The sequence below is a fragment of the Corallincola spongiicola genome (genome assembly GCF_004284785.1).
Lineage (GTDB): Bacteria > Pseudomonadota > Gammaproteobacteria > Enterobacterales > Neiellaceae > Corallincola > Corallincola holothuriorum.
In genome coordinates, this window is record NZ_SHLY01000003.1 from 169716 (window position 1) to 400401 (window position 230686).

Below are 230686 nucleotides of genomic sequence, written 5' to 3' on the forward strand. Positions count from 1 at the left end.
GCGCCAGGGGAGGTTTTTTCTTTGAACTCGGGAATACGTACCACTTCCATACCTGCTTTTGGACGAATGCGGAAAGCCTCGTCGAGGCCTGCATTGATCTCATCGAGGATCAGCTGGTAGTCGACCAGGATCTGTTCGCGTCCGCTATCACTGTCTTCATAGTAGAACTCGGGCTTGTCTGACAATTCGGCCATTGCGGCGGTAAAACCGTGACTGGTCGTGATGCCCTGTGCTGCTAGTATCGCCAGCATCTGTGCTTGAATGCGGTCGACTTCAGTTAATCCCAGATCATGGATCTGGTCGGCGGTGTAATCTGTGGTGGTAAACAGTTTGAGTGCTAGGGCATAGGCTTGATCACCATTGGGTAGGTGCCAATAGCCGTCGTCACTGCCTGCTTTGTCTGCTAAGGCGGTGAAGTAGTCAATAAACAGCTGGTAGGCAGGATAGACATGGTTTGTCATCTCTGTAGTGGCTTGTGCCAATAATGCAGCGCTTTGCTCCGTACTGATGCTATCTACGTTTTCTAGCTTGCGACCGAAAGAGGTGATAAGAATGTTTTCATCGGTAGGCGTGGCAACAAACGCTTGCATCTCATCCAATACGCGGTCGATAACAAAACGGGGAGGGATGATCCCAGCCTCCTCTCTTAATTTGAGCCCTTGTAGATTCTCGGCGAACTTACGTTGCACATCTTGAAGGCGGGCAATGTAATTCTCTGCGTCTTTGAGGCTGTTTACTTGATGCTGTGCCTCCATAAAGCTGGGATAGCCATTTTGTACGCCAAATAGTTGATTGACAGGGTAAGTGTGTAGCTTGTATGGCTCCGCAGCGATAAAAGTATCGAGTAAATAGGCGGTGATCTCTTGTGACAATGCTTCTTGCCCCTCAAGGTCATCGTACTGATCTAACCCGGCGCGAAACTGTTTAATCGTGGCAAACAGTTCGGTCGTTTTCTCCGGTCTGTCATCATCAAGTTTGGCGTTGTGTCCCGTAATACCGACCGACTCAAGAAAGCCTAGCGAGGTGAGCGTTTCTGGGCTATCAAACGCGATTTTGACCACTTCGCGGTCAAGAAAGGCGCGGAATAGTATGGGCTTGTCGGCGTACCATTCATGGGCACCAAAGGCGCCAGCAAGCAGCACGAGGGTGAGTAAGCTGGCACCCAGCCATTTAATAGTTTTTTTTATCATATTAATTCGATCCCTGGATTTATTAGAGCCAATCACCCTGAGGTGGCAGCGAGAAGTTTCTGCTGGCTCCTCACATGAAACTGGCAACAATAAATTAACATAGGAACCACCTCGTTATGGGTAGGGTTATTGGTAGATGTTTTACAAAATGTGTCTGTGTGAAGTGATCTATATTCGTTATGAAATCAACAGCGTAATTCAAACGAGCTTGATATCGTCATGGCGTTGTCTTGAGTTGCTTCGCTGAACTGAAATAAGAGTTAAAATTGGCGCCAGCTCCATGTTTTTTTGTTTCGCCCGAAGGGGTTAAGTGCTCACTGTTTTAGTGTTTGCTTTATTTGGTTCCTATCGCCGCGGTGGTCATTTCGCGGCATTGATGTTGCCAATGGCTAGCTGCGCGATCCGATCTCATGGCTGAATTTACGTGCCTATATGTTAAAAAACTATCATATTGCGCCAATCAATATACAAATAACGACAGCTTTCTCACCCGCAACAAAAAGCGATTTGAAAACCTTTTCTCGCATTGATCCAGAACAGTTTTTGCTTAACTAACCCTGCCTCTGTATGTAATTTAAACAGCCTTATGATACCGATCTCACTGTATAACTTAGATCTAACATTTTGATTGAATAACAAACGCCAACTGGCTATTTTATCATCTGTCATAAAATTGACGTTGGTTACCCGTTAGTAGATTTGTATTCGGTATTTTTTTTATCATCGAAAATTCGTTGCGAATACTGCTGATAAATATGACTTAATTTGCTTTGTTACTTTGTGTGCGGATGTGGCTACTCGCTGCTTTGGCGGCTTGCTCCAAGTTATCAGCTTGCTTGGATGACGCGGTAAACGCATACACATTTGTCAGGTTAAGCTCATTATTGCCATATTTTTGATGTTAAATATGGTAGCGGTAACGTACCCTGCTTCAATTTTAGCTGAAGGTGCTGTTGGATCGAGAGCCATCTGTGATGGGGATGAAAAGGAGCGCAGCATTTTCATTGTGAAGGGTGTTTAACGTCGTTTTAGTGGTGACAAAGCGTCATTGGGGCGAAGAATTCAAGGGTTTGACTCGTTAGTGAGGCGACCTTTTTTTTAATCCGCGCAGGAAGCAGTCGCGTGGAAACTTTAAGCAAGAACCGAGACAGGTTCATACACGAAGGAAATATCATGAAGCGGCTAGCAAAGACAGCCAGTATCAGCGCCATCGCGGCGGCGATGCTAGGACTATCAGGCCAGGCATATTCGAAAGATGTGGCTGTTCACCTGTTTGAATGGAAGTGGACAGAGATCGCCAACGAATGTGAAACATTCCTCGGCCCAAAAGGCTATAACGCAGTACAAATCTCCCCGCCTAATGAGCATGTTGATGCACCTGGCGATGAGAACAATGATGCTTGGTGGGTGCGTTATCAGCCTGTCAGCTTCGTAAATTTAACTAGCCGCAGCGGTACCGAAGCGGAATTGCAGGATATGATCCAACGCTGTAACGCGGTGGGTGTAGAGGTTATTGCGGATGCCGTGATCAACCATATGGCTAACTACCCTGCAGGTTTCGGTGTAGGTAGCGGCGGCTCCGTTTGGAACAGTAACAATGCTGACTACCCAGATATGGATGGTTGGGGTAATGATTTCCATACGTGTCTTGACGAGATTAACTGGAACGACAAAGAATCTACTTGGGGCTGCCAACTCAGCGGCATGCCTGATATCAGAACTGAAAACCCAGCGACACAGGATAAACTTGCCGCCTACCTGAACAAATTGACAGGCATGGGTGTGGCTGGCTTCCGTATCGATGCGGCTAAATCTATTCGTCCTAGCGAACTGAATACTATTTTGGAAAAAGCCGGTAATCCTTGGGCATTCCTTGAAGTGATCGACAACGGTGATGCCGTTGGTTTGGATGATTATGACTGGATGTATTCGTTGCTGACTGAATTTGGTTATGCGACCAAAATGCGCGAGCTGTTTGTTGATGGCGGTAAACTCAGCTGGCTAAGCACGTTCGGCGACAGCTGGATGTCTATTAATAGCGATAAAGCTTGGGTATTCATCACCAACCATGACCGTGAGCGTGGCCATGGTGGCGGCGGCACTATCCACTATAGCGAGCCGAACGGCGCGCAAAACCTTGCCACCGTGTTTATGTTGGCTCACCCCTTCGGTACGCCAAAAGTGCATACCAGCTTTGAGTTTAGCGATGGCGATCAAGGCCGTCCAAATAGCACCGCAGATTGCTCAAGCAATGAGTGGGTATGTCAGCATCGCTGGGGCAACATTGCCAACATGGTTGCATTCCGGAATGAAGCCGGAGACGCACCAGTGGCTAACTGGTGGGATAACGGCAACAGTCAGATCGCTTTCAGTCGTGGCGACCGCGGTTTTGTTGTGATCAATAACGAAGGTGGCACCTTGAACCAGTCGTTGCAAACAGGCCTAAAAGCAGGTCAGTACTGCGATGTGATGTCTAGCCTCGACGAATGCGCAGGCGACATTATCACTGTGGATGACAATGGTGTTGCTACTTTCGCGGTTGCTGGATATAGCGCTGCGGCGATCCATGTTGGCTTCCAGCCATTCAACCAAGATAAGCCTGTTGCTGTGATTACTGGTGCACCTGCCCGTGTTGACGTAGGCACATCTGTTTTGCTTGACGCTAGTTCGTCAACTGATGCTGACGGCTATGTCGTTGGCTATAAGTGGAGTACTGGTGAGACAACTGCTGCGATCACTAAGGTGCTGGATACCGAAGGTCTGCAGACATTCAGCGTGACTGTTGAAGATAACGACGGCCTGTTTGGTACTGCTGAAGTGAAGATCCAGGTCGGTGATGCACCAGCAGAATGTCGCTTTGGTAGCTTGTACTTCCGTGGCACAGCTAATGGCTGGGCAGCGACGGAAATGACATGTGTCGAAGAAAATGTTTGGGAAGCCGAAGTGACATTTGATGGTCAGGCTGATCAGCGTTTCAAGCTTGATGTGAATGGTGACTGGAGTGAAAACTACGGTGATACCGGTGCTGATGGCACGCTTGAGCAAACCGGTACTGACATCTTTACTGATGTGGTAGGAAAGTATGCTGTACGTGTTAACGACAGCACCATGACCTATGAACTGAAGTTGATAGAGGGTGTTGATGAGAAGCCAGTCGCAGTGGTGACACCTTCGTCAGTGACGGTTGATCTCGGTGACACCGTGACTTTCAGCGCGACCGACTCTACCGATGATAAGGGTATTGATGGTTATGACTGGAGCACAGGTGACAGCGATGCCACCATCCAGGTGACATTCAATCAGTTGGGCACGCAGCAAGTGACGGTTACTGTTATCGACACTGCTGGTCAAACGGATACTGCGGTTGCCACTGTGACTGTTGTTGACCCTGGTGAGTATCAGAGCAATCTTGATTCACTTAATTTCCGTGGCACTGCCAATGGTTGGAATGCTTCTGCAATGACCCTGATTGCGGATAACACTTGGCAGATCCAAGTAAGCTTTGACGGTCAAGCCGAGCAACGCTTCAAGTTTGATGTGCTGGGTGACTGGAGTAACAACTTCGGTGATGACGGTGCTGACGGTAGCTTGGAGCAGACCGGTGCTGATATCTACACTGATGTTTCTGGTGAATATCTAGTGACGGTTAATGACGACACCATGACTTACACCATCAAGCCAGTTGCTTGCGATGATTGCGGTTTTAACAGCAACTTAGATTCACTCTATTTCCGCGGTACGCCCAATGGTTGGACGACAACAGCGATGACGCTGGTTGCCGATAACACTTGGTTCGTGGAAGTGGCCTTTGATGGTCAAGCTGACCAGCGCTTCAAGTTTGATGTCCATGGTGACTGGAGCTACAACTTCGGCGATGACGGTGCTGATGGTAGCTTAGAGCAAACCGGTGCTGACATTTACACTAACGCCAATGAAACGTTGGGCGTGACGGTAAATGATGCCGACATGACCTATACCTTCACAACGCCATAAGTCATGTAACCCCTTAGCCATCCGCCTCTTCTCCTTTGGGAGGTGGGTGGCACCTTCTTTACCCTTTGTTTTACCCCTACATCGCGTCGTATTGATTACGTCGCAGCGGGTTCGTACCCCCGTAATAATCTACGTATTCGCCTCGACGCGTTACGTATCTCGGCAATGGTCTGAGCCCGAACGTGAATCATCGTTTGGAAAGAGAAAAAATAATGAAAACTAAATGTGTACCCTCGTGTTTTAAGTTAAAGCGCAGCGTCTCTGCGATCGCGCTTGGCTTAGGTTTGGGCTTGAGCGGCTTGCCAGCTGTTCATGCTGAGATCGCAGCCACGCATATCTACCATAACCATATGCCCAACTTCTGGCCGTTTTATGATGTGTCGACATATGATGCGACGGCGGTTGGTGCGCCTATCCGTTATACCTATGACGGCCAGGTGATCCTGCTCAAGCAGAATCCGCCAGCTAATTACAGCTTCTTTATTCCGGGCAGTGGTGCACCCATGCCCCATGATGATTTGGTTGCCTACTACTCTCACCACGCAAAAGTGGGGGCTTATCAGGGTTGGCCATCGGATACCGCTAAGGCAAACAATGGTAACCATCCATTGAGCCAAACCCATGTCACCATGTCCGCATCCGTTATCAATAACGTACAGAGCTTCACCGAATTGGGGCTGATGGGCGACTACCACTCAGGTTGGGGTAACTATTGGCGCGAAACTCAGCAAAACACCAAAACCAGCGGTGGCTATAATGCCTTGGATACGATCCACTTTACTGGTCACCACTCGATGGGACCGTTGGTGGGGAATGATTACTTCCTAAAAGATCTGATCTATCAGAATGTAACGCTGGCGCAGGACTATTTCCTCGGTGATTCATTCAGATCATCGAAAGGCTTTTTCCCTACTGAGTTAGGCTTTTCCGAGCGTTTAATTCCAGCTTTGACTAAGTTGGGTATTGAGTGGTCGGTATTGGGTAATGTGCACTACTCACGCACCCTGCGTGACTATCCTTACCTCAATGATCCTGGGGTCGACACCATGGTGTCACCACCAAACCGCGCTGACCTGCAAAATGTCAGCAATGTCGGTGACTGGGTCTCGTTACCTATGTTTAACGAAGCACAGGTCACCCAGAATAAGTTCCCGTTTGCGTCGATCCCGCACTGGGTACAGTACGTTGATCCTGAAACTGCTGAGCAGCATAAAGTGGCCGGTATTCCAGTCGAGCAAGCCAGCTCCTGGGAAGAGGGCTATCAATGTAAGGTCACCGCTGATGCGATTAAGGCGTATGAGCTGGATGCCACCACTATCGGTCGTACGCAGTACTTCGTTATCGCTCATGACGGCGATAACTCACAGGGCTGTGCGGGTGACTCCAACACTTGGTATAACTCTGGTCGCGTGACTTATGCTGATTCTGGCGTTACCGCCAAAGGCGTTGATGAATACCTGAAGGCCCATCCAATCCCTGAAAATGATGTAGTTCATGTACAGGATGGTTCCTGGATCGATACCCGCGATTCCTCTGCGGATCCTACGTGGTATCACTGGCATATCCCGATGGGCGTATGGTCAGGTCAGATGGCAGACTTTAATCGTGTCAATGACACCGAGTATGTAGCTGAGCGCCAGCACATGGTATCGATGGAGTTTGGTTATCACTACCTAGAGCGTAACTTTGCTTTGCTGCAAGCGGCAGAGAACTATGCCAAGACTGCAGAGCAGATCTGGTTACTGGACAACCCGAACTACTGGCAGCCAACCACGGCTATGGATCACGAAGTGACCTATCCGGGTAACCAGCTGAACCCTTGGATGCTTTCATATCCGGTGAAAGGTGATGCGGATAATAACTACGCCGGTGGTGCAAACCCCGCCGAGTTGGGTTGGTACTTCCTGATCGCCGCAATTGATTCTGGTTTCGGTTACTACGATGAGAACGTGGATGATGGTGTTAAACCGACCATTTCGTTCAATCAGTCGTTGCACTTTACCCAGCCGTACGTTGAAGCCAACATCAGCAAAGATAGCATTGGCCCATCACTTTGGTGGCCGCAGCGCTATCCATACAATCCGGGCAGCGCAAACAAGAGTAAAGCGGAAGGTTGGGCATCGCTGTACGCCGACACCAAGTTTGCTATCTACACCTATGCCTTTGATGTCAGTGGCATGCAGGACATCAAAGTGAAGGTGCGTACCCACACGAACAAGTGGGCAGACGCCAACGATAAGACATTTAAGCTTTACGATCCTAAAGCTCATAGCTCAGATCCTGCGGTAGATCCGTCGCGCGTGGGTGACTGGAAGTCGTTTGACATGGTGGAGCGGGATCTGACCCCAGACATCAATGGTGTTGAGTGGCAACCTGCGGGCAAAGAGATGTTTGAAGTGGTACCGGCACAGAAGATCGGTAACCTCTTCTACACCTACATCGATGAGTATCAGGAGCAGTTGCTCGATTACTACATCGAAGCCGTTGATACCAAAGGCAACGTCACTCGCAGTGAGATCCAGCAGGTATATGTTGGTGCTGGTCGATTCAAGAATGAAGGCGGCAAGTTGATCGAAGACGTCAATGGTGATGTCGCCGGTGAGCGTGCTTTCTTTAGTGATGATTGGGATGGTAACAAGCGTCCTGTTGCCGTGATCAACCCTGGCAGTCAAAAAGTAGAACGCGGTACTGAATTGGTACTGAGTGCTGCAGAATCTACTGATGCTGATGGCACCATCGCAGGGTATGAATGGAGCACAGGTGAAACCACTGCTGAAATTACAGTCACTGTGGATGAGAAAAGCACTTATTCAGTGACCGTGACGGATGATCGCGGTAAGACTGATGCCACCAGTGTCACCATGAGTATTCTTGGTGAAACGGTCAGCTCAAACTTGTACTACAAGGACACCAATAGCTGGGGCCAAGTCTGCCTGCACTACACCATCGATGGCACGACAACCTGGACCACGGCACCTGGCGTACAGATGGAAAGCTTGGGTGAAAACTGGTTCAGCTATACCGTTGAACTGGAAGATGATCTGCCGTTGGAGTTTGTCGCCAACAACTGTAGCGGAGCTTGGGACAACAATGGTGGCCAGAACTATCAAGTGACTGGCGGTGACTGGTCGTTGGCTGCGGGTGTGATTACTGCAGGCAAGCCAAACATTGATACCAACCAAGCACCAGTAGCGAGTATCTCTCCGGCGAGCAAAACGGTAGCGAAAGGCACTGTTGTTGCGCTGTCTGCTGCGGGCTCAACGGATAGTGATGGTGAGATTGTTAGCTATAGCTGGAGTACCGGTGAAACAGGCGAAGCGATCTCTGTCACCGTGAATGAGACACAGGATATCTCTGTGACAGTGACGGACGACGGCGGCAAAACCTCCACCACGTCAGTCACCTTGACCGTACCTGCTAACCAGGTACCAGTGGCTGTTATTACGCCAGCCAGCCAGACTGTAGACGCGGGCACGCTGGTGACGTTAAGCGCAGAAGGTTCCAGTGATGCGGACGGTGCTATTGCCGGCTATCTATGGACCACAGGTGAGACCACCTCAAGTATCACCGTGACGGCAAACAGCACTATGACTGTGGGTGTCACAGTGACCGATGATGAAGGTGCCAGCGCTTCGGCCGAAGCCACTATCACTGTCAGCAGTGGTGGCTATCAATCCAACTGGAATCAGATCTACTTCCGCGGGACCGCGAATGGCTGGGCAACTTCGGCGATGACTTTGACGGCTGACAACACTTGGCAGTTAGAGGTGGAGTTCGATGGTCAAAGCGAGCAGCGTTTCAAGCTCGACGTAAACGGTGATTGGAGTCTGAACTACGGCGACAACAACAATGATGGTGTGTTAGAGCAAACGGGTAGTGATATTTATACCGACGTTGCTGGTACCTATCTGTTGACTGTTAATGACAGCACCATGGCCTACGACTTGCAGCCAATCAGTGTCTGCAGTGATTGCACGACTTACTCCAGTACGTTCGCTCAGCTCTATTTCCGCGGTACGCCCAATGGTTGGACGGCCACAGAAATGACGCTGATCGCTAACAATACATGGCAATTGGAAGTGGATTTTGATGGCCAAGATCAGCAGCGCTATAAGTTTGATGTGAATGGTGACTGGTCACAAAACTACGGCGACAACAACAGTGATGGTGTACTGGATCAGGCTGGGAGTGACATCTTCACTGGTCTGTCTGGACTCTATATCGTCACAGTTAATGATCAGGACATGAGCTACTCGGTGTCCATGTACTAATTCGCTGGCATTGGTCAATGGATTAGGCAAATCAGAGGGCTGGCTCAATTGTTGAGCCAGCCCTTTTTTGTCTGCTTTGCTGTGATGAATGAGTGCTTTTTATCAATGCTGAAAAATAAGATGATAGCGATCACATTGGCATCATTTTGCAACCGGTTTTCGTTGAGTTGATAACGATAATTGGTTAATTTGTAACCATGTGAGTTAAGGCTACCTCATCGGCTCTTAGACATCCTGTTTTGCAATATACCTGTATCCCATTATTAGTTTCTTGTTGATTAAAATTACAAAATAAACATAGGCTTAAAATGAACATTAAATTACTGAGAACCCCGGCAAAGCGATTGTGTGCAATCACAATCGCTGCTGGTTTGTTGGTACCGAACGCATACGCGGATTGGTTTTTTCGTGGTACGCCAAACGGCTGGGCGACAACGGCTCTAACCGCTGGTAGCGGTACCGAGCTTACCCTTTGTCAGAGCTTCGGCAATGGCGACGGGAATGGTGGTCCGCGTTTCAAAATTGACCGTTATGGCGATTGGAGTGAAAACTACCCTGGTGCCGATTATAGCGTGGCGGGTAATGCGAGCTACCAGATCACATTCTTTAGCGACAGTCATGACCTTGATGTGGTGCCGGTTGCCAGTTGTGATGAAGATCCTGACGGTTTCAAAAAGAACTTTACCAGCCTGAATTTCCGCGGCACAGCCAATGGTTGGACGGCAACCCCAATGGTGTTAGTGGCGGACAATACGTGGGAGCTGGAGGTCAATCTTGATGGTCAGCCAAACCAGCGGTTTAAGTTTGACCTCTATGGTGATTGGGCGACCAACTACGGCGACAATAATGCTGATGGTGTATTAGAGCAGACCGGTGGTGATATCTTTAACACGGGTTCCGGTGATTATAAGATCACAGTCAACGATCTCTCGCTGGCTTACACCGTCACCCCGCTCGATATCTGTGTTGAAGATTGCTGTGAGACGGATTGTTGTGAAACTGATTGCGGTGGCGACGAGGTCGCAACATTAGGTGCGGTCTATAGTGCCGATAAAACGACATTCTCTATCTGGTCTCCCGACCATAGCAATGTAGAGTTGCGATTGGATGGTCAAACCTATGCGATGGCTAAAGTTGCTGAGTTTGAGGGCTACAATGATGTTTACCAGGTCACCGTCGACGGTGATTGGCATCTGAAAACCTACTCTTTCATGATCAACGATATCGCCGTTCGCGACCCATACGGCAAGATGGTTGAGCCGAATACGCAAAATAACATCGTCATGGATATGAGCCGTACAGATCTAGCGGCAGACTGGGCTCCTACGCCAGCATTTGCCGCCCGTGAAGACGCGGTGATCTATGAAGTGCATATTCGTGATTTCACCATCCATGCCAGTGCCGGTGTGTCTGCTGAGAAGCGCGGTAAATTCTTAGGTATGGTTGAGCCTGGTACCCGCTATAACAGCGTGGCGACAGGTATTGATCACCTGAAAGAGTTGGGTGTTACTCATGTGCAGTTGCTACCTGTGTATGACTTTGGCTCTTGTCCTGATCTGGCAGATACCGATTGTTATAACTGGGGTTACGATCCACGTAACTTTAATGTGCCAGAAGAGCGCTATTCACAAACTCCTTACGATTATGAAAATCGTGCTCGTGAATTCAAGCAGATGGTCGATGGGTTCCATAAAGCTGGGATCCGGGTAGTGATGGACGTGGTATACAACCATACCTACGCCGATGAGATGTTTGAGAACATTACCGACAAGTACTACACCGACAGCGACCTCTCCGGTACGGGTAACTCTGTTGATGCTAACGTGCCAATGGTGAGCCGGATGATCCGCGACTCGTTGGAGTATTGGGTGCGCGAGTACAACATTGATGGCTTCCGCTTTGATCTGATTGGTATCTTTGATTATGACGAAGTAGGGGAGTGGGGACGCCACCTGAACGCGACTTTCCCTGACCGTAACCTGCTTATTTATGGTGAACCATGGAACGGCTATGCCAGCGATCCTAGAGAAGCTGAGCGCGTACGTTTAGGCACTATTGGCCGAATTGCCGATGCCCGCGTTGGTGTGTTCAATCCTAAATTCCGTGAAGCGATTAAAGGCCTGAATGATCAAGCTGGATGTAATGCCGGTGATTGTTTTGCTTTCAACAACAACCCTGATGTTTGGCGCATAGAAGTGGGCTCTCGTGGCGCTATCCGTTACTCCAACAGCAATCCTAATGAGGCTATCGATACTTGGGATCCGATGTTTGCGATGGATCCGGAGCAGACCATCAACTATGTGTCTGCCCATGATAATTTGGCACTAAGGGATAAGATCCTACAGTGGGCTGACCTTAATGGTGTGTCCCGCAGTTCGACTTACCTGCGCCGTATTCAGATGTTTGCCAATGGTATCGTATTGACCAGTCAGGGCGTGCCTTTCCTGCATGGTGGTGTCGAGATCATGCGTGACAAACAGGAAGATCATAACAGCTACCGTTCACCAGATAGCATCAATCAGTACTACTGGAACTGGAAGCAGGATAACGCTGATGTATTCGCCTATTACCAGGATGTGATCGCCATGCGCAATGCACACCCAGGATTTAGGCTAACCAGTTGGGATGCGATTAACAATGATGTGATCAGCGAACGCCCACGATACGGTGTGTTGGTAAACCGCATTGCTGCTGAGTATCACGGTGATAGCTGGAAGCAGATCATCGTCATTTACAACAGTTCTGACAATTTCACTTACCAGCTGCCATCGGGTACTTGGAAAGTGGCAATGGAGAAATCTGATCCAGCGGCGGGTAATGGACGTCAGGTCAGTGGCTCTATTGTGGCTGAAGGTACGGCTGTAACTGTGCTGTATCAAGACTAATTCAGTGGTTGTTGAAGACTAAAAAGGGTGCCATCTGGCACCCTTTTTTATGCGTATTAATCTCTTCGGCTAGTCAGAGAAGGATGCTTTGACTTCGAGTACCTTTGGTAATTCAGCAACAAACAGTTTTACCAAGCGAGGGTCAAAATGCTCGCCCGCCTCTTTTTCTAACAGTGCAATGGCGTCCTCCACTGACCAGCCCTTTTTATAAGGGCGCTCTGAGGTCAGGGCATCGAAGACATCAGCAATGGCGACGATACGCCCTTCCAGAGGGATATCTTCACCAGCAAGACCGTTGGGATAACCTTTGCCATTCCATTTTTCGTGGTGGGTTAGTGCCACCAGTTTTGCCAGTTTCAGTAGTTCCGATTCGTCGTCGCCAAGGATCTCGCCACCGATAACCGCATGGCTTTGCATGATCTCCCACTCCTCTGCATCCAGTTTGCCTGGTTTTTGTAGAACGCGATCGGGAATACCGATTTTGCCGATATCGTGCATGGGAGCGGCGGCTTTAAGTAGATCGGCATCGGCTTCATTCATGCCGACGGCGACCGCTAGTATCCGTGAATAATGGCTCATCCGAACAACGTGCATCCCCGTTTCATTATCTTTATATTCAGCGGCACGGCCGAGGCGCTCAATCACTTTTTGCCGGGTTTCAGCGATGGTCGCGGTCTGTTCCTTGACCTTTCTATCGAGTTCTCGGTTTTGGTTAAAGAGCGCCAGTTGGGTCTTTACCCGAGCTTTAACAATGGGTGGGCTAATGGGTTTGGTAATGTAGTCCACAGCTCCCAGCTCCAAGCCGCGTAGCTCATCTTCCGGACTGATTTTGGCGGTAACAAAGATCACCGGTATGTGTTTGGTTACGGGGTCTTCTTTTAGTCGGCGACACACCTCGTAGCCATCAATGCCGGGCATCATGATGTCCAGTAGGATCAGTTCAGGAGGGGGTGACAAATGAGCGATCTTCAGCGCAATCTCGCCATTTTTAGCTGCTTTGACGTTGTAATCATCTCTTAGCAACCCTGCCAGAACGTCAATGTTCTCTGGCGTGTCATCGACCACCAGGATCGTTGCTTTATCGTTCGTCACGTCCTTCACCTCACTCTCTTAGTCGCCGTCAGTTACGGCGAAATGATCACTTGTTTCATCTGCTCTACGACTGCCTGAGCGGTTTCAAATTCATATTCATCGATAGCATTGCTGAGCTTGTTGATCAGTGGTTGTAGCGTGTTGCCTTGTAATACCGTCTTGTTTTCAGCGAGATAATCACCGGCATCGGCATCATAATTACTCACCAACTCAGCCAATTGGTTGAGGATCTTCTCAGCAAGCTCTTTGTCGATAGGAGCGGCCTCTGCCGATCCGGTCGTTTGTTCAGCACTATCACTATTTAATGCACTAAGTGCCGCTATCAGCGGTTCAAGCTGAGATTCAACCTCTTGGGCTAACTCTTCGGCCACATCACCAGCCAGTGCTGCAGTTTCCAGCAATGTCGCCTGCTCGGCGAGTTGTGAGGCGCCAATGCTGCCGGCCAAACCTTTTAGCGTGTGTGCTTCCCTTACTGCAGCTTCTTGATTATTTTGCTGCCAAGCATCGCGGTAGCGAGTTGGCATCTCCGCCTGACTCGTGGCGAACCTTGAGAGTAATCTGAGATAGAGCGAATGATTTCCCTGAGTATGGGCTAACCCCTCTTGGATGTTCACGCCAGTGATCTCCGGTATGGGCATAGCTTCTGCGTCAGCACCAGCTGTCTCAGTAGTTTCCGGTTGCCGTTGGATCGGTGTCGCTGGTGTGATCCAGCGTGCCATCGTGGTGAACATCTCTTGCACATCAATCGGTTTTGGAATGTGGTCGTTCATACCCGCTTTGATTGCTTTCTCACGGTCTCCCGCCATGGCGTTAGCGGTTAAGGCGAGAATAGGTAAGTTCTTCCATTCCGGATTCTGGCGGATCAGAGTGGTGGTGGTGTAGCCGTCCATCACCGGCATCTGGCAATCCATCAGGATCCCATCAAAGCTGGTCTCATTGAGCAGCTCTAATGCATGTTCACCATGATTTGCCAGAGATACCTTGATCTGTTGTTGTGTCAGTAGCTCCTCAATCAGCTCCTGGTTGACTTCGTTGTCTTCGACGACCAAAACGTTCGCGCCTCGCAATCTGTCTATCGCGTCAAGCGAGAGCCCTTGCCGCTGCTGGTGGCGGCTAATGTCGGCGACCTGATGCCCCATTGCCAGCATGAGTGCATCAAGCAGTGATGAGGGGGTCAGGGGTTTGGTGAGTAGGCCGTGAAACTCTATACCATGGGCGGCGGCAGATAACTCTTCGCGGCCATAAGCGGTGATCATAATAATTTTTGGCTGCGGCTCGATGAGTGTGGAATTTTGTATTCTTCGCACTGTTTCTACACCATCGATGGCGGGCATGCGCCAGTCCATCAAGACCAATTGATAACTGTGTTGCTGGAGGGCTTCAATGGCCAGCTGACCACTGTTTACAGCATCTACTTGGCAACCAAAGCGGGATAGCTGGCTGCAAAGGATCTCCCTGGCTGAAGCATTGTCGTCAACCACCAGGATATTGAGCTTGGCCACGGCATCTTCGCCAGCTCGTGTGGGAGCGAGCTCCACCTGTTGTCTTTGAAATGTCAGGGTAAAGCTAAATGTACTGCCAACGTCTGGTTGGCTTTGTAAGCTGATCTCGCCGCCCATCAACTCTGTTAATTTGCGGCAGATGGCCAATCCCAGTCCTGTGCCACCGTACTTCCGATTGGTGGAGCTGTCGGCCTGGGTAAAGGGTTGAAACAGCTTGGCTTGCTGTGCGTCCGTCATCCCTATGCCAGTGTCTCTGATGGCGAAAGAGAGAGTGGCTGAGTCATCGCTGAGCTTACTGCTATTCACTGAGATCACTATCTCGCCAGACTCGGTGAACTTCACTGCGTTGTTACCCAGGTTTGTTAGGATCTGCCCTAAACGCAAGGGGTCACCTATCAGTGCGGTGGGCAGATCAGGCTCAATATCGAACAGTAATTCCAGCTCTTTTTCTTCAGCTTTAAGCCCAACAAGATTGGCTAAACCATCTAGCACGTCTTCGAGACGAAACGGGATCAATTCAATATCCAGCTTGCCAGCTTCGATTTTCGAGAAGTCTAAGATGTCATTGATGATGCCCAACAGTGCTTCTGAAGAGCGATGCACTTTTTCAATATAGTTTCTTTGTTTATGACTGAGCTCTGTTTGCAGGGCCAAATGCGACATGCCGATGATCGCGTTCATTGGGGTGCGGATTTCGTGGCTCATATTGGCGAGAAAGTCACTTTTCGCCTGATTAGCCTCTTCTGCCCGTTGTCGTTCTAAGTCTGCTATCTCTTTTGCCTTGGAGGTCTCCGCTTGTAGCTCTTTTTGCTTTTGAATATTCAGAAATACACCGCTGAATCGTACTGGGTAGCCTCGACTATCTTTGCGTGAGACCTGACCAACGTTTAAAAACCAGCGGTATTGACCATCTTTCTGCTTTAGTCTGATCTCGCTCTGATAAGGGGCGCTGGGATCTCTTTTCAGTTCAGCTAAATGTTCATCGTTAATGCTTCTGTCATCAGGGTGGATCACCTGCTGTAGGCCTTGATGTCCCCCTTTGATACTTGACCATTTCTCGTTGGAGACCAGGAGCTCTTTGGCTGAGTAGCCCAGCATATGAGCGAAATGTTGATTGACCATGACGATATTTTGGGTGGGATAGTAATCCCAGACCCCAAGACCGGCACCTGATGAAGCGGCATCAAGTCGGTCTTCGCTCTCTTTCAGTTTGTCCTCTGCTTGTTTGCGCTTAGTGATATCTCTGACAATACCGGTGAAGCTGAGCTGGCCATTCCGAGTTGATTTGCCAACCATCAGGCTCATCGGAAACTCTTCATCAGCTTTAGTTTTGCCTGTCACTTCACGTTCATTGTTGACGACGCTAGAGGGCTTTCCAGGATAGTAATTAGCTAAAATATTATCGTGCTGAATTGCGATGTCTGCGGGCATCAGCATGGAAACATTTTGTCCTTCCACCTCTGAGGCGGCATAGCCAAACATACGTTCGGCGGCAGGGCTGAATGTTTCGACTATTCCTTGTTGGTTAATAACGATGATACCGTCAGGGACGGTCTCCAGAATATTGCGTATTCGCGCATCGCTCTCTTGCTGCTTTAGTTGCAGCTGTTGTTGCTCGGTAATGTCGAACATGGTGCCATCGAACAGGGTTGCTATACCCTGTTCGTCAAAATTGAATGACGCACTGATGCTGACAATCCTCATGTCATTGGCATCACCACCTCGGTGCAGTCTTATTGTTACATCGGTCGGCTTGCGCTCTTTTTGGGATATGAATAACGCTTGCGGAATGATGTGTTGATCTTCCGTGATTATGAGCTCCGACAGCTTCCGCTTTGGTTGGCTGCCAAGGTAGTCTTCTGCTGGAAAACCGATGATCTCTTGCCAGCGTGGACTGATATAGACGGCGTTGGCATGTGCCAGATTATTGTTGTGTATTTCATAGCGGAAGATGGCACCTTGCAGGTTCTCTGTCAGGGTTCGGAACTGGTATTCGCTGGCTGAAAGTTGCTGTAAGACTTGTTCTCGGGCAGAGAGATCTAACGCAGAGAGGTTCAATTCGTTGCTGTTTTCGGTCGGTTTTACCGACAGCGAGACAGTCACCGTGGTGTTGTCGTGCCGCAGTAGTATGACATCTTTATCTTTTATCTCGTCGCCTGCAGCGAGGTGATCAAAGGCGGTATCCGTTGCCTCGACTTGTGCTGGGGGTAACAAGTTGTTCCACGTCAGACGCTCAAATTCATGACGGTCATAACCGAGCAGTTCGGCAAAGGCCGCGTTGTGCTTAATAAAACCACCATCGCTGTTGAGGCTGGCATAGGCGACAGGGGAGTATTCATACAACGTCCACAGCATATTTTCGCGGTCTTTGAGATCGGAGGTTCGTTCAGCTACGTTGTGTTCGAGTTGGGCATTGGCTTGCTGCAGCTTTTGGGTGACCTCGCGACCGATCCAAAAGATGAGTAATGCCATCATCAGACATAGCAATAGAATACAGACAATGATGACGGAGATAATGTTTCTCAGCTCTAGATAGCCTTCTAATACCTCATTACGATCGATCTCAGTGACGACTCCGAAGCCCAATTCGTCGACCCAGCGCCATGCGCCCAGCACCTGGATCCCGCGATAATCCATATAGCCTTCGCTATCGCTACCGGTACTCTGCGCAGCGATCTGCGCTGCGCTGAAGGATAGCGGAAGAGAGTCTCGTTCTGATGGTTGTAGGGGAGCATCGTGGAGATCTCGGCCTGGGTTGTTTAGGGTAACGTTGAGCACCGAACTGGTATCTTCTGCCAACAGCCCCATGGCCTGGAGTGAGGGTTCAAATCGGCTAGGGGAAAGCATACGTCCATCATCACTGACAAAGTAGGATTCCCCCGAACTGCCGAATTGCCCGCTGACCGTGAGAGAACGAAACTCACCGATAGGGTCGATACGCAAGGTCAACACCGCAATGACTTCGCCATTATCATCTCTTATCGGTGAGGCAATAAACATGGTCGCAACATTATGGCTTAGCTCCCCGCTCTTCGTAGGCAAGGCCACGTCTGTCTGCATCGGGGGAATAAGCACAGTCTCGCCGTTGAAAGCGCGGGCAAGTAAATAGCTGTGATAATGGTCGATGATATTAACCTGGCCCAGATTATCGTCCCGCATCGAGCCGATGTTTATTCGGTTTGGACTGATAATGAAGAAGCCCATATCACCATAACTATCGCGAACACGCTGGAACATATCCCGTAGGGTCTGCAGCGGTGCACTTTGTTTTAGTGTTATCGCGTTAGGCGGTACTTTCAGTAAATCAGCTGTCAGATGTTTAAAGCGAGGAAAGCCGGTCACGGATGTCGCCCGGAATTTCCAACCATCCAACCAGCTGACCAGGGCAGCTTCCATGGTGTCGGTCACGGCCGCCAGTGTATCCACCGCCTGATATTGCATCCGCTGTTTAGATGTCGCTAAGCCGGCTTGGGTGATCAATAGAATCAGGGCAAGTAGTAACAAAATGGCACTACTGGCGAGCAGTTTGGAGCGTTGGCCACTGCGATGTGTAGTCACAGCGCGTACTGTTGAACGATATAGCAGTGCGGCATTAACCAGCAGTGCTAGCAACAGCAAGATACCGAGGCCGAATATCACCTCAATTGGCATGAGAGATAGCTCTCGACATGGTCATTATCGTGAAGCAGCCTGTGGCAGCGCGATCATGATACTGGTGTTGTCATTGATCTCATCGCTGGAGCTTTCCACTCGGCCACTTTGCGCCTCGGTGAGTAGTTTGGCGGTGTAATTACCGATAGCGTGTTGATGTTTGGCATTTTTTTGCCACAGCGTTGCTTGTTGCTGAGCAGTCAAAACACCGGAGAAATTGATGATCACCTCGAGTTGCTGCCGTGCTCTGAGTGTCAAAGATACCTGAGTTTTATCTGGTGCCGATTCACAGGCAAAGCGGATCAAATTATAAAAAATTGAGTAACACCAAAGCGGATCGGCATTGGCTTTTAATGACAAGTCCTCTTCATCATGGTTGAGAAACAGCATGAGACGTTTTGAGGCGTAGCTGTTTTTTGCCTGCTCAAACAGCTTCTCCAACAAGGGTAAGAGTTGAAAGGGTTTGGGTTTTAGTGTGAATTGACCCGATTCAACTTTGTAAAGTTCGGATGAGAGATTCACCATATTCAAGATATGCAGTGCCATCTCATCGATCTGCATCGCTTTCTCTTTGATGTCAGGGCCAATGCCTCGCTGGGTACCGATCTGTTCGGCGAGTTTGATGATGTCATCTAATGGCGACGTGAGATCGTTCTTCAGGATCCGTTCCACTTCATCTTGTAACTCACGATTTTCGAGCATGGTGTCATAGTCATCCTGCAACTGCTTATGATGCATGACGTAACTCATTAAGTTACGTACTCGTAGCTTTAAAAGCTGTGGCTCAATCGGTTTTTTAACGTAATCAACAGCGCCTAGGTCGAACCCTTTCAGTTGATGCTCTATGTCGTGGAGGGCGGTGATTAAAATGACAGGAATATTTTCTGACTGCGGATGTTGCCGCATGGCGCGCAAAACGTCATAGCCACTTATTTTCGGCATCATAATATCGAGCAGTACGAGGTCGGGTGGCGTATCTGATTGGGTGATTTCGATCGCTTTGGCGCCATCTTTGACCAATAAAAGACGATAGGTGTCTTTTAGTAATCCGGAGATCAACATTAAATTATCTGGGGTGTCATCGACCACTAAAATGGTTGGTTGGGCGTTACTTTGTTTGACGTCTGCTGAGCTACCGGCGGCTTTCTGTTCTGAGGCTGAGCGTCGTATTTTAGCGGCTTTTGGCTTATCGGTGAGCGCTTTGATTACACGGTTTCTTAAGTCTCCAGTGGTAAAGGGTTTTACCAGTAGGTCGGTCACTCCCATCTGAATCGCTTGCTGTACATGCTCGCGTTCCGCATCGGCAGTGATCAAAATAAAGGGAATATTCGCGGTTGAAGGGTTTTCTTTTACCTGCTCTAGTAGCTCAAAGCCACTCATTTGCGGCATGTTCCAGTCGCTAAGAATGATGTTTACTCGGCGTTTGGTTAGTTGTAACAGGGCATCTGCGCCGTTTTTGGCGTGGATCACCTCTTTTACCCCTAGTTTGCGTAATTGTTCGCTGGTGATTTTGCGCATCGCTTCCATATTATCGACCACCATGGCGATAATGGTTTGATTATCGAGATGCATTGGCATCAGCATGAATACTCTCCCGCGAAACGTGGCCTAACCTGGATATTCAATATCAAAGAAGATTATTGATTAGTGTAGGGAAAGTATTGTTGATCAAGGCATTTTTTCAAGCTTGATCGAGGGAGATGTGAGCTGAGCTTGCAGATTAAGTGGTGATAGATAACGGGGGATGAAGGATACGCGCGTTAGCGCATATCCACGACCAAGCCTTCAATAAATACCACGCGTTGCGGGCGGTAATCTTGGAATACCCATTCTACAACTTCTGAGCCTTCACCATTGACGTGGCTGTACTCGCGGAAGTCGAGACCGCGACTCACTTTCCGCACCTGCGCCATCGTCATGCAACGACGAACTGTCCAAGCACGGATACCGTCTTTGATTGCGGAGCGGGTTTGATAGTCCATTTGGCATTGATGGCCTTTGGTGGTGTGGACTACTTGCCCGTCAGCCTCTGCAGGCTCATCTAGCCCACCCCAAATTTCTGCCTTGGGTTTGCTACCTGGTGATGCCAGTACATTGACTTCACTGCCTGGTGCGTCGGCACAGGGCGTGTCTTGAAATGAACCATCTTGGCACTGATATATCTTTGCTTGTGCCAGTGGCGAGAAAGCGAGGCAAAGCATTACTAACAACCGAAGCATGTCGACTTCCTGAATCTGATGAATCAATACAAACTGGTAATTACACGTATGATGCACGTGGTTCGGCTAAAAATACCATAATTCAGCTCAAATTTGAGCCAGTTTGTGAAGAAGTTGTAACAAAATGCGGCAATCATCACGGCATTTAAGTGAGCTCTTTATTAGTGATGTTGCGTTTGGCGTGCAAACCCAGCACTAATCATTGGCTTAAGAAGTGCTCGCTCAAGTAGTGGGCTACGGCTTCATCGACATGACTGCCTATCACCGGGAGGCCTGGTAGCCTGCGTTTTAATTCGTCTGAGCCGTTGGCCATAATGGCGCCATGACCTGCAACTTCAAGGAGTTGTTGATCGTTGAGGCCATCGCCAAAGGCAACGACTTGATCGCTTGTCAGGCCTTTGGCATCCATTACCACTTTCAGTGCTTCTCCTTTGGAAACGCCCCCAGCCATGACTTCCAGGCAGATAGGTAAACTGAACGCAATACTGAGGGCGTCACCATGGGTGGCTTTTAGACGGCTTTCCAGTGCGAGCAGCTCTTCGTGTTCACCTAACCAAAATAGCTTGGCGACATTCGATGTTGGCAACTTTTCGTGGGCCACAATCTGATATTTAAAGCCGGAATCCTTATGAAATTCTAATATTTCCGGGTGTGGGCGCGTCACCCACCAGTTGTCATCCTGATAGATATTGATCTTAATATTGTCTGAAAATTGCTCTTGTAGCAGAGATTCAACCAGTGGTGCGGGAATGTCATGGCGAAAGATGCATTGTCCCTCACGATTGTGGACGCGAGAGCCGTTGCTGGTGATGAGAAAAATCTCCACGTTGAGCTTTTGCCGGATCATTTCGACATCCGCCCAGTGACGACCGGAGGCAAGGATCAATTTCATCCCTTTTTCCTTAGTCAATGCATTCAATACGCGTTGGGTATAGTCGCCAACGGTGTGATGGTCGTTTAGTAAGGTACCGTCAAGATCTGAAACGATCGCTTTTATCATCATGGTACTCCGCAACAACATGGATTAGTTAAGTTTAGTGTTGAAGCCCCGCTTTGGCGCTATTTTGGGCAAAAAATGAGAGTATGGCTTGCATCGTTGGCTGACGAAATTGGTCCGCTTCGATCAGTAGCTCGTGCTTAGCCCCATCGATACAGTGGTGTCGACACTCTTGCGCTGCGGCGGTAAAGGCTACGATACCTCGCCGGTCGACTATCTCATCATCACCTGCTTCTAGAATAAGGATGGGCAGGCGTATTTTGTGTGCATGCTGCAGCACGCCTTCGCAGGCCCGAACGGCTTCTTCGACCCATTGTGGCGTTGGACTGCCTAACTGTAATTCAGGACGAGATTGGTAGAGGGCGCGAAATAGTTGGTAGCGGGTGCTACTGTGGCTGAGCAGATTGTTGGCAAAGGGCTTGTCTTTGTAGTTGGAGCCAAACAGAAAATAACCGGGTTCACCGCCAAATAGGTGGCAGCATAATCGGCTGCAGAAGGCCCAGCTGTTTACTAATTGCTTGGCCAAGAACTCAGGTATTTTGCCACTGTGGATCTGAAACATCGGCGAACAAAATGCAACACTACAGATATGAGGCGCATGGGCGATCAGGTAGTGAGCGGCGACACAGCAGCCCATTGAGTGGCACAGTAAGTGAGTCTGCTGGTACTGTCGTGGCCATAACTCATGTTGGCAGAGCTGGTGGAGATCGTCACTGTAATAGTGAAATGCTTCGACGTAACCTTTGTGTGGGTTTTGCGTCATCCGCTGCGAAGCACCTTGGCCACGGTGGTCATAGGTAAAAACGGCATAGCCAGCGGTGACCAGTTCAGCGATGGTTTCCCAATATTTGTAATGGCTTTCTATTCGCCCGTTGACCACCAGTACAACCTCGGTGGCGCCTTCGGGGTGGTAACAGGCCCAATCTAATGCAATCTCATTGATCCCAGCGAAGCGCCCGCGACAGACAATCTGCTCCAATTCCGCTTGGATCGACTCCGCTTGCGCTGCGTTCAGTTGAGATTCAGATAGCATTAGCCATTCCGGTTATTCTGTTGCTGCAGGCTTATTAGCTGAGGGTAGCAGACCCTCTTGCTGAAAGCGCTGGCTGAGGCGCAATTGCAATTTACCGCTAAGTTGCTGTGCCCAAGCCTGACCAATCAATGTGCTCTCTTGTGTTAACTGCGGCATGATGCGGATCGATTTTTGCCCTGTTGGCGACTCGTAAAAAGCGAGCAATACGTTTAGCTCTTCGAGCGTGAAATGGCGATGGTATACAGGCATGAGTGAGCGTTGTAGCTCGCCTTTGGCGACCTCTTCGTCGACGACTTGATTAACTTCATCAGCAATGACATCAATGGCACGAGCGGGAATATCTGGATAGGCCAGCTGCATGGCGGCTGCACTTTGCTTGATAAACATATCGGCGAACATCTTACCCATCTGATCTGAGCCAGTGATCTCCATCAGCTTCATGATTGCCGCTCGTTTCTCTGCCGGTATGGCTGAGTCGGTGTCAGTTTCAGCTTTAATCGAGGCTGAAAAAACGAAAAAAAGCGTGCAAAAGATAACGAGATAGCGGGACATATGGCCTCTGATTAGGTAATGGATCAGGCAATTGACAGAGCAGAGTAACCGCGAACCTTTGTCGCGGTCAATTGCTACCTAGTATGAAGGATATTGATTGAATTTATACCGCAATGGTTTGGCTTGCGGGGCGATCCGATTTGGCGTTCTGCTGGGCAAGCATACGACAACATTGTGTGAATGCTTCGCCATTGTCCTGGCGCCAAAGATGCTGAAACTCTTCTGGTTGTCTAGCAATAAAATGCGGCCACTGTTCCAGCGAGATGGCATTTAGACCACGTTTTTCATGCACAATGAATAGCTCACTGGGTTTGGTCTTACGTTGCATATCTTCGCTGCATACGTCGATAAGCTTTTCCAGTAATAGCAGTCGCCATGGGGTGTCATCAGTCGCTGGTTGACGCTTCAGTTGATAAAGGCAAAGCTGCTGCACCTCTTTCACCAGCAGTAAACAGAATTGATCGCGATTGTGGCTATTGCCAACCGCTTGCCGCAGTTGACGGCGGGAAAGATGAAGATCCCGTTTTAATACTTCCGTGCGGGTATAGAGGTACAGTGATAGAACAACGAACAGACCAAAACTCACGACGATCCAGAGCATTGTGATTTCCAAGTAATAGTTATTATTTCCGCGGTACACTTTTGCCACCACACTCCTTATCATGCAAGGAATAAATATGAGGAATGTCGATGAGAAACTTATTTGATACGCCGGTCGATCGCTTACAGACGGCCAGTCAGAAGTGGGATCGTTACCAGGGACAAGATATTTTACCTATGTGGGTGGCTGATACCGATTTTCGTGCCCCCCAAGCGGTGATGGATGCATTGCATCAACGGATCTCCCATGGCGTCTTTGGTTACACCTTAGCGCCAGAGTCGCTGAATCAGACCATTATCGAGCGAATGGCTAGATTGTATGACTGGCAGATCGAAGCTGACTGGATTGTTTATCTGCCCGGGCTGGTTTGTGGCTTGAATGTGGCGACCCGCTCTCTTGCCAGTGAAGGGGCAGGGGTGATCACGCCAGTGCCTGTGTATCCTCCGTTTATGTCGTCGGTGCTGTTATCCAAGCGCAAGCTACTTAAAACCCCCATGCTATTGATTGATGGTCGCTGGCAGTTAGATCTGGATGAACTGCGCCGTCAAGCAGCCGATGCTGAGCTGTTGTTGCTGTGTAATCCACATAATCCGGGAGGAACCGTTTATACCCGTGACGAGCTGGAGGCTATTAGAGCAGTGGCCGAAGAGTTCCAGTTGACCGTCTGTTCCGACGACATTCACTGTGACTTGCTGCTAGATGAAGACGCAAAGCATGTGCCATTCGCCAGCCTCAATGATGATGCAGCGCAGCGCACCGTGACGCTAATGGCGCCTTCAAAGACCTTTAATATTGCCGGTTTAGCCTGTTCATTTGCGATCATTCCTAACCCAGAGCTGCGGCAAAAATTTATCCGTGCCAAACGAGGTATTGTGCCGGATATTAATCTGTTGGGTTATACCGCTGCAGAAGCGGCATACCGTGACGGTGATGAATGGTTGTCTGCGCAGTTAGATTATCTGCGTGGTAATCGAGATCGTTTACAGCAGGCGATCGCCGGGATGCCCGGGTTGTCTTTGGCGCATATCGAAGCGACTTATTTGGCTTGGATTGATGCCAGCGAACTGCAGTTGGATTGTCCTCATCAGTTCTTTGAAAAAGCGGGTGTGGGTTTATCCCCTGGACGCGATTTTGGCGCACCTTCTTTTATTCGTTTGAACTTTGGTTGCACCCACGCCACCCTTGAACAAGCGATAAAGCGGATGCAGGTCGCATTAGCGGAACGTTAACGACATAAGCCACAGAGTAGCCGGCCATTCTCTACTACTATTGATTCAGTAGGTTAGCAATCGATAGGTAGTGAGTGGTTGGTTTATGAGGCGACGTTCTTGGGGCGCATTTTTCGGCTATTTTTTTGCGACGTTCATTGTTCTTGAAGCGCTCGTGGTGGCTGTCGGTCTTCAAAGCTACAACAAAGTGATAGCGCTGAAAACGGATACCTTGATTGGGAACGCGGCGAACAAATTGGCGGTGGCGGAGTTGGTCCTCAACAATAAAATTGAGTTGATCAACGAAACCTTGGAGCTGTTGTCGCATCACAGTTTGGTCAGGGATTATTTGATCCGTGATACTGCCGGGCGCCGACATGCTGTCGAAGCGCATTGGATTGCCATATTAGAAGCGGGACTCGCTTATCAAAAACTCGCTCTAATCGATTTGACAGGCCAGGAGTTGGTCGGCAGTTATCGGCTCGAAGATGGCTCTATTACACGCTTACCTAGTGAGGAAAAATTTAATTGGGCTAACTCTTTAGAGTTTTCTTATATGCAACAGCTAGGCTCTGATGAGAAATACTACCCCCCGCCTGAGTTCCGTGAAGATGAGCGAAACATACCAGTCGTGCCATTAGACGCGACCATTCGGGTGTTTACACCGATAGAGTTTGCTAGCAAAAAAGCCGGTTACTTAATGCTGACGTTGAAGGCCGACCGCCTCGTTGCTCGCCTAAGATCGTTGCCGCGGATGGTGGTGGGTGAGCCCATGATGGTGAGTGAGGACGGGTACTACACCTTCCACCACGATTTGACAAAAATTTATGGCAACCGCTATCCATCACGCAGTCACCACAAGTTTCAAAATGATTACCCGGAAGCCTGGGCAACGGTGAAATCTCAAGGCGGAGGATCCCATAGCGGCGTCTTTACCGGTGACCATGCGACTTTTGTGTACAACCGTGTCGATCCGGATCGAAAATTTAGAAAGCCTTTTTATTTGGTGCTCCGCATTTCTGATAATGCCGTCCAGTTGGCCGCCATGGAACCAATCAAAAGTATGTTGGTGACCTTATCAATAAGCGCTGGTCTGGTCTTTTTGCTCGCTATTATCGTTGGCGGTATTGGTGGCGGCCGGGCTAAAGCTCAGCATCAGCGGCGTTTGTCTAAAGCGATGGTGGAATCGATGTCTGCGGTGATCGTGACCGATGAGAAAGGACACGTGCAGGATGTAAATCCCAGTTTTGAACGAATTACCGGCCATAAAGAAACAGATATTATTGGTCAGCTGCCAGATATGCTGAAGTCCGCTGAGCATAAACCCACTTTTTATGCGTTGATGGTAAAGCGTTTATTGAAAGAGGGCTTTTGGCGTGGAGAAGTATGGTGCCAGTTAGCGGATGCGCGCAGCCACCCTATGTTGGTGGAGATCCATGCGATAAAAGATAAGCGTGGTCGGGTGACTAATTATGTCGGATCTTGCTTGGACCTCAGTGAGCAAAAGCTTTTAGAAGTGGAATTACGAGAGAAATCGTTGCGAGATCCGCTGACTCATTGTTGGAATCGACGCTACCTCACCGAGCTGCTGAAAAGTGAGCTGGCACGTCAACGTCGTTATGGCCATCCTCTTGCGGTGGCCACGTTTGATATCGACAAATTTAAATCGATTAATGACAATTTCGGCCATGATGTCGGTGACCAGGTATTGGTGCGCTGCTGTGACCAGGTGCGACGCCAGCTGCGCAGAAGCGACAGCCTGTCGCGCGTGGGTGGTGAGGAGTTTGTGATTGTGTTGCCAATGACTCAGCGTGATGGCGCAGAGATACTGATTGAGCGTATTCGTCTTAAGTTGGCAGCGTTACTGGATGAACCGCGCTTTACGGTTAGTTTTGGACTAACTGTGGCGTTGCCTACCGATGATATGGGTGATCTGCTAAAACGAGCGGATCAAGCACTCTATGAAGCCAAAGCCGCAGGGCGCAACCGCAGCTTCTTTGCCAAGATCAATCACACGGCTGAAGTGCATGTTAGTGCTGAGCTACTTCAACCAGAGGCAGGGGTGCCGAAAAAGGCACAGTGAGTATTGTCTGATGTGTCTGCTTCTTCCGGCTTTTACGGCGTAAGCTATTTACACTGTTAGCATCGAAAAATGAACTGCGACAACTTGTCGCAGTTCGTCGATTGTTGATTGCCCGCCGCTATTACCTGCATCGAAAATAGCTACAACTCCCTTACATTTCAAAAACTTCATAATAACAATGATGAACAAAGCCGTGTTGTTGCCACCCCTGCTTGCGACTGGCCTGTGCCTTTTGTCTCCGCCCTCCTACGGGGAAACCGACGAAATTGAACATATTGAAGTGCACGGCCAGCGGCATGTCGGTCAGTGGATGGGCGAAATACAAGCGCCAACCCCAACCCCGGATGTCGCGGACTGGCTAAAAGCGATGCCTGGCGCTGACGTCAATAAGAATGGTCCGGTGTCGGGGATCGCTCAATATCGCGGGCTGTATGGTGATCGTGTCAGCGTCTCTGTCGCGGGGCGTCCGGTGGTGGGAGCAGGCCCTAATGCGATGGATGCGCCATTAAGCTATGCGCCCGCCATTAATACTGAGCAGTTGCAGGTGTTCCGCGGTGTTGCGCCGGTCAGTGCTGGTATTGACACTTTGGGGGGCGCGGTTAGCTCGCAAGCGTATCAAGCAGATTTTACCATGGGTCAAGATCTGGCGATTAATGGTGAAACCCGCGCTGGCTATCAAGACAATGCCCGAGCCTCTGATCTGGCTGGGCGTTTGCATCTGAGTTCGCAAGATCATGGGGCGGTGTTGTTCGTTGAAGATCTGTATGGCCGAGATGACCAAGAGGATGGTGATGGCCGTGATATCCAACCCACTGAATACCACAAGCGCTCTGGCGGCGTCGATTATCGCTATCGCCTCGCTGCTGGCTACATGGGTGGGGAATATCAATATCTAGACACCAAGGACGCTGGTACACCCGCCTTACCGATGGATATTGATTACATTCGCACCCACCGTATGGCGTTGAAAGGTGGCTATCAAACTGTGCTCGGCGAGGTAACGGCACTGGTGGGTTATACCGATGCGGATCATGTGATGGATAACTATCGCTTGCGACAAAACAGCTCACCACAAAGATACCGTAAGACCAAAGCGACCAGTGACAGTGTTGATTGGCGATTAACGTTAGCGCACGAATTAAACACCGAAACGAAGCAGACGCAAACACTGCTTTTCGGATTGGATGGCGTGATCTCCAATCATGATGCCACGATCACCAACCCTAATAATGCCATGTTCTTGGTGGAAAATTTTAATGATGTGGAAGATCGCCGGTTTGGTGCTTTCGTTGAGTGGCAAGGCAGTCGCCAAGGGTGGGATTGGCTTGGGGGGGCGCGGGTTAAATATGTCGAAGCCGATGCCGGAGATATCTACCATTCAGCGGCGATGATGAACCCCAATATTGCCGGCTTGATGCAGGATTTTAATCAGGCGGATAAAAGCGTTGACGATACGTTGGCCGATATCGCTTTTGTTACTGGTTACCAACTGGCTCCGCGCTGGCGTGGGGTGGTCGGGCTGGGGATCAAGCAGCGTGCCGCCGCTTATCAAGAGCGCTATTTGTGGTTACCGATGCAGTCCACTGGGGGCTTGGCCGATGGAAAAACCTATGTCGGTGATATTAATCTTGACCCCGAAACCGCCTGGCAGATCGATCTGGGGCTTGATTACTTGTCTGACGATTGGTTTATCTCACCACGCGTTTTCTACCAGCGTATTGATGATTACATTCAGGGAACACCGGTGACCGATGATGCGGTTCTCAATGTGGCTGCCATGATGGGTGGCGAGGAGCCGCTGCAGTTTAGTAACTTGGATGCCGAGCTTTATGGCGCTGATCTCAGTTGGTATGGGCAGTTGAGTACCGCCTGGACAATAGGCGGCCAAGCTACCTATATCCGCGGCAAGCGTCGGGATATCGATGACAACCTATACCGCATAGCGCCGCCGAATATGGGCGTTTACCTGCAATATGAGATCTCGCAGTGGCAGATGGCGCTGCATTGGCATGGCTATGCTGCGCAGGATGATGTCTCTGCTACCAATAATGAAAAAACCACCGCCGGTTACGCCATTGTCGGCTTTGAGCTGAATTACCACTGGCAGAGCGGAGTTGAAGTGAGTGCCGGGGTAGAAAATCTATTGGATCACGCCTATCAGGATCATCTGGCGGGATACAACCGGGTCAACGGCAGCGAACTGGCGTTGGCAGAACGATTACCCGGTACGGGTCGCACCGTTTGGCTTCAGGGACACTACCTGTTTTAGCTCTGCGGCAACTTTTGCCACTCTCACGCTTAGCTATTCGGTTGCTTGATAGTTAAGCCTTTAGGCCGCCCCGTTATTCTGATGCGGGGCGTTTTTTTAGTTTCCGCTGCAGCGTTCTGCGATGCATATTGAGCTGCTTGGCGGTATGAGACACGTTGCCGAGGTTGGCTTTTAACACCTGCTGTATATGTTCCCATTCAAGCCGTTCCGGTGACATCGGTGCCTCACTCATGGTGGGGGCGGGTCTGCAGCCAGTTAAGGCCGCTGTCATAGTGGCCGTGTCGGCGGGCTTGGTCAGATAGTCATCGGCACCTGCTTTCATCGCTGCAACGGCAGTCGCAATACTGGCGTATCCGGTAAGCAATACGATGCGACTGTCAGGTAACAGCTGCCTGAGTGGTGCGATAAGGTTCAGCCCGCTGTCATCTGCTAGCTTCATATCTAACAGAATGCATTCTGGCTGATGCTCCCGAGCGGCAAGTAGCGCATCACTGGTATGGTGTGTGGCGGCACAATCGAACCCTTGGCTACTTAGCCTGTTGGCAACGATGCGGCTGAAATCGAGATCATCATCAATGATCAGCAGGCGTGTCACTCTCTACCTCCTGATCTTCTGCCATCGGCAGGTAAACAGTGGCGATGGCACCGCACTGCGGGTGGTTCGCCATCGTCAAATGTCCACCGAGACGTTCAAATGTGGCATGACTGAGCAGCAGAGAGACCCCTAAGCCCTGCTTGCTTGGCACCGGTTCCAATCCCAATTGAGTGAGTTGTGAGTTCTCTATGCCGGGACCGAAGTCGCGGATCTCTATCCGTACGCCTTGTGCTTCGCGTTGAAAATTAATGATCACTTCGGCGGTTGTTTCGCAGTGGTACTGATTGGCCTGAAACGCATTGGCGATAAGGTTCATTAGTGCGGGAACCAGCGCGGGATCATCGATGACAGTTAGCGCCGGAACCTGGGTGGGCAAAGTTAACTGCGCGGCGGGCAGCGACAACAGGGTTTGCTCTTTTAGCTGATTCATCAGTTGTATCAGCGAACAGGGTTGCTGCTGCTGGAACTGGCTCTGTTGTGCCGTTTTGCGGAACTGCGATAACTGTTGACTGCATTGCGAGAGTGGGCGCTGCAAGTCAGCAACTAACTCCTCGTCTGGATAGCGTTCTTGTAGCGATTCAGCGACTAACTGCATGGTATTGAGTGGGGTGGCAAATTGATGAACTACCTGAGTTGAAGCGATCCCCAGCGTCAGTAGTTGTTCGTGACGCAGCTGTTCTTCCCGTAATAGGGCGATGGTTTTTTCTTTGTGCTGTAGGCGTTTTGCCAGTCCGGCCACCAACAGCGTGATCATCAGTACTGAGGCGAGGAAGGTGACCCACATGCCAATGAAGTGGCTTTGCATCTGCTGGTGGCCGTGATGACTCGCGGGGAGCTGCCAGAGCAAGAGGGTGTAAGCGCCCAAAGCGGCGATGGTTAGCCAGGCCAGAAGCCAGCGGGGTAGGCAGATTGCGGCGAGTGCAACGGGCAGTAGCAACAGTGAAACAAAGGCGTTGCTGGCTCCGCCACTGAACCAAAGCCAACAAGTTAGCAAGGCGGTGTCCAATAGCAGTTGAATAAACAGGTGGAGGGTATTTAATCCATGGCCATGACGCACCGCCCACGCACTGAAGATTAATCCTAAAGTGCCTGAGGCGATCAATAGGGTGGCGATGGGTTGTTGACTACCTGAACCGAGCCATTCTGCAGGCAGCAGCATCAACAGGCTGAGAAGAATGAGTAAACTGGCACGCAGTAGCAGCAGGTATCTGAACTGGCTCTTCATCACAGCAGTTCCATCAAAGCCGAGTGTTAGAAAGGTGTCTCTTTAACTGAGGGGTAGGGTTGCTAGCCCCTCAGTTAGGCGATAAAAACGAGCTGTCGGCAGTGGCCTAAAGCGTTTTTAAAATAGCTTCCGGCAAGGCTAACTCGTCATTTAGGTTGACCTTGATACCACGGGTAATGATGTCACTCGCGATCTGCTTGGCTTCATCCAAGGAGTGCATAGAATAGGTGCCGCACTGGTACTCATTGAGCTCCGGAATGTCGTTTTGTGATGCCACGGCGATGACATCTTGCATCGCCGCTAGCCAGGCATCAGCTACTTGCTGTTCGCTTGGCACGCCAATTAGGCTCATGTAAAAGCCAGTACGGCAACCCATCGGGCTGATATCGATAATTTCGACGTCGGCGGAGTTCAGGTGATCGCGCATAAAGCCGGCAAATAGGTGTTCCAGAGTATGAATGCCGCGCTCACTGAGTAGCTCTTCATTGGGGATGCAGAAGCGCAGATCAAAAACGGTGATAGGGTCTTTATGCGGCGTGCTCATTTTCTTGGCAATACGAACCGCGGGTGCGTGCATTTTTGTGTGATCTACGGTGAAACTGTCTAGTAATGGCATGGCCATCTCTCCCATAAAACCTAAGTGTACTAGCACTTAAGTGGAACAATTTTTGTGTCAGGCCGACATCATAGCAGTTTGACGAGTATCGTCATTCTTTTGCGCGACTGGCTGTGACCACAGAGATTGGATCTTGGTGGATAATCACATCACAGTTGCCGAGGGCTTTTTTCAGTTTGGCTTCTATATCGTCGGCGATCTGATGGGCATCTACCAGGGGCAGCTCATCGGCTAATTCCACATGCATCTGCACAAAACGGGTGCCACCCGCTTGGCGGGTACGTAGGTCATGGATGCCGTGGACGCCAGGGTGGGCTTCAGCCACACTTTGGATCTGCTGCTTTTCCTGTTCCGGTAACTCTCGGTCTAAGAGGTGTTGGATAGCATCTTCGGCGATCCCTTTCGCGCTCCACGCCATATACAGACCAATGGCTATCGCCAACACAGCATCTGCCATGCCTAGCCCCCAGGCCGATAAGCCGAGGGCGAGTAATACCGCCAGATTCATTAACAGATCACTACGGTAGTGCAGGGAGTCAGCCTTAATCGCTAAACTGCCGGTCTTGCTGATGACGTAGCGCTGATACAGCAGTAGCGCCGCAGTGGCGATGGTTGACAGCACCATGACGAATACTGCCATGCCGACCTGGTTAATCGGTGAAGGGTGGGCCAGCCGATCGATACCGTGCAGGATCAATAGCAGGGAAGAGCCAGCGATAAACATGGCTTGTGCCACGGCAGCAAGGCTTTCCATCTTACCGTGACCAAAGCGATGCTGGTCATCCGCAGGCTGAGTGGCATAGCGCAACGCCATTAGATTGAGCAGAGAAGCCGCGACATCCATCAGTGAGTCGGTCAAACTGGCCAATAAGCTGGCTGAGCCAGAACCGAGCCAAGCGATCAGCTTGCCTACGATCAATAGGGTGGCGGTTAGTGTGGCAGCGAGTGCTGCGCGACGTACGAGTCGCGCATAGTGTTCAGGATCATTTTGCATGACCCTAGTATATCGTTATCTCTGTGACAGATACTTTAACCGTAAACAAATTTACGATTTGCCCTTGCCACGTTTTTCAGCTCGCTTTTCATCTCTTTGCTGTTCAATCAGTTGCAGGAATTGAGCCTGCTGTTCTGGTGTCAGCAATTGATAGATCTGATGTTGCATCTGGAGGCGTTGCACCATGCGATCTTCCATCCGCTGGCTATGTTGTTCGATCAGCGAACGTGCTTTGCTTTCATCAAAACTATCGGCAGTGATCAAGGCTTCCATGTCGGCTTTCATCTGCTGGCGCTGACCTGACTTTTGGCCTTTACGCTGCTCTTTTTGTGCCTGGAATAGCGCTTTGATCTGGGTTTGTTGTTCACTGCTCAGGTCGAGTTGGGAGATCACTTCTCGCATCCCGTTCTTACCGGCACCTGGGCCAGGCTTTGCCATGGCAATGGGGGCGACTAAGGCGGTTGCTAGCGAAAGTACAAGTAGATTGCGTTTTAACATGGGAGGCTCCTTTGAGCGTTGCTTAACTACGGCATAGTGTATGAACTGGAATGCAAACTGGGGTTTGGTTAAGTAAAGATTTGCAAAGGCCTCTGCCGTTGTTGTGTATCTTTCGTATCATGTCGTTAGGTATTTTGCAGTTTGCTGCTAGCTTAGTAGTTGTGTCACGCCTGCTTAGTTTGCTGAAAAGTGGAGGTAAGTTTGAAGATATTGATCATCGATGATGACCGCGCACTTTGCGAACTGTTAGCGGAGTTGTTGGCATTGGATGGCTATGAGTTAGCCATGGTTCATGATGGTAAACTGGGCTTGGCTAAGGCCAGAACGACGCAGTTTGATCTGATTTTGCTGGATGTCATGTTACCTGGACTCAATGGTATGGCGGTGCTGAAGGAGCTGCGTCAGCATCAAGATACGCCGGTGTTGATGTTAACGGCACGTGGTGAAGAAACCGACCGTGTATTGGGGTTGGAGTTTGGTGCTGATGATTATCTGCCAAAGCCGTTCAGTGATCGTGAACTGTTGGCTCGGATGCGCGCCATATTGCGACGTACCAATGTATCCAAAAGCGATGAACCGACAAGCGATCGACTGAGTGTCGGTGAGTTAAGCCTCTATCCCGGTCGGCAAGAAGCAAAATGGCAGGATGAGCGACTGGACCTGACATCAACCGAATTTGCCCTGTTGCTGCAATTGGTCAAAGCAAAGGGCGAGATTTTGTCGAAGGACTATCTCAACCAAGCGGTGTTAGGGCGTGCTTTGCATCCGTTTGATCGTAGCTTGGATGTGCATGTCAGTAACCTGCGCAAGAAGTTGCCACAACGGTCGGATGAAAGTGACTGGATCCGTACTGTCAGGGGTAAAGGCTATCTGTGGATGGAACAGTATTGATACGTTTTAAAGCCAATCTCTACCTAAAGCTGTTTCTCTGGTTTTGGCTGACGCTGATCAGCATGTTGTTGATTGTGCTGCTGTTGCCGCGCTTTCTCTATGAACCTTTCTTTCTGCTTCCGCAAGGAAAGGCTGAGCATATGCATCGGTTTGTTGAACAGATAGAGCGCAAAGCACGACGCCACGAGCGTCTGCCTCCGGGGGAGGGAAAGCACTGGTTTCTTATCGACCCTGAGGGAGAGATGCCAAGCCGGCCACTGCCGGATGTGGTGATCTCTTTACTGATGACCAGTGCTGCAGATGGTCGGCCTCGCGGTGTGATAGACGGTGACTGGTTTTATGCTGGCCCGTGGACGGCTGAGATTCGTGGCAAAGCGTGGCAGGTAGTAACGCGGCGACCAATGAAAGACACGCCATTGCCGTTTCTTCCCACTATTTTGGCGCATCCCTGGTCACTGTTTGGTAGTGTTCTGGTCTTGAGCGGATTGCTGTGTGGCATGCTTGCTTGGCGGCTGGGAAGGCCGCTGCACCAATTACGCAGAGTATCTCAGCGGCTAGCCAGCGGTGATCTGGAGGCGAGACCAGAGCAGGACTTGTTACGGCGTGGGGATGAAGTGGGGCAGCTGAGTCGGCAACTGAGTGACATGGCTGATGCGGTGAGTACAGAGATTGAAGCGCAGCACCAGTTACTGCGGGATGTCAGTCATGAATTACGCTCCCCTTTAACGCGTTTGCAGTTGGCGATCGGTTTGATGCGACGCAGTGAAGGGGAGTCTTCCCTGTTGTCACGCATCGAGAGCGAATCACTGAAACTGGAGGAGATGATCGCCGAGCTGTTACAGTTGGCGAGAATGCAGCGCCGTAGCGCCAGCTTGGAACCGGTGGATCTGTTTGCCCTGTTATCGTCGGTGGTGGATGATGCCACGATTGAAGCCAATCACCGTCATCTGACGTTGACGCTGCATGGGGAGCCCCAGGTGCACTATCGGGCTGAGCCGTTACTTTTGACGCGGGCGATCGACAATCTGCTGCGCAACGCCATTCGCTACGCCACTCAGCGCATCGAGACATCACTACGCCTGACCGCTGAATATTGCGAGATACGGGTGGAAGATGATGGCCCCGGAGTGCCAGATAACCAGCTACAACAGATCTTTCGGCCATTCTATCGCTTGGATGATGCCAGAACGCCAGAGTTAAATGGGGGCATTGGCCTCGGCATGGCGATTGTGGCTGCTGCTGTGGAAGCGCATGCTGGCGAAGTGGTGGCGCAGCGCAGTGAGCTCGGTGGGTTATGTGTCACGATAAGGCTCCCTCTGCCGAATGGATACTAGGGGGCATCGCTTGTCATGGGTGAGCTCGGCGTTAGGATCTGGTAGAGTGGCCAGCGGTTTCACGACGACGGACTCCCATGCTAAACATCGCACTTTTTGAGCCGGAAATACCCCCGAATACCGGCAATATTATTCGCCTGTGTGCCAATACGGGTTGCCATCTGCACCTGATCGAACCTCTGGGGTTTGATTGGGATGACAAACGGTTACGTCGCGCCGGGCTGGATTACCATGAATTTGCGGCAGTAAAACGGCATAAAAACCTAGCCGCTTTGCGTGCGGCATTACCTGAATCCCGTGTGTTTGCATGCACCACAAAAGGTAGTCAGCCGTTTCATCAGGCGAATTATCAGGCGGGTGATATTCTGCTGTTTGGTCCGGAAACGCGGGGTCTGCCAGATGATGTGCTTAATACAATAGAAAGTGACAGCCGTATACGGATCCCGATGCGCCAAGATAGCCGCTCATTGAACCTGTCGAATGCGGTCGCCATTATTGCCTACGAAGGTTTGCGCCAGCTCAATTACCCTTCACTCACATAAGCTCATTGCGGTTGAAGTGTGAGCTAAGCAACAGTGTAAAAAATCCTGATACTGTATATTTTTTTTCCTATTTATATCGCCCAAGGTATCAGGTCAAGGAATGTCCGTTAAGCAGTCGGTATTTTCAGATGCGTTGCAACTTAATTGGCAGCGAGCCAATGAAGAGCAGGCTACCTTTAGCTTTTATCAAAGCCAGGAGCCTGAGCGCTTCCTGAGTTTTACTACGGCTTTTGCCAATCAGCAGGGCGTGGCGGTAAAGCATTTACCACACTATAAATCCGCAGAGTTCTCACCTTATAACAGCCTATTTGACCTGTTTCGTACGCGGATGTTGGAGTCCCATCTCGATGCTGATGAAATGGCGATGTTCGCCACCGATTATAAGCCGTTACAGCAGGTATTAACCGGTTGGCTGGGCGGCAACAGTGCAGAGCGAACTGAACTGCCAGTGCTTGATGATCTCTATTTTGAACAAGATCGGTTGCGTTTGGCGATGATTAAGCTGGTTGAGGTGCTGCTTGCTGAGCCCACCGTGATTGTGGTGACCGGTTGGCATTACGCCTCGGCATCCGCCATTGAGATGTTAAAGGCTTTTGTCAGTGCAGGCTTAGCGGCCCCAGTGATGGTGATGGTCTGTTTGGATACCCAATACGCTTTGGCACATCGGCAGGACGATGAATGCTGGGAGGGGTTTCTAGATTGGTTGGACGATCACTATCTGCTTAACAGCATTCCAGCTTGCTTCTCTCAGGTTGAGCTGACGAAGCAATCTCATGTGCAACATAAGCCAAGCTATGCATTGATGTCGCAGAACATGGAGCTGATGGCTTGGCCTGAGGCGGTTAAGGTTGCGCGCTATCTGTTAGCCGGCGAACTGAATTCTGACACCGCACGGATGCGCATTCAGTTGCGGCTTGCCGAAGCACTGCTTTATTTAGGCGAGCTAGATGATGCGCTGAATGAGATGGAACAGCTGCAGGAAGCAGAAGCGTTACTGAGCTGCCCCGAAAGCCATGTGCGATTGCTGTGTTTGATATCGCTGACACAAGTGCGGCGGCAGAGCTTCGAGTATGCATTGCAAAATGCCCAGATGGCACGGCAGGTGGCGGAAGCCGCTGACAATGACAAGTTTCGGGCTCAGTCACTGTTTATCAACTTCTATGCCCACGATAAATCGACCACGCCAGTAGATATTGAGGAGTTTGAACGGCTCAATCAACTGTTACAAAGCTATCAGATGGATTGTTCGCGCCTCTACTGTTTGCGTAATTACTACAATTATTTACGGTTCTATGAGCAGCTAAAAGCCAGCGCAGCCCTTGTTGTGACTGACCAAGCGATTAGTTTGGCAAAAGCGATGGGGCACCGCCAGGGCATCGCCGCTGGCTATCACAGCAAGGGCATTATTTACTCATACAACTCTCAATACCATCAAACATTCCGCTGCTTCGGCGTCAGTTCGCGGATCCGCGAAGAGTTGGGTGAAGCACTGGAAATCGTGCGAATGCACAATGGTATTGGCTATTTTAATACCTTATTGGAGCAGTACCCACAGGCGCAAAAAGAGTATTTGGCGGCTTATGCGACAGCACGTCGATTCGGTGATTACAGTGAGTTAGTTGTCACTTTATATAATTTTGCTTGGCTCTATTTTTGTACGCGTAACTATCGTGATGCGCTCCATGTGTTAGATCGTCTGGTAAAAATTTGTCGTATTCGGCAGCTGACCCATTTTCCATTTCGTAACCTCTATGATGTGTTCAGCCTCAAAGGGTTTTGTCACGCTAAACTGGGTGAGTTAGCGCGCGCGCAACAATCCTTAGATCGGATGCGTGGACTGGCTTTTCGACCATCTAGCACAGGACTGTTTTTACGCTCGCTACTGCAAGGGGCTATCTGTTCGGCCACCGGTGATCTCGCTGGCGCAAGGGAGCGTTTCGAAGACGCTCCTGCCTTGTTAGGGCAAGTGGTGGACATGGATTCACGCCTGCTGCCGCAATGCTATATGGAGCTCGTGAGTGTCTACAGTCGTCAAGGTGACTGGCAGGCATGTAATGCGCTCCTCACTACCAGTCTTGAGATGTGTGATAGCTTGGCCCTGCCCAAGTTTCGCCGTTTGTTTATGGCGATGCTGTCAGATATTGAGATTAATCTGCCCGTGGATACCAGCACCTTGCCCAATCAGGCATTAACGCCAGTGTCATTACAGCTCGATGAACTGGTGATCATGACCCAGCAGGACACAAAATTGAGTCAGGCGAATCAGCGGTTACGTGAGATCCAGCTGATCAGTCGTCTGCAATCCTTGCCGGAGCGCTACCCGTGCCCTCAGCAATTAGCTTTTGAAACCCTGAAAATGGTGTGCGGTAATTTTACTCTACAGGCTGGGTTGATCCATCGTCGGCAGGGCGAGCATTGGCAGCTTTGGACGCAAGTAGGCGAGTTGACTGAAGATATTCAGGTCAGCTCCTATTTGATGCAGGTGCAAGCGAGTCAACGGATCATGGTCGACAATCGACTCCATTTTCAAGGGGAGGGTGGTCAGCGAGCAACTTATGATTCAGTAGTCAGCCTACCTCTATTTAGCAGTGGCGAACTGACTGCTATTTTGACCCTTTGTGCATTTGATTGTAACCGCTACTTTGACCGCCAAGACCAGGACACATTGCAGTTGTTGAGCCGTCAGTTAGGCGGCCAATTACAGCAGTTGGAACATAGCGAACGGTTATTGAAAATGTCGATGACCGATGTATTGACCGGACTATTCAACCGGCAAGCACTGCAAGCCAGACTGGAACAGGAATTAACGGCGATCCGGCAACAGTGTGGGGCAAAAATCTGCTCGCTGGCTTATCTCGATCTGGATAATTTTAAGGTGATAAACGACACCTTAGGTCATGGGGTCGGTGATGAAGTGCTCAAAGAGTTTGCTCGTTTGCTAGAGAACTGTTTACGCCATGAAGATGTCGCTGCCCGCTGGGGCGGAGATGAGTTTGTTGTATTGTTCCCTCACACTGACTCTACTCAGGCGCAGGTGGTGGCTGAACGGTTACTACATAAATTGGCACAGCGGCACTATTTCATGCCGGAACTTCTGCAATGGGCCAATATTACCGAACTGCCCAGTGAGATTGCGTTGAACTGTTCGATCGGTATCGCCGAATGTCACGCTACAGATCTTCGCGGTGTGGATGAGGATTGGTTACTACAGCAAGCAGATAAAGCGCTCTATCGAGCCAAAGATGAAGGAAAAGGCCGGGTTCGTGTCATTGCCCCCCCGGCACTTAGCTATTCGAACGTTTGATCGCGGCTTAGCAACGCGGCGGCCGCTTGTTTTGGCGGCTTGCCCTGATAAAGCACTTGATACAACTGCTCAGTGATAGGCATTTCTACTTCCAGGCGTTTGGCGAGCAGGTACACCTCTTTGGTATTGCGATAACCTTCAACTACCTGACCAATACCTTGTTCAGCTTCTTGCAGCGATTGCCCAGCGCCGAGGGCCAAACCAAAGCGACGGTTGCGCGACTGATTGTCGGTGCAGGTCAGCACCAGATCTCCTAGGCCGCCCATGCCGTTGAATGAGCTAGGCTGTGCGCCAAGCGCTTCACCTAAGCGGATCATCTCGGCCAAGCCGCGGGTGATCAGAGCGGTTCGGGCATTGGCACCAAAGCCTAAGCCATCGGCTAAGCCAGCACCAATCGCAATCACATTTTTCACAGCGCCGCCAAGTTGCAGACCGATAAAGTCCTGATTGCGGTAGACCCGAAAATGGGAATCGTTATGCATCAGTTCGGTCAACTTGGTAGCAAAATCATCATCGGTTGAAGCTACCGCGATGGCTGTGGGTAGGCCTTTGGCGACTTCCATCGCGAAAGTGGGGCCGGAGATCACTGCCAGTGAACAGCTGTCACCCAGGATCTCTTTGGCGACATCCTGTAGCAACCGGCCGGTGTCAGCTTCTAGACCTTTCGTTGCCCAAGCTACGCGCGCCCCTTTTTGCAAATGGGGTTTCATGCGCTGAAGGACATCACCGAAAGCGAAACTGGGTACAACGACCAAGATATTTTTCGATGCGCCAACGGCAGTTGCTAAGTCAGCTTCCAGCGCCAGCGTGTCAGGAAATGGAATGCCGGGAAGGAATGCTTCGTTACTGCGCTCTTTAATCAGCTGCTCGACATGATCAGCTTCATGACCCCATAGCAGCGTCTTATTGCCATTACGGGCAATAGAAATAGCAAGGGCGGAGCCATAAGACCCCGCCCCCAGCACAGTAATATCATACGCGTTAGCGTTCATCACTTATGCGTCTGCGCCTGCTGGAGCGGCTTCAGCTTGCTTCTTCTGTACATAGCTAGCAAACAGGGCATCAAAGTTTACTGGTGCCAGGTTCAGTGGCGGGAATGTGCCACGGCTAACCAAGCTGCTGACCGCTTCACGTGCGTATGGGAACAAGATGTTAGGGCAGAAAGAACCCAGTGTATGCGCCAACTGTGGCTCAGGCATGTTGCCGATAGAGAAGATACCCGCTTGCTGTACTTCACACAGGAATGCTGTTTCATCACCAACTTTTGCAGTCACTGTCAGTGACAGTACGACTTCAAAAGCAGCGTCATCTAACTTATTGCTCTTGGTGTCCAGGTCCAGCTTCACTTCAGGCTTCCATTCAGCTTTGAAGATAGATGGAGAGTTAGGTGTCTCGAAAGAGATATCTTTAGTGTAGATACGCTGGATGTTGAATTGAGGAGCCGCTGCTTGTTCTGCGCTACCGTTTGTTTTTTGTTCTTCAGCCATTTTCTTAACCTTAAATGTAATATGTTCGAATTCTGTGATGTGGCTTGTGTTGCCATATCCTTTGTTAGCGGCTCAGCATCGCTGCTAATTTGCCGCCGTTATGCAGTGCCACCAAGTCGTCACATCCGCCTATACTGGTTCCATCGATAAATATCTGTGGAACTGTGTGACGGCCACTTAACTCCATCATTTTTTCTCGCAGTGCTGGCTGGCCATCGACCGCTATCTCTTGATAGCTGAGCGACAGCTTTTCCAGCAGTGCCTTTGCTCTGATGCAGTATGGGCACCACTTAGTGGTGTAGATAACTACTTCTGTCATCGGTGCGGCCACTATTTGCTGACTGGCAATTTAGCATTTTGCCATTCCAGCATGCCGCCCTTAAGGCGGTATGGCGCACTGAAACCTTGCTTTTTAAGCAGGGAACAAGCGCGAGAAGCGCTGGCTCCGGTTGCGCACACCACTATAATGGGATTCTCTTTGTGCTTTTCAAGGTTGCCGACCCCTTTCTGTTGCAGATCATTGAACGAGATGTGACTTGCACCAAGAATATGGCCCTTATTGAACTCTTCGGCTGTTCGAATATCGAGCACTTGGGCATTTTCTTTGTTCATTTGCAGGGTGGCTTCCTGCGGTGTAAGGGCTTGTGCGCTACTTGCACCGACAAAAGAATAGATAAGTGCGCCGAGTAGGCCCACCCAAGCCAAGCTTAATAATGGAGCGCTGCTGACAAACTCGACCAATTGCTGCATGAAATGTCCTCTATTCGATAATGTTTTGTGCGGTTGGCGCACTCTGAGCGCCTGAATTATACCTGTAACAAGCGACATGGACAGCCAAGTGTCGTCTGTGGGGTTAAAAAATGGCTGGAAAAGATGTCTAATATGGCACCATGAGGGTGTTTCTATATGCACCCGTGACAGTACAACGAATTTTTTATTTCTATTTTAGTTAGCACACACTAGGAAATATTCATGAGTACAGCGAAAAAAACTACAGCACTTATCATCATGGATGGTTGGGGTTATAGCGAAAACCCAGAGAACAACGCCATTTTGAATGCCAACACACCGGTATTAGATAAGTTGTGGGCCGATTGTCCTAGCTCTCTTATCTCTGCCTCAAGTTTTGATGTGGGTTTGCCTGAAGGGCAGATGGGCAACTCTGAAGTTGGTCACGTTAATTTGGGTGCGGGTCGTGTTGTCTATCAGGATCTGACGCGTATCGATTTGGCGATTAAAGAAGGTACTTTCGCAGAAACAGCTGCATTGGCTAGTGCAGTTGATAAAGCGGTTAGTGCTGGTAAAGCGGTTCATATCATGGGACTGCTGTCTCCGGGCGGCGTGCATAGCCATGAAGACCACCTGATGGCTATGGTCGAGATGGCGGCGGCACGTGGCGCAGAGAAAATTTATCTGCATGCCTTTTTAGATGGCCGAGATACGCCGCCGCGTAGCGCTAAAGGTTCACTGCAGGTGTTCCAGGATAAGTTTGCTGAATTGGGCAAAGGTCGTGTCGCCAGCTTAGTGGGTCGCTACTATGCGATGGATCGTGATAACCGTTGGGAGCGTGTGGAAGAAGCTTATAACCTGCTGACACAGGCCAAAGGCGCTCATACCTACAGCACAGCGGTTGAAGGCCTGGAAGCTGCGTATGCCCGTGATGAAAACGATGAGTTTGTAAAAGCCACCATCCTGCAGGCCGATGGTGAAAACAGTGCGGCAATGCAAGATGGTGATAGTCTGATCTTTATGAACTTCCGTGCTGACCGCGCCCGCGAAATAACCCGCGCTTTTGTTGATGCTGACTTTGCCGGTTTTGAACGTGAAGCAACGCCAGCCTTGGCTGACTTTGTCATGCTCACCGAGTATGCCGCAGACATTAAAACCGCATGTGCCTTCCCGCCAGAAGCTTTGGTTAACACCATGGGTGAATGGTTGGAGAAGCATGACAAGACGCAGCTGCGTATCTCTGAAACTGAAAAATATGCGCACGTCACTTTCTTCTTCAGTGGCGGTCGTGAAGATGAGTACGTAGGCGAGAAGCGTGAACTGGTTGCCTCTCCTAAAGTGGCTACCTATGATCTGCAGCCTGAAATGAGCTCAGAAGAGTTGACCGACAAGCTAGTCGCGGCGATTAAGAGTGGCGAATACGACTTCATCGTCTGTAACTATCCTAACGGCGATATGGTAGGACACACTGGCGTTTATGAAGCGGCGGTTAAGGCATGTGAAGCCGTTGATCACTGTATTGGCCGTGTCGTTGAGGCATTACGAGAAGTAGACGGTCAGTGCTTGATCACTGCCGACCACGGTAACGCTGAGAAGATGGTGGATAACACCACGGGTCAGGCGCATACCGCTCATACCAGCGAGCCAGTTCCGCTTATCTATGTAGGTAAGCAAGCAAACATGGTTGAAGGTGGTAAGCTCAGCGATCTGGCGCCGACTTTGCTGGACTTGATGGGCATGGAAATTCCAAAAGAGATGACGGGTAACGTACTGGTTAAGGCCAGCTAACCCATATGGAGCTGAAGTATTCTAGCTCCTTAAAAACACAGCCTGCTCACTGGTTGAGCAGGCTGTGTTTTGTCTTATGTCTGATTTTCTGTTTCGCCATTGCTCATGTGGGAGCGACGGAGAAAAGTAAAAAAGGTGATCGCCTGCACCAACTGCAAGGGCAGATTAAGCGCACCGAGCAACAATTGCTGGAACAAAAAGAGAAGCGTGAGGCGCTGTTTAGCTCCTTACGGGATGCAGAACAAGAGATCGCGAAAGTGGCTAAAGTGCTTCGGATGACACGGCAAGAGTTGACTCGTACCCGAGATGATTTGGCCGATGCGCAGAAGCAGCAAGCAGAATTGAAAGTATTATATGGTCAGCAACAATCCGCATTGCAGGCACAGATAGTGAGTGCCTATATGTCTGGTGATCATGACTATATCAAGCTGTTAATGAATCAGCAGGAACCGGGCAAGATCGAACGTTCGCTGACTTATTATCAATATATGAATCAGGCGCGGATGGAGAACCTGGAAGCGCTGAAAAAAACCCGCCGTCAGTTAGCTCGGGTTGAGCGCCGCCTGGCTGAACAAGCCAGTCGCCTGCAATCCTTAGAACGTCGTCAAGCCTCTGAAAAAGCACAGATGGAAGAGCGTCAGTTGGCGCGAGAGCGCGCACTGGGCAAGTTGAAAGGAAGCCTCTCCGGTGGTCGTCAGCAGCTGGTACAGCTGCAAGAAAATGAGCGCACGGTGCGCAACATGATTGAGCGCCGTCGGCAGCGTGAAAAGTTGGAGATGGATGGCCTGAAGGCATTGAAAGGCAAACTCTCCTGGCCTGTGAATGCACGAATTAGTCGCAATTTTGGTTCTCAGCGAACGGGTAATATCGTTTGGAAAGGGGTGATGTTAAACGCCAAAGAGGGCACAGACGTCAACACAGTACATCAAGGTGTCGTGGTTTATGCTGACTGGTTGAAAGGCTTCGGTTTGTTAATGGTGGTTGATCATGGCGATGGTTACATGAGCCTCTATGGCCACAACCAAGCACTATTAAAACGCGTGGGTGACCGCGTAGAAAGCGGTGAACCGATCGCTTTGGTGGGGAAAAGCGGGGGCCGCAGCTCCGCTGGTCTATACTTTGAAATACGCCATCAGGGGCAAGCACTCGATCCATCAGCCTGGTGTCATCGTAGTTAACCTTAGCGTCAGCGTTACGCGGGTTAGGTGTCACGGTACACTAGGTTTAAACCGGCTACTGCGGAAGTAACGGATCCTTCTCTCAGAGCCAGACTGACACAGGAGTTGCTTATGCAACACTTGCTATCGCGGTCTTGGACTTTCTTTATCGGTTTGGCTACAGGCATGATGTTGACCTTGGCCGGCAGTGGCTTGGCTTCCAAACCTCAAGATTCACCTGCGTTTCAGGACGCGGCACGGATCTACTCCATTCTGCAACAGATCAGAGAATTTTACGTCGATGAAGTGGCTTATGATGCCCTCGTTGATGATGCCATTTCCGCTATTGTTTCCCATTTGGATCGCCACTCCGACTATTTGGATCGCAATGAATTTGCTCATTTGACCGATGTGACCTCAGGAGAGTATGCCGGTGTTGGCATGGAGCTCGCGATAACCGAGCAAGAGGTAACCATTGTGAATCTGTTTCCCGGCTCTCCTGCACTCGAAGCTGGTGTGGTGGCGGGTGATCGAGTGATCAGTGTTGATGGTCAGCTATTAGCGGACTCTGATGCTGAAACACTGCTGATGGGGATGCGTGGGCCGGCAGGATCGCTGATGCACCTCACTGTTCAGCGCGAGGGAGAGCCAGAGTTACTTAACTTTGCTCTCGAACGCCGCCAAATTGACGTGAAAAGCGTGAGTCAGCGAATGCTAAATGACGCCACCGCGTATCTAAAGATCAACAGCTTCACCCAGACCACACCGCAAGAGGTGGCTACTGCATTGAAGGAGTTGGCGCTAGCACCACAATTGTCAGGACTGATATTGGATCTTAGGGACAACCCCGGCGGCTTGCTAGACAGTGCGCTAGAGGTTGCGGATCTGTTTCTTGATGAAGGGGTGATCGTAAAGACTCGTGGTCGTTATTACGAGGCCAATGTGATCTATTTCGCCAATACCGGTGAAAAGATCAGTGGTATCTCTATCGCTGTATTGATCAACGGTCGCTCAGCGTCCGCCGCTGAGATTGTTGCAGGTGCGTTGCAGGGGAATCGGCGGGCAACCGTGTTCGGTGAACAGTCCTTTGGTAAGGGCTCTATCCAGTCGCTATTTCCTGTTCAGCCAGGAGAGGGGGTTTTGAAACTGACGACGGCGCACTATTTCACACCTGATGGCCTGGCTATTGATGGGAAGGGGATCACACCGGACAGATTTGTACCTTCACAGGTGGTTCTCGAAAGTCTGCTAACCCCTATAATAAACCCCCTGCCATTGAATACGGTGGTAGCATATCAGGGCGAGAAGAAGATCCAGATCGCTAATCAAGACAATCAACTCAGAACGGCACTCCAAGCACTGGATCATCCAGATTGACTGCAAGGGCTGAGATTAACCGGAGCATGCTCAGCCCTATGTATCGTCGTTGGCATCATTGCCGAAAAGAGCCGAGTTGCCATTGGCGATTGCTCTTGGCTATTTTTTTCTCCCTGCTCTCTTCAGATCTCGCGGCTGAACAGCCTGCGGCCCGTGTTGCCTTGGTGATTGATGATGTCGGCAATAGCGCATCGGATAGAGAGGTGATCGCGTTGCCTGGCCCGGTAACGCTCTCGTTCTTACCTTTTACTCCCCATAGCCGACACTTAGCACGACTTGCCCATGAGAGTGGCAAAGAAGTGATGTTACATATGCCGATGGAAGCTAAGGCGGGTAATCGTTTAGGGCACGGTGCATTAACCAATGAGATGTCGCAATCCGAGTTGCAGAGTATGCTGATTAAAGCATTGCAGTCACTGCCCCACGTCGCGGGGGTGAATAATCATATGGGTAGTGACTTGACCGAGTCCCTTCCCCATATGGCTTGGACGATGCGTCTTCTGCGTTATTATCCGCTCTACTTTATCGATAGCCGTACCAGTGTGAATACCTGCGCTGAGGATGTTGCGTTGGCCACTGGCGTACCTGCGTTGCGACGCCATGTCTTCCTGGATAATCTGCAAGATCAAGCGGCTATCTCCAGGCAGTTTGATCAACTGATAAAGCTGGCGTTGCGTCAGGGATATGCAGTAGGGATCGCTCACCCCTACCCAGAAACGCTCTCCTTGCTTCAACAACGACTACCCGAACTGACCGCATTGGGTATCGAGCTTGTACCTGCTTCGGCGTTGATCGACGATGAAAACTGGGCGGCTCGGGAAAAAATTGGCACAGCCCCATTGGCCGTCAGATTGCCAGACACTGATATTACCGGTGCTGCTGACAGCAATGGTTTGGCGTTGTGAATCGTTGCCGGAACCTGCCATCGATGTTTAACGCCTGAAACATCTCTCACTGCGGTTGAGGGCTAGCTGGCGGTGGCTTGTTCCAGCAACGTCAGGTTAAACATGGCGGCTTCATCATTGTCACCACATACCGAGGCACAGGCTTTAAAAGCATCACATAGTGCTGGCCGTTGTGGTTGGCCAAACAGCATACATAGGTTGTCTTCGTTTAACTGTACACAGCGCTCACCTGCAGGTTTTCCACTAGGCATACCTGGGATCGGTGAGGTAATAGAGGGGGCAATGCAACAGGCTCCACAACCGAGTCGACAGGAGATGTTGTTGGGGCTGTCGACTTCCCCTGTTTGGCTGCTAGAATCCACCCAAGACATAATGAGAATTTTTTCCTATGCGTTTAACGGCATTAACGACTGAGTTGCTGGATCAGGGGATGCGTACTGATCTGGCGAAACTGTTTACACCCGAGCAGCTAGAGCAGCTTGAAGATCAGGCGGCTGAAGCTGGCGTGCATTGGGTGCTGGCTAAATTTAACGGCCGCTATATTGGCGCGGGTTTGTTCAATCTGCAAGCGGCATCATTAATCGGTTTAACAGTGAGGGATGTCACTCGTCGTCGTGGGGTTGGCCGTCTTCTCATCGATTACTGTCTGCAACAAATTAAGCATGTCGCTGAACAGCAGAAACTCTTTGTCTATTGGGACAGGGCGGATGCTGATATTGCAGGGTTTATGTCGGCACTGGCAGCGACACCAAGTGACAAAGGCTGGCATATTTCATGAGCAGGGCTGATAAATAAAAAAACCGACCATAATAGGTCGGTTTTTTTATGTTGGAGGAGACGGTTCGCAAGTTATGCCATGGTTAGGCGTAACTTCTTCATCGCGTTCTTTTCCAGCTGCCTGACGCGTTCTGCTGATACTTGATATTTATCAGCTAGGTCTTGCAGGGTTTGTTTTTCATCGCTAAGCCAACGGGCTTGCAGGATATCGCGGCTTCTTTCATCCAGCGTATCAATGGCTGATTTCAGACGACTCGCAGCGTTAGCATCCCAGTTTTCCTGTTCGACACTTTCCGCGAAATCAGACGTTTTATCTTCTAGATAAAGCGCCGGGCTAAAGCTGGTGCCCTTTTCGTCATCGTCGTTACTCAATTCAAAAGCTTGATCATGGGAGCTCATGCGGGCTTCCATCTCCATCACTTCTTTGCGGCTCACACCTAGCTCTTCAGCGACGGTACTCACCTCTTCCTGATTGAACCAACCAAGACGTTTCTTATTCTTGCGCAGATTAAAGAACAGCTTACGTTGCGCTTTGGTGGTCGCGATCTTAACGATGCGCCAATTACGCAGCACATACTCGTGGATCTCTGCTTTGATCCAATGCACAGCAAACGAGACCAAGCGTACACCCACGGTGGGATCGAAACGCTTAACGGCCTTCATTAGCCCGATACTGCCTTCCTGAATCAGATCTGCTTGCGGTAGACCATAACCTGCATAACCTTTCGCCACATGCACCACAAAGCGCAAGTGAGACATAATCAACTGGCGGGCAGCGGCGAGGTCGCCGTCTTGCTGCAGGCGCTCAGCCAAGCTTTTCTCTTCCTCAGCGGTCAGCATAGGAATGGCGTTGACCATACGCACGTAGGACTCAATATTGCCCGACGGTACGGTAAGTGCCATTGACTGAGTTGATGTTGTCATGTGTACCTCTTACTCAAATCTTCATGTCTGTGAGCTTATACGCCCAGGATCCAGACGAGATCGAATTCTGATCCATTCGATAAGACCCGTCAACCACTAAGAAAGTTTCATTCGATGTTCAAGCAGGTTCGATATGCGCAATGTGACGTTTAACAGATATGTAAGCACCACACAGGCCCAGTATTGAAGAAAGCAGCAGCAGGAACAGTGCTTCGAGTAGGCTGATACCGGTGAGTTCAAAACTACTTTGGTAAAGCCCCGATAGGTATTGAATGGCGTCGGCTAACCACCAGATGATCAGTGATATCGCGATCCATGAGATCATCGCGCCGACGATCCCGTACCAAAGACCGGTATAAAGGAAAGGGCGCTGAATGAAACCGTCGGTTGCGCCAACTAGTTTCATCACTTCAATCTCTTCCTTTCTGCCCATAATCGCTAGGCGAATGGTGTTACCGACAATCAGTACGACGGAGACCAGTAGCAGTGTTGCTAGCGCACCAAAGGAGTCTTGGATTAAGGCGATAATGGCATCTAGCCGCTCTAACCAGTCAATATCCATTTTTCCCATATCCACTTCCCGAGCAGACTCGAGCTTTTGCAGTAGCGCCCGGGCTTCATTAGGGCCACGATTTGCCAGCGTCGGTAAGACAACAACCACAGCAGGCAGCGGATTACGATCAAGGTAAGCAAGCGCATCGCCAAAGCCTGATTGCAGTTTAAAGTCTTCTAAGCCTGCGTCTGGTGATATCAGGGTGACGCTATCGACTTCAGGATGCAGGCCGATACGATGACTAAATGCCCGTTGCACTTCTGGTGAGAGATCTTGGCGCAAAAATAGGCTGATCTCGGCGGCGTTTTGCCATGCGCTACTTACCGCCACCGCGTTTTTTTGCAACACATACAGCGCCGCTGGCAGTGACAGGCTGAGTCCCAGTACCGCCATGGTCATGAGAGAAGCGACGGGCGTGCGCCATAAATCGCCCAGCGCGGCAATCGATTGGCGTAAGTGATTGATAAAGAAACTACGAACCTGCTCTGCAAAGGAGAGCTTTGGTTTCATGCTATTACTATCGGCACGCTCCTTAAATAGCAGACTCATAGCAGCTGTCCTCGATCGTCTTGAAACAGACCATCATTGATCAGTTGGCCGTTGCGCAGTGTCAGCGTGCGGTATTTCATTCGTGCGATAAGTCCGAGGTCGTGGGTGGCGATAAGTACCGCAACATCCACGCGGTTGAACTCTTCAAATAGCTTAAGAATTTCGGCCGAGAGTTCTGGGTCCAAATTCCCGGTCGGCTCATCGGCGAGCAGGATGGGCGGTTTGTTGACAATCGCTCGGGCGATGCCGACCCGCTGTTGCTCACCACCGGATAACTGTAACGGTAGGTTATTGATTTTGTTCAGCAGACCAACTTTATCAAGCGCAGCCGAGACTTTGCGTTTCATCTCTTTATGGCTGTGACCAGCGATCACTAAAGGTAAAGCGACATTATCAAATACACTACGGTCAGTAAGTAAGCGGTGATCTTGGAAAATGATGCCGATATCTCGGCGCACCAGGGGGATCTGTTGCTTCTTTACTCGGCTCAAGCTGTGACCGTTAATAAAGATCTGGCCATTGGTCGGCTTCGCCAATAATGCGATCAGTTTCAGCAGGGTACTTTTACCTGCGCCTGAATGGCCGGTTAAAAAGCCCATCTCCCCTTTCTGCAGATGAAAGCTAACATCTTTTATGGCGTGGTGACCGCCAGGGTAGAGCTTATTAACGTGGTCGAATCGGATCATTGCTGGCTGCTATTAGTTATTAATCTTCGTCGCTGAACAGGGCGTCAACGAATTCATTAGCATTGAATGTTCGCAGATCTTCAATCCCTTCGCCGATACCTATGTAACGAATTGGGATCCCCAACTTGTCTGCCACCGCAAAAATGACGCCACCTTTGGCTGTGCCATCCAATTTGGTGAGCGTGATGCCGGTCAGTCCCACGGCTTCATTGAACAGTTCCGCCTGGCTGATCGCGTTTTGGCCGGTGCCGGCATCGATGGTGAGCATCACTTCATGGGGAGCTTGCGGATCGAGTTTCTTCATCACGCGGACAATTTTTTTCAGCTCCTCCATCAGGTGCGCTTTGTTTTGCAAACGACCGGCCGTATCAGCAATTAGGATATCTACGTTACGTGCTTTTGCGGCTTCCAGTGCATCAAACAGGACCGACGCTGAGTCCGCTCCAGTATGTTGGGCAACAACAGGGATTTCGTTCCGTTCACCCCATACCTGAAGCTGTTCGACCGCGGCGGCTCGGAAGGTGTCACCCGCAGCCAGCATCACTTTTTTGCCTTGTGCCTGGTACTGCTTAGCCAGCTTGCCGATGGTCGTGGTTTTGCCCACGCCGTTGACGCCGATCATCAGGATCACAAACGGACCCTCATTGGCGTCCGTATCCAGTGGAGAATCAACCTTGTTCAGTAGCCCGGCCATCTCTTCTTTCAGTAAGCCAAGCAGCGCATCACCATCTTTCAGCTGCTTGCGATCCGCTTGATCGGTCAGCGAGTCGATGATCTTCATTGTGGTATCGACACCAACATCGGCTAACAGTAGTTGTGTTTCCAGCTCTTCAAACAGCTCATCATCAATCTTTTTACCGAGAAACAGGTTAGCAAAACTGCTGCCTATCTGGCTGCGGGTGCGCATTAAACCGCGCTTTAAACGGCTGAAAAAGCTTTCTCGGGTCGGCTTCTCTTGCACTTCAGGTTGCGGGGTGGCGACAACGGGTTCTGTAGCCGGCGAGGCTTCTGCCTGCGCAGCTTCGCTTTCGTCCACAGTTTTTTCGCTAGCCTCTGCGGCTGTAGCTTTGTCTGCCAATTCGGTGGTGACAGGCTCCGACGCCTCGGTTTGTTCGGGGGCCGCTATCTCTTGTTCGGCCGCAGCCGCATCTGCTGTCTCTGTTTTAGCTTTCTCTTTACCAAACCAGGACAAAAAACCTTTTTTCTTCTCTGCCATGTTCAAACCGTAGTAATTACTCTGATAATGCCGGGATCTAGCGACGGGTTGCACGTTACACTGGCGTTACGCCGTGTTCGCACTAAAATGCGCCGAGATATTAACATAATTTAACTTTATATAGGGTGGTCAGCGATGGCGAAACAAGCAAATCGTGCGCCCACAGGGCAAATACGGATTATTGGTGGTCAATGGCGTGGCCGTCGCTTACCTGTGCTATCGGGGGATGGGCTACGACCGACCACTGATAGGGTGAAAGAAACCCTGTTTAACTGGCTGATGCATGATGTCAGAGATGCGCGTTGTTTGGATCTGTTTGCCGGCAGTGGTGGACTTGGATTTGAGAGTTTATCGCGCCATGCTCAATATACTTTGTTGATTGAAAAAGCGAAGCCGGTGGCGCTGCAACTGGAAAAAAATTTAGCGACATTAAAAGCCACCAGCGGTGAAGTGAAATGTGCTGATGCATTGACGCTACTGGCGCAAAAGCCACCGCGGCCGTTTGATATTATCTTTATCGATCCGCCATTTCGTCAGGGGCTACTGCATGATCTCTTTGCGCTGATTGAAACAAATGGTTGGCTGGCGAAAGATGGCATGGTTTATCTCGAAACTGAGCAGGAGTTGGTACTTCCTCCTTTGCCGCAGGCCTGGCGTTTGTACCGGGAGAAAACCGCTGGCCAGGTGGCCTATCGATTGTTTCAGAATCAAGATGAAGGATCTGTTTGATGTATAAAGTGATGCTGCCGTTGGGTTATCTCGTCATGTTGGGCGTTTGGGCGGTGTTTTTCAGTAACTTCTGGCAACCTTTTGCTGGAAACCTGTCTCTGGTGATGAAGCTGGTCATGGGCCTGGTGATTATGATGCACCTCATTCAACTGGCCGTTTTTAAGGGGATTTTAGGGAGCCAGTTAAAACTTAGCGGTGCTGCAATCATCGATATTATGCTGTTTGGCGTGTTTGCTTTGTGGCGTCGCTGGAACCAACTGTCTGCAGATAAGCCAGTCAAGGCTTCTTTTGATTAAGTCAGTGAGAGCCTAAATAACTCACTGACTTATTTAAAATACTAGTAACTAGTTACTAGTTACTAGTTACCGTTGCCAGTTTTTTCGCTGCTGGCAGCGCGTCAAACCCAGCCAGCAGAGTTTCTGTGGCAAACTTGGCGGGCATCGGTTTGGCGTACAAAAAGCCCTGCAGGCGGTGACAGCCAGCCTTACTCAGTTTTTCAGTTTGGGTGGTGGTTTCAACCCCCTCCGCGATCACTTCCATTTTCAGCGTGGTGGACATGGCGATAATTGCTTTTACGATCGCCATATCTTCGTTGTTGCAATCAATTTCGTTGACGAAAGAGCGGTCGATTTTTACCTGATCGATCGGTAAGCGACGCAAGTAGCTTAGCGATGAGTAACCCGTGCCGAAGTCGTCAATAGAGATAGACGTGCCCATCTCCTTGAGTTGGGTTAGGCGTTCAGTATTGAGCTCGATATCGCTCATGACAATGCTTTCTGTCATCTCTAGCTCGAGCAAAGATGCGGGTAGGTCCGCTTCCCTTAATGCTGTTTTGATCCGTTCTACCAGATTGGTTTTCTTGAAGTTAAGCGCTGAGACGTTAACCGCGACGGGGCAGGTGATCCCCATGTTTAACCATTCGCTGGCTTGGTGGCAGGCTTTGTGTAATACCCAGTTATCAATGTCGACAATCAGTCCAGATTCTTCTGCCAGCGGGATGAATTCGGCCGGGGAGACGATACCGTGTTGCGGGTGATCCCAACGCACCAGCGCTTCGACGCCGATAAATTTCCGCTGTTGTACATCTACTTTCGGCTGGTAAGCGACTCTGAGCTCATTGTTGTCGATAGCTTTGCGTAATTCGTTTTCCATCCGTAATCGTTGCAATGCTCTGGCGTTCATTTCACCGCTATAGAACTGGAATCGACCTCGCCCTTTGGCTTTGGCGTTATACATTGCCGTGTCAGCATTTTTTAGCAGCGAGTCGATTTCGTCGCCATCATCGGGGTAGATAGCGATGCCGATACTGGGGGTTACTACCACCTCATAGCTGTCCACCACCATCGGCTGAGAGATACTTTCAATCACGCGGCTGGCGACGCGAGCGACATCTTCGTTTTGTGCCACTTGCGTCAAGCAGATAGTGAATTCATCGCCACCAAGACGCGCCAGCGACATATCTTCTAATCTATCTACGCCGCGCGTCAGCAGATCACCGGGACGTAGGCGGGTTTTTAGTTGTTCAGCGACGCGATTCAGCAGTTTATCGCCGAAGGCGTGACCTAGGGTATCGTTAAAGCGTTTGAACTGGTCGAGATCGATAAATAGCAGTGCGGCCTTCAATCCTTCACGCTTGGCTTGCGCAATACTACGCTGTAAATCTTCGTTGAACATCTGACGGTTCGGCAGGCCAGTCAAGTTATCGAAGTAAGCCAATACTCGCAGGCGCTCTTCGTTCTGTTTGAGGTGCTCTTCGTTACGCTTTAGTCGTTCCTCATTGCGTTTTAGATCGCGGAAGGCGCGACTAGCGCGTAGCATATAACGCACCCGCTGGCCAAGGATCTGCCAGGTAATCGGCTTGGCCAAGAAATCGGTTGCACCACTTTCATAGGCGCGATTGATTGAGCTGAGATCATCTGAAGAGGTCACCATCACTACTGGTACATCAGCGCCTAACGGTGATTGACGGATAACTTCACAGACCTCATAGCCGGAAAAATGAGGCATGCTAACGTCTAGCAGCACCAGATCAGGGGAGTGCTGTTTATACATCTCCAGAGCTTGTTTGCCATCGGCCGCCTCAATGACTGTGATAACTTCACGTTCCAGCGTTTCCCGCATCATCAAACGAATGGTGATGTCATCGTCGCACACCAGTACAACGGGCTTCTCTGTTAGTGGTGCGGGTACAGCATGCATTTAAGGCGTCCTAATTACGTCACTGAGAGCATCGATAGCTTGAAGATAACATTCTTCTAATCCTACCAGTAACGCTTTACAGGAGGCTAGATCCCCGTCACGGGCTGTCAGCTCTATTTGATGACTGAGCTGTTTTAGGCGTTTAGCGCCAACATTGGAGCTGAGCGATTTGATGGCATGGGCGCAAGCCGCTATCTGTTGGCGGTCACGGTTATTCAGTGCTTGTCTTAATTCGCTCAGCTTGTTGGCAACCTCTTCTTTAAAGGCACTAAAGACACGGTTGAGGATATCGCTACCTGTTTCCTGCTGGATCTGGCGGATATTATTAATCGCTGCCATATCGACAACGTCGTCACTGTCATTTTGCTGTATTGCACCAGCGGGTGCGGCAGACATTATCTGTTCGTGACTATGTAATTCCGCAGGCAAAAACTCTTCTAGTGCATCATAGAGCTGACGTAGTGTGAGTGGCTTAGTCAGATAGCCATTCATGCCACCTTGCAAACAGCGCTGGCGTTCGGTGTCCATCATCCCCGCGGTTACTACCAGAATGGGGGTTGCAGGCTTGTCGGTTTCAACTTCGAATTGCCGGATCTGTTTTGCTGCTTCATACCCATTCAGTCGGGGCATCTGCCAATCCATCAGTACCAGATCGACGGGGTGTTGTTTGAACATGCTGACCGCTTCTCTGCCGTCGGAAGCAATGAACACCTTGCAGCCCATCATTTCAAGCATTGCGCGCAGCACTTCCTGATTGGCGAACGTGTCTTCCGCGACCATGATCGATGCGTTAAAGCGATTCATTACATCGCTGTTATCTCGGAAGCTGGTCATTCCCTGCTGGCCGGGGATAGGTTGATTGGTCGCGATACTTAAAGCGATATGCAGCGTGCGACCGTCAATAGGCTTGGTCAGGCGTTGGCAGTGCCTCAGTTCATCGCTCAGCTGTTCGGTAGCGATTGGCGTGAGTAAGATCAAGCGGCGCTGTGTTTGCGTTGGTAGGCCAGAGAGCATCTGGATCTCTTCCCGCCTTAGTAGCTGAATATCAGCAATGACACAGTTTTCACTGCCCGGTTCGAGCAGAGCGGCGAGCAGCGGCGTTTCACCTACTGGGCGAGCGTGGATGCCGAGTAGTGCTAACTGGCTACTGACCATCGCCTCGACACCGGGTGAACACAGCGCGGTACGGACGTCACCTCTGATGGCTAAATAGTTACCTGAGGTTGGTCCGTTGTTGACGTTAACCAGGGGCATTAAGATGCTAAAGCAGCTGCCTTGATCTGGTGTGGATTCGACAAACAGCTCACCTTTCATCAGTTCCACCAGCTGCTTACAGATCGACAGCCCCAGGCCTGTGCCCCCAAAGCGGCGGGTGGTCGAAACATCGGCCTGAGAAAATGCGTCAAAAACGTGATCCAGTGCTTCAGGCGTCATACCGATGCCACTGTCTTTAACGCTGATGCGTATCCCTTCGAGCTCCTGAGTGAGCACGACGTCGACTTCCCCCTCCTGGGTAAACTTCACTGCGTTACTGACCAAGTTGGCAAGGATCTGGCGTAATCGGTTGGCATCGCCAATGACTAGCTCAGGTAAGCGGTGGTCGACAATATAGTTAATCTCAAGCCCTTTACGTTGTGCCTGATCCGCAAACAGGTAGCAGGTCTCAGAGACCAGCTGCTTAATATCAAACTGCAATTGTTCAAGTTCAACTTTACCCGCCTCAATTTTTGAGTAATCGAGCAGGTTGTTAATTAACCCAAGCAGCATCTCGCCGGATCTATGGGTGGTGATCGCGAAACGTCGCTGCTGTTCGCTAAGGGGGGACCGCAATAACAGCTCTGTCATCCCCAACACACTATTCATCGGTGTGCGGATCTCATGGCTAATGTTGGCTAAGAATGCGGTTTTTGATTGATTGGCTTCTTCTGCTCTTTCTTTGGCGTCATTTAACTCTTCAACGGTATGCCCCAGCTGCTGGTTGAGTTGCACCAGATCGTCGGTGCGAGCGGCAACTTCCCTCTCTAGCGCTTGTTTTTGCTCATAAGCAAGGCGTGTTTTCGCCCGTTGCTTCTGCCAGAAATGCCACACGATAAAACCAAGCATCAAGGCATATAAGGTGTATGCCCACCAGGTTCGCCATGGTGGAGGCGTGATGGTGATGTCTAGGGTCATGGGAGGACTGTCCCAGACGCCGTTTGTACGTGTTGCCTGAACCAATAATGTGTAATTTCCCGCGGGTAGATTTGTGAAAGTTGCTCGATGTTGGTTTCCAATCTCCACCCAGTCACTATCAAAGCGATCTAGTTTGTATCGATACTGAACTCTTTTAGGTGAGTGGTATTCTAACGCAGAAAAATCAAAAGACAGAAGGTAGTCTAAATAGTTGAACGTTAAATGAGATATTTTATGAGGAGGTTCTTTGAATTTCTGCTTCTTGTTTAGACGATATACACCGGTGAGTACAACAGGCGCCATTTTTTTATTGCTAATTAGTTGTGAAGGCGTAAACCTGTTATATCCCTTACTCCCCCCGAAGAAAAGTTCACCAGAAGAGTTCCGGTAAGATGAGGCGAAGTTAAAGTCATTATCTTGTAATCCATGAGATTTATCAAAGTGTCTGAATGTGAGATTATCTGGGTTTATTCTCGTTAGCCCTTTATTACTTCCTACCCAAAGGTATCCTTGATCATCTGATATCATGGAATACAGTTGCTTGTCGTCTAATCCTGTTTCTCTACTGACCAGTTTGAAATTATTTATACCTTGCTTTCGGTCTGTTGGTGGCCATATTACTAACATGCTGTCTTGTAATGTCACCCATAAGTTTAGATTTTTATCTTCTTGTATGGATGTTACAAAAGAATTTGAGAGCTTTTTCCCGTCGTACAGTATGGGAAATCTAGAAAAACTGCCGTCTTCGTTATATCTGCTTATTTCGTTATCGGTTCCTATCCATATGTCACCACTAGAATCCTCATAAATAACAAATACTCTGTCACTACTTAAGGAGTTTTTATCATTAACATCGTGTTGGAAGACCGTGAATTCAGTTGATCCCTTCGGCATGAGGTTCAATCCTCCACCATAGGTTCCAACCCACGTGTTTTCTAAAGAATCAACAAATATGGAAGTTATTGAATTGCTACTAATGCTGCCCCGTTTTGCCTTGTTGTGAACGTATAGCGTTACTCTCTCATTTGCTAAATCTATAACTTCCAACCCATCAGAACGAGTCCCGATCCAAATGGTATCTTTGTGAGAATAAAGAGTCATTATTCTTTTTGAGCTTATTGGATAACCAAATATCTCTTGTATTGGTCTTGGTTTAGGGGCGCCATCTTCTTGGATTTGCACAGACTGGTAGCTGCCTATCCATGTCGTTTTGTCTATTGATTCTCCAAAGCCGAAAACGAGATTGTCAGCTAGCCCTTGATCTTTATTTATTGTGTAGAAGCTATTTTTACTGCCTAAAAATAGACTGTTGAAGCACCCAATCCATAATGTACCATCAGGGTCTTGGTAAATATCTAGAACCATTGCTCCATCCATGGCATTGTTTTGTTTTGGATATGGAACAAATGCCTTTTTTTCCTTATCGTAAAAAGCTAACCCACTTTCTGTCGCTAGCCAGATGACACCATCGAAATCCTGATGTATGTCCCTTATTACGCCTTTTGATACTATTTCATCTGATGAGATTTTTATAAGGTTTTCGTAGTTCGATGTTAGCATGAACATGCTGGCATTCTCACCGCTAATCCAAATATTACCTTGGTTGTCTTCCATTATTGATGAAACTATTAATGGCGGGGGTGAAGAACTTTTATGTTGTTTTAATGTGAAGTGCTGAGTTTCTTTTGAAAGAGGGGTGTATTTAATTAATCCATTTCCATCCGTTCCAAACCAAATGTTACCATGGTGGTCTTCGATGGAAGCTAGTATCGTATTTTCATTTAGTATTAGAGACAATGATTTTGATGAGCAGTTTGAGTAGTTTTTTTCGTGTGTATCGAAACAAATAAGTCCGCCGCCATCGAATCCAAGCCATAACATCCCTTTGCTATCATGTAATACATTCCATATGGAATTCTTATCTGATATTTTGTTTTGAGGTAAGCTAAATCTTGTAAAGCTTTCTCCATCTGGATTTATCAGGTTGATTCCTTCTGAATATGTTACAACCCACATTTCTTCTGTTTGTAAATCTTGACTGATAGATATGACATTGTCAGATGAGATACTCTGCTCGTTTTCAATATTACTTGTGTAATTATAAGTGTTGTTGCCATTAAGCCTAGTGAGCCCGCCTTGTGTTGCCAACCAAATGAACCCATCTTTGTCTTTGAACGTTTGACGAATAGTGTTTTGTGCTATTTCATCTCGATATTGAGATGGTGAAAAAATGTAGTTTGGGGTAGAGGGGGTAAATGTACTGTAGGCATTGCTAGTTAATAAGCAAAGCTGAAGAAAACAAAGAGAAATGAGTTTATTGTATTTCTTCAGCTTAACCATTATTCAACTCCAAAAGCTACTGTTGTGGTACCCAGCTAGTACCCAGTACTTCTTTTTCCTGGTGGGTATTTGCTTGATAAATTGATTGTGCGTTCCACGGGTTGCCAGCGTTCCAAGGATTACCTGCGTTCCACGGGTTGCCAGCGTTCCATGGGTTACCAGCGTTCCATGGGTTGCCAGCGTTCCACGGGTTGCCAGCGTTCCATGGGTTGCCTGCGTTCCATGGGTTGCCAGCGTTCCATGGGTTGCCTGCATCCCAAGCTAAATGTTCTTGTTGCCTAACATGGAAGATGTCTTCGTTGTCTTGGAATGCCGGTCCATAGAAGTGTTCTTCGTCTTCTATATCTTTAGTAATGTCTAGATTTTCGTTGGCGCAGTCTACAAGTTCGCTTGCAAGTGCCCGCATGGCATTCATATAACCAGCACCTTGCTGAAACACGCTATAAACCGCTTCGCCATTGTCATCTACAGCAAAAGCAGATGTCGCAATCAGTCGGCATTTTACGGTATCTGGCGTTAATGTGGGATCGGCACTTAGTAAAAGTGCGGCAATGCCCGATGTTACGCCTGCGGCTTGTGATGAACCCGATACCATCAAATGATTACCAAGCTGATATTGCGGGAATTGTTGTGAAAGTGCTGTGATTGGTTCAACGATCCCCAACATATGCCCGCCAGGTGCTACGGCTTCCGGTTTCACAAACGCTTCATAGGTCGGCCCTGCAGATGAGAAGTTAGCAAGATAGTCATCGGAGATATCGTCGGGGGTATAGTTATCACTGACAGCACCCACTGTCATCACATAGGGAACGTTGCCTGGCACACCTATGGTCATCGCCTCTGGGCCGTTGTTACCAGCGGCAGCCACGACGAAGATACCCGCTTGCCAAGCCTTCATCACTGCTTGGTTGATTGGATCTTCCCAATAGTAAGAGGATGGGGGAGCACTGAATGATAGGTTGAGTACACGTATGTTGTGCTCATCTTTATGGTCGATGACGAACTGAATTGCTCGAATAACATCCAGATAAGTGGCTTTGCCCTCGACATCAAACGCTTTAACAATAACCAGATCTGCATCGGGAGCCACACCATGGTATGCGCCGGTAAAGGCACCCTCGGCTGTACTTTCCAGGCTGCTGGCGATCATTGAAGCAATATGGGAGCCATGACCATTCTCATCTAATGCGCTGCCTTCGAGATCCTGAATGGCATCATAGGTGGCAAGAATACGGCTTTCCAGTTGGGTGTTTTGACCCAAACCGCTATTGGCTGACCAAATTCCCGAATCGATAACGGCAACAGTGACTCCGGCACCTGTATTGCCTTCGGAATGGACTTGGTCGGCATCAATAGGATGAGTGTAATAGCTGTTTTCGACACTGTTATCTAAGCCGTCATAGCCGGTAACTAATTTGGTTTCGCAACCTTCTGCAAACCCAGCTATCAGCTGGAAGTCGGATTGCTCAGCGATGTTGTATAGCGGTTCGTTGTTGACGAAATTGAGTTGCAGGTTGACTTGACCATCGCTAGGGATTTGACGCGCCAGTGCGGTTGACAACATCTGCTCTGAGGTTTGCAATAAACTGCCACTTGGCATCTCGGCTTCATCCAGCTCCTCATATAACAGGTCACCAAAAGTGATACTGGTCAGTTGCCCATAGCTTTCCGGCCAATTGAAATCGATTTGTGACAGCGTAATTGGCTCGCTTCCCATATTGAACAATGACCAGCTGATATGGTCTTGCTCAATTTTCAGGATATGGTCGCCTGTGACACCACAACCCGTTACCGAGTCGAGTGTTGCAACGCCATTGGCCTGGATCCGTCTTACCAGTCTGGATTGACTCAGGGCGTTTATCTGTTGCTGCGTCAGTTCCGCTCCCACTGCATTGATCACATCCAACTGGTGAGTGACTTTGCCGCCAAGATCAGTCACCAGTTTTGCGAGTTGTTCAGTGTCTTTCCCCTGGATCAGTACTTGACTGGTGGGGGCGGTAACGTCGACCGCTTGATGATTTTGGTACACCGCATATGTGCTAAATGCGGAGAAAACAAAAATTGCTGATATAAACAGCATATTGCGTCGTGAACGCTTTTTGCTGTTGGAACTGTGCTGCGTCATTTTTACTGCCTTTACAATGGTTAAGTGACTGGGTTATGTGTCCAGACTTCTGTTAATCCATTGTCAAACGGCCGGGCGAGCATCTCTTGTGTGAGTCATCCGACTGCCCGGCTGAACGACTGGTCACAAAATGTCCCGCATTATTATGCAAATGTTATGCAAAAGTAAATAACATGATGTTTTATAAGGAAAAGCTTATTCTGGTTTTGTGAAAAAATTGTGACAATTTTGGCTGGGGAAGGGGGTGACAAATAAAAGGCGGCTCAGCAAAGCTGGAGCCGCTTTCTTGCCGATAGGCATGAGTTAGGGTTTGTTTAACTCTTGTTCCAGGCGGTGGCTGATCGCATCTGGTGAGCTAGTGTGTTGGGCCAATAGTGCATACATCACAGGCACAATGAGCAGGGTAAACAGTGTGGCGATCAAAATGCCAGCGAGTACCACTACACCAATAACAAAGCGGGTTTCGCTACCGGCACCGGATGACAACACCAATGGCAGTGCACCAAAAGCGGTGGTTACCCCGGTCATTAGAATGGGACGCAGGCGCTGGCCGGATGCTTGCAGCAAGGCCTCATCAAAATTCATTCCTTGATCACGTAGCTGATTAGCAAACTCAACGATCAGGATGCCGTTCTTCGCTGCCAGCCCCACCAGCATGATGATACCTATCTGGCTATAGATATTGAGCGACTGGCCAAATAGATAGAGACCAATCAAGGCGCCCATCATGGCTAAAGGCACGGTCAACATAATGACAATGGGGTGAATATAGCTTTCGAACTGTGCTGCTAATACCAGAAAGACGACAATCAGTGCCAGCATAAACACAAAGTAGATCGAGGCCCCTGATTCTTGATAATCCTGGGATAGGCCTTTGTAGCTGATCACTGCATCACCGGGCAGCACCCGATAAGCCAGCTCATCCAGATAGCTCAATGCTTCGCCTAAGGTGTAGCCATCTGCCAGATTGGCTTCAATAGTGATTGAGCGCATACGGTTGTAGCGATTCAGGTTACCAGCGTCAGCAAACTCTTCAATATTGACCAAACTCGATAGCGGGATCAGCTCTTTGCTGTAATCACTGCGCACATAGATATTGGTCATATCCGTTGGCGCGCTTTGATCTTCACGGTTACCTTCGAGGATCACATCATACTCTTCTCCACGGTGTTGGAAGGTGGTGGCGATACGGCTGCCTAACATGGTTTCCAATGTACGACCTATGGTTTCCACTGATACGCCTAAATCACCTGCACGTTCGGTATCGATGCGTACCTGCAGCTGTGGCTTGGTCTCTTTGTAATCGTGGTCGATACCGATTAAGCCGGGGTTGTTTTTTGCTTCGTTGATGAGCAGATCACGCCAGCGAGCCAGTTCATCATAGTCGCTACCGCCGATCACAAACTGTACTGGCTTACCGGTACCGCCACCCAGTGCTTGGCGCATGACTGGAAAGGCGCGGATCCCGGCAAGATCACCTAACTTGCTTCGGGCTTCCCCCATCAGCTGCCAGGCGCTTTCCCTGTTGGCCCAATCTTCCAATACGATGATGGCAAAGCCACCAGAAAAATCTTGGGTTTGCCCCCATGCCCGGGGCGTGCGGATCAGCAGTCGTTTCACTGAGCCGCGTTCTACTAACGGCATCAGGCGCCGTTCTACTTCGTCCATGTAGCTCTGGCTGTAATCAAACGTTGCGCCTTCTGGTGCGCTAACAACAATGAAGAAAGCGCCGCGATCTTCTTTTGGAGTGAACTCCCCTGGTACCTGTTTGAGCAGCCAGGCACAGCTGATCAGCGCAGCGAGAATCAATACCAGGGTCAGGCTTGGTTTATGGATCGAGGTGCGCAGCGCGCTGATGTAGTTATCACGAAACTTATTCAGTGCTCTGTCTACCTGGCGAGTTAACCAGCCAGGCTGCTCGTGCGGCACAAGCAATTTCGAGCACATCATTGGTGAAAGGCTGAGTGCCACTAAGCTGGAAAACGCCACGGCTGCACTCATGGTGACAGCGAATTCGGTAAATAGCTTGCCAAGATCGCCTTCGAGGAAGGTGATAGGCATGAATACCGAGATCAATACCAGCGTGGTGGCAATGACGGCAAAAGAGACTTGGCGTGCGCCGAGAAATGCTGCTACTAAAGGGGATTCCCCCAGTTCTATTCGACGATGGATGTTTTCCAGCATCACGATGGCATCATCTACCACCATACCAATGGCGAGGATCAAGGCTAACAAGGTCAACATATTAATGGTGTAACCGAGCAGATAAAGCACGATAAAGGTGCCCATCAATGATACCGGCACCGTCAGCGCCGGGATCAGCATGGCACGCGCGCTGCCGAGAAACAGATAGATAACGATCACGACCAGCGTAATGGCGATAAATAGGGTTTGATAAACCTCTTTCACTGACTGCTCGATAAAGACTGAGCTGTCGTAACTGTTGATCAGCTCCATCCCCTCCGGCAGGGTGCGGTCTACTTCGATAGCCATCGCGCGCGCCGCACGTGCTACCGACAGGGTATTGGCAGTGGATTGTTTGGTGATCCCGATACCCACCATGGGTACGCCATTGCCACGGAATGATAGCCGCTCCTCGGAAGCGGCCAGTTCGACCTTGGCAACATCACTTAAACGCACGAGATAACCGTCGTCACCTTGAGTCAGTACCAGATCCTGAAACTGTTCTGCGGTATTAAAGGCGCGCTGCACACGCACGGTGAACTGGCGATCCACCGATTCGACACTACCGGCAGGTAGTTCGACGTTCTGTGAGCGCAGTGCATCTTCAACGTCGTTCACTGTCAGGCCACGGGCAGCCAGCGCTGAGCGATCCAACCAGATGCGCATAGAGTAGTCACGGCCACCACCAACACGGATGCGGGCAACGCCATCAATAGTGCTGAAACGGTCGACTAAGTAACGTTGGGCATAGTCACTGAGCTCCAATAGATCCATTCGGTCGGACACCAGGTTAAGCCACATTATGGTGTCATCCCCCGCGCCGGCCTTACTAATTTCTGGCGGATCGGCTTCGTCAGGTAGGTTGTTCAAAACCCGGCTAACGCGCTCTCGAATGTCATTGGCTGCGGCGTCGATGTCGCGTTCGACAGTGAATTCAATGGTAATAGAGGAGCGTCCGTCTTTACTCTCGGAGCTGATGTTTCTGATCCCCTCCACACCACTGATCCTATCTTCAATCAGCTTGGTGATACGGCGTTCAACTACTACCGCTGAAGCGCCGCGATATCGGGTTTCAACTGACACCACCGGGGCGTCAATGTTGGGGTATTCACGCAATGGCAGCTTGTCAAAAGCGACTAAGCCAAAGGCGATGAGTAGCAGGCTGATAACCGAAGCAAAGACCGGCCGTTTGACTGACAGATCGGTGAGGATCATGCCCCGCCTCCTTCACGCCATGTCTCTTCCTGGATGGTGACAGTTGCGCCGCTGCGTATCTTTAATACGCCTTGGGTTATTACTTGCTCGTCTATGCTAAGCCCTGCAACAACTTCAATGATTCCAGGCTTGCGTAGACCAACTTCAATCTGTTTCTGACTGACCTTGTTCTCTGCGTCCACCACATATACGAAATGCTTATCTTTTAACGCGATGATGGCAGCTTCAGGGATCACCAGTGATTGCCGTTGGTCATGGATCAACTCAAGTTTGAGCAGCATGCCGGGCTTCAGCCGCAAGTCTTGGTTCTTTAACTGTGCACGAACAGTGATAGCACGGGTGATCGGATTCACCCGCGGGTTGATCGTATCTACGTGGGCATCAAACACCTGGTCGGGATAGGCATCTGAATAGGCGCGCACAATCGAGCCTTTGGTCAGTGATGTCATAAACCGTTCCGGAACGGTAAAGTCTAGCTTGATGGTGGCGAGATCATCCAAGGTTGTAATCACGGTTCCCGGCGTGATTAGGCCACCTTTACTGACCAGTCTGAAGCCGAGTTGGCCTGCAAATGGTGCGCGGATCTGGCGGTCATCGATCTTGGCCTGTTCGGCGGCGATGCGGGCTTTGGCGGCATCAATCAAGCTCTGAATACGGTCCAGTTCGGAACCGGCAATAGTGCGGTTTTTTACTAAGTCTGCAATCCGCCGATATTCACGTTCCTGTTCTGCCAGCGCGACTTCCGCGAGCTGCAGGTTGGCGACCTGCTCGGCATCACGGAGCTTAACTAATAGCTGGCCTTTTTTGACCTGATCCCCATCTTCAAAGTAGATCGCAGCAATGTTTTCTGTCTCGTTGGCGGTAATGACGACAGACTCATTCGCTTTTGCCGTGGCCAGCGCTTCAACTTTGTCTTCTAAAAGCACTGACTTGACTGGTGCCACGACAACGGCAACGGCCCCTCTGGCCTTCTTCGCTGCCACGGGTGCCATATTGAGTGACCACCAGCGATAACCAACGGCAGAGCCGATGGTGGCAACGATGATAAAAATAAATAAAACCCGTTTCATACCTACTCCATTGCTGGTTGCTGGGTTACTAATATGTAAAACAGCCAGCAGTTTGAAGATCTGACCTAGTGACTGGCAATCTTGCTATGGGCAATAATTGCAACGAAATGTTTCATTCCTCCTGGCTCAAGCCCAAGTTGGACTCCAGCGGGGTGAGAAATGCTTCCCGCAAGGCGGCGATAGTTTTTTGTGTCGGCGCTCTGTCGCTTAACCACTCAGCCAATTCACCTTGATATTCAAACTCAAACTGCATCAAAGGGTGGTTTTTCAGATCAACCTCTTCGCCTTCGCTGAGCTGAATGTATTGTTTTACGGTGTGGCGACTGAGACGGCTGATCTCCACCACTGCCGGACTACTGGGCTCGGCAAATTGGCAAAATAGCGTGTCCAGTGCGGTAGTGGCGTCGAGTGCGGGCCAAACACCATACATGTCGAATTGCTGAGGGTCGGGGATCTGGTCAGCTAATTTTTCTTGCCACCGTTCGTGATTAAACTGGGTGGTTTTGCTGCGTAGGGCATCCCATACCGCATTCATACTGTTCCTGAGGATGTTGCCGTCTCCCCATTCAACCGCATGACTGAATAATAGGTAGTTAGGTAGCATGCGTTCACTCAGACAAGCTGAGAAAGCCAGCTGTTGCCATGGTGTCAGCTCACGTAGTTGTTGGTTTAGTTGTGCTGTACTCGCCATGAATTACTCCGATTTCGGCTGGCCACACTGCCAGCAGAGTTCAAAATTGCTACCATTTTTCTCACCGCAGTGGTGGCAGAACCATTCGGTCTTGCCGTTGCCCTCGTAGCGACTAAGCAAGCGCAGAGCATCTTGGTAATCTTTTTCTACGATGAACAGATCGACCTGTTGTACCGACAGTGGCAGTTCGCCCGCTGCCCCGGCGAGGTTTTCGCCTCTGAGCTGAATGTCGAAGCCTTCGGCTTGTAACATCCCCTTCAGCAAATTTGCCTCTAGTGCATTAGCTGCTTGGTATAGGCGCATTAATGCACTCATCCTGCTGCATCCATGTGGGCGAAGTAGGCAAAGATGCCATCCAGGAACATCTGCACCGAAATCATTACCAATAACATCCCCATTAGTCGTTCCATTGCTGTGAGGCCGCGTTCGCCAAGCATACGATGGAACAGGCCGGAAAACAGTAGAATCAAAGAACTGACTGTCCAGGCTCCGACCAGCGCCAGCGACCAATCGACCATGCGACTGGGATCTTGATGGGCCAATAGCAGCAAGGCTGCCAGTATCGATGGGCCAGCGATTAAGGGAATAGCTAACGGTACGATAAACGGCTCTTCGCCAACAGCTAATCCCGTTACGCCTCCAGGCTGCGGAAAGATCATTTTCAATGCAATAAGAAACAGAATGATACCGCCGGCAATACTCACCGACTCTTGGGTCAATTGCAGAAAATCAAGAATGCTACTGCCAGCAAACAGAAACAGCATCATGATCACCAGAGATATTACCAGCTCGCGTATCAGCACCGCGCGCCGGCGTTTAGGCTCGATATTCTTTAATACCGAGAGAAAAATGGGCAGATTGCCCAAAGGATCCATGATTAGAAACAGCGTCACCGCTGCCGACAGCGTATCCATCGAGGGAAGCCTCTAAAAACGATTAAAAAGCAGGAGCTTGTAGGAGGTTCAGTATATCACAGGCGAGCCAGCTTACCCGCCTGTATGACAAGCGGAGATCGAGCTGTTTGTAAAGTTAGCAGGACTGGTGTTAGTGGTGTTGGCAGATCTTGGTTTCATCGACATTTAGCGCGCCGTCGTCACCTGCCACTTTGCCTCGTGCAACAAAGAAGGCTAGCAAGCTATCCAGATCCATATCGGACTCAGAGCAGGTGTGATAGATGGCGTCAGCGCCGAAGTTATTAATCACTAATTGTCTGAGCTCAGTGAGGGACTGATTGGGGGCGCTCGACAAGATCAGTTCCAGCACTTTGTGGCCATGTATTGAGGTCATATTGGTATTCCATATCTGCAATAGCAAACAGTATGGCGGTGTCGTTACTCAATGGTGTTGATTTCGCGCAATCCGCTAAAGGTTGATCGCCGTGGCGGGGAGTAACAAAGGTGTTGTTACGGTATAGTCATGGGCAATAAACAGGGCGGAAACGTCATTTTTAGTTGAGAGAGAGAGCCAAATTGATGCGTTTTTTAATCATATTGTGTGCATTGTGGTTTGCCGGTTGCAGTGACACTGGCGATGCGCCTGCCCCAGAACAGCAGGAATTGCAGCAGTTATTGGCGCAGGTGTGGCAGTACCGACTTGAACAAGATCCCCTGCTGGCAAGCTATTCCGGTAGTGCTCTTGGTGCCGATCGTCTCCCCGATCTCTCCCCGCAAGCTTTGGCTGCGCACCGTACTAAGTTGACCGACTACTATGAGCAGTTCAATTTACTGGCTGAGTCGGCGGAACTGCAATCCGAGGATAGGATTAACCTGCGGTTGATGCAGTACGCCATCAAGAACGAGATCGATGAGCTACGTTTCAACGCACAGATGATGCCCTTGACCTCAGAGTATGGCTTTCATGCGGGCATTGCTCACCTTCCCTCTATGACCACAATGGACAGCGTGCAGGCGGTTGAGGACTATTTGGCTCGACTGGCTGAGATCCCCCGTTATTTTCAGCAGAATATTGATTGGATGCGCAAAGGGATAGCGACTGGGCGCACAGTGCCAAAGGCGGTGCTGACCGGATATGAAACCACTATTTCTGCATTCATTGTTGATGATCCGGTAGATAGTGACTTCTACCAACCCCTGAAAACATTGGATCTCGATCTTCCTGTCGAACAACTCACGACTCTTAAACTGCGGGCAAGACAGTTGGTTAAAACGGCAGTCATGCCTGCCTATCGTGACTATTTGACGTTTTTTATGCAGGAGTATCAGCCCGCGACGCGTGACACCTTAGCCGTGAGCGCATTGGAAAATGGCGATCAGTACTACGCCAATCGTATCGGCTATTACACCACCACGAATATGGGGGCGGGAGAGATACACCAGTTGGGCTTGCAGGAGATGGCGCGTATTCGCAGTGAAATGGGTGAGGTGATGCGCGATGCCGACTTTTCTGGCTCGCTGGCTGAGTTCATCGAGTTTCTCCGCACTGATCCGCAGTTCTACGCCAAAACCCCGGAACAGTTGCTGCATTATGCCGCTTGGTTGGCAAAAAAGGCCGACGCGGCGTTGCCTGCGTTTTTTAATACCCTACCGCGTCGCACCTATGGTGTAGAGCCTGTACCTGCGAATATTGCGCCTAAATACACCACGGGTCGTTATGTTGGCCCCAGCGGTGATGATCGCCCTGGTTACTATTGGGTTAACACCCATGCTTTAGACAAGCGCCCGCTCTATGTTTTAGAGGCGCTTACCCTGCATGAAGCGGTGCCAGGCCATCATCTGCAAAACGCTCTGGCTCTGGAGATGGAGCAGGTGCCTGAATTCAGACGTCATCTCTACTTGTCGGCCTTTGGTGAGGGCTGGGGTTTGTATTCCGAGTGGTTAGGGCAAGAGATGGGATTTTATCAGGATCCTTATACGCGTTTTGGCCGTCTTAGCTATGAGGCGTGGCGCGCCTGCCGTTTAGTCGTTGATACCGGGATCCATGCCATGGGTTGGAGCCGTGATCAGGCGATTGAATATATGGAAGTGAATACCGCTTTATCCAAGCACAATATCCGTACTGAAGTGGATCGCTATATCTCTTGGCCGGCGCAAGCACTCTCATACAAAATTGGTGAGTTAACGATAAAGCGGCTGCGTAAGGAGGCTGAACTGACATTGGGTGAGCGTTTTGATATTCGTACATTCCATGACGCTTTGCTTGCCAATGGTGCGGTCACCTTACAGCAGCTGGAACAACAGGTGGCTGCCTATATCTCCCAGCAGGGCGCTCAGTAGTGAGTGCGTTGCAAGCCATTATTAGTACTTTGATCCTCTGGGTGCTTAGTGGTTTGGCTAATATCGAGGTGCCGGAGGGGTTGAGTTACTGGCAGCCGGACCGACCGCACCAGGCGTTGAGTGATTGCGTCGAAGGCTTGCCGGAGCGGCAGTTATTGCAAGCCGCCGCGCCAATGCAGACCTCACGCAAAACCCTTGGCCCGCTGCTCCGCGTTGCGGTGTGGAATAGCTATAAATTGGAGCAACCCGGCTGGCAGCAGGAGTTGGCCGAACTAACCGCACAACGCGACCTGTTGCTACTTCAGGAGGTTGTTGCCCGAGCTGAGCTGGCTCCCATCCTTGGCGAAAGGCCGTCACTCCTGTTACAGGCTTTTACTTATAATCAGTTAGCCGCTGGCGTGATGACCAGTGCCGTGGTCAGTCCTAGCGCAGTTTGTGGGATACGCACCGCAGAGCCTTGGATCGGCGTACCGAAATCACTACTAGCCAATCGTTATCCACTTCATGATGGCCAGTCGCTGCTGGTGGTGAATCTACATGGGATCAATTTTGTTTGGGAGCTTGAGGCATATCAGCAGCAGCTAGATCTACTTGCCGCCTTGGTTAAGCAGCATAGTGGCCCGGTGATCGTGGCTGGCGATTTCAATAGCTGGCGTCAGGAACGTATCGATCGTATCGGGCTGACCCTAAAACCGTTGCAGTTGCGGGCGGTGAGACCCATGCCAGATCGACGTACACGGATATTTGGTTTTGCTATTGATCAGCTTTGGCTTCGAGGCTTCGAGGTTGAGCAGGCTGCATCTTATGTCTCAGAGAGTTCCGACCATAACGGTTTGCTGGTCGAGCTTCGGTTAAAACCGGCGCCGCCCGCCCATTGATGAGCGCTGTGTTTGCTCTGGTTTATTAATCAATCCGTGTGATCTGCGGCTTTGATGGTTGGCAAACACTTGCAGTCATGATCAAGCTTGGTTAGCTTAGGGCTGTCATTGCCATCGGATGTGCAAGTTGTGACCCAAACAGACTCACTGCCTACTCTCTACTCGTTTGCTCGTTTTGATCGCTCAGCCCGTGTACGTTGGCTGTTGTATGAACTGGGCGTTCCATATCATGAAGTGGTACTGGATCACGCCAAAGGTGAACATCAACAACCACACTTCGTGGCACGCAATCCGTTTGCCCTGGTACCTGTATGGGAAGATGGCGAGCTGGTGTTGCATGAGTCTGGCGCCATTATCTTGCACTTGTTGGCGAATACACCAGCCCATGAACTGTTGCCTAACGATAAGTTGGGGCGCAGCCGCTGCATGAGCTATTTGATGTTTGGACTAAGCACGTTAGATGCGGCTGTGAGCCAGGTATTTGTCACGAAAAACCAGGCGGGAACAGCTGTGGTAAAGCTTAAGCGTCTGTTGCAAGCGTTGGATACCGAGCTAGTCGGCCAAGACTATCTGGTAGGGCATAGCTTTACTGTCGCGGATATCGTAGTGGGGCAGTTGCTTGGTTTGTTAGATCGGCGAGATCAGCTCGCAGGCTTCGATAATCTTGAGTACTACTTAACCCGGTTAAAACAGCGCAGTGCGGCGGCAAAAGCAGAGGTTTTTACCGCCGATGTGAACGCTTGAGCGAAGGCTTTCAGCGGCTAATTCAGCTTTTTATCCCAGAACATTGCCTGACCCGCCTCTGGGTCTAGGGCGTATCCAGCAAAGCCGCAGCGCTGGTATAAGCGCTGCGCTACCTTGTTGCCTTCAAGCACTTCGAGTGTGACCTTGCAACAGCCATGCTCTCTGGCATGATTTTCCACTGCCGCCATTAAAGCTTGACCGATGCCTTGGCCACGCAAGCCTGGTGAAACGGCAAAATCGTGGATATTTATCAACTTGGCGCAAGCAAAAGTAGAAAAGCCAAAAAAGCAGTTTGCTAACCCTACATATTTGCCGTCTAGTTCAGCCAAAAATGTCACCGCTTGTGGCTCGTTGGCCAGTGAGTGGAGGAGATTTGCTCGTGTATGAGCAGTGATGGGGGTACCACCACCCATGGGATCCATCGCATATTCGTTCAGAAGTTGCAGCAGTGCTTCGCCTTGCGTCGGATCGCGGTAATCGGCAATCACTACACGCAGTGATGAGTCTGGCTTATTCAACATCGATGACGACCTTTTCTAACAATGACATGGCGAGGTTATTGTCGTAATAAGCCGCTTCATTGATAAATGCCGGATAGACGGTGTCAGCGCCCTGATAGGTGATCGTTTCACCTGCGAAGGTCATAAACAACGGCTCTCCCGGATGGAGCGGCTTGAAGTCGTTATCTTGCACATGATTGTGCACCATACCTAAACGCTGCCCGTTGGCGTCAACCGGTAACTTGATGCTTTCTAGATAACGATACCCTTCAACCTGTTGCGGCAGCGTGGGCAAAGTGCCTAAGTTGTAGTGTTCGATGAAATCGAGAATATGGCGGGTTAATTCTGCACTTTGTTCCAGCACATCCTGACGGATCACTGATTGTGGCACCGGGCCGACTTCAACGATGACACCATAGGTACCCACGGTGGCTAGCAGGTGATGCTGGGCTGCGGAGAGATGATCTTCATCTCTAAAGATTACCGCTTCTGGCATCTGCATTTTGACGTAAGCCGCTAGCTGCCGGTAGATCTTGCCTTGCTGGGTGAGGAGTAAGCAGGGTCCCATGTTGCTGGTGGTGGTATGCAGATCGATAACGAAATCGCACTTTGCATCACCTTTCGGGCCAAGTTCTGAGTCAATGATCTTGGCGCGGGACTGCTCATAGCCAACTAGATTGACGTCGTCCAGTTGGGCTCGGGTAAACTGGCGGTTGAGATCCTGATCGCAATAGCGTTTGTTTTGTTCATGCGCTTTCGGATTTGCCCACAAGGTCGACGTGGTAAAGCTGCTGCGCGTAACCTCTGCTGGCTGCTGTTGCCACTTCTTAACCAAATAGACACCGGTAAACTCATTACCGTGGGTGCCACCGACAATCGTCACCTTGTTAATTTCGCTCACTCACGCCACCTTTCACTCAAGCTCTTATGCTGGATGAGGCAGTCTAGCAAGGAGAGCGGTGGTCGCGAAGTGGTATGCAGTCACAATGGCTAAAAAAATTGTGGGGTGACTCGGGTGATGCTGATTAAGGCGGACAACGGATTGTTGGCGGGTTACAGGAATGTGTTCCGTTCTCTATCACCTGCTGTCTATGTCGCGATCTTCAGTTAAACTTAATCCGTATCAGTTTGTTAACCATGGCGGCTCCCGTCAGGAATTTAATGATAAATCAGGTTTGTGTTGCCGTGTCTTTGGTGATGGCAACAACAACTTAAGCGCTAATATTTAAGGTGTAATACGTAATGACAGAGCAGAGTCAGGTTCCCTCATCAATCGCTACATTGGCAGGGGGCTGTTTTTGGTGCCTTGAGGCGGTCTTTACCGAACTAAAAGGGGTGAAGCTGGTGACGTCGGGTTATTCCGGCGGCAGCGTGGAGCATCCCAGCTATAAAGCCGTGTGCACCGGTGACACAGGCCATGCGGAAGTTGTACAGATTGTTTTTGATCCCGCAGTCATTAGTTACGCGACACTGTTACAAGTGTTTTTTACCATCCATGATCCAACGACACTTAATCGTCAAGGTGAGGATATCGGCAGTCAGTATCGATCCGCCATTTTCTTTCATGATGACGAACAGCAACAGTTAGCGGCGGCAGAGATCCAGAAGCAAGCGGTTGAATGGGATGATCCTGTCGTGACTGAGTTGGTACCGTTGGCGGTATTTTATCCCGCAGAAGATTATCATCAGCAGTATTTTTCCATGCACGGCCACGAGCCGTACTGTTCTTTGGTTGTGGCGCCTAAAGTGGCGAAATTCAAACAAAGATTTGCATCAAGGCTGCGCTAGTACTGATGCAGAGATAGGGGCTAAACAAATAACGGCAGCGATCTTCGCTGCCGTTGTCATTTCTGCTTGGGGCTTAAAGCAGCGCCGATTTAAGGGACTGCATCAGTGCGTTCCCCCCTTCTGAATTAACAAAGTCGAGCAGTATTTTGCTGTATTGACCGACCATGCTTGAATCCAGTCCAAGGCTCTCGAAAGCCTGAGTGAGGGCGATGGTATCGCTGCCTGCACTATCACCAAGCATGTCGGTTGCCATTGACGCGAGGCCACCGCCACCACCTGCAGCACCTTCCAGTGAAGGAGCTGCCGACAGCAGGCTACTCATATCAGGAATGACATCGGTCAGGGCGGCAAAATCATCACCGGACATTCCCTGTTGGGCAGAGGAGAGTAGGGCACCTAAACCACCGGTGGCTTGATCCTGACTGACGCCCAGCTGTTGCGTGATCATGCCAACCAGCGGGTTATCCGCTGCATGGCTTTGAAACACGGGTAATAGAATGAAAAGTGTAAATAAACTGATTTTTAATGTGCGTTTGAGCATGGAATGTCCTCCTTGGAAAATACGTTTTAAGCCTAGTACAGGAAAGGTTAACCACCTAACGTGATTTAGCTATAAGACTTTTTGATAAAAATTGCGTATAAAATCGGGTTTAATTTTTATTAGCTAACGGAACTCGCTTATGTTCGCTCCGAAAAAACTAGCGCTTGCGGCGCTTGTCACGTCGTTGCTGGTGCCTAGTGCCCAGGCGATTATAAAAACACCTATCTTCCTGCGTATCGCTGAACATGATTATGCAGCGGAGAATCGCGCTAAATTCAAAGGCAAAGGCAAGTACAAAGCAACGGTAGAGTTGGAGAAGGGCACTTACCATTTCCGCTTAGCGGATAAAGAGTTCTCCTGCGGAACGTCATTTGGTCCTGAAGCCGCCGAAAAGATAAAATTCAAAACCCCTGTGCCAGTGTCGGATTGTGCGACTGATACCGATTTTTCTATTCGCATTCTCTTCCCTGGTGAGTATGAGTTCACCTTAGACACTAAAGCTGACAGCGGCAATGCGATCAGCGTAATGCGTAAGCCGAAGAAAGTCGCTGTGGTGCGTAAGCCGCCTGCAGTTGATTGCGGAACCTGGGATGGCAATGCCGTCGAAGTTAATGTCAGTAGCGTTTTTAAAGACGGTGAACTGGTAAAAGATTTTTACTCAGGGCAAACCGCAGAGGTTGCGGGCGGTAAAGTCTCGATGCAACCTAGCAAGGAGAGCGGCGGCCTGCTGTTGCTTGAGCCTGCGGAAGCCAAGCCCAGTGATTTCGATTGGGATAATGCGTCTGTTTATTTCATCATGACAGACCGCTTTAATAATGGTGATACCAGCAACGACTACCCATTTAACCGGAAGAAAGACGGTAAGTTGGAGACGGGTACATTCCAGGGCGGTGACATCAAAGGCATCATCGAGAAGCTGGATTACATCCAGGAACTGGGTATGAACGCTATCTGGTTAACGCCGATTGTCGAACAGATCCACGGTTTTATCGGCGGTGGTGAGAAGGGCAGCTTCCCATTCTATGGCTATCACGGCTATTGGGCGTTGGATTTTACCCGTTTGGATCCAAACTTCGGCACCGATGAAGATCTAGAGCGCCTCGTGACGGAAGCCCATAAACGCGGAATTCGCGTTGTCATCGATGTGGTAATGAACCATGCCGGCTATCCAACCCTAGATGACATGCAAACATTCGACATCAATGCGTTAGCGCCAAACGCGCCAGTGCCAGATCAGTGGACTGATTGGGTGCCGGATGAGAAGAAGGGACAGAACTGGCATCGTTACAACAACTACATTCGCTGGGGTTCCAGCGAGTGGGCTGAGAAATGGTGGGGACCAGATTGGGTGCGCAGTGGTATGGCTGGGTACACCGCACCGGGTGGCGATGACATCACCATGAACTTGGCTGGCCTACCTGACTTTTTGACCGAAAGCGAAAAGCATGTCGGTTTGCCACCGATCCTGAAGAACAAGCCGGATACACGTGCAGTGGAGCGTGAAGGCTACACCGTGGTTGATTACCTGGTGGAATGGCATACCACCTGGGTTCGCAAGTATGGTATCGATGGCTTCCGCGCTGATACCGTGAAGCACGTTGAAGCTGAAGTCTGGACTAAGTTAAAAGACTCTGCGACCAAAGCCTTGGCTGAGTGGAAAGCTGAGAACCCGGATAAGGCGATTGATGACAAGCCGTTCTGGATGGTCGGTGAAGTTTGGCACCATGGCGCTTACAAGGATTTCTACTTCGACCACGGTATGGATAGCCTGATTAACTTTGATTACGCTGGTGAAATGCAGGCGGTGAAAGGTGCGCAGTGTATTAATCAGAATGAAGATCTGTATGCAACTTATGCTAAAGATATTAATACCGACCCAGACTTTAACCTGCTGACCTATATCTCTAGTCATGATACCAAGCTGTTCTTCCAGCGTTATGAGAACCTGGAGCTGCAGAAAGGCGCCGCCAATGGCCTGCTATTGATGCCGGGTGGTGTTCAGATTTACTACGGCGATGAGAGTGGGCGTCCAGCGGGACCGATGAGTGACGCGTTTGATTCTCCGACCCGTTCATTTATGAACTGGGATCAGCTTAAGGGGGATCGCGCAGCGCTGGTGGCTCACTGGCAGAAGGTTGGTCAGTTCCGTAACAACCACGTGGCTGTGGGTGCGGGTGAGCATAAAATGCTCAGTGAACAGCCCTATGCGTTTAGCCGAGTTAAAGGTGATGACCGCGTTGTGGTTGTCTACGCAGGTGAGAAGAAATAACGCTTTGTTATGAGTTGTAACAAACGTTAGTTAAAGGGGCTCATATGAGCCCCTTTTCTGTTTGCGGAAAAAGTCAGCTAGTGAGGTTGGCATCAGCTCTGCACAGTGTCCATTGTTTGGATTGTGACAGAAAGGGTCAATTGCTCTCGGCTAGCACGTAATACCAAATGGCAAAAAAGTGGCAGATACTGCCGCCTAAAACAAACAGGTGCCAGATGCTGTGACTGAATCTCATTTTTTTGTTGAGATAGAAGATGACACCAAGGCTATAACAAAGGCCACCGACAACCAGCCAGATCATACCTCCACGGCCAATTGCGTCGGCAAGGGGGGCCCCGGCAATCACTACCAGCCAACCCATTAATATATAGCTGCCAACCCGCAACGCCTTAAATCGATTACCAAAGCCTATTTTTAGCGCTAAACCGGCAATGGCCAGGCTCCAAATGGTGCCTAGCAGGGTCCAACCTATCCACCCTCGTAAACTGACCAGTAGAAAAGGGGTATATGTACCGGCGATCAGCAGGTAGATGGCGCAATGATCTAACAGTTTTAGATGACTTTTGAGCCTCGGGAAGGATATTGCGTGATAGAACGAAGATGACGCAAAAAGGGTTAACAGGCTGATGCCATAGACCAAGCTCGATGTCAGCCGCCAAGGATCGTGTTGGGCCAATGAGACGTTGATCATCATTACCAAGGCTGCGACCGCGAGCAGGGCGCCGATGAGGTGGGTAACTGTGTTGGCCAACTCTTCTGCCGGACTGTATTGGGTGTCGCTCACGAATAAGATCTGCCGTACAATTTTTTGAGCGTACAAGTGTACGCTCAAAAATTATCTGTGCACAGTGTTTTCGTTTTTGTCGCTACAGGGTGGGCAGTGACAATAGAGTCTATTTTCCGTGACGTCAGGCGGCATAGGCACTGTGGGGAACTGCTGCAGTCAATCCAAAAACGCCGCAATGATATCGTTATCATTTGCCTTAGGGTGGTTTGACCACCAATGTAACAAAAATGTGAAATTTATCTGCCATTGTTTTGACCGTCGATGTTATTCTATTCAGATTCAGAGAATTAGGCTTAGATGATTATCGTCATCAGCCGGATACTTGTTTATTTGCGTAGTTAGCACTCAAAACGGGTGTTGTACCGGAAATTTGTAATAAAAGGAGTTTGTAAGGCGATGATCTTTAAAAAAAGCCTGGCAGCCTTGTGTATGGCTGGCGCAGTCATGTCTATGGCTGGTTGTAAACAAGATAGGCAAATCGAAGACGAAGTGTTTTATTTCGTATTGCCAGACCGTTTTCAAAACGGTGATTCCAACAATGACCTAGGTGGACTGAGTGGTGATCGCTCACAGACAGGGTTTGATCCTTCAGATATTCGTTACTATCACGGTGGTGACATTGCAGGTTTGATAGAGAAGCTATCTTACCTCGACAATATGGGGATCACTGCACTTTGGCTGACGCCAGTATTCAAAAACCAGGCTGTTCAAGGTGAATCGGCTGGCTACCATGGATATTGGACCACAGATTACACCCAGATTGATCCGCACTGGGGCAGTAACGATGAGCTGAAGCAGCTGATCCGTCTTGCCAAAAAGCGTGATATGAAAGTCTTTTTTGATATCGTCATCAACCACACTGCTGACGTTATCAAGTATGAAGAGTGTCATGATGCCGATGGCTATTTGCTAGAAGGTTTGGACACTTGTCCTTATAAAAACCGCGCTGATGGCCAATACACCACCTTTATTCCTGCAGGTCAGGAAGATGTGAAGGTTCCTGCTTGGCTTAACAATGTAGAGCTATACAACAACCAGGGTGATAGCACCTGGTCTGGTGAGTCGGCCATCTATGGTGACTTCTTAGGTTTGGATGATATCAACACGCAGCACCCAGATGTGTTGGCGGGTATGAAAGATATCTTCAAAGGTTGGATCAGCGAGTTCAAAATTGATGGTTTCCGTGTTGACACAGTGAAGCACGTTGATATGCCGTTCTGGGCTGACTGGACGCCAGAGATCATGGATCACGCTGATGCTGAAGGCATTGAGAACTTCTTCATCTTCGGTGAAGTATTTGAAGGTCATCCTAAGGTACTGAGTACCTTTACTACCGAAGGCAAATTGCCATCAGTTCTCGATTTTGGTTTGTATTTCCAGATTAAAGACACTGTAGCTTCTAATAAGGCGACAGATGGTCTGGCTTGGTTGTTCAGCCAAGATGATTACTACACTGATGCTGATAGCCATGCTGGTTTGTTGATGAACTTTGCTGGTAACCATGATGTAGGCCGTATCGGTTTCCACATCGATCAGGAAAACCCGACAGCCACAGAAGAAGAGCGTCTTGCTAGAGCAAAACTCGCAAATGAGATCTTGTTCTTTAGCCGTGGTATTCCAGTTGTCTATTACGGTGATGAGCAGGGCTTCACAGGCTTGGGCGGTGATACCGGTGCACGTGAAGACATGATGCCTTCGCAAACACCTGATTATCAAGCCTTGACGCAGATCGGTACTGACGCAACACCTGCCGATGATAACTTCGATCGCCGTCATCCGCTTTATCGTCAAATCAAAAAGCTGAGCAAACTTTCTAAGAAGCATTCTGCTTTGCGTCGCGGTAAGCAGTTTGTTCGCTACAGTGAAGGTGAAGCTGGTCTTTTTGCATTCTCGCGCGTTGAAACTGAAACGCCACGTGAATATTTGGTCGTGTTGAACACGTCTGCAGAAGAAAAATCAGTGAGCCTGGCCGCAACCAGTGCTACTTATCGTCAGGTTTGGCCACAGAAAGGTACAGAGCTTGCCGCCAACGGTGAAAACCTGATTGATGTGACAGTGGAGCCGTTTAGCACCGTGGTTTATCGTGCTGACGACCTGATCGAGTATGCTGCAGAAGCGCCGACGCTGACTATCGCTGCACCTACTGACGGTAGCAAGGTATCTCACCGTGTAAACGTTAATGCCATGCTAGAAGGGATCGATGCGGAAGCGTTGCCTCTGTACAACGTGTCTTTCGAAGTCAGTGTTAATGAAGGTGATTTCGAGTCTCTTGGCGTTGATTACACCCCTGAGTACCAGGTCTATTATGACGTTTCTTCTTATGAAGATGGCACCCAGTTTACCTTCCGTGCCACGGTAGATAACTTCAACGGTAGTCAAACCAGTGCAGAGACCACCGTTGAGAAAGGTGTGCAGGAAGGCATGACTTTATGGTTGAAGAAGCCTACTGATTGGGTTGGCGCCAATGTCTACTGGTGGTCTGCAGATCCTCAGCCAGCCGTTGACTGGCCGGGTGCTGCTATGGAGCACATGGGCGACGATTGGTACAAGTTCGAGTTTGAGAACGGTGTGACAGCTGCCAACATCATCTTTAATGATGGCCAAGGGCTGCAAACTCAAAACTTGACTGCCGATGGTGATGCTTGCTTCGAGAATAACAACTGGAGCGACAGTTGTGCTTTGCCTGTTCCTGGCATGACTGTTCATTTCAAAAAGCCTGCTGAGTGGGGCGATGATATCCACGTTCATTATTGGAATGCAGCCCCTGCAGACAACAGTGCGTGGCCAGGTGTTCAAGCCGAGTTAGTTGGTGACGGCTGGTATACGTTCCAGTTCCCTGTGAACGTGGGCGCTGCCGATATGATCTTCAATGACAACAGCGGCAATCAGACTGCGAATCTATATCACGATACAGATGCCTGCTACGTCGCCGATGTGTGGGACGACAACTGTGTTGCACCGGTAAAAGGCCTTGAGCTTGGATTTGTTCCTCCAGCCGGTTGGGGCAGTGACGTTAACATCTATTATTGGGATGCTGCCAACGCGCCTGCCGTTGATTGGCCAGGTGTTCCGATGACCGCAGAAGCTGATGGTTCATATAGCTTCAGCTTCCCGCTGAATGCAACGTCTGCGAACATCATCTTTAACGATGGCGCATCACAAACAGAAAATCTGTTTGCTGAGCAGGATGGATGTTATGTCGTAAACGAGTGGCAAGATATTTGTGGTGAGCCTGCATTGGAACCGGGAATTACGGTTTACTACAAGGCGCCGGAAACTTGGACTGAAGCTTATGTTCACTACTGGGCATCTGCGGGTGTTTCGTCATCGACAGATTGGCCTGGACTGCTGATGACATCTTTGGGCGGTGGTTTCTTCAGCTACCAATTTGAAGATGGTGTTACTGGTTCTAACATGTTGTTCCATAACGGTGCTGGTGAGCAGACGACTGACAGTTTCCGTGAAGGTGACGGTTGTTACATTGATGGCGCATGGGTAGATACTTGCGTGCTGCCAGGCATCGAAGTTTGGTTTAAGAAGCCAGATGCTTGGACTGCTGTTCAGGTTTACTACTGGGGTGTTGAAGGTGCTCCAGCAAGCTGGCCTGGCTATACCATGGAAGATGCTGGCGATGGTTGGTTCCGTTACCAGTTTGCCGATGGCGTACGTGCCGTCGACTTGATCTTCAATGATGCGGCAGACGGTGGTTCTGGTGCTCAAACTGACAACCTGTATCGAGATGCTAATGGCTGTTTCGATGCGGTTGAAGGTTGGACAGATACCTGCGCTCATCCTTAATTAAAAGCCCCTTCGCAGGGGCTAAAGATTGAAACAAAAATGGCCTCAACTGAGGCCATTTTTTTATGCTAGTAAAAGAGACTAGCTCATATCTAGCTCTTTGAGTTTACGGGTTAGGGTGTTTCTCCCCCAGCCAAGACGTCTGGCCGCTTCCTGCTTGTGTCCGCCAGTGTGACGCAAGGCAGTACTCAGCATGACTCGTTCGAACTCCGGTAATGCATCATTGAGTATGTCTATACGACCTGTCGCCAATTGTTGTTCGGCCCAGTGATTGAGCGATTGCTGCCAAGTTTGTGCTGCAGGGGCTTCGCCGTCGCTGATGACAGGTGGAGGTAACTGCTGCAGTTCTGGCGGCAGATCAGAGATCAGCACCTCTTGTCCCGAGGCCATCACGGTCAGCCAGCGACAGGTATTCTCAAGCTGCCTAACGTTACCTGGCCATGGCAATTGACACATATAAGTTTCGGTATCTGTTGCCAGCGTCTTCGCTTCAACACCAAGCTCTTCAGCAGCTTTACGCAAAAAGTACTTGGCTAATTGGCCGACATCGGTGCCGCGCTCACACAGTGGTGGCAGGTGCACACGAATTACGTTCAAGCGATGGAACAGATCTTCACGAAATTTGTTTTGCCGCACCAACTCTTCCAGGTTTTGGTGAGTCGCGGCGATAATGCGCACGTCAACTTCTATCGGTGAGTGGCCGCCGACACGGTAGAATTGGCCATCAGAAAGTACTCGCAGCAAGCGAGTCTGAATATCCAGCGGCATATCGCCGATCTCATCGAGAAACAGCGTGCCATTGTTGGCTTGCTCAAAGCGCCCCTGACGGACCGTATTGGCCCCGGTAAAAGCGCCTTTTTCGTGGCCGAACAGCTCTGATTCAATCAGATCTCTAGGTATTGCCGCCATGTTTAATGCGATAAAAGACTCGTCAGAACGTGGGCTATGCCGATGCAGCGCTTGCGCAACGAGTTCTTTACCCGTACCTGATTGACCATTGATGAGAACGCTAATTGAGGAGCGAGAGAGCCTACCGATAGCGCGAAACACCTCTTGCATTGCGGGTGCTTCACCTATGATCTCGGTTTCTGGTATTTCAACTTCACGGCGACGGCGACTGCGGCGATTTTCTTGGCTGTGTGTGATGGCGCGTTGCACCAAAGCGACAGCCTCATCGATATCAAAGGGCTTCGGCAGATATTCGAATGCACCACTTTGGTAGGCCGAAACCGCGCTATCCAAATCAGAATGTGCAGTCATGATGATCACGGGAATATCCGATCCGACATCATGGATCCTGTCTAACAGCGTCAGGCCATCCATATTTGGCATGCGCACGTCAGACAGAACGACATCTGGGGTCTGATAGCGGAGCTGTTGCAGCGCATCCTCGCCTGATTCAAAGCTACTTACATTAATTTCTGCTGCTGCGAGAGCGCGTTCAAGTACCCATCTAATTGAACTATCGTCATCGACGATCCAAACCTGTGCGTCAGTCATACTGCTCCCTTATTTCCTGATTGGCAGGTGAATAATGAATTCGGTGTGTCCGGGCCAGCTAATGCATTCAATGCGGCCCTTGTGTTGTGTGATCAATGTTTGTGCAATGGAGAGGCCAAGCCCTGTCCCGTCAGCCTTTCCTGTCACCATGGGGTAGAACAGAGTGTCTTGCAGGGCTGGAGGGATACCAGGGCCGTTGTCTGTGATTTTTATTTCGGCAACCAGTCTGTAGCGTTCGCCGTTCAGAGTTATCTGGCTGGCTGAGCGGGTTGAAACGTTGATTGTGCCTTTGCCATGCATCGCCTCAACGGCGTTCTTAACGATATTCAGAACGGCTTGCTCGAGCTGTTCTGGATCCATTTCGATATCGGGTAAGCTTGGATCATAGTCACGGTTGACGACTAACTGATCTAAGCCTTCCATGTTCACTAATTGGCAAACTTTCTCTAGCACCATATGAATATTATGGGACTTATGGGTAGAGGGACGTTGTGGTCCAAGCAGCCTATCGACTAGATTTCTAAGCCGATCAGCTTGCTCTATGATCACGCCGGTAAACTCTTTTAGCTCTGGGCTTGGTAGCTCTTTTTCCAGTAGCTGCGCTGCGCCTCTTAACCCACCTAGTGGGTTTTTAATTTCATGAGCTAAGCCTCGGACGAGCTCCCTTGCTGCTTGTTGTTGGCTGGCCTGATAAAGCTCATGGCTGATTTTCTTTTGCTGATCGATCTGCTTAAGTTCGAGCAGAGCATAGCGTTGGTCGCCGCGTTCAAAAGGAGAGACCGTGACATCAACCGCGATGTGGATGCCATCTTGTTTAACCATTGAGACGTCGCTGTCTGTAAAGCTGTTGCCAAGGGTCAGTGTCTCGTTGATCAGCTGGATATCGAGAGAGAGGTGTTCAAATAGCTTAGGTAGCGGTTCGCCAATCAGCCGACGGGAACTTTGTTCAAGTAATTGTTCGCCCGCCGAATTGATGTAACGAATGACCAAGTGGTGATCGAGAAGAATAATAGCGGTGCTGAGAACATCTAGCAGGGTGGTTGTCACCCCTGACAAGGCGTTCTGATGTGATCCGTTCTGCTGTGAGAGCACGGTGCGTCTTCCCCATGTGTCGCACCAATTTGGTGCGAATGCACCTGCACTCTAGCACTTTACTCAGCTTGCTGCACTTTCCTTGTGCTTAGCGAGCTTGTAATACCGAGGCGCGGTGCAGATAAATGATCCGTACCGGGGAGGATGCAATAACCTTGCCTCTTTGATCTAGCAGTTCTAACTTTAATTTATGTTCGCCGCGATTAACATTCATCAAATGAAATACTGGTTCATCTTCAGATGTGCCTAGTACTTGATCATTGACTTTAAGACGATAGCTGTAGCCGTCTTGGATCTCAGGTTCGACCTGACCAACGACAGAAAGCCGGCCCATGTTGTCACGGACTGTAGCTTCATTGTGGGGCGAACGAATAGATACCTTGAACGAAGTTTTGCCTTCCGGGCCTTTATTCGTTTCGATAACACCATCATTCAATCGAGGGATCACATTAGTGCCAACCTTAGGTTGCACCTGCTGTGCTTTGTTCCCTTGCACTGGTTTATCTGAGTAGTGGACGACACCGTTAGCGTCTTTCCATGTGTAGAGTTTACCCGCGTGAGCGGTTGCTGCACCTAACAGACACAAGAGCAAGGCGATGCGTTTTACGACCATAACTTTTCACCTTTTTCCTACATATCTCTTACTATATTTGGGATCGACTAGTTTGTCACCATCAAAAAGCGCTGTCGAAAAAAAAGCCCACTTTTCAGTGGGCTTTTGTGAGGATGGTCAACTTACTTACACGCTGTAGTACATGTCGAATTCTACAGGGTGAGTCGTTGAGTTCAGCAACTCAACTTCGTCTTGCTTCAACGCGATGTATGCGTCAATGCTGTCATCACTCATTACGCCGCCAGCAGTCAAGAACTCACGGTCAGCATCGAGTGCAGCCAGAGCTTCTTCCAGTGAAGCTGCAACAGTTGGGATGGCCAACGCTTCTTCTTTTGGCAGGTCGTATAGATCTTTGTCCATTGCTTCGCCTGGATCGATCTGGTTCTTAATTCCGTCTAGGCCAGCCATCAACATCGCTGTGAATGACAGGTAAGGATTACCAGTTGGATCAGGGAAACGAACTTCGATGCGACGTGCTTTCGGGCTCGGTACCACAGGGATACGGATAGAAGCAGAACGGTTACGTGCAGAGTATGCCAGCATAACAGGAGCTTCGAAGCCTGGAACCAAACGCTTATAGGAGTTGGTTGAAGCGTTCGCGAATGCGTTGATCGCGCGAGCGTGCTTAATGATACCACCGATGTACCACAGCGCTTCTTGCGACAGACCGCCGTACTTGTCACCAGCAAAGATGTTTTCTCCGCCTTTGCTCAAAGACTGGTGAACGTGCATGCCTGAACCGTTGTCACCAACGATTGGCTTAGGCATGAAGGTCGCAGTCTTACCATACAGGTGCGCCACGTTGTGTACGACATACTTGTAGATCTGAACTTCATCAGCTTTTTCAACCAAGCTGTTGAACTTACATGCGATTTCGTTCTGACCAGCGGTAGCAACTTCATGGTGGTGAGCTTCAACAACCAAGCCCATGTCTTCCATCACGATACACATTGCTGAGCGGATGTTGTGACCTGAATCTACAGGAGGTACAGGGAAGTAACCGCCTTTTACGCCTGGGCGGTGACCCAGGTTGCCGTCTGCATATTCTTTACCGCTGTTCCACTTAGATTCTTCTGAATCTAACTTATAGAAGCTACCGCTCATGTCGGTGTGGAAGCGAACATCATCAAACATGAAGAACTCTGGCTCAGGACCGATGAACACATCGTCGGCAATGCCAGTTGATTTCAGGTATTCAACACCACGTTTGGCAACAGAGCGTGGATCACGGTCGTAGCCAGCCAATGTATCTGGTTCTAAGATGTCGCAACGGACGATTAACGTAGACTCTTCTGAGAATGGGTCTAATACCGCAGTTGATACGTCAGGCATCAGTACCATGTCTGATTCGTTAATGCCTTTCCAGCCAGAGATCGATGAGCCATCGAACATCTTGCCCTCTTCGAAGAACTCTTCGTCGATTTGGCTTACTGGGATACTCACGTGCTGCTCTTTACCTTTTGTGTCGGTAAAACGCAGATCAATGAATCTTACTTCTTCTGATTTAATCAGTTCGAGAACATTTGCGACTGACATCCTAGTTCATCCTCCGGTGTCAATGTTTAGATATATTGAAGCTTGCGCTTCAAAAGCGAAATTCGTGCCACTATATTATGTGGCTGTTTTAAAACAATTAATTTACTTTTCTGGGATCTAAAGGTGATAGATCTTGCACTGTAATTGCGCACCGCTGCACCACAGTGGTGCATAGTGCCAATCTGGTGCTATATCCCATAACGTAAAGAGGGGTATACAGATATCACACTTTTGGTTAGTGAGAAATCTAACTTCTTTCAAGTTGATTGCCGTTTATAAAAATAAATATCAAAGGTGATTTTTAACCCTTTGTTTATAAAGGAAATATTGATTATAGATGCAAAATATCCATTTTTGACTATCTTTTGCACGATTAAAAAATGGGATTTAAGTCACGTCGCCTATACAATAGGCGCCCTTTGTAAAGACCACCCTTATTAGATGGAAGGCCTCAGGTGATCGAGAAGCTACGTAATATCGCCATTATTGCCCACGTAGACCATGGTAAAACTACCTTGGTTGATAAGCTGTTAGCGCAGTCGGGTACCCTTAACGAACGTGCCAATCATGGTGAGCGTGTGATGGACTCCAACGAGTTGGAGCAGGAGCGTGGGATCACGATCCTGGCTAAGAACACCGCCATCCATTGGAACGACTATCATATTAATATCATCGATACTCCTGGACACGCTGACTTCGGTGGTGAGGTTGAGCGTGTATTGTCAATGGCAGATTCTGTACTGCTATTGGTTGATGCTGTTGATGGCCCCATGCCGCAAACCCGCTTTGTAACGCAAAAAGCGTTTGCTCAGGGACTCAAGCCCATTGTCGTTGTTAACAAAATTGACCGCCCAGGTGCTCGTCCTGACTGGGTTATCGATCAGGTGTTTGACCTGTTTGATAACTTAGGTGCCACTGATGAGCAGCTAGATTTCCCGATTGTCTATGCTTCAGCTCTTAATGGTTTTGCCACGTTAGAAGTGGACGACGCCAGTGATGATATGACGCCGCTGTTTGAAACTATCGTCGAAAAGGTTGCCCCCCCAGAAGCGACTCAGGATGCGCCGTTCCAGATGCAGATTTCACAGCTGGACTACTCTAGCTATGTTGGTGTTATCGGTGTTGGTCGCATAACCAAAGGCCGCGTTAAGACAAATCAACAGGTAACTATCGTTGGTGCTGACGGTAAGCAGCGCAATGGTAAAGTGGGCCAGGTACTGGGTTATCTTGGATTAGAGCGACATGAAGTCGAAGATGCTGCTGCTGGTGACATCATCGCTATCACAGGTCTTGGTGAACTTAAGATCTCTGACACTCTGTGCGATCCGAGTGCGATTGAAGCATTACCACCGCTCAGTGTTGATGAACCAACAGTGACCATGACTTTCCAGGTAAACACCTCTCCGTTTGCTGGCTTGGATGGTAAATATGTCACGTCACGTAACATCCTTGACCGTCTGGAAGAAGAGCTGGTTCATAACGTTGCACTGCGTGTAGAGCAGATGCCGGACCCGGATAAGTTTCGTGTGTCTGGTCGTGGTGAGCTTCACTTGGCGATCCTTATTGAAAATATGCGCCGAGAAGGTTACGAGCTGGCCGTATCGCGTCCAGAAGTTATCTTGCGTGAAGTCGATGGTCAGTTAGAAGAACCGTTTGAAACTATGACGGTTGATGTTGAGGAGCCTCACCAGGGTTCAGTGATGGAGCAACTTGGCTTGCGTAAAGCTGAGATGACCAACATGCAGCCTGATGGTAAGGGGCGCGTGCGTTTGGACTTCATCATCCCTAGCCGCGGCTTAATTGGCTTCCAGACCGAGTTTATGACTCTGACCTCTGGTTCAGGTTTGCTGTATCACACCTTTGATCACTATGGTCCACATAAAGGTGGCACTATTGGTCAGCGGATGAATGGCGTCTTGATCTCCAATGCGACAGGTAAAGCATTGACCTATTCACTGTTTAACCTGCAGGAGCGTGGACGCTTATTTACTGAGCATGCGGCCGAAGTGTATGAAGGCCAATTAGTCGGTATTCATAACCGTTCTAACGACCTGACGGTGAATGTGTTGAAAGGTAAGCAGCTGACCAACGTTCGTGCGTCTGGTACGGATGAAGCGCAGGTATTGAGTCCGCCAATTAAGATGACACTTGAGCAAGCGTTGGAGTTTATCGACAACGATGAGCTGGTTGAAGTGACGCCTAATCACATCCGCTTGCGTAAGAAGCTGTTAACAGAAAATGAACGTAAGCGTGCTGCACGCAACGTTGCTGAATAAGTAGCAGCGTTAGTGGAGTTAGAAGGGTAGCCGAATGGTTACCCTTTTTTTTGCTTTCATGCCTATTTTAGCGTGGCGATGAATGCTTCAGATTCAGAGATCGCTTTGTTCATCTCTAATATCAAAAGATCGGTGTCTTTCTTTATTCGTTGATACTCACCCTTCAGTGAACCCACAGCCTGCGCGTTAAGGTTATGCTTCAAATAAAGCGTGTTGTCTTTAAGTGCAGCGAGCACCGGCGCCATTTTACTTTCGGCACGACGCATGGATTTGAGTAACTTAGTGTATTGGCGTTTGGTTGCTTTAAGTTTTTGCGCGCTTTGTTGTTTGAGATTGGCGTTAGTATATTGTGTTAACTCGTCATCCCACTCATCAAATAAAGCGTCTGCAACAGTCTCTATGCCATCAATACGCTCTGTGACTTCTGCTGCTGCATCGGCACTGCTTTCGTAGGCGTCTTCTGTCTGCTCGTACATATCCTGCAGCTCACCACCATCAAAATTGACCAGCACGGAGAACTGCTCTAACGCATCTTTGAACTCCTGTTGCGCTTCACCTTGCGCCTCTTTAGCTTCTTCGACACGGTCTTTAAGTATGTCGCGTTTGTGCACACCCACCTGCTCCATGGTGGCGTAATAGGTTGATTCACACCCACAGACAAAAAGCAGGGAACAACAAGTTAGACAAAGGGCTTTAAGTATCGTCATCTGCTTACTCGCCACTGGCTTTGAACATGGCGGCGTCAACGATGCACCAGATGTGCAGGACTAATGCGATGATACCCGGCACAATCAACCACGCGGTTGCATAACCGGCAAAGATAAAGACACAGAACAGCAGTGCGGCCAGAATGCGTCCTTGAACCAATTGGCCTAATCCGGGAATAAAAAAACTACAGATAGCGGCAAGTACATTGCCTCCTGATCCTTGACCTGACATAAAAGCTCCTTACGTTCTGTGACCGTTAAGTAGATTATTAACCGTCTGAATTTGCTATTGTATATGACTAACAGCTAAGACTTTAGACTCCTACGATAGGAGATGGCAAGGGTATGCAACCGATTAATCGTAAAGAATTGATCCAATCGCTGCGAGCGTATGTCGACAAGGCAGTCACTCTGTTGTTACATATTCGAAAGCGGATCCAGCAAGATGAGATCACTATGGTGGCGGGCTATCTTGCGTACGTTACCTTGCTGTCTCTGGTTCCTTTGGTTGCCGTGACCTTCTCTGTGTTTTCTGCGTTTCCGGTGTTTCAGTCGGTGCAGGGGCAAATTGAAGACTTTGTATTTAATAACTTTGTCCCCGCGTCTGGTGACGCGGTGCGTCAGCATCTGACCGGTTTCGCAGAGAATGCCAAGCGAATGACCGCGATAGGGATAGGCTTTTTGGTCGCAGCGGCACTGCTATTGATATCCGCTATCGATAAGACACTGAATCGTATCTGGCGGATCTCTGGGGGGCGCAGGACGATTATCTCCTTCTCTATCTACTGGATGGTGCTGACCTTAGGGCCTGTTCTCATCGGCTCTAGTATTGCCGTGACCTCCTATTTAGTTTCCTTAAAAATATTTAGTGATAGTGCGATTGGCGGCATGTTACCAACGGTGTTGCGCTTTCTTCCTTTTCTGTTGTCCGTTTGTGCTTTTATTATTCTTTATACGCTCGTGCCGAACACCTTTGTTCGTTTTCGCAATGCCCTCGCAGGTGCCGTATTGGCGGCTGTGTTATTTGAATTGACCAAGAAAGGTTTCGCTCTGTATGTTACTCACTTCCCCTCTTATGAGGCGATATACGGCGCACTTGCTGCGATTCCTTTGCTGTTCATCTGGATTTACTTAGCGTGGAGCGTTGTATTGCTTGGCGCTGAATTGACTGCAGCGCTTGGCGAGTTGGAAGCCGAATCAAAACAAAAGGATGATGAAGCAGAATGATAGCGCTGATCCAGCGGGTAAAGTTCGCTCGCGTTGAAGTGAATGGTGTAACGGTTGGGGCGATTAATTCTGGGCTACTGCTGTTTTTAGGTGTTGAAAAAGGTGATACCGATAGTGGTTGCGACAAGCTTGCGCGTCGGGTGATTGACTATCGGGTGTTTGAGGATGATGCTGGGAAGATGAACCTCAGCCTATTGCAAAGCGGTGGAGAGATACTTGTCGTCTCTCAGTTTACGCTTGCCGCTGATACGCGAAAAGGCCTGCGACCGAGCTTTAGCTCCGCTGCGATACCTGCCGAAGGGGAACGACTCTATCAGCGTTTCGTTACCCAGTTGCGACAGCTCGGTGTAACGACTGCGACAGGCCAGTTCGGTGCAGATATGCAAGTCAGCCTACAAAACGATGGTCCTGTTACCTTCTCACTGCAACTTTAACTTTGTCGACCGTGCCGTGCACCTTCCAGCATGGTGTGGATCAGATCGTTGGCATTGAACTTGGTTAAAGCTTTGTCTGCACCACAATCTTTTGCCTGATCCATACTGATGGTGCTGGAGAGGGAGGTATGCAGAATGACATAGGCTTTACTCAAACGTGGGTCTCGTCTAATTTCTCGGGTCAGTTCGTAACCATCCATGAGTGGCATTTCGATATCACTGACAACAATGTCTACCGCGCCACCCTCATTGGCCATCTCCTGCAAGAAAGCCAACGCTTCATGGCCATTGTTGGTAACAAAATATGAAGCACCTACATCATCCAATGCATGAGATATCTGCTTTCTGGCGACGAGGGAATCATCTACTAACAGTATGCTCTTATCTGCCAAAGGAGCCAGATCTTCCGTGCCGTAATCGGTTGAGACTGAGCCGCTTTCCGGTGGCTCAATCTCTTCTAAGATCTTTTCAACATCAATGATTTGAACAAGTCCTGCATCGCTTCTTATCACGCCGGTGATATAGGTTTGTGCCCCCAAACTAGCGGGCGGCGCAGCAATTTTTTGCCACTCGGCTTCGATGATTTTGTCGATCCCTCGCACCAGAAAGCCGGTTTGTTTACGGCTGAATTCCGTCACGATAATACTGCAGTTCTTTAGGTCTTCCTCTGCGACCGGCGGATAACCGATAGCCATCGCCATATCTATGATAGAGATGGTTTCATCGCGTAATGTTGTTGCGCCAAGGATAGCTGGGTGACTGTGGGGCAACTGGGTCAGAGCTTGAAAGTTAACGATCTCTCTTACTTTCAATGTCGCTATGGCAAAAGGCTGTTTGTTCGAAAGAAAAAACTGCAGTAAACCTTGGTTCGATCGATCTTGCGGGTTGTTCATAACATCTGCTCTAACGTTGCCATATGATACCGAGCATAGTCCTGAGATAAGGCCTTACCAAGCCTTATCCATTGAAAGCGTGGCATGGCTCTCGATTACTCGGTCGCATTGCTGTGTGATCTGCAGAGAAAACAAATTGATTGACTCCATCGGCAAAAGCACGGATAAAAAGTGCTCAAATATAACTGTGCATCAGTGTCGGTGTGCAAAACGAGTTCAAGGATGCGGGGCCATGTTTACCTTAATTGAGCCAAAGACAGATGAAGAGCTTGAACGCTATTTTGAGTTTCGCTGGCAAGTAATGAGGGCACCGTTTCAGCTGCCGAAGGGCTCGGAAAAGGATGAATTTGATCCTTACGCCCATCATCGCATGTTAGTTGACGAACAGGGGCTCCCCCGTGCCGTTGGACGGCTTTACCAAAGTAGTGCAGATGAAGGGCAGTTACGCCATATGGCGGTGGATCCCGATATGCGAGGCAGTGGTCTGGGTTCTCAGGTGATATTCGCGCTGGAACAGTTAGCGCGTGAATTGGGACTGAAACGTATCGTGCTCAACGCAAGGCAGCAAGCATTGCCATTTTATGAGAAGCAGGGGTATCAAGCTGTTGGCGAGGGGCCAACCCATTTTGGCCAGATCCATCACCAGCAAATGCTGAAGGAACTCCCTGCACTGAATGATCGTACCCGCCACGCTGATTGGTGTGAGGAACTACAAAAAATATGGCGTGATGGCATTCCAATCAGTCAAGCATTGGGGATCCGGATCATTGAGTATAGCGGTGAGCGCTTTGAAACTCGTGCCGCGTTTAATGCCAACATTAATCTGCACGGCACGTTGTTTGCCGGTAGTGCATATTCTCAAGCTTGTTTAACTGGCTGGGGGATGATCTACATGATGCTTAAAGAGCAAGGGCTTTCCGGTAGTATCGCTTTAAGCCACGGTGAAATTCGCCATTTGCGTCCGCTGACGGAGGAGCCTACCGCTTACGTAAGTCGAGCGGAAGTTGAGGGCAGTGTGCACCCGCTGCGACGCGGCGAGCAGGCGCATCTGTCTGTGACGGTGACGCTGGAAGATAGCAAGCAGCCCTTAGCAGCACAGTTTAAAGGAGAATATTTGGTGCTATCCGCTGGTATCAGTTGATTGATCTTTTGCCTGCTGGATAATCTCAAACATGGCTTTCTGCATCTCCTCTTCGGCACGTTGGGCTGCTGCAGGTAGTGTCTTTAAAAGGTCATTTTCTTGCTGTACTAATTTTTCTGCATTCGCTTCGAAATCGAATGGCTTTGGTGATTTTACAGGGCCGCTGTAGACCGGCTCACAACCATCGCCAAAGTATTTCTCTGTGCCCGAGAATGCGCCACTGAATAGACCGGTTACCGTCCCCGTGATAGCACTGGCGACCTGCACATCTGGGTTATTGAAGGGGCCATCGATACTTCGCGCAAGCCGCACACAGGCTTCATCATCCAATATGGTGGTGCGCAATAGGTCAAAACGTTGCTTTGGTAGATCGATATCGCCAAAAAGGGCAACGCGGTGTTTCTCTGTGGCGATGGCCGAGGGGCCAAAGTCGATTACTCCGCTGTTAAAATTGATATTGATGTCCGTTTCGGCTATCTGCGTTTCTCCACCTGCCAGTGCGCCAGCGGCGGCACTGCTGACAGCGCTAGCTTTGCTCACCGCGAGTCCTATGGGGCCAAGTAACGCAAATGCGCCTACATCGGTAAGTGTGAGCTCCTGACTGTCGAGAAAGCCCTGTAAAGTCATATCAACGTCGATGTTGTACATGGTGGCTCGGCCAGTGCTCAGATGCACAGGGCCGGTGAGAGAGTTTAATATAGCATCGCTGGAAACTGCCGAGCCGGTGAGCGAGGCATCCAGCTGTGCTTTGCCGCTCAGAGGGTAACCAGTATCGAGAGGATCAAGCAGCGTAAGATCCAGCTGCTTTCCTGCCAATGTCAGTTCAAATGGTAACGTACTGTCCTGCGTTTCAATGGTCCCATGACCTGCCACTGTGCCTTGCTTACTCTCAATATTAAACTTCGAAATTTCAAACGGTTGACCCCCTTTGACGGCGATGGTTGTAGCATCTATCTCCCTATCAGCGGATGAAATGTTGGCACCTGTAAGCGTTAGTGCAAATGGCAAAGCTAACAGGTCGGGGTAAGTTGCCAGCGTAAAATCTTCGATGAGAGCCAAATTACTTAAGCTCATATTGAGGGAATCTGCAGCTACCTGGGGCTCCATCTGAGTTAAGCTTAATTGCAGGCGCTCAACTTCGACTTGTTTGATGTATAGGCCCTTCAATGGCATTGCCGTTGGTTCATCGTCTACCGTCGCTGTTGGTTCATCCGTTTCATCTGCTGGCGGCGTTGTTTGTGCCCACAAGGTGTCGCTAATCTGCAGATCTTTTAATTGTAATAAGGTGATTTCTGTTTGCAGGTGGTCGGCGAGTTGGGTTTTTGCCACAAGGCTTAACGAACCATTCAGCAGCTCCGCTTCAAGCTTGTTCAACAGCAGGGTACCGTTGGATAAACCTAGCTCGGCCATAAGATTATCGAGTTGATGTTGCTGCGATATCAGCCGATCAAATGTTGCTTCGACAGTACCGCTGATCACTGCGGGATCGAATTTATAATCATTGACCAGAACCATATCTCCCGCGTCGAGAGAAAAGTTGTCGAGTGCTAATCCTTGTCCAAGGATCTCACTATTTAGACCTAATTCGCTGATCTCAAGGTTTTCAATATTGAACGTGGATATGGGGAGTGAAATCGTGGCTAATAGATCTTTGTCTTGGCGCTCAGGTATTGGCTCTGCATTGCTCGTGTCCTGCTCTAATGACAGTAAAGGGCCAAACAGGGCGTCATCTAAGGTTATCTGCTTAAGGGTAGCACTGTGTATTGTGGTAGCAAATCCTGCATCTAATACCGTGCTGGAAGCGAGAGTCGCTTGTCCGGAAAAGATCTGCACACTGGCATCTGTGATGCGAAATTTGTGTTCATCCATGAGTGCGTGCAGCGTTAGATCTTCAGCTGAAACATGTTGCCAGGTAACCTCCTCTGCAAACAGGTAGACCGCTAGCTGCCAATTTGTGGGTAACAGTTTAGCTTCTTGGATTACCTGCCAGTTGGTGATTGCGAGAGTGAGCTCTTTAAGTCGAATAGGTTGCTTAAGATCTTCCCAACGTAGTGATAGGCCATCAATATTTAGTTGTTTCAGGGACAAACTTGATAAGGGGAGCAATAACTCCTCTTTGGGTTGGCCTTGTGGCTCAGCCTCTTTCCCTTCTGCAAATGCTGCAAGCAGCTCTTCTAACTGCTCTGGACTCATATCCAAGGCGGGTCTGTCTACGCTGATCCCTTCAATAACAACTGCTCGTTTTAATAGGGAAAGTTCATCAATCCGCAGGGCAAAACGATCAAGCGTCAAAATTGGCTTCGAGTTGAAGCTAAATTCAAGGGCGCGCAAAGTGATCAGATAGGGATCTGTGAGAGAGTATTCGACGGGGGCATTAATTGTTAGAGCAATCGGTGTGTTGTCTGTCACCAGGCGTTCTAAATGACCACGATAATAATCCCCTTTAAACCAAAGCAAGAAAGCCACGATAGCTAACATCGGCACGGCTATGAGGGTGGCTGCAGTCCATTTAACTAAACGACGAATATTCATGGCAAGACTATCTTTGGATATATTGAGTCAGTATAGCGTTAAAAACTAGGTGACTCGCCAATAAACAAAGCAAACTATATGGTTTTAAAAGAGAAATAGGCAATCGCAGGGAAAGGTATGCTTAGCCTATTTCGATTTTTATCCAAGGGTTACGCAGGCTTCACGCCAAACTGACGTTATTCGCTAGCGATTCACCTTCAGCTTTTGACCGCAACATCGTCTTCTCACTGGACTCGATTCGAAACGAAAGCTGCTGTAGTAAATCTTCACATTCGGCTAAAGGTAATCCTTCTAAAGAGAGTCGACGCGGACTGTCCGTATTTGATAAGTACAAGGTCAGCTGTGGAGTGACCTTTCCTTCCAGTTTGGCCATGCGTATCTGGCTAGGTAAAAAGATCTGTGACTGGCCATAACGGTCGTATTGAAGTTGCGCCCCATTCCATATAAGTCTCAGTTCCTGGCCATAGTTGTTGCTGATCAGTGCTAAGCCGATATACACCAATGCCAGCAGTGCGCAGGGGATAACAAAATTGAGAGTAAAAGATAGGTCCGACAGGCTAATTGCGCCGTCGATGGCTTCACCAAATAAAGAAAATAAAGTGACTAAGGCCAGCCAAAATAGGCAGCGATAGGCGGTATGTTGTATCAGTGAGAGGGTTTTTTGCTCGATTACGCACATATCCATTGTGCACTCCTTACTTCCGTGTGTGGTACTTCCTGTACAGCGTTGATAATACCTTAGCTTAATAGCTTGGTCAAAAAACAAACATGGCCGCGATAGCGGCCATGTTTATTGTTTAGAACGATTATCGCTTCACGGCGATTTCACGTGCGTTGAAGTATAGGAATCTCATTAGCTCATATTCGAACGCAGATCCTGAACCATAATAACGGAATGGAATATTCTTACGTGTATCAATGGCTCGCATCAGAGTGAGTGCTAACTCCTCTTCACTTTTCATGTCGAGTTCGCTAATGATGGCATTGAACACCAAGGTGTCGACCAATAGACCTGACGCATCACGTGCGCTTGATGGCCCAAGTAAAGGGATAACAAAGTAAGGTCCAGCACCTACGCCCCAATGTCCCAGCGTTTGGCCGAAATCTTCTCTTTCTTTGTAAACGCCCATCTTTGTTGCCGGATCCCAAACACCGAGCAAGCCGATGGTGGTGTTAGTCACAAAGCGAAACGCAGTTGTCGCTGACCGCTCACCTTTTAACTGTAATACCGAGTTCATAAAGGTGGTCAGTTCACCCAAGTTACTGAAGAAGTTGCTTACGCCTGTTTCCACAATATCAGGAGTGATCCACTGATAACCATTGACGATGGGTAAGATCACATACTCATCGGCTTTGGCATTGAAGTAGTAGGAGCGACGGTTAAAGCCTTCCCAAGGATCGTTACTGTAAGAAATTCCTTTCTCATCTGGATCTGCAGGCGGAGCTGGCATCGGCAACTTCGGCTCGACCGCATCAGCTTCTAGTTCTGGAGTGGCGCTACAGGCCCCCAGTAACAGAGCAACAGAAACGAGCAATGCATTACGTATATGGTTCATATTATTCATCATTATTTGCTCCCTGCTCACTTCTCAGCCGCGAAAAAGGCCAGCATATGCTCAACCCAGACTTTTTCGTCCATGTTGCCGCAGTGGCCACCGTAGGGATATATTTTCGCTCGGTCACCAAAGGTTTTGGTGAGAAAAGCAAGGTCAGGGCTTGCTAAGATAATGTCATCAGCGTTGGTGACTACAGAAATTTTATCTGCTGACATCAGATAGCCAGCCAGGCTAGTCAAACTGAGACGGTTGATCATTTGGGTGCGATCCATGCTGGGATCTTTCTCTTCAGCTATCGGTACCATGGCTTGTTCAAAGTAGGTCAAAAAACCCACTTGTGCGCCGCGCGCAAATGAGTGGCTGATGCTCTCATGTTTAGATATTTCGTGGTTTTTATAGGTAATCGCGCCCCAGTTTTGCATCACATCAATTGCAAAAATCATATCGGTTGAGCTGAGGCGAAAGGCTAGGCCGATAAGTTGTGCCAGCTCTGCATCATCAACGCCCGCAGCGACAAACATTCTATAAATGAAATCGGGGGTTAATTCGACACGGTCAGCATGAGATACGTTTTCGCCGAGGCGTCTAAAAATGCTGTCTATGGTTTGCTTGACGGCAGCGGTGCCGACCGACTCAACATAGCCGTCAAGAATGATGACGGAGTTGTAGAGGCTAACAGGGGGGTTAACGAGAAAGACTTTCTTAAAGTCGAACACTTTTTTCTCTTCATCTAACTTGCTAATAAAAGCAGAATGGGCACCGCCCAAGCTATAACCTGTTAGATAGAAGTCAGTGACCTGCAGCTTGTCTCCTAGCTCATCTTTTGCGTGAGCCAGTGTTTTTTGCATCACACCGTAGATCTCTTCCGCGTCATTAGCCAAATCGCCAGGGAGTTGTGATTCTGATGCGGCAACAATAAAGCTGGCGTGGGTTGGTGAGGTGATAGAGATAACGTTGTAGCCAGCTTTGAAAAACGCTTTCTCCAGCGCTTTCATCTTGCCGCCATTATATTTACCGCCAGTACCAGCGATGGAGAAAACTAATGGCGCGGGCTTCTCTTGATATACAACCGAATACTCAAATTCTTCTTGATACCAAAAAACTTCAGGAACCTCGCGTTCCGGAAAAATATCCAGCGAGAGAACTTCACGATTGATCTCATCATCTTTCGGAAGATCAGCCTTATAAGCTGCCGGAGTACCAAATACGGTGGCTTTGAAGGGGTCGGTGAATGGGAAATCGTAGTTTTCGGCGGCGTATGAAGCGCCAGACAGCAGCAACATCGCTCCGACGAGCAGTATCCTTTTCATATTTTTATTCCGCATGCATTGGAAAGAGGAGCTATTTCTTCTGAATAGCTTTACTTAGTATGTAGATTTTTCGGAATAAAAACAGGTAAATGTAACGAAATATTTAATTTTTTGTGTAATTGTTAAACGGCACCATAATCCAACTCTTGTTGTAACCAACGCTGCGTCAGTGGTGATAGATAGGCTGGGTATCGCGAATGGAGCTGCTCGGCGATCCGCTGTGCCATCGGGATGAGGCCCTGATCTCGCAACAAATCGGCTATTTTAAGCTGTGCCAGTCCGGTTTGCCGGGTGCCTAACAGTTCCCCTGGCCCGCGGATCTCTAAATCGTGCTGGGCGATCTGAAAGCCATCATTGGTTTGTCGTAGTACACCTAAACGTTTAGTGGCTGTTTTTGACAACGGTGCATGGTAAAGCAAAACACAATGGCTGCTGACACTACCTCGGCCAACGCGGCCACGTAGTTGATGTAGCTGCGCCAACCCTAAGCGTTCTGGATTCTCTATGATCATTAAGCTGGCATTCGGTACATCCACGCCTACTTCTATGACGGTGGTAGCGACAAGTAATTGCAGCTGACCAGACTTAAACTGCGCCATCACTTGCTGCTTTTCATCAGCCTTCATCCGCCCATGTACTAGGCCAATATTTAAGTGGGGAAGCAGCTCTTGCAGTGCAGTAGCTGATTCTTCGGCCGCTTGGCACTGTAACACTTCAGACTCATCTATCAGGGTGCATACCCAATAGGCCTGCTTGCCTTCGCTACATGCCATACTGACCCGTGAGATAACTTCCTCTCTGCGATTATCAGGTATAGCGACAGTCGTAACCGGTGTGCGCCCTGGTGGCAGCTCGTCGATGATCGAGGTATCAAGATCGGCATAGGCAGTCATCGCTAAGGTGCGAGGTATGGGCGTGGCGGTCATGATTAATTGATGGGGGTAGCCAGATGATTTGTTGCCCTTTTCTCGTAATGCTAAGCGTTGATGCACACCGAATCTATGTTGTTCATCGATGATCACTAATATAAGATCGTGGAAAACCACCTGCTCTTGAAAAATGGCATGGGTGCCGACCACTAATTGCGCCTCGCCGTTGGCGATAGCATCGAGTGACGCTTGTCGGGCTTTACCTTTCAGTTTGCCAGCTAACCAAGCGAGCTTTATCCCTAGTGGCTCGAACCAGGTCGCCAAGGTTAGTGCGTGTTGTTCTGCAAGCAGTTCCGTTGGCGCCATCAGTGCGACTTGCCCACCTTGTTGTAGCGCTAATGCTGCTGTCATCGCTGCTACCAGAGTTTTGCCTGAGCCCACATCGCCTTGCACCAGCCGCATCATCGGGTGAGCTTTAGCTAAGTCTGCAGTAATTTCCTTCACCACCCGCTGCTGTGCATTAGTTGGGCTGAACGGTAGCTGAGCCAGCAGCTGCTGTTGCAGCCGACCATCAGCTACGATCGCTTGCGCCTTATGTAGATCACTTTTCTGTCTTAGCTGGCGTACAGATACTTGATGTGCGGTCAGCTCTTCCAAGGCTAAGCGTTGTTGTGCTGGATGCTGCCCCAACTCCAACTGCTCTAATGAAATATCGGGTGGCGGTCTGTGGAGTTGCTGGAGAGCATCGTTCAGGGTAATAGGATGAGCCATCAAGTCTGCTGGGATCAATTCCGGCAGGCCGTGACGGCTGAGCATGGCTAAGGCTTGATCTGAAAGCTTACGCAGGCTGATCTGTTTTAATCCCTCGGTGGTGGGATATACAGGTGTAAGCGCCTGTTCCATGGTGTGCAGCGTGGTTTGCTCGCCGACGGAGTACTCGGGGTGAATGATCTCAAAACCGTGCTGACCCCGTTTTATTTCACCAAAGCAACGTACCCACTTACCGTTAACAAAACTGTTTTTTTGCGCGGCACTGAAAGTAAAAAAACGTAGGGTGAGTAAACCTCCCCCGTCGTTGATCCTTACCCTAAGCATGCGTTTGCGGCCGAAGGTGACATCGCTACTGATGATCTCACCACAGACGCTACCGTGGATCCCGGGCATTAGGGCTGCGATAGGGTAGATACGGGTTCTGTCTTCGTAACGATAGGGCAGGTGAAACAGCAGATCCTGGATCACCACCAACCCTAGCTTCGCCAATTTTTCCGCAACTTTGGGGCCTACACCGTTAAGCTCGGTCACTTTCAGCTGCGCTAATGCCTTGCTTTGGCGGAGGTCGCTCATCTGCTATCCATTGCTTTTTGTTCGCATCTGCTGCCACCAGTCATCTGTTGCGATAATCTCACCGTCGTCATCCAGCTCGGCGTAGGGTAGGCCTTTTTTCTTACACAGCTTGGCAAATATCGGATGGCAGGATTCAAACAACATGCGGTGACGTACCCTGCTGTCTAGTGGCTTAGGTTGTTGATACATGCCGGCCATCTCTCGTTGTCGCTGTGCTTCATAGAGTACCACCGCGGTTGCAGCAGAGACATTAAGTGATTGGACTGCGCCAAGCATAGGGATCACTATGGTTTGATCGGCGCAGGCCAAAGCCGTTTCTGATGCGCCAAACTTTTCGTGACCAACAAGAATGGCTGTGGGCCGTGTGTAGTCCACATGTCGGAAGTCGACAGCTTTGGCATCTAGATGGGTCACCACAAGCTGCATCCCTTCGCTTTTTAACTTACTTAAGCAACTTTCGGCATCTTGATAAACAGCAACGTCGACCCACTGCTGACTACCTGAGGCGGTATTGCCAGAGATCCGCATCGATTTTTCTGGCCAGATGGCGTGCACTTTAGGGATGCCAATGGCATCGCAGCTACGAATTATAGCGGCCATATTCATCGGCTTATGCACTTCATCCATGACCACGGTGAGATCGGGCTGGCGTCGGTCAAGCAGGGCGGATATGCGGGAGAATCGAGAATGGTTCATGGATCAATCTACAAAAGAAAAGGCCGCATCTGCGGCCTTGCGAAAAAGGATTATTCGGTGACTAAGATGCCATCCATTTCGACCTGTGCTGCTTTTGGTAATGCGGCAACACCGATAGCTGCTCGCGCAGGGTAGGGCTGTTGGAAATACTCGGCCATTATCTCGTTAACCGTGGCGAAGTGGCTTAGGTCGAGTAAGAAGATATTGAGCTTTACGATATCGTTCAGTGAACCACCAGAGGCTTCGCATACGGCGGTCAAATTATCGAATACCTGCCTGACTTGAGCACTGAAGTCTTCACTGATCAGTTCCATGGAGCTTGGTACTAAAGGGATTTGGCCTGATAGATAAACGGTATTGTCTACTTTAACTGCCTGTGAGTAGGTGCCGATAGCCTTTGGTGCTTTGTCTGTTGCAATGATGGTCTTTGCCATTTTTTTTGCCTTCGTAAGATTGTTATTTTAGTTTCGGTTACGACTGATTTTTAGTACATCAGGCATCACGCGGATCCGGCGCATGACACCGGCCAGATGAACACGATCCCTGATGGTGAGTACCAGATGGATGAGATAAATTCGGCCATCTTTCTCTTCAGTACTCAGACTATGGATATTGGCATCAGTATTGGCAATGAGCGCGGTCAATTTTGCCAGTGCTCCCTGATGGTTAACAATATCTATGCGAAGTGCCGCAAGAAATTGCTCTTCATCGAGCCTTGCTTCGTCCCAGTCGACAGCAAAATAGCGCTCAGGCTCTTTATCATATCCACGAATATTTTTGCAGGATTCATGGTGGATCACTAAGCCTTTTCCGGGGCTTACATGGGCGATAATCGGGTCCCCAGGGATCGGATGGCAACATTTTGCGTAACTAAGCAGCAGGCCTTCGACACCACGGATCGGGAAGTGGTTTCTGTCTGTGCCTGACGCATCGTCTAATTCACCTAACAAACGTCGAGCGACCACGGCGCTCATCGCATTACCCAAACCTACTTCACTGAGAAGGTCTTCGAGGGATGGCTGACGCAGCGCTTCGAGTGCGCGCTCAATCTGCGCTTCAGGAATATCTTCGAGGCGCTTAGCGCCCAATGCATGATTGATTAAACGTCTACCTAGTGCCGTCGATTCTTCACTGCGCAACCGTTTAAGTAACTGACGGATCTTGGCTCGCGCCTTCGAGGTGATGACGAAATTCAACCATGCTGCATTCGGTCGGGCGCCTGGAGAGGTAATAATCTCGACCGTTTGACCACTCTTCAGCTTTTGTGACAGTGGAAAGGCTTTGCGATCAACGCGGGCACCGACACAGGTGTTACCGACATCTGAGTGCACGGCATAGGCAAAATCGACCGGTGTCGCACCGTCTGGCAGTTCAATAATGCGACCATCTGGGGTGAATACGTAAATCTCTTCCGGGAACAGGTCAGTTTTTACGTTTTCAATAAATTCGAAACTGGAGCCTGCACTTTGTTGCAACTCCAGCAGGCTTTGCATCCACTGGCGTGCGCGAACTTGTGCTGTGGTGCCTGAGCGATCGCCATCTTGCTTATAAACCCAGTGTGCCGCTACCCCTTTGTCTGCCATCTGGTCCATATCGTCGGTACGGATCTGGATCTCGACGGGCACACCATGGGGACCAACTAATGAGGTATGTAAAGATTGATAACCGTTGGCTTTGGGAATCGCGATATAGTCTTTAAAACGTCCCGGTCTTGGCTTATACAAACGGTGCATGACGCCCAGAACGCGATAACAGTCATCAATTGAGTGGACGATGACACGAAACGCGTAGATATCCATCACCTCATGCAGCTGCAGCTCTTTGCTGACCATTTTGCGATAGATGCTGTACAGGTGTTTTTCGCGTCCGACGGCTTTGCCAGGAACATCTGCATCCTGCAGACGTCCTTCGATCTCTTCTTTGATGCTACGCATCAGCTCTTTGCGGTTACCTGCTGCTTTACGTACCGCTTCTTTAATTACCCGATAGCGGGCTGGATACATGGCATGAAAGCCTAAATCTTCCAGCTCGTTTTTAATATTATGAATACCCAGCCGGTTTGCCAATGGCGCATAAACTTCGAGCGTTTCCCGGGCGATGCGGCGACGCTTATCAGGGCGCAGGACGAAGATAGTTCGCATATTATGGGTACGGTCGGCCAGTTTGATCAGAATGACGCGGATGTCGACCACCATCGCCATGATCATTTTGCGGAAGTTTTCTGCTTGGGCTTCCTCTTTCGAGTCGAACTGGATCTTATCGAGTTTGGAAACGCCCTCGACTAAGTCTGCCACCGTAGAGCCAAACAGTTCGGCCAGATCTTCACGATTAAGCTCGGTATCTTCGATGACATCGTGAAGTAGCGCTGCCATTAGCGTCTCGTGATCGAGGCGCATATCAGCAAGGAAACGAGCCACGGCGACCGGATGGGTAATATACGGATCGCCGCTTGTTCGCATCTGCCCTTGGTGGGCATCGCGGGAGACAATATAGGCTTGCTGAACCTGGCTCACTTGAGCAGGTTCAAGATATCCAGAGATCTGCTCCTTCAATCCTTCGAATAGGTACACGCGTGGCCGCCTGCCCTACCGTTCGCCTAGCCTAACCGGCCTTCGGCGATTGCGGCAACAGCGGCTAATTCGGCTGCTTCCTGCTCACGCACGGCTTGGATATCTTCTTGATCCATCGTTGATGAGGTCACGAGACCTTCTTCGATTTCACGTAGTGCCAATACGGTTGGCTTATCATTTTCTTCGTCGACCAGCACTTCTTTGCCTTCAACAGCAATTTGGCGGGCACGGCGAGCCGCAACCAAAACCAGGTCAAAACGGTTACCGACCTTATCTACGGCGTCTTCAACGGTTACGCGAGCCATCTGTCTCTCCAGTCATGAGGAAGTTTTATCAAAAGGGCGCGAATTCTAGCCGATCCAGGCCTATTCTGCCAGTAATTGCTTGAGCATATCGTTATGTCGAATCGCTTGTCCAGTTCGGCGCAGTCCATGACAGCGTACGATCGCGTCTAAATCGTCCAGCGCTTTCTCAAATTCATCATTAATAATGAGGAAATCATATTCCGGATAGTGACTCATTTCTGCGCGCGCTTTGGTCATACGTTGGGCAATCACTTCTGCGCTGTCTTGTCCTCGGTGACTCAAACGTTGTTCAAGGATCGCTTGCGAGGGTGGCAGAATGAAAATGCTTTTCGCTTCCGGCATCTGCTGGCGAACTTGTTCCGCCCCTTGCCAATCAATATCCAGGAAAATATCCACGCCAGCCTGCAGTCGCTGTTGAATGTTCACTTTTGAGGTGCCGTAGAAGTTGCCAAATACTTCGGCATGTTCGAAAAAGGCATCTGCGGTGATCAGTGATTTGAATTCAGCTACTGAAACGAAATGGTAGTGCTTGCCATTTTCTTCGCCCGGACGCGCCTGTCGGGTGGTATGGGAGATACTGACTTCCATGGTGGCCTGCTGGTGCCGCGCAAGTAGTGCAGCAATCAGGCTAGATTTACCGGCTCCAGAGGGAGCTGAAACAATAAAGAGAGTTCCGGGCGCGTTCATCGGATTTCCTGGCGCGAGCGCTTTCGTCTGTTTTGAAAGGCGACATAGCCTAACATGGCAGAAAAAAATTACAATTTCCCACCTATGCACTGATGTCACAGTGATGGGTTGGATTATTATTTTTGGAACGGCTCGCAATATAGTGGATTTAATGCGACCTGCTTCACACTATTTGGCGTTTTGAAATATTTTGAAATATTTTCTGAACTTTCTTTGTACAGCTCACTCTTACCTAGTGAAGAAAGTGCTTTGGTTTTAGTCAAAAACCGTTTCTTTAAAAACATTCCCTTATTTTAGTCCCCGGCCTGTCCGGGGATTTTTTTATGTACAGGATGTACGGTACACCCACTGCGCTGCGCGGGGTGAGCCTTGTCGCGGGTGCATGGCACCCAGTACACTTCGTGGGGTGTGCTAATGCACAGGAGCGACGATACCCAAAACGCTGCGCGGGGCACACTGTGTACAGGATGTACGGTCGAAAAGTGCTCCCTGCTATTTCGACATTTCCGCCATCCTTGGCGGTCGTACACCCACTGTGCTCGGCGGCGTGAAGCTTTCTGCGGATATGGGTGTTTCTGCTACTCAACTAATTGTTAAGCCTTTAAGCAGTTTCGGCCCGCTTGCTTCGCTCTATATAGGGCTTTATCTGCGGCTTTTAATACCTGCATAGGTTGGTCGACACCGGGCTCACGTTCGGCAACGCCAATACTAATGGTCACTGAAACTCGCTGCCCGCGGATCGCCTGGCCTCGTTGCTGCTTGCCAGCTTTAGCGTCTTTTGGGCGTGTCTCTTTGTCGCGGATCACCAAGGAGTAGTCGGCGATGGCTTCACGTACGGCCTCCAGATGTTCAATGCAATCATCTAAGGTTTTACGTTTAAACAGCACGGTAAACTCTTCGCCACCATAGCGGTAAGCGGTACCACCTCCGGTGACCTGCGCGATATGAGCTGCCACCATCTTCAGCACATCATCACCTACATCGTGGCCATAGGTGTCATTAAACTTTTTAAAGTGATCAACATCCATCATGGCGACGACGTAGCGCCGTCCAACCCCTTTAAATGCATTTTCTAACGAGCGCCGTGCCGGTAAACCGGTTAATTGATCGCGAAATGCCAAATAGTGGCCTTGAAATAGCACGGACAAAATTAGCACCACCGCAGCGGTACAAAACATCAGGCTAGAGATAAGTGTCTTATCGAACATCGCCCATGTCAGTGATGTTGCAACTAAACAGCCGAGCAACGTGCCTTGCCAAGGGCATTGCAGCAATGTTTGTCGAAATAGCAGGATTAACGCGATGACCACCGCAAGCAACAGGCTAAATATCGGCGCAAACACCGCGGGGGCTGGTCGTAGACTAAATAGCGTTTGCCACTCACTGGGAGCTGTTGCCGATGGCTGCCAAAAAATAGCAGCGATACCGGTGAGTGCGGCAGTGGGCAGTAACAGCAGAACAAAGCGACGGTTGAGCGAGCCAGATTCCGGTAGAAAAGAGAGGGTAAGCAGCGAGCAAGGCAGCAACAGTGTGAGTAGTACAAATAGCTGATGCGTGGGTATCACCGACAGGTTGCTTTGCAGCGGCCCCTGCAGCACTAAGTAGCTGGCAGTCAGAATTAAAGCGAGGGCGACTGGTCTGCCCAAGCTATACATGTGACCAAGCCCCGCAGCCATGATAAACAGCGGATAAGGTAACCACTTTAAGAGTTGCTGATAGTCCAAGCTTAATCCTGATAGCGGTGCGATCAGGAATAGAGCCAACAGTGGCAACAGTGTAGGTAGTGCTAATGATGTTACTACAGGCATGAATCGAATATAGCGGCCTAGGATTAGGCTGAGCATACCATCAAGTGCTGTAAATTTTTATGACACAGCTCCAGTAAAAATATCCCAACCTAAAACGCCAACTTACCGCAGCAAGAGAGCTTGCTGCATTTTTTCGGACTATTTGTCGGCTGTCGTTGTTAGACGCCAGTGATGTTTATTTCCGTGTTGCGGGCATTTGTCATTGACGGATGAGGTATCCATAACTAATATATGGAATACCGTATATATGGAAGTCCATATGTAGCTTGAAGGTTTAAATAGTCCCATGCCCGTTAATCAATGTCAGCGTCAGCGAGCCAAGGTACTGTTTCTCTGTACCGGCAATTCAGCCCGTTCCCAACTGGCTGAAGCTTGGCTGCGCCATATTGGCGCTGAACAATTTGAGGTGGCCAGTGCCGGAACGGCGCCAGAGCCGATCGATCCCAGAGCGCTGACGTTATTGCAGGCTGAGGGCGTTGACGTTAATCGCTTGCGCAGCCAACCGCTAACGGACTATTGCTTCGATGATTTTGACCTGATTATTACCCTGTGCAATGAAGCGAATCAGGAGTGTGGTGCATTGCCAGTAGCGGTAGCGCAGTTGCACTGGGATATCAGCGACCCCAAAATTGCCAGCGATAGTCTGGCATTTGCCAACGCCTTTGCCGATATTCAGCAGCGAGTGGCCGTGTTGTTGCACAGCTATACAGCGCCCCTGCGTGGCAATCGGGGGGAGCACACTGATGCAAACGAACCACTGCCGCAATCCTCCGATCTGTCAGCCGACCAATTCTTTAAGGCGCTGACGGACTCTACTCGTTTGTCGATATTGATGTTGCTGCAGGATGAAGGCGAGCTGTGTGTTTGCGAGTTGGTCACGGCGTTGCAACTTTCACAACCGAAAATATCCCGCCATCTGGCTCAGCTGCGTAAGCAGGGCGTGTTGCAAGATAAGCGTCAGGGGCAATGGGTTTTTTATCGCTTGAGTGATGCCTTGCCGCCATGGGCTGTGCATGTACTGGCAACCACACGGATCGGTAATCCTGCACTGATTAATAATGAAAAAGCACGGCTGAAAGCGATGGGTGACCGCCCTGAACGGGTTCAGCAGTGCTGCAACTAAGAGGCTATTAACGTGGGTATATTTGAACGTTACTTAACGCTTTGGGTAGGACTAGCGATTGTTGCCGGTGTGGTTGCGGGCGTTGTCATGCCTGATCTGTTTGCCACATTGGCAGGTTGGGAGTATGCCCATGTTAACTGGCTGGTGGCGGTGCTTATTTGGATCATGATCTATCCGATGATGGTACAAGTGGATCTGTCCGCCATTAAAGATGTCGGCAAGCGCCCGAAAGGACTGTTACTGACACTGGTGATTAACTGGCTGATTAAGCCTTTTACCATGGTGGCATTGGGTTGGTTATTTTTCCGAGTGTTTTTTGCCAGCTTAGTACCAGAGGCTGATGCGACGGCTTACATCGCCGGCATGGTGTTACTGGGCGTTGCGCCTTGTACCGCCATGGTATTTGTCTGGAGTCAGCTGACTAAAGGCGACGCTAATTACACGCTAGTGCAGGTGTCGGTGAATGATCTGATCATGGTGTTTGCATTTGCACCCATTGCCGGTTTTCTGCTGGGCGTAACAGATATTCATGTGCCCTGGGAAACGCTGCTGTTATCAGTGTTGATGTATGTGGTGATCCCGCTGGTGGCGGGCGTGGTGACGCGGAAATTGCTGCACTGCGATCAACAACCGCAGCGTTTGCAGCAATTTAGTGGGATGTTGAAGCCTTGGTCGATAGTTGGTTTGCTGGCAACCGTGGTTCTGCTATTTGGTTTTCAGGCGGAAACCATTTTGGCCAAGCCGCAGGTGATTGTGTTAATCGCCATCCCATTGATGCTGCAAACCTATGGCATTTTTGCCATCGCGTACTACCTTGCTAAACGGTTAAAGCTGCCCCACAACATTGCCGCGCCAGCGTGCATGATCGGAACCTCAAATTTCTTTGAATTGGCAGTGGCCGTGGCGATTTCGCTGTTTGGCCTGCATTCCGGGGCGGCGTTGGCGACGGTGGTAGGGGTGCTGGTGGAAGTACCGGTAATGCTTTCACTGGTGGCATTTGCCAACCGCACAAGGCACTGGTTTCGCACCGACGCCACGAACTAAATGACACGAATCTGTTTTGAAAAAGGATGGCAACATGACGATTAAGGTAGGCATTAACGGATTTGGCCGTATTGGCCGTTTGGCCTTGCGCGCGGCTTATGATTGGCCTGAGTTAGAGTTTGTGCAGATCAATGATGTGGCCGGTGATACCGCCACCTTGGCGCATCTGCTGGAGTTTGATTCAGTGCAGGGGCGCTGGGATCATCTGATGGCTACCGATGGCGACAATATGGTCATCGATGGTAAGCCGATCAGATGCACGCAGCAGCGTGATATTGCTGATGTGGATTGGTCTGGTTGTGATGTGGTGCTGGAAGCCACCGGCGTGCATCGCAGTACTGAAGTTTTACAGCAATATCTGGCCCAAGGCGTGAAGCGGGTTGTGGTGTCTGCGCCGGTAAAAGAGCCGGGTATCGCCAACATCGTGGTGGGTGTGAACGAGCATATTTTCGATCCTGAGCAGCACCCTATCGTGACCGCCGCTAGCTGCACGACGAACTGCCTAGCGCCCGTGATCAAGGTTATTCATGAAAAGCTCGGTATTGAGCGCTGCATGATGACCACGATCCACGACCTCACTAATACCCAGACTATATTGGATGCACCGCACAAAGATCTGCGTCGAGCGCGCGCTTGCGGTATGTCGCTGATCCCAACTACCACCGGCTCAGCGACCGCCATTGTTGAAATTTTCCCTGAGTTAAAAGGTAAAATTAATGGTCATGCGGTGCGCGTGCCGTTGGCTAACGCGTCGCTGACCGACATGGTGTTTGATGTGGCGCGGGATACGTCAGTGGCAGAGGTTAATGCCTTGCTGAAAGAGGCCAGCGAGAATGAGTTGGCGGGTATCTTGGGCTATGAAGAGCGGCCGTTGGTGTCGATCGATTACAAAGGCGACCAGCGTTCGACCATTGTCGATGCGCTCTCCACTATGGTGGTCGAAAATCGCATGGTAAAAATTTATGCCTGGTATGACAACGAGATGGGGTATGCCACGCGTACCGCTGAGTTAGTACGCAAAGTCGGCTTGGCGGGCTAACGGGCAGTTCTCAGATGATAAAGCAGCTATCTAGCGAAGTGCGGCAGTACTTGGTTGTCACTTTCAACTATTGGAATTTCACCTTGACCGACGGCGCGTTGCGTATGTTGGTGGTGTTGTATTTCCATGGGTTGGGTTACACGCCGCTGCAGGTGGCGATGCTGTTCCTGTTTTACGAGATCTTTGGTGTGGTGACCAACCTTGTCGGTGGTTGGTTGGGGGCGCGGTTAGGGTTAAATCGCACCATGAATGTCGGTTTGGCATTGCAGGTGCTGGCGTTAATGATGTTAACCGTGCCAGACAGCTGGCTAACGGTGCCCTTGGTGATGCTGGCGCAGGCCTTTTCCGGTATTGCCAAAGATCTCAATAAAATGAGCGCCAAAAGCAGCATTAAACTGTTGGTGCCTAATGGCCAGCAGGGGACGCTCTACAAATGGGTGGCGATCCTGACTGGCTCGAAAAATGCGCTGAAAGGGATCGGCTTCTTTATTGGTGGTGCATTGCTGGCATGGATCGGTTTTCGTGGCTCAATGTTTTTGATGGCTGGCGTATTGTGTTTGGTGCTGATAGCCAGCCTGATGCTGTTGCAAAAAGATTTAGGCAAAACTAAGCGCAAACCCAAATTCACCGAGATTTTTTCGAAAAGCCGCAGCGTCAATATCTTATCCGCTGCCCGGCTCTGTTTGTTTGCTGCGCGAGACGTCTGGTTTGTGGTGGCGTTACCGGTTTATCTGGGTAGCGTGTTTGGTTGGAGCCACCTCTGGGTTGGTGGCTTTATGGCCAGCTGGGTCATCGCTTATGGTCTGGTGCAAAGTGTGGCACCTAAGCTAACGGGCAAGGCGCAAAGCCGGGTACCCGATGGCCACTCAGCCCTAGTCTGGGCTGGCTTGTTAGCGATAGTAACCACTGGGGTGGCTGTCTCAGTGCAAGCGGGCTGGCAGCCACAGTGGGTGATTGTAATCGGCCTGCTGGCCTTTGGTGCGGTCTTTGCAGTGAACTCGTCTCTGCATTCCTACCTGATCGTTAGCTATGCTGGCGAAGATGGTGTGTCGCTGGATGTTGGTTTTTACTACATGGCCAATGCCATGGGACGACTGCTAGGGACCGTTTTATCTGGCGTTATATATCAATATTGGGGGTTAGCGGCGTGCCTCTGGTTCTCGGTGGGGCTCTTGCTGATGACTGCAGCCATCTCCGTTGCACTGCCCAAACATAAGCCACTGCCGGTAACTCGATGAGTTTGTTAAGCTGTGTCTGATCTGTTCGCCGTATAAATCACCGGAATAGTTATGTCGTCAGCCTTACCGCCTTTACCACCACACGATGCCTATGCGGCAAGCCCCGCTGCCAAGCTGGTTGATTGCAACATGAGTGAGCATGGCGCGGTGATCAGAGAGATCTTCAATGATGCGATCCTCAACTCCACCGCGCTGTACGAATATCAGCCGCGCAGTGAAGGGGATATCGCGCAATGGTTTCAACACAAGCTAACAGCCGGACATCCTGTTATTGGTGCCGTTGATGAGCAAGGTTACCTACAGGGCTTTGCCAGTTACGGCCTGTTTCGTGACAAACCCGCAGCCAATCAGACCATGGAACATTCCGTGTATATTCACCCGCAGCATCGGGGGCTGGGGTTAGGGGAGCTGCTCTTGCGGGCTTTGATTAAGCGCGCAGAGCAGCAGTCGGTGCATGTGTTGGTTGGCGCCATTGATGCCGACAATTCCGCCAGTATTCGTTTGCACGAAAAGCTCGGCTTCGTCCACGCCGGCACACTGACCGAATCGGCGTTTAAATTTGACCGCTGGTTGGATTTAGCACTGTATCAACTGACTCTGAACAAACGCTAACCCGAAGTGAACTAAACAGATAGGATCGAGCTGAAAAATCCACCAGCCACGTTAACTGAGTGCCATACTTACTCTCAAATTCCCAGCATCTCGCTGGTTTTTTGTTTGCCTACCGAGAGAGCATTACCTGATGTTAGCTGAGTCATTCGCCTTAGCTAACGGATGGCAATGGTGAAGTGATTGAGTGCTCACTCATTATGTGTAGAAGGGTATCACCATGAAATGGATAGAAAACCTGCGTGACCCCAGCCTATTAAACAGGGCGTTTACGCCGGGCAGTCAGTCGGACGAGATCGTTATCAGCAACCCATTGGACGGTCAGCAGCTCTGTGCGATCACAGATGATTCGGCGGCGACTATTGAGCGGGTGATCGCTGAGGCGAAGCAGGCACAAGTGGCATGGGCGAAACAAAGCGCCAAGCAGCGCGGTACTCTGTTACGGCGCTGGTTTGATTTGATCCTAGGGGCGGAAGACGATTTAGCCCTGATCATGACGTTGGAGCAGGGCAAGCCTCTGGCAGAGGCCAGAGGCGAAGTGAAGTATGGTGCTGCCTTTGTCGAGTGGTTTAGTGAGGAAGGCAAACGGGCGTATGGTGATGTCATACCCGCCCCAGTGAATGGCCGACAACTACTGACACTGAAGCAACCGGTCGGTGTGGCTGCGGCGATAACGCCATGGAATTTCCCCATTGCGATGATCACCCGTAAAGCTGCGCCGGCACTGGCAGCGGGCTGTGCATTTGTTTGTAAACCGGCGGTCAATACACCGCTGTGTGCTTATGCCGTGGCAGAGTTGGCCTATCGTGCGGGGATCCCTCGGGAGCTGTTTGCGCTAGTTTGTAGCCATGATGCAGCGATGGTCGGTGAACAGTTTTGTCATCATCCAGATATTCGAAAGCTCTCTTTTACCGGTTCATCCCGGGTCGGCAAAATCTTAATGGCGCAAAGTGCGTCGCAACTGCAACGCTTGTCTTTGGAGTTGGGCGGTAATGCACCGTTTGTGGTGTTTGCCGATGCCGATATCGACGCCGCCGTGAAAGGTGCAATGGAGAGCAAATTTCGTAACGCCGGTCAAACCTGTGTTTGTGCCAACCGTTTTTATGTCGCCCGTACTGTGCATGATGAATTTGTGAGTAAATTCGTTGCTGAGGTAAGCAAACTGAAGGTGGGCAACGGCCTCGATGCCGGTGTCGAAATCGGCCCGTTGATTGATGAGGCGGCGCTGATAAAAGTCGGAGCGATGGTGGAACAAGCGGTCACTGTTGGTGCGCAGATCGTTTGTGGCGGTAAACGGCATGGCGAAATTAAGAGCTGCTTCATGCCGACGGTGTTAGTTGATGTCGACCATAGTAATCCTATTCTTCATGAAGAAATTTTTGGGCCGGTGGCACCGATATGTGTTTTCGATACGGTGGATGAGCTGATCGCCATCTGTAATGACACCCCTTACGGCCTAGCAAGTTACTTCTATAGTCGGGATGTTGGAACCATTTGGCAGGTCGCGACCGCACTGGAATACGGCATGGTGGGGATCAATGAAGGGATTATCTCGACTGAAGTTGCGCCATTTGGCGGTGTAAAGCAGTCCGGACTGGGTCGCGAAGGTAGTCATCAGGGATTGGATGAGTACATGGAAATCAAATATCTCTGTATGGGATCACTTCACTAAGTGTTGGGGAGTAGCAGATGAGTGCAAATGCGGCGCTGCAGACGCGCAAGAACCAAGCTATCGCACGGGGAATGGGAAATAGCTGCCCAGTGTTTGTCGCTAAGGCAAAAAATGCTGAACTTTGGGACCAAGAGGGTAGGCGCTTTATTGATTTGGGTGCCGGTATCGCGGTTAATAATACAGGGCATTGTCACCCGCGGGTGATCGCCGCCGTAGAGCAGCAACTGCATTTGTTTACTCATACTTGTGCCATGGTCACTCCCTATGAGGCGTTTGTGGCATTAGCGGAGCAGTTGAATCAACGGGCGCCGGGGGATACGCCGAAAAAGAGTATTTTTCTTAGCACTGGCGCCGAGGCGGTTGAAAACAGCATTAAGATCGCCCGGGCATATACTGGCCGTAGCGGCGTTATCGCTTTTAAAGGCGGCTTCCATGGCCGTACCCATTACAGCATGGGCTTGACCGGAAAAAATGTGCCTTATAAGCATAAATTCGGCCCCTTTCCGGCTGAAATATTTCATGCGCCCTACCCAAATGCCTTGCACGGTATTAGCGAAGCGCAGAGTTTGCAGGCGCTGGCGGAGATCTTTGCCTGCGATATTGAGCCGAGCCGGGTGGCCGCAATCATCTTTGAGCCAGTGCAAGGAGAGGGGGGCTTTTACGCTGCTCCTGCGCCGTGGGCACAGGCATTGCGTAAACTCTGTGATGAGCATGGCATTTTGCTGATCTGTGATGAGATCCAGACCGGCTTTGCCCGTACCGGCACCTTGTTTGCCTGTGACAAGCTAGGTATTGAGCCAGACATGATGACGCTAGCGAAAGGGATCGCGGGTGGTTTTCCGTTGTCAGCGGTGGTGGGTAAAAGCGAGATCATGGATGCGCCAGAGCCCGGTGGGCTCGGCGGTACTTATGCCGGAAATCCGTTAGCCTGCGTCGCTGGTTTAGAAGTGCTGAAGGTAATCGATGAGGAACAGCTTTGCGATAAAGCGATGGCGATCGGTGAAGCTATCCATAATCGTTTTAGTGCCCTCAGAGAGGAAGTGCAACAGTTGGCCGACGTACGAGCATTTGGTGCCATGGTCGCCATTGAGTTTAATACCCTTGATGGCGCCCCTGATCCGGTGCTGACCAAGCAGTTAGTCGCCAGAGCCTGTGATGCGGGAGTGATCCTGTTGTCCTGCGGCGTGAAAGGGAATGTTATTCGCTTTCTGCCGCCATTGACTATCGAACCTGAGGTGTTGCAAGAGGGATTGAACCGGGTGATTGAGGTGCTGCGAACCTTGATCATTCATCGCGCTAGTTAGTTGAATCTGGCGCGATGCATAAGCTGAAAACCCAGTTCGCAGACGGTATTTTGGCTGTTGACTGAGCGGTATTCGACAGCCTACTCTGATGTCCAGAGTGAACTTTATCTCCCCGCGGCGGGCGATAACGGCTGGCATGAAAGTGGCGCAGGCGATCCAACGGCAATTGGATTTTCAGCTTGACGACGTGGCATAAGCTAAAGGTTTACAACGGGATATGAGGATCTGACATGGACAAGATGCAACAACTGATTGACCGCACCTATCCGGTATTGCCGGTCATGGTCATCAAGCGTTTAGCTGACGCGGTGCCGTTGGCAACGGCACTGGCGAAGGGCGGCATAAATGTGTTTGAAGTGACACTGCGCACAGCGTGTGCGCTCGATGCAATTAAGGCGATTAAACAAGATGTGCCGGATGCGCTGGTGGGTGCCGGTACTGTGTGTAGCGCGGAACAGTTGCTGCAAGTGCAAGCCGCAGGGGCTGATTTTGCGGTATCACCGGGGCTGACTGATCAGTTAGCAGAGGCTGCCGTTGCCAATAATTTCATTTTAATTCCCGGTGTCAGTACGCCCAGCGAAGTGATGCGAGCGCAGCAGTATGGCTTTAATTTGCTCAAGTTCTTCCCCGCAGCGCAAGCCGGTGGTGTGGGTATGTTGAAAGCATTTGCCGGCCCGTTTGGCAATCTCAAATTTTGTCCAACGGGTGGCATCAGCGAGGCCAATGCCGCTGATTATCTTGCCCTCGACAATGTGGTGTGTGTGGGTGGTTCGTGGGTTTGCCCTAATGCCATGGTTGAAGCCGGTGATTGGCAGGGGATCACTGATTTAGCTAAGGCCACCAGCCAGCTGGATTAGTCAGTCCTCGCCGGGGTTGTCCTTAACAAAGAAAATCACGTGTTGCAGATCCAGCCGGATCCCTATCGCTTCTCCCACTCCATGATCATGGTGGCTTGAAGCGATACATAGCGCCCGTTCGCCGCAAGGCAGTTCAATTTCGTACTGGAAGGAGGTGCCACGGAACTGTTTACTGATGATGGTGCCAGTGAGCTCACTGTCGTCGTCATGTTCCAGATCATCAGGACGGATCAGCAGCTCTATTGGGGTCTCAACGTCGAAGCCATGTTCAAATTGCAGTGATGCATTGACGAAGTTGGTTTTGATCTCGCAGTGATTAAACGCCAATGCCGGAACAAAATGCCCCTGACCGATGAAGTCGGCCACAAAGCGGGTTTTCGGAGCATGGTAGATCTCGTATGGCGTATCAAACTGGTGAATTTTTCCCTGCTGCATAATGGCCACGCGATCGGCGATGGCAAAGGCTTCCATTTGATCATGGGTGACCATCAGCGCGGTTATATTCTCTTTCTGCAGTATCTGTCTAACTTCCGGCACCAGAGTCTCTTTCAGCGTCGCATCTAATCCTGAAAATGGCTCATCCAGCAGCAGCAGATCCGGTTTAGGAGCCAGCGCTCTGGCCAAGGCCACCCGCTGTTGTTGCCCGCCAGACAATGAACTGGGATAGCGCTCTTCGGTATCCGGCAAACCGATCAGTTTCAGCAGTTCGGAGACCCGCTGTTGGATCTGTCGCTTGGTCTGCTGGCGTAATCCGAAAGCGATGTTTTGCGCCACGGTGAGGTGAGGGAACAGCGCAATATCCTGAAACACCATGCCGATCTTGCGTTGCTCTGGGGGGAGCTGATGTTGTGGCTCAGCCAGTTGCACGCCGTGCATCGTAATGCGCCCCTGTTGCAGGGTTTCAAAGCCAGCGATGGTGCGTAACAAAGTGGATTTGCCACAACCACTGGGGCCCAACAAGCAGCCGATTTCCCCTTGGTGCAGCTGTAAATTGACCGACTTTACGGCGCTAACATCACCGTAGTTGACGCTCAATTGTTGCAGATCTAACTGCACTGGCTGCGCAGTCGAAGCGGCGACATAACCTGATACGGGTGCTGACGGTGTCGCTGAACAAGGCATACTAATGACTCTTCGCAATAGAACGGTTTAACAGTAGCACGGGCAGTAGTCCCACCAGCACAATCATCAAGGATGCTGGCGCGGCATCGACCAAGCGTTCATCTGACGCCAGTTCATAGGCGCGTACCGCCAAGGTATTGAAATTAAAAGGCCGCAACATCAAGGTTGCTGGCAACTCTTTCAAAACATCAACAAAAACAATCAATAGGGCGGTGAGTACGCTGCCTTTCAACAAAGGTAAGTGTACTTTTCTCAGTACTTGCACCGGCGTATGTCCCAGCGTTCGCGCGGATTGGTCGAGGCTAGGCTTAATTGCTTGCAGGCCACTTTGTACGGCGCCCAACGAGATCGCCAAAAAGCGTACGGTATAGGCAAATAGCAACGCCACCAGAGTACCGGAGAACAGCAAGCCAAAATCGATATCAGCACCGGCGTGATTCAGTGCGGCTTCGACCCTTGCCACCAGTTGATGGTCAACCCAGGTTAAGGCCACCAGCACGCCAATGGCGATAATAGTACCGGGTAGGGCGTAGCCCATTGAAACGAACTGCACCGCGGCTCGGGTGACGGTATTTTTATGGATCCGCAGGGCGTAAGCCATGATCAGCGCCAGTAGCACCGAGATCAGTGCGGCCATACCCGCGAGGGAAAAAGAGTTCCATGCGATGGTCGGAAACGCCGCGCTGGCCAGCTCTTCACTGCCCAGACTCCAGAAGAGCAACATGGCGGCAGGTAGAACAAAGCCAAACAGCGATGGGATGGCGCAAGCGAGGGTGGCAAGTGCCCCCCAACCACCGCGTAACTCATGCCTGTTGTTGCTGGTTGTGTGCTCGGCGGCGCTGAAATAGATAATTTTTCGCCGGGAATACTTTTCAGTTACCAGCAGAACCAGCACAAAAGAGAGCAGTAACATCGCCAGTTGTGCTGCTGCGGCGGTATCACCAAAGCCGTAAAACGTTCGAAAAATACCGGTGGTAAAGGTGGCAATACCGAAATACTCCACCGTGCCATAGTCCGCCAAAGTCTCCATCAGTGCCAGAGACAAACCAGCGACAATAGCTGGCCGCGCCATTGGCAGGGCCACTTTAAAAAATCCCTGAATAGGCGACAGGCCAAGGCTGCGGCTGGCATCTAAGATATTACCGGGCTGCGATATAAAGGCGGCCCGGCTCATTAAAAACACGTAAGGATAGAGGACCAACGCCAGCATCATGATGGCGCCGGGAAGTGAGCGAATCTCGAAGAACCAATATTCGCCATACCCAAGTCCGCTTAGATCGCGGAGCAGGGTTTGAACGGGCCCGGCAAAGTCAAAAATACCGGTATAGGTGTACGCGATGATGTAGGCGGGCATCGCCATAGGTAACAGCAGTAAAACCGTCAGCAGTCGCCGAAATGGAAATTCGCAACAGGCGACGAGCCATGCCGCGGGCACACCAAGCAGTAACACACAGACGCCGACGCCAAGCACCAGCCACAAAGAGTTGCTGACATAATCGAACAGTACTGTGTCCCACAGATGGCGCCATACCTCTTCCGTGCCAAGGGTGCTTTGTACTAACACGACCAAGATCGGCGTGGCTAGCAGCAGTGCCACCAGCAAGGCGATAGAAGTTAGTCTGTTGGCTCGAAGTCTGAGCAAGTTATCTCTCTACTGCTAATAAAAACCACTTACTTCCAACCGGCGCGATCCATCACCTCGACAGCACGTCGATTGAGCTCACCGAGCTTGGTTAAGTTGGTGGCATCAGCCTTGAATTCGCCCCAACTGGTAAGTGTGGCTGAGGGAGCAACGCCAGTGACCACTGGATATTCATTGTTAACCTCGGCATACCAGGTCTGTGCTTGTTGGGTGAGCATAAACTCAATGAGTTGGGTCGCCGCCGGTACATTTTTGGCTGCTTGGGTGATGCCGATACCACTGACATTCACATGGGTGCCGCGACCTTGTTGGTTGGGCCAGAACACACCCAGTTTATTCACTACCTGCTGATCTTGCGCTTTATTACTGGTAGCAAGGCGTCCAAAGTAATAGGTGTTGGCGATGGCGATGTCACACATACCTGCCGCCGCGGCTTTTAGTTGGTCGGTGTCGCCACCCGCTGGTGGGCGCGCGAAGTTCTTTACCAAGCCAGTCACGAATGCTTCGGCGGCGGTTTCACCGTCTGCGGCAATCACTGAAGCAATAAGGGACTGGTTATAGATATTACTGGAGGAACGGATACAGATGCGACCTGCCCACTTCGACGCAGTTAATGCTTCATAGGTCGACAATTCGCTGGCTTGCACCTTCTCTTTAACATAGAAAATCGGGCGGGCACGCATCGTCAGCCCTACCCAATAGTTCTCTGCATCACGCAAATGCGCTGGCACGTTGCTATTGACTGCATCGCTGTTGATGACCTGCAGCAGGTTGGCTTGTTTGGCGCGATACAAGCGGCCTGCGTCTGCGGTGATCAGTAGATCTGCCGGTGAGCGTTTACCCTCTTTTTGCAGGCGAGTGATCAGCGCATCATCCTTGCCGGTCACCAGGTTCACTTTGATGCCGGTTTCAGCAGTGAACTTATCGAGTAAGGGTTTGACCAGCGCTTCTTTGCGTGAGGAGTAGACATTCACTTCGCTAGAAGCGGCTTGAGCTAAGCCAGAAAAGAGCAGAAAAAGGGTGATCGTGGTGGTCAATAGTGCCTTGTTCATTTGTATTCCTATTGCTCTGGGTGGCTGGTAAGCAGTGGTATCAACAGGTTTATGATAGCGATTCGTATTTGCACTTAAAAGCATATTTCTTTGCTTAGTCCATTTAGTTAACCGTCGCATTCGCTGACTGTAACAAGCTTTAGCTCTTGCTCTATTCTAGGTCGTGCTCTGCAATTCTGCGTGATACTTTCCTATCGCTTAGTTTTATGGCTATAGTTTTTTAACTATATGAAAAAATGACTAAATAACTATTGATGTCATACATCAGGGAGCATGGTTGATGGATATTGTCTTATTAGTTGCCGGTATCTTAATGGCAGTCTACGGAGCTCAGTTTCTGGTGGATGGTGGTACAGCCATCGCTAAGCGCTTTAACATACCCACATTGGTCATCGGCAGCACCATTGTTGCATTTGGCACGTCGATGCCTGAATTTACGGTGAATATTAATGCAGCCTTGAATGGCAATACGGATCTAGCTTTCGGCAATGTATTAGGTAGTAATCTGTTTAATATCTGCGCCATTGTCGGCGTGGTGGCGTTAATTGCACCACTTGCCATTGCCAAGGATGTGGCGAGTAAAGATCTGTTCCTCTGCCTATTGTCTGCTGCCGCCGTCGGCATTGCGGGTAACCAGATCTATATTGACCAGATCCAGTATCACGAACTGTTTGCCTCAAGTGGCCTGCTATTCCTGATGTTTTTTGCCATCTTTATGCGCTATGTCTACGGTGCCGCAGTCACTGGTGCTGGTGCTTCCCACCAAGCGATTGCCGAAGAGCAAGGGATGACCAGCGGCGGCGATGATGAAAAGAAATCTCCTCACCCCATGCTAAAGGCAACTATTTACGTCATTTTAGGATTGGCGGGCTTAGTATTTGGCGGTGAGTTTATTGTTGAAGGTGCGAGCAGCCTGGCGCGCACCATCGGCCTTTCAGATAAGGCGATCGGTTTAGCCATTGTCGGCCCCGGTACTTCATTTCCTGAGTTAATTGCATGCATTGCTGCCGCCCGTCGGAGAGATGTTGGCATGGTGATGGGGAATGTCCTCGGCTCAAATATTTTTAATATATTTTTCACCTTAGGTGCCACCTCGTTAATCATGCCGATCCCGCTGGATCTGGCATTGAACAATGTCATCTTGATTAACTTCGCGGTGACAGCATTGTTGTTTGTGCTGGGACTGGCTCTGAAAGGGCGTCCACTAGGCAAGCCCGTCGGTGCCTTGCTGGTGGTCACCTATATTTCTTACATCACCTATGCCTTGATGGCGCAGTAGCTATCTCTCTATGCATGTTAGCGTGCCGCGTGATGATGGAAGCTTAGTCCTTGCGCATTACATGTTCCCGTTAGCGTAATTGGGATTAGCGATAAGGTATTATTAATACACGTCTTAATGCGCGCATACGCCTGTTGTGTGAAGCCTGCTCACTGGAGATAATTTGGAGCTGTTGAGGGATGGGTGTCTCTGTCCTCGGCTTTTGATCGCATCGGTTTTGGATTCGGCGGTATAAGTTTTGCGGGTAGTTTTAGATGTCATTGTTTACCTCGTTAGGCAATTTTACTCGCTTAGCGTGGTGCCTAGAAATACCAGATCAAATCACCGCTTCAAATGACGACTAATAGCATATTCACTGTAGTAGAGCGGCAACACAATGTTGTGCCGTTCTACTGGGGATGATCCTTGTGTTCCTGTCAGTTTTATTGTTTTATTTGGCGCGCATTTGTTGATGTAGGACTGTAGGGATTTAGCTCTGGTGCGTTTGCCGCTTTTCACCTCGATGGGGATGATGTTGCCTTGGTCATCCGCGACGATGAATTCGATTTCTGCGCGGGCATCGCCCCAAGAGAAAGTGGGGTCGATACCTTGTGCTGCAAACTCTTGCTGCACGAAGCTTTCCGCGACGAATCCCTTATATTCATAGCCCTGCTGTTTGATTTCTCTGTAGCTGACACCCAGCATATGGTTAAGCAGCCCAACATCAAACATGAATAATTTAACCATGTTTTGTTTTTGATATGCAGCGAGCGGGTTTCGTGGTGTGCCATCAATAGGGTAATTCTTTAGTACTAAGCGGCATTTATCCAGCCATGTGATGGCACTTTCTAGCTCACTGTAGCGTGATTTTCGTTCATGGATCCCTTTGAACTTAAACCGTTTCACCGATTCGTCGATGACGGAAGAGAGTTGCGATGGCACATTGCTAAATACGGCTTCGATCAAGCCTGCGTCTACTTTGCCGGAATATTTACCAAAGTCTCGTTGGTAACCGGAAACCAAATCGCTATGGAGGTTTGAAACGGCCTGCACTCGTTCAATAATGCTGTGCTCTTTCATATCAAACCAGATCCGTACCGCTTCAGGCATGCCGCCGGTAAAATAGTAGTCAGTGAGTTTGTCGAACAGTTTACTGTGGGCGGCGGCTGAGTTTGCTTGGCTTGCAAATGCTTTGCTAAGCGTTGTTTCACCAGAGGCGATTAGAAACTCGCGGAAGGTAAGTGGACGCAGGTTGTGTTGCTCGACTTTGCCTACCGGGAAAGCATTCAGTAGCCCAATGTTGGAGCCGCTGGCGGCCACATACATTTGTGGTGCTTTTTCGGCAAAGTATTTGAGCGCCGTGACGGCACGTGGGCATTCGCCGATTTCATCGAGGATCAGTAGGTCTGTGATGGGATTAAATTGTTCGCCAGTGAGTAACTCAAGGTTGACTATTACCTCTTCTGGCGTCAATGAACCAGCAAAGGCCTCGGCCATTTCGGGTGATTCAAGAAAGTCAACGCGTAGCACATGCTCGAAGCTATCTCCCAGCAGGGATTGCAGCAGGTAGGTTTTTCCTGTCTGGCGGGCACCATCAATCAGCAGGGGTTTACGCGCTGGTTTGGCTTTCCAGAGCAGTAGTTTTTCGAGCAATAATCTCTGCATCGTCTTCCCATGAGCATGTTTTACTCTATTTATTACACTTTAATGCGCATAAAAAAGCAACTTTACGCATTTTTATGCGCATTAAAGTGTGGGTTCTCTCTTTTTAATGCGCATAAAACCGAGTGGGATACATGTTGGGTATTGGCTGGCGCATGATGTTGCGCAAGCGTAGACAGGGCATATTCGCTATTCTTATTGGGTGTGAAAACAAAAAAACGCCGCTGGTATCAGCGACGTTTCAATTGTTGCGCGCGTTCCGTCGAGAAATAGTTTCAGCGCACTGGGCTGGTGTTTCTCACCTCTGCCGCCGTTTCCAGTGTGAGTGCGTGTTGCGCCAGTGATTGGCAATCACTTAACGAACGCTCACGCACCTGTGCTTTTATCGCTGGCAGGGTGGGGACGCTCACTGAAAGCTCATCAACGCCGAGGCCAATCAATAGGGGAACGGCTTGGGTGTCGGATGCTATCCCGCCGCACACGCCTACCCATTTACCGTGTTTATGAGCGCCTTTGCAGGTCATTTCTATCAAGCGCAGTACTGAAGGGTGAATGCCATCTACCTGTGCCGCCAGTTTCGGGTGGCCGCGATCAATCGCCAGCGTGTATTGGGTGAGATCGTTAGAGCCAATCGAAAAGAAGTCCGCTTCTCGGGCGAAGATGTCTGCCATGACGGCAGTGGAGGGCACTTCCACCATAATGCCCACCTCATAATTGCTGACATCTAACTTATTGGCTTCTTCTATCACCACAGCTTTGGCTGCGCGCAACTCCTCGATGGTAGAGATCATTGGGAACATGATACGAACCGTGCTTTCTGGGTTTTCTTTGGCGGCTCTTAATATCGCTCGTACTTGTGTGCGCAATATCGAAGGACGATTTATGCCTATACGGATCCCGCGCTCACCTAAAAACGGGTTTTCTTCTGCTGGCATCGGCATGTAATCCAATGGCTTGTCGCCGCCTACATCGAGGGTGCGAATAATCACCGGTTGACCGTTTTGAGACTTAACGATTTGCTGGTAGGTCTCAAATTGCTCCTCTTCACTGGGCGCAGTTTGGCGGTCCAGAAACAAAAACTCGCTGCGCAGCAGGCCAACGCCTTCGCCGCCTAACGTCATCGCTTTCTCTGAGTCGCCGAGATTGCCGATATTGGCAACAATCTCTATTTGATGCCCATCAGAAGTGATCGCGGGCTTATCTTTGGCGGCTAAATCCTGTTTGGCCTGCGTGGCCGCTTGTTCCTGTTGGTGACGAATTTTCAGTATTTCCTCGTCTGATACATTGGTTTTTAAAGTACCTTTGAACCCATCAAGTACCACATTGGTGCCATTCTCTAACTGTTGCGCCTTGTCGTCGGTGGCAGCAACCGCAGGAATACCCATGCTGCGGGCAAGAATAGCTGAATGGCTGGATGAACCACCTTCGGTAGTGGCAAATCCGACGACTTTGTTGGTATCCAGTTTGGCAGTCATCGACGGTGTCAGATCTCGCGCCACCAAAATGGTGTTTTCTGGCAGTGTCAGAGATGGTTCCGGCATCGCCAGCAGGATCCGCAATACGCGTTTGCAGACATCTTCCAGATCGGCCACACGGCCAGCCATCACGGCATTATCTAATTGTGAGAGGATCTCACATTGGCCGTGAATAGTGCGCTGCCAGCTGAAGGGCGCCGATTTGCCTTGGGTAATTTTCTCTGCCGTGCAGTTGGTCAATTCTGGGTCATTGAGCAGTTCTCGGTGTGCATCGAAGATAGCCGCTTGCTCGTTACTTCCGTGGGAGATGACATCCGCTTTTAATGTTTGCAGCTGTTGCTTGGCTTTCTCTATCGCATCACTTAACTGCTGTTGTTCAGTCGTGACGTCAGTGCCTTGCTCTGCAAACTCAAAGGTTTCTTCTACCAGCTGAAAAACTTGGCCAATGGCTAAACCTGGCGATGCGGCTACGCCACTTAGCGTATTCGGATCGTCGTTGGTTTGGCCTAAAAGTGGTTGTTCTTCTTGTAGAGGAGTTGCGTTAGTTGCTGCACAACTTTGTGCTTTGCCACACGCTTCGCCAAGGCCATTGCGGATAGCTTGGCTTAGTTGGATGATCGCCTCCTCGGCATCCGGCCCTGAAGCCTGCACGCGGATCTCGTCGCCGAGTCGACTTCCCAAACCAAGAAGAGAAACCAGCGAGCGTGCGTTGGCTTTCCGGTCGCCAAGCAGAACCTGGATCTCGGCATTAAACTTATTGGCTTCAGCAACGAGATTAGCGCTGGGACGTGCGTGCAGTCCTGCTGGATTTGGCAGTAGAACGACCTCAGACGTCAACACTTCCTGCTGTCTATCCAATTTGACTTTAGGCAATGCTGTGCGGCTATACGCTAAGCGCAAACATGGCGCCCCCGCTGTTACCCGGCCCGTCTCGTTGGTCATGGTGCTTGTGCTGCATGAATTGGTGACGACCATCATGGTGTGTAGGCTTGCTGCCCGCTGCGCGACGATGGCAGCATTGAATTCGATCAGGTTCTCGCCCGCGCCAACGGTATCGCCCACTTTGATTTGCGGGGTGAACCCTTCACCTTTTAGCAGTACCGTATCTATGCCGATATGAAGCAGGATCTCTTGACCTGTTTCTGTTGTTAGCATGACAGCATGGCTATGTGGGTGCAGCATGGAAACCTTTGCACTACAGGGAGCCACCAGCATTTGAGGCTGGTCTGTAATGGCGGTTTCCACGGCAATCCCGGCGCCGACGATGTTTTCTGCAAAGATAGGATCGGGTACCGAACTCAGGGGGACGATATGTCCGTGCACAGGCGCTGCAAGATCCATTTCAACTAAGGAAGTAGCCGTATTGTTTATCATGGTCGTTTCCTCTTGCTCTAAAGTTATGCTGCTTGCAGCTGCTGATAAGATTGCACGATTGACTGGCAGGGGCGGCTGTTTTGCGTCAGGCTGGTAAAGCGACTGACCGCGGAATCAATCCCCTGTTGGCGAATGATGTTCTGCACTTCCACTGCTTGTTCGTCATCATTGTTCTCATATAAAAATGCCGCTGCGATAGCGCGAACCAGATTGTCGTTCGCTACGTTGTACTCCAACGTGCCCGCCAACGGTTTAATCAGTCGATCGTCGGCGCCCAGTTTGCGAATGGGTTGACGGCCCACACGTACAATTTCGTCATGTAAGTGGGGGTTGCGGAAACGCTGAATGATCTTGTTGATGTAATTCGCATGCTGCTGGGTATCGAAACCAAAGCGACGAATGAGTACTTCACCGCTTTCCGCCATGGTGTTGCGTACAGATTGTTCAATATCGTGATCGTTGATGGCTTCAGCGATCGTGGCATAGCCTTTTAACATGCCGAGATAGGCCGTGGTTGCATGACCCGTATTGAGGGTAAACAGTTTGCGCTCGACAAAGGCCAGTAGCTGATCGGTCAGCTCCATGCCTGGAATATTGGGGATCTCTCCGCAAAACTGCGTTTGGTCGACAATCCATTCACTGAATGTTTCTACGGTGACACGGAGAGGGTCTGAGGCGCTGTTTTCTGTCGGTGGCACTATACGGTCAACGGCTGAGTCAACAAAGCCGACATATCTCGCGACATATGCTTGCTGGCTTTTGGACAACTCGGCTAAAACCATCTCTTTAAGTTGCGAGCTACCGCGCACCATATTTTCACAGGCGATAATGTTGAGAGGGGTTTTGTTGCCCTGCTCTTGGCGCAGTACGATACCGATGGCGATAGCTGGTGCTACCATCTTTAAAACCGTTGGTCCTACGGCTGTGGTTATCATATCGACGGTGGCTATTTTGGCTGGCACATCATCAGTGATTGAGTGGAGTGCATCAACGCCAGTGACCAGGCATTGTTCGGATTTTTCGCCTACCACATCAACCGTGTACTGTTTCTTTTCCTTGAGAGCGTTAACCACCGTGTCGTTAACATCTGCGAAGGTAACGGCGATGCCTGCGTCAGCTAAAAGTTTGCCGATAAAGCCGCGGCCGATGTTTCCTGCGCCAAAATGAAGTGCTTGAGTTGAGTTTTTCATAGGTAATACTCCTCTGTCGCTGACGGCTTAGCCGCCAACAATTGGCAATAAGTTGGTTTAGTTAAAAGGTTGTTTTGTTAGGCGCTTTCGGCCAGGTAGTAGGCTGATTCGCCAGATAGCACTTTGTAGATCAGCGTGCTGCTGTCAGTGGTGGCGAGCACCGGCATGAGTCGTTCGTGTCCGATGATGTCGGCGAGTGATGCCAGCACATTCATGTGTTCATCGCCTTTAGCTGCGATGCCGATAAGTAGGTAGGCTTTTTCGCCTTCGCTGCCGTAGGTGATACCGTTAGGGAATTGGCAAACGACGAGGCCGGTTTGTTTTACGCGGTGTTTTGCGTCGGACGTGCCGTGAGGGATAGCGACACCATTCGCCATATAGGTAGAAACCTGAGCTTCACGGTCGATCATTGCATCCGCATATTCTGCATCGACAAAACCAGCATTGTGGAGCTTCTCGCCAACTAAACGGATTGCTTGTTCTCGGCCCATGGTCGGTAGGTCGATAAACACGTTGTTGATGGTGAGTGGGCTAGTGTCAGAAGGGAACACCGGCTTAGTTACTTTCGCAGCTGTTATCGGGGTAACCACTTCGCCATTCTTGTCGCCATCAGATTGAGTCAGACGATCAACCAGTTGGTCGTAGAACGCATGGTCCATAAAGTTAGACAGTGACAAGTGCTGTGCTGAAGGGCACTGGCGCACAGCGCGCTCGGTGAGATCCTGATGGGTGACGACGATGTCAATATCTGCAGGCAGGTCGTTAATGGCCAGGTTTTTAACCGTAATATCTAGCCCTTGTGCCTGTACTTTTTTGCGTAGGACAGTGGCGCCCATGGCACTTGAGCCCATGCCGGCATCACAAGCCACAATGATTTTGCGGATACTTTCCGTGCTGATTGTATCGGGGGTTTTCACTTCAGCAGAGATGCTAGCTGGCACTTGGCCTTTTGCAGATTTTTTCATGCCCTGCATTTGTGCTGCGGCTTTATTCAGAGAATCTTCGCCATCGTCTTCAGCAGCAGCTTGTTTGACAAAAATACTGGCGATAGAGAATGACACTGCAGTGGATACCGCGACGGATAACAGCACGCCAATAATGCTTGCTTTCGGCGTCATCATTAACAGAGCAATAATAGAGCCAGGAGAAGCCGGAGAGACAAGACCCGCATTGAACATAGTTAAGGTGGCAACACCGGCTGCACCACCGGCAATGACAGCGATGAGCAGGCGCGGGTTCATCAGTACATAAGGGAAGTAGATTTCGTGGATTCCACCGAAGAAATGAATAATGACAGCACCCGGCGCGGACTGTTTAGCATTGCCTTGCCCAAACAGAGTGTACGCAAGCAGTATGCCGAGTCCCGGACCTGGGTTTGCTTCAATTAGGAAGAAAATTGACTGGCCGACTTCGCTAGACTGCTGAATGCCGAGAGGAGAAAACACACCATGGTTGATCGCATTATTCAGGAACAAGATCTTGGCCGGTTCAACCAGTACCGAAGTCAGTGGTAATAAGTTGTTTTGCACCAACAGATCAACGCCGGCGGCGAGGGTATTAGAAACACCCGTGGCAATTGGCCCAATCACCATGAGTGCTACCAGCGCGAGTAACATGCCCACAATGCCGGCTGAAAAGTTGTTTACTAACATCTCGAAGCCGCTTTTGACTTTGCCTTCCAAGAACGCGTCCACCTTCTTGATAGCCCAGCCACCTAGCGGTCCAGCCATCATCGCGCCCATAAACATCGGCATATCTGAGCCGACGATGACGCCCATGGTAGTGGCTGCACCGACAACGCCACCACGGTCGCCGCCGATGAGCTTACCGCCGGTATAACCGATCAGCAGTGGCAGGAGATAGGTGATCATTGGGCCAACCAATGTGGCCAGTGTTTCGTTGGGTAACCAACCGGTTGGAATGAAAAGGGCGGTGACGAAACCCCATGCGATAAAGGCACCGATATTGGGCATCACCATGTTACTTAAGAAGCGTCCGAAGGATTGCACCCGGACTTTAGTATTGGCATTTAGCATATTAACCTACCTGCAACATTTCTTCTGTTTGGGTCATCGATGGTCAATGTTTCACTGTCGATGCCCCTTAATTGGGTAGGCTCATAATTGACTATTGGTTAAAAAATAAACGTGACAACCATCACGCGTAAAATTCGTGGCAAGAAAAATCATGCAGATCTGCATCACAAAAACAGATAGAAAAAGTGATATTTGAACTGGATCACAGCGATTGGCCACTTCTGTGTCGCTATTTTTGTGTGATATAGATCTCTTTTTGTCTTTGGGTCTTCCAGTGTTTAGGTGATGATTTGGGGTGTTTGTTTTCTGTACAGGCGTGCAGATTGGCGACAAAGGAGCCTTATCTGTTACATATATCTAACAAGCCTGACGCTGTTGCAGAAGAAATGGACTGAAGTGGGGGACTAAAGAGGGGGCGATTCAGTTATCTGAGTGACTGACTCGGAAGACCTCATTAAGAAGAGGTGATGAGCTTTTGCGCGATCGCGTTAATGGCTAATGCGAGTGCCGAACGGATGCTATTTTCCAGCGTGGCAATATATTGTTCACGTAGCTCAGGCTCTTCAGGTATGTTCTGCATACGCATTTCAAATTGTTGTAAGAGCATAGAGTCGAAGTGATGCAAAGATGCGAGCCCATTGAGAGCTATGGCAGACGTAAAACCGACCTCTTCTGGTGAGTTAAACAGTTGCTGCCTCAGTTGGGTTAGGTGTTCGATATCGGCAAACACCTCAGGCTCTAGCTTGCCCAAAGCCACAAGTAGGCGCGCTTTGAGTAGTGAATCATGCAGCGGCCCTTCCTGCGCGAGTAAGGGCGCGGTGACATAGCGGGTGGAATCGTCGGTTCCTTGAAATGCGGCTTCTAGTCCCGTTTGTAGCAATGCATCGAGCTGATCCATTATCAACGCTAGGCATCCCCGCAATGTGGGTAGGCGGGTGATCGCCTCCATTAAGGGGATTGATTCGTTTTCGTTAATTGGAACCGTAAGCGTTGGCATTTAAGTCTATGTTTTCAGTGTTTAATGACTGTGTTGTGCCGAATATCGACACAGTTGAATATTAAGCGCGCAAGTATGCAAGATGCTTCGACAATTGTCAGCTGGCAAAGGGCTATCATACCGTTCTTACTCGGCTTGTCAGGTCGTGTTTCATGGTCAACCTACGGATCCGTTGGCTAGATTTTTAATCAGCTGGTTATAAATATCTTCTTCCGCTAAATCAGCAACAAAAACATGCTTTGCAGAGGGGGACTGGCTAATGGCACGCTCTGTTAATCTCTTCTCTGCAATCACTAGGTCTGTATCGTCGAGCAAAGCTTCAATAGGTACATGCTGCACATCTAACTCCAGTCCCATGGCTAATGCCTTATGTTTAAGCAGTGATGCGCCGTGTAAACCGGCATCTGTATCTTGCTGTGCAACGACTGTGATCTTTTTAATTCCGGTCATAGGCAACAGGACTGCGCCGCCAAGGGGCGGTGTTTGCTCTGGCGAAGCTGGCACGGTACTCGCTGTGTTCATTGCGGTAGCGGTTGTGTCGTTGTTCGCTTTGTAAGTATGTTTAACCAATATACTGGCAATCACAAACGATACAGCTGTTGATACGGCGATAGCCAATACAACACCGAGGAAACTGGCTTTGGGTGTCATCGCAAGAATAGAAATAATGCTGCCAGGTGATGCTGGGGCTACCAAGCCTGCATTCAGCATACTTAGTGTGGCAACGCCTGAAGCGCCCCCCGCTATTACTGCAAAAACCAAACGCGGGTTCATCAAAATATAAGGGAAGTAGACTTCATGGATACCGCCAAAGAACTGAATAACCATGGCGCCCGGGGCTGAGTGCTTATTAATGCCTTGGCCATATAAGCTATAGGCCAACAGTACCCCTAAACCCGGACCGGGGTTGGCCTCTATTAGAAACAATATGGAGTAACCTGTTTCTTTGACCTCCAGCATGCTTAAGGGAGAAAGCACACCATGATTAATGGCGTTGTTGAGGAAAAGTACTTTTGCGGGCTCAACGAACAGTGACGTTAGTGGTAACAGGTTATTGTCTACTAATAGCTTTACAGCATCAGCAAGCATTGTCGAAAGACCAGAGGCTGCCGGACCAATGGCAACCATGGCCAACAGTGCCAGCAATATGCCTGTTATACCTGCAGAGAAGTTGGCCACCAGCATTTCAAAGCCACTTTTGACACGGTTTTCCAGCAATTTGTCTATACGTCTAATTGTCCAGCCGCCAATGGGGCCGGCGATCATCGCCCCCAGCAGCATCGGCATCTCAGCCCCGACTATCGCGCCTAGTGTTGCAATACTACCGACGGTGCCACCGCGTTCACCACCCAATAATTTACCCCCGGTATAGCCAATGAGGATAGGCAGAAGGTAGGTGAGTATGGGGTCTATCAAGGTGGCGAATGAGGCATTGGGAAACCAGCCGGAAGGTAAGAACAGCGCCGTCAGGAAGCCCCACGCAATAAAAGCACCTATGTTAGGTAGGATCATATTTGCGAGAAAACGGCCAAAGGATTGGATCCGAGTCTTTGTCGTGCTGTTGAGCATGTCTAACTTCCGCAACTAATTACTGTAGAGGCAGATGAGAGCATAGCCCTCAAACCTTCATGGCAATTTGTGATAATTCAAATAAGCTATGTTTCAACAAGTTACTTTAAGCTTCCGTGCGTTAGCTCTCATTCGTGAATGCTATTTGCTGCCATGCGCGGGTCGTTGTTAGCTATTTTAGGCAAAAAAATAGCCGGGCATGGCCCGGCTATTCATCTGCATGACTCGTTTTGGTGGATTATTCCACGGTGACAGCCTTGGCTAGGTTGCGTGGCTGGTCGACATCGGTGCCTTTGATCAGGGCGACGTGGTAGGACAGCAGTTGCAGCGGTACCGTATAGAGGATCGGCGCGACCAAGTCGTCACAGTGAGGAACATCCAGCACTTGCATGGTGTCGTCGCTGACAAATTGCGCATCTTTGTCTGCGAATACATACATCAGGCCACCACGGGCGCGTACTTCTTCTACATTTGAATGCAGTTTTTCCAGCAGCTCATTATTAGGTGCTACCACAATCACCGGCATCTCTGCGTCGATCAATGCCAATGGACCATGTTTGAGTTCACCTGCAGCATACGCTTCGGCATGAATGTAGGAGATCTCTTTAAGCTTCAGTGCGCCTTCCATCGCGATGGGGTATTGGTCACCACGGCCTAGGAACAATGCGTGTTGTTTATCTGCAAAGTCAGCGGCTAAGGCCTCAATGGCTTTAGAGCCACGCAGCAGTTGTTCCACTTTGGCGGGAACGGCTTTCAGCTCGCTGATCACTTCCGCTTCGCGCTCTGCCGTGATCTTGTTTTGCAAACGGCCGATGCCCAAGGTGAGTAGCAACAGCGCAACCAATTGCGTGGTGAACGCTTTAGAGGAAGCTACCCCAATTTCTACGCCGGCTTTGGTCATGAAGGCGAGGTCTGATTCACGTACCAAAGAAGAGCCCGGTACATTACATACGGCTAAGCTAGACATATAACCCATGTCTTTTGCTAGGCGCAATGCGGCGAGGGTATCTGCGGTTTCACCTGACTGAGACAGGGTGACAAATAAGCTGTTGGGGCGCACAACAGATTTGCGATAGCGAAACTCTGAAGCGATCTCAACATTACAGGTCACTCCGGCAATCGCTTCCAACCAATAGCGGGCCACCATACCTGAATTGTAGCTGGTGCCGCATGCACAGATCTGTACATGTTCTACTTTGGAAAGCAGTGTCTCACTGCCTTCGCCGAAAGCGTCAATATTGACGCCACTCGTAGATACACGTTGATCCAGGGTTTGTTGCAATGCCACTGGCTGTTCGAAGATCTCTTTCTCCATAAAGTGGCGGAAATTGCCTTTGCCACCGGCATCATGCTCTACGTCAGATTCAATCACTTCGCGTTGAACAGGTGTGCCATTAATATCAAAAACTTCTACACCGCCACGGGTAAGCTCTGCGACATCCCCCTCTTCCAAGTAGCTGAAGCGACGGGTAACAGGCAACAAAGCCAGCTGATCAGAGGCTAAGAACATTTCGCCGATACCGTAGCCGATAACCAGCGGGCTACCTGAGCGTGCAACAACTAAACGGTCAGGGTCATTTTTGTCCAATACTACCGTGCCGTATGCGCCTTCGAGTTGCGTTGCTGCTTTTTGCACCGCTTCGCGTAGGTTGCTGGCGGTTTTTAGTTCGTGATGAACCAGGTGCACAATCACTTCGGTATCGGTTTGCGATGCGAAGCTATAGCCCTTGTCACGAAGCATTTCACGCAGCTCATTGTGGTTCTCGATAATGCCGTTATGAACGACGGATAGGGTGCCGCTGGAGATATGCGGGTGGGCGTTAACTTCGCTTGGCTCGCCATGGGTTGCCCAACGGGTGTGCGCAATACCGATAGGGCCATTGGTCGCGGTGGCCGTGACAGCGTCGCTTAGCTCTTTCACTTTGCCCAAGCGGCGTACGCGTTGTAGTTCACCATTGGCATCTAGTACGGCGATGCCCGCTGAGTCATACCCGCGGTATTCTAGACGCTTCAGGCCTTCTACCAAGATTTCAGCTACGTTTCGTTGCGCTACGGCACCTACGATTCCACACATGTTCGATTCTCCAGAAAATTCATATTCGTTGTTAGGTTATCTATCCATCGTGGCACAAACGACGGTGACACCATGGCGTTCAATATCTGCTTTTATTTGTGGTGATATGTCGGCATCGGTAACCAAAGTATCGATATTGCTCCATGGCAACTCTAAATTTGGGATCCGTCTACCGATTTTGTCTGATTCGATTAACACCACGACTTCTCGTGCGACTTCAGCCATCTGCTGACTCAAACCGACTAACTCATTAAAGGTGGTTGTGCCGCGTTCCGGATCAATGCCATCCGCACCGATAAATAGCTGATCAAAGTCGTAAGCCCTGAGGACTTGCTCAGCGACCTGGCCTTGAAATGCTTCTGAGTGCGGATCCCAGGTGCCGCCCGTCATTAACAGCGTGGGTTCGTTTTCCAGTTCAAGTAAGGCGTTGGCGACTTTTATTGAGTTCGTCATCACCACTAGGCCTTGTTTCGAATTCAGGGCGGGAATGAGCGCGCCCGTGGTACTGCCGCTATCAATAATTATCCGGTTGTGATCTCGTATACGCGCCGCAGCAGCCAAAGCGATAGGTTTCTTTTGTTTCGAAATTTTTTGATCGTCTGCTTCACTTGAGTCACTGATCAGGTCTTTCGGTAAAGGCACGGCGCCACCGTAGCGTCTCAGCAATATACCGCTCTTCTCCAATGCGCTCAGATCTTTTCTGATAGTGACTTCGGATGTATCAAACTCTTTGGAGAGTTGGTCAACACTGACTTCACCCTGCGCTTGCAGCTGGGCAACGATTTGGTGTCGGCGGTTTTGTGTATTGCGTTTAGACATAACACCTAATGTTTCGTTTTTGGGGCTGCGACTATACCAATTCGAAACTTATTGGGTCAAACGAAACTTTTGAGTTTAAGTTGAAGCTCTAAAATGGCGATTAGAAAGCAATTATAGTTGGTGTTGAGTAAAGGGGATCTTTCGATTGGCTAAATAAAGTTACGACTGTTTAGCACTATGTGTTTCTGCCATGGCAAGCATATTGAAGCCGCATGATTTGGTCACATATAGAAAAGCCGCTTAAAAGCGGCATTTTCTGCTTTCGGTGGATATCAGGCTTAGATGCGTTTACTCGATATTCTGGATCTGAATAAATGGAATGATATTATTCTATTGATATTTAACAATTTTACTTCATTTCTTATAAATTAGTCACCAATTCTGTCACCACTTTGATATGACGGCATCTAGATTTGTTCAAGAAAGCTTTACCGCCTCTAGTTGAACAGAATCTTCTTCTTCCTCACAAAGCTACAACCTTTTAGTCCTGGTATTTTGCTAGTTTATCTTTAGAATAATACTATACATATGCAATTAAGATTTAAGAGTATTTTCTAGATGTCATGTCAGCCAGACTCAGCACAAAAAGCAACATATATTGACCTTTTCTCTGGATGCGGAGGGCTTTCGTTAGGCCTCGGCAATGCAGGCTGGCATGGTCTTTTTGCGGTAGAAAAAGATCCCATGGCATTTTCTACTTTTAAGCACAACCTTATAGATGGAAAACATGCGCACTTTGATTGGCCTAATTGGTTACCTAAAGAGGCGACAACTATTCAAAACCTTCTAGAGAAGTATCCTGAACAGCTAACCGCTTTAAAAGGAAAGGTTGATTTGATTGCAGGAGGTCCTCCTTGTCAAGGCTTCTCCCTTGCTGGACGCAGGGATGCCAAAGACCCGCGTAACAAGCTCTCCGATGAGTACATCAAGATGGTAGAGATTGTTTCACCTAAGTATTTGCTACTCGAAAATGTTAGAGGCTTCAATGCTTCTTTCAAAGCTCCTGAGGGTAAAAAAGCAAAGAAACCACATTCTATGATAGTCAAAGCTAAGCTTGAAAAACTTGGATATAAGGTGTTCACCGACTTTCTGTGTAGTGCTGACTTTGGAGCTCCTCAAAAGCGCACTCGTTTTATTATGATAGGTGTTAAAGATGACCTTATAGGCCAGAACTTCGAGAATCCTTTTGAAGTCATATCTCATAGTCGAAGAGATTTTTTAAATACGAAGAAGTTACCATTGAGACCAGTGAAAGTGAGTGATGCCATTGGAGATCTGTTGGTAGAGACTAATGGTCTTATTCATCATTCAGGAAGTGAAGCGAGTGGTTTTAAGCAAGTTGATTATAAGTCACCATCTAAGACTTCAAAATACCTCCGCGTGATAAGAAAAGGGGCTGGTAAGTCCAAACCGAACAGTCTTCGCTTAGCTAGACATAAACCGAGCACAATTGAGAAATTTACTAAGATACAAAACATTTGTAAGCCGGGTGTTAGCTTGAATGATCAAATGCGCTTGGAAATTGGGACTAAGAAACAAGCTATAACAGTTTTGAATGCCGATGAACCGTCGAAGACTTTAACAACACTACCAGATGACTTGCTGCACTATAGCGAGCCTCGAATATTAACCGTCAGGGAAATGGCTCGCATTCAATCATTCCCAGATAGCTTTGATATTTTGGGTAAGTATACGACTGGTGGTGAAAGAAGAACTCAGGAGTGTCCGCGATACACTCAAGTTGGGAACGCTGTGCCTCCATTGCTTGGAGAAGTGCTGGGCGTGCATTTGAAAAGGTTGAATGATGAACAGTAATAGCTTAGATGCACATTTTGTAGCGAATGCTGGTGTGAAAGATATTGTCGGAAGAGGACTAATTTATAACGACAATGTAGCGATGATTGAGTTAGTAAAGAACTCAAAGGATGCAGATTCATCGAAGGTGATTATCGAACTCAGTGATGTAAATATTGATCCTGAAGGTGATATCTTATCTGAACTATCTACCCCTGAGATATCTATAAAAGATTTTGGTATTGGCATGACCAAAGAAGATATTCAAGAAAAATGGTTAAATATTGCATATTCAGAAAAGAAAAATGCAAAGAATAAAGAATATGCTGGTAATAAAGGCGTAGGTCGATTTAGCTGTGATAGGTTAGGAAAAGAGTTAACTTTATATACAAAGGCGTTGGATGGTGATTTTATTAAGTTATATATAGACTGGACTCTATATGAAGATAAAGGGCTAAATGATGAAATATCAACCATCCCTCTAAAAATTGAAATACTAAGTAAGCAAGAATTCCTAACTAGTGTAGGGGAAGAAGAGTTCTCTCAAGGAACAGTTCTAAAAATATCACACCTTCGTTCTGTTTGGGATGAAAAAAAACTAACAAAATTGCTGTCTGAATTAGAGAAATTCTCTCCTGCTCTTGATAATGGATTTGAGATACATATAAAAAGCAATATGTATTTTGAAAATAATGAACCTCTAAATGATAAGTTGAATTCTAAAGTTGATAATGGAATTTTAGATAAGCTCAGAATAAAAACAACTTACATTGAATCTAATATAGATGACAAAGGTGAGTTCATAAATACGGTGTTATATTATCAAGGTGAAGAGTTGTATAGATATACAGCTAAAAATCCATTTAAACTATTATCAGGAATTAGTATAGAAGCTCATTACTTGGATACTTTATCTAAAAGCTACTTTACGAAAAACGTTGGAATCAACCCAAATAAGTATGGCTCTATGTTTCTATTCTATAATGGGTTTAGAATTTCACCTTATGGAAATGAAAAAAATGACTGGCTTAACTTAGATCAGAGAAAAACGCAAGGTGTGTCTAGAAATCTTGGTACTCGTGATATTTTTGGTAAGATTACTATCCAAGATAACAGAGACTTATTTAGTGTTATTACCAGCAGAGAAGGTTTAGTTCATAATAGTGCTTATTATGAACTTGCTGCTTCAGATGAAGAAGAAAAAGTTGTTCTAAAAAATAGCCATAAGGAGTATGGCTATATTTTGGTCATCTTAAGGCAGTTAGAAGCATTTGTTGTTGATGGTTTAGAGTGGAATAGGCTAGTAGATACTTTAGATCAAAAGAAAGCGGTATCTGCACAAGATGCAGTAAGAGATCCGAATAGATATATACTTAAAGAGCTTTCAACAGATAAAGTAAAGAACTCAATAGAAAAAATGGTAAGTAGCAACATTAATGTTATTGACTATGATTTGAATCATGAGTTGATTCTTAAGCTTAAAGCTATCAATGAAACAAAATATAATGAGTACCTCGATGAGTTTGTAGAGTCTTTAGGCAATGATAGTTTTGCTGACTTAACTAAGCATAAGAAAACACAAACAAAGAAAATAATACAAGAGCTAAAAGTTAAGAAAGACATTGCTGTTGAGCAGAAAATTGAAGCTGAAAAAATAGCCGATGTAGCAGTCAAAGAAAAAATAGTCACAGCAGAAAGGCTTAAGAGTGAAGAAAAGAGAAGTGTTTTTCTCGAAAGGTTAGTAGACCCAGAAAAAACACTAGATGCATTGATTACTCATGTTATTCAACAAATATCAGGAGGTATAGAAAAAGATGCTAGATCTATACTTAATGCATATTATGAATCACCAGACTTGGTTTCTAAAGAAGAACTAATTGAAGTTATTGAACATGCTGTTCTTGATATAGCTACGATAAAAGAAACTGCCAACATGGCAACTAAAGCTGACTTCAACATCAAAGTATCATCAGTTAAGCAAGATATTATTTTCTTTATTGAAAGCTACATAGACAAGGTTGTATCCCGAAGCAGTAAATGGGGAGTGAAAATCTCATTTGAAAATACTGGCGGATACGAAAGAATCATTAATTTCAAACCTGCTGAGGCATGTGTTTTATTTGTTAATATTTTAGAGAACTCTCGTAGAGCTGGGGCGAAAAGCTTGAAAGTTCTTTGTGATGAAAGTTCAATAAAATTCATTGATGACGGTAAAGGATTTGATTTTGAAAGACTAGATCGAGAAGCCTATTTCAAAAAGGGTATCACCACGACAACAGGTGGTTCAGGGTTAGGCTTATATCATTGCCGTGATATTGCTAAGTCTCTAGGTGCAGAATTAACAATTGATAATAACAACAAATCTGGCGCAGTCGTTGCTTTGGAGTTTAAATGAAGCTTAAGTATAATATCGTCTGGATAGATGACCAAATAAGTTTAGTTAGAGGGGATCGTAGAACAATATCCACATTTTTTAGGAGCAAAGAAATTGAACTTGATCTAGTTTCTATAGAGGCTAATGCTGGTAGTAGCCTTGTAGATAACGAAGCTTTTATTAAGGCCCTTGAATCTCAAGAATTAGACTTTATATTAATTGATTTTAACATGCCTGATTTAAATGGCTCCGATGTTATTGAGTATATAAGAAAAACGCTTCATGATTATCATACTCCGATTCTATTTTATACCGGTGATGACCCTTTAGATTTGGCTAATGAAATTAATAGTAAGAACACTGATGGAGTTGAATTCATTGACGGCATTTTTTATTGCCACAGAGATAATATTAGTGACAAATTTTTAAAAATAGTAAAGTCCCAACTGAGAAATGATGAAAGAATTAACTCTGTTAGGGGCATGCTAATGGATAGAATTGGGTACGTTGACCATTGCATTTTGAGGGCTTTGGAACACTGTAAAGAAGATGTCTTGAGCGGTTCAAGGGAGAGAGTTAGCAACCAAATAAAGGCTCGTTTAAGAAGAAAAAAAACAACCTTAGAAGATGCCTTAGAAAATATTGATAATTGGAGCTATGAGGAAGTAGTCGATTTTCTGAAAGACAACCCAAGGATCACTGATTGTCATACACGGGCAGAGTCTCTACGTGAAATGTTAAGGACGTCGCAAGACTTCAAGCATCATGGCAATATTCTGTCAGATTTTTACAATAGAACAGAGCGAGGAGATAGTCTTAATAATCTTAGAAATATTTATGCGCATGAGCCATGCGAAGCGATTGAAGCAGTTCATACAGAAGAGAACATTAAGCTAATTCGTATGGAAACTAAGCGTCATATATCAAATATAGAGACGTTATTGGGTATTGAATGAAAACTGTGATCGTTGACTTAGATGGAACTTTAGCCCTAAACAAGCATAGAAGCTATTTTATTGATAAGTCCAGTGGTCGGAAGCCTGACTGGGTTGCCTACTTTGAAGCTTGTGATAAGGACTTACCCAATCATCCAGTAATTGAGGCTGTCAACGCACTTAGGGCACAGGGAAATCGAGTCCATATTTTTTCTGCTAGAGGTGACATAGTAAGAGATAAAACTGTCAATTGGTTATCTCTTAATGGTGTCAAGTATAATGATTTAACTATGAGAGAAATGAATACACATACAGCAGATGAAATATTAAAGCGCTTCTGGCTACTAGACCTATATCCAAATTACAAGAATGATATTCTTTGCGTTTTTGACGACCGAGATAAAGTTGTGAAGATGTGGAGAGAACTTGGTTTGGCCTGTTTTCAAGTTGCTGATGGAAATTTTTAACCGCTGTTAGTCATGAACAGAAAAACCTGTTTTTCCTAATTATTTGTAGTCATTTTCTAGAGAAATATTGTGATTCAAGTTAAGTTCTATGAAACCTATTACTTCTGTAACGTAATATGAAATGTATTGCATAATCAATCTTCTTATTTAAGTAACTTGAATAACTTCTATGGTGATGGAGAAATCGCTGGCTCGTTAGATCCCTTTGAAAAATACTGAACATTTCATAGGCTTATCGAGTTTATCGTAGAAGAGATTGATCAAAGGGGTCAGATAAATTGATTTTCCGTGATTTAAATTCCGTCGCCGCACTGGTGAAAAAAACCGGCTAGGACGCCGGTTTTTGGGTGTTACTTGTTAGTCAAGCAATGGGCTGAGACATCACTCGATATTCTGGATCTGCTCGCGCATCTGTTCGATTAGTACCTTCAGTTCTACCGCTGACTGGGTGACTTCCTGGTTGATCGACTTGGAGGCGAGGGTGTTCGATTCGCGGTTAAACTCCTGCATCATAAAGTCGAGACGACGGCCGATAGCACCGCCTTTTTTCAGGATTTTGCGGGTTTCTGCCACATGGGCTTCGAGGCGGTCTAGCTCTTCGGCAACGTCTAAGCGTTGCGCCAGCAGGATCATCTCTTGCTCTAAACGGCCGTTGTCGAGTTCGACGTTGGCGTCTTCCAGTTTGTTGGTGAGGCGTTCACGCTGCCAGATCATTACTGCTGGCATCTGCTCGCGCACCTTGGCGACTTCAACCATCACGCCATCGAGACGTTGGCTGATCATCGTTTCCAGGCTGTCGCCTTCGCTGGCGCGGGCGGCGATAAACTGGTTCAGGGTTTCGTCGAATGCGGCTAACAGTTCGGTGGAGATGGTATCAATATCCGCTTCTTCATTTTCCATCACACCGGGCCAGCGCAACACGTCGAGGGGGTTCAGGTGCATGGAGCCTGAGGTTTGATCATTCACCCAGCCTGCGCAGCGCATCACTTCTTTGGCTAGCGCCTCGTTTATTTGCAGCTTGGATTGCTTCTCGGCACTGGCATCAAAACGCAGGTTACACTCCAGCTTGCCGCGATTCAGGCGCTTACGGAAACGCTCGCGTAATACTGGCTCTAAGCCGCGAAACTGCTCAGGCAGGCGCAGGTAGCTTTCCAGATAACGTTGATTAACGGAGCGAACTTCCCATACGGCGGTGCCCCATTCACCCTTCAGGGTGTGGCGGGCGTAGGCGGTCATGCTGTGAATAGTCATTGGCAACCTTGCTAATGCGTCAAAAATTGATGCTCGGATTATAGGGGAGCCGACACCATGGTTAAACGGTTGATCGACTCTGTTTTGTGATTAATCAGCTAATTACCAGCTTAGCCGTTCCTGCTGGAGTTTGGGGCCGACTTTGGGGCTGAGTGTGGAGCTGGGTGTCGGATCGGGAGTCAATCTAAGGATAAACAGGTCGCCATAGGCATTTTCGCTCAGATTGGCCAGCGGTGGCCCTCCCAGTTTTTCGATCAGCATCGGCACGGTATTGCTGTGACCCACGATCAGAACGACGCCATCTTGCGCCATGGCCAGCGCTTCAACTTCATCGACATGGGCAGTGAGTGAAGTGGCTTGACTGGGGATGGTCACTGTTAGCTGATGGGCGTTGGCGGTGGGCTGTGCCGTTTGTTGGGTGCGCAGCAGATGGCTGCTGATCACTGCGGATATCTGTTCATCTTTAAGGCGCACAGCCAGTTGCTGTGCGAGCTTTTCTCCGTCGGCGCTGATGGGCGGATTTTTGCTGTCGATTGCGTCGGTTTGTTTTGGCGCATGGCGCAACAGATAGATCAGGTCGGGTTGGGCAAATGAATAAAGGCTGCTACCAACATAGAGGCTAATGATGCTCAGGAGGCGGATACCGTTCTTACTGATGGTGAATTTCATGATTGCTTTATGCCCCGAGCGTGTGACCGATGCTGTTAGATGCGGTGTGGTGCCAGTTCAATATGCTGCATACGTTTGCCAAGCATTTCGATCTTACCAAGATAACGATCTTCACCCATGGAAGAGAATTCAAACTGAAAGGTGCGCAAAAGGTGCAGTTTGCCATCACTACCACGTTTAATACGCAGGCGCTGCTGGTAGGTTGAATAGTCCAGCAGTTGCACATTCATCTGTTCGCAATGGGCACGGGCGGCTTTCAGCGCCAGCTCCTTTACTTCACGGGCGCGCCACCAATAACCGCCAATAACAAACAGCAGGATCAGCCAACTAAAAGAGCCTAAATCTATATACATAACCAGCCATACAACAAACAGAGTGCAAGCACTCTAACCGAAACTCTGGGAGGGATCATCCGTCTGTTGGTCATCTGCGAGCTGGTGCCACCTAGCCCTTGGCCATATTATCGATCACCGCTTGATAGCCTTGGCGATAGCTGGGGTAGATAAACTGGTAGCCGGCATCGAGCAGGCGCTGGTTGCGACAGCGTTTGTTCTGGGTGGCATCGGCGGCTGCGGCCACGGTTTGCAATGGCGCCAATCCTTGGGCTTGGGCGAGGAAATCGAGCACCTGATGCTGCGGCGCAGGATCGCTGTCTGTGCCGAGGTAAACCGGCGCCAAGCTGTGCTGCTGTTCTGACAGCTGTAACAGAAACTGCAGCACGCCAGCGCAATCGTCGCGATGGATGCGATTGGTATAGCTGGGCGGCGTGGCTGCGATCTGCTTCAGTTCGCGGGCTTTGTTGATTAAACGCTCTCGCCCCGGGCCATAGATACCGGAAAAACGGATAATGGTGCCGCCAAGTTTGGTCGCTAGCGCTTCGCCCTCAAGTAAAACGCGGCCACTAAAGCGGGTAGGGGCGGTGGTGGATGTTTCATCGACCCACTCCCCTTTGTTCTGCCCGTAGACGCCGGTCGATGAGATATAAAAGATCGTTGGTAATGGTTTGTTGTGCTGAGCTGCGAGTTGTTGCAGGCGTTGGCTGAGATGGGTAAAGGCATCGACAAACACTGTGCGGTAGCCTGATTCCGTGTGTTGATCTGGCGTTGGTAGGAAAAACAGGTAGTCATACGGCTGGGTAAGCTGAAGCAAGCTATCGGGCTGGGTCATATCCAGCGCTAGATATTGCAGCGCACTGCTTGTTTGTGGCGGATGACGGCGTAATCCAGTGACTTGGTGGCCATCGGCAAGCAAGCGTTGGGCGAGGGCTGTGCCGACATCGCCGCAACCGGCGATCAGTATATTTGCCATGCTATCGTCCTTTGGGATCCGTTTATGGTGAAATGCTGGCGTTTCAGTGCAAACTGGTTTGCGTTAGCTGCGTTGAGATTGCTCTACCAGTACGCGGTTAAACATCGCTTTGACTTCGTCGATGGTGATCTCAGCCATGAGGCCATCGCCTTTTACCCGGGTACCCCAAGGTAATTTTTGCCACGGCTTACCATGTTGCTGTTCGCACAGACGATCGTAATGGTTGATCACATAATCTGGCCACAGATAGGGGCCGGTGCGTCGAGGGTTTGAATGACAGTACAAGCCTATAACCGGCGTGCCTTGTGTGACCGCCATATGAGCCGGCCCGGTGTCTGGTGCTAATACCACCCGTGCTCTGCCGAGGAGTGCGAGCAGCTGTTTTAAACTGCTTTTACCTATCTGATTATCCGGTTCGGCCACCTGGCAGGCTTGGCTGATCTGTTCACCCAGCGCTTTTTCCATGGCGCTAGGCCCACCACATAAGATCACCTTGAGTGACTGCCGCGCGGCATGATCGGCAATGGCGGCGTAGCCTGCTACTGTCCAGTTGCGCTCGGCTTTACTGGCGGCGGGCGTGATAATCAGCGCTGGCTGACCGTCGGGGATCACTGTCTGCGCATACTGGCTGTCACTGTCGCTGACGGGGATCTGCCATAAGGGGTGCGGCGGTGGCGGTACACCAATGGCGGCACCGAATGCCTGAAACCCCTCTAACACGTGGGCATGGGTTTGTTTGCCGATGCGGCGATTGCTAAATAGCCATTGGCCTTCGCCAGCTCTGGCGCGGTCGAAGCCATATTTTTTATTGGCGCTGATAAAAGCGCTGAGAATACTGGCGCGAAAGGCGACCTGCATATGCAGCAGGACATCGAATTTGCGTCGCTTTAGTTGTTGTCTGACGTCTAGGATCCCCTGCCACCCTTTCGTTTTGTCATAGACGATGATCTCTACATCGGGTAAGCCCTGCAGCAAGCTTGCCTCTGCTTTACCCAGTATCCAGGTCACGGGCACGCCGGGGTAGCGGCGCTGGATCGCCTGAACGGTAGCGACAGCATGACAGACATCTCCGATCGAGGAGAGCCTTAGTAAGCAGATAGAGTGGGGGGCACCGTAAGGTAACGAAGACATAGTTTCCAGCGTTTAATCAGCGATCTAGCTGATATTATGCGCTGGCGAGCGGTATTGCGCAAAACGTTATGGTGCTAGTGTCCGGATTGGCAGTCCGTTCTGAGCGGCGATAATGTTTTCCACCAATTGATCTACTAGCATCTGCCGGGCTTCTGCACTGGCCCATGCGATATGCGGGGTAACAATCAGGTTGTCGAGCTGAGTGTCGAGTAGATCATTGCCGTTGTTTGGCGGCTCGTAGCTCAACACATCAACGCCCGCGCCGCCGAGCTTGTTCTCCTGTAATGCTTTGACCAATGCTTGTTCGTCAACCAAGCCGCCTCTGGCGGTATTGATCAATAATGCGCTGGGTTTCATTAGCGCTAACATCTCTGCACTCAATAGATTGCGCGTGTCTGCAGTTAACGGACAATGCAGTGACAGCACGTCGGCATTGCGCAGCAAGCGTTTAAAGTTGACTCGCCCCGGGCGTACCGATTCGGCATCGGCACGTTCCGCGATCAGTACGATCATGCCAAGCGCTTCGGCGACATGAGCCACCGCTTTACCCAGCGTGCCATAGCCAACGATCCCCAGGCATTTGCCTGCCAGTTGCAGCGGCGGGTGGTTCAACAAACAAAACTGCGCAGCGTTTTGCCATTTCTGCGAATCGATAAGTTTTTGATTGGCCGGTAGTTGATTGGCCAATGCCAGGATCAGCGAAAAAGTATGCTGGACGACACTGGCAGTGCCGTAGTTGCGGCAGTTGCATACGGTAATATTGTGTTCATGGCAGGCGACCAAGTCGATATTGTTGACGCCGGTGGCTGCTACGCAGATCAATTTTAGATCTGGGGCAGCTGCGATGGCGGCGGCATCGATCACCACTTTATTGGTGACGATCACTTCGGCGTTAGTCAGGCGTTCATGCAGTTGTGAAGGCGCGGTATGTCCGTGGTATTGCCACTTTGTGACACAACGATCCAGCTTGCTAAGGTCGAGGTCTTGCGGATGAAGCGTGTCCAAATCGAGTACAACGCCATGCAGCATTTTTGGGGTGGCGGAAAGATTCATTGGACTCACTGTTAACTTTGCCTTTTATCGCTATCGTTGAAGACTATAATAGTGGCCTTTAACACATCTTACTCAAAATAATCGGAGCCACTATGCGCCCAAGCGGTAGAACCACAGATCAGGTCCGCCCTATTAAAATTACCCGAAACTACACTTGCCATGCCGAAGGTTCGGTATTGGTTGAGTTTGGTAATACCAAGGTACTGTGTACTGCATCTGTGGAAACCTCGGTTCCTCGCTTCTTGAAAGGCAAGGGACAGGGCTGGGTTACCGCTGAATACAGCATGTTGCCACGGGCAACCCATAGCCGCAATCAACGCGAGTCTGCGAAGGGCAAGCAAGGCGGACGAACTTTAGAAATTCAGAGATTGATCGCACGCTCGTTGCGCGCAGCGGTCGATTTAAAGGCCCTGGGTGAGCATATGATCACTCTGGATTGTGACGTTCTGCAGGCAGATGGCGGTACACGTACTGCCTCGATCACTGGTGCCTGTGTGGCGTTAGTGGATGCGCTGCGCTGGATGCAGCAAGAAAAGCTGATCACCACGGATCCATTGAAGCAGATGGTTGCGGCGGTCTCTGTTGGTATCTACAAAGGCGAAGCGGTCTGTGACCTGGAGTACCTGGAAGATTCTGCAGCTGATACCGACATGAATGTGGTGATGACTGATCAAGGCAAGTTGATTGAAGTGCAGGGTACAGCAGAAGCGGAAGCGTTTAGCTTTGAAGAGCTCAACGCGATGTTAGGGCTGGCAAAAAGTGGTATCGATACAATCATCGCCGCACAGAACGCGGCGTTGGCAGAGTAAGGACTATTCCCGTGAAAGAGTATCAAAAGGCATTTATTGAATTTGCGTTGGAGCGTGAGGTACTGCGCTTTGGCGAGTTTACCCTCAAATCAGGTCGCACCAGCCCCTATTTCTTTAATGCTGGCCTGTTTAACACTGGACGCGATCTGGCTCGCTTAGGCAAGTTTTACGCAGCAGCGTTACAAGATGCGGCGATTCCTTACGACGTGCTGTTTGGTCCGGCGTATAAAGGGATCCCGATCGCCAGTGCAACCGCCGTTGCTTTGGCCAATGAGTATGACGTCGACGCGCCTTACTGTTTTAACCGCAAAGAAGCGAAAACCCATGGCGAAGGCGGCAGTTTAGTGGGCTCACCACTGAAGGGCCGGATTATGTTGGTGGATGACGTGATCACTGCGGGTACTGCGATCCGTGAATCGATGACCATCATTGAGCAAAATGGGGCGGGATTGGCGGGTGTGCTTATCGCGTTGGATCGTCAGGAGCGTGGTAAGGGTGAATTGTCAGCGATCCAGGAAGTCGAGCGAGACTTCGGCTGTCAGGTGATCTCCATCGTGACGCTGAAGGATCTGATCAGCTATCTGGCGCAACAGCCGGGCAAAGAAGCCCAGCTGGCTTCGGTCGAAGCGTATCGTCAGGAGTATGGCATCGCCTAAAGCAGGTTAATGTTGCAGATTGAACCGCTTAGATGCGGTTCAATCTTTCTTTCGTTACGACGACGATACCATCGTCTGTCACCAAAAAGCGTTCCGCATCTAACTCCGCATCATCTCCTATCACGGTGCCGTCAGGTATCTCACACTCCTCGTCGACAATGGCATGATTGATATGACAGTTTTTGCCGATCTTGACCTGAGGTAACAGAATACAGTGATTCACTTCGCTACTGGCAGCAATGCATACGTCGTAGCTCAGGACACTTCTTGTAACTTCGGCGCCGGAGATAATACTGCCCGCAGAGATCAGCGAGTCGCAGGCGGTGCCTGGCTCTCCATTAACACCACGGGAGAGTTTGCCGGGAGCACGCTGCTCCTGATAGCTGGTGATAGGCCATACCGGGTTGTATAGATTCAACCTCGGCAAGGGAGCTAGCAGCTCCATATTACTGTCATAGTAAGCTTCAATGGTTCCGACGTCGCGCCAATAGCCGGGTAAACCATCTTCATCAATAAAGTCATGTGCATGCATAACGTAGCCTTCAGCGAGCGCTTTAGGTAATACGTCGTAACCAAAGTCATGTTGTGAATCCAGGTTCTTCGCATCTTCATGTAACAGTTGGCTTAATGCCTGAAGGCGAAAACCATATATGCCCATGGATACGCGTACTTTGCCCGGGCTACTTTGATAAGGCGTGCAGTCCACAGGCTTCTCCACAAAGCCTGTGATCCGGTTATGTTCGTCGGTAAGCACGACACCAAACAGGCTGCCCAACTCAAGCGGCACTTCCATGGTTGAGATGGTGATATCGGAGCCCGTTTCATCGTGCTGGTTCATCATTGGCAGATAGTCCATGGTGTAAACATGGTCACCTGCGAGGATCAACACAAAATCTATCGGTTGCCGCTCCAGCAGCCATAAGTTTTGATACACAGCGTTGGCAGTGCCTGAATACCAGTCTGATTCTTTCCGCTGTTCTGCGGGTAAGATCCCGACATACTCACCGTGCTCACCACTGTAACGTGCCCAAGTACGCTGGATGTGGGCGATCAGATAGAAGGCATTGTATTGAGTCAGCACGCCGATACGGTGAAAACCGGAATTGATACAGTTAGAAAGGGTGAAGTCGATGATGCGGTATTTACCGCCAAAAAAAGTCGCTGGTTTCGCTCGTGCTTGGGTTAGATCGTGTAATCGGGTGCCACGCCCGCCTGCCAGCACGAGGGTATAGGTTCGTTGGCATACATCGGGGAAAAAACGAGCCGGTTTTTTAACTATATGCATGATGTTGCGTCCGCGGCCAAATATCCATTGGAGTAACAAGGGTAAATTAAGTTTAGTTCATTGATGGATATTGTGAAGCCAGTCAACTTGTTGATTTTGCGTTATATTTTTGTTGTTTAGTTGAGGCTTGGCTGTGCGCGGAACTTGAGGTGGGGGGAAGAGGGCAAGAACAGGGGCAAATAGTCACAAGCCTAGCGTGGCTATGAGGCTTGTGACCTGGTTACAACTTACTTAATGTTCTCTACTTGTTTTTGCAGGTTGTCAGCGAGCTCTTTAGCCCAGGCATCTAATTGGGGGTAAAAAGCTTCAACGATATTGTCCGTCATTAGATCGGGGTCAATATCCTTACCGGATAAGCGGCGTACCACTTGGGCAACCACTTTACCGCTGTCCTTATCAATCGCTTCTGCTTCTAGAAACATCACTGGTACTTTATCTCTAGAGTCAGTTGCTTCCATAGCGCCAACAACAATCAGGCCGATGGGCAGGTATTGATAGGCGGCAAGATCGGCTGAACCGGTACTAAAGCCGGTGATAGCAGGCTTGATAATTAGCGTGTTGTTACCCGCGGCCGCGGTGCGTAGATGCTCCGGGATCGCCTCTTTTAAAGATTTTACTAGATAGGTGGCAAAGGCTTGCTGTTTTTCAGCGGGTACCACCTCCTTATCACTGAGTTTCGGTGACAGCCAGATCTTTGCTGGTTCAACGTCGATCATCGCGTAGTTGTTTGCTGAATAATCCTCCGCGTACCAGACCAGTTTGCTGGCATCTTCAGGATCTGGTTTTAGCTTGTTGTAGTCATGTAAGTAGCCGGAAAATGTCTGTTCCGTTTCCGGAGCAGAAGAGCAGGCCGCTATTAACGCGAGTGCCAGTGTCAGTGCTAGAGGGCGGATCATGCGCAGAACTCTCTGAAATTTGCTAATGGTTTGTTAATAAAAGACTCTACTGGGATCGCTGGAAGATTGAAAGCTGGGGTGAACTAATATGTGGCACACAAAAAAAACAGGGCGCATCTCAGATGCGCCCTGTTACAAAGAATATGCCGTCCACCGAACATAGTTCCCTGCCGCTTCCTTGCTGGGCTTTTTAGCCCTGACCAATCCTCTGGCTGTTCCTGTGTCATCCATAACCAGTAACTGTCCTTAGCTACTGCGCTTCCTCCTGAAGCTCTCCACTGTGGTCAACCTTTGACCTCATCCTTTTTCGCTTCCTGCGCCGCTCTTCATCATGAATCGCGTTTTGTGACTCCCTGTCTACTCAGTTGCAGCGTCCTGCTGACAGTTAGAATATTAGCGCGCAGTGGCAGGTTAACAATGCGTTAAAAATGTTAGAAAAAAAATCTCGGCAAACTTGTTTTTAAATAGAATTTCAACCATCTGATATTTATTGTTTTTTTTGAGTTCTATGCGCTGTTTCCACATTTTGTCTCCCAAATCTCCTACAGCTTTGTAAGCGATCTCGCACAATCACTTTGGCTAATTGCACAGCTTGTTGCTGCGGCACTGTTCTTGTGTTGTAAAACTGGCTAGGGTTATTGCTATCAAAACAGCCTAAGAGGTTCACCACCATCACTTGTTATGAATTGGTCTATCGCAGTGTCAGTGATCTTGTTTGGTCGCCAGAAGCCTTGGCTGAGTTACTTGCCCTATCCAGGCAGGCAAATAAGCAAAAGGGCGTAACAGGGCTGCTTCTTTACCGGCAAGGGTGCTTCTTTCAGATTCTCGAAGGTGAAAGAGATGCGGTAGAACAGGTGTTTGCTGCTATTTCTACGGATCCTAGACATTACGATATCGAGCTACTGAATCAAGGTGTGGTGCCGGCGCGTTCATTTCCTGATTGGAGTATGGGGTTTGATACAACGGTAGCTGAAAAAGCTGCGGAGGTGGGTTTTAATCAGTTGATCTCGGGAAAGGGATTAGCAGATCCAAGGCTTAAGCTGCTTAGAGCGAAATACTGTTCTGTGACCTTTCATTTGATAAAAGCGTTTCTCAGCGAGTAGGCAGGGCATTGCTGCGATACCCGGAATAGAGCAATTATCATTTTGTTGAACGCTATAAATGAAGCGGGCACAGCTTTCGCTGTGCCCGACAAACTTTTTCGAAACAATCCCGTTTCAACTGTGCTTTCCCTGCTGGCATCCATGTCACTGTGGATCCGTTCCACTTCCTAACCAATCCGTTGGCGGTCCTTGTGTCATCCTGACTTGCGACAAATCCTATGTCACAACGCTCCATCCTGAAGCTATTCCTAACTCATCCTGAGCGGTCCATTCTGCATCCTGCAAAGGCTGACTTCATGTCGGCCCAACGGTGTCCCTACTTTCTTCCTGAGGTGTCAACATCCTGCTGACAGTTAGAATGATAGCGTCTGCCTCGAAGTTAACAATGGGTTAAAGATGTTAGGAGGAGGGAAAGGAAACATCTTTTTACCGAGGAAAAATTTAACTCATTGATAAATATCATTTATGTCTGATTTTTGCAGCGTTTTTCGTGGTTTTTTTACTAAATGTCTTACACCTTTGTAAGAGATCTCGCACAAATAGCATCGGTGAAATGGACGGTGGTTAGCCTTGCTTAGCTTCGAACAAGCGTCATTGATCTAATTGATCGTCGGTTTAACGCTTAGGTATGGGTAACTTTCAGGTTCTTGGGCGAAATTATGCCCCCAGATCTGCCGCTTGCTTTGTTAGCCTTTAATATGGCGCTGATGTTCTGTGCTGATGGTGGCTTTTGGGTTGGGGTAGTGATGCAGTGGTTTGACCCATAAACGAAGCGGGCACAGCTTTCGCTGTGCCCGACAATCGGTCTCGAAACAATCCCGTTTCAACTGTGCTTTCCCTGCAGGCATCCATGTCAATGTGGATCCGTTCCACTTCCTAACCAATCCGTTGGAGGTCCTAGTGTCATCCTAACTTATGACATATCCTATGCCATAACGCTTCATCCTGAAGGTGTCCTTAACTCGTCCTGAGTGGGTCCATTCTGCATCCTGCAAAGGCGCAACTCCTTGTCGGCCTAACGGTATCCCTACTTTCTTCCTGAGGTGCCAACATCCTGCTGACACCTATAAGAATACTCTCTAACCCATCTTTAACAATGCATTAACCCGTGTTGTGAAATTATTTAATCATTTCCTTTTTTGGTGATTAACCTTATAAACAATGGGTTGCGTGTTCTTCTGGGGTATGTATCTACATCATGAAAGCTGTATCTCTCACGTTCTTGTGCGATATCTCGCACACGGCTCAAGGCATATCTCTGAAGGCGATGGCAAGCGTTTGTGCTATGTCAGTCACACTCTGCGGTGACAATTACCGACTTCTATTGCCAGCGAGAGGTAGAAAAATTATGGTGGAGGGCAGCAAGGACAATTACTAATTTACCAATGAGTAATGCATTGGTGAATGAGTTCCGAATAAGAACAACAAGCGCCTCTGCGAACTTTCGTCAAGGCAGCGCCACGTAAGTGGAAATCTCTCAGGTAAGTTGCCCGTTTCCTCTAGGAAGCGGGCTTTTTTTTGTTTTAAGCGGTGAGTAGTTGATGTCGCAACATTGACCACAGGGTTTCAAAATCGCTGCTAGGTTTGCGTTTGAAATCACTGCGAACATATTGACAGATACGGCCTTCGGCATAGGCGAGCAGCATGTTGGCAAGAATAGTCTCACTCACCTGAAACCCTTGCCCTTCACGCAGTGCGCGCTCACGCAGTACTTGTTTTATCTGCACTTCGATCTTTTCCATTAACGACTGCACTCGGCCCCTCAAGCGAATATTTTCACCTAATAGCGCATCCCCATTAAGGATCCGGCAAAGACCTGGATTGCGTTCAGCGAATACCAGGATCAATTGCAAAATATGATGCACGCGGGCCAGAGTGTCTTTCTCATCATCGAGGATTAAGTTAATCCGTGATAACAGAGATTCTTCAATGAACTCGATGAGTCCCTCAAACATCTTGGCTTTAGATGGAAAGTGGCGATAAAGCGCCGCTTCTGATACGCCGACTTCCGCTGCCAATTTGGCGGTGGTGATCCGTTCGCCAGGTGCGGTTTCTAACATGCCAGCCAGAGATTGCAGTATCTCTTGGCGGCGATTTTTGCGCTGCGTTGCAGCCATAAACTATCCCCTGTACTACTTACTTCTTATCAGCGGAAAATGAAATTATTTGTGACCGGAGGAACCAAAACCACCTTCACCACGTTCACTGGCGTGGAATTCGTCAACGATACTTAGCTCAGCCTGTACAACAGGCACAAATACCAGTTGAGCGATGCGGTCACCGGGAACGATGGTGAAGCTACGATTACTGCGGTTCCAGCATGAAACCATCAGCTGTCCTTGGTAATCAGAGTCGATAAGCCCGACCAGATTACCCAATACGATGCCATGTTTGTGACCTAGACCGGAGCGCGGCAGGATCACAGCAGCAAGTTGCGGATCGGCGACGTGGATGGCCAAGCCGGTAGGGATCAGCTGGGTTTCGCCAGGATCTAGCGTTAGTTCGCTATCTAAGCAAGCGCGCAGATCCATACCTGCAGAGCCGGGGGTGGCATATTCTGGAAGTGGAAATTCTTCACCAATACGTTGATCTAAAATTTTAACTTCAATCTGTTTCATTGTTTGATCCGATAACGATGGTTGATCTGTTCTAAGAGTTGCGCAGCAAGTTGTTGCTTGCTGGTGGCAGGTAGCTCTGTTTTGCCATCAGTCCAATAGAGGGTGAGGGCATTATCGTCGCTGTTAAAGCCGATACTGCTGTCACTAACGTCATTCGCGGCAATCATATCGAGGCCTTTACGTTGCAGTTTGCCAATGGCGTAAGTCTCTACATCATGGGTTTCAGCTGCAAAGCCGACGGTAAAAGGGCCACTGTTGAGCGCGGCAACATCGGCGAGAATGTCTGGGTTGCGCACCAGCCGAATGCTCATTTCACTGTTGTCTTTCTTTATTTTGCAATCCGCGACTGCTTCTGGGCGATAATCAGCAACGGCTGCGCAGGCGACAAAAATGTCCTGCTGTACCGCCGTGGTCATCACGGCGTGATGCATCTCTGCCGCGCTTTCCACGCGCAAAAGTTGCACGCCAGTGGGGGCTTGTAGTGCAACAGGGCCGCTAACCAAGGTGACTTCTGCGCCCATCTGCGCAGCGCTGGCGGCGATGGCGTACCCCATTTTGCCAGAGCTGTGATTACTGAGGTAACGGACTGGATCGAGTGCTTCCCGAGTTGGGCCTGCGGTGATCATCATCTTCATGCCAGCAAGCGGTTGGTGGGGTTGAAACTGTTGTTCGATCAGTGCCAGAAGCTCTGCTGGCTCCAGCATTCTGCCTGGCCCAACGTCGCCGCAGGCTTGTTCTCCCTGCCCAGGCCCCCAGATTAGATGTTGTCGCTTGGCCAGTAATGCCAGATTTTCTTGGGTCGGCACGGCGAGATACATCTGTTGGTTCATTGCTGGTGCAATAGCGATAGGTGCTGCTGTTGCTAAACAAACGGTAGAGAGCAGGTCGTTCGCCATACCGGCAGCGATGCGAGCAATGAGATCTGCGGTGGCAGGGGCAATAACCAAGAGATCTGCCCACTTTCCTAACTCAATGTGGCCCATGGCTGCTTCTGCTGATGGATCCAGCAGGTCGTCACAAATGGGATACCCAGAAACCGCTTGCAAGGTCAGAGGAGTAATAAAGGCTTGCGCCCCTTTGGTCATGACGATGCGTACATCTGCGCCTTTATCCTTCAGCCGACGGGTGAGTTCTACACATTTGTAAGCCGCGATACCGGCACTGATGCCTAGCAGTATCTTTTTACCTTGTAACGACATAGCTCTTTATCGGGGTAAAAAATTTCCGTTACTTTACCACAGCCTAAATCGCTGAACAGTGTTTCCCTAGCTGCTTTTTGCTCTCACACCACGCAGTTTTTTTGGAAAGCTGTGTCTCTTAAGCGAGCGCTCACAGCTGTCTTGGTTACAGTGAACACTTACTGCTGGATTTTTGCACTACACTGATTGCGTGCGCAGGAAGCGTAAACAGGTAGATCACTTCAAGGAGGAATAGATTGATGGCAATTATTGATTGGCCAGCGGCAGAGCGCCCCCGTGAAAAGCTTTTACGGCAGGGGGCTGAAGCGCTTTCCGATGCTGAGTTACTCGCGATTTTTCTACGTACCGGTGTGGCTGGCATGGATGCGGTTACCTTAGCCAGACAACTACTCGGGCAATTCGATGGTCTATCCCGCTTAATGCGTGCCAACCAACAGCAATTTTGCGCCGCCAAAGGGCTGGGACAAGCCAAGTATGCCCAATTGCAGGCGGTGGTCGAGCTGAGTCGTCGTGTTTTTCAGGCAGAGTTACATCAGTCTGATGTGTTGAATCATCCCGCTGCGGTAGAGCGTTACCTACGGGTTAAAATGGGTGATTCGCCGATAGAGCGCTTTGCCCTCTTGTTGTTGGACAGCCAGAATCGGGTGCTGGCTTACAAAGAGTTAAGCCATGGCACGATTAACCAGGCGGCGGTTTATCCGCGAGAAGTTTTACGCTTGGTGATAGAAGAACATGCCGCGGCGGTGATTCTCTGTCATAATCACCCGTCCGGTGTCTGTGAGCCGAGTGAGGCAGACCGACATATTACCGATAAGATCATGGCAACATTGGCTTTTATTGATGTGCCTGTACTTGATCACTTGGTAGTTGGTCGAACTGAATCAACCTCATTTGCTGCGCGCGGCTGGATATAGTTTTTATTGAAATAACATTTTTTCTTGATCTGCTAGTGCGTCTCCTGTATAAAATGCGCCCTCCTGCGCCTTGGGCGACGGCCGAATATGGGGCGCGGTACGCTCGAGCTAAAAAGTTTTATATCGGAGACGACTGACATGTCTAAAGTATGCCAAGTAACTGGCAAGCGTCCGGTTGTCGGTAATAATCGCTCTCATGCGAAAAACGCGACCAAGCGCCGCTTTCTGCCAAATTTGCAATCTCACCGTTTTTGGGTTGAGAGTGAAAAGCGGTTTGTGAAGCTTCGTGTTTCTACCAAGGGTATGCGAATCATCGACAAGAAGGGTATCGATTCAGTTCTGACTGAACTTCGTACCCGCGGCGAAAAGGTTTAAGGGGATAAATCATGGCGAAGAAAGGCGTTCGTGAGAAAATCCGTCTGAACTCATCAGCCGGTACCGGTCACTTCTACACGACCACTAAAAATAAGCGCACCATGCCTGAAAAGATGGAGATCAAGAAATTTGATCCTGTTGTACGTCAGCACGTGATGTATAAAGAAGCTAAGATCAAATAGATCTTACTTGTTTTGCTTAGTGAAAAGCCCGGCCTAGTGCCGGGCTTTTTGTTATGTACAGGAAGTACGGTATGACGCGGGTGCATGGCACCCAAGGCACTGCGTGGGGTGTGCTAATGCACAAGAGCGTCGATGTACAGGAACTACGGCCTTGTTACCGTTGGGGCTTGAGCGTTTTTCTTTTACCTTGTTCTTCACTCCCTAGGCTCTTCAATTCCAGACTCTCTTGCAATGCTCTTATCTAAGGTTAGTGTTAGCATATTGATTTGTGTATTAGCCAAAAATGGACACTGGATATGGCCTTAACCAGAAGGCAGTGGAACAACATTTTGATCTTTGCCTGTTTGGCAATGATCCTGCTGTTTAATGTCACTCACAAACGGTGGTTATCTGGTGACGCCAATACCCGTTTAGAACTTATTCCAGCTGAGGCTATTATCCTGACTTTGGATTATCCAGCAGGCCAGCTGGAGCTGATTGGTCAAGGCTGGCGTGTTTCTCCGGCGAACTTGATGCCAGAACAAGAGGCGGGGCGCCTGGTACAGCAGTGGTTGGGATTGACGGCATTACCTTTGAGTGAAGAAGAGATGCCATCTGCCAGTGAGCTCCTTACTGAACCCGATATGGTGGTTCGTATTACTTTGGCAGGGGAAGCTGTCCCTCGAGTTATTTTGCTGCGTCAATTTAAGCAGCGCTGGTTTGTCCGCTTAGGTGAGCAAGTGGGGGAGCTGTCAGATCTGACGATACGTTTTATTGCCCCCATGCCTCTACGCCAAATGAGAGCAAATGATGCCTGAGTTACCTGAAGTTGAGGTGAGTCGACAGGGGATAACCCCTTTTCTTACGGGAAAGCAGATCACGCGCGTGGAGGTGCGTGACAAGCGCTTGCGTTGGCCGGTGCCAGATGAAGTTAATCAGCTGGAGGGGCAGACAATCATAGCGGTTCGTCGTCGTGCAAAGTATCTTCTTATTGATACCGCGATCGGCAGCGCGATACTCCATCTGGGCATGTCTGGGCGATTACGGGTGATTGATTCAGCTACTGTGGCTGATAAGCACGACCATATCCAGATCCACCTCTGTAGCGGTAAAATGTTACGGCTGACTGATCCCCGGCGCTTCGGTGCTTTCCTGTGGGGAGGCGCTACACCCTTAGCGCATCCATTGCTGTCTAAATTGGGCCCTGAGCCATTAACTAAACAATTTGATGCCAATGTACTCTATGGTCGTAGCCGTGGCCGTAAGAGCGCTGTGAAGACATTTATTATGGATAATCACAATGTGGTGGGCGTGGGGAATATCTACGCCAATGAAGCCTTGTTTGCCGCCAGGATAAATCCCAAGACTGCAGCCGGTAAGATCTCGCTTGCCCGCTACCAATTATTGACCGAGGAGATCAAATCGGTACTGGCGCGCGCCATTCAGCAGGGCGGTACAACGCTAAAGGATTTTGCTCAAAGTGATGGCAAACCGGGCTATTTTGTTCAGGAACTGAAAGTGTATGGCAAAGGGGGACAGCCTTGCCCCAATTGTGGTGCTGCACTGAAAGAGATTAAATTGGGGCAGCGCAGCACTGTGTACTGCGCTATATGTCAGCGTTAGTGAATGGTTACCTCACACTGCAGATTTCACCTCTAATTTGGGTTATGAGCGAGCAGGGCGTTTGCGGCCAATATTTCGAATCATCTGCCGCAAAGAGTGCAGGCTGACGGAGAATTTTAGCAGTGCCTGCCGGTACCAGCTTTGCTTTTCAAATTGAGCGAAGTAACTCTGCCAAAACTGTTCCATTAACTTGGCGTCGTAACCCAGCGTTCCTCGGTACAGCTTAAACAGTTCACGTCCTACGAGGTAATGATGTTTGCTGGAGTTTACTGCTTGCTGAGTTGCTTTACCGAAATCAATGATCAGCGGCGTGCCATCGATGGTGATGAAATTATAGATATAGGGGTCGTTACTGGTGATACCTTGTTGATGTAAACTTGCCAAATATTTAGCCATGGCGGGTATTTGGTCGGTGCCTACCGATGTTAGCTCATCACCCTCAAGGTATTCTCTAAGGTATAAAAAGACCGTTTGGTCCCCCTCTTGCCAGCTTTCAAAGCCAAAGGTTTTGGGGGCGATAACGCCGCTCATTGCTCGCAGAATATTTTCCTCATGCTCCCACGGGCGACTTTCGGTCAACTCCATATCTTTGTCGTAGGTAAAAAGCTTCGCCACATAGCTTCGTTCGGCATCATCAAGTTTCATTGTGAAGCGCCGACCGCTGAGAAAGGGCTGATCAACTAATATCGTTGCCTCACCTTGTTTGATGCGCTGATAAAACTGCTTAAAGTCGAGCTGAGAAGTCGGGTTACTCAATGTTAATCTTCTTTCTGTGTTTTCAAAGACGGAGTTATGACTGCTTTTCAGAGACTAGGCGCATTAGTGCCTGTCCCACCTCTGGGTGAACAAATTGCTCTACGTCGCCACCGTGAAGCGCCACTTCTCGTACTAATGTGGATGAGATAAATGAGTTGGATTCTGATGGTGTAAGAAAGACGCTTTCTAACCCTGGCATCAGTCGGCGGTTCATATTGGCGAGCTGAAATTCATATTCAAAATCGGACACGGCACGTAAGCCTCGGATCATCACTGTGGCATCGTGATCTTTGGCGAAGTTGACCAGCAAGCCTGAAAAGCCAACCACTCGTACTTTATTCTGCAGATGTTGGGTGGCTTGCTCTGCCATTTTTATCCGCTCACCCAGCGAAAACCATGGGCTTTTACTGGGGCTTTCTGCAATGCCAACGATAATCTCGTCAAACAGCTTAGCCGCGCGCTCAATCAGATCGGTGTGGCCGTTAGTAATCGGATCGAAGGTACCCGGATAAATAACGCGAGTTGTCATTCAGTTAGTTCCAGAAAACGAGAATGAGGCAATGATAGCTTTGCTGGAGAATGAATCAAATCAATGCCAGTAGTTTCTTTCGCGCTTTATCGAGATTGTAGTGAGTTGAAACCCTTAACTTTGCCATCCATCCCATTTTTTCACGTATCTCGGCAGAGCTTGCCAATTCACTGACTGCTGAGACTAAGCCATCAATGTCATTTAGAGGCACTAGTCGACCATATTTATCGTCAGGTAAGAGCTCTCTGTGGGGAGGGATATCGTAAGCGACGATGGCTTTGCTCGCTGCCGCGGCTTCAATCAGGGTATTCGGACAACCTTCGTAGAGAGAGGGGAAGACAAAGATATCGGTACTCTTAAACAGTAACGGCATCTGCGTAACAAAACCGGTAAACCGCACACAGTCATTTAAGCCTCGTTGAAGTACTTCCTCTGTTAGTTTTTGTTTTAACTCGCCGGCTCCAGCGATCAGCAGAACAAAATTGATGCCTTTCATTTTTAGTTTTTCGGCCATGGCTAAGAGCGCCAGCTGATTTTTTTGTTTGACCATCCGCCCGGCGGTACTGAGCACAATTTCGCGGGCTTGCTTTGCGTAAATTGGCGGCGCATCAATCATCGTAGTATCTAATTTGACACCGTTTTCAACCACTGTGATGTTTCGGTCAGGAACTATGCCACCACAGCGGTCACTGAGACTTGCTTTTACCGCTTCTGAGTTAGCGATAACGCGATGAATGCAACGTTCAAACAGGTAGCAGTTTAGCCAATTGCGTTTTATGCGATGGGGCATTCCTCGGCGGAAGATAATATTACTAACACCTGCCATCGCTGCAGCAGGGGCTGCTAACTTGGTATCTGCCGGCGTGTTTAGTAGCAGGGTTGTGATGCCTAAATGCTTAAACTGACGGGCAAGAAGTACCATCTTTGTCAGGTTTAGAAAGCTAAGATTGCTGATGGTTAAAGGGCGCGTCGGTATGTTGGCCTTTATCAGTCGTGATTCGATCTCACTCCCCGGGCGACAGAAAAAGATGACCGAGTATCCCTGATTGTGGCAGAACTGCGCTGTCTCAAAGTGCCACTTTTCGCCCCCGCCCCAGCTGGTGCATGTGTTAACGAAACCGATAACTTTAGCTTGGTGAATTGCTGCATGTGTGCTCATTTTGTGGCCACCTTTTCGTCGTAAGTCCCGCATATGTTGCTTAACATGGGGGAGTTCGGATGAATTGTTGGGCTCAGAACAGGCTTGGCAACAACTAACTTCTTAGACGCTGCAATCCACTCGCTTAAAGCAAAATAAGCAATACTTCTTAGGAAAAACATATCTATTACACCGGACCATTTTTGTGCGCTAAATCACATATAGTTCATAGGGTCTTGTGAGTGATTAAAGTTCCGGCGTAGGACAGATATTATTTGGTATATAGGTATTACAATTCCTTATAAAGAGTGTAATAACGCGCTGCAATGCTTTCGGGAGAATATTCAGCAAGACGTTCTAATGCGTTTTCGCAATACTGATTGCGCTTCTGCTCGTCTTCGATCAGTGTGATTAATGCCTGTTGAAGTTGTAAGGCATCACCGGGGGCGACTAATTTGCCTGTCTCTTCATCAGTAATCAGATCCGGAATGCCTCCTGCGTCACTGCCGATAACTGGAGTACCATGCTGCCATGCTTCAAGGATGGTTGAACCCAGCCCTTCTGATAGCGAAGGGAAAAGCAGGATATCAACCGCGGACAGATAACTGCCGATGTCTGTTTGATGACCAAGAAAGTCGATGTTGGTCAGCCCTTCAGCTTGCTTTTTTAACATCAATTCATCTGGGCCACTGCCAAGAAATAAAAACTGATACTGAGGGTGAGAGGCTTCGCATTGGCGCGCCACTTCAATCGTGACGTGATAGCCCTTGTGGTGCAGTAACTTGCCAATTTGGGCGATCAGAATTTTGTTTGGGTATCTATTTTTGATCTGTTGAACGGCATCAGGTTGCGCAGCAAAACCAGAATAACCGCTGGGAATGATGGTGGTGTGTATGTTCTTATCAAGGATCTTTACCTGCTTAGCGATCGCACGACTCAAACAAGCAACGACAGCTGCTTTTTTGTATATTTTTTTGGCTATCCATTGTTTCTTTACTGGATTGTCGACTCGCCGAGTAATGATATAGGGAAGGTTAAGTAATCTGGCTTGTATCGCACACCAGTAGGCGGCCTTGCCATCATGGGCATGAAACAGCGTAGGTCTTATGCCACGGGGTGGGATACAAGAGAAAAGATGATGTCTGACTTCGTGAACCGGAATACCGATGGCTTCAAACATCGGAAGTAATGGAGACCCTTTTAATAGTACAACGGATTGCTGTATGCCATGTTGCTTTAGTGCTTGCACTAAATTAAACGTTTGCTGCTCGCCGCCGCTAAAGCCTCGGGCTAAATTGACGTGGCAGATATGCGGGCCGGCAGCATGAGGTTGATCCAGACCGTTATTATTTAGCATTATTGAGCTTCTTTTTTAATCGCCATTTACCTTCCAACCATTTGCTGGATAAGAGTGCGCCTCGTAAGCATTTTGTTCTTATCCAGTCCGCAGTATTACCGGGAATGTGGTGGCTAGGATCACAATATTTCTTGTACAGGCGTTGCCAAGCCAAATGATGTATGTAGGTGATGATGCTACCAATGCGGTTCGCTCGTTCACTGCCGCTAAATTTTGTATTCAATCCTAAACCAACCACTTCCGGCTCGCCGATGATGAGGTTGTTGGCGTAACACAGATCTGATTGGCGCTTTGATTTGGGGCTGTAGTCATGCAGGTGTTTAATTTGGATTGATGGGTCAAATCGCTGCAATGCTTTGAGCCAAAACTTTTGTGTGCAATCAGGCATAAAATAGGGGTAGCCGTCATGTTGCTCTTGGCCTTTGCGTGATTCGTCGTAGGGCAAATCATCAAACCAAGGTATATCCCAGAGCGCTAGCAAGTCTTCGGTCAGACCAAAGTAAAAGAAGTCGCAGGCATGGAACACGACCGGTAACCCTTTTGCGTAATCTCGGGTAAAAGTATTGTTCACTACGACGCGCTCTTTCAAGAAACAGCATTCATCAGCGCGCTTCGGAAATTTCTGCTGTAGCTTCTTGCAAGCATCGCTGGTGAGAAAGTTATCTGAACGTAACTTCATCGCGTAACGGGTTTTCACCTGCTTTAAGCCATTAAGGGTGGAAACAAGTTGGCGATTGTTATTGGTTTTATCAGCACTGCCATCGGCACGATAACGATTGATGTTTGGCCCCGGATCGTCATTCAATAGTAACTCATCAAAATCCAGACCTTCTGTGGGCTGTCCTTTCCAAGTGGATAACAGGATGTGCGCGCCAGGTAGATGCTTACGCACGCTAGCTAGAGAACGTACGGTGATCCCTTCGTCCATATTACGGTCAGGAGAGGCTTGTACCGGCCCCTGAACAACCACTGTGATATCTTGGTTTGCGATGGTCATTTAGTTATCACTTGTTATTTGGCCAAAAACTCATCGTATTCCGCAGGTACACCGCAAAAGATCACTTGTTGACGTTCAATGAGCTGATATTGGATCAGTTTATTCTGGGTGATCAATCGGTTATATAACGGTGCGACATATAGCTCGCCATTCTTTAACGAGGATGCGGGGCTAGTTGCTTCGGCTGTAAACGCTGACAGAAAGTCTGCTGCGTTGGCGAAATAATAAAGCCCATCGCTGCATAGGTCTGAGATCGGCTTTTTCTCCGCTGTCTCAACGACTTTTAAACTATCTGGCGCAGCAGGGCGAGCGTAGGACCAGTTGTCGCCGTCGCCTTGAAAAACCTCGAGATAGCCATCCACTTCTCCAATGAAGTCGGGAAAGCGGAAGTCAGGACGGAATGTGTCAATATTAAAGATGGTGATTTCGCCTGATGATATTCCTGCCTCTTTCAGGCCCAAAGCAACGGTTTCTGCTTGGCCACGGGTTTCTCTGTCCAAAACAATACATCGCCAATCCGCAATACCAAGTGCGTTACAGCGCTCTGCGATAAATGCGGGCGTATCGTAATCACTGCGGCAAATGAATAGAAAAGGCTGTTGCTGAAAATAGTGATTAAAGCTTTCAACGGCATGATCAAATAACGGCTTTCCGTGGCCTGGCAGCATGTATTTGGGCTGCGTATAACCGGCTTTAAAAAAGCGGGAGCTCAGCCCCGCCATCGGTATCACAATCATCTATTTTGTCTCCGCAAGCGATAGTGCTTGTAAGCGTTGATAAAGGCGCAGGGCATTCGCCAGCAAAGCCATCTGTCGCCGTTCATCATCATTGTGGAGTGGCAACATCGAAAGAAACAGGTGTACTTGCATCGCCAATAATTGCTGCTCGTTGCGACCTAGTCCTTGTGCACTGCGGGTTAAGAACAACGCTTCTACTTGGTCATGGGTCTCTGTCGTGGGCAGGTTGAACTCAAGCGAGTAACCATCCTGTGTCAGCTGGTAGTAGCCAGCGATAATAAAGTCGTAACGACCCACCACAGAATGGGCAAATTTGGCCAGGTCATAATCGGGATTGCCGTAAACGGTTAGGTTGTCTTTGTTATCTAGCCCTCGAGGGTCGATCACTTTGATTTGCTGGCTACGGAAGTCATATAAGATATTGCTAAAGCAGAGGTCGCCGTGAACGATAGTGCCACTGCTAGCAGCTGGGATAGCGTCAAGGGCGTTTGCTGCTATCTGATTTAAGTTAGGGAGCGGTTTGCCGTTTAAATGCCAAGGGTGGTTAAGATCGATTCTGTTTTCTTTAGCAAACAAAGCTAAGCGCTCGGTCGTTTTGTCACCAAAGAGCTTTGCTGGCGCTATTTCTGTGTCTTCAGGAGCGACATGCTGACGGCACTGCATAAAAAAGTCTAAGCAGGCTGTGCCGATACGCCGCCAAACAAAGGCGGGCAGATTGCCAAATACCCACATCTCGTTAAGGCTGGTGAGGTACAGATATTCAATGGCGTACCCTGGCTGCTCATCATCGTCTAAAGCGCCAAGGTAATTGGGGGTAAAGCGTTTCAATTCGGTCGGTAAACTGGCGAACCAATGGGCTTCGGCACGCATCTTTTGACGTTTATGACTGCGTTTTTGTACTACACCGTTCTCGATCGCCATCTGATTAAACACGCGGGTGGTGGATACGTGTGTTTTCGAGCGGTAGTAGGTGTGCAAGTGGCCAAAATCAAACCATTCTTGGCATTCAAGTGGCTTTAATGGTTTGGCAGCCGCATAGCGGTTAATGCCATCAATAAAATTGCCACGCGCACGGGTGATGGATTGAATCAATAAGCGGGCATCCGAGAATGAGAAGTAGCCATTGACGACAGACTCCGCCCGCCTAGTGACTAGATCGCTTTCTTGTAACTGACTGAGCGGAGGCGTTTGCTCACTGTCATAAATAGCCCACGCATAATTATCATCAACTGGGCTTAGGGTGATGATATCCTCAGCTTCGGTGGGGAGATCATATATCAGCGTATCACCATGAAGAATACGAATTGGGCCGTTGGCATGGCCTAGTAAGTTCAACGCGCATATTACCGACTCGCCGAGGCTTAATCCCTCGGGTAAAAACAGTGGTTCAATATTCAGTTGTTCTAGGATCCGGCGGTCATACTCGGGTAGTTCAAACGCTTCCGGTAGAGAAAGGACAATACGTTCATTGGCCGGCAGTACTTCGCGTTGATAGCGGTAGAGTCGACGATTGCCTACAGGCAAGAATGCGGGAGGCAAACGGCCAAATTCAGATGAAAACTCTTGCCCTATGTAGGCTGCGGAGGTGATTAGGAACATGCGTTCTTTTCTTCTTCCAGCAGTTGATGGATCTCTTGCTCAGTCAGCTTGGCAAACTCCGATGGGCGAATCGATTTATCGTCAACATAGAAACCGTCAAACCCGCACCAGGGCTTACCTACAATGACTTCGTCGTAAGGCACGTTATGTCGTTCTAACCATTCCAGAATGATGGGCAGGGTGTGCACGTTAATTTTGCCGACGTTGCCTTCGTAAGTACGCATGTTGCGTGCGGTATGGATGACAATTTCGAAGCCTTGTTCTCGATACTGCTTTAGCTTGTTTACTACTGCCGCGTTCGGTGAGACATTTTTATAGTCACTGGTTTCAGCAGAAGTGATGGTGCCATCTAAATCAATAACGATACGCTTCATACAATCCTCATATTAGACAGCCAGGGCAAACCAATGATCCCAGCGTTAGCTAAAGTCTAAGTTAAAAATGCCTAGTTGACGTTTAGAAAGCGTTATAATGCCACAACTTGGCGTTGCCAAGGTATGATAAAACGCATCAAAAGGGCTCCTCACTATGGCATTAAAGCTGCTCATTATCAGTTCTTATAAAGACACTTGGAACAGTGTGCGGCCTGAAGCCGAGATCTTCATTGGTATGGCTAAACTTGGTGTTGATGTGACTTTGATGACGCAAGGTGATGCTGAATACGTACCGCGCTTTAGAGAGCATGGCGTTAAGATTATCGACTACCACCCGACCAAGAAATTTCAGTGGAGCGCGATTAAACGCATTCGTTCGGAGCTCAAACTTGGTGGTTACGATGCTGTGTATATGTTTAACAACAAGGCGATTACCAACGCATTGTTTGCTGCCATTGGCTTACCCGCCAAAATGGTAAGTTACCGAGGCCAGACTGGGAACATTTATCGCTATGATCCCACTTGTTACTTAACTCATCTTCATCCTCGTTTGGACGGCATTATTTGTGTGGCAAATGCGGTGCGCGACGACCTTCGTCAGTATGCGTATGTCGCTGATGATAAAGTGGTTACTGTTTATAAAGGGCACAGCTTGGACTGGTATCAGGACAAGCCGGTAGATCTGGCGGAATTCAACATCCCGGCAGATGCTTTTGTGGTGGGCTGTGTGGCTAATGCTCGTCCGCGTAAAGGGTTGCCTGTGCTAATTGAGGCGACACATAAGCTACCAGAAAACAGTGATATTCATATTCTGTTGGTGGGCGGGGGGATGGATACGCCGGAAGTAAGACAGCTGATTGATGCTAGTCCGATGGCTGACAGGATACATCTGGCGGGTTTTCGCAGAGACGCACCTGCGATAATTGCAGCGTGTAATGTATCGGCATTGCCTTCGACTAAAAGGGAAGGGCTACCGAAGACAGTGATTGAGGCCATGGTTTATGAAGTAGCGCCTGTCGTCGCCGATACTGGCGGTAGTGCGGAGCTGGTTGTTGATGGTGATAGTGGATTAGTTGTGCCCCCCGGTGATAGTCAAGCATTGGCTGATGCCATCGCAAAGTTATGGCATGATCCAACGTTCTGTAAGCAGATGGGGATCCGCGCCAAGCAGCGTATTACTGAACATTTTCATACCGATCTGGCCGCTCTTCAGACCAAAGAGTATTTCGAAAAGCTGATTGACAAAGCATAAAACCAACGCTTAAATGTAAATGGGAATCATTTGCGTTTGGGTGAGGTGGGTATGTTTCATATCGATGCCAGATTGGAGCAGGGGGTGGCAGTCGTGACCATAGCTAACGCCATCACCGGCTGTACATGCCTTTGTTGGCGAGAAGATAAGGTCTCAGATCCTGCTCAGTGGCGTGCCATTAAACCCCTCTTTCAACAACTCATGTTGCTGTCGTGTCTCGAGGATTCTTTAACACCAATAGTCGCTGGGCATCAATTTGCTAGAGAGCAACAAGTTATTAATCTTGACGATTCAATATCCACAGAGCCAAATACTTATTGAACACATAGTGACTGGATTGAAATGCGAGTAGTAGGCCGTGTTTGCCATCGAGAAAGCCGCGTTGGATCAGATACTTCTTTAGAAAACTCGCCAGACTGTGGCCCAGTATGCCCACCACCGTGGTTCGCTTTCCTTTAGCATGTTTTTGCTTGGCCCAGTCATTCGAGTACCGCAGCGATTTGGCCATATAGTCATGAAAGTCATCAGCGGTATAGTGCAGCAGATCCCCCGATAGTGGGCGCACTTTATCTTTACTTACCAATACCTTTTCATGCACTAACGCGTCATCGTAGTGAAAACGGTTGGTGGCGTAGAGTCGCACAACACGATCTGGATACCAGCCGCTATGACGAATGAAACGTCCAAAAAAATCGGTTAGACGATTGATGCTGTATGCGTAATTTGGATCTGCATTGGTCAATAACTGATTGATTGAGTGTTGAAGTTCTTTTGTCACAACTTCATCACTATCCAACCATAACAGCCAATCGCAGGTTACCAATTTTTGGGCTGCTTGTCGTTGTGGTCCAAACCCAGGCCATGCCTTACTGGCGTGGACGACTGCTCCAGCAGCTTTCGCTATTTCAAGCGTGTCATCGGTGCTGCCGCTATCTAGGATCACAACCTGATCGGCCCAACTAACACTTGCTAGAGCTTCTGCAAAGCGAGGGCCAGCATTTTTGGTGATCATCGCGACAGCTAGCGTTGCTCGCTCACTCATTGTTCAGTCTTACCATGTGTCGATTCGATTTCTGAAGGCTGCGGCTCGGAATGACAGATTGTATTGAGAACCTGTTCAACCGAGATATCTTTTAGGCAGTTGTAATGCCCCAGTGGGCAGGTTTTCTTGAAGCAGGGTGAGCAATCGATCCCCAGATAGATTATCTGTTTGTTCTCACTTAGCGGTGGTGTGAATTCCGGGCTAGAGGAGCCATAAATGGCGACAGTAAAAACCCCTGTCGCTGCAGCCACATGCATTAAGCCTGAATCGTGGCTGACCACAGCATCAGCCATGCTGAATAGATCAATGGTATCGGCCAGTTTAGTTTTGCCACAAAAATTGTATAGATGTGGCAGGCCGGCCGGGGCTATCTGTTCGGCAGCGGCCATCTCTTTGGGCGAGCCTAATACCCAAACCTGGTAGCCTTTGGCGACCAATTGCCGTGCCAGTTCGGCGTGATATTCCACTGGCCACTGCTTGGCCGGGCCATATTCTGCGCCAGGGCAGATACAAACTATCGGCCGTTCGGTGGACAGCTCATGTTGGTTCATTAATGCAAAGCGATTCTCAGTGTTGGTCTCCAACGCTGGTGGTAGTATCTGATAGTTCTCTGTTGCGGCTTGTTCCGGAGTCAGCCCCAATGATAAGAAGCGTTTCACTGTCATATCATTGATTTTGCCATCAACCACAGTCGGCTTGCGCTTTCTGACATCAGTGAGAAGCCAGCTTCTCAGCTCGCCACCGAAACCTACCCGGACAGGGATCTCTGCGTAATAGGGAACCAGAGCCGATTTGAATGAACGGGGCAAAATAATCGCTTTATCATAGTTGCGTTCCCTCAGGCTTTTACCCAGAGCACGTCGTCCCGAGAACGCGAATTCGCCATGACCAAATGGCAGGTCTATGGTGTCGTTGACCTCAGGCATTCGTTGCAAAATAGGCAAAGAAAACGTCGGGGCGACCACATCAATGATGGCTTCGGCATCATCCTGTTGCAGCTGCTTAAACAAGCTTTGGGCCATCACCATGTCACCGACCCATGCTGGGCCAACTACAAGATATTTCATGCTTTTCTGCGTTCTCCGCGAACTTATTTATTCAACCAGGCCAGATATTCAGCTACGCCTTGGGCGACGGTTTTAAATGGTTTGTTATAACCGATGGAGCGTAACAGTCCCATATCGGCTTCGGTAAAGCTTTGATAGCGACCTTTGAGGTGTGCGGGGAAAGGGATGTATTCCACTTTGCCTTGACCATGGTAATTGATGACCGCTTCGGCAACCGCCTGAAATGGCTCTGCGGCACCGGTACCCAAGTTGTAGATGCCGGAGGGCGCTTGTTCTTTCCAGCACCATAAATTGACGTCGCAGACATCGCTGACATAAACGAAATCACGGGTTTGCCCACCGTCACCATAGCCATCACAGCCTTCAAACAGTTTCGGATTCTCGCCAGCGAGCACCTGATTGTTCAGGTGGAAGGCCACACTGGCCATACTGGCTTTGTGCTGCTCTCTCGGGCCATAGACATTGAAATAGCGGAAGCCAATTACCTGGCTATCAATCTCCGGTAACAACTGGCGCACGTATTGGTCAAACAGAAACTTGGAGTAGCCGTAAACATTGAGCGGCTTTTCATTGGCGCGGTCCTCTTTGAAGACCGGCCCCATACCATAGACTGATGCCGACGAGGCATAGAGGAACGGGATACGTCGCTCAAGGCAGTAATGCAGTAGATCTTTAGAATACTGGTAGTTCACATCCATCATGAATTTACCATTCCACTCGGTAGTGGCTGAGCACGCACCCTCATGGAAAACCGCTTCCACATCACCGAAGTTCTCGCCGGAGACGATCATGCCGAGGAACTCATCTTTATCCATATAATCAGCGATCTCGCAGTCCACCAAGTTGGTAAACTTGGTGCCATCTTCCAGATCGTCGACCACGAGAATATCTTGGTAACCTGCTTGATTGAGGCTTTTTACCAGGTTACTACCGATAAAACCTGCGCCACCTGTGACAATAATCATCTGTTGTTCCGCCAAACTGTTAACTAAATCAGGATTATGACTATCTATTTTGCCTCAAGTGCCGCTCCAGAGGAAAATAAGTCTGCCGTCGGTAGTTTAGCCGAACGGACGATGTTCAGGGATGTAAACACGCTAACGGCGATCCAAAAGAATGAAAACTAAAGACCGTATCATTCAAGCTAGTCTTGAATTGTTCAATAAGCATGGCGAGCGCGCCATGACTACCAATCATATAGCAGCGCACTTAGGTATTAGCCCTGGCAACCTTTATTACCATTTTAGGAATAAAGAAGACATCATTCGCCGCATATTTAAAGAATATGTCGCACATATAGGTCGTAGTTTTCAGCCCCGTGATGATGGCAATGTTTCGCTTGAAGTGATGATGACCTACCTCGATGAGATCTTCGAGAGCATGTGGCGTTTTCGCTTCTTCTACAGCAATCTGCCTGAGCTGTTGAGTCGTGATCCTGAATTGCAGATCCAATACCTGCCGTTACAGGAAAAATTGGCGCAGCGGGTGATCGCGATTTTGTCGATGCTGAAGCAAGCGGGGGCACTGAATGTCGAAGAGCAAGATCTTGAAGACTTGGCCCATACGGTAAAGATCGTCGTCACCTTCTGGATCAGCTACCAAACCACGCAAGCCCCAGAGGAACAGATCACCAAAGCCACTATTTATCATGGCGTTTTAAAGGTGTTGTTTATTCTCAAACCCTATTTTGCAGAAGAGTACCTGCCATCCTTGGAGCGCTTGCAAAAACACTATCGCAAGTTGGCCGACATCCGGCAGGAAGCGGAAAAAGTGGTGTTCCCTTAATCTATTAGCTTTGCCAAGGAGTGTCCGATGTCTAGTCTAACCATGAGCGATAAATCCCCATTGATTAGCGCGGCTGGATTAGCCAAGCGGATCTCCGAAGCTAGCCTTATTCTATTGGACGCGACCATGTTGATGCCTACGCCTCAGGGAAGGGCTGCGTATCAACCGACAGAGCGTATCGCTAATGCCCGTTATTTCAATTTTGATACCGAGATCTGTGATAGCTCAAATCCATTACCCCATATGATGCCCAGTGCTGAACAGTTTCAGGCGCAAGTGCGCGCGCTGGGGGTTAATGACGACAGTCATATCGTCGTCTACGACACCCTCGGGCTGTTTTCTGCTGCACGCGCCTGGTGGATGTTCCGCGCCATGGGGCATAAGCATGTTTCGGTTTTAGACGGTGGTTTACCTGCGTGGAAGCGCGTGGGGTTGCCGACGGATCACTATCCATTAAAGGCAACATTTTGCCCTGGGGATTTCACTGCCAAACCGCAACCCAAGCTATTTTGCGCTGCCAATGAGGTGTTGGCAGCGTTACAACAATCAGGGATAAAAGTGGTGGATGCCCGAGGGGCTGAACGCTTCTCTGGTACTGCGCCCGAACCACGAGCAGGCATGCGCAGTGGTCATATGCCCAATGCCGTGAATCTGCCGTATGCGTCGCTGTTGGATACCGACGGTTGTTTAAAGCCGCAAGCAGAGTTAGCAGCGTTATTTGCCAAGCAGGTGGGGAATGCTGAACGGTATATCTTTAGCTGTGGCTCTGGGGTGACCGCGTGCATTCTGGCGCTGGTGGCGGAGGTTCTTGGCTATCAGAACCTCTCTATTTACGACGGTTCTTGGAGTGAATGGGGCGCAAGTGCGGAGTTGCCAGTGGTGTCAGACTGAGCACTTATTGGTTATAGATGGAACCGTCTTGGTTCCAGACTGGGTGTTTTGTTATTTTCCTCTGTTCATTTAAATCAAAATTGCGGGCTAACACTTCTCTGTTGGCCTCAGTTCATTAAACTATGCTAAGAACATCTCCTTTTGTTAGCTAGGTTCCGCCATTGCTCGTTGAACGCATCAAACACATTACTGGCCCCAACTTTGAACGGGCCGAAGGTACGCCGCTTATTATTAAGCGAAAAGAGGGCCTTATTATTGCTGTGCGTAGCGGGGATGACTTTCCTGTTTACCGGGTTTCTGCCGCGATAGGGCGAAATAAAGAGACTTTGCAGCCGTTGGGATTTTGCCACGTCACCGTGGACCATATCGAAGATGCGCGAGACGGCGCATTATTTGTGTGGCAAATCGCAGGTAAACAGGCTGCTCGTCGTAAGTGAATACTGCTCGTTGGTATGAGAGTTAGTCTGAGATGAAAAAGCCCCGGCGAATACGGGGCTTTGATTACGCAGCTTGAGCCTGGTTACTTACGGCGACGAGCACCTGCAAAACCCAGTAAGCCCAAACCTACCAGTGCCAGGGTCGCTGGTGCAGGTACTTCAGTTCGGGTGTTGGTAAATGCAAAGCTGAGGTCATTGAAATCGAACGGACCGCCGTACAGATCTTCAAAACTGACTAAGGTTTCATCTGGCTGCCAATCCTGTTCAACTCGCGCATGGAAACGATTGTCTGGGTTACGATCTTCGGGACCGGTGAAGTAGTTAAAGCCGGTGTCATTGACAAACAGACGGAAGATCAGCTCTGCACCCGCATTAAAGATACCCAAGTCGACGGTAGAGTTAACTGGCGATGTATGATTATTGAAAATAAACATATCGTTGCTCAGGTCGCCGTCATCGCCTGGATTACCGAAATCATCCAACATCAGATACAGATCGTTGCTGTAATCGGCTGAGTTACCGAGGTAAGTGGCGACCACAGAGCCGGTTTCGCCAACAATGACTTTTAAACCGTCGCCCGTGTCGGCGATGGGGAATGCAAATGCGTTTTGCAGACTGCTAGCTGCAAATAGCGCAGTGGCTATCAAGAGCTTTTTCATACTGAGTGCTTCCTTAAAATTAAAGATTAAATATTTTATATTGGTAGCGGTATCAGCAAGAACTGTGCCTGTTAGGTAAAACCCATGTATTCAGTGGGTTCTTTTGGCTGTTTTATGAACTTGTTAGTTTTAATTTTATGTATTTGTTAAAAAAATAGACAGATCCGACAGGGGCTATTATGTGAGTTATGGCAGGAATTAGCTAAATATGTGAGTTCGAAATAGTTTGTTCGGATCTCTATATGATACGTAACAGCCCGCGGCTAGCGGGCTGTATGGGTAGATTAATTAGTAGTACTTGAGATCTTGTACCTTGCCCCAAAACACGCGGTAGGAAAATATCGTGTAAAGCAAAATGACAGGAACAACGACAATGGCTCCCCAGAGAATGAATTGCAGTGATTCTGGTGCACTTGCCGATTCCCAAATCGTCATTTGTCCCGGCACAATATAGGGGAAGAAACTGTACCCAAGGCCACTAAAACAGAACAGGAAGATAAACATGGCGCCAACAAATGGCAGCCAACAACCTTTGTCATCCGGCAGCGGGAAGCGTTTTAGCACCTGATCGATAATGGCGAACAGGGCAAAGCAAACCACCGGTATTGCCCAAACAAATAGCGCATTGGGGAAGCTTAGCCAGCGGGCTAATATCTCAGGGTTCACCAAGGGATTCATGGCACACACGGCGGCAACACCCGCGAAGCAGATCCATCCGGCGCGTCGTGCCCAGCGAGCGGCTCTGAGTTGTAATTCGTCACTGGTTTTCATCACCAGCCAAGCCGCGCCGATATAGCAGTAGGCGGCGGCCACACCAAATGCGGCAAGGCCACTAAACAGGTAGGCGGTGATGCTCTGTTCAAAGCCCATCACATACATACCCAGCATATAGCCTTGTGCCAGCGCAGTGATCAGTGAGCCTAGTTTAAAGCTCTTATCCCATATAGGCTTATTGGCAACGGCGACCTTGGCTCTAAAGTCAAAAGCCACACCGCGCATGATCAGGCCGATCAACATAATGGCTGCTGGAATATATAACTCCCTTAGTACCACCGAATGGGCTTGTGGGAATGCGATCAAGAGTAGGCCGATAGCCAGTACCAGCCAGGTTTCATTCGCATCCCAAAATGGCCCAATGGAAGCGATCATGCTGTCCGCCTGAGTTTCGTTATCCAACGGCAGCATGATGCCGACACCAAGGTCGTAACCATCCAACATGGCATAGATAAGTACCGCAAGCCCCATCAGGCCAACGAAGATGACGGGTAACCAATCTGCAGGGATCATGCTTTTTCTCCTGACGTTGCCAGATTTTGGTCTAGCTGGTGGAAATTCGGGTTTTCTTCCGGGGTGATCTCTTCGATTTCAACGGCGCGGCGCGCCATCAGGAACAGGGTTCGGATATAGGCCACCAGTAGTACTACGTAGGTGATCATATATAGGGTGAAACTGAACCATACTTTTGATGGCGGTACCGTTGTAACCGCTTCGGCTGTGGTGAGAACGCCGCTGACCAAGTAAGGTTGGCGGCCAATCTCAGTGACATACCAGCCCGCTAACGTGGCCACCCAGCCAGCAAAGGTCATTAATACCAGGCCTTTCAGCAGCCAAGGTGACAGCTCTTTTTTACGCGCTAATTGCCAAACGCCTAGCCATGCTGCTGCAATCATTAACATACCGACGCCAACCATGATCCTAAACGAGTAGAATACGGGCGCGACGGGCGGGTGCTCTCCTGGAAACTCATTCAAGCCTTTAATTTCACCCTCCAGATCGTGGGTAAGAATGAAGCTCGCCATCTTCGGAATACCGATCTCAAAGTGGTTGGTTCTGTTTTCTTCATCTGGGATCGCAAACAACAATAACGGCGCGCCTTTTTCTGTGTGCCATACCCCTTCCATGGCAGCGATCTTTTGCGGTTGATGTTCAAGGGTGTTTAAGCCGTGGAAGTCACCGACCAACGCTTGTGTTGGCGCGAGTATCGCTGCAAAAATCAGACTGGTTTTAAGTGTGAGTCTTGGGCCACGCTTGTCATCGCCTTTGAGGATGCGATATGCCGATATTCCTGCCATTAAGAACGAAGCAGTTAGGCCTGAAGCCAGTAACACGTGAACCAACCGGTAGGGGAATGAGGGGTTAAAGATGATGGCCCACCAATCGACGGCATGGGCAACGCCATCTCGCATCTCAAAGCCAACCGGTGTTTGCATCCATGAATTCAATGCGATGATCCAGAAGGCTGACATGGTGGTACCTAAGGCGACCAGTGCGGTTGCCGTGGTATGCAGCCAAGGCGGCACTCGGTTGATGCCAAATAGCATGATGCCGAGGAAAGTGGCTTCAAGGAAAAAAGCAGTAAGCACTTCGTAACCCAGCAGTGGCCCAGCAATATTGCCTACTTTCTCCATAAACCCGGGCCAGTTGGTACCGAACTGGAAGCTCATGGTGATGCCGCTGACCACACCGAGAGCAAAGCTCAGGGCAAATACCTTGACCCAAAAGCGATAGGCGCGCATCCATACGGGATCTTGTGAGAAGTCGAAGCGGATTTTGAAATACATCAGTAGCCAGCACAACGCAATGGTGATGCTGGGAAAGAGAATATGAAAGCTGATATTGGCCGCAAACTGGATCCGTGAAAGCATCAGCGTCTCAATCATAAGAGTGCCCCATCATGGTTAGAAAGCCTAAAATGGCTTGGATAAAGTAAAAACAGTAACCCTAGAGTTAGTCGGTTTTAGTGCGTTTAAATTTGTCTGAAATATCGAGTACTTTGCTCACGCCGACACCTAAGCGCATCAGCGTGTTGAGTTTTTCAGGGCTGAGTCGCTGCAGTTCGCTGCTCCACTGCGTAATGGTTTCAAGCAGATCATGGATCTCGGAAACACGCTGTTGGGCAAACAGTTCCGGCGCCTCTTTGCTGGTGTCATCCATGATGTTATTGCGCAGCAGTGACAGTGTCGGGTCTATTTCGCGTTTACGGCGCTCTTCGAACACGGTATTTGCCATATCCCAGATGGAGCCTGCGGCGCAGTAATACTCTTTGCGGTCACCGGGGATATGGCGAAGCAAAATGAGACGCCAGGACACCAACTCCTTTAATCCCATACTGACATTACCTCGGGAGACATTGAGCGCCTCGCGCATCTGATCTGCGTTGAGCGGACTTTCGCTAAGAACAATCAGTGCCAGCATCTGCCCTACGGTGCGGTTGAAGCCCCAGCGACTGCCCATCTCGCCGAAGTGCAGTACCAGAGATTCGATCATCGGGCTCATCTTCATACTGGGGTTTCTCAATTTTCAGAAATTTCTGAAAATTATATATGAAAATTGACTTGGATCAAGATTGAAAAAGAGTCTCAACAATGAGAGATCAAAAATGTGCGGACATCTTCGGCTTTTGTGCGGCTAATTTCGTCGAAAGGTGGGTTTTTGATAGAGTATGGGGGCGTGGCTAGTATTTCACTTTATCGGAATGTGTAGCAGCGGCTCACAAGTGTGCGCCGCTGCACTACGTAACTTACTTCGCGGTCTGCCCGATTAACGAATCAGCTCGTAGAGTTCGTAACTTGAGTTGTCAGCATCGAAAGCGATGACAAGCTTGTCTTTCTTTTGGACAAGCTTACCAATGACGTCGTATTCGCGATTACTTTCGCTAGATATACCACTGTAGTGGAGTTGGGGTTCATCATTAACACTGGCACCACCGAGAAAAACCCAGTCAGTGCTGCTGTCCTGAAACAAATAACCCGTCTTCTTTTGTGAGCCACTGAGCTTTTCGAATAAGAGTTGGTTTTGTTCGGTCTGGCTTATTTTGCAATTGAAGTAGCGATAACTGTATATGCCTGAGTTATCGACCTGAATTGAGCGGCAACGCCAGTCGCCAAGTAGTCCTTCAGCGTTAATGGGGAGGTTCGGCTGTGCAAGTAAGGTTTTTATGCGAGCTAGCTCGTCATACTCTTGCATGAACTCACTGAATTTTTGCGTATTAGCGAAATCAATGTTGGCAAATATGTTGTCAATTTTGACACTGTCATTTTCTTGAGCATAGCTTCGCCATTCATTATCGGCATGGACAGCGAAGGAGATTAACAGTGCACATGCACAGACGATGTTCTTAATTTCCACAATAACTTCCTTTTACTGGGTGGACTCAAGTAGAGGTCTTTTACGTAGGATGGAACCGGATTATAAAGACAAAATTGGATACATACTATCTTGATTTTTTGCCAATAACTCTATGATTATACTTAATTAAAATGATTATCAATCACTTCAAGGATGCCGGTAAGATCGCTGATGTTGCATCTATCGGAAGTATTGGCCATGCAGGCGTGCTTGATCTTGGTTTAAATGCCTCATGCCTAGCAGCATAAAGGTGAAACGCGTAATGTCGTTTCGGTCGTGGTTATTGTGGTCGAAGCCAGACGTGTCATTCGAGCGGTTTGTGACTGATGCTGTTTTACTATCTAGACGGACAAGCGAAGAGAATTTGACGTGGTGCCAACTTCTCTTCTCTTCAACTGAATCGTTACAACCCTTGAAATAACGTCTCTATCCAACGCTTCTCATCGATAAAGCGCCATGACCAGCTTTTCCACTGCTCGGGCACACCTTCATCGAGTAGTTGTTGGAGTGTCTTGCCTTCGGCTTTGGCTGTTTTCACCCAACTAATGTGGGTTTCCAGCATCTCGATGTTGACTGCTAACGCGGCTTTGTCCGCGAGGGGGCCATGACCGGGAATGATCTGAGTTTCGTTATTCACTTGGCTATAAAGCGCTTTAACGTTATTTAGATACCCCATCACTGAACCGCCGCGTTTAAGATCGATAAAGGGAAATTTGCCGTTAAAAAACAGATCGCCCATGTGCAACACGTTGGCCTGCTTAAACCACACTACGCTATCGCCATCGGTATGACCTTTGGCGTAGTGCTGAACTTCGATGGTGAGGTCATTGAAATGAAAAGTCACGCCGTCGGCATAGGTGACGACCGGCATCGCACTGCGAGGCAAGCTGTCATCTTGCGACAAGCGCTCAAGCACATGGTGGTGAGCGAAGATGGTAGCGGATTTACCAAACTCGGCATTGCCACCAGTATGATCCCCATGCATGTGGGTATTCACTACGTATTTCAGCGGTTGCGGTGATAGCTCTTTTAATACCGCAGAGATTTTGTCTGCTAACGGCGCGTATTGATCGTCAACGATGAGCAATCCATCGGTGCCGGCTGAAGCGCCAATATTGCCCCCGGAACCGGTGAGCATATACACGCCGTTACGTAGTGCAGTTTTTTCTATCTCAACATCGGCGAAGCGATCATCGGCTAGCGCCGAATAACTAAAGCAGATAGAAAGTAAACCCAGCCAAATAGATCTCATTGTGCATTTCCGTATAAAGAGGATGACTCATCCAAGATAGATGATTGCCGTTTAATAGAACAGCTTACGATGTAATTCACTGTCGCGATCAACGGCAACAAAAAAGCCCGCGTTAGTCGCGGGCTTTTGATGGTTTTACAGTTCAGAGGCGACGCTTAGCGCACCTGCCACTGCAATGTTTCACCGGCATAGAATGGCACCATCGGCTTGCCAGCAACGTCTACTGTCGCAGGGATCTGCCACGGGTCACGTACCAAGGTGACGGTATCCGTATTGCGCGGTAGACCGTAGAAATCTGGGCCATTGAAACTGGCAAAGGCTTCCAGTTTATCCAATGCACCGATTTGCTCGAAGATCTCAGCGTACAGTTCCAGTGCTGCTGGCGCACTGTAACACCCGGCACAGCCACAGGCGTTTTCTTTGGCGTGTTGCAGATGTGGGGCGGAATCGGTACCGAGGAAGAACTTACTGGAACCACTGGCAACCGCCGCTTGCAGTGCTTGCTGATGAGTATTACGTTTCAGTACTGGTAAGCAGTAGTTGTGTGGCTTAATTCCGCCAACCAAAAGATGGTTGCGGTTGTACATGAGATGTTGTGGCGTGATCGTGGCTGCCACGTTGTTACCGCTGGCCAGTACGAATTCTGCAGCATCGCCAGTGGTGATGTGTTCGAATACGACCTTCAGTTGCGGATATTTAGTGACGATCCCGCTTAAATGGGCATCAATAAACGCTTTTTCGCGATCGAATACATCCACTTCATCGGCGGTGACCTCACCGTGAACCAACAGCAATAAGCCAACCTCAGCCATCGCTTCGAAAGTGGCATCAAGCCCATCGAGATCGGTGACGCCGTGAGCGGAGTTGGTGGTGGCATTGGCTGGGTACAGCTTACAAGCCTTTACGATCCCTTGTGCCGCAGCCTCTCGCACCATCTCTGGCGTTGTGTTGTCGGTCAGGTAAAGGGTCATCAGCGGTGTAAAACCACTGTCTACTGGCGTAGCAGCTTGAATTCGCTGGTAATAGGCTTGCGCATCTGCAGGTGTCACTACCGGAGGCTGCAGATTAGGCATCGCGATGGCTCTGGCAAAAACTCTGGCGGTGGCTGGAACGGCGGTTGCCAACATCGCCTCATCACGTAAATGAATATGCCAGTCATCTGGTCGGGTGATTGTTAGCGTATCTGCCACGCGCTACTCCTTGGTTGCAATAAAATTGGCCGCCTTAGTCAAACGGCTCGAGCGATTATCCGCCTATTTTAACCTGTGTCGTGGCGGTTGTCTGTGTGTCGATTAATTGCCGACAAATTGTCGAGTTTGTGAGCTATAACTTTTCAACTGCTTAGCTCTGCTCTAATCTGGCTACTGTAGCTATTTTTGTGGAGTTGTTGATGGCGATTGTAACCGGCCAGTCTGAAAGCAAAGTCTTGGAAAATGTGGTGATACCGCCGCGACCAGAAGTATTAATTCAGGTCAGCAACGAGCTGAAGCAAACTGATCCTGATGTTCGGGTGATCGGTGATGCCATTGCCAAAGATGTCAGCATTGCTGCTGGCGTGCTACAGATCGTCAACTCTGCCGCCTACAAGCGCGAAAAAACCATCGAATCAATTCATCAAGCCGTCATGCTACTGGGTTTGCATCGTGTCTACGCTGTGGTCAGGTCGGTTGCACTGCGCAATATGGTCGCAGATAGCTATCAGCTGGAAGCATTTTGGGAAACCGCGTCGGATGTGGCACATACCTGCATGGCGGTCGCCTCTACCTTAGAAATGCACGATGACCTCGACCATGCTTATCTGCTTGGTTTGTTTCATATGGCTGGCGTGCCGGTCATGATGCATAACTTCGACGACTATGGCCGGGTTAAAGCTACCGCTGATTGCAGTGGCTGGGATGTGGTCGTAGATGAAGAGATTGCCAGTTATGGCACCAGTCATATTGCCATCGGTGCTCGTCTAGCTGAAAAATGGCACCTACCGGAAATGGTCGCTGAAGCTATCTATCTGCAATACACACCTGAACAGCTGTTTAACGATGAGGTTACCCCCGAAAAAGTCACTGACATGGTGTGTGTGCTGAAAGTGGCACGACAAGTGGTGATGCGTACCAGTGAAACATTGGTGACCGAGCATGACTGGGAGAAGGTCGCCGAACCTGTGGCGGAACACCTGCATCTCACTGAAGACAGCCTAGAGCAGTTGGTTGAGTCGTTAGCCAATCGTTAAAGCGTCGACGGCTTAATCTTTTCCGCCAATTTTCAGTCTAATGCCGTGTTTGCGGTGACTAACTCGTCGCCAGAAACTTTGGCGGGTATAGTAGTGGCTTGTCTGTTCGTTTAGGGAGTGCTCATTGTGGATGACAGTCTCTTGCACGCGTTATTGTCTGGAAGTCATGACCGTTATGAAGTGTTTTTGCTGCGACAAGAAAGCCACCAGTAGTGAATTGCTCGTTGTTAATGCGCAAACCTATTGCCATGCCTGTGCGGTTGGTTTATTCGGTGAATCGGCTTTAACCAGCCCTGTTCCACAACATTCAGGTACCTTGGGCCGTTTGGGGAGTCATTTAAAGGTGTTTTTCTTTTTGGCTTCAGGGCTGTGGCTGTTGGTGTTGTTGTACGAGTTGCTGGAATCTGCCTACAAATTTTTTAAGGCTAGATTTTCTCTTTAAAACATTATTGCGCAGTTAATTAACCCCATTTACCAAGCTAGATTGTTGCATCGCGTTCCAGTCATACTCTTAGTACCGCTCAGTAGCTTCCTTGTATGAGGTTCGCATTAGAATACGATGTCAAAAATTATACTCAAAGGCTATATTCTGGTGCCTGAAGCGGAGCTTGATTTAGTCAAAAACGCGCTTGTTCTGCACCGCGAGCTGACGCTGGAAGAGCCTGGTTGCATGGTGTTTTCTGTTACCCAAAGCTTACGGGTACCTAATAGATTTGATGTTTATGAAGAGTTCACTGACAGCGCCGCATTCGAATTTCATCAGTCCAGAGTGAAGGCTTCATATTGGGGCCAGGTGTCCACCAATGTTGAGCGTCATTATGAGCTGATAGAATAAGGAGCAGGCGATGGATGCGACCTTATTCCAGCGGCTTGGCCGGTGCTTATCTCCTGATTTCATTCCCTGTATCTTGCCCTTTACATTTCGGAGTTAAAACTGACGTAATTAAAGCGCGAGTCGCTATCCTCTTAACCCCTGCTAGCCTCATACAATAGTCAGTAGATTAACTTCTGCTCTTTACCACGAGGCTCGCTGCATGAATCAACCATTTTACGATCGACTTCAGCAACAACTAAAAGACGTCACCGAGCAGGGCTTATACAAGCATGAGCGGGTGATCACCAGTGCGCAACAGCCGTCGATGGCGGTGGCTGGTGGACAAGAGGTGATTAACTTCTGCGCCAATAACTACCTCGGCTTGGCCAATCATCCTCGGTTGATTGGTGCGGCGAAATCCGCGCTTGATAGCCATGGTTTTGGTATGGCTTCGGTGCGTTTCATTTGTGGTACGCAAGATCTGCATAAGCAGCTAGAAACCGAACTTGCCGCTTTTCTGGGGATGGAAGATGCGATCCTGTATAGCTCCTGTTTCGATGCCAACGGCGGCTTGTTTGAAACCCTGTTGGGGCCAAACGACGCCATTATTTCTGATGCCCTGAACCATGCATCGATCATTGATGGGGTGCGATTGTGTAAGGCTAAACGCTTCCGTTATAGCAACAATGATATGGCGGAGCTGGAGCAGTGCCTGCAGCAGGCGGATGCCGCGGGTGTTGAAACCAAACTGATTGCCACCGATGGCGTCTTTTCCATGGACGGTGTGATCGCTGATCTGGCGAGCATTTGTGATTTGGCAGACAAGTACAATGCGCTGGTGATGGTGGATGACTCCCATGCCGTTGGTTTTGTGGGTGAGCAGGGACGCGGCAGTCATGAGTATTGTGATGTGATGGCGCGTGTCGACATTATTACCGGCACCCTGGGTAAAGCGATGGGCGGTGCTTCTGGCGGTTATACGGCCGCGCGTAAAGAGGTGATCGATTGGCTGCGTCAGCGTTCACGTCCCTACCTGTTTTCTAACTCCCTAGCGCCCGCCATTGTCGGCGCTTCATTGGAAGTACTGCAACTGCTAAAAGAGAGTGCCGAACTGCGTCAGCAGGTAAAGCAGAATGCAGCGTATTTCCGTGAAAAAATGGCCGCTGCGGGCTTTACCTTAGCTGGCGCTGAGCATGCCATCGTGCCGGTGATGCTAGGGGATGCCAAGTTGGCGAGCACTATGGCTGACAAGATGCTGGAGCGCGGCGTCTATGTGATTGGTTTTTCATTCCCAGTGGTGCCTCAGAACAAGGCGCGCATTCGAACACAAATGTCGGCGGCGCATACCCAGCAACAACTTGATCAGGCGATCGCGGCATTTATTGAAGTGGGTAAAGAGTTGAAGGTGATCCCATGACCATGATGCGAGGATTAGCCAAGCTCAAAGCGGCACCTGGGATCTGGATGACCGAGGCACCGTTACCTGAATTGGGACATAACGATCTGCTGATTAAGATCCGGAAAACAGCGATTTGCGGTACCGATCTGCATATCTATAAATGGGATGAGTGGTCGCAGAACACCATCCCTGTGCCGATGATTGTTGGCCATGAGTATGTTGGTGAAGTAGTTGCTATGGGCCAAGAGGTACGTGGCTTTAGCGAGGGCGATCGTGTTTCGGGAGAGGGACATATTACTTGTGGTCACTGTCGAAATTGCCGCGCCGGCCGTCGTCACTTATGCCGAAATACCGTAGGTGTCGGCGTGAATAGGCAGGGGGCATTCGCTGATTATCTGGTGATCCCTGCTTATAACGCATTCAAGATCCCTACTGGGATCAGTGATGAATTGGCGTCTATCTTCGACCCATTTGGTAACGCCGTGCATACCGCGCTAAGTTTCGATTTAGTTGGCGAAGATGTACTTATTACCGGCGCAGGCCCGATCGGCATCATGGCGGTGGCGATAGCCCGCCATTGTGGTGCTCGTCATGTGGTGATCACCGACGTGAATGATTATCGTCTGAATCTGGCGGCGCAGATGGGGGCGAGTCGAGTAGTCAATGTGGCGAAAGAATCATTGTCTGATGTGATGGTTGAGCTGGGTATGACCGAAGGTTTTGATGTCGGTATGGAGATGTCGGGTGTGCCGAGTGCCTTTTCCGCGATGCTGGACAAGATGAACCATGGCGGCAAAATTGCGTTGTTGGGGATCCCGCCATCGGACATGGCTATCGATTGGAATCAGGTGATCTTCAAAGGGCTTGAGATCAAAGGTATTTATGGTCGAGAGATGTTCGAGACCTGGTACAAAATGGCTAGCCTGTTGCAGTCTGGTTTGAATATTTCGCCGGTGATCACCCATCGTTTTGATATCAATGATTTTCAGCTTGGCTTCGATGCCATGGTCTCTGGTCAATGTGGCAAGGTGATCCTGGATTGGAGCGACTGACAGCAGTATTTGCTTTAGCGTACGGTCATAAATCTGCAGTAGTTGGTTGCTAGAGTGCACAGCAATTGCGGTGCTGACATTGAGTCGGCACCCATTTGTCTGTGGCGACAGAGGAACAATGACTATGCTAAGCCAGACTCGAGTGTGTGCCGAATGTGAAGGTACAGGTATCTTTACCTTAATTAGCCACCGCGGTATCGAGGGCTTGTATCGTGAGCTGATCGATTGTCCCGGCTGCCAAGGCTCCGGGGTTGAAGCGGGTATGCTGAAACTGGTATCACGCTGGTCATCGACGCCAGAGTCTAAAATTAACCTGGTCGAATAGACGGGCTAGATTAACCCCCTAGATTCCTTGGGTGTTTATCTGTGCTTAGCTCACGTAGAATCTCCCTTCGCCAAGAAGGAGTCGTCATGAGCGAGTTTCAACATATCGATGTTATGCAAACCCAACAACTGCTGGATGCCGATGAGGCGACCGTGGTTGATATCCGTGATGAAAACAGTTTCGCTGCGGGCCATATTCAAGGATCTGTTCATCTTACCAACGGTTCATTGTCGAACTTTATGGCCGACGCTGATTTTGACCGTCCACTGATTGTGGTTTGCTATCACGGTATCAGTAGCCAAGGGGCTGCGCAGTATATGGCACAGCAGGGTTTCGAGCAGGTGTATAGCATGGATGGTGGTTTTGAAGCGTGGCGTCGCCAGTTGCCCTATGTGGCGCCCGATCCTGATGACGCGCCAATCGCTCCTTAGCTGGCCGCAACGGCCAGAGTATGAGTTCCCGCTCAGAGTGAGGCATAATGGCGTTATCTCATTACCCTAGGTGTCGCTGTGATAGAAATCGCCACGTTATCTTCTCCCCGTGCTGCCCAAGCCTTCGTTGATTATCTAGCTACCCAAAGCATTGCTTGCCAGTTGCGACCGGAAGGGCAGGGGGTAATGCTGTTGTTGCACGATCCGGGGCAAGAATCCCACGTTCGTAGTGAGCTACAGAAATTTGCCGAAAACCCGAGTCATCCGCGCTATATGGCAGCGTCGTGGGAGCGCAGTGATAACGCTGGCGTGCGGTTTGATTACGGTGCACCCGGCACCGGTTTGATGCGTAATTTTCTGCTCCATGCTGGGCCGGTCAACCTGATTGTGTTGGCTATCTGCGCTGTTGTTTTCCTGTTCTCTTTCTTAGGTATGCTGGGCTATGTCCGGTATTGGCTGCAGTTCTTTCCTTCCATCGACGCATTGACTGGATGGCAGCAATGGCGCTGGTTAACGCCGGCGTTTATCCATTTCAGTTTTATGCACCTGATTATGAATGCGCTGTGGTGGTGGTATCTGGGAGGACAGCTGGAACAGAAAGAGGGAAGCCGGCCGCTGTTGATACTGTTTCTATTAACTGCCGCGCTGCCAAACTTCGCTCAATTTCTATTGAGTGGCCCCAACTTTGGTGGTTTGTCAGGGGTGGTTTATGGTCTGTTTGGTTACGTCTGGGTACGCGGAATGATGGCACCAACAGTGGGATTGTCGCTGACCCCCGGACTCACGGGGTTTATGTTGATATGGTTGGTGATCGGTTTTCTCGGTTGGTTTGGTCCGCCGATGGCTAATATGGCGCATTTCGGTGGCTTGCTGGTGGGCGCTGGCTATGCGGCGACTCGTAGTATCAATAAAAAAGGCTTGGCGGAATAAGCTGATCAGCCAAGCCTTCGATGTCACCCCATGGCGCTATGAGGCCGTGTTTTTAGTGATAAATATATTTGGTAAACAGTAGCTCGGTTGCCAGCTCTTGACCGGTTTCCTTTTTCAGCAGTTGATTGACGGTGTTAAAGCACAGCTTACGGATCTCTTCGCGTCCGGCTAACGATTTAACCCTGTCTTCAGGCTGGCGACCCAATACGTCAACCAGAGCGGCACGCAGTAACGGCGCGTGGTGCTGTATGATTTTCAAGTTGGTTTCGCCTTGAGCCATCAACTCGATGGTGACGCGAACAAAGCCAACTTTCTTTCCTGTGCTCAGGTAGTTAGTAATGATGTCAGGCTCGAAGCCGTAATACATAAAAGTACTGTCATCTGCCAACGCCACTTTTGACGACAGGCTCATCACTAAGCTGATACAGATGGCCATAAGTAGTTGCCGACATTTCACCACGTTTCTCCTGCTGCCAATCACGGCGGTTCTAATCTCTTTGAGGGAAGTCTAAAGGGGTTGATGGCTTACGCCAAGCTTCCGTATCAAACTCTGACACTATTATTGTCCATTATTCAGCTTTTCAACGGGTTCCTGTTACTATATCGGCGATTATTACCAGTTATTTAGTGATTGTGAGCAAGCAAGAGTTATCTCGCCATTTTCCTTTCGGTCTTACGACCCAATGGAGCCCCATAAAACAACAAGATCTGCACTCCGTGCGGATGGCTGACTGGTTGTTGGATAGCACCTCATTAACGGCCCGTTTGAAGCGACATTGTCAGGATTTCTCTGTCCGTGTGTTAGGGGAGTCTTATCTGGCTTTGAGCGCGGATGAACAGTCACAACTAGCAACCGCTGACAGCGAAGGGTTTGTCCGTGAAGTTATCCTGTTTTGTGATGATAAACCTTGGGTCTTTGCTCGCACGGTGGTGCCGTTAGCTACCCTGTCTCAGGGACAAGAGCTACAGCAACTTGGTGAGCGGCCGTTGGGTGCCTTATTGTTTGCCACGCCGGGTATGGTGCGAGATGCCGTTGAGGTGACTCATTTAGCGGCAGATCATCCGCTGTCTAAATCGGCCCTGCTGTGGGGCGCAGATAAGCAAAGGGATCTGTGGGGACGACGCTCCCGTTTTTTGTTGCCTGCAGGTGCTTTGCTGGTCAGCGAAATGTTTTTACCCGACTGTGCTGCCTATGCTGAGGAGTAAGTAAGGTGGAGATTGCGCAGAAGCTATCGGCCTATGGGCGCCTGATGCGAGTGGATCGCCCTATTGGCACTTTATTGCTACTTTGGCCGACGTTGTGGGCTTTACTGATTGCGGCTCAAGGTGTGCCAGAGTGGCACCTACTGGTGGTATTTGGCTTGGGTGTGTTCTTGATGCGCTCGGCTGGATGTGTGATTAACGATTTTGCCGACAGAAACTTTGATGGGTATGTGACGCGCACCCAACAACGGCCGTTGGTAACGGGCGAAGCCAGCGCAAAAGAGGCATTGGGACTGTTCTTAGTGCTGTCGTTTTTTGCTTTCTTATTAGTGCTGACACTGAATACTTTTACCATCGTTTTAAGTGTTGGTGGTCTAGTACTTGCTGCTTGTTACCCCTTTACTAAGCGCTTTACTAATCTTCCGCAGGTGGTGTTAGGCGCAGCCTTTAGTTGGGCGATACCAATGGCATTTGCAGCCGTTCTCGGAGAAGTCCCGCGCTATGCTTGGTGGTTGTTTGCCGCCAATCTGAGCTGGACGGTGGCTTATGACACCCTATACGCCATGGTTGATCGGGATGATGATGAGAAGGTCGGGATCAAGTCGACTGCGCGACTGTTTGGGCGTTACGATTTGCTGGCGATCGGTGTATTGCAAAGTATGACTTTACTCTTGCTAGCCTTGCTATTCACAGAGCTGGATTTAGGTTGGGCTGCCTGGTTAAGTCTACTAATTGCCGCACTCTTGTTTATTTCTCAACATGTACAGGTCAAAGCGCGAGAGAGGAATGCTTGCTTTCAAGCATTCCTCGCTAATAACCGGGTCGGATGGGTACTTTCTTTAGGATTGTTGACCAGCTATCTGATGTAGGCCTTATCTAAGGCCGATACACCATTATGCTTTTTACTTTTTCTGTCTTTAGGGGCAGAGAGAGTTTTCTGTGGAAATATCCAGCGAAAGGTAGTCTTTACTGGTCACTAGCTGACTAATTGCATCGTACGAATGAGTAAAATTAAGACTTAGCGATATGACTATGTCTTGCTGTTCACCGTCAGCTGGTTTCTGCAAAGAGACGTACTCAGCAATAGGCGAGGTATTCGTGAATGCTGAGCTTTTGGTGATATCTCTGAGACGATCGGTATATTGTTTAACCAACGTCCCGGCATCAACAGAGTCTATTTTTTCTATATAGGTCAAGTGGACCGTTGAGGTTTGTTGTGCCGTGCAAGGCTCTGCTATGGCGGATGATGTGGCTGAAATCAAACCTGCAGCCATGGCCAATAATGACAGTTTCTGTTTTTTGTTCATGTAACGTCCTTTCATTTGAACGGGCGACGCGGTTCCTGCGTGCCTTAGATCGAGGGCTGATAGTATACTAAGAGCAATATCTATTTAAGCCATTCAGATCAACATGATGCAACGCTTGTTGATCTGAATGGTCATGTTTGTGAGGCTAAGCCACGGCTTCATCAATAGTTTGATGTACTTCTGTCGCCAGCAACATTGAGATGGTCTGATGCAGGCTCTTTATCTTGGCTGGTCCTTCGGCCTCATCCATGTAGCCGCCTTCTCGCAACGAGCTGATAAAGATTGAGAACACTTTCTTATCAAAAAACTCTGGCGCACTGATGCCATGCAATGAAGCCAGGCGCTCAGCGATCTTCTGGCTACTGGACTCCAGTTGCCCGCGCTCTAAACCCGGATTGTGGGTGAGTTGCGCTAAAGTGATGGTGTAGCGCTGCAGGGTTTCCTGAATGATATTCGCCAGCAGAATAAGCTGATTGCGCTTACTTGAACGATGTTCAGGCACTTGCAATAGCTCGCCTTTGCGCGTGATCAGGCCAAGGTTTTCCAGCGCATTGAGCTGCCCTGCAAATTGTTGCTTCAACCCTTCTTCATCCCAATCCATAAATAGCTCGGCCTTGAGCATGGGGTAGATTTCGCTGACCGTACGATAGAGGGACTCTTCACTTAACTGTCGGTGTCTCAGCACGCAACTGGCGATGAGGCTGGGCAGGGCAAACATATGAATAATGTTATTGCGGTAATAGGTCATCAGCACGGCGTTTTTACCTTCGAGACTGATGATCTCGCCAATACCGTCTTCCACTACACTGAATTTGTCCAGTTCAATCGCATGGCTTACCAATGCCTTCGCGTCCTCTTCCGGTACCGTGGTTTGGCTGTGGTACGGTACCTGGCGGATCAGCTCTAGATAGAGTGTGATCTGGGCTTCCAGCGCTTTGCGGCTTAACGAGCGTTGCTCAGCACAAAGTAGTGACAACGCGCACAGGTTGATCGGATTCAGTGCCCCGGCATTATTAATTTCGCGCATCACTTGCTGACTGAGTTGGTTAACGGTTGGCGTTAACCAACTGGGCTTCTGTACTTCTAGTTCATTGATCGAGTCACGCCATTCCGGTGCTTTATCATTCATAAAGTTGGTTAGCGAGATCGGCTTGCCAAAGTTGACATACCCAAGGCCAAAATTGCGAAGTTTTCTCACCGCACTTAGCACCTGCCATGCGCTCTCTTTCTCTTTGCGCTTGCCTTTCAGCTCCTTCATGTAGGTGCCGATTTCCATCACATGTTCATAGCCTAAATAGACAGGCACCAAAGTGATAGGGCGATCGCAGCCACCACGCAACAGGGTTTGTACTGTCATCGCCAGCATGCCGGTTTTGGGGGGTAACAAGCGGCCGGTGCGGCTACGGCCACCTTCAGTGAAATATTCCACTGAATAGCCTTTTTGAAACAGGAGGGCCAGGTATTCACGAAACACAGCACTATATAGCTTGTTGCCACGGAATGAGCGCCGCATAAAGAAAGCGCCGCCCCGGCGGAATAGTGGACCGGCAGGCCAGAAATTCAAATTAACGCCAGCGGCGATATGGGGAGGTACCAAGCCTTCGTAATAGAGCACATAACTGAGTAGCAAGTAGTCCATGTGACTGCGGTGGCAGGGAACATAGACCAGCTCATGCCCGGATTGTGCGAGGGTGCGTACCTGTTCAGCATTGCTGACTTTGATACCGCGATAAATACGGTTCCACAGCCAAGTCATGATACGGTCAACCACGCGGATCATGTTACTGGAGTAGTTTGCGGCGATCTCATCAAGGTATTTGATCGCTTCGGCGCGGGCGTCCTCTTCACTCTTGCTTTTGGCTTGCACCTCTTCGGCGATCGCTTTGCGCATTGCTGGCGTGGCAACTATCTGCTCAAACATCGCTTGGCGATCGGCGAGTCGAGGGCCGGTAACCATCAGTCGTTGACGATAGAAATGCACCCGTGCTACTCGGACGATACGGTGCGCGGTGCGGTCATTGATGCCAAAGTCATCGGCCATCTGCCGCAGTGATACCGGTTTGCTGAAGCGGATAAAGCTATCGCGCCCTAGCAACAGTACCAGCATCATTTTCCGGAACCAGTTAGGTGAGCTTTTATCGCCAAGCCCCGCGAGTAATGATGGTTTCTCTTTACCGGGCGCACGGCCCCAGTAAACCCCGGTTGGCACGATCTGTACATCGAGCTCGTCGCTACGCCGGTGCGCTTCCAAAATACCCAGTACCTGAGTACGGAACGGTAAGCCTGCATCGTCACTGTTTAGCCAACGGCTGGCCTTCTCCACGGAGATGACCCGAGATTGTTCGCGGCCATCAATTTGCAGCGGTTCAAATGGGTCTGGTAGGCCCAAAGCCTTACAGCGCCTCGCCAACGCCACTTTGTCGGTGTGGCTGTCATCTTTTAGTAGATAGACGATTGGCTTTTCCGGATCGAGCAGATGCTCTTCTACCGGACTTTCAGGGATAGGAGTGCCTTTCACCAACAGGCGGACAGGCAGTTCAAGCAGGGAGTGGAACCAACGCTTTCGCTCGGCCATAGTGATATTTCAACGAGTTATTTATTCCAGACTATTGGGCGGAAGATAGCAGAAAATCGTCCAGATAGCTTGCATCTGGATCATGACGGGTCCGTTGTTAATGCCTTCGCAATGGCTTCACTTAGTTCACTGATAAGCTGGCTAATGGCGTTCACTTGGCTCTCTGTTGTCGATTCTGCTGATGTGTTCAGGGCGAAGGTCTCGTAGCGTAACTCTTTATGGTCGCTCGACAGCAGTTGCCAACTACCTTCTAACCGGGCGATGCCTTGGCTATCACTGTCGAGCCTGTCTATTTTTATTCGCAGGGACGGCTGTGGAGCCACGCCGATGACACCGAAAGGGCGCAACTGAGAGCTGCCAGTGATAGTTTGCAGGTTTTTGAGCAGCACGATATTGATGTCGTTATCTAACTGACTGGCCCAGAGATCATGGTCACTGATCTGGTAGTTTACTGCTGTGCTTCGGGCAACCATCCCTTGACGTTGCAGATAGTCAGCGAGGTAGACAGGGCCAACGGTCAAAGCCAGATCAGGTGCCGGTACAGTTGCACTTTTAGCGTCGGCTGATAATAGATAGTAATCGGTCGGACCTGAGCTACTGCACCCACTGAGGCTGGTGCCAGCGAAAATGATTAAGGCCGTTATCCAAGACAAACGATTGCGCATAATGACTCCGGGGTGCATTGACCCTGTTTTATTTTCCAAATATTACTGCTTCGGGGCGACGTTGCAGGGTGTCTAACAAGCTGCGGGCACTTTTAAGCGTCGCATTGAGATTGTTCAAGCTTTGTTCCGCGCTGACCTTGAGTTGTGAATCATTATCGGCCAGTTGTTGATAGGTCAGCAGTGTGGCTTCGGCTTGCGCCAATGTCTGATCAATCTTGGCTAATGTTTCATTGCCTTGAGCGATAGTTTGCGCGCTGGTATCTACTAAGGCTTCGGCGCTTTGGCTGAGATGGGAAACACTCTTGGCTGTTTGTTGGAAATCCCCCAAGGTGACTTGCATCTGCTGGCTCAACGCCGGTAAGTCTTGGTTCAGGCGGGTTAACAGAGCGTTCAGCTGCACACTGGCCTCTTCCAAGCTGTCGACCCCACGATTAAACTTCGGGCTTTCAGTGATTCTCTTCACTTGTCCTAGCAACTCATTGAGATTATTTGCGATCTCATCCAAAGGCATCTTGGCTACTTTGCTCAAGGTGGACGACAGTGCCTGTCGAACCAGTTCCAGATCTGACGGTACTGTTGGGATTTGAGGGTAATTTAGGTCGGTCGGGTGCAACTCTCCTTGTTGTTCCGGCTCGTAGTCGATCTGCACCATCAGTCGGCCGGTCACCATACTTTGGGTGACCAGTTTGGCACGGATGCCGCGATTGGCGCGCTCCATATCTTTAGGTGCTACACCTTCAAAGAAGTTATCCAACAGCTCGGCACTGACATCCATCACGACTGGTACCAACAACTCACTGTTCTTGGCAGAATAATGGATACGAACGTCAACTACCTCGCCGATTTTTACCCCTTGAAATGAGACCGGTGAGCCTTTAGCCAGCCCTTGTACAGAGCCGCGGAATACCGTGACATAGCGGTCATGTTTTGAGAAAAATTGGTCGGAGCTGAACATGATGATGCCGATGACCATCAATGTGGCGGCAAAAATCACAAATATCCCTATGCGTGCTGCTGTCGCATTGTGTCCCATCTTAGTTGCTCTCCTTTAAATCGCCCCGGCGCAGAAACATTTGCACTCGATGGTCATCGCAATTTGCCAGTAATTCATTGGGATCCCCTTGAGCAATCATCGTTTTGGTTTCTGGATCGAGAAACACTGAGTTGGTGCCGATGGCAAAAATGCTGGCCAGCTCATGGGTCACCATTACGACGGTTGCGCCTAAACTGTCTCGTAACTGTAAGATTAAATCATCCAGCAGGCGGGCACTGATCGGGTCGAGTCCGGCTGAAGGCTCATCAAAAAACAGCACCTCTGGGTCTAATGCAATGGCGCGAGCCAGTGCTGCGCGCTTTGCCATCCCTCCGCTTATCTCTGAAGGATAGTATTTTTCATATCCCTCTAAGCCAACCAGAGTTAACTTTAGTGAAATAAGATCGCGAATATCTTTATGGGTGAGGTTGGTATAGGTCTCTAATGGTAATGCGATATTCTCTTCTAAGGTCATTGAGCTGATCAATGCCCCAGATTGATAGGTTACCCCAAATTTTTGGGTCATCGCTTGGCGTTGCTGCTCGTTACAACTCCACATTGCTTGGTCATTGAATAAGACTTCACCTTTGGCTGGGGTCAATAGACCGATCATATGTTTCATGAGTGTGCTTTTGCCGCAGCCGCTCCCCCCCATGATGATAAATATGTCGCCACCATCAATGGTGAAGTTGAGATCTTGTTGGATCACGCGATCGCCGTAGGCCATGGTGAGATCGCGTATTTCAATATGCTTTTGCTTCATATACCGATCAATGTTGTTGTAATGGTGACGATGGCGTCCACCACAATAATAAACACGATGGCCGATACCACAGAGCGGGTAGTTGCTTGCCCCACGGCCATTGCATTACGTCCGCAATTAATGCCATTCATACAGCCTGCAACAGCGATTACCAGTGCGAATAGCACACTTTTAAGTAAGCCAATAGCGAAGTGGCGTAACGGCACCGTGGTGGTCATCTGTTCCACAAATTGGGTGAATGAGATATCGAGCATTAACTGAGATACTAGCGCGCCACCAAGAATACCTAGCGCCATGGAAAAAACGGTAAGCAACGGCAGCATGATTAACAGCGCGATAAAGCGGGGGAGCACCAAAAATTCGATGGGTCTAAGACCCATGGTTGTGAGTGCGTCGATCTCTTCATTCACCTGCATGCTGCCCAACTGCGCGGCGTAACTCGCGCCTGTGCGGCCCGCCATAATAATCGCTGTCATCATCGCGCCCATTTCACGTGCCATACCCAGCGCAACAAGAGAGGCGACGAAGATAGATGCGCCGAACTGTTGTAACTGCACGGCGCCAACGAAGGCTAAGATCATGCCGATCAGGATGCTAATTAAGGCGACAATGCCAAAGGCAGCGGGACCGGCGTCATGCATACAGTCGTACACGTCCTTGGCACGTATCTCGGCTTTGCCGACGCAGAGTTTGCCAACGGCGCTGATCAGCGCGCCGATGAAACTGAAACTGACTAAGATGTTTTCCCAGCTCGCCAAGACCGAGTTACCTATGCGCTCAGCAAAGGTCGGCTGGTAAGTTGTTTGGTTTGGTCTATTGGCCGCATTAGATTGTGACTCTGCCAGCGCCAGAAGCTGCTGTGCGCCTTGAGGCAGGCGACTGACATCTACATGCAGTCGATGCGCTTTTGCATATTCACTGACACGGCGAATAAGCACCACCAGCGCACTGTTCCAGCAGCCAATGTCGGCGTCGACGAATATGAGCGTTTCATCTGGAGTGACTTTTGATTTTAGGGCTTGTAGTAGATCGTCAACCCGATGATCGCCACGGCGTAATACCCAGTCACCTGTCAACTCTAACAGCCAGCCAGTACCGTCATCAGTTCGCCTGATGTTCAGCTCATGCACGTCACTTTCACCTTGAAAAGCCCTACGTAATGTCCTTGAGTCTGCCGCAGATCCGCTATTTCTGCAAAATTCAAAGCGAATCAAGTTATTAATGTCACATAAAACAGTGATCAAAAAAACAGCAGTGATACTTGCCATGAATAAATACCTGTATATACTCACAGTATACTGTATGCAATCACAGGTATCTTTATGCGCCCATTAACACCACGACAAGCTGAAATTCTTGCGTTGATTAAAGACAATATTGAAGCGACAGGCATGCCGCCAACTCGTGCGGAAATTGCACGCCGATTGGGATTTAAGTCTGCTAATGCCGCGGAAGAGCACCTCAAAGCACTGGCCAAAAAAGGTTTAATAGAGATCTTGGCGGGAACATCACGGGGTATTCGCGTGATCCCACAGGCGGATGATGAAGCGGCTGCAAACGATGATGGCTTACCTCTGATTGGTCAAGTGGCTGCCGGTACGCCTATCTTGGCGCAAGAACATGTTGAGGCGCATTACAAAGTTGATCCAGCCATGTTCCGGCCATCTGCGGACTTCTTACTGCGAGTACACGGTGACAGTATGAAGGATATTGGCATCCTCGAAGGCGACCTGCTGGCTGTGCACAAGACTGCGACGGCGCAGAATGGGCAGGTGGTAGTCGCTCGGGTGGGTGATGATGAGGTGACAGTTAAGCGTTTTGAAAAGAATGGCAAAGATGTGCTGTTGCATGCTGAAAATGAAGCCTACAGCCCGATCAAAGTCGATCTGGGTGTAGAGAACCTGGCCATTGAAGGGCTGGCTGTTGGTATCATTCGTAATGGAGAGTGGTTATGAACCCATTTGAGACAATGAATCTGCATACTCGCCAAATGACTGGCTCATTGGTAGCTGCACCGCAGCCAAAGCTAACCGGCAACCGCCGCCCGCAAAATAAGTGGCAATCGCGAGCGCAGATTGTGCCGGTTGAAGGCCAGCAATCAGCACTGTTAGAGACAATCAAACGTAGTCAACAAGCCAACAAATGGGTGGTATTGGTGGCAGCCCCTGATAAGCAGGTGACGCGTTGGTTGGTGGAAAATGGTGTGTGCGCCGAGCGACTGTTGCAAGTCCACCCCAAAGATGAGCAAGGTGTGATGTGTGCCGTGACTCAAGGCTTAGGCTCTGCCACTTGTGGCTTGGTTATCGGCTGGACGGATCTACTTTCCGAAGCGCAGTGGCAGGCGTTAACCGCCGAAGCGGCTTGCTACGATACAAACAGTGTTTTGTTTCATCGCATGAATAACCGTTGCCATGCAGGTAGAGCATGGCAATCAGCACGGTCGAAAAATCAGATGTTCGCCAGTGTGTTGGTCCATTGATCCCCCACAGTTTCAATGTACTTTCCGAAGCCGCCGCAAGGCGGCTTTTTTTATACCTTTGAAAATCCTCCTAACACATTAGCTGCTAACTCTAGTTGCACAGACTTCATCACTCGTCAGGCTAAATATCACCATTTGGATGTGATTTAACCCGCAAACAGTTGGGCAGTTTGCTAACTTGCTCAAGTTTTTTGATTAATTTTTAGACGTATCGCTAATCGTGAACGATTCTTAATCAAGGCCTGATAGCTGCGACCGCGCCTATAAAAATTTAAATATGCGGTCTGTAGTGGCTACTGGGGTTTTGGGGTAAGCGCCTGTCGAACAGGTGTTTTTTGTAAGTGCGAGGAGAAGCCTCTTGATACGGATAGCCACACGCGTCGCGGCGGGGGCTGGCGCCCTATTGCCGTCATTTATCTCCGCCGAGGAGATGCCGCTAAATATGACTCAGGGTGTGACAGCCATTAGTCAGGACGTCTACCAGCTCCACATGACCATCTTCTACATCTGCTGCGTCATTGGCGTGCTTGTCTTCGGTGTGATGTTTTGGTCAATCATTCATCATCGCAAGTCCAAGGGAGTGAAACCGGCGCAGTTTCATGAAAGTACCAAGGTCGAGATCCTTTGGACTGCACTACCACTGCTTATTTTGGTTGGGATGGCGGTGCCAGCAACGCAAGTGTTGATCAATATGGAAGATACCACGGAAGCGGATGTCACCATTTTGGTGACGGGCTCGCAATGGAAGTGGCACTACAAGTATCTGGATGATGACGTTGAGTTTTATAGCCTGTTGGCGACACCCCGTGCCGAGATCGAAAACAAACTCGCCAAAACTGAAAACTACCTACTTGAGGTGGACCGCCCGCTAGTTCTGCCTATCGGTAAAAAAGTGCGTTTCTTAATGACTTCCGACGACGTTATTCACAGTTGGTGGGTGCCCGCTTTTGCGGTGAAAAAAGATGCTAATCCAGGTTTCATTAATGAAGCGTGGACCAGAATTGACGAAGCCGGCACATACCGAGGGCAGTGTGCGGAGCTGTGCGGGAAAGACCATGGTTTTATGCCGATCGTTGTGGTCGCCAAGCCGGAAGCAGAATACAACACTTGGTTGGCCACATTGAAAACCACCCAAGCTGAAGCGAAAGCGGAAGAGCAAAAACTGCTGGCCATGAGTATGAGCATGGAAGAGTTAATGGCTGAAGGCGAGCAAGTGTATATGACCTCTTGTGCGGCTTGCCATCAACCGAATGGTGAAGGTCTTGCTGGTGTGTTTCCTGGCTTGAAGGGCAGTCCTCTCACCATCGGCGATGTCGGTGCCCATATAGACATTGTTATCCACGGTAAAAAAGGTACGGCAATGCAGGCCTTTGCCAAACAGTTAACACTCAAACAGTTGGCCGCGGTGATCACCTACGAGCGTAACGCCTGGGGTAACAACACCGGTCAACTCGTTCAACCCGCTGATGTGGATGCCCGCATCAAAAGCGCAATCTAGCCAGAGGAGAGCTGAAAAATGAGCAGCGTAGCTGAGTCACTGCATGACGAACACCACGCGCATCACGCCCCCTCAGGTCTGAAGCGTTGGATCTTTACCACTAACCACAAAGACATAGGTAGCCTATATCTGTGGTTCAGTTTTGCCATGTTTTTGATCGGCGGCGCCATGGCGATGGTTATCCGTGCGGAACTGTTCCAGCCTGGTTTACAGTTGGTGGAGCCAAATTTCTTTAATCAGATGACCACAGTACACGGACTGATCATGGTATTTGGTGCCGTTATGCCGGCATTTACCGGGTTAGCCAATTGGCTCATCCCGATGATGATTGGCGCACCAGATATGGCGTTACCTCGCATGAATAACTGGAGCTTTTGGATCCTGCCCTTTGCGTTCAGCATGCTGCTGTTTTCGCTATTCACTGAAGGTGGCGGCCCCAATTTTGGTTGGACATTCTACGCCCCCTTATCAACCACCTATAGCCCAGAGAGTACCGCCCTGTTTGTGTTTGCAGTACACATCATGGGGATCAGCTCAATCATGGGGGCAATCAATGTCATTGTGACTATTGTGAATATGCGGGCGCCGGGGATGACCTGGATGAAGCTGCCACTGTTTGTTTGGACCTGGCTGATCACCGCTTTTCTATTAATTGCTGTGATGCCGGTGCTGGCAGGTGCTGTGACCATGGTGCTGACAGACAAGTATTTTGGCACCAGCTTTTTTGATGCCGCAGGCGGTGGTGACCCGGTCATGTTCCAACATATTTTCTGGTTCTTCGGCCACCCCGAAGTTTACATCATGATCTTGCCCGCCTTTGGCGTGGTGTCGTCGATTATCCCTGCCTTTAGTCGCAAACCATTATTTGGTTATGCCTCCATGGTTTATGCCACCGCTTCTATCGCTGTTTTGAGCTTTTTGGTGTGGGCCCACCATATGTTTACCACGGGTATGCCGCTGTTTGGCGAGCTGTTCTTTATGTATTGCACTATGTTGATCGCCGTGCCAACCGGAGTGAAAGTGTTTAATTGGGTGGCAACCATGTGGCGCGGAGCGTTGACCTTTGAAGTGCCGATGCTGTTCTCTATCGCGTTTGTGATCCTATTTACTATCGGTGGCTTCAGCGGTTTGATGCTGGCGATCACGCCGGTGGATTTTCAATACCATGACACCTACTTCGTGGTGGCGCATTTCCACTACGTGCTGGTAACCGGTGCCGTGTTTTCAATTATGGCGGCGGCGTACTACTGGCTACCGAAATGGACCGGTCATATGTATGACGAAGGGTTAGGTAAAGCGCATTTTTGGTGCTCGCTGATCTCTGTCAACGTGCTTTTTTTCCCGATGCACTTCTTAGGCCTTGCCGGGATGCCGCGACGCATTCCCGATTACGCACTGCAATTTGCTGACATCAATCAGATCGTATCAATTGGTGGCTTCGCTTTTGGCCTGTCGCAACTGATATTTCTCTATCTGGTGATTAAGTGCGTTAAAGGCGGTGAAAAAGCACCAGCGAAAGTTTGGGAAGGTGCGGAGGGGCTAGAGTGGACCATTCCATCGCCCGCGCCTTATCACACCTTTACTACGCCACCTGAGATCAAGTAGCGCAGCTGGCGCGGGAGCGATGATGAGCGAACAGAAAGCGGCTGTATCTCATAAACCTCTGCTTTGGCGTCTAGGATTTGCCGTGCTGGGGATGTTCGGTTTCGCCTTCGCTTTGGTGCCGTTATATGACGTGTTTTGCGACTTGACCGGACTCAATGGCCGTACCTCGGGTGAGGTCGCCGTGTATGACGGGCCAATCGTCGATACCAGTCGCTTAGTAACGATCGAGTTTATTGCCCGTACTCAAGGAAGTATGCCTTGGCGTTTTGAACCCGTTGTGCGCCGTATGGCAGTGCATCCGGGGGAGCTGCACATCGCTGAATTTGAGGTGCAGAACCTGACATCAACACAGATGGTGGGGCAGGCCGTACCCTCAGTGTCGCCAGGGACACTGGCCACCTATCTTAATAAAACAGAGTGTTTTTGCTTTAACCAGCAGCCGTTAGCAGCGGGAGAAACGAAGGCATTGCCACTGCGTTTCTTTATCGACAACGACATTCCCGACGATGTCACTACGCTCACGCTGTCCTATACCTTATTTGACATCACCGGATCACAAGCAGGCGGTGCATCAGCATCGACCAGCCGCTGAGCAGGGGGGGAGTTATGGCTTCAGAAACCACGCACACAGAAACACCCAGTTACTACGTCCCAGAGCAAAGTCCATGGCCGATCATTGGAGCGATAGCACTTTGTCTGATCGCCGTGGGCGCTGGCACCAGCGTGCAACAGATGGAAGCTGGTGGCGGCTGGGGGCAATGGGTCCTTTTTAGCGGCTTGTTGTTGCTGGTGATCATGTTGTTTGGCTGGTTTGGTAATGTCATTAACGAGTCGATGTCGGGGCTGTACAGTGCGCAAATGGATCGCTCGTTTCGCCAAGGCATGAGCTGGTTTATTTTTTCTGAAGTGATGTTCTTTTGTGCCTTCTTCGGTGCGCTGTTTTATGCCCGTATCTTTGCTGTGCCATGGCTCGGCGGTGACAGCAATAACGCCATGACCAATGCCATCTTGTGGCCGGAATTCGTTGCTCACTGGCCGTTGGTCAGTACACCGGACGGCACAACCACCGAGGCGATGGGGTGGGGCGGTCTGCCCCTGTACAATACCATTATCCTTCTGGTCTCATCGGTCACTTTGCATTTTGCCCATGTGGGTTTGGAGCAGAACAAACGTAAGCAATTGATTGGCCTGCTCGCGTTAACCGTGTTGTTGGGGATCGGCTTTCTGTTCTTACAGGTCGAAGAGTATATCCATGCCTATCAAGAGATGGGGCTGACATTGGATGCTGGTGTTTATGGCAACACCTTCTTCTTGCTTACCGGTTTCCATGGCATGCATGTGACGCTGGGCACCTTAATCCTGTTTATTTTGTTGCTGCGCATTCTTAAGGGGCACTTTACGCCAAAGCAACATTTTGGTTTTCAGGCTGGTGCATGGTACTGGCACTTTGTTGATGTGGTTTGGCTTTGCCTATTTGTATTTGTCTACATTTTGTAGCGCAGGGACTTTTTGCCGCTTAATAGGGGCGAGGGTTATGGGGAAGAATACCTGTTGCCATCAGCAGTAGGAGTAGCACCAGCACCACGGCTGAGTAAAGTACGCGCCGACCGAGATAATGGGACATGGGTTTATCGTTGTCTTGTCGCAACATAGAGAATAGGCCGCTAAACAGGTTAAACAGGATGATGCCAAGCAGTAATAGGATGATGCCTTTGGTGAGTAATAACATGACTGAGCGACCTTCATGGAGATGGGTAGATGATGCAGTTTGACCTGCCCGGCGGAGGGTATCAACTGCAGTTGTCCTGGTGGGTGCTGCTACTCGCCATCTTGCTGGCCGCGTTGTTATTGCGACTTGGCTTTTGGCAGCTATCCCGTGCCGAATTCAAACAATCACTCATTGCTACCGCAGAGAAAAGTGTCGAGGCGGGAGCGCGCCCGTTGGATAGTTTTGCTAATGACGCCGACATGGTCGGACAGACAGTAAAGGTCTCAGGGCGATTCCTCCTCGATCAGGTGATCTTGTTAGACAATCAAATATGGCAGAAGCGGGTGGGATATCAGGTGGTGCTGCCCCTCCAGCTAGCCCATAGTTCGCAGATCCAGTTGGTGAATATTGGCTTTGTACCGGCGCCGTTGCAACGGGCGGAGTTACCGGAGCTTGATCTGGCCGCTGTTGGTTTGCACGGTGAGCAGAGCATCCAAGGTCGGATTAAATCGCTGCAACAGCAGGTCATGGTGTTGAGTCAACAAACCATCGCGCAACATCCAAATTGGCCGTTGCGCCTGCAAACACTCGATATTGCTGCGCTGCAGCCACTATTTACCAACCCATTGCGTAGTGACCTGTTGCTGTTGGATCAGCAGTTACCTATCGGCTATCCACGAGAGTGGCCGGTTACCACGGTCTCGGTGGAAAAGCATCAGGCTTACGCGTTTCAATGGTTCAGCATGGCGTTAGTGTTTATCGCCATCATGTTGAGCGTCGGAGTAACAAAGACAGTAAGAGAGAGCCATGAGTCGTAGTACTAAAAATGTCGATAAAAAACCAAATCGCAAGCCGTTAATTGCCATCGTTGCCGCGTTTATTTTGCCGGTGGTCATCGCTTATCTGGTGCTCAATCAAGGTTGGTATCAAGGAGCCGTGCTGAACAAAGGCGAGCTGATCGCCAGCGGTGAAACCATCGATGAAAAAGGAGGGGGTGATGCAACCGGGGCATGGTTGGTTGTATTTACTGTTGACCGTCCTTGCCGCGAAAACTGCCAACAAGCGATCGATACGCTGCAAAATGTATGGCTGGCGTTGGGGCGGGAACAGCAGCGGGCGCAGCTGCGCGCCTTGGGTACTGGCCAACCCAGCAATTGGCAACTGCCGGTAGGCGTACCACTGCAGTTTGAGCAGGTCACCGCGATGGGTAAAAGCTACTTCTCCGACGCCTTTTATCTGGTGGATCCGCTTGGCAATTTGGTATTGCGCTACCCCTATGAAGATGGCGAGAGCTTGACCTTGCAGAGTCAGGCGTTACTGAAAGATCTGCGTAAGCTGATGAAAAATTCCAAAATAGGCTAATTAATGAAAGCCCTCGCGATCGTCTCAACCCTGTTAGCGCTGGTAGTGATCTCGCTCGGTGCCTATACCCGCTTGACTGACGCGGGCTTGGGTTGCCCTGATTGGCCCGGTTGCTACGGTCACTTGACGGTGCCGGCACAAGAGCAGGCCGAACAGTTACAAATAGCGTTTCCGGAACGCCCGCTGGAGCCGGAAAAAGCGTGGAACGAGATGATCCATCGTTACGTCGCCGGCGGGTTGGGCTTATTGGTGCTGGCCATGGCCATTCTGGCGTGGAAACAGCGTGATGGGCCGGTTGGTTTGCCAAGCTTACTGCTATTGCTGGTGATATTTCAGGCGGCATTAGGGATGTGGACGGTAACCATGAACCTGATGCCTGTTGTGGTGCTCGCTCATCTGCTGGGAGGCTTTGCGACCTTCTGTTTGTTATTGCTGCTGGTGGTGCGTTTGTTACCCCTGCGTATACCTGGTGGAGATGCTGAACTACGTCGCTTCAGCGGTTTGAGTCTCGCTGTGTTATTGGCCTTGGTGCTGCAGATCGTACTGGGTGGCTGGACGTCGACAAACTACGCGGCGCTTGCTTGCACTGAGCTGCCGTTTTGTGAAAACGGCTGGCTCGCTCGATTGGACTTTAGCGCTTTTCAGTTGTGGCAGCCGGGACATGAGAACTACGAGTTTGGCGTGTTGGATTATGCTGGTCGTATGACTATCCATGTGGTGCATCGTCTCTGGGCGATAGTGGTGCTCGGAATGTTGCTTTGGTTCAGCTGGCGTTTGTTTAACTGTGCTAGCAGCCGTTTTTTTCGACGTACGGCACTGGCGTTAGTTGGTCTGTTGCTGCTCCAGGTGGGCTTGGGGATCAGTAACGTGGTGTTGAGTTTACCTCTGCCAGTGGCCGTGGCTCACAATGTGGTCGCTGCGTGCTTACTTGGCTTATTGGTTATTACGAATTACGCGTTGCTACGCAAGGCCTGATAGGAGAAAGACAATGAGTAAAACCATGACCCAGGTGAGTAGCCGAGGCGTTTTGAGCGCCTTGATGGGCGATGCGGGCTGGCGTGATTACTATCAGGTGACAAAGCCGAAAGTGGTGATGCTATTACTTCTAACGGCATTGGTTGGCGCATGTTTGGCGGTAAATGGCTTACCGCCTGCCGGACTATTGCTGGCGGCGATGATTGGTATTGGCTTGATGTCGTCTGGAGCGGCGGCCTATAACCACCTGCTGGATCGGGAAATTGACGCGCGCATGATGCGCACGCGGGGACGACCGTTAGTGCGCGGCCAGCTGACCGCGATGCGCTGTTTTAGCTTCGCTACATTAATTTCTGTATTGGGGTTTGCTGTACTGGCGCTGTGGGTGAATATGCTGACTGCCTGGCTTACCGCCGTTAGCTTAGTGGGTTATGCGCTGATCTATACTCTCTACCTGAAACGTGCAACACCACAGAATATTGTCATTGGTGGACTGGCAGGAGCTGCGCCACCGCTGCTTGGCTGGACGGCGATGACAGGCAATGTTGATCCACACAGCCTGTTGCTGGTACTGATAGTTTTTACTTGGACGCCACCACATTTCTGGGCACTAGCTATCCATCGTCGAGATGACTATGCCAAGGTAAACATGCCTATGTTGCCAGTCACCCACGGCGTGGCATTTACTAAAACCTGTATTTTGCTTTATACCGTGCTGTTAGGCTTGGTTTGTTTGCTCCCCTATCTGACGGGCATGAGCCATGAGCTGTATTTGCTCGGTAGTAGTTTATTGAATGGGGCCTTTCTCTATTACGCTTGGCGTTTGAAATTTAAAGCAGATAGTGGTGATGCCATGGCCACTTTTAAGTTTTCGATCGTGCATCTGATGTTACTGTTTATTATCCTACTGACAGATCACTATTTATTGGCGTAACTCATGACTTGGTATATGCGGATTGGCGTTGTTGTGCTGCTGGCGGCAGCGGCGATTGGGGGCTGGTTCAGCTATCAGCAGATCAGCAAGGTGCCTGAGGTTGCGGTTACCGCGGATCTGTTTTCGCCATCCCGTAGCCTGCCAGCGTTTACTTTGCGAGACCAGCAAGGGAGCATGTTCACTAATGCTTCACTTAAAGGCCATTGGACATTGCTGTTTCTTGGCTACACCTTCTGCCCAGATATTTGTCCAACCACCATGGCAAAGATGACTCAGGTATATCCGCAATTAAAACAGCGGATCCCAGAGTTACAGATGGTGATGATCAGTGCTGACCCCAAGCGCGACAGTGCTGAGCGGCTGGCTGAATACGTTACCTACTTTAATCCCGAATTCATTGGTGTTTCTGGTGAGCATAAAGAGTTGTTCCCCCTGACTCAGCGGATGGGACTGGTGTACGCCATGGTGGATGCGACAGACAGTGACAGTTACACCGTCGATCATAGCGCCAGCATGGTGCTACTGGATCCTAATGGCCAGATGCGCGCTCGATTTCGACCCGAGTCTACCCCTGGCAGTGTGCCAACGGTCAGTACTGCCCAGTTAATTGACGAGATCCCCGTCATCGTTGCTTTGCCTAACGGCTAACCCTGATGGTACATCCCCTCGCGCTGCGGGCCGGACATCGGCGGGTGTTGGCCTTGGCGCTGCCGATGGTGGCGTCGAATATCTCAGTTCCTTTGTTGGGGCTTGTTGATACCTTTGTCATAGGTCATATGGACGCCAGTTACTATCTTGGCGGCGTGGCTATGGGCGCTATGCTGATCTCGTTGCTCTTTTGGCTACTGGGCTTCCTGCGTATGTCCACCACCGGGTTGGTGGCACAAGCACACGGTGCAAAGGATTATTCACTTTCTCTGCAACGCTTGGGGCAAGCAGCAATATTGGCGCTGACCCTGGCTTTTACGCTGCTGATATTGCAGCTGCCGATTAAACAGCTGGCGTTAACTGTTGCTGGTGGCAGTGAACAGGTGACCCATTATGCCAGTGTCTATTTTGATATTCGTATCTGGAGTGCGCCAGCAGCACTATTGAACCTCGTTCTGCTGGGTTGGTTTCTTGGTATGCAGGATGCGAAGGCTCCGATGTGGGTGCTGCTCCTGACGAACCTAGTGAACATCGTATTTGATATTCTGTTTGTGCCCGTCTTGCAATGGGGTGTTGCCGGAGCCGCAGCTGCCAGCGTGCTTGCCGATTATGCCGGATTGCTTTTGGCGCTATGGCTGTTTCAACGGAAGTTGAGGCGGCTCTCTGTGCCGTTGCCATGGCAGGGGGTGATGGACTGGCCAATGATCAAAGGCCTGCTGGCTCTGAATCGCGATATCTTTATTCGCGCCCTGATGTTGCAACTCTGTTTTGCGTTTATCACCTTGCAGGGGGCTCGCTTAGGCGATGAGATCATTGCTGGCAATGCGGTGCTGCTTAATTTTCTGATGTTGGCTTCCTATGGACTGGATGGATTTGCTTATGCCGCTGAAGCATTGTTTGGCCGAGCACTTGGACAACAGCGTAGAGCAAGTGCGATCTGGGTGCTGTGGATCTCCGGCTTTTGGAGTTTGATGCTGGGGCTTGGCTTTGCCCTGGTGTTCTGGCTAGGAGGCGAGCAGATTATCGCCAGGCTGACTGATATTACCGCCGTACGTGAAACGGCCTTGCTCTATCTTCCCTATCTGATTGTGTTGCCTATCGTTGCTTGTTGGTGCTTTTGGCTGGACGGTATCTTTATCGGTGCGACACTGGGTAAAGCGATGCGCAACAGCATGCTGCTTTCAACATTAGGCGTGTTTTTCCCTACCTGGTGGTTGTTGCAAGGGGCTGGCAATCATGCATTGTGGAGCGCCATGTTACTGTTTATGGCGGCGAGAGGTGTCACCCTAGCCGTTATGCTGCTAAAAGGCTGGCGTTCTCAGCGGGTGCCATTTTCCTGGGCGCCGCGTTAGCTGCGTCGCGAGAAGTAAAAAGCCCGCATACGCGGGCTTGATTATTGCTCTTTGGTGTCGCTGACTACTCTACCCAAGGGCCTGGGTAGCCGATACGCTTGGGTGAGATGATGAATTCATCAAACCAGGCAAACTCATCTTTAGTCGCATTCCAACGGTCGCCACTACTCCCACCGAAAAAGGTGCTGAAGAAGACTTTAGTGATCTTATTGTTAGGCTCGTCTGCGTCACGGAACTTAACGCCGTCATAGTAGGCGGCCTTTTTGCCATCAAACCAACCTTCCATCAAGCCGTCATATTCGCCTGCGCTGTTCATCCGGAAGTGCATCTCCACATGGTGCCATTGGTTGGGGATAAATTGTGCCTGGAACCCTTCAGTATTCCACCACCAGCGCTCCCGATCGTGGGCAAAATGGGTGTAAAACTCGACCTTACCCTGTTCACGCCACATCAGCCGACCTTTCCACTCATGGGTACGATCAGTGAAGGAGACCGAGCCTGACAGGCCGGGCAGTTTACCACCGAGTACGAAGTCAAAATTGTCATCAAACTTCACCCAATAGGATAAGTACATATCTTCGTACTCACCGTTGATATCCATGTGCCACTGGGCACCACTATCGGAGGAGGTACGTTTGCCCTGAGGGTAGAGCGTACGAACAGACTTACCACTTGGGCCGTAATGCACATTTTCATCGACGAACAGACGTTGCTCCGTTGCGCCATTGACCCACTTGGTTGGCGACCATGCGGTTACCCACTCTTTTTTGGTTGGAAAGCCTGAAGCGAGATCATCCATGGTGTAGTAAGCAACGACATCGCCGGGCTCGGCAGGCTGTTCTGGCTCGTTTGGCTCGTTTGGTTCATTTGGCTCTTCTGGCTCATTTGGTTCTGTGGGTTCGTCCGGCTCAGAGGGGATCGATGGATCTGCGTCTTGAGAAAGGTCGATGACATGAATATTGTCGTAACGAATATAGGTGGTTTTACTGGGTGCCCAGCTCGAATCCGCACCGCCATAAAAGGTACTGAAAAAGAACTGATTAATCAGCGTGTCGCTGTTAATTGTGCCGCGCAGATTAATCCCTTCGGCTTTAGAAACGACTTCGCCATCAACACGCAGTACGACTTTGCCGTCATAGGCATCAGGGGTGGAGTTTAGCTTCACTTCCAGAGCCAGTTGTTGCCAGCGGCCAGTGACAAATGCGCCTTCGAAACTGCGCTCGCCGTCGCCACAGCGCTCAATACGCTCTTGGCCGTAGTAGTAGGCTTGTGCTGAACCGTTTGGTCGCCACATTGGGCGAACACTCCAGCCATTTGCGATCGCTGGTGAGCAGCCGGTGGTATGCACGGTTGGTGACAAGCCGGGTAGCTTGCCACCGCGGACAAATTCAAAACCATCTTCAAAAAGGATGTCATAGACCAGGCTGTAGTGATCCCCACCAGGGATCGCGACCTTGGTTTGCAGACGGTCAGAGCCTCGACTGGTGGGCGCGTAACTGACGCGTAAGCACTGCTCCCGTCCTTCGCCACACTCTTTAACAATGCGAGTGTCGTCGACACTTTTCCATTCATCGTCTAGCGAGTAAGACTCGAAATCTTCGTTATAGACAAGGTTTCCCTCGGGTAGGTCGGGCTCGTCTGGGATAACCGCCTCTCCGACCTGACAACTCACCTGGTTGAAGCTGCCGACTCCTTTGATGCCAAAGTCGGTACTTTCTCCTGGACTAAGCTGCCGATTAAAATCATTACCTGACGCAGTAAAGACTTGGCCTGTGTCTTCAACTGTAGCGCTCCATGCACTGGTCAGTGCTACGTCGCTATCGAAGACGATGTTTACATGCCATAAGCTATTACTATTGCCGGTGTTGGTGACTTCAATATCTTTCAGCATGAAGCGTTCACCGCTCCAGTTTTTAACGATACCAATCGAGCACTCTACCTCGGCGCTAGCGTAGCCAGCCGATGACGCCAAAATGAGCGCAAGAATGGGGCGTATGATGCCAATTTTCATAATAACTCCCTTAAAGGCAGCGTAAACGTTGCCCTTTTCAATTTATTAATCAGTGCATACCGGCGCATGGGTGTATGCGCCGGGGTGGCTAGTTGATGAAGGATCAGAACAAGCGCATTTTGACGAACTCACAGCCATTGCTGGCATTAAAGTTAATGCGCGTACCGCTTAGCCCTGTGGTGGATTCGTAGTTGCTATCTATTTGGTGCATGCCGTTGCCATTAAGTGACTCTACTGCGCCGCGGAAATTGCACTGTTTATGGGTGTCGCTATCCCAAACCTGCAGGGTTTTATCTGCCAAGTTAGCAGGCAAATCAACACAGGTGGTGCTGCGTAAATCGAGCTCAGTGCGTTCGCTGCCGGTGTATTGGTGGCAGTTACCTGATTCTTCAGGAGGTTGATCGGAAGGGGCTTCATCGGTTGCTGGAGTTAAACGCAGCCAATTCAGATTAAAGGGCCCATTATGTATCTCGATAGTCAGGTCATGTCGCCCAGCGGATAGCTCACCTATGTTGAAAGTTAGCGTTTTATAGGCTTGGAAATCTCCGGTGTAGTCGATGGTTTCATTGGACAACCGTGTTTCGCCATCAACCAGCACAGAGATAAGGCCGCTGTCTCTGGCCGACGCGGTGCGCAGTTCAAGGACGTAATCTCTTGCTTTGGTCAGCAAAAGGTCATAGCTAAGGGTCTCGCCCGCGGCCATCCAGCCGATGTTAAAGCCACCCCCTGAGTCTTCGGTGGCTTGAATATCGACATTGCCGGTGCGATAAGCATTCCCTTTGTTGCCAGCGGTACTGTCGATTGCCCGGGCGTACTGTTCTGCTTCGATATCTACTACGCCAGCGCTATTTGCGATTGGCAGGTCAAACTCATCATCGATGGTTTGGCTACTGCAAACCCACCATTGTTGACCATTGGCAGAGAGCTGATCGCAGTCTTTGCGTGCGAAGGTGCTGCACTGGCTAGCAAAATTGTCTTTAGCATCGTCTAACCCTTTTGCTGCTGCGAAACAGCTGAATGTCTCAGGCTCTGCCGGAATCGGGTTGTCAGGTGTTTCATCGGGGATATCAGCGTCAGGATTGGAGCAGCCAGTCCATACTTTGAAATCATCCATGTAAATATATTCGTTATTAGGGGAGTGAAAGCGTGTGTCGTTTGCGCCGCCGCCCCGATACGTATGGAAGATGAAGTCGTTGATCTTGACACTGCTCTTGCCCGAGATGCGGTATTCAACATCGCGCATATCTAAGCCCACTTCACCGTCAATTTCCATGCGAAGCACGCCATTCTTCTGGCCGGGTGTATTCAGTTTTATGTATTGGCGAATGGTGTACCAACGGTTGTCTTCTACTTCGGCAAACTTGTAGTCGATACCGCAGTTGCCTTGTCTTGGCTCTAAACGATTTGGGAAATAGGTATACACTACTAAATCGCCTCGTTTGCGCCACATCAATCGTGCTGAAAAGCCATTTTCAATGGTATTTAGGTTCTGCGTGCATCCCACTGGGATACGCCCAGTGCCACCGGCCAGTCCCGGAAGTTTGCCCCCTGCGGCCCATTCGAAATTTTCACCAAATTTGATGCGGTATTGCATGACAGCTTCGTCTGCAGCCGCGAATTTTTGATCAAAGAGGATGCCGCTGTTGGTGCCTCCTGCGATGTTTGCAGGGTAGTTGGTGCGTAGTACGCCGTTACCTACGGCATTCCTGGCGCGCCATGTGGTACCGGGGCGGTCCAGTCCTCGCACATCGCCAGCAGCATTTTTTTCTAACGTACCAAAATCTGCTGTGGCCATTGCTTGCGTGTACGATTTAAATGAACCGGAGCGGTTGTTGAAATTGATATCTCTTACCAGCTGACAGCTATCGGCCGAGTGGGCGACGGATGGCATACCGATAAGTACGGAGAGAGCGGCAATGGTTAACACTTGACGACAAGGCGCCGTCAAGAAGGTGATAACCGAAGTTAGATGCCCTTTATCTGTGTTTTCTTTTCTATTTATTATGAACATGTAGGGTCCTCGGGGTTAAAACAAGATAACTAATGACGCATCTTGCCCAGAGGTAGGGGGAATGGGTCCTCCTCTGGACAAGCGCGCTTACGAACCTGATTTTAGATCGTGTTGTTTTATTTATTGATGCCGAAGTGATGTTACGCGTTTGTTATTATGCCTATAAAGTAATCAGTGTCAAAAGATTGGCGCTATTATTTTCTTTATTTTAAGTGGTTTGTGATGTTTGTCGGTTTTATGACGCTTTGCTTTGTTCTGTTGTGATAGGCGTGATTAGGCGAAGGTATACCGAAAGGTGTTCGTCACAGAGATAAAAAAAACGAGCCAGTCGGCTCGTTTTTTTATTGCGAATATAGGCATCGCTATTAGGTGTAAGAGTGCTCGCCGTGCTGGTGCTCGGTGATATCTTTCACGCCGTTAAGCTCGCCTGCGTAGGTTTGCAGCAGCTCCTTTTCGATCCCCTCTTTTAGTGTTACGTCGACCATGGAGCATCCGTTACAACCGCCGCCAAATTGCAATACGGCAAAGCCGTTATCGTCAATCTCGATCAATGTCACTTTACCGCCGTGGCTGGCCAGTTGTGGATTGATCTGGGATTGCAGGGTGTATTCCACGCGCTCGATTAGAGAAGCATCATCAGCCACTTTACGCATACGTGCATTAGGGGCTTTTAGTGTTAACTGAGAACCCAGGTTGTCAGTTACAAAATCGATAGAGGCTTCATCCAGAAATGGTGCGCTTTGCTCGTCAACAACCACTTTAAATAATGGATAGTCGAAATGAAGATCTTCCTCTTCAACCGCCTCAGGTGGGCAATAAGAGACCCCACATTCGGCATTAGGCGTGCCGGGATTTACCACAAACACACGAATACGGGTATCTTCAGGCTGATTTTCCAGTAACTTACTGAAATGGGTCTGAGCCGTATCGGAAATCGAAATCATTTATCCCTCACCAACCGCGTTTGTCGCAGTGCCTGACTAATTTACTCAAGCTCTATCATACAACAGTTGTCACTGAGTCTGAAACACTCTTACTTAACGAGGTGGCGCCGCCCGCGCCAGGCACCAAACTTCGACATGAGCAGCACCCGCCCGATAGAGTTGTTTGGCCATCTCATTGACGGTTGCGCCCGTGGTCATCACATCATCAATAATGGCAATGGATTGGCCATGAAGCGTGCGGGTGACTTGAAACGCACCGCGGACATTCGCTTTGCGTGTTTTGGCATTCAGCTCTCGTTGGCTTTGGGTGTTTTTAGTGCGTTGGCACAAGTGACTATCTAGCCGCAGTTTGTGTTTGCTGGCGATAACCTGAGCCAATAGATGTGACTGATTAAATTGCCTTTGCCGTAAGCGTTTTCGATGTAAAGGAACAGGTACGAGAACGGGATTAACGGTGAGTGCGGCCTGCTCCTGTTGCCTCAGGTGGCAGGCCATTAGGCTGCCCAATAGTTGGCCACAAGCCAGATCGCCGTTGAACTTGAATTGCGCCAGTAACCCTTGAATAGGTGGCTGATAGGGTAAGCAGGCGATCGCTTTGGCGTAGTGGGGAGGGTGTTGCTGGCAACGGCCACATACCTGTTGCTTAGCTTGTGGCAGTGGCTCGGCACAATGTTGGCAGCCGGGTGGCAACCGCGGTAGATCCTGATAACAACAAGCGCACAGGGCATGGTTCAAACGCACTGTTGGTTGCTGACACAGCAGACACCGATTGTTGAGCTGCAGGTCTATTTGTCGCCATAAGCGCTGTAATCCAGGTATTGATTTGATCATAAAACGAGCCTCCTTGCCCTTGTGCCGATAGGCTGGCAACCTATGCCGCCATCATTTAAGGGGTTTATCGCCCCTTAGCGGGATAGTTATCCCTTGAACTACTGTTTAACGAAGAGTTTAGCCTGTATGTCAGAACAAATAAGTGAGGCACCTTATCTTCATGTTGAAACCATAGGCAAGGGGCCCGATCTGGTGATGCTCCATGGTTGGGGGCTCAATGGCTCAGTATGGCAATCGTTAACGGCATTGCTTTCCCAGCACTATACTTTGCATCTGGTTGACCTCCCTGGCTTTGGCGACAGTGAGTTGTTGGCTGATTACCAGTTGCCAGCTCTTGCTAGTCACCTGCTAGCTGCGCTGCCGGAGCGGGCGATTTGGCTGGGATGGTCTTTGGGCGGCTTAGTGGCGACACAGGTGGCACTGATGGCACCCCACAGGGTCAGTCACTTGGTGTTGGTTGCCTCTAGCCCCAAATTTGTTGCCGATGGCCAGTGGCCAGGGATTAAACCTGAGGTCTTACAGCAGTTTCAAACACAGCTAAAGCAGAATTTTAGTCGTACTTTGGAGCGCTTTCTCGCGATCCAGGCAATGGGTAGCCCCACCGCTCGCGACGACGTAAAAGCGCTAAAGCAGCAACTGATGGCGCGGCGAGATCCGCATCCATTGGCTCTCTCCTCTGGCTTAAAATTATTGGAAACAGTCGATCTGCGTTCGCAATTAGCGGATCTGAACCTGCCGATCAGCCGCTTCTATGGTCGTTTAGATGCGCTGGTGCCGGCGGCGGCACAAAGCTTGATTAATGAACTCTGTGTTGGGAATGATGTCTGCTTTAGTAAGGCGTCTCACGCGCCCTTTATCAGTCATGGGGAGCTGTTTGTAGCAGCGCTCATTGATCGTTTAGGAAAGCATTAATTACTTTAGTTTTAGCCGGTTTTGGTTAATAATTGAACATAACCCTGATTGTGTCCGGAGCGAAACCATGGAAATACCCAGTGCAGTAAACTCCGGCGTCGAAGGATTGCGCCGAGCAGAGCAGTCTGTGGCTGAGACTGCTAACAACATAGCTACGCAGGTTGTCACCCCAGAGTCAGAGGGTGAAGAGGTATTAGGAGCAGAGCAGGCGCTGAGCTTAAGTGAAGAGCTAGTCAATCTGCGGGTACAGGAGTTCACCGCGAAAGCGAATGCCCAGGTGATCCAAACCGCTGATGAAGTTATCGGCTCTTTGTTGGATACCAGTGCTTAATAGCGACGGCAGATGTTAATTAACACCTGCCCGATAGGAACCGCGTTATGAATATTGTCATGCCGCAAATGCCCACCGTCCTTGTCAATGTGGCGAACCCACCGACGGACTCGGCGCGCCGTGACAACCAGCTTCGAGAGCTTGTCCCGCAATCCCGGGAGCTGAGCCCCTATAATCGCGAAACTCCACTTGGGGCTGAAAAAGATCAATCCCGTCATATCTCCAATCCGCTGAATTTATCTCAGCAATATGATCTGTCTGACTCTGCGCGCTTCGGTCGTGCGGATATTACCGAGCGGGAGGGCGGTGGTCAGCAACAGCAGGATGGTGAAAAAGAGCAACAACAGCAACAACAACAGGCAGAACAACAACGTCAGGCAAAAGTTGAGCAAGCAGAACTGCAAGTAATTGGTGAGCTGCGCGCCCGTGATCTGGAAGTGAAAGCGCATGAACAGGCGCATGCGTTGGTGGGTGGGCAGTATGCTTCCGCGCCCAGCTATTCGATGGAGCGTGGCCCCGATGGTGTCAGTTATGCGGTATCCGGTGAAGTGCAGATCGATACTTCTGAGGTCAAAGGCGATGCTGAAGCGACGTTGCAGAAGTTGGAAACCGTTGTCGCTGCCGCATTGGCGCCCGCCGAGCCTTCATCACAAGATCGTCAGGTGGCAGCCGAGGCCAGTGCAAAAATTGCCCAGTTACGCAATGACATTGCCCAGCAAGCAATTAATGAATTTGAAAACAGCCTGCGTGGCAATGAAAGCGAGGATGACAATGGTTACGCTGAGCCGCTGTCGACAATCGGTGTACGTTTTTTCCGTCAGCCTTCGGGGGATGAAGTGGATGCTCAGCAACTGACCGATTTTTCTCCAGGTGGCCCCCGCAGTTTGGAGATATCACAAGAGATCCGTGAACGTGGCAGTCGTATTCAAGATTTCTATCAACGGCAAGTGAATGCGTTAGATCGCTCAGGCATATTGGCCACCGCTTAGCGGAGGATATTGATTAAAAAAGCCCGCATCGTTGCGGGCTTTTTGTTTTTACAGGTTTGCCGTGTGCTAACTAACGGCGTTTTGCCTTGGCAAATGCATCGGCAAAAGCACTGTTGACGTTAGCGTTTGGCTGACTTGCCGTACCTTGCTTAGTACTGCGGGGCTTGGTTTGCTGGCTACTTTGACGTCGAGCCGCTTGCGGTTTGCCTTTGTTGTCATTGCTTTGAGTTATCTCGGCATCCATGCGCATCGATAGGCTTATCCGTTTCCGTGGGGCGTCTACTTCAAGCACTTTCACTCTGACTACTTGGCCAGCTTTGACCACGTCACGGGGATCAGAGATAAACTTATCTGCCAGATGAGAGATATGCACCAGACCATCTTGATGCACGCCTATATCGACAAATGCACCAAAATTCGCAACGTTGGTGACGACTCCCTCCAGCGTCATGCCCGGTTTGAGATCCGCCAGGGTTTCAACCCCTTCTTGGAAAGCCGCGGTTGTAAAGGCTGGACGGGGATCGCGTCCCGGTTTTTCCAGCTCTTTAAGAATATCTTTCACTGTTGGTAGGCCAAAGCCTTCGTCAGCAAATAGCACAGGATCCAACTGACGTAGTTTACCCGTGTCTCCCATGACCGAAGTGATGGGGGCATTCACACGTTTGAGGATCTTTTCTACCAAAGGGTAGGCTTCTGGGTGCACTGAGGAGGCGTCCAGTGGATTATCACCCCCGTTTATACGCAGGAAGCCAGCACATTGTTCGAACGCTTTCGGCCCCAGTCGAGGTACCTTCAGTAACTGTTTGCGATTGCGTATCTCACCTTCATTGTCGCGATAGGCAACGATATTGGCGGCGAGCGTGCCATTAAGCCCTGACACGCGTGTCAGCAGCGGGGCAGATGCCGTATTGATATCAACGCCGACACCATTGACACAATCTTCCACCACAGCATCTAGCCCTTTGGCTAGTTGGTTTTGGCTGACGTCATGTTGGTATTGGCCTACGCCGATTGATTTGGGCTCAATCTTCACCAATTCAGCCAACGGATCTTGTAACCGGCGGGCGATGGAGACAGCACCGCGCAGTGATACATCCAAGCCGGGAAACTCCCGCGCAGCAAACTCTGAGGCGGAATAAACCGACGCGCCCGCTTCGCTGACCATCACTTTCTGCAATCTTTGGCCACTACTCATGGCTATTAACTCGCCTGCCAGCTTATCTGTTTCTCTGGATGCGGTGCCGTTACCGACGGCGATCAGCTCAACCCCGTGCTGGCTGCATAACTGGCTGAGTGTTTTCAATGAGGCTTGCCACTGATTGCGCGGTGCATGGGGATAGATGGTATCGGTGGCTAGCAATTTTCCTGTACTGTCGACTACAGCCACTTTCACTCCGGTGCGCAGGCCGGGATCTAAGCCTAAAGTGACTTTACGTCCCGCGGGTGCCGCCATCAGCAGGTCTTTCAGGTTATTGGCGAATACTTTAATCGCTTCCTCTTCGGCGGCCTCGCGGACACGGCTGAGTAGCTCGGTTTCCATGTAGAGGGCGATCTTAATTTTCCAGGTCCACTGTACAACCTGCTTCAACCAGCGGTCGGCCGCGCGGTCTTGAAAGCGGATCTCAAACTGGTTGGCTATCAATGATTCGCAGTGGCTGGTGGCGCTTTTCTCTTCTTGGCCTGGATCGGCATCCAGATTTAGCTGCAGCACACCTTCGTTGCGCCCGCGGAACATCGCCAATGCCCGGTGAGATGGTACGTTTTTAAGTAATTCTGTGTGATCAAAGTAGTCGGAGAACTTGGCGCCCGCTTGCTCTTGTCCTGTTACAACCTGACTCGTGAGCACGGCGTTATGCCACATGTATTCGCGTATGGTTTGCAGCAGGTTGGCATTTTCGGCAAAACGTTCCATCAGGATATAACGGGCACCATCGAGGGCGGCTTTCGTGTCAGCTATGCCTTTGTCGCCATTGATGAATGCCAGTGCTTCCGTTTCCGGCGTCAGTGTCGGATCGGCCAACAGTTTATCCGCTAGCGGTTGCAAGCCCGCCTCGATCGCTATCTGCCCTTTCGTGCGGCGTTTCTGCTTATACGGCAGGTACAACTCTTCAAGGCGGGTTTTGGTATCTGCGGCATTGATCTCGCCTGTCAGGCTCGCTGTCAGCTTACCCTGCTCCTCAATGGCTGTGAGAATAGCTGCGCGGCGTTGTTCTAACTCGCGCAGATAGCCTAGCCGTTGCTCCAAGGTTCTCAGCTGGGTGTCATCGAGGCCGCCGGTGGCCTCTTTACGATAACGGGCAATGAAGGGCACAGTGGAGCCCTCATTAAGCAGATCCACCGCCGCGGTGACCTGGATCTCTTTCACCGACAATTCATCGGCAATGGTCCGGTTAATATTGAGCATCTATTGCATTTACCTGTAGTGAGAATAGGCTGTGGTGCTAGCCAGCGGACGCAAACGCTGCACTCACCCGAAGGGCAGCAGGCTAACCTATTTGGCTGAAAATTGCAGGAGGGTTTTAGATTCAAAATGGCAAAATCGAACTACATCACGCGGGAAGGTTACGATGCGCTGGAGCGTGAGTTGCGTTACCTGTGGAAAGAGGAGCGCCCCCGGGTAACCCAAGCGGTTTCTGAAGCGGCGGCGTTAGGGGACCGCTCAGAGAACGCCGAGTATATCTATGGCAAAAAGAGGTTGCGGGAGATTGATCGTCGGGTCCGGTTTCTAACCAAGCGGCTAGATGCGCTCAATATTGTCTATCCGTCGCCACAGCAGGCGGGGAAAGTCTATTTTGGTGCCTGGGTGCGGCTCGAGGATGAGGCGGGAGAGGAGCAAGTGTTTCGTTTGGTTGGCCCCGATGAGTTTGATCTGCGAGAACGTAAATTGAGCATCGATGCGCCAATGGCCAGAGCACTGCTGGGTAAGCAGGTAGATGACGAGATCAGCGTCAGTACCCCCTCAGGTGAGCAGACCTACTTTATTGTTGAGATCGCTTATGCCCCTTTGAGTTAGCGCTATGCTACTGTTCAGTATAGGGTTAATAGTTTGTAACAATGTTAGTTTTGTCTACAAAACTAACTGGATGACACTATCATCCTAGAAGTAAAACAAGAATGCATTTTATACCGTTTACTGCGGTTCGACAGGAGGTGCTCGTTCATGATCCAGGAAACCACAAAGATCTTGGTGGTCGATGATGATATGCGTTTGCGTGCATTGCTGGAACGCTATTTAGTCGAGCAGGGCTATCAGGTGCGCTCTGCCGCTAATGCCGAGCAGATGGATCGTTATCTGGAGCGGGAAAACTTCCATTTATTGGTGTTAGATTTGATGCTGCCAGGCGAGGATGGCTTGTCCATTTGTCGCCGCTTGCGGCAAAAGGGCACCGAACTGCCTATTGTGATGCTGACCGCGAAAGGCGATGAAGTGGATCGGATCATCGGGCTGGAGATGGGGGCGGATGATTACCTGCCGAAACCGTTTAACCCCCGTGAGTTGTTGGCTCGAATTAAGGCCGTCTTGCGTCGGCAAGTACGCGAAGCACCCGGTGCGCCGTCGTTAACTGAAAATGTGGTGAGCTTCGGTGAATTCAGCCTAAATTTAGCGACGCGAGAGATGAAGCAGGGCGAAGAGTTAATGCCTCTAACCAGTGGCGAATTTGCCGTGTTGAAAGCCTTGGTGACTAATCCTAGAGAGCCGATGTCTAGGGATAAGCTGATGAATCAAGCCCGTGGCCGAGATTACAGCGCCATGGAGCGCTCTATTGATGTTCAGGTATCCAGGCTCCGCCGTATGCTGGAGGAAGACCCGTCGAGTCCACGTTATATCCAGACCGTCTGGGGTTTGGGGTATGTGTTTGTTCCTGATGGCCAACAGCGCTAAGTCCGCTTAATGAAGATTCTTCCCCGTAGTGCCTTCGGGCAGACTGTGTTGTTGATCGGTAGCTTGCTGCTGATCAATCAGCTGGTGTCATATGTCACTGTGGCGCTCTATGTCATCAAACCGAACTATCAGCAGTTGATGCATTTGCTGGGTAACCAGGTGAAAGTCGTTTTTCTGGATGAACCTATTGGCGGCCGAGAGCGCCTGTGGGTACCTCGCGAACTCAGTGAGCGTTTTCACCAAGCCACAGGTATTGAGGCATACACTGAGCCAGCAGCAATGACGAATGGTTTGGAAAATGCTTCCTACTACGCCTTTTTGTCACAACAGATGACAGAAGAGCTGGGGGGGGAAGCGGAAGTTTGGATCGAACAGAACGAAAACTACCGTGTCTGGGTTAAACCGCCGCAGGCACCAAATTTGTGGTTAAGGATCCCGATGAGCGGGCTGGAAGAGACCGCTTTCAGTCCTTTAACCCTTTATCTGGTGGTGATTGGCGTGCTCAGTGTGGTTGGTGGGTGGCTGTTTGCGCGGCAATTGAATAGTCCGTTGAAATCGCTGGAGAAAGCGGCCGCCGCAGTCGGTCGTGGTGAGCATCCTGAGCCGTTGGCTGAACGTGGTGCGTCAGATGTGGTTCAGGTAACTCGTGCGTTCAATCAGATGACCCAAGGGGTGCAGCGTCTGGAGCAGGACAGAGCGCTATTAATGGCGGGCGTGTCTCATGACTTGCGCACACCATTGACCCGTATTCGGTTGGCAACAGAGATGATGTCCCAAGAGGAGGACTATCTGAAAGATGGCATTGTCACGGATATTGAAGATATGAATGCCATCATCGACCAATTTATCGATTATGTACGTCACGACCGTGATGAAACGCTATCGCCAGTGGATCTTAATCATTTGATTAATGATGTCTGTCGTGCGGAGCAAAACAAACTGGAAGAGATTAACTTTCGTCCAGGAGAGATTCCTCCTGTACCCGTCAGGGAAACCAGCTTTAAGCGCGTATTCACTAATTTATTGGACAATGTACACAAATATGGTGGTGGCCGCGTTGAGCTTTCTACCTCGTTTAACCCAAAAGATCAGCTTGTTATGGTGCAGGTTCGAGATTTTGGTCAGGGGATCCCGGAACCATCGATCGAAAAAATGTTCGAACCTTTTACCCAGGGGGATGAGGCGCGAGGCGGTGAGGGCAGTGGCCTTGGCCTAGCGATTATTAAGCGGATCATTGATATGCACGGTGGCAATGTCAGCTTGTCCAATCATCCCAATGGCGGCTTGAACATAGAGATCGCACTATTGGTGACGCACTGATATCTGAGCGCCGTTACTGCAACCGGGAGAGAGGAATGTTAGCTAAGGTAAAACAGTTTTTTAATCAGGTTCAGGGCAATGAAATGCAGCAAACCCAGCTAGACAACAAGTTGGCTGCCACGGCTCTGCTGATCGAAGTCTCCCGTGCTGATGATGACCGCAGCCATGCCGAACAAGAAGCGATATTTCAGCTGTTAAAAAAGCATTTTGAACTGTCTGATGATGAAGTGCGCGAGCTGATCACGACTGCCAATCAAACTTCGGATGATGCCACTTCTTTATATCAGTTCACCTCTACGATAAAGAAAAATGCCAGTCGTGAGCAGCGAGTGAAGCTAATTCATGCATTATGGGTAGTGGCCTATGCTGATGGTGAGGTCGATCCGCAGGAGGAGGCAACCATACGCAAAGTTGCCGATCTGCTTTATGTCAGTCATAGCGATTATATTCAGGCGAAATTGCAGGCCGAATAGCCTCAGCTCGTGCCTCACCTCGAGCTATTTCAGTAAAGCTAGTTTCTGTTTTCTGGTTAATTTTTTAAGCTGCACTTCCCGTTGGCTGGCCGCCGCTCGGTCGACCTGGGGTTCTTGGTAAACCAGAGACACTGGTCGCCGTGGACGGGTGTAGCGAGCCCCTTTTTTATTGCAGTGATTATGCTCATGGACGCGTCGTTGCAGATCGGTGGTTATCCCTGTGTATAGCGAATCATCAGCGCATCGCAGCATATAGACAAACCAAGTGGGCGTAGCTTCATTTTCAGACATGGGGCTTATTGTGGTGAATTGTTGCGACAAGGTAAAGCCGCCTCACTATGCAAAAAGCCACCCGAAGGTGGCTTATCATGCATGGTGAACCCTGCTAGTTAGTCCAGCTTAGGACCAGCCTCGACGAGGCGTTTACCTTCGTCATTATCAGTAAACTTGGTAAAGTTCTTAATGAACAGCTCACCAAGATGCTGTGCCTTGCGTTCCCACTCCACAGGATCTGAATAAGTGTCCCGTGGATCAAGAATGCTGCTGTCTACCTCAGGTAAAGCGGTAGGCACTTGCAGATCAAAGATCGGCAGTTGCTTGGTTTCCGCACTCTCAATGGAGCCGTCCAGAATGGCATCAATGATGGCGCGGGTATCTTTAATTGATATCCGCTTACCTGTGCCGTTCCAACCAGTGTTTACTAGGTAAGCTGACGCGCCTGCTGCTTCCATCCGCTTCACTAACTCTTCACCGTATTTGGTTGGGTGTAGAGTTAGGAATGCGGCACCAAAACAAGCAGAGAAGGTGGGTGTCGGCTCAGTGATACCACGCTCTGTACCGGCCAACTTGGCGGTAAAGCCAGACAAGAAGTGATATTTAGTCTGTTCCGGCGTCAGTTTCGCTACCGGCGGCAGTACCCCAAATGCATCGGCGGTTAAAAAGATCACTTTTTGGGCGTGACCAGCTTTGTTTTCTACCGTGATGTTTTCAATATGGTTGAGTGGGTAGGAAACGCGGGTATTTTCTGTGGTGGAGCCATCATCAAAGTCGATCTTGCCATTGGCATCCACGGTGACGTTCTCTAACAGCGCATCACGCTTGATGGCGTTATAGATATCAGGCTCATTCTCTTTGCACAAGCGAATGGTCTTAGCGTAGCAGCCGCCTTCGAAATTGAAGACGCCATCATCATCCCAGCCATGCTCGTCATCACCGATCAATGCCCGTTTAGGGTCAGCAGACAAGGTAGTTTTACCGGTGCCAGACAGGCCAAAGAACACCGCGACGTCATCCTCTTTACCAACGTTGGCGGAACAGTGCATCGATGCCATGCCGTTTAGCGGCAGGTAGTAGTTCATTAGTGCGAACATGCCTTTCTTCATCTCGCCGCCATACCAGGTACCACCGATCAGTTGTAATTTTTCGGTCAGGTTGAAGGCAACGAAGTTTTCTGAATTAAGGCCGTGTTTTTCCCAGTTTGGGTTGGTGGTTTTTGCACCATTGAGAACCACAAAATCTGGTTCGAACCCCACCAGTTCTTCGGGCTCAGGGCGAATGAACATGTTCTTCACAAAGTGCGCTTGCCATGCCACTTCAGTGATAATGCGGACTTTCATGCGAGTGCTTTCATTGGCACCACAGAACGCATCAATAACAAATAGACGTTTGCCTGATAGCTCGTCCATCACCAAATCTTTCAGATCATCCCAAACCGCTTTATCAATTGGCTTGTTATCATTTTTTGCTTTGTCGGATGTCCACCAAATTGTGTCGCGGGTGACATCGTCCTTAACGATAAATTTATCTTTGGGTGAGCGGCCGGTGAATATGCCGGTATTGACGCTGACAGCGTCCAGTTCGGTGAGTACGCCGCGTTCAAATCCCTCTAGATTTGGGTTGGTTTCTTCGGCGAAAAGTTCTTCATAGGAAGGGTTGTAGACGATCTCCTGTACCTCGGTAATACCGTACTTCGACAGGTCAAGCTGTTTTGCTAGCGCCTTATTGGTTGCAATATCCATAGGGGCGTCTCCTGTAGGGTCAGATTTTTATGTTTTAGTGCTTTTGTACAGAGTTTTAGTCTGAGCTTTGTATTAGAGTTTTTGCTCAGTTTTTATACTTTAACAAGAATTCTAGACCTACCGGCAGTTTTAATTACGATTTAAATCAAAAAAATTGCCGCAAGTGGCTGCGGCAGCTGTCAACTTTTCATTAATGTGCGCTCTGATCCCCTAAAGGAGCGCTATTGGAGAACAGAGCTTCGATATCGATGGCATCGAAATTTTGCTGTTCTCGACAATACTCGCAGGTGATCTCAACCATGCCCAGTTCTTCTATCAAACTGTCTAACTCGGCTTTGGGCATGCTTCTTAGGGCTGCCGCGGTGCGTTCACGACTACAACCGCAATGGAATTGAACTGGCTGTGGTTCAAATAGCCTGACCTCTTCTTGATGATAGAGGCGATGTAAAATCTCATTGGCAGAGAGTGTAAAAAGCTCTTGCTGTTTTATTGTCTCGGTCAGCTTCGCCAGATGGTCAAACTCTTCCCGCGCCTGTTCTGCAACCGGCAGGATCTGTAACAACATACCACCGCACTGTTTGCTATCAGCAAACAACTGGATCTGTGTCGCCAGCTGTTCAGATTGCTGGAAATAGCTTTCTATGGTGTTGGCCAACGACGTTTCATCGAGTCCGACAACGCCTTGGTAGCGCTCTCCCTGCTCTGGCGCAATGGTGATCACCATATGGCCTTTGCCAACTAGCTCCTGCAAAGTCACGCCCTCAGGTGTGCCTTCAAATCGTGCGACGCCGCGCATCCGCTGCTGGTGATCGCCATTGATCACCGCAAGCCTTACCGGGCCATCGCCTTGTAGCTGTACCGTAATATGACCTTCAAACTTTAGTGTCGCCGTCAGTAGACTGGTGACAGCCAGCAGCTCCCCCAGCAGGGTCGCTATAGCTGGCGGATAGGCATGATTCTTAATCATCTGCTGGTAGGCATCTTCAATTTGTACAAGCTCGCCACGAACATTGGCTTGTTCAAAAAGGTAACGATATAAGGCATCAGGTTGTTTTTGTGCGGCGCTGGACATAATGGCTCCCAGATATACGATTATTGGTTTTTCACTCTGAGCAGTTGGCGGCGCTGTTTCTTATCCGGCTTGCGATCAGGGTGGGGCATCTGATCTGCGCTCAGTTTGCGCAGCTCTGCCCGTTGTTTACGAGTATTGATACTCTTTTCTGTTTCTCGATACAGTAATTGTGCTTCAGGTGCACCGCGTCGCCGATCGGACAGTTGTTCGACAATGATCTCTTTCTCATCAATCCCTTGACGGAGTGTGAGCACCGCGCCCACTTCTACCGTACGGGAGGGTTTACAACGTTGACCGTTATAGTGAACTTTACCGCCCTGCACGATGTCACGAGCCAAGGCGCGCGTTTTATAAAAACGTGCCGCCCACAGCCATTTGTCCAAGCGGACACTGTCCGTTTCACACTGTACTTTCTTCATCTATTGTTAACCCTAACAGGCTAAGGGATTGACGGGCTTCACTGTTTACGTGCAGAAGCGCGAAAACTACCATATTTATATGATATAAACCACGGACTGGATGTTGCGCCAAAAACTTGGCGCATTTTTCACCAGTAGATAAGTTTTAGTCGTTAGATCTGGATTGATAAAAGCAATTACAAGGGCTTGGGATGGATTTCGTTGCTCAATTTGAGCGTTATTGGCAGAAGGTTCCCCACCAGCTTGCAGCGTTTTGGCTCTGCTGGCTGTTTGTGGTTTATCTTATTTACCTAACTGCACGTCTGACATGGGCATTATTACCTGTGAGCGCTAATGCCGAGCAGTGGCAGCCTCCGCAAGTGAGCTCTCTTGGTGCCAATGATCCTGGCATCAACCTTTCCAACATCTTGTCGCTGAACCTGTTTGGTCAGTATCAAGCGGTTAAGCCGCAGGTGCAGCAACAAGTTACCAAGGCACCAGAGACCAAGCTCAATTTGACTTTGACCGGTGTGGTTGCCAGTACGGATGTAAAATTCAGTGCGGCGATTATCGAAAATGGTGGCAAGCAAGCGACCTATTTTATTGGCGACAAGATTGATAAAACCAGCGCCACGTTGCGCGAGATCCACCCTGACAGAGTGATCCTGCGTAACCGGGGGAGTCATGAGACCTTGATGTTAGCCGGTATTGATTACAGTGGGACTGAGCGAGCAGCGAAGAAGCCGCCGAAGGCCACACCGCGCCAACAAGTGGATCAACGTCGCAATCGGCGCTTAACCGAAAGCCTGCGGAAAACTAAAGACGCAGCTAAAAGTAATGAAGATCTGATAGGTAAGTTAACCGACTATATTCGCGTGTCGCCGGTCAAAGAGGAAGGCGCGCTGAAGGGCTTTCGGGTTAACCCTGGTAAAGATCACGAAATGTTTCAAAGCATGGGCTTACAGCCGAATGACCTGGCTGTTGGTATCAATGGACTTGACCTGACCGATATGGGGCAGGCGATGAGTGTAATGGATGAGTTACCGGAAATGGACGAGATATCATTAACGATTGAGCGTGATGGTCAACAGTATGAGATTTTATTTTCGCTTCCGGGTGAACAGTAATGATGAGGGACGTTAAGGTGCAGTTATCTAAGAACCTCCGTTTAAGCTACAAGCTAATACGAGGCGTGTTTGCAGCCATTGTTATCACCTTTGTGGCCCAGGCTTCTGCTGCGGAGTATTCCGCCAGCTTTAAGGGCACGGATATTGAGGAATTTATCAATATTGTTGGTAAAAACCTCAATAAGACCATCATTATTGATCCCGGTGTACGCGGAAAGGTGAATGTTCGCAGTTATGATCTGTTAACTGAGCCGCAGTATTACCAGTTTTTCCTTAATGTACTCGAAGTGTATGGCTACGCCGTGGTGGAGATGGATAACGGCATAGTTAAGGTGATCAAAAACAAAGACGCTAAAACGGCGGCAATTCCTGTAGTCGGGGATCGCAATCCAGGTAAAGGCGACGAATTTGTTACCCGCGTTGTGCAGGTGAAAAACGTATCAGTAAGGGAATTAGCCCCACTGTTACGTCAGCTCAATGATAACGCTGGCGGCGGTAACGTGGTGCACTACGACCCATCCAATGTGATTATGCTGACTGGCCGTGCCGCGGTTGTGAATCGCTTGGTTGAAATCATTCGACTGGTGGATAAAGCCGGTGACCAGGAAGTTGAAATTGTTAAGTTGAATTTTGCTTCTGCCGCAGAAATGGTGCGGATCACCGATAACCTGCTGCGAACGACTGGCGGTAAAGAAACGACACCAGGGTTTTTAAAGCCGAAAGTGGTGGCTGATGAACGAACTAACAGTGTACTGGTGTCAGGTGAGCCCAAAGCCCGTGAGCGTATTGTCGCTCTGATCCGTCGTTTGGATAATGAGTTAGAAACCGACGGTAACACCAAGGTGTTTTACCTCAAATACGCTCAATCTCCAGATATGGTTGCTTTGCTTAAAGGGGTTAGCGACACCATTGCGCAAGAGGCCTCTGGTGGTGGTAAAGCGAAGAAGACCTCCCAGCGCAATATCTCTATTGAAGCCCATGAAGACAGCAATGCCTTGGTTATCACCGCGCAGCCAGACATGATGCGTACCCTAGAAGGGGTGATCCGTTCGTTGGATATTCGCCGTGCCCAGGTGTTAGTGGAAGCGATTATTGTTGAAGTTCAGGATGGCGATGGTATTAACCTCGGCGTGCAATGGTTCTCCGAAGATGTCGGCTTAATGCAGTGGAATAACGGTTCGCAAGCACCGGTATCTTCCCTTTGGGCTGGTCAACGTGAGTACCAGAGCGGCCAGGATGGCACCACGACGACAGTGATTGCGCCTGATGGCACACAAACAACTACTACGACACCCGGTGATGACGGTGATGTTAGTCTGCTAGCGCAGGTGTTAGGCAATATCAACGGCATCATGGTGGGTTCGATTAACGACGACTGGGCGGCTGTGGTGCAGGCGGTGAGTAGTACTACTAACTCCAACATTCTTGCTACGCCTTCTATTACCACCCTGGATAATCAAGAAGCCTATTTCATTGTTGGTCAGGATGTACCGGTATTGACCGGTTCTACGGCCTCTTCTAACAATGCCAACCCGTTCCAGACCATTGAGCGTCAGGAAGTGGGTGTGAAGTTGAAAGTGACGCCGCAGATTAACGAAGGCAACGCGGTTCAGTTAGTGATTGAGCAGGAAGTCTCGAGTATCTCAGGTACCACGGAAGTGGATATCACCATTAACAAGCGTGAACTGAAAACCACTGTGATGGCTGATGATGGCGGTACCATTGTGCTCGGCGGTTTGATCGATGAAGACGCGCAAGAGAGCGTCTCGAAAGTGCCACTGTTGGGTGATATTCCTTGGATTGGTGAGCTGTTCCGCAGCACTAGTACAACTAAGCGTAAGCGTAACCTGTTGGTGTTTATTCGTCCCACCATTGTCCGCGACGATATGACGATGAATGAGATAAGTAATCGCAAGTACAACTTCATCCGTGCGCAGCAGTTGCGTAAGTACGACGAAGGCTTACGACATCTCGATGCCAATACGCCATTACTGCCGGAATGGAAGTCCGCCGATCTGCCACCGCCAAGCTTTGAAGACTTCATGCGCGAACGTATGGAGCAGGAAGCGGAGCTACGTCGCTTAGAAGAGCAGGATTAAGCATGGCTGAACTAAATCAAACACAAGAGTCAGAGGCGCTTCAGCCAGCGCCATCCTTGGATGAGTTGGCGGCAGATCCTGAACTGGGTGAAGAGCTCTCTGAGCAGGAGTTATCCGGCTTAGTGTTGCCATTCGCCTATGCTAAACGTAATCAGGTGGTCTTAGAGCAGCAACACGACGGCTGGCAGGCACATTTTGCTGGCGTGCTACCGATTGATGTCCTGGCCGAAGTGCGGCGATTTGCTGCCGCGCCAGTGCGTTTCACTCAGCTTGAAGAAGCTGACTTCGAACAGATGTTAACCGCGGTTTATCAGCGTGACTCCAGTGCTGCACAGCAGCTGATGGAAGATATCGGTAGTGAAATGGATCTGTTTTCACTGGCGGATGAGCTGCCGGAAACAGAGGATCTACTTGAGGGCGAAGATGACGCCCCGATCATCAAGCTGATCAACGCCATGCTGTCGGAAGCGATTAAAGAGGGCGCATCAGATATCCATATCGAGACCTTTGAAACCTCGCTGATTATTCGTTTCCGGATTGACGGTGTGTTGAAAGAGGTACTGCGGCCGAACCGTAAATTGGCCAATATTCTGGTTTCCCGCGTGAAGGTTATGTCAAAGCTTGATATTGCCGAGAAACGTGTGCCGCAAGATGGTCGAATTTCACTACGTATTGGTGGTCGTGCTGTTGATGTGCGGGTATCAACTATGCCGTCAAGTCATGGTGAACGCGTGGTGTTGCGATTACTGGATAAGAACGCCGCGCAGTTGGACTTAGAACAGTTGGGAATGACCGAGCGTAATCGCTCCATTTTCCAGGAACTGATCCATCGTCCTCACGGTATTATTCTGGTCACCGGTCCTACTGGCTCAGGTAAAAGTACAACTTTGTATGCCGGTCTCAGTCGCATTAACAGTAAAGACCGCAATATTCTGACGGTAGAAGATCCGGTGGAATTCGATCTGGATGGTATTGGCCAAACTCAGGTCAATCCGAAAGTTGATATGACTTTTGCCCGCGGATTAAGGGCTATCTTACGTCAGGATCCTGATGTGGTGATGATTGGTGAGATCCGTGATTTGGAAACCGCCCAGATCGCCGTACAAGCCAGTTTGACCGGTCACTTGGTTCTCTCCACCTTGCACACTAATACCGCTGCGGGCGCCGTGACCCGTATGGCGGACATGGGCGTGGTTCCGTTCCTATTGAGCTCCAGTCTGTTGGCTGTATTAGCACAGCGCTTAGTGCGTACTTTGTGTAAAGAGTGTAAGCAGCCGCAACAAGCCACTGACGCTGAACTCGAGTTGATGGGCTTACCGCCTACCACAGAGCAGGTTATTTACCATCCGGCCGGGTGTCCTGCGTGCAACAATAATGGCTATCGTGGTCGAACCGGGATACACGAGTTGCTAGTGGTCGATGAGCAAGTACGCGAGTTAATCCACAATGACGCCGGCGAACAACATATTGAAAAGTATGTACGCGAGTTTACTCCCAGTATTCGTCAGGACGGCATTGATAAAGTGCTGCTTGGCCAAACATCGTTAGAAGAGATTCTGCGTGTGACACGCGAGGAATAATCGGTGGCAGTATTTGAATTTAAAGCGATCGATAAAGCCGGGCGCCAGAAAAAGGGCGTCATGGAGGGGGACAGCGCCCGCCAAGTTCGGCAGATGCTCCGTGACAAGGGACTGATCCCCACCGAACTGGTACACGCAAAGGCCGCCGAAGAGAAACAGAAAAAAGGCGGCTTTGGTTTTAAACGAGGGATTTCTGCGCCGGAGCTGGCGTTAATTACGCGACAAATGGCGACATTGGTTGCCTCTTCGATGCCCCTGGAAGAGTCGCTCAAAGCGGTGGCTGAGCAGTGCGAAAAAGATCGCCTCTCCACCATGATGATGGCTGTCCGCGGTAAAGTCCTGGAAGGACATACCTTAGCGGAAAGCCTGCAAGAATTTCCCCATGTGTTCGATGACCTGTTTTGTGCCACCGTTGCCGCCGGCGAAAAGTCAGGGCACTTAGATACAGTACTTAATCGTTTGGCTGATCATACCGAGCAGCGGCAAGCCACCAACTCAAAACTTATTCAGGCGCTGGTTTATCCGATTGTGCTGACGGTGATCGCCACCGGCGTGATCACCCTGTTATTGGCTGTCGTTGTGCCAAAAATTGTCGCGCAGTTTGAGCATATGGGACAAGGGCTGCCAACCACCACCAAGATCCTTATTGGGGCCAGTGACTTTGTACTTAACTACGGCCTTTACATCTTCGTCGCCGCTATCCTATTGATGATGGGTGTTCAGCGTTTGTTGGCGCAGCCGAAATGGAAGCTTAAGTATCATGGCTGGCAGCTGTTTATGCCGGTGCTGGGTAAGGTGATCCGGGGGATGAATACCGCCCGTTATGCACGTACCTTGGCGATCCTGACAGCGTCGTCGGTGCCGCTGCTGGAAGCGATGCGTATCGCCTCTGATGTATTAACCAATTTACGTATTAAAAATGCGACCCACGATGCTACCGGGCATGTGCGAGAAGGTACCAGCTTGCGGGCGGCATTGACCGATACCAAACTTTTTCCACCAATGATGTTACACATGATTGCATCGGGCGAGCGTTCCGGTGAGTTGGAACAGATGCTGACCCGAGCCGCTGACAACCAGGAACGTGAATTTGATTCCCTGATGACCGTTGCCATGGGCTTGCTTGGCCCTCTGGTGCTGGTGGCTATGGCAGGTGTCGTACTGTTTATCGTGGTTGCTATCTTGCAGCCTATTATTAATTTGAACAATCTCGTTGGCTAACGCCAATTTCCACAGAGGACTTTTTCAAGATGAAAACCTTTTCCAAGAATAACGCCGGCTTTACTTTGCTAGAAGTGATGGTGGTGATCGTGATCCTCGGGATCCTTGCGTCTTTGGTGGTGCCCAACTTACTGGGTAACAAAGAGAAGGCGGACCAGCAGAAAGTAGTCAGTGATATCACTGCGCTGGAGCAAACACTGGATATGTACAAGTTGGATAACGCTGTTTATCCAACCACTGAGCAGGGCTTGGAAGCGTTGGTGGAGAAACCGTCCAGTGCACCTGAGCCGCGTAAATACCGCGAAGATGGCTATATCAAGCGTTTGCCTAAAGATCCTTGGGGTAATGAATATATGTATCAAAGCCCTGGTGAGCGTGGAAAGATCGATCTCTATTCATTGGGTTCTGATGGTGAAGAGGGCGGTGAAGGTACGGCTGCAGATATAGGCAACTGGAACCTGCAGGATCACCAGTAAATTGGCAATAAGAGCTTCAGCTAGCAGACTGGCGGCGCAAGGCTTCACACTGCTTGAAGTGCTGCTGGTGACGGCGTTGATGGCGCTGGTTTCGGTCGGTGTCGTTTTATCGTTGAATCTTGCTGGTCCGCAGGAAACGCTGGAGCAGGAAGCTTCGCGTTTCAGTGCGCTGGTAGAAATGGCGGCCGAACAAGCGTTGATGCGTGGTGAAGAGTACGGCATGCGTGTTGATGACAAGCAGTATCAATTTTACCGCTTGGATGATGAGCAGAAATGGCAGCCGATTGAGGATGACAAGTTGTTTTCAACCCGAGCCTGGCCAGACATAGTGACCGCGGAATTGACCTTGGATGACCTGCCTTGGGAGCAGGAAAATAAGCTCACCAAGCAAGGCTCGATGTTTGAAGGGGTGGAGATTGAGCGAGAAGAAGATAAAGAGGCCAAACCGCAAATACTAATTTTCTCGAGCGGCGATTTGACTCCGTTCAGCTTGTTATTGTCATTACAGGATGTCAGTGACGACGAAATCGCTTTTTTTCGCGTCAATGGTCATGACACCGGCAATGTCGAACTATTGGGGCCTTTGGATAGACCGTGATTAACAGCCGAGGCATGACATTGCTGGAAGTTTTGGTGGCGCTGGCTATTTTTGCCAGCGCAGCCATCAGCTTGGCGCAAGCCACCACCGGGCATATCAATAGCCTGTTTTATTTAGAACAAAGCTCTATGGCGACTTGGGTTGCGAGCAACCGCATGACAGAGATCGCCTTGGAGAAAGAGTGGCCAAAATTGTCGGTTACTCGCGGTACCATGGAGATGGCCGGTCATACCTGGCATTGGACACAGCAAGGACTGGAAACCCCCGATAAAGAGTTGCGCGGTGTGCGTGTCGAGGTGTTTTATGAGGAGAAGGATAAGTCGCCTCTGGCCAGCGTGGTGAGCTATCGGAGTAAATCCTGATGTTGCGGGTGAAAGGGTTTACCTTACTGGAAATGTTGGTAGCTATCTCGGTATTTACCGTGGTGGGTGTCGCCTCCTATACCACGCTGAATAATATCCAGCGCAGCGAGGAGATCTCGCGGGAACGCTCTGCGCAGTTGAAGAAGATGCAGCGGGTGATGACCATTCTAGAGCGGGATCTTATGCAGACCACACGTCGTCAAGTACGTGTTGATGAACGTGAACCGAGCAAGGGGTTCATGTGGGTGGCTGAGTTTTTGCTGGAGAGTGAGTTTGATGGCATGGTGCTGAGCCGACAGGGCTGGCGTAACCCAAACGCCATGCTGCAGCGCAGTACGGTGCAGTCGATTGCGTATCGGGTACAGGAAAATAAGTTACAACGTTTGTATTTCATCTACCCGGATGCAGTCAGTGGCACTGAACCGAAAGAGTCGACCCTTATGGAAGGGGTCAACGGATTTAAAGTCAGTGTTTACGAGGAAGATACCTGGCAGCGGCCTTGGGAAAGTGAAAATATTCCTCATGCTGTTGCCGTTGAGCTAGATATTGAAGGGCTTGGCTTAATTACGCGGAAGTTTTTACTGCCCGGCGATGGTAAGTCCCATCGCCCAACCGCAGGCCCCGATGGCGGTAGCGGCAACAGTGGCCAAGATGACATAGGCGACAGTGACAGTGGTGGCATTCCAGATGAGAAGTAACCACTCACCTCGGCGTCAGCGTGGTGTCGCTATTATTACCGTTATGTTGGTAGTGGCTTTGGCGGTGATCATTGCAGCTAATATGACCCAGCGCTTGAGCCTGCAAATGCGCCGTGCCGAAAACCTAATACACGGTAATCAAGGGCTTTGGTATGCCATTGGTGCTGAACAATTTGCGATGAAGATCCTGATCCAGGGCTTTAAGGATGATAAGGATGTCGTGCACTTGGGCCAAAACTGGGCGCAGGAGGGCAATGAGTTTCCGGTTGAAGGCGGCTCACTGGGCGGGCAAATCATCGATCAGCAGGCATGTTTTAACTTAAACAGCGTCGCTGGTCCAACGCCGGAGAAAGAACTCAAGACCCGGCCGCCCCATAGCCGTATGTTTCAGGAGTTGTTAGAAGGTGTTGGGGTGGATGCATATGAAGCGGAGCAGATAGCGGAAGCGCTGCGTGACTGGCTCGATGCAGACTCAATCGTTTCCTCCAGTGCCGGTGCTGAAGACAGTGAATACGAATCGATGCCTGTGCCCTATCTGGCGGCAAATAGCTTGATGGCACATGCCAGTGAGTTGCGGACGGTGAGAGGCATAACCGCCGAAATTTATGAAAAGGTACGGCCTTACGTTTGTGCTGTACCGGAAAATCCGCTGTTACGTATAAATGTGAATACGATTAAGGCGGAGCAAGCGTTGCTCCTACAAGCGGCACTAACTCCGCGGCTTACATTAAGTGACGCGCAGGATTTAATTAATAACCGGCCAAAAAACGGCTATGAAACTATTGATGAGTTTTGGCGCCAACCTGAAGTCAGTGGTGCCGGCGATGTCACCGCAGCACAGAAGGAATCGCTAACGGTGAACAGTTTCTATTTTTTATTACAGGCAAAAACGGAAGTGGCAGATGTCACTTTTAGACTGGAATCGCTATTGAAGCGTGAGCAGGACAACAAATTGGTTGTGATCCGCCGCCAATTGGGAGGAACCCAGTGAACGAACAACTCGTGATCCGACTAGGCCACGAACATGACGCGCCAGTGCATTGGCTGGTCTGGTCATACAGCAGTTCAGAAGTGATCGCTTCTGGAACGCTCGCTGGTGTTGAGCAGTTGGAAACACTCCATGAACGTGTTGGGGGGCGCAAGCCCGTGGTATTGGTGCCGAGCAGCGAAGTGGGACTACATAATGTGCCATTGCCGCCAAAAGCGGGGCGTGCAGTTATCAAAGCCTTGCCATTTATGCTTGAAGAACAGCTGACACAAGATGTGGACAGTTTGCACTTTGCCTTAGGTGAGCGAAAAGACAATGTTCAGCAGGTCATGGTTGTCAGCCGTTTAAAGATGGCGCAATGGTTGGATTGGCTGCGAGAAGCCAATTTTGAGCCCCAGCGGCTACTGCCTGATCTACTCGCTTTACCATGGCAAGAGGACGGCTGGACAGCTTTGGATATGGAGCAGCAACTGCTGCTGCGTACCGATGAATTTGCCGGTATCGTTGTTGAACATGACAATGCAGAGCTTTACCTGCAGAGCATGATCGCGGCGCGAGAGGAGAGCGAAGAGCCGCAGCTGTTGAACAGCTATCAGCCATGGATCTTTGCTGATATTGATGGCTTACAGATTGAGCGTCAGCCAGAAGAGTTGCCGATGCAACTGCTGGCCGAGCATCTGCCAAGTCATAAGTGGAACTTGTTGCAGGGTGACTTTGAAGCTAAGCGAGAAGTGGACACTCGATGGCTACCCTGGCGCAAGGTTGCCATTGTGGTCGGCGTCTGTTTATTACTTAACATGGTGCTAGATGGCCTGCAGCTGTTAAGGCTAAGTAATCAGACCGCATTGGCGAAGGAACAGACCTTGTCGGTGTTTAAGGTGGTGTTTCCTGAGGTGAAAGCTTCTTCGGTCAGTAAAGCCCGCTCCATTATGAAGCAGAAGCTTGGCGAGCTCGGTGGCAGTGTGTCCACGGATCTCAGCCTATTTAGCATGCTGTCGCAGTTGGAAAAACCCTTCAGTGACGTCGCTAATATGTCCCTTGCATCGCTGAAGTTTGACAGTCGTAGACGAGAGCTGCGGATCCAGGCGGAAGGCAAAGCTTTCGCCGATTTTGAAAAGTTTAAAGCAGCGGCCCCTGACAGTTTTGACATTGAGATCGGTTCGTTGAATAACCAGGATGGCAAAGTCACTGGGTCGGTGACGATAAGAGGTAAGCAATGAATGCACTAAA

The 230686-nt window shown here is 49.7% G+C and carries 202 protein-coding genes and 1 pseudogene (2 of these 203 only partly in view); 92 read left to right on the forward strand and 111 right to left on the reverse strand.

Features of this window, described 5'->3' with window-relative positions:
* Nucleotides 1–1190 carry the 5' portion of a DUF885 domain-containing protein gene (locus EXY25_RS11095; RefSeq protein ID WP_246019544.1) on the reverse strand. 628 nt of this gene lie to the left of the window's left edge, so the window shows 1190 of its 1818 coding nt (coding positions 1–1190); it begins with the start codon at nucleotides 1188–1190; its stop codon lies beyond the left edge, outside the window.
* Between the two features lie 1173 nt (nucleotides 1191–2363).
* Here EXY25_RS11095 and EXY25_RS11100 point away from each other — a divergent pair.
* The 3 genes from EXY25_RS11100 to EXY25_RS11110 all read left to right on the forward strand — a co-directional run bounded on the left by EXY25_RS11100 (nucleotide 2364) and on the right by EXY25_RS11110 (nucleotide 12339).
* Nucleotides 2364–5183 (forward strand): alpha amylase C-terminal domain-containing protein, encoded by a 2820-nt coding sequence (locus EXY25_RS11100; protein WP_130566829.1) that lies wholly within the window; start codon nucleotides 2364–2366, stop codon nucleotides 5181–5183.
* Nucleotides 5184–5395: 212 nt separating this feature from the next.
* On the forward strand, nucleotides 5396–9454 hold the full coding sequence (locus EXY25_RS11105) for a carbohydrate binding domain-containing protein (protein ID WP_130566830.1): 4059 nt from the start codon (nucleotides 5396–5398) through the stop codon (nucleotides 9452–9454).
* 308 nt (nucleotides 9455–9762) lie between these two features.
* Nucleotides 9763–12339 (forward strand): alpha-amylase family glycosyl hydrolase, encoded by a 2577-nt coding sequence (locus EXY25_RS11110; RefSeq protein ID WP_130566831.1) that lies wholly within the window; start codon nucleotides 9763–9765, stop codon nucleotides 12337–12339.
* A 69-nt stretch (nucleotides 12340–12408) separates the two neighbouring features.
* On the opposite strand, the gene EXY25_RS11115 is transcribed toward EXY25_RS11110, so the two are convergent.
* The 8 genes from EXY25_RS11115 to EXY25_RS11150 all read right to left on the reverse strand — a co-directional run bounded on the left by EXY25_RS11115 (nucleotide 12409) and on the right by EXY25_RS11150 (nucleotide 23986).
* A complete protein-coding gene (locus EXY25_RS11115) occupies nucleotides 12409–13440 on the reverse strand; it encodes a response regulator (protein WP_130566832.1) in 1032 nt (343 codons plus the stop codon).
* 23 nt (nucleotides 13441–13463) lie between these two features.
* Nucleotides 13464–18584 (reverse strand): PAS domain S-box protein, encoded by a 5121-nt coding sequence (locus tag EXY25_RS11120; protein ID WP_130566833.1) that lies wholly within the window; start codon nucleotides 18582–18584, stop codon nucleotides 13464–13466.
* 24 nt (nucleotides 18585–18608) lie between these two features.
* Nucleotides 18609–20168 (reverse strand): response regulator, encoded by a 1560-nt coding sequence (locus tag EXY25_RS11125; RefSeq protein ID WP_114337540.1) that lies wholly within the window; start codon nucleotides 20166–20168, stop codon nucleotides 18609–18611.
* A 176-nt stretch (nucleotides 20169–20344) separates the two neighbouring features.
* The gene (locus EXY25_RS11130) at nucleotides 20345–20803 is read right to left on the reverse strand and encodes a DUF4124 domain-containing protein (RefSeq protein ID WP_130566834.1); all 459 of its coding nucleotides are present in this window, start codon (nucleotides 20801–20803) and stop codon (nucleotides 20345–20347) included.
* A gap of 199 nt (nucleotides 20804–21002) precedes the next feature.
* A complete protein-coding gene (locus tag EXY25_RS11135) occupies nucleotides 21003–21806 on the reverse strand; it encodes a Cof-type HAD-IIB family hydrolase (RefSeq protein WP_165419337.1) in 804 nt (267 codons plus the stop codon).
* A 31-nt stretch (nucleotides 21807–21837) separates the two neighbouring features.
* Nucleotides 21838–22833: an alpha/beta fold hydrolase gene (locus EXY25_RS11140; protein ID WP_130566836.1), complete on the reverse strand. Its 996-nt coding sequence runs from the start codon at nucleotides 22831–22833 to the stop codon at nucleotides 21838–21840.
* Nucleotides 22834–22845: 12 nt separating this feature from the next.
* A complete protein-coding gene (locus tag EXY25_RS11145; RefSeq protein WP_130566837.1) occupies nucleotides 22846–23385 on the reverse strand; it encodes a DUF2059 domain-containing protein in 540 nt (179 codons plus the stop codon).
* Between the two features lie 103 nt (nucleotides 23386–23488).
* Complete coding sequence (locus EXY25_RS11150; RefSeq protein ID WP_130566838.1) at nucleotides 23489–23986, reverse strand: hypothetical protein; 498 nt, start codon at nucleotides 23984–23986, stop codon at nucleotides 23489–23491.
* An 89-nt stretch (nucleotides 23987–24075) separates the two neighbouring features.
* On the opposite strand from EXY25_RS11150, the gene EXY25_RS11155 reads away from it, so the two are divergent.
* The 3 genes from EXY25_RS11155 (at nucleotide 24076) to EXY25_RS11165 (ending at nucleotide 29546) form a co-directional block, all read left to right on the forward strand.
* The gene (locus tag EXY25_RS11155) at nucleotides 24076–25215 is read left to right on the forward strand and encodes a MalY/PatB family protein (RefSeq protein WP_205695342.1); all 1140 of its coding nucleotides are present in this window, start codon (nucleotides 24076–24078) and stop codon (nucleotides 25213–25215) included.
* Nucleotides 25216–25300: 85 nt separating this feature from the next.
* On the forward strand, nucleotides 25301–27277 hold the full coding sequence (locus tag EXY25_RS11160) for a sensor domain-containing diguanylate cyclase (RefSeq protein WP_130566840.1): 1977 nt from the start codon (nucleotides 25301–25303) through the stop codon (nucleotides 27275–27277).
* Nucleotides 27278–27455: 178 nt separating this feature from the next.
* Nucleotides 27456–29546 (forward strand): TonB-dependent receptor, encoded by a 2091-nt coding sequence (locus EXY25_RS11165; protein ID WP_130566841.1) that lies wholly within the window; start codon nucleotides 27456–27458, stop codon nucleotides 29544–29546.
* A gap of 73 nt (nucleotides 29547–29619) precedes the next feature.
* On the opposite strand, the gene EXY25_RS11170 is transcribed toward EXY25_RS11165, so the two are convergent.
* The 5 genes from EXY25_RS11170 to EXY25_RS11190 form a co-directional block, all read right to left on the reverse strand.
* Nucleotides 29620–30141 carry a response regulator transcription factor gene (locus tag EXY25_RS11170; RefSeq protein WP_130566842.1) on the reverse strand — a complete coding sequence of 174 codons (522 nt, stop codon included), beginning with the start codon at nucleotides 30139–30141 and terminating at the stop codon, nucleotides 29620–29622.
* On the reverse strand, nucleotides 30119–31366 hold the full coding sequence (locus tag EXY25_RS11175; RefSeq protein ID WP_130566843.1) for a sensor histidine kinase: 1248 nt from the start codon (nucleotides 31364–31366) through the stop codon (nucleotides 30119–30121). The genes EXY25_RS11170 and EXY25_RS11175 overlap by 23 nt, the downstream gene beginning before the upstream one ends.
* Nucleotides 31367–31472: 106 nt before the next feature.
* Nucleotides 31473–31982 carry an S-ribosylhomocysteine lyase gene (gene luxS, locus EXY25_RS11180; RefSeq protein ID WP_130566844.1) on the reverse strand — a complete coding sequence of 170 codons (510 nt, stop codon included), beginning with the start codon at nucleotides 31980–31982 and terminating at the stop codon, nucleotides 31473–31475.
* A gap of 91 nt (nucleotides 31983–32073) precedes the next feature.
* Nucleotides 32074–32976, reverse strand: coding sequence for a cation diffusion facilitator family transporter (locus EXY25_RS11185; RefSeq protein WP_130566845.1), 903 nt, complete (start codon nucleotides 32974–32976; stop codon nucleotides 32074–32076).
* A gap of 51 nt (nucleotides 32977–33027) precedes the next feature.
* Nucleotides 33028–33474 carry a Spy/CpxP family protein refolding chaperone gene (locus EXY25_RS11190; protein ID WP_130566846.1) on the reverse strand — a complete coding sequence of 149 codons (447 nt, stop codon included), beginning with the start codon at nucleotides 33472–33474 and terminating at the stop codon, nucleotides 33028–33030.
* 201 nt (nucleotides 33475–33675) lie between these two features.
* On the opposite strand from EXY25_RS11190, the gene EXY25_RS11195 reads away from it, so the two are divergent.
* The 4 genes from EXY25_RS11195 (at nucleotide 33676) to EXY25_RS11210 (ending at nucleotide 39545) form a co-directional block, all read left to right on the forward strand.
* Nucleotides 33676–34365: a response regulator gene (locus tag EXY25_RS11195; RefSeq protein ID WP_246019545.1), complete on the forward strand. Its 690-nt coding sequence runs from the start codon at nucleotides 33676–33678 to the stop codon at nucleotides 34363–34365.
* Nucleotides 34362–35699, forward strand: a complete 1338-nt coding sequence (locus tag EXY25_RS11200; RefSeq protein WP_130566847.1) for an ATP-binding protein — start codon at nucleotides 34362–34364, stop codon at nucleotides 35697–35699. The genes EXY25_RS11195 and EXY25_RS11200 overlap by 4 nt, the downstream gene beginning before the upstream one ends.
* A 77-nt stretch (nucleotides 35700–35776) precedes the next feature.
* Complete coding sequence (gene trmL / locus EXY25_RS11205; RefSeq protein ID WP_130566848.1) at nucleotides 35777–36241, forward strand: tRNA (uridine(34)/cytosine(34)/5-carboxymethylaminomethyluridine(34)-2'-O)-methyltransferase TrmL; 465 nt, start codon at nucleotides 35777–35779, stop codon at nucleotides 36239–36241.
* Between the two features lie 100 nt (nucleotides 36242–36341).
* Complete coding sequence (locus EXY25_RS11210) at nucleotides 36342–39545, forward strand: diguanylate cyclase (protein WP_130566849.1); 3204 nt, start codon at nucleotides 36342–36344, stop codon at nucleotides 39543–39545.
* On the opposite strand, the gene gpsA is transcribed toward EXY25_RS11210, so the two are convergent.
* The 4 genes from gpsA to EXY25_RS11230 all read right to left on the reverse strand — a co-directional run bounded on the left by gpsA (nucleotide 39530) and on the right by EXY25_RS11230 (nucleotide 41782).
* Complete coding sequence (gpsA, locus tag EXY25_RS11215) at nucleotides 39530–40537, reverse strand: NAD(P)H-dependent glycerol-3-phosphate dehydrogenase (RefSeq protein WP_114337557.1); 1008 nt, start codon at nucleotides 40535–40537, stop codon at nucleotides 39530–39532. The two genes, EXY25_RS11210 and gpsA, sit on opposite strands and share 16 nt — an antisense overlap.
* A 3-nt stretch (nucleotides 40538–40540) precedes the next feature.
* Nucleotides 40541–41032, reverse strand: a complete 492-nt coding sequence (secB, locus tag EXY25_RS11220; protein ID WP_114337558.1) for a protein-export chaperone SecB — start codon at nucleotides 41030–41032, stop codon at nucleotides 40541–40543.
* 64 nt (nucleotides 41033–41096) lie between these two features.
* A complete protein-coding gene (grxC, locus tag EXY25_RS11225; protein ID WP_114337763.1) occupies nucleotides 41097–41351 on the reverse strand; it encodes a glutaredoxin 3 in 255 nt (84 codons plus the stop codon).
* Between the two features lie 11 nt (nucleotides 41352–41362).
* Entirely contained in the window at nucleotides 41363–41782 is a 420-nt protein-coding gene (locus EXY25_RS11230) for a rhodanese-like domain-containing protein (protein WP_233496438.1), read from the reverse strand.
* Nucleotides 41783–42004: 222 nt separating this feature from the next.
* On the opposite strand from EXY25_RS11230, the gene gpmM reads away from it, so the two are divergent.
* The 4 genes from gpmM (at nucleotide 42005) to EXY25_RS11250 (ending at nucleotide 46988) form a co-directional block, all read left to right on the forward strand.
* Nucleotides 42005–43549, forward strand: a complete 1545-nt coding sequence (gpmM, locus tag EXY25_RS11235; protein ID WP_130566850.1) for a 2,3-bisphosphoglycerate-independent phosphoglycerate mutase — start codon at nucleotides 42005–42007, stop codon at nucleotides 43547–43549.
* Nucleotides 43550–43554: 5 nt separating this feature from the next.
* Nucleotides 43555–44727 carry a murein hydrolase activator EnvC family protein gene (locus EXY25_RS11240; RefSeq protein ID WP_130566851.1) on the forward strand — a complete coding sequence of 391 codons (1173 nt, stop codon included), beginning with the start codon at nucleotides 43555–43557 and terminating at the stop codon, nucleotides 44725–44727.
* Between the two features lie 111 nt (nucleotides 44728–44838).
* A complete protein-coding gene (locus EXY25_RS11245; RefSeq protein ID WP_114337562.1) occupies nucleotides 44839–46083 on the forward strand; it encodes a S41 family peptidase in 1245 nt (414 codons plus the stop codon).
* A 95-nt stretch (nucleotides 46084–46178) separates the two neighbouring features.
* Nucleotides 46179–46988, forward strand: coding sequence for a divergent polysaccharide deacetylase family protein (locus tag EXY25_RS11250; RefSeq protein ID WP_246019546.1), 810 nt, complete (start codon nucleotides 46179–46181; stop codon nucleotides 46986–46988).
* A gap of 62 nt (nucleotides 46989–47050) precedes the next feature.
* Here EXY25_RS11250 and EXY25_RS11255 read toward each other — a convergent pair whose 3' ends face one another.
* Nucleotides 47051–47305 carry a YkgJ family cysteine cluster protein gene (locus tag EXY25_RS11255; RefSeq protein ID WP_114337764.1) on the reverse strand — a complete coding sequence of 85 codons (255 nt, stop codon included), beginning with the start codon at nucleotides 47303–47305 and terminating at the stop codon, nucleotides 47051–47053.
* Nucleotides 47306–47376: 71 nt separating this feature from the next.
* Here EXY25_RS11255 and EXY25_RS11260 point away from each other — a divergent pair, with 71 nt between their 5' ends.
* Nucleotides 47377–47766, forward strand: a complete 390-nt coding sequence (locus EXY25_RS11260; RefSeq protein ID WP_130566852.1) for an acetyl-CoA sensor PanZ family protein — start codon at nucleotides 47377–47379, stop codon at nucleotides 47764–47766.
* A gap of 71 nt (nucleotides 47767–47837) precedes the next feature.
* On the opposite strand, the gene rpoH is transcribed toward EXY25_RS11260, so the two are convergent.
* The 4 genes and pseudogenes from rpoH to ftsY form a co-directional block, all read right to left on the reverse strand.
* A complete protein-coding gene (gene rpoH, locus EXY25_RS11265; RefSeq protein WP_114337565.1) occupies nucleotides 47838–48689 on the reverse strand; it encodes an RNA polymerase sigma factor RpoH in 852 nt (283 codons plus the stop codon).
* A gap of 118 nt (nucleotides 48690–48807) precedes the next feature.
* Nucleotides 48808–49791, reverse strand: a complete 984-nt coding sequence (gene ftsX / locus EXY25_RS11270) for a permease-like cell division protein FtsX (protein WP_130566853.1) — start codon at nucleotides 49789–49791, stop codon at nucleotides 48808–48810.
* A complete protein-coding gene (gene ftsE, locus EXY25_RS11275) occupies nucleotides 49788–50477 on the reverse strand; it encodes a cell division ATP-binding protein FtsE (protein WP_114337567.1) in 690 nt (229 codons plus the stop codon). Before ftsE ends, ftsX begins: the two co-directional genes overlap by 4 nt.
* Nucleotides 50478–50496: 19 nt before the next feature.
* Nucleotides 50497–51654: pseudogene (ftsY, locus tag EXY25_RS11280) on the reverse strand (signal recognition particle-docking protein FtsY); the annotation flags it as partial.
* Nucleotides 51655–51828: 174 nt separating this feature from the next.
* On the opposite strand from ftsY, the gene rsmD reads away from it, so the two are divergent.
* Together rsmD and EXY25_RS11290 are read left to right on the forward strand one after the other, a co-directional pair.
* A complete protein-coding gene (gene rsmD, locus EXY25_RS11285; RefSeq protein ID WP_130566855.1) occupies nucleotides 51829–52422 on the forward strand; it encodes a 16S rRNA (guanine(966)-N(2))-methyltransferase RsmD in 594 nt (197 codons plus the stop codon).
* Nucleotides 52422–52718: a DUF1145 domain-containing protein gene (locus EXY25_RS11290; protein WP_130566856.1), complete on the forward strand. Its 297-nt coding sequence runs from the start codon at nucleotides 52422–52424 to the stop codon at nucleotides 52716–52718. The genes rsmD and EXY25_RS11290 overlap by 1 nt, the downstream gene beginning before the upstream one ends.
* 55 nt (nucleotides 52719–52773) lie before the next feature.
* Here the strand turns inward: EXY25_RS11290 and EXY25_RS11295 are convergent, their stop codons facing one another.
* The 9 genes from EXY25_RS11295 to EXY25_RS11335 form a co-directional block, all read right to left on the reverse strand.
* Complete coding sequence (locus EXY25_RS11295) at nucleotides 52774–54621, reverse strand: putative bifunctional diguanylate cyclase/phosphodiesterase (RefSeq protein ID WP_130566857.1); 1848 nt, start codon at nucleotides 54619–54621, stop codon at nucleotides 52774–52776.
* A complete protein-coding gene (locus EXY25_RS11300; protein ID WP_130566858.1) occupies nucleotides 54622–59133 on the reverse strand; it encodes a hybrid sensor histidine kinase/response regulator in 4512 nt (1503 codons plus the stop codon).
* A gap of 16 nt (nucleotides 59134–59149) precedes the next feature.
* A complete protein-coding gene (locus EXY25_RS11305) occupies nucleotides 59150–61258 on the reverse strand; it encodes a S8 family peptidase (RefSeq protein WP_130566859.1) in 2109 nt (702 codons plus the stop codon).
* 303 nt (nucleotides 61259–61561) lie between these two features.
* Nucleotides 61562–64657, reverse strand: coding sequence for an efflux RND transporter permease subunit (locus EXY25_RS11310; RefSeq protein WP_114337574.1), 3096 nt, complete (start codon nucleotides 64655–64657; stop codon nucleotides 61562–61564).
* Complete coding sequence (locus EXY25_RS11315) at nucleotides 64654–65727, reverse strand: efflux RND transporter periplasmic adaptor subunit (protein ID WP_130566860.1); 1074 nt, start codon at nucleotides 65725–65727, stop codon at nucleotides 64654–64656. The genes EXY25_RS11310 and EXY25_RS11315 overlap by 4 nt, the downstream gene beginning before the upstream one ends.
* 112 nt (nucleotides 65728–65839) lie before the next feature.
* Nucleotides 65840–66418 (reverse strand): YjaG family protein, encoded by a 579-nt coding sequence (locus tag EXY25_RS11320; RefSeq protein WP_114337576.1) that lies wholly within the window; start codon nucleotides 66416–66418, stop codon nucleotides 65840–65842.
* A gap of 3 nt (nucleotides 66419–66421) precedes the next feature.
* Nucleotides 66422–66733, reverse strand: a complete 312-nt coding sequence (locus tag EXY25_RS11325) for a putative signal transducing protein (protein WP_130566861.1) — start codon at nucleotides 66731–66733, stop codon at nucleotides 66422–66424.
* Nucleotides 66730–67332, reverse strand: coding sequence for a YhgN family NAAT transporter (locus EXY25_RS11330; RefSeq protein ID WP_130566862.1), 603 nt, complete (start codon nucleotides 67330–67332; stop codon nucleotides 66730–66732). Before EXY25_RS11330 ends, EXY25_RS11325 begins: the two co-directional genes overlap by 4 nt.
* Nucleotides 67333–67462: 130 nt before the next feature.
* Complete coding sequence (locus EXY25_RS11335; RefSeq protein WP_114337579.1) at nucleotides 67463–67705, reverse strand: YecH family metal-binding protein; 243 nt, start codon at nucleotides 67703–67705, stop codon at nucleotides 67463–67465.
* 185 nt (nucleotides 67706–67890) lie between these two features.
* Here EXY25_RS11335 and EXY25_RS11340 point away from each other — a divergent pair, with 185 nt between their 5' ends.
* From EXY25_RS11340 to EXY25_RS11350, 3 genes are all read left to right on the forward strand, one after another.
* Nucleotides 67891–69651 (forward strand): DUF885 domain-containing protein, encoded by a 1761-nt coding sequence (locus tag EXY25_RS11340; RefSeq protein ID WP_130566863.1) that lies wholly within the window; start codon nucleotides 67891–67893, stop codon nucleotides 69649–69651.
* Nucleotides 69651–70529 carry an endonuclease/exonuclease/phosphatase family protein gene (locus EXY25_RS11345; RefSeq protein ID WP_130566864.1) on the forward strand — a complete coding sequence of 293 codons (879 nt, stop codon included), beginning with the start codon at nucleotides 69651–69653 and terminating at the stop codon, nucleotides 70527–70529. The genes EXY25_RS11340 and EXY25_RS11345 overlap by 1 nt, the downstream gene beginning before the upstream one ends.
* A gap of 129 nt (nucleotides 70530–70658) precedes the next feature.
* On the forward strand, nucleotides 70659–71273 hold the full coding sequence (locus EXY25_RS11350) for a glutathione S-transferase family protein (RefSeq protein WP_165419338.1): 615 nt from the start codon (nucleotides 70659–70661) through the stop codon (nucleotides 71271–71273).
* Nucleotides 71274–71290: 17 nt separating this feature from the next.
* On the opposite strand, the gene EXY25_RS11355 is transcribed toward EXY25_RS11350, so the two are convergent.
* Together EXY25_RS11355 and EXY25_RS11360 are read right to left on the reverse strand one after the other, a co-directional pair.
* Nucleotides 71291–71794: a GNAT family N-acetyltransferase gene (locus EXY25_RS11355; RefSeq protein WP_130566866.1), complete on the reverse strand. Its 504-nt coding sequence runs from the start codon at nucleotides 71792–71794 to the stop codon at nucleotides 71291–71293.
* On the reverse strand, nucleotides 71784–72674 hold the full coding sequence (locus EXY25_RS11360; protein WP_130566867.1) for an aspartoacylase: 891 nt from the start codon (nucleotides 72672–72674) through the stop codon (nucleotides 71784–71786). Before EXY25_RS11360 ends, EXY25_RS11355 begins: the two co-directional genes overlap by 11 nt.
* 341 nt (nucleotides 72675–73015) lie before the next feature.
* On the opposite strand from EXY25_RS11360, the gene msrA reads away from it, so the two are divergent.
* Complete coding sequence (gene msrA, locus EXY25_RS11365; protein WP_130566868.1) at nucleotides 73016–73561, forward strand: peptide-methionine (S)-S-oxide reductase MsrA; 546 nt, start codon at nucleotides 73016–73018, stop codon at nucleotides 73559–73561.
* Between the two features lie 73 nt (nucleotides 73562–73634).
* On the opposite strand, the gene EXY25_RS11370 is transcribed toward msrA, so the two are convergent.
* On the reverse strand, nucleotides 73635–74102 hold the full coding sequence (locus EXY25_RS11370) for a DUF2780 domain-containing protein (protein ID WP_114337586.1): 468 nt from the start codon (nucleotides 74100–74102) through the stop codon (nucleotides 73635–73637).
* 139 nt (nucleotides 74103–74241) lie between these two features.
* On the opposite strand from EXY25_RS11370, the gene EXY25_RS11375 reads away from it, so the two are divergent.
* A complete protein-coding gene (locus tag EXY25_RS11375; RefSeq protein ID WP_130566869.1) occupies nucleotides 74242–76371 on the forward strand; it encodes an alpha-amylase in 2130 nt (709 codons plus the stop codon).
* Nucleotides 76372–76507: 136 nt separating this feature from the next.
* Here EXY25_RS11375 and trhA read toward each other — a convergent pair whose 3' ends face one another.
* Entirely contained in the window at nucleotides 76508–77155 is a 648-nt protein-coding gene (trhA, locus tag EXY25_RS11380) for a PAQR family membrane homeostasis protein TrhA (protein ID WP_246019547.1), read from the reverse strand.
* 399 nt (nucleotides 77156–77554) lie between these two features.
* On the opposite strand from trhA, the gene EXY25_RS11385 reads away from it, so the two are divergent.
* A complete protein-coding gene (locus EXY25_RS11385; protein ID WP_130566870.1) occupies nucleotides 77555–80956 on the forward strand; it encodes a starch-binding protein in 3402 nt (1133 codons plus the stop codon).
* A gap of 81 nt (nucleotides 80957–81037) precedes the next feature.
* Here EXY25_RS11385 and glnG read toward each other — a convergent pair whose 3' ends face one another.
* From glnG to glnA, 4 genes are all read right to left on the reverse strand, one after another.
* Complete coding sequence (glnG, locus tag EXY25_RS11390) at nucleotides 81038–82456, reverse strand: nitrogen regulation protein NR(I) (RefSeq protein ID WP_114337590.1); 1419 nt, start codon at nucleotides 82454–82456, stop codon at nucleotides 81038–81040.
* 9 nt (nucleotides 82457–82465) lie between these two features.
* A complete protein-coding gene (gene glnL, locus EXY25_RS11395; RefSeq protein WP_240695169.1) occupies nucleotides 82466–83548 on the reverse strand; it encodes a nitrogen regulation protein NR(II) in 1083 nt (360 codons plus the stop codon).
* Nucleotides 83549–83636: 88 nt separating this feature from the next.
* Nucleotides 83637–84161 carry a DUF4124 domain-containing protein gene (locus tag EXY25_RS11400; protein ID WP_114337591.1) on the reverse strand — a complete coding sequence of 175 codons (525 nt, stop codon included), beginning with the start codon at nucleotides 84159–84161 and terminating at the stop codon, nucleotides 83637–83639.
* Between the two features lie 126 nt (nucleotides 84162–84287).
* Nucleotides 84288–85697: a glutamate--ammonia ligase gene (gene glnA / locus EXY25_RS11405; protein WP_114337592.1), complete on the reverse strand. Its 1410-nt coding sequence runs from the start codon at nucleotides 85695–85697 to the stop codon at nucleotides 84288–84290.
* 455 nt (nucleotides 85698–86152) lie between these two features.
* Between glnA and typA the strand changes: the two genes are divergently transcribed.
* Entirely contained in the window at nucleotides 86153–87973 is a 1821-nt protein-coding gene (typA, locus tag EXY25_RS11410; RefSeq protein ID WP_114337593.1) for a translational GTPase TypA, read from the forward strand.
* Nucleotides 87974–88035: 62 nt separating this feature from the next.
* On the opposite strand, the gene EXY25_RS11415 is transcribed toward typA, so the two are convergent.
* Together EXY25_RS11415 and EXY25_RS11420 are read right to left on the reverse strand one after the other, a co-directional pair.
* Nucleotides 88036–88680, reverse strand: a complete 645-nt coding sequence (locus EXY25_RS11415; RefSeq protein WP_130566871.1) for a DUF2959 domain-containing protein — start codon at nucleotides 88678–88680, stop codon at nucleotides 88036–88038.
* Nucleotides 88681–88684: 4 nt separating this feature from the next.
* On the reverse strand, nucleotides 88685–88912 hold the full coding sequence (locus tag EXY25_RS11420) for a hypothetical protein (RefSeq protein WP_114337595.1): 228 nt from the start codon (nucleotides 88910–88912) through the stop codon (nucleotides 88685–88687).
* 113 nt (nucleotides 88913–89025) lie between these two features.
* Here EXY25_RS11420 and EXY25_RS11425 point away from each other — a divergent pair, with 113 nt between their 5' ends.
* Both EXY25_RS11425 and dtd read left to right on the forward strand, forming a co-directional pair.
* On the forward strand, nucleotides 89026–89907 hold the full coding sequence (locus tag EXY25_RS11425) for a virulence factor BrkB family protein (protein WP_130566872.1): 882 nt from the start codon (nucleotides 89026–89028) through the stop codon (nucleotides 89905–89907).
* Nucleotides 89904–90341: a D-aminoacyl-tRNA deacylase gene (dtd, locus tag EXY25_RS11430; protein WP_130566873.1), complete on the forward strand. Its 438-nt coding sequence runs from the start codon at nucleotides 89904–89906 to the stop codon at nucleotides 90339–90341. The genes EXY25_RS11425 and dtd overlap by 4 nt, the downstream gene beginning before the upstream one ends.
* On the opposite strand, the gene EXY25_RS11435 is transcribed toward dtd, so the two are convergent.
* Nucleotides 90338–91234, reverse strand: coding sequence for a chemotaxis protein (locus EXY25_RS11435; protein WP_130566874.1), 897 nt, complete (start codon nucleotides 91232–91234; stop codon nucleotides 90338–90340). The two genes, dtd and EXY25_RS11435, sit on opposite strands and share 4 nt — an antisense overlap.
* 232 nt (nucleotides 91235–91466) lie before the next feature.
* Here EXY25_RS11435 and EXY25_RS11440 point away from each other — a divergent pair, with 232 nt between their 5' ends.
* Nucleotides 91467–92375: a bifunctional GNAT family N-acetyltransferase/hotdog fold thioesterase gene (locus tag EXY25_RS11440; RefSeq protein WP_114337599.1), complete on the forward strand. Its 909-nt coding sequence runs from the start codon at nucleotides 91467–91469 to the stop codon at nucleotides 92373–92375.
* Here the strand turns inward: EXY25_RS11440 and EXY25_RS11445 are convergent.
* The 11 genes from EXY25_RS11445 to EXY25_RS11495 all read right to left on the reverse strand — a co-directional run bounded on the left by EXY25_RS11445 (nucleotide 92355) and on the right by EXY25_RS11495 (nucleotide 106052).
* A complete protein-coding gene (locus EXY25_RS11445) occupies nucleotides 92355–94907 on the reverse strand; it encodes an AsmA family protein (protein WP_130566876.1) in 2553 nt (850 codons plus the stop codon). The genes EXY25_RS11440 and EXY25_RS11445 overlap by 21 nt on opposite strands.
* Before the next feature lie 160 nt (nucleotides 94908–95067).
* Entirely contained in the window at nucleotides 95068–95592 is a 525-nt protein-coding gene (locus tag EXY25_RS11450) for a hypothetical protein (RefSeq protein ID WP_130566877.1), read from the reverse strand.
* Nucleotides 95593–95713: 121 nt separating this feature from the next.
* Nucleotides 95714–96475: an MlaA family lipoprotein gene (locus tag EXY25_RS11455; RefSeq protein ID WP_207232156.1), complete on the reverse strand. Its 762-nt coding sequence runs from the start codon at nucleotides 96473–96475 to the stop codon at nucleotides 95714–95716.
* A gap of 14 nt (nucleotides 96476–96489) precedes the next feature.
* Nucleotides 96490–97773: an alpha/beta hydrolase gene (locus EXY25_RS11460; protein WP_130566878.1), complete on the reverse strand. Its 1284-nt coding sequence runs from the start codon at nucleotides 97771–97773 to the stop codon at nucleotides 96490–96492.
* A 122-nt stretch (nucleotides 97774–97895) separates the two neighbouring features.
* On the reverse strand, nucleotides 97896–99986 hold the full coding sequence (gene recG, locus EXY25_RS11465) for an ATP-dependent DNA helicase RecG (RefSeq protein WP_130566879.1): 2091 nt from the start codon (nucleotides 99984–99986) through the stop codon (nucleotides 97896–97898).
* A gap of 3 nt (nucleotides 99987–99989) precedes the next feature.
* On the reverse strand, nucleotides 99990–100682 hold the full coding sequence (gene trmH / locus EXY25_RS11470) for a tRNA (guanosine(18)-2'-O)-methyltransferase TrmH (RefSeq protein ID WP_130566880.1): 693 nt from the start codon (nucleotides 100680–100682) through the stop codon (nucleotides 99990–99992).
* Between the two features lie 50 nt (nucleotides 100683–100732).
* Complete coding sequence (locus EXY25_RS11475) at nucleotides 100733–101116, reverse strand: RidA family protein (RefSeq protein WP_130566881.1); 384 nt, start codon at nucleotides 101114–101116, stop codon at nucleotides 100733–100735.
* A gap of 27 nt (nucleotides 101117–101143) precedes the next feature.
* Nucleotides 101144–103252 (reverse strand): bifunctional GTP diphosphokinase/guanosine-3',5'-bis pyrophosphate 3'-pyrophosphohydrolase, encoded by a 2109-nt coding sequence (gene spoT, locus EXY25_RS11480; protein WP_114337607.1) that lies wholly within the window; start codon nucleotides 103250–103252, stop codon nucleotides 101144–101146.
* Nucleotides 103253–103278: 26 nt separating this feature from the next.
* Nucleotides 103279–103557, reverse strand: a complete 279-nt coding sequence (gene rpoZ / locus EXY25_RS11485) for a DNA-directed RNA polymerase subunit omega (RefSeq protein ID WP_114337608.1) — start codon at nucleotides 103555–103557, stop codon at nucleotides 103279–103281.
* A 60-nt stretch (nucleotides 103558–103617) separates the two neighbouring features.
* Nucleotides 103618–104244 (reverse strand): guanylate kinase, encoded by a 627-nt coding sequence (gene gmk / locus EXY25_RS11490; RefSeq protein WP_114337609.1) that lies wholly within the window; start codon nucleotides 104242–104244, stop codon nucleotides 103618–103620.
* Nucleotides 104245–104837: 593 nt separating this feature from the next.
* Complete coding sequence (locus tag EXY25_RS11495) at nucleotides 104838–106052, reverse strand: GGDEF domain-containing protein (protein WP_165419340.1); 1215 nt, start codon at nucleotides 106050–106052, stop codon at nucleotides 104838–104840.
* A gap of 286 nt (nucleotides 106053–106338) precedes the next feature.
* Between EXY25_RS11495 and EXY25_RS18960 the strand changes: the two genes are divergently transcribed.
* The 8 genes from EXY25_RS18960 to EXY25_RS11535 all read left to right on the forward strand — a co-directional run bounded on the left by EXY25_RS18960 (nucleotide 106339) and on the right by EXY25_RS11535 (nucleotide 114938).
* Complete coding sequence (locus EXY25_RS18960; protein ID WP_130566883.1) at nucleotides 106339–107175, forward strand: metalloregulator ArsR/SmtB family transcription factor; 837 nt, start codon at nucleotides 106339–106341, stop codon at nucleotides 107173–107175.
* Between the two features lie 12 nt (nucleotides 107176–107187).
* Complete coding sequence (gene arsB, locus EXY25_RS11505; protein WP_130566884.1) at nucleotides 107188–108219, forward strand: ACR3 family arsenite efflux transporter; 1032 nt, start codon at nucleotides 107188–107190, stop codon at nucleotides 108217–108219.
* Between the two features lie 34 nt (nucleotides 108220–108253).
* The gene (locus EXY25_RS11510) at nucleotides 108254–109258 is read left to right on the forward strand and encodes an ArsJ-associated glyceraldehyde-3-phosphate dehydrogenase (protein WP_130566885.1); all 1005 of its coding nucleotides are present in this window, start codon (nucleotides 108254–108256) and stop codon (nucleotides 109256–109258) included.
* Nucleotides 109259–109272: 14 nt separating this feature from the next.
* Nucleotides 109273–110496 (forward strand): organoarsenical effux MFS transporter ArsJ, encoded by a 1224-nt coding sequence (arsJ, locus tag EXY25_RS11515; RefSeq protein ID WP_130566886.1) that lies wholly within the window; start codon nucleotides 109273–109275, stop codon nucleotides 110494–110496.
* A 51-nt stretch (nucleotides 110497–110547) separates the two neighbouring features.
* Nucleotides 110548–111108, forward strand: a complete 561-nt coding sequence (locus tag EXY25_RS11520; protein WP_130566887.1) for a GNAT family N-acetyltransferase — start codon at nucleotides 110548–110550, stop codon at nucleotides 111106–111108.
* Between the two features lie 217 nt (nucleotides 111109–111325).
* Nucleotides 111326–112777, forward strand: a complete 1452-nt coding sequence (locus EXY25_RS11525; RefSeq protein WP_130566888.1) for an NAD-dependent succinate-semialdehyde dehydrogenase — start codon at nucleotides 111326–111328, stop codon at nucleotides 112775–112777.
* Nucleotides 112778–112794: 17 nt separating this feature from the next.
* Complete coding sequence (gabT, locus tag EXY25_RS11530) at nucleotides 112795–114081, forward strand: 4-aminobutyrate--2-oxoglutarate transaminase (RefSeq protein ID WP_130566889.1); 1287 nt, start codon at nucleotides 112795–112797, stop codon at nucleotides 114079–114081.
* A gap of 230 nt (nucleotides 114082–114311) precedes the next feature.
* Nucleotides 114312–114938, forward strand: coding sequence for a bifunctional 4-hydroxy-2-oxoglutarate aldolase/2-dehydro-3-deoxy-phosphogluconate aldolase (locus tag EXY25_RS11535; RefSeq protein WP_130566890.1), 627 nt, complete (start codon nucleotides 114312–114314; stop codon nucleotides 114936–114938).
* On the opposite strand, the gene EXY25_RS11540 is transcribed toward EXY25_RS11535, so the two are convergent.
* From EXY25_RS11540 to EXY25_RS11550, 3 genes are read right to left on the reverse strand one after another with little or no spacing between them, the layout of a single operon-like run.
* Nucleotides 114939–116060, reverse strand: coding sequence for an ABC transporter ATP-binding protein (locus tag EXY25_RS11540; RefSeq protein WP_130566891.1), 1122 nt, complete (start codon nucleotides 116058–116060; stop codon nucleotides 114939–114941).
* A 1-nt stretch (nucleotide 116061) separates the two neighbouring features.
* The gene (locus EXY25_RS11545) at nucleotides 116062–117702 is read right to left on the reverse strand and encodes an ABC transporter permease (protein ID WP_207232157.1); all 1641 of its coding nucleotides are present in this window, start codon (nucleotides 117700–117702) and stop codon (nucleotides 116062–116064) included.
* Between the two features lie 29 nt (nucleotides 117703–117731).
* On the reverse strand, nucleotides 117732–118754 hold the full coding sequence (locus tag EXY25_RS11550; RefSeq protein ID WP_130566892.1) for a Fe(3+) ABC transporter substrate-binding protein: 1023 nt from the start codon (nucleotides 118752–118754) through the stop codon (nucleotides 117732–117734).
* 280 nt (nucleotides 118755–119034) lie between these two features.
* On the opposite strand from EXY25_RS11550, the gene EXY25_RS11555 reads away from it, so the two are divergent.
* A complete protein-coding gene (locus EXY25_RS11555; RefSeq protein ID WP_130566893.1) occupies nucleotides 119035–120033 on the forward strand; it encodes a calcium/sodium antiporter in 999 nt (332 codons plus the stop codon).
* Between the two features lie 321 nt (nucleotides 120034–120354).
* Here EXY25_RS11555 and EXY25_RS11560 read toward each other — a convergent pair whose 3' ends face one another.
* From EXY25_RS11560 to EXY25_RS11595, 8 genes are all read right to left on the reverse strand, one after another.
* The gene (locus EXY25_RS11560) at nucleotides 120355–121677 is read right to left on the reverse strand and encodes an ATP-binding protein (RefSeq protein WP_130566894.1); all 1323 of its coding nucleotides are present in this window, start codon (nucleotides 121675–121677) and stop codon (nucleotides 120355–120357) included.
* A 272-nt stretch (nucleotides 121678–121949) separates the two neighbouring features.
* Nucleotides 121950–124523, reverse strand: a complete 2574-nt coding sequence (ptsP, locus tag EXY25_RS11565; RefSeq protein WP_207232158.1) for a phosphoenolpyruvate--protein phosphotransferase — start codon at nucleotides 124521–124523, stop codon at nucleotides 121950–121952.
* Between the two features lie 23 nt (nucleotides 124524–124546).
* A complete protein-coding gene (locus EXY25_RS11570) occupies nucleotides 124547–125713 on the reverse strand; it encodes a mannitol-1-phosphate 5-dehydrogenase (protein WP_130566895.1) in 1167 nt (388 codons plus the stop codon).
* 77 nt (nucleotides 125714–125790) lie between these two features.
* Nucleotides 125791–127749 (reverse strand): PTS mannitol transporter subunit IICBA, encoded by a 1959-nt coding sequence (locus EXY25_RS11575; RefSeq protein ID WP_130566896.1) that lies wholly within the window; start codon nucleotides 127747–127749, stop codon nucleotides 125791–125793.
* 454 nt (nucleotides 127750–128203) lie between these two features.
* Complete coding sequence (locus tag EXY25_RS11580) at nucleotides 128204–128746, reverse strand: MltR family transcriptional regulator (protein ID WP_130566897.1); 543 nt, start codon at nucleotides 128744–128746, stop codon at nucleotides 128204–128206.
* A gap of 156 nt (nucleotides 128747–128902) precedes the next feature.
* The gene (locus EXY25_RS11585; RefSeq protein ID WP_130566898.1) at nucleotides 128903–130315 is read right to left on the reverse strand and encodes a PTS mannitol transporter subunit IICBA; all 1413 of its coding nucleotides are present in this window, start codon (nucleotides 130313–130315) and stop codon (nucleotides 128903–128905) included.
* Between the two features lie 238 nt (nucleotides 130316–130553).
* On the reverse strand, nucleotides 130554–132389 hold the full coding sequence (glmS, locus tag EXY25_RS11590) for a glutamine--fructose-6-phosphate transaminase (isomerizing) (RefSeq protein ID WP_130566899.1): 1836 nt from the start codon (nucleotides 132387–132389) through the stop codon (nucleotides 130554–130556).
* A gap of 36 nt (nucleotides 132390–132425) precedes the next feature.
* The gene (locus EXY25_RS11595) at nucleotides 132426–133208 is read right to left on the reverse strand and encodes a DeoR/GlpR family DNA-binding transcription regulator (RefSeq protein WP_130566900.1); all 783 of its coding nucleotides are present in this window, start codon (nucleotides 133206–133208) and stop codon (nucleotides 132426–132428) included.
* Nucleotides 133209–133766: 558 nt separating this feature from the next.
* On the opposite strand from EXY25_RS11595, the gene EXY25_RS11600 reads away from it, so the two are divergent.
* From EXY25_RS11600 to EXY25_RS11615, 4 genes are read left to right on the forward strand one after another with little or no spacing between them, the layout of a single operon-like run.
* Nucleotides 133767–135023, forward strand: coding sequence for a DNA cytosine methyltransferase (locus EXY25_RS11600; protein WP_130566901.1), 1257 nt, complete (start codon nucleotides 133767–133769; stop codon nucleotides 135021–135023).
* Nucleotides 135013–137397, forward strand: a complete 2385-nt coding sequence (locus EXY25_RS11605; protein WP_165419341.1) for an ATP-binding protein — start codon at nucleotides 135013–135015, stop codon at nucleotides 137395–137397. The genes EXY25_RS11600 and EXY25_RS11605 overlap by 11 nt, the downstream gene beginning before the upstream one ends.
* Complete coding sequence (locus EXY25_RS11610) at nucleotides 137394–138332, forward strand: response regulator (protein WP_130566903.1); 939 nt, start codon at nucleotides 137394–137396, stop codon at nucleotides 138330–138332. Before EXY25_RS11605 ends, EXY25_RS11610 begins: the two co-directional genes overlap by 4 nt.
* Nucleotides 138329–138778, forward strand: a complete 450-nt coding sequence (locus EXY25_RS11615) for a phosphatase domain-containing protein (protein ID WP_130566904.1) — start codon at nucleotides 138329–138331, stop codon at nucleotides 138776–138778. The genes EXY25_RS11610 and EXY25_RS11615 overlap by 4 nt, the downstream gene beginning before the upstream one ends.
* A gap of 381 nt (nucleotides 138779–139159) precedes the next feature.
* Here EXY25_RS11615 and EXY25_RS11620 read toward each other — a convergent pair whose 3' ends face one another.
* The 6 genes from EXY25_RS11620 to EXY25_RS11645 form a co-directional block, all read right to left on the reverse strand.
* On the reverse strand, nucleotides 139160–140029 hold the full coding sequence (locus tag EXY25_RS11620; RefSeq protein ID WP_199405187.1) for a YicC/YloC family endoribonuclease: 870 nt from the start codon (nucleotides 140027–140029) through the stop codon (nucleotides 139160–139162).
* Between the two features lie 102 nt (nucleotides 140030–140131).
* On the reverse strand, nucleotides 140132–140698 hold the full coding sequence (locus tag EXY25_RS11625; protein WP_130566905.1) for a SixA phosphatase family protein: 567 nt from the start codon (nucleotides 140696–140698) through the stop codon (nucleotides 140132–140134).
* 35 nt (nucleotides 140699–140733) lie between these two features.
* On the reverse strand, nucleotides 140734–141051 hold the full coding sequence (locus tag EXY25_RS11630; protein WP_114337655.1) for a DUF3301 domain-containing protein: 318 nt from the start codon (nucleotides 141049–141051) through the stop codon (nucleotides 140734–140736).
* A 91-nt stretch (nucleotides 141052–141142) separates the two neighbouring features.
* Complete coding sequence (locus tag EXY25_RS11635) at nucleotides 141143–142006, reverse strand: SDR family oxidoreductase (protein WP_130566906.1); 864 nt, start codon at nucleotides 142004–142006, stop codon at nucleotides 141143–141145.
* Between the two features lie 63 nt (nucleotides 142007–142069).
* The gene (locus EXY25_RS11640) at nucleotides 142070–143137 is read right to left on the reverse strand and encodes a glycosyltransferase family 9 protein (protein ID WP_114337657.1); all 1068 of its coding nucleotides are present in this window, start codon (nucleotides 143135–143137) and stop codon (nucleotides 142070–142072) included.
* 66 nt (nucleotides 143138–143203) lie between these two features.
* On the reverse strand, nucleotides 143204–144190 hold the full coding sequence (locus EXY25_RS11645; protein WP_246019548.1) for a D-2-hydroxyacid dehydrogenase: 987 nt from the start codon (nucleotides 144188–144190) through the stop codon (nucleotides 143204–143206).
* A 92-nt stretch (nucleotides 144191–144282) separates the two neighbouring features.
* On the opposite strand from EXY25_RS11645, the gene rph reads away from it, so the two are divergent.
* Nucleotides 144283–144999 (forward strand): ribonuclease PH, encoded by a 717-nt coding sequence (gene rph, locus EXY25_RS11650; protein ID WP_114337658.1) that lies wholly within the window; start codon nucleotides 144283–144285, stop codon nucleotides 144997–144999.
* Nucleotides 145000–145010: 11 nt separating this feature from the next.
* Complete coding sequence (pyrE, locus tag EXY25_RS11655) at nucleotides 145011–145655, forward strand: orotate phosphoribosyltransferase (RefSeq protein ID WP_114337659.1); 645 nt, start codon at nucleotides 145011–145013, stop codon at nucleotides 145653–145655.
* 28 nt (nucleotides 145656–145683) lie between these two features.
* On the opposite strand, the gene glgC is transcribed toward pyrE, so the two are convergent.
* Complete coding sequence (gene glgC, locus EXY25_RS11660; RefSeq protein WP_130566907.1) at nucleotides 145684–146940, reverse strand: glucose-1-phosphate adenylyltransferase; 1257 nt, start codon at nucleotides 146938–146940, stop codon at nucleotides 145684–145686.
* A gap of 227 nt (nucleotides 146941–147167) precedes the next feature.
* Nucleotides 147168–147836, reverse strand: coding sequence for a DUF3313 domain-containing protein (locus EXY25_RS11665; RefSeq protein WP_130566908.1), 669 nt, complete (start codon nucleotides 147834–147836; stop codon nucleotides 147168–147170).
* Between the two features lie 638 nt (nucleotides 147837–148474).
* Here EXY25_RS11665 and EXY25_RS11670 point away from each other — a divergent pair.
* Nucleotides 148475–148939, forward strand: coding sequence for a BLUF domain-containing protein (locus EXY25_RS11670; RefSeq protein WP_199405188.1), 465 nt, complete (start codon nucleotides 148475–148477; stop codon nucleotides 148937–148939).
* Between the two features lie 1523 nt (nucleotides 148940–150462).
* On the opposite strand, the gene slmA is transcribed toward EXY25_RS11670, so the two are convergent.
* From slmA to coaBC, 3 genes are read right to left on the reverse strand one after another with little or no spacing between them, the layout of a single operon-like run.
* Nucleotides 150463–151056, reverse strand: a complete 594-nt coding sequence (gene slmA, locus EXY25_RS11675) for a nucleoid occlusion factor SlmA (protein ID WP_130566909.1) — start codon at nucleotides 151054–151056, stop codon at nucleotides 150463–150465.
* A 45-nt stretch (nucleotides 151057–151101) separates the two neighbouring features.
* Complete coding sequence (gene dut / locus EXY25_RS11680) at nucleotides 151102–151557, reverse strand: dUTP diphosphatase (RefSeq protein ID WP_114337663.1); 456 nt, start codon at nucleotides 151555–151557, stop codon at nucleotides 151102–151104.
* A complete protein-coding gene (gene coaBC / locus EXY25_RS11685) occupies nucleotides 151554–152756 on the reverse strand; it encodes a bifunctional phosphopantothenoylcysteine decarboxylase/phosphopantothenate--cysteine ligase CoaBC (RefSeq protein WP_130566910.1) in 1203 nt (400 codons plus the stop codon). The genes dut and coaBC overlap by 4 nt, the downstream gene beginning before the upstream one ends.
* Nucleotides 152757–152995: 239 nt before the next feature.
* Between coaBC and radC the strand changes: the two genes are divergently transcribed.
* From radC to mutM, 5 genes are all read left to right on the forward strand, one after another.
* Nucleotides 152996–153670: a RadC family protein gene (gene radC, locus EXY25_RS11690; protein ID WP_130566911.1), complete on the forward strand. Its 675-nt coding sequence runs from the start codon at nucleotides 152996–152998 to the stop codon at nucleotides 153668–153670.
* A gap of 138 nt (nucleotides 153671–153808) precedes the next feature.
* Nucleotides 153809–154045, forward strand: a complete 237-nt coding sequence (gene rpmB / locus EXY25_RS11695) for a 50S ribosomal protein L28 (protein ID WP_114337666.1) — start codon at nucleotides 153809–153811, stop codon at nucleotides 154043–154045.
* An 11-nt stretch (nucleotides 154046–154056) separates the two neighbouring features.
* On the forward strand, nucleotides 154057–154227 hold the full coding sequence (gene rpmG / locus EXY25_RS11700; RefSeq protein WP_114337667.1) for a 50S ribosomal protein L33: 171 nt from the start codon (nucleotides 154057–154059) through the stop codon (nucleotides 154225–154227).
* Between the two features lie 296 nt (nucleotides 154228–154523).
* Nucleotides 154524–155024, forward strand: coding sequence for a hypothetical protein (locus tag EXY25_RS11705; protein WP_130566912.1), 501 nt, complete (start codon nucleotides 154524–154526; stop codon nucleotides 155022–155024).
* A complete protein-coding gene (gene mutM, locus EXY25_RS11710; RefSeq protein WP_130566980.1) occupies nucleotides 155017–155829 on the forward strand; it encodes a bifunctional DNA-formamidopyrimidine glycosylase/DNA-(apurinic or apyrimidinic site) lyase in 813 nt (270 codons plus the stop codon). Before EXY25_RS11705 ends, mutM begins: the two co-directional genes overlap by 8 nt.
* A gap of 42 nt (nucleotides 155830–155871) precedes the next feature.
* On the opposite strand, the gene EXY25_RS11715 is transcribed toward mutM, so the two are convergent.
* The 8 genes from EXY25_RS11715 to EXY25_RS11750 form a co-directional block, all read right to left on the reverse strand.
* Nucleotides 155872–156585, reverse strand: coding sequence for a protein kinase family protein (locus tag EXY25_RS11715; protein ID WP_114337669.1), 714 nt, complete (start codon nucleotides 156583–156585; stop codon nucleotides 155872–155874).
* Between the two features lie 34 nt (nucleotides 156586–156619).
* A complete protein-coding gene (gene coaD / locus EXY25_RS11720; RefSeq protein WP_114337670.1) occupies nucleotides 156620–157114 on the reverse strand; it encodes a pantetheine-phosphate adenylyltransferase in 495 nt (164 codons plus the stop codon).
* A gap of 55 nt (nucleotides 157115–157169) precedes the next feature.
* Entirely contained in the window at nucleotides 157170–158273 is a 1104-nt protein-coding gene (locus EXY25_RS11725) for a glycosyltransferase family 4 protein (RefSeq protein WP_165419342.1), read from the reverse strand.
* A 268-nt stretch (nucleotides 158274–158541) separates the two neighbouring features.
* Entirely contained in the window at nucleotides 158542–159609 is a 1068-nt protein-coding gene (locus EXY25_RS11730; RefSeq protein WP_130566914.1) for a glycosyltransferase family 4 protein, read from the reverse strand.
* Nucleotides 159599–160606 (reverse strand): WavE lipopolysaccharide synthesis family protein, encoded by a 1008-nt coding sequence (locus EXY25_RS11735; RefSeq protein WP_130566915.1) that lies wholly within the window; start codon nucleotides 160604–160606, stop codon nucleotides 159599–159601. Before EXY25_RS11735 ends, EXY25_RS11730 begins: the two co-directional genes overlap by 11 nt.
* Nucleotides 160607–160620: 14 nt before the next feature.
* Entirely contained in the window at nucleotides 160621–161343 is a 723-nt protein-coding gene (locus EXY25_RS11740) for a glycosyltransferase family 2 protein (protein WP_130566916.1), read from the reverse strand.
* A complete protein-coding gene (locus tag EXY25_RS11745; RefSeq protein ID WP_114337675.1) occupies nucleotides 161344–162942 on the reverse strand; it encodes a phosphotransferase in 1599 nt (532 codons plus the stop codon).
* Complete coding sequence (locus tag EXY25_RS11750; protein ID WP_114337676.1) at nucleotides 162933–163316, reverse strand: HAD hydrolase family protein; 384 nt, start codon at nucleotides 163314–163316, stop codon at nucleotides 162933–162935. Before EXY25_RS11750 ends, EXY25_RS11745 begins: the two co-directional genes overlap by 10 nt.
* Before the next feature lie 154 nt (nucleotides 163317–163470).
* Here EXY25_RS11750 and EXY25_RS11755 point away from each other — a divergent pair, with 154 nt between their 5' ends.
* On the forward strand, nucleotides 163471–164568 hold the full coding sequence (locus EXY25_RS11755) for a glycosyltransferase family 4 protein (RefSeq protein ID WP_130566917.1): 1098 nt from the start codon (nucleotides 163471–163473) through the stop codon (nucleotides 164566–164568).
* 277 nt (nucleotides 164569–164845) lie between these two features.
* Here the strand turns inward: EXY25_RS11755 and EXY25_RS11760 are convergent, their stop codons facing one another.
* Genes EXY25_RS11760 through rfaD form a run of 3 tightly spaced genes read right to left on the reverse strand, consistent with a single transcriptional unit; the run spans nucleotide 164846 to nucleotide 167642 of the window.
* Nucleotides 164846–165610, reverse strand: a complete 765-nt coding sequence (locus tag EXY25_RS11760; RefSeq protein ID WP_130566918.1) for a glycosyltransferase family 2 protein — start codon at nucleotides 165608–165610, stop codon at nucleotides 164846–164848.
* Nucleotides 165607–166677: a lipopolysaccharide heptosyltransferase II gene (gene waaF, locus EXY25_RS11765; RefSeq protein WP_130566919.1), complete on the reverse strand. Its 1071-nt coding sequence runs from the start codon at nucleotides 166675–166677 to the stop codon at nucleotides 165607–165609. Before waaF ends, EXY25_RS11760 begins: the two co-directional genes overlap by 4 nt.
* A 23-nt stretch (nucleotides 166678–166700) precedes the next feature.
* Entirely contained in the window at nucleotides 166701–167642 is a 942-nt protein-coding gene (gene rfaD / locus EXY25_RS11770; RefSeq protein ID WP_114337680.1) for an ADP-glyceromanno-heptose 6-epimerase, read from the reverse strand.
* Nucleotides 167643–167793: 151 nt separating this feature from the next.
* On the opposite strand from rfaD, the gene EXY25_RS11775 reads away from it, so the two are divergent.
* The 3 genes from EXY25_RS11775 to EXY25_RS11785 all read left to right on the forward strand — a co-directional run bounded on the left by EXY25_RS11775 (nucleotide 167794) and on the right by EXY25_RS11785 (nucleotide 169790).
* Nucleotides 167794–168462: a TetR/AcrR family transcriptional regulator gene (locus tag EXY25_RS11775; RefSeq protein WP_114337681.1), complete on the forward strand. Its 669-nt coding sequence runs from the start codon at nucleotides 167794–167796 to the stop codon at nucleotides 168460–168462.
* Nucleotides 168463–168489: 27 nt separating this feature from the next.
* On the forward strand, nucleotides 168490–169353 hold the full coding sequence (locus EXY25_RS11780; protein ID WP_130566920.1) for a sulfurtransferase: 864 nt from the start codon (nucleotides 168490–168492) through the stop codon (nucleotides 169351–169353).
* A gap of 161 nt (nucleotides 169354–169514) precedes the next feature.
* Nucleotides 169515–169790, forward strand: coding sequence for a hypothetical protein (locus EXY25_RS11785; RefSeq protein ID WP_114337683.1), 276 nt, complete (start codon nucleotides 169515–169517; stop codon nucleotides 169788–169790).
* An 83-nt stretch (nucleotides 169791–169873) separates the two neighbouring features.
* Here EXY25_RS11785 and EXY25_RS11790 read toward each other — a convergent pair whose 3' ends face one another.
* From EXY25_RS11790 to pyrC, 7 genes are all read right to left on the reverse strand, one after another.
* Nucleotides 169874–170449: a PEP-CTERM sorting domain-containing protein gene (locus tag EXY25_RS11790; RefSeq protein ID WP_114337684.1), complete on the reverse strand. Its 576-nt coding sequence runs from the start codon at nucleotides 170447–170449 to the stop codon at nucleotides 169874–169876.
* Between the two features lie 288 nt (nucleotides 170450–170737).
* The gene (locus EXY25_RS11795) at nucleotides 170738–171736 is read right to left on the reverse strand and encodes a cytochrome d ubiquinol oxidase subunit II (RefSeq protein ID WP_130566921.1); all 999 of its coding nucleotides are present in this window, start codon (nucleotides 171734–171736) and stop codon (nucleotides 170738–170740) included.
* Nucleotides 171733–173109 carry a cytochrome ubiquinol oxidase subunit I gene (locus EXY25_RS11800; RefSeq protein ID WP_130566922.1) on the reverse strand — a complete coding sequence of 459 codons (1377 nt, stop codon included), beginning with the start codon at nucleotides 173107–173109 and terminating at the stop codon, nucleotides 171733–171735. The genes EXY25_RS11795 and EXY25_RS11800 overlap by 4 nt, the downstream gene beginning before the upstream one ends.
* A gap of 67 nt (nucleotides 173110–173176) precedes the next feature.
* Nucleotides 173177–173731 (reverse strand): GbsR/MarR family transcriptional regulator, encoded by a 555-nt coding sequence (locus EXY25_RS11805; protein WP_114337687.1) that lies wholly within the window; start codon nucleotides 173729–173731, stop codon nucleotides 173177–173179.
* A 258-nt stretch (nucleotides 173732–173989) separates the two neighbouring features.
* Nucleotides 173990–174577, reverse strand: coding sequence for a DUF4893 domain-containing protein (locus EXY25_RS11810; protein ID WP_165419343.1), 588 nt, complete (start codon nucleotides 174575–174577; stop codon nucleotides 173990–173992).
* A 403-nt stretch (nucleotides 174578–174980) separates the two neighbouring features.
* A complete protein-coding gene (locus EXY25_RS11815) occupies nucleotides 174981–175829 on the reverse strand; it encodes an MBL fold metallo-hydrolase (RefSeq protein WP_130566924.1) in 849 nt (282 codons plus the stop codon).
* 155 nt (nucleotides 175830–175984) lie between these two features.
* Nucleotides 175985–177019, reverse strand: a complete 1035-nt coding sequence (gene pyrC, locus EXY25_RS11820) for a dihydroorotase (RefSeq protein WP_130566925.1) — start codon at nucleotides 177017–177019, stop codon at nucleotides 175985–175987.
* A gap of 200 nt (nucleotides 177020–177219) precedes the next feature.
* Between pyrC and EXY25_RS11825 the strand changes: the two genes are divergently transcribed.
* The 8 genes from EXY25_RS11825 to glpG all read left to right on the forward strand — a co-directional run bounded on the left by EXY25_RS11825 (nucleotide 177220) and on the right by glpG (nucleotide 183007).
* The gene (locus tag EXY25_RS11825) at nucleotides 177220–178056 is read left to right on the forward strand and encodes an HDOD domain-containing protein (protein ID WP_130566926.1); all 837 of its coding nucleotides are present in this window, start codon (nucleotides 177220–177222) and stop codon (nucleotides 178054–178056) included.
* 130 nt (nucleotides 178057–178186) lie between these two features.
* On the forward strand, nucleotides 178187–178498 hold the full coding sequence (locus EXY25_RS11830; RefSeq protein ID WP_130566927.1) for a hypothetical protein: 312 nt from the start codon (nucleotides 178187–178189) through the stop codon (nucleotides 178496–178498).
* Between the two features lie 117 nt (nucleotides 178499–178615).
* Entirely contained in the window at nucleotides 178616–178891 is a 276-nt protein-coding gene (locus EXY25_RS11835; protein WP_130566928.1) for a putative quinol monooxygenase, read from the forward strand.
* A gap of 199 nt (nucleotides 178892–179090) precedes the next feature.
* Nucleotides 179091–180287 carry a glycine C-acetyltransferase gene (locus tag EXY25_RS11840; protein ID WP_130566929.1) on the forward strand — a complete coding sequence of 399 codons (1197 nt, stop codon included), beginning with the start codon at nucleotides 179091–179093 and terminating at the stop codon, nucleotides 180285–180287.
* 5 nt (nucleotides 180288–180292) lie between these two features.
* Nucleotides 180293–181321, forward strand: coding sequence for an L-threonine 3-dehydrogenase (tdh, locus tag EXY25_RS11845; RefSeq protein ID WP_130566981.1), 1029 nt, complete (start codon nucleotides 180293–180295; stop codon nucleotides 181319–181321).
* 124 nt (nucleotides 181322–181445) lie between these two features.
* Nucleotides 181446–181646 (forward strand): hypothetical protein, encoded by a 201-nt coding sequence (locus EXY25_RS11850; RefSeq protein WP_130566930.1) that lies wholly within the window; start codon nucleotides 181446–181448, stop codon nucleotides 181644–181646.
* An 86-nt stretch (nucleotides 181647–181732) separates the two neighbouring features.
* Entirely contained in the window at nucleotides 181733–182077 is a 345-nt protein-coding gene (gene glpE, locus EXY25_RS11855; protein ID WP_114337695.1) for a thiosulfate sulfurtransferase GlpE, read from the forward strand.
* A 78-nt stretch (nucleotides 182078–182155) separates the two neighbouring features.
* Nucleotides 182156–183007 carry a rhomboid family intramembrane serine protease GlpG gene (gene glpG / locus EXY25_RS11860; RefSeq protein WP_165419344.1) on the forward strand — a complete coding sequence of 284 codons (852 nt, stop codon included), beginning with the start codon at nucleotides 182156–182158 and terminating at the stop codon, nucleotides 183005–183007.
* 52 nt (nucleotides 183008–183059) lie between these two features.
* Here the strand turns inward: glpG and EXY25_RS11865 are convergent, their stop codons facing one another.
* Nucleotides 183060–183464: a flagellar basal body-associated protein FliL gene (locus EXY25_RS11865; protein ID WP_240695235.1), complete on the reverse strand. Its 405-nt coding sequence runs from the start codon at nucleotides 183462–183464 to the stop codon at nucleotides 183060–183062.
* Nucleotides 183465–183640: 176 nt separating this feature from the next.
* Here EXY25_RS11865 and EXY25_RS11870 point away from each other — a divergent pair, with 176 nt between their 5' ends.
* A complete protein-coding gene (locus EXY25_RS11870) occupies nucleotides 183641–184213 on the forward strand; it encodes a chorismate--pyruvate lyase family protein (protein WP_130566932.1) in 573 nt (190 codons plus the stop codon).
* A 5-nt stretch (nucleotides 184214–184218) separates the two neighbouring features.
* Complete coding sequence (gene ubiA, locus EXY25_RS11875) at nucleotides 184219–185079, forward strand: 4-hydroxybenzoate octaprenyltransferase (RefSeq protein WP_130566933.1); 861 nt, start codon at nucleotides 184219–184221, stop codon at nucleotides 185077–185079.
* A 48-nt stretch (nucleotides 185080–185127) separates the two neighbouring features.
* Here ubiA and EXY25_RS11880 read toward each other — a convergent pair whose 3' ends face one another.
* The 6 genes from EXY25_RS11880 to EXY25_RS11905 form a co-directional block, all read right to left on the reverse strand.
* The gene (locus EXY25_RS11880) at nucleotides 185128–185517 is read right to left on the reverse strand and encodes a hypothetical protein (protein ID WP_114337700.1); all 390 of its coding nucleotides are present in this window, start codon (nucleotides 185515–185517) and stop codon (nucleotides 185128–185130) included.
* Between the two features lie 145 nt (nucleotides 185518–185662).
* The gene (gene plsB, locus EXY25_RS11885) at nucleotides 185663–188092 is read right to left on the reverse strand and encodes a glycerol-3-phosphate 1-O-acyltransferase PlsB (protein WP_130566934.1); all 2430 of its coding nucleotides are present in this window, start codon (nucleotides 188090–188092) and stop codon (nucleotides 185663–185665) included.
* Between the two features lie 80 nt (nucleotides 188093–188172).
* Nucleotides 188173–188757 (reverse strand): PqiC family protein, encoded by a 585-nt coding sequence (locus EXY25_RS11890; RefSeq protein WP_165419345.1) that lies wholly within the window; start codon nucleotides 188755–188757, stop codon nucleotides 188173–188175.
* Between the two features lie 28 nt (nucleotides 188758–188785).
* A complete protein-coding gene (locus tag EXY25_RS11895; RefSeq protein ID WP_130566936.1) occupies nucleotides 188786–189790 on the reverse strand; it encodes an MlaD family protein in 1005 nt (334 codons plus the stop codon).
* 1 nt (nucleotide 189791) lies between these two features.
* Entirely contained in the window at nucleotides 189792–190553 is a 762-nt protein-coding gene (locus EXY25_RS11900) for an ABC transporter ATP-binding protein (RefSeq protein WP_130566937.1), read from the reverse strand.
* Complete coding sequence (locus tag EXY25_RS11905; protein ID WP_165419346.1) at nucleotides 190550–191683, reverse strand: MlaE family ABC transporter permease; 1134 nt, start codon at nucleotides 191681–191683, stop codon at nucleotides 190550–190552. Before EXY25_RS11905 ends, EXY25_RS11900 begins: the two co-directional genes overlap by 4 nt.
* Nucleotides 191684–191875: 192 nt before the next feature.
* Between EXY25_RS11905 and lexA the strand changes: the two genes are divergently transcribed.
* From lexA to EXY25_RS11935, 6 genes are all read left to right on the forward strand, one after another.
* Nucleotides 191876–192508, forward strand: coding sequence for a transcriptional repressor LexA (lexA, locus tag EXY25_RS11910; protein WP_114337706.1), 633 nt, complete (start codon nucleotides 191876–191878; stop codon nucleotides 192506–192508).
* On the forward strand, nucleotides 192505–193032 hold the full coding sequence (locus EXY25_RS11915) for a hypothetical protein (protein ID WP_130566939.1): 528 nt from the start codon (nucleotides 192505–192507) through the stop codon (nucleotides 193030–193032). Before lexA ends, EXY25_RS11915 begins: the two co-directional genes overlap by 4 nt.
* A gap of 403 nt (nucleotides 193033–193435) precedes the next feature.
* A complete protein-coding gene (gene coxB, locus EXY25_RS11920; protein WP_246019552.1) occupies nucleotides 193436–194530 on the forward strand; it encodes a cytochrome c oxidase subunit II in 1095 nt (364 codons plus the stop codon).
* Between the two features lie 18 nt (nucleotides 194531–194548).
* Nucleotides 194549–196135 (forward strand): cytochrome c oxidase subunit I, encoded by a 1587-nt coding sequence (ctaD, locus tag EXY25_RS11925; RefSeq protein WP_114337708.1) that lies wholly within the window; start codon nucleotides 194549–194551, stop codon nucleotides 196133–196135.
* Between the two features lie 22 nt (nucleotides 196136–196157).
* Complete coding sequence (locus EXY25_RS11930; RefSeq protein ID WP_130566940.1) at nucleotides 196158–196727, forward strand: cytochrome c oxidase assembly protein; 570 nt, start codon at nucleotides 196158–196160, stop codon at nucleotides 196725–196727.
* Between the two features lie 14 nt (nucleotides 196728–196741).
* Nucleotides 196742–197632, forward strand: a complete 891-nt coding sequence (locus tag EXY25_RS11935; protein ID WP_114337710.1) for a cytochrome c oxidase subunit 3 — start codon at nucleotides 196742–196744, stop codon at nucleotides 197630–197632.
* Nucleotides 197633–197651: 19 nt separating this feature from the next.
* On the opposite strand, the gene EXY25_RS11940 is transcribed toward EXY25_RS11935, so the two are convergent.
* Entirely contained in the window at nucleotides 197652–197864 is a 213-nt protein-coding gene (locus EXY25_RS11940) for a DUF2909 domain-containing protein (RefSeq protein WP_130566941.1), read from the reverse strand.
* Nucleotides 197865–197893: 29 nt separating this feature from the next.
* Between EXY25_RS11940 and EXY25_RS11945 the strand changes: the two genes are divergently transcribed.
* From EXY25_RS11945 to dinF, 6 genes are read left to right on the forward strand one after another with little or no spacing between them, the layout of a single operon-like run.
* Nucleotides 197894–198661 carry an SURF1 family protein gene (locus EXY25_RS11945; RefSeq protein ID WP_130566942.1) on the forward strand — a complete coding sequence of 256 codons (768 nt, stop codon included), beginning with the start codon at nucleotides 197894–197896 and terminating at the stop codon, nucleotides 198659–198661.
* The gene (locus tag EXY25_RS11950) at nucleotides 198651–199205 is read left to right on the forward strand and encodes a hypothetical protein (protein WP_130566943.1); all 555 of its coding nucleotides are present in this window, start codon (nucleotides 198651–198653) and stop codon (nucleotides 199203–199205) included. The genes EXY25_RS11945 and EXY25_RS11950 overlap by 11 nt, the downstream gene beginning before the upstream one ends.
* A 3-nt stretch (nucleotides 199206–199208) precedes the next feature.
* Nucleotides 199209–200180 (forward strand): COX15/CtaA family protein, encoded by a 972-nt coding sequence (locus tag EXY25_RS11955; protein ID WP_114337713.1) that lies wholly within the window; start codon nucleotides 199209–199211, stop codon nucleotides 200178–200180.
* 25 nt (nucleotides 200181–200205) lie between these two features.
* Nucleotides 200206–201114 carry a heme o synthase gene (cyoE, locus tag EXY25_RS11960; protein ID WP_425455767.1) on the forward strand — a complete coding sequence of 303 codons (909 nt, stop codon included), beginning with the start codon at nucleotides 200206–200208 and terminating at the stop codon, nucleotides 201112–201114.
* Nucleotides 201115–201117: 3 nt separating this feature from the next.
* Nucleotides 201118–201762: an SCO family protein gene (locus tag EXY25_RS11965; protein WP_130566945.1), complete on the forward strand. Its 645-nt coding sequence runs from the start codon at nucleotides 201118–201120 to the stop codon at nucleotides 201760–201762.
* A 5-nt stretch (nucleotides 201763–201767) separates the two neighbouring features.
* A complete protein-coding gene (dinF, locus tag EXY25_RS11970) occupies nucleotides 201768–203114 on the forward strand; it encodes an MATE family efflux transporter DinF (protein WP_130566946.1) in 1347 nt (448 codons plus the stop codon).
* A 64-nt stretch (nucleotides 203115–203178) separates the two neighbouring features.
* Here the strand turns inward: dinF and EXY25_RS11975 are convergent, their stop codons facing one another.
* The 4 genes from EXY25_RS11975 to EXY25_RS11990 form a co-directional block, all read right to left on the reverse strand.
* Nucleotides 203179–205125 (reverse strand): polysaccharide lyase, encoded by a 1947-nt coding sequence (locus EXY25_RS11975; RefSeq protein WP_130566947.1) that lies wholly within the window; start codon nucleotides 205123–205125, stop codon nucleotides 203179–203181.
* A 103-nt stretch (nucleotides 205126–205228) separates the two neighbouring features.
* Nucleotides 205229–207136: a polysaccharide lyase gene (locus tag EXY25_RS11980; RefSeq protein WP_130566948.1), complete on the reverse strand. Its 1908-nt coding sequence runs from the start codon at nucleotides 207134–207136 to the stop codon at nucleotides 205229–205231.
* A 365-nt stretch (nucleotides 207137–207501) separates the two neighbouring features.
* Nucleotides 207502–208080: a Fe-S biogenesis protein NfuA gene (gene nfuA / locus EXY25_RS11985; protein ID WP_114337719.1), complete on the reverse strand. Its 579-nt coding sequence runs from the start codon at nucleotides 208078–208080 to the stop codon at nucleotides 207502–207504.
* A 93-nt stretch (nucleotides 208081–208173) separates the two neighbouring features.
* Nucleotides 208174–208911, reverse strand: coding sequence for a ComFC family protein (locus EXY25_RS11990; protein WP_114337720.1), 738 nt, complete (start codon nucleotides 208909–208911; stop codon nucleotides 208174–208176).
* A gap of 126 nt (nucleotides 208912–209037) precedes the next feature.
* Between EXY25_RS11990 and bioH the strand changes: the two genes are divergently transcribed.
* From bioH to EXY25_RS12005, 3 genes are all read left to right on the forward strand, one after another.
* Nucleotides 209038–209823 (forward strand): pimeloyl-ACP methyl ester esterase BioH, encoded by a 786-nt coding sequence (gene bioH / locus EXY25_RS11995; RefSeq protein ID WP_130566949.1) that lies wholly within the window; start codon nucleotides 209038–209040, stop codon nucleotides 209821–209823.
* A 67-nt stretch (nucleotides 209824–209890) separates the two neighbouring features.
* A complete protein-coding gene (locus EXY25_RS12000) occupies nucleotides 209891–210154 on the forward strand; it encodes a flagellar biosynthesis protein FlgE (protein WP_130566950.1) in 264 nt (87 codons plus the stop codon).
* A gap of 47 nt (nucleotides 210155–210201) precedes the next feature.
* Nucleotides 210202–211143: a putative metalloprotease CJM1_0395 family protein gene (locus EXY25_RS12005; protein ID WP_130566951.1), complete on the forward strand. Its 942-nt coding sequence runs from the start codon at nucleotides 210202–210204 to the stop codon at nucleotides 211141–211143.
* Between the two features lie 70 nt (nucleotides 211144–211213).
* Here the strand turns inward: EXY25_RS12005 and EXY25_RS12010 are convergent, their stop codons facing one another.
* On the reverse strand, nucleotides 211214–213547 hold the full coding sequence (locus tag EXY25_RS12010; protein WP_130566952.1) for a Tex family protein: 2334 nt from the start codon (nucleotides 213545–213547) through the stop codon (nucleotides 211214–211216).
* A 126-nt stretch (nucleotides 213548–213673) separates the two neighbouring features.
* On the opposite strand from EXY25_RS12010, the gene greB reads away from it, so the two are divergent.
* From greB to EXY25_RS12030, 4 genes are all read left to right on the forward strand, one after another.
* A complete protein-coding gene (greB, locus tag EXY25_RS12015) occupies nucleotides 213674–214156 on the forward strand; it encodes a transcription elongation factor GreB (RefSeq protein WP_114337725.1) in 483 nt (160 codons plus the stop codon).
* A 147-nt stretch (nucleotides 214157–214303) separates the two neighbouring features.
* Nucleotides 214304–215026, forward strand: a complete 723-nt coding sequence (gene ompR / locus EXY25_RS12020; RefSeq protein WP_130566953.1) for an osmolarity response regulator transcription factor OmpR — start codon at nucleotides 214304–214306, stop codon at nucleotides 215024–215026.
* Nucleotides 215027–215035: 9 nt separating this feature from the next.
* A complete protein-coding gene (gene envZ, locus EXY25_RS12025) occupies nucleotides 215036–216346 on the forward strand; it encodes a two-component system sensor histidine kinase EnvZ (protein ID WP_114337727.1) in 1311 nt (436 codons plus the stop codon).
* A gap of 35 nt (nucleotides 216347–216381) precedes the next feature.
* Nucleotides 216382–216819 (forward strand): tellurite resistance TerB family protein, encoded by a 438-nt coding sequence (locus EXY25_RS12030; protein WP_114337728.1) that lies wholly within the window; start codon nucleotides 216382–216384, stop codon nucleotides 216817–216819.
* A gap of 24 nt (nucleotides 216820–216843) precedes the next feature.
* Here EXY25_RS12030 and EXY25_RS12035 read toward each other — a convergent pair whose 3' ends face one another.
* The 4 genes from EXY25_RS12035 to hslR all read right to left on the reverse strand — a co-directional run bounded on the left by EXY25_RS12035 (nucleotide 216844) and on the right by hslR (nucleotide 220328).
* Nucleotides 216844–217140, reverse strand: coding sequence for a GIY-YIG nuclease family protein (locus EXY25_RS12035; protein ID WP_246019549.1), 297 nt, complete (start codon nucleotides 217138–217140; stop codon nucleotides 216844–216846).
* A gap of 68 nt (nucleotides 217141–217208) precedes the next feature.
* Nucleotides 217209–218837: a phosphoenolpyruvate carboxykinase (ATP) gene (gene pckA / locus EXY25_RS12040; protein WP_130566955.1), complete on the reverse strand. Its 1629-nt coding sequence runs from the start codon at nucleotides 218835–218837 to the stop codon at nucleotides 217209–217211.
* 190 nt (nucleotides 218838–219027) lie between these two features.
* Nucleotides 219028–219909, reverse strand: a complete 882-nt coding sequence (gene hslO / locus EXY25_RS12045) for an Hsp33 family molecular chaperone HslO (RefSeq protein WP_114337730.1) — start codon at nucleotides 219907–219909, stop codon at nucleotides 219028–219030.
* A gap of 20 nt (nucleotides 219910–219929) precedes the next feature.
* Entirely contained in the window at nucleotides 219930–220328 is a 399-nt protein-coding gene (hslR, locus tag EXY25_RS12050) for a ribosome-associated heat shock protein Hsp15 (RefSeq protein ID WP_130566956.1), read from the reverse strand.
* Nucleotides 220329–220519: 191 nt separating this feature from the next.
* Here hslR and gspC point away from each other — a divergent pair, with 191 nt between their 5' ends.
* The 11 genes in view from gspC to gspM are tightly spaced (at most 29 nt apart) and all read left to right on the forward strand, a layout consistent with a single transcriptional unit that may run on beyond the window.
* Complete coding sequence (gspC, locus tag EXY25_RS12055) at nucleotides 220520–221434, forward strand: type II secretion system protein GspC (RefSeq protein WP_114337732.1); 915 nt, start codon at nucleotides 220520–220522, stop codon at nucleotides 221432–221434.
* Nucleotides 221435–221436: 2 nt separating this feature from the next.
* Nucleotides 221437–223533, forward strand: a complete 2097-nt coding sequence (gspD, locus tag EXY25_RS12060; RefSeq protein ID WP_130566984.1) for a type II secretion system secretin GspD — start codon at nucleotides 221437–221439, stop codon at nucleotides 223531–223533.
* 2 nt (nucleotides 223534–223535) lie between these two features.
* Nucleotides 223536–225113, forward strand: coding sequence for a type II secretion system ATPase GspE (gene gspE, locus EXY25_RS12065; protein ID WP_130566957.1), 1578 nt, complete (start codon nucleotides 223536–223538; stop codon nucleotides 225111–225113).
* Between the two features lie 3 nt (nucleotides 225114–225116).
* Nucleotides 225117–226334, forward strand: coding sequence for a type II secretion system inner membrane protein GspF (gene gspF, locus EXY25_RS12070; protein ID WP_114337734.1), 1218 nt, complete (start codon nucleotides 225117–225119; stop codon nucleotides 226332–226334).
* A 29-nt stretch (nucleotides 226335–226363) separates the two neighbouring features.
* The gene (gspG, locus tag EXY25_RS12075) at nucleotides 226364–226810 is read left to right on the forward strand and encodes a type II secretion system major pseudopilin GspG (RefSeq protein WP_114337735.1); all 447 of its coding nucleotides are present in this window, start codon (nucleotides 226364–226366) and stop codon (nucleotides 226808–226810) included.
* 1 nt (nucleotide 226811) lies between these two features.
* Nucleotides 226812–227408 carry a type II secretion system minor pseudopilin GspH gene (gene gspH, locus EXY25_RS12080; protein WP_130566958.1) on the forward strand — a complete coding sequence of 199 codons (597 nt, stop codon included), beginning with the start codon at nucleotides 226812–226814 and terminating at the stop codon, nucleotides 227406–227408.
* Entirely contained in the window at nucleotides 227405–227770 is a 366-nt protein-coding gene (gene gspI / locus EXY25_RS12085) for a type II secretion system minor pseudopilin GspI (RefSeq protein WP_130566959.1), read from the forward strand. The genes gspH and gspI overlap by 4 nt, the downstream gene beginning before the upstream one ends.
* Nucleotides 227770–228468: a type II secretion system minor pseudopilin GspJ gene (gspJ, locus tag EXY25_RS12090; RefSeq protein WP_114337738.1), complete on the forward strand. Its 699-nt coding sequence runs from the start codon at nucleotides 227770–227772 to the stop codon at nucleotides 228466–228468. The genes gspI and gspJ overlap by 1 nt, the downstream gene beginning before the upstream one ends.
* Nucleotides 228458–229459: a type II secretion system minor pseudopilin GspK gene (gspK, locus tag EXY25_RS12095; RefSeq protein ID WP_114337739.1), complete on the forward strand. Its 1002-nt coding sequence runs from the start codon at nucleotides 228458–228460 to the stop codon at nucleotides 229457–229459. The genes gspJ and gspK overlap by 11 nt, the downstream gene beginning before the upstream one ends.
* Nucleotides 229456–230676 carry a type II secretion system protein GspL gene (gspL, locus tag EXY25_RS12100; RefSeq protein ID WP_158537995.1) on the forward strand — a complete coding sequence of 407 codons (1221 nt, stop codon included), beginning with the start codon at nucleotides 229456–229458 and terminating at the stop codon, nucleotides 230674–230676. The genes gspK and gspL overlap by 4 nt, the downstream gene beginning before the upstream one ends.
* Nucleotides 230673–230686, forward strand: the beginning of a protein-coding gene (gene gspM / locus EXY25_RS12105; protein ID WP_130566960.1) for a type II secretion system protein GspM. 469 nt of this gene lie beyond the right edge of the window; 14 of the gene's 483 nt are visible here — the first part of the coding sequence; the start codon lies at nucleotides 230673–230675; the stop codon falls past the right edge of the window. The genes gspL and gspM overlap by 4 nt, the downstream gene beginning before the upstream one ends.

Excerpts from the sequence above, each read along its gene's own strand:
- EXY25_RS11100 (WP_130566829.1), top strand. The coding sequence starts at position 2,364 with ATGAAGCGGCTAGCAAAGACAGCCAGTATCAGCGCCATCGCGGCGGCG.
- EXY25_RS11105 (WP_130566830.1), top strand. The coding sequence starts at position 5,396 with ATGAAAACTAAATGTGTACCCTCGTGTTTTAAGTTAAAGCGCAGCGTC.
- EXY25_RS11110 (WP_130566831.1), top strand. The coding sequence starts at position 9,763 with ATGAACATTAAATTACTGAGAACCCCGGCAAAGCGATTGTGTGCAATC.
- EXY25_RS11120 (WP_130566833.1), bottom strand. The coding sequence starts at position 18,584 with ATGCCAATTGAGGTGATATTCGGCCTCGGTATCTTGCTGTTGCTAGCA.
- EXY25_RS11125 (WP_114337540.1), bottom strand. The coding sequence starts at position 20,168 with ATGCTGATGCCAATGCATCTCGATAATCAAACCATTATCGCCATGGTG.
- EXY25_RS11130 (WP_130566834.1), bottom strand. The coding sequence starts at position 20,803 with ATGCTTCGGTTGTTAGTAATGCTTTGCCTCGCTTTCTCGCCACTGGCA.
- EXY25_RS11135 (WP_165419337.1), bottom strand. The coding sequence starts at position 21,806 with ATGATGATAAAAGCGATCGTTTCAGATCTTGACGGTACCTTACTAAAC.
- EXY25_RS11140 (WP_130566836.1), bottom strand. The coding sequence starts at position 22,833 with ATGCTATCTGAATCTCAACTGAACGCAGCGCAAGCGGAGTCGATCCAA.
- EXY25_RS11145 (WP_130566837.1), bottom strand. The coding sequence starts at position 23,385 with ATGTCCCGCTATCTCGTTATCTTTTGCACGCTTTTTTTCGTTTTTTCA.
- EXY25_RS11150 (WP_130566838.1), bottom strand. The coding sequence starts at position 23,986 with ATGCTCTGGATCGTCGTGAGTTTTGGTCTGTTCGTTGTTCTATCACTG.
- EXY25_RS11155 (WP_205695342.1), top strand. The coding sequence starts at position 24,076 with ATGAGAAACTTATTTGATACGCCGGTCGATCGCTTACAGACGGCCAGT.
- EXY25_RS11160 (WP_130566840.1), top strand. The coding sequence starts at position 25,301 with ATGAGGCGACGTTCTTGGGGCGCATTTTTCGGCTATTTTTTTGCGACG.
- EXY25_RS11165 (WP_130566841.1), top strand. The coding sequence starts at position 27,456 with ATGATGAACAAAGCCGTGTTGTTGCCACCCCTGCTTGCGACTGGCCTG.
- EXY25_RS11175 (WP_130566843.1), bottom strand. The coding sequence starts at position 31,366 with ATGAAGAGCCAGTTCAGATACCTGCTGCTACTGCGTGCCAGTTTACTC.
- luxS (WP_130566844.1), bottom strand. The coding sequence starts at position 31,982 with ATGCCATTACTAGACAGTTTCACCGTAGATCACACAAAAATGCACGCA.
- EXY25_RS11185 (WP_130566845.1), bottom strand. The coding sequence starts at position 32,976 with ATGCAAAATGATCCTGAACACTATGCGCGACTCGTACGTCGCGCAGCA.
- EXY25_RS11190 (WP_130566846.1), bottom strand. The coding sequence starts at position 33,474 with ATGTTAAAACGCAATCTACTTGTACTTTCGCTAGCAACCGCCTTAGTC.
- trmL (WP_130566848.1), top strand. The coding sequence starts at position 35,777 with ATGCTAAACATCGCACTTTTTGAGCCGGAAATACCCCCGAATACCGGC.
- EXY25_RS11210 (WP_130566849.1), top strand. The coding sequence starts at position 36,342 with ATGTCCGTTAAGCAGTCGGTATTTTCAGATGCGTTGCAACTTAATTGG.
- gpsA (WP_114337557.1), bottom strand. The coding sequence starts at position 40,537 with ATGAACGCTAACGCGTATGATATTACTGTGCTGGGGGCGGGGTCTTAT.
- secB (WP_114337558.1), bottom strand. The coding sequence starts at position 41,032 with ATGGCTGAAGAACAAAAAACAAACGGTAGCGCAGAACAAGCAGCGGCT.
- grxC (WP_114337763.1), bottom strand. The coding sequence starts at position 41,351 with ATGACAGAAGTAGTTATCTACACCACTAAGTGGTGCCCATACTGCATC.
- EXY25_RS11230 (WP_233496438.1), bottom strand. The coding sequence starts at position 41,782 with ATGCAGCAATTGGTCGAGTTTGTCAGCAGCGCTCCATTATTAAGCTTG.
- gpmM (WP_130566850.1), top strand. The coding sequence starts at position 42,005 with ATGAGTACAGCGAAAAAAACTACAGCACTTATCATCATGGATGGTTGG.
- EXY25_RS11240 (WP_130566851.1), top strand. The coding sequence starts at position 43,555 with ATGGAGCTGAAGTATTCTAGCTCCTTAAAAACACAGCCTGCTCACTGG.
- EXY25_RS11245 (WP_114337562.1), top strand. The coding sequence starts at position 44,839 with ATGCAACACTTGCTATCGCGGTCTTGGACTTTCTTTATCGGTTTGGCT.
- EXY25_RS11260 (WP_130566852.1), top strand. The coding sequence starts at position 47,377 with ATGCGTTTAACGGCATTAACGACTGAGTTGCTGGATCAGGGGATGCGT.
- rpoH (WP_114337565.1), bottom strand. The coding sequence starts at position 48,689 with ATGACAACATCAACTCAGTCAATGGCACTTACCGTACCGTCGGGCAAT.
- ftsX (WP_130566853.1), bottom strand. The coding sequence starts at position 49,791 with ATGAGTCTGCTATTTAAGGAGCGTGCCGATAGTAATAGCATGAAACCA.
- ftsE (WP_114337567.1), bottom strand. The coding sequence starts at position 50,477 with ATGATCCGATTCGACCACGTTAATAAGCTCTACCCTGGCGGTCACCAC.
- rsmD (WP_130566855.1), top strand. The coding sequence starts at position 51,829 with ATGGCGAAACAAGCAAATCGTGCGCCCACAGGGCAAATACGGATTATT.
- EXY25_RS11290 (WP_130566856.1), top strand. The coding sequence starts at position 52,422 with ATGTATAAAGTGATGCTGCCGTTGGGTTATCTCGTCATGTTGGGCGTT.
- EXY25_RS11295 (WP_130566857.1), bottom strand. The coding sequence starts at position 54,621 with ATGCATGCTGTACCCGCACCACTAACAGAGAAGCCCGTTGTACTGGTG.
- EXY25_RS11300 (WP_130566858.1), bottom strand. The coding sequence starts at position 59,133 with ATGGTTAAGCTGAAGAAATACAATAAACTCATTTCTCTTTGTTTTCTT.
- EXY25_RS11305 (WP_130566859.1), bottom strand. The coding sequence starts at position 61,258 with ATGACGCAGCACAGTTCCAACAGCAAAAAGCGTTCACGACGCAATATG.
- EXY25_RS11310 (WP_114337574.1), bottom strand. The coding sequence starts at position 64,657 with ATGATCCTCACCGATCTGTCAGTCAAACGGCCGGTCTTTGCTTCGGTT.
- EXY25_RS11315 (WP_130566860.1), bottom strand. The coding sequence starts at position 65,727 with ATGAAACGGGTTTTATTTATTTTTATCATCGTTGCCACCATCGGCTCT.
- EXY25_RS11320 (WP_114337576.1), bottom strand. The coding sequence starts at position 66,418 with ATGGCGAGTACAGCACAACTAAACCAACAACTACGTGAGCTGACACCA.
- EXY25_RS11325 (WP_130566861.1), bottom strand. The coding sequence starts at position 66,733 with ATGAGTGCATTAATGCGCCTATACCAAGCAGCTAATGCACTAGAGGCA.
- EXY25_RS11330 (WP_130566862.1), bottom strand. The coding sequence starts at position 67,332 with ATGGATACGCTGTCGGCAGCGGTGACGCTGTTTCTAATCATGGATCCT.
- EXY25_RS11335 (WP_114337579.1), bottom strand. The coding sequence starts at position 67,705 with ATGACCTCAATACATGGCCACAAAGTGCTGGAACTGATCTTGTCGAGC.
- EXY25_RS11340 (WP_130566863.1), top strand. The coding sequence starts at position 67,891 with ATGCGTTTTTTAATCATATTGTGTGCATTGTGGTTTGCCGGTTGCAGT.
- EXY25_RS11355 (WP_130566866.1), bottom strand. The coding sequence starts at position 71,794 with ATGTTGAATAAGCCAGACTCATCACTGCGTGTAGTGATTGCCGATTAC.
- msrA (WP_130566868.1), top strand. The coding sequence starts at position 73,016 with ATGACAGAGCAGAGTCAGGTTCCCTCATCAATCGCTACATTGGCAGGG.
- EXY25_RS11370 (WP_114337586.1), bottom strand. The coding sequence starts at position 74,102 with ATGCTCAAACGCACATTAAAAATCAGTTTATTTACACTTTTCATTCTA.
- EXY25_RS11375 (WP_130566869.1), top strand. The coding sequence starts at position 74,242 with ATGTTCGCTCCGAAAAAACTAGCGCTTGCGGCGCTTGTCACGTCGTTG.
- EXY25_RS11385 (WP_130566870.1), top strand. The coding sequence starts at position 77,555 with ATGATCTTTAAAAAAAGCCTGGCAGCCTTGTGTATGGCTGGCGCAGTC.
- glnG (WP_114337590.1), bottom strand. The coding sequence starts at position 82,456 with ATGACTGACGCACAGGTTTGGATCGTCGATGACGATAGTTCAATTAGA.
- EXY25_RS11400 (WP_114337591.1), bottom strand. The coding sequence starts at position 84,161 with ATGGTCGTAAAACGCATCGCCTTGCTCTTGTGTCTGTTAGGTGCAGCA.
- glnA (WP_114337592.1), bottom strand. The coding sequence starts at position 85,697 with ATGTCAGTCGCAAATGTTCTCGAACTGATTAAATCAGAAGAAGTAAGA.
- EXY25_RS11415 (WP_130566871.1), bottom strand. The coding sequence starts at position 88,680 with ATGACGATACTTAAAGCCCTTTGTCTAACTTGTTGTTCCCTGCTTTTT.
- EXY25_RS11420 (WP_114337595.1), bottom strand. The coding sequence starts at position 88,912 with ATGTCAGGTCAAGGATCAGGAGGCAATGTACTTGCCGCTATCTGTAGT.
- EXY25_RS11425 (WP_130566872.1), top strand. The coding sequence starts at position 89,026 with ATGCAACCGATTAATCGTAAAGAATTGATCCAATCGCTGCGAGCGTAT.
- dtd (WP_130566873.1), top strand. The coding sequence starts at position 89,904 with ATGATAGCGCTGATCCAGCGGGTAAAGTTCGCTCGCGTTGAAGTGAAT.
- EXY25_RS11435 (WP_130566874.1), bottom strand. The coding sequence starts at position 91,234 with ATGAACAACCCGCAAGATCGATCGAACCAAGGTTTACTGCAGTTTTTT.
- EXY25_RS11440 (WP_114337599.1), top strand. The coding sequence starts at position 91,467 with ATGTTTACCTTAATTGAGCCAAAGACAGATGAAGAGCTTGAACGCTAT.
- EXY25_RS11445 (WP_130566876.1), bottom strand. The coding sequence starts at position 94,907 with ATGAATATTCGTCGTTTAGTTAAATGGACTGCAGCCACCCTCATAGCC.
- EXY25_RS11450 (WP_130566877.1), bottom strand. The coding sequence starts at position 95,592 with ATGGATATGTGCGTAATCGAGCAAAAAACCCTCTCACTGATACAACAT.
- EXY25_RS11455 (WP_207232156.1), bottom strand. The coding sequence starts at position 96,475 with ATGATGAATAATATGAACCATATACGTAATGCATTGCTCGTTTCTGTT.
- EXY25_RS11460 (WP_130566878.1), bottom strand. The coding sequence starts at position 97,773 with ATGAAAAGGATACTGCTCGTCGGAGCGATGTTGCTGCTGTCTGGCGCT.
- recG (WP_130566879.1), bottom strand. The coding sequence starts at position 99,986 with ATGAGCGACCTCCGCCAAAGCAAGGCATTAGCGCAGCTGAAAGTGACC.
- trmH (WP_130566880.1), bottom strand. The coding sequence starts at position 100,682 with ATGAACCATTCTCGATTCTCCCGCATATCCGCCCTGCTTGACCGACGC.
- EXY25_RS11475 (WP_130566881.1), bottom strand. The coding sequence starts at position 101,116 with ATGGCAAAGACCATCATTGCAACAGACAAAGCACCAAAGGCTATCGGC.
- rpoZ (WP_114337608.1), bottom strand. The coding sequence starts at position 103,557 with ATGGCTCGCGTAACCGTTGAAGACGCCGTAGATAAGGTCGGTAACCGT.
- gmk (WP_114337609.1), bottom strand. The coding sequence starts at position 104,244 with ATGAACGCGCCCGGAACTCTCTTTATTGTTTCAGCTCCCTCTGGAGCC.
- EXY25_RS11495 (WP_165419340.1), bottom strand. The coding sequence starts at position 106,052 with ATGCCTGTAGTAACATCATTAGCACTACCTACACTGTTGCCACTGTTG.
- EXY25_RS18960 (WP_130566883.1), top strand. The coding sequence starts at position 106,339 with ATGCCCGTTAATCAATGTCAGCGTCAGCGAGCCAAGGTACTGTTTCTC.
- EXY25_RS11510 (WP_130566885.1), top strand. The coding sequence starts at position 108,254 with ATGACGATTAAGGTAGGCATTAACGGATTTGGCCGTATTGGCCGTTTG.
- arsJ (WP_130566886.1), top strand. The coding sequence starts at position 109,273 with ATGATAAAGCAGCTATCTAGCGAAGTGCGGCAGTACTTGGTTGTCACT.
- EXY25_RS11520 (WP_130566887.1), top strand. The coding sequence starts at position 110,548 with ATGTCGTCAGCCTTACCGCCTTTACCACCACACGATGCCTATGCGGCA.
- EXY25_RS11525 (WP_130566888.1), top strand. The coding sequence starts at position 111,326 with ATGAAATGGATAGAAAACCTGCGTGACCCCAGCCTATTAAACAGGGCG.
- gabT (WP_130566889.1), top strand. The coding sequence starts at position 112,795 with ATGAGTGCAAATGCGGCGCTGCAGACGCGCAAGAACCAAGCTATCGCA.
- EXY25_RS11535 (WP_130566890.1), top strand. The coding sequence starts at position 114,312 with ATGGACAAGATGCAACAACTGATTGACCGCACCTATCCGGTATTGCCG.
- EXY25_RS11540 (WP_130566891.1), bottom strand. The coding sequence starts at position 116,060 with ATGCCTTGTTCAGCGACACCGTCAGCACCCGTATCAGGTTATGTCGCC.
- EXY25_RS11550 (WP_130566892.1), bottom strand. The coding sequence starts at position 118,754 with ATGAACAAGGCACTATTGACCACCACGATCACCCTTTTTCTGCTCTTT.
- EXY25_RS11555 (WP_130566893.1), top strand. The coding sequence starts at position 119,035 with ATGGATATTGTCTTATTAGTTGCCGGTATCTTAATGGCAGTCTACGGA.
- EXY25_RS11560 (WP_130566894.1), bottom strand. The coding sequence starts at position 121,677 with ATGCAGAGATTATTGCTCGAAAAACTACTGCTCTGGAAAGCCAAACCA.
- ptsP (WP_207232158.1), bottom strand. The coding sequence starts at position 124,523 with ATGATAAACAATACGGCTACTTCCTTAGTTGAAATGGATCTTGCAGCG.
- EXY25_RS11570 (WP_130566895.1), bottom strand. The coding sequence starts at position 125,713 with ATGAAAAACTCAACTCAAGCACTTCATTTTGGCGCAGGAAACATCGGC.
- EXY25_RS11575 (WP_130566896.1), bottom strand. The coding sequence starts at position 127,749 with ATGCTAAATGCCAATACTAAAGTCCGGGTGCAATCCTTCGGACGCTTC.
- EXY25_RS11580 (WP_130566897.1), bottom strand. The coding sequence starts at position 128,746 with ATGCCAACGCTTACGGTTCCAATTAACGAAAACGAATCAATCCCCTTA.
- EXY25_RS11585 (WP_130566898.1), bottom strand. The coding sequence starts at position 130,315 with ATGCTCAACAGCACGACAAAGACTCGGATCCAATCCTTTGGCCGTTTT.
- glmS (WP_130566899.1), bottom strand. The coding sequence starts at position 132,389 with ATGTGTGGAATCGTAGGTGCCGTAGCGCAACGAAACGTAGCTGAAATC.
- EXY25_RS11595 (WP_130566900.1), bottom strand. The coding sequence starts at position 133,208 with ATGTCTAAACGCAATACACAAAACCGCCGACACCAAATCGTTGCCCAG.
- EXY25_RS11600 (WP_130566901.1), top strand. The coding sequence starts at position 133,767 with ATGTCATGTCAGCCAGACTCAGCACAAAAAGCAACATATATTGACCTT.
- EXY25_RS11605 (WP_165419341.1), top strand. The coding sequence starts at position 135,013 with ATGAACAGTAATAGCTTAGATGCACATTTTGTAGCGAATGCTGGTGTG.
- EXY25_RS11610 (WP_130566903.1), top strand. The coding sequence starts at position 137,394 with ATGAAGCTTAAGTATAATATCGTCTGGATAGATGACCAAATAAGTTTA.
- EXY25_RS11615 (WP_130566904.1), top strand. The coding sequence starts at position 138,329 with ATGAAAACTGTGATCGTTGACTTAGATGGAACTTTAGCCCTAAACAAG.
- EXY25_RS11620 (WP_199405187.1), bottom strand. The coding sequence starts at position 140,029 with ATGACTATTCACAGCATGACCGCCTACGCCCGCCACACCCTGAAGGGT.
- EXY25_RS11625 (WP_130566905.1), bottom strand. The coding sequence starts at position 140,698 with ATGAAATTCACCATCAGTAAGAACGGTATCCGCCTCCTGAGCATCATT.
- EXY25_RS11630 (WP_114337655.1), bottom strand. The coding sequence starts at position 141,051 with ATGTATATAGATTTAGGCTCTTTTAGTTGGCTGATCCTGCTGTTTGTT.
- EXY25_RS11635 (WP_130566906.1), bottom strand. The coding sequence starts at position 142,006 with ATGGCAAATATACTGATCGCCGGTTGCGGCGATGTCGGCACAGCCCTC.
- EXY25_RS11640 (WP_114337657.1), bottom strand. The coding sequence starts at position 143,137 with ATGTCTTCGTTACCTTACGGTGCCCCCCACTCTATCTGCTTACTAAGG.
- EXY25_RS11645 (WP_246019548.1), bottom strand. The coding sequence starts at position 144,190 with ATGAATCTTTCCGCCACCCCAAAAATGCTGCATGGCGTTGTACTCGAT.
- rph (WP_114337658.1), top strand. The coding sequence starts at position 144,283 with ATGCGCCCAAGCGGTAGAACCACAGATCAGGTCCGCCCTATTAAAATT.
- glgC (WP_130566907.1), bottom strand. The coding sequence starts at position 146,940 with ATGCATATAGTTAAAAAACCGGCTCGTTTTTTCCCCGATGTATGCCAA.
- EXY25_RS11665 (WP_130566908.1), bottom strand. The coding sequence starts at position 147,836 with ATGATCCGCCCTCTAGCACTGACACTGGCACTCGCGTTAATAGCGGCC.
- slmA (WP_130566909.1), bottom strand. The coding sequence starts at position 151,056 with ATGGCTGCAACGCAGCGCAAAAATCGCCGCCAAGAGATACTGCAATCT.
- dut (WP_114337663.1), bottom strand. The coding sequence starts at position 151,557 with ATGAAACAGATTGAAGTTAAAATTTTAGATCAACGTATTGGTGAAGAA.
- coaBC (WP_130566910.1), bottom strand. The coding sequence starts at position 152,756 with ATGTCGTTACAAGGTAAAAAGATACTGCTAGGCATCAGTGCCGGTATC.
- radC (WP_130566911.1), top strand. The coding sequence starts at position 152,996 with ATGGCAATTATTGATTGGCCAGCGGCAGAGCGCCCCCGTGAAAAGCTT.
- rpmB (WP_114337666.1), top strand. The coding sequence starts at position 153,809 with ATGTCTAAAGTATGCCAAGTAACTGGCAAGCGTCCGGTTGTCGGTAAT.
- rpmG (WP_114337667.1), top strand. The coding sequence starts at position 154,057 with ATGGCGAAGAAAGGCGTTCGTGAGAAAATCCGTCTGAACTCATCAGCC.
- EXY25_RS11705 (WP_130566912.1), top strand. The coding sequence starts at position 154,524 with ATGGCCTTAACCAGAAGGCAGTGGAACAACATTTTGATCTTTGCCTGT.
- mutM (WP_130566980.1), top strand. The coding sequence starts at position 155,017 with ATGCCTGAGTTACCTGAAGTTGAGGTGAGTCGACAGGGGATAACCCCT.
- coaD (WP_114337670.1), bottom strand. The coding sequence starts at position 157,114 with ATGACAACTCGCGTTATTTATCCGGGTACCTTCGATCCGATTACTAAC.
- EXY25_RS11725 (WP_165419342.1), bottom strand. The coding sequence starts at position 158,273 with ATGAGCACACATGCAGCAATTCACCAAGCTAAAGTTATCGGTTTCGTT.
- EXY25_RS11730 (WP_130566914.1), bottom strand. The coding sequence starts at position 159,609 with ATGCTAAATAATAACGGTCTGGATCAACCTCATGCTGCCGGCCCGCAT.
- EXY25_RS11735 (WP_130566915.1), bottom strand. The coding sequence starts at position 160,606 with ATGACCATCGCAAACCAAGATATCACAGTGGTTGTTCAGGGGCCGGTA.
- EXY25_RS11740 (WP_130566916.1), bottom strand. The coding sequence starts at position 161,343 with ATGATTGTGATACCGATGGCGGGGCTGAGCTCCCGCTTTTTTAAAGCC.
- EXY25_RS11745 (WP_114337675.1), bottom strand. The coding sequence starts at position 162,942 with ATGTTCCTAATCACCTCCGCAGCCTACATAGGGCAAGAGTTTTCATCT.
- EXY25_RS11750 (WP_114337676.1), bottom strand. The coding sequence starts at position 163,316 with ATGAAGCGTATCGTTATTGATTTAGATGGCACCATCACTTCTGCTGAA.
- EXY25_RS11755 (WP_130566917.1), top strand. The coding sequence starts at position 163,471 with ATGGCATTAAAGCTGCTCATTATCAGTTCTTATAAAGACACTTGGAAC.
- EXY25_RS11760 (WP_130566918.1), bottom strand. The coding sequence starts at position 165,610 with ATGAGTGAGCGAGCAACGCTAGCTGTCGCGATGATCACCAAAAATGCT.
- waaF (WP_130566919.1), bottom strand. The coding sequence starts at position 166,677 with ATGAAATATCTTGTAGTTGGCCCAGCATGGGTCGGTGACATGGTGATG.
- rfaD (WP_114337680.1), bottom strand. The coding sequence starts at position 167,642 with ATGATTATTGTCACAGGTGGCGCAGGTTTTATCGGTAGTAACCTGGTA.
- EXY25_RS11775 (WP_114337681.1), top strand. The coding sequence starts at position 167,794 with ATGAAAACTAAAGACCGTATCATTCAAGCTAGTCTTGAATTGTTCAAT.
- EXY25_RS11780 (WP_130566920.1), top strand. The coding sequence starts at position 168,490 with ATGTCTAGTCTAACCATGAGCGATAAATCCCCATTGATTAGCGCGGCT.
- EXY25_RS11790 (WP_114337684.1), bottom strand. The coding sequence starts at position 170,449 with ATGAAAAAGCTCTTGATAGCCACTGCGCTATTTGCAGCTAGCAGTCTG.
- EXY25_RS11795 (WP_130566921.1), bottom strand. The coding sequence starts at position 171,736 with ATGATCCCTGCAGATTGGTTACCCGTCATCTTCGTTGGCCTGATGGGG.
- EXY25_RS11800 (WP_130566922.1), bottom strand. The coding sequence starts at position 173,109 with ATGATTGAGACGCTGATGCTTTCACGGATCCAGTTTGCGGCCAATATC.
- EXY25_RS11805 (WP_114337687.1), bottom strand. The coding sequence starts at position 173,731 with ATGAAGATGAGCCCGATGATCGAATCTCTGGTACTGCACTTCGGCGAG.
- EXY25_RS11815 (WP_130566924.1), bottom strand. The coding sequence starts at position 175,829 with ATGAGATCTATTTGGCTGGGTTTACTTTCTATCTGCTTTAGTTATTCG.
- EXY25_RS11825 (WP_130566926.1), top strand. The coding sequence starts at position 177,220 with ATGGCGATTGTAACCGGCCAGTCTGAAAGCAAAGTCTTGGAAAATGTG.
- EXY25_RS11830 (WP_130566927.1), top strand. The coding sequence starts at position 178,187 with ATGACAGTCTCTTGCACGCGTTATTGTCTGGAAGTCATGACCGTTATG.
- EXY25_RS11835 (WP_130566928.1), top strand. The coding sequence starts at position 178,616 with ATGTCAAAAATTATACTCAAAGGCTATATTCTGGTGCCTGAAGCGGAG.
- EXY25_RS11840 (WP_130566929.1), top strand. The coding sequence starts at position 179,091 with ATGAATCAACCATTTTACGATCGACTTCAGCAACAACTAAAAGACGTC.
- tdh (WP_130566981.1), top strand. The coding sequence starts at position 180,293 with ATGCGAGGATTAGCCAAGCTCAAAGCGGCACCTGGGATCTGGATGACC.
- EXY25_RS11850 (WP_130566930.1), top strand. The coding sequence starts at position 181,446 with ATGCTAAGCCAGACTCGAGTGTGTGCCGAATGTGAAGGTACAGGTATC.
- glpE (WP_114337695.1), top strand. The coding sequence starts at position 181,733 with ATGAGCGAGTTTCAACATATCGATGTTATGCAAACCCAACAACTGCTG.
- EXY25_RS11880 (WP_114337700.1), bottom strand. The coding sequence starts at position 185,517 with ATGAACAAAAAACAGAAACTGTCATTATTGGCCATGGCTGCAGGTTTG.
- plsB (WP_130566934.1), bottom strand. The coding sequence starts at position 188,092 with ATGGCCGAGCGAAAGCGTTGGTTCCACTCCCTGCTTGAACTGCCTGTC.
- EXY25_RS11890 (WP_165419345.1), bottom strand. The coding sequence starts at position 188,757 with ATGCGCAATCGTTTGTCTTGGATAACGGCCTTAATCATTTTCGCTGGC.
- EXY25_RS11895 (WP_130566936.1), bottom strand. The coding sequence starts at position 189,790 with ATGGGACACAATGCGACAGCAGCACGCATAGGGATATTTGTGATTTTT.
- EXY25_RS11900 (WP_130566937.1), bottom strand. The coding sequence starts at position 190,553 with ATGAAGCAAAAGCATATTGAAATACGCGATCTCACCATGGCCTACGGC.
- lexA (WP_114337706.1), top strand. The coding sequence starts at position 191,876 with ATGCGCCCATTAACACCACGACAAGCTGAAATTCTTGCGTTGATTAAA.
- EXY25_RS11915 (WP_130566939.1), top strand. The coding sequence starts at position 192,505 with ATGAACCCATTTGAGACAATGAATCTGCATACTCGCCAAATGACTGGC.
- ctaD (WP_114337708.1), top strand. The coding sequence starts at position 194,549 with ATGAGCAGCGTAGCTGAGTCACTGCATGACGAACACCACGCGCATCAC.
- EXY25_RS11930 (WP_130566940.1), top strand. The coding sequence starts at position 196,158 with ATGAGCGAACAGAAAGCGGCTGTATCTCATAAACCTCTGCTTTGGCGT.
- EXY25_RS11935 (WP_114337710.1), top strand. The coding sequence starts at position 196,742 with ATGGCTTCAGAAACCACGCACACAGAAACACCCAGTTACTACGTCCCA.
- EXY25_RS11940 (WP_130566941.1), bottom strand. The coding sequence starts at position 197,864 with ATGTTATTACTCACCAAAGGCATCATCCTATTACTGCTTGGCATCATC.
- EXY25_RS11945 (WP_130566942.1), top strand. The coding sequence starts at position 197,894 with ATGATGCAGTTTGACCTGCCCGGCGGAGGGTATCAACTGCAGTTGTCC.
- EXY25_RS11950 (WP_130566943.1), top strand. The coding sequence starts at position 198,651 with ATGAGTCGTAGTACTAAAAATGTCGATAAAAAACCAAATCGCAAGCCG.
- EXY25_RS11955 (WP_114337713.1), top strand. The coding sequence starts at position 199,209 with ATGAAAGCCCTCGCGATCGTCTCAACCCTGTTAGCGCTGGTAGTGATC.
- cyoE (WP_425455767.1), top strand. The coding sequence starts at position 200,206 with ATGACCCAGGTGAGTAGCCGAGGCGTTTTGAGCGCCTTGATGGGCGAT.
- EXY25_RS11965 (WP_130566945.1), top strand. The coding sequence starts at position 201,118 with ATGACTTGGTATATGCGGATTGGCGTTGTTGTGCTGCTGGCGGCAGCG.
- dinF (WP_130566946.1), top strand. The coding sequence starts at position 201,768 with ATGGTACATCCCCTCGCGCTGCGGGCCGGACATCGGCGGGTGTTGGCC.
- EXY25_RS11975 (WP_130566947.1), bottom strand. The coding sequence starts at position 205,125 with ATGAAAATTGGCATCATACGCCCCATTCTTGCGCTCATTTTGGCGTCA.
- EXY25_RS11980 (WP_130566948.1), bottom strand. The coding sequence starts at position 207,136 with ATGTTCATAATAAATAGAAAAGAAAACACAGATAAAGGGCATCTAACT.
- nfuA (WP_114337719.1), bottom strand. The coding sequence starts at position 208,080 with ATGATTTCGATTTCCGATACGGCTCAGACCCATTTCAGTAAGTTACTG.
- EXY25_RS11990 (WP_114337720.1), bottom strand. The coding sequence starts at position 208,911 with ATGATCAAATCAATACCTGGATTACAGCGCTTATGGCGACAAATAGAC.
- bioH (WP_130566949.1), top strand. The coding sequence starts at position 209,038 with ATGTCAGAACAAATAAGTGAGGCACCTTATCTTCATGTTGAAACCATA.
- EXY25_RS12000 (WP_130566950.1), top strand. The coding sequence starts at position 209,891 with ATGGAAATACCCAGTGCAGTAAACTCCGGCGTCGAAGGATTGCGCCGA.
- EXY25_RS12005 (WP_130566951.1), top strand. The coding sequence starts at position 210,202 with ATGAATATTGTCATGCCGCAAATGCCCACCGTCCTTGTCAATGTGGCG.
- EXY25_RS12010 (WP_130566952.1), bottom strand. The coding sequence starts at position 213,547 with ATGCTCAATATTAACCGGACCATTGCCGATGAATTGTCGGTGAAAGAG.
- greB (WP_114337725.1), top strand. The coding sequence starts at position 213,674 with ATGGCAAAATCGAACTACATCACGCGGGAAGGTTACGATGCGCTGGAG.
- ompR (WP_130566953.1), top strand. The coding sequence starts at position 214,304 with ATGATCCAGGAAACCACAAAGATCTTGGTGGTCGATGATGATATGCGT.
- envZ (WP_114337727.1), top strand. The coding sequence starts at position 215,036 with ATGAAGATTCTTCCCCGTAGTGCCTTCGGGCAGACTGTGTTGTTGATC.
- EXY25_RS12030 (WP_114337728.1), top strand. The coding sequence starts at position 216,382 with ATGTTAGCTAAGGTAAAACAGTTTTTTAATCAGGTTCAGGGCAATGAA.
- pckA (WP_130566955.1), bottom strand. The coding sequence starts at position 218,837 with ATGGATATTGCAACCAATAAGGCGCTAGCAAAACAGCTTGACCTGTCG.
- hslO (WP_114337730.1), bottom strand. The coding sequence starts at position 219,909 with ATGTCCAGCGCCGCACAAAAACAACCTGATGCCTTATATCGTTACCTT.
- hslR (WP_130566956.1), bottom strand. The coding sequence starts at position 220,328 with ATGAAGAAAGTACAGTGTGAAACGGACAGTGTCCGCTTGGACAAATGG.
- gspC (WP_114337732.1), top strand. The coding sequence starts at position 220,520 with ATGGATTTCGTTGCTCAATTTGAGCGTTATTGGCAGAAGGTTCCCCAC.
- gspD (WP_130566984.1), top strand. The coding sequence starts at position 221,437 with ATGAGGGACGTTAAGGTGCAGTTATCTAAGAACCTCCGTTTAAGCTAC.
- gspE (WP_130566957.1), top strand. The coding sequence starts at position 223,536 with ATGGCTGAACTAAATCAAACACAAGAGTCAGAGGCGCTTCAGCCAGCG.
- gspG (WP_114337735.1), top strand. The coding sequence starts at position 226,364 with ATGAAAACCTTTTCCAAGAATAACGCCGGCTTTACTTTGCTAGAAGTG.
- gspJ (WP_114337738.1), top strand. The coding sequence starts at position 227,770 with ATGTTGCGGGTGAAAGGGTTTACCTTACTGGAAATGTTGGTAGCTATC.
- gspK (WP_114337739.1), top strand. The coding sequence starts at position 228,458 with ATGAGAAGTAACCACTCACCTCGGCGTCAGCGTGGTGTCGCTATTATT.